This window comes from Mycetocola saprophilus (assembly GCF_000718085.1).
GTDB lineage: Bacteria > Actinomycetota > Actinomycetes > Actinomycetales > Microbacteriaceae > Mycetocola > Mycetocola saprophilus.
Window position 1 is genome coordinate 54,254 of record NZ_JOEC01000004.1, and the last position, 184,616, is coordinate 238,869.

General features: G+C 66.0%; 189 protein-coding genes, 4 tRNA genes, 1 other RNA gene and 1 pseudogene (1 of these 195 cut by a window edge). 129 read left to right on the plus strand and 66 right to left on the minus strand.

Features of this window, described 5'->3' with window-relative positions:
- Both galK and IE92_RS0114110 read left to right on the plus strand, forming a co-directional pair.
- A protein-coding gene (gene galK, locus IE92_RS0114105) for a galactokinase (protein WP_030149148.1) crosses the window boundary here: on the plus strand, positions 1–170 show its 3' end. 1,000 nt of this gene lie to the left of the window's left edge; 170 of the gene's 1,170 nt are visible here — the last part of the coding sequence; its start codon lies beyond the left edge, outside the window; it ends in the stop codon at positions 168–170.
- A 142-nt stretch (positions 171–312) separates the two neighbouring features.
- The gene (locus IE92_RS0114110) at positions 313–1,131 is read left to right on the plus strand and encodes a dienelactone hydrolase family protein (protein ID WP_030149149.1); all 819 of its coding nucleotides are present in this window, start codon (positions 313–315) and stop codon (positions 1,129–1,131) included.
- A 231-nt stretch (positions 1,132–1,362) separates the two neighbouring features.
- On the opposite strand, the gene IE92_RS19115 is transcribed toward IE92_RS0114110, so the two are convergent.
- Complete coding sequence (locus IE92_RS19115) at positions 1,363–2,154, minus strand: RNase H family protein (RefSeq protein WP_030149150.1); 792 nt, start codon at positions 2,152–2,154, stop codon at positions 1,363–1,365.
- 56 nt (positions 2,155–2,210) lie between these two features.
- On the minus strand, positions 2,211–2,774 hold the full coding sequence (locus IE92_RS0114120; RefSeq protein WP_162178512.1) for a TetR/AcrR family transcriptional regulator: 564 nt from the start codon (positions 2,772–2,774) through the stop codon (positions 2,211–2,213).
- A 234-nt stretch (positions 2,775–3,008) separates the two neighbouring features.
- On the opposite strand from IE92_RS0114120, the gene nrdI reads away from it, so the two are divergent.
- Positions 3,009–4,340 (plus strand): class Ib ribonucleoside-diphosphate reductase assembly flavoprotein NrdI, encoded by a 1,332-nt coding sequence (nrdI, locus tag IE92_RS18790; protein WP_211250798.1) that lies wholly within the window; start codon positions 3,009–3,011, stop codon positions 4,338–4,340.
- Here the strand turns inward: nrdI and IE92_RS0114130 are convergent.
- Positions 4,306–5,007 carry an ABC transporter ATP-binding protein gene (locus tag IE92_RS0114130; RefSeq protein WP_030149153.1) on the minus strand — a complete coding sequence of 234 codons (702 nt, stop codon included), beginning with the start codon at positions 5,005–5,007 and terminating at the stop codon, positions 4,306–4,308. The two genes, nrdI and IE92_RS0114130, sit on opposite strands and share 35 nt — an antisense overlap.
- A gap of 36 nt (positions 5,008–5,043) precedes the next feature.
- Complete coding sequence (locus tag IE92_RS0114135; RefSeq protein ID WP_030149154.1) at positions 5,044–6,138, minus strand: ABC transporter permease; 1,095 nt, start codon at positions 6,136–6,138, stop codon at positions 5,044–5,046.
- Positions 6,139–6,324: 186 nt separating this feature from the next.
- On the opposite strand from IE92_RS0114135, the gene IE92_RS0114140 reads away from it, so the two are divergent.
- Both IE92_RS0114140 and IE92_RS0114145 read left to right on the plus strand, forming a co-directional pair.
- Positions 6,325–7,506 carry a sensor histidine kinase gene (locus tag IE92_RS0114140; protein ID WP_030149155.1) on the plus strand — a complete coding sequence of 394 codons (1,182 nt, stop codon included), beginning with the start codon at positions 6,325–6,327 and terminating at the stop codon, positions 7,504–7,506.
- A complete protein-coding gene (locus IE92_RS0114145) occupies positions 7,503–8,150 on the plus strand; it encodes a response regulator (RefSeq protein ID WP_030149156.1) in 648 nt (215 codons plus the stop codon). The genes IE92_RS0114140 and IE92_RS0114145 overlap by 4 nt, the downstream gene beginning before the upstream one ends.
- A 97-nt stretch (positions 8,151–8,247) precedes the next feature.
- Here the strand turns inward: IE92_RS0114145 and IE92_RS0114150 are convergent, their stop codons facing one another.
- The 3 genes from IE92_RS0114150 to IE92_RS0114160 are packed head-to-tail and all read right to left on the minus strand — an operon-like array spanning position 8,248 to position 10,554.
- Positions 8,248–9,615 carry a cryptochrome/photolyase family protein gene (locus IE92_RS0114150; protein WP_030149157.1) on the minus strand — a complete coding sequence of 456 codons (1,368 nt, stop codon included), beginning with the start codon at positions 9,613–9,615 and terminating at the stop codon, positions 8,248–8,250.
- A 7-nt stretch (positions 9,616–9,622) separates the two neighbouring features.
- Complete coding sequence (locus IE92_RS0114155; protein WP_030149158.1) at positions 9,623–10,057, minus strand: MarR family winged helix-turn-helix transcriptional regulator; 435 nt, start codon at positions 10,055–10,057, stop codon at positions 9,623–9,625.
- The gene (locus IE92_RS0114160) at positions 10,054–10,554 is read right to left on the minus strand and encodes a hypothetical protein (protein ID WP_030149159.1); all 501 of its coding nucleotides are present in this window, start codon (positions 10,552–10,554) and stop codon (positions 10,054–10,056) included. Before IE92_RS0114160 ends, IE92_RS0114155 begins: the two co-directional genes overlap by 4 nt.
- Positions 10,555–10,977: 423 nt before the next feature.
- Here IE92_RS0114160 and IE92_RS0114165 point away from each other — a divergent pair, with 423 nt between their 5' ends.
- The gene (locus IE92_RS0114165) at positions 10,978–12,126 is read left to right on the plus strand and encodes an AI-2E family transporter (protein WP_081864157.1); all 1,149 of its coding nucleotides are present in this window, start codon (positions 10,978–10,980) and stop codon (positions 12,124–12,126) included.
- 108 nt (positions 12,127–12,234) lie between these two features.
- Here IE92_RS0114165 and IE92_RS0114170 read toward each other — a convergent pair whose 3' ends face one another.
- The 4 genes from IE92_RS0114170 to upp all read right to left on the minus strand — a co-directional run bounded on the left by IE92_RS0114170 (position 12,235) and on the right by upp (position 15,358).
- Positions 12,235–12,777 (minus strand): hypothetical protein, encoded by a 543-nt coding sequence (locus IE92_RS0114170; RefSeq protein ID WP_030149161.1) that lies wholly within the window; start codon positions 12,775–12,777, stop codon positions 12,235–12,237.
- A 281-nt stretch (positions 12,778–13,058) separates the two neighbouring features.
- On the minus strand, positions 13,059–13,337 hold the full coding sequence (locus IE92_RS19065) for a helix-turn-helix domain-containing protein (RefSeq protein WP_030149163.1): 279 nt from the start codon (positions 13,335–13,337) through the stop codon (positions 13,059–13,061).
- 154 nt (positions 13,338–13,491) lie between these two features.
- Positions 13,492–14,289, minus strand: a complete 798-nt coding sequence (locus IE92_RS0114185) for a winged helix-turn-helix domain-containing protein (protein WP_030149164.1) — start codon at positions 14,287–14,289, stop codon at positions 13,492–13,494.
- 436 nt (positions 14,290–14,725) lie between these two features.
- Entirely contained in the window at positions 14,726–15,358 is a 633-nt protein-coding gene (gene upp / locus IE92_RS0114190; RefSeq protein ID WP_030149165.1) for a uracil phosphoribosyltransferase, read from the minus strand.
- Between the two features lie 41 nt (positions 15,359–15,399).
- Here upp and tadA point away from each other — a divergent pair, with 41 nt between their 5' ends.
- Positions 15,400–15,879 (plus strand): tRNA adenosine(34) deaminase TadA, encoded by a 480-nt coding sequence (tadA, locus tag IE92_RS0114195; RefSeq protein ID WP_030149166.1) that lies wholly within the window; start codon positions 15,400–15,402, stop codon positions 15,877–15,879.
- Positions 15,880–15,890: 11 nt separating this feature from the next.
- On the opposite strand, the gene IE92_RS0114200 is transcribed toward tadA, so the two are convergent.
- Both IE92_RS0114200 and IE92_RS0114205 read right to left on the minus strand, forming a co-directional pair.
- Complete coding sequence (locus IE92_RS0114200; RefSeq protein ID WP_030149167.1) at positions 15,891–16,808, minus strand: cation diffusion facilitator family transporter; 918 nt, start codon at positions 16,806–16,808, stop codon at positions 15,891–15,893.
- Between the two features lie 28 nt (positions 16,809–16,836).
- The gene (locus IE92_RS0114205) at positions 16,837–17,340 is read right to left on the minus strand and encodes a hypothetical protein (protein ID WP_030149168.1); all 504 of its coding nucleotides are present in this window, start codon (positions 17,338–17,340) and stop codon (positions 16,837–16,839) included.
- A gap of 66 nt (positions 17,341–17,406) precedes the next feature.
- Here IE92_RS0114205 and proC point away from each other — a divergent pair, with 66 nt between their 5' ends.
- A complete protein-coding gene (gene proC, locus IE92_RS0114210; RefSeq protein ID WP_030149169.1) occupies positions 17,407–18,249 on the plus strand; it encodes a pyrroline-5-carboxylate reductase in 843 nt (280 codons plus the stop codon).
- 109 nt (positions 18,250–18,358) lie between these two features.
- Here the strand turns inward: proC and IE92_RS19070 are convergent, their stop codons facing one another.
- The 3 genes from IE92_RS19070 to IE92_RS0114225 all read right to left on the minus strand — a co-directional run bounded on the left by IE92_RS19070 (position 18,359) and on the right by IE92_RS0114225 (position 21,781).
- A complete protein-coding gene (locus IE92_RS19070; RefSeq protein WP_259177934.1) occupies positions 18,359–18,484 on the minus strand; it encodes a hypothetical protein in 126 nt (41 codons plus the stop codon).
- A 61-nt stretch (positions 18,485–18,545) separates the two neighbouring features.
- The gene (gene metE, locus IE92_RS0114220) at positions 18,546–20,858 is read right to left on the minus strand and encodes a 5-methyltetrahydropteroyltriglutamate--homocysteine S-methyltransferase (protein WP_030149170.1); all 2,313 of its coding nucleotides are present in this window, start codon (positions 20,856–20,858) and stop codon (positions 18,546–18,548) included.
- A complete protein-coding gene (locus tag IE92_RS0114225; protein ID WP_030149171.1) occupies positions 20,855–21,781 on the minus strand; it encodes a methylenetetrahydrofolate reductase in 927 nt (308 codons plus the stop codon). Before IE92_RS0114225 ends, metE begins: the two co-directional genes overlap by 4 nt.
- A 273-nt stretch (positions 21,782–22,054) precedes the next feature.
- Here IE92_RS0114225 and IE92_RS0114230 point away from each other — a divergent pair, with 273 nt between their 5' ends.
- A complete protein-coding gene (locus IE92_RS0114230; RefSeq protein WP_030149172.1) occupies positions 22,055–22,510 on the plus strand; it encodes an SRPBCC family protein in 456 nt (151 codons plus the stop codon).
- Positions 22,511–22,590: 80 nt separating this feature from the next.
- Here the strand turns inward: IE92_RS0114230 and IE92_RS17965 are convergent, their stop codons facing one another.
- Positions 22,591–22,926 (minus strand): ArsR/SmtB family transcription factor, encoded by a 336-nt coding sequence (locus IE92_RS17965; protein WP_081864159.1) that lies wholly within the window; start codon positions 22,924–22,926, stop codon positions 22,591–22,593.
- 150 nt (positions 22,927–23,076) lie between these two features.
- Here IE92_RS17965 and IE92_RS0114235 point away from each other — a divergent pair, with 150 nt between their 5' ends.
- The gene (locus tag IE92_RS0114235) at positions 23,077–24,282 is read left to right on the plus strand and encodes an MFS transporter (protein ID WP_051701993.1); all 1,206 of its coding nucleotides are present in this window, start codon (positions 23,077–23,079) and stop codon (positions 24,280–24,282) included.
- A gap of 63 nt (positions 24,283–24,345) precedes the next feature.
- On the opposite strand, the gene IE92_RS0114240 is transcribed toward IE92_RS0114235, so the two are convergent.
- Genes IE92_RS0114240 through IE92_RS0114250 form a run of 3 tightly spaced genes read right to left on the minus strand, consistent with a single transcriptional unit; the run spans position 24,346 to position 26,747 of the window.
- Positions 24,346–24,966 carry an alkylhydroperoxidase domain protein gene (locus IE92_RS0114240; RefSeq protein ID WP_030149174.1) on the minus strand — a complete coding sequence of 207 codons (621 nt, stop codon included), beginning with the start codon at positions 24,964–24,966 and terminating at the stop codon, positions 24,346–24,348.
- The gene (locus IE92_RS0114245; RefSeq protein WP_081864160.1) at positions 24,963–25,673 is read right to left on the minus strand and encodes a CMD domain protein; all 711 of its coding nucleotides are present in this window, start codon (positions 25,671–25,673) and stop codon (positions 24,963–24,965) included. Before IE92_RS0114245 ends, IE92_RS0114240 begins: the two co-directional genes overlap by 4 nt.
- A gap of 33 nt (positions 25,674–25,706) precedes the next feature.
- A complete protein-coding gene (locus tag IE92_RS0114250) occupies positions 25,707–26,747 on the minus strand; it encodes a putative FMN-dependent luciferase-like monooxygenase (RefSeq protein WP_030149176.1) in 1,041 nt (346 codons plus the stop codon).
- Between the two features lie 251 nt (positions 26,748–26,998).
- On the opposite strand from IE92_RS0114250, the gene IE92_RS0114255 reads away from it, so the two are divergent.
- Together IE92_RS0114255 and IE92_RS0114260 are read left to right on the plus strand one after the other, a co-directional pair.
- Positions 26,999–28,312 carry an O-acetylhomoserine aminocarboxypropyltransferase/cysteine synthase family protein gene (locus IE92_RS0114255; protein WP_030149177.1) on the plus strand — a complete coding sequence of 438 codons (1,314 nt, stop codon included), beginning with the start codon at positions 26,999–27,001 and terminating at the stop codon, positions 28,310–28,312.
- A gap of 92 nt (positions 28,313–28,404) precedes the next feature.
- Positions 28,405–28,668 (plus strand): hypothetical protein, encoded by a 264-nt coding sequence (locus IE92_RS0114260; RefSeq protein ID WP_030149178.1) that lies wholly within the window; start codon positions 28,405–28,407, stop codon positions 28,666–28,668.
- Here the strand turns inward: IE92_RS0114260 and IE92_RS0114265 are convergent.
- From IE92_RS0114265 to IE92_RS0114275, 3 genes are all read right to left on the minus strand, one after another.
- The gene (locus tag IE92_RS0114265) at positions 28,665–29,831 is read right to left on the minus strand and encodes a MalY/PatB family protein (RefSeq protein WP_030149179.1); all 1,167 of its coding nucleotides are present in this window, start codon (positions 29,829–29,831) and stop codon (positions 28,665–28,667) included. The genes IE92_RS0114260 and IE92_RS0114265 overlap by 4 nt on opposite strands.
- 89 nt (positions 29,832–29,920) lie before the next feature.
- Entirely contained in the window at positions 29,921–30,592 is a 672-nt protein-coding gene (locus IE92_RS0114270) for a potassium channel family protein (RefSeq protein ID WP_030149180.1), read from the minus strand.
- Between the two features lie 24 nt (positions 30,593–30,616).
- Positions 30,617–32,035, minus strand: a complete 1,419-nt coding sequence (locus tag IE92_RS0114275; RefSeq protein WP_425411846.1) for a TrkH family potassium uptake protein — start codon at positions 32,033–32,035, stop codon at positions 30,617–30,619.
- A gap of 97 nt (positions 32,036–32,132) precedes the next feature.
- On the opposite strand from IE92_RS0114275, the gene IE92_RS0114280 reads away from it, so the two are divergent.
- The 4 genes from IE92_RS0114280 to IE92_RS0114290 all read left to right on the plus strand — a co-directional run bounded on the left by IE92_RS0114280 (position 32,133) and on the right by IE92_RS0114290 (position 33,529).
- The gene (locus tag IE92_RS0114280) at positions 32,133–32,585 is read left to right on the plus strand and encodes an ArsR/SmtB family transcription factor (protein ID WP_030149182.1); all 453 of its coding nucleotides are present in this window, start codon (positions 32,133–32,135) and stop codon (positions 32,583–32,585) included.
- 112 nt (positions 32,586–32,697) lie between these two features.
- On the plus strand, positions 32,698–32,796 hold the full coding sequence (locus tag IE92_RS17970) for a 30S ribosomal protein bS22 (protein WP_005504750.1): 99 nt from the start codon (positions 32,698–32,700) through the stop codon (positions 32,794–32,796).
- 109 nt (positions 32,797–32,905) lie between these two features.
- Positions 32,906–33,166 (plus strand): glutaredoxin family protein, encoded by a 261-nt coding sequence (locus IE92_RS0114285; RefSeq protein ID WP_030149183.1) that lies wholly within the window; start codon positions 32,906–32,908, stop codon positions 33,164–33,166.
- Between the two features lie 60 nt (positions 33,167–33,226).
- Positions 33,227–33,529 carry a Dabb family protein gene (locus tag IE92_RS0114290; protein ID WP_030149184.1) on the plus strand — a complete coding sequence of 101 codons (303 nt, stop codon included), beginning with the start codon at positions 33,227–33,229 and terminating at the stop codon, positions 33,527–33,529.
- Positions 33,530–33,655: 126 nt separating this feature from the next.
- Here the strand turns inward: IE92_RS0114290 and IE92_RS0114295 are convergent, their stop codons facing one another.
- Positions 33,656–34,621: a PfkB family carbohydrate kinase gene (locus tag IE92_RS0114295; protein ID WP_030149185.1), complete on the minus strand. Its 966-nt coding sequence runs from the start codon at positions 34,619–34,621 to the stop codon at positions 33,656–33,658.
- A gap of 34 nt (positions 34,622–34,655) precedes the next feature.
- Positions 34,656–36,083 carry a uridine transporter UriT gene (gene uriT, locus IE92_RS0114300; RefSeq protein WP_030149186.1) on the minus strand — a complete coding sequence of 476 codons (1,428 nt, stop codon included), beginning with the start codon at positions 36,081–36,083 and terminating at the stop codon, positions 34,656–34,658.
- A gap of 241 nt (positions 36,084–36,324) precedes the next feature.
- Here uriT (IE92_RS0114300) and IE92_RS0114305 point away from each other — a divergent pair, with 241 nt between their 5' ends.
- A complete protein-coding gene (locus IE92_RS0114305; RefSeq protein WP_030149187.1) occupies positions 36,325–37,323 on the plus strand; it encodes a LacI family DNA-binding transcriptional regulator in 999 nt (332 codons plus the stop codon).
- A gap of 61 nt (positions 37,324–37,384) precedes the next feature.
- Here the strand turns inward: IE92_RS0114305 and IE92_RS0114310 are convergent, their stop codons facing one another.
- From IE92_RS0114310 to IE92_RS0114320, 3 genes are all read right to left on the minus strand, one after another.
- On the minus strand, positions 37,385–38,320 hold the full coding sequence (locus tag IE92_RS0114310; RefSeq protein ID WP_030149188.1) for a nucleoside hydrolase: 936 nt from the start codon (positions 38,318–38,320) through the stop codon (positions 37,385–37,387).
- Between the two features lie 297 nt (positions 38,321–38,617).
- Complete coding sequence (locus IE92_RS0114315) at positions 38,618–39,760, minus strand: sensor histidine kinase (RefSeq protein ID WP_030149189.1); 1,143 nt, start codon at positions 39,758–39,760, stop codon at positions 38,618–38,620.
- A 52-nt stretch (positions 39,761–39,812) separates the two neighbouring features.
- On the minus strand, positions 39,813–40,484 hold the full coding sequence (locus IE92_RS0114320; protein ID WP_043322253.1) for a response regulator transcription factor: 672 nt from the start codon (positions 40,482–40,484) through the stop codon (positions 39,813–39,815).
- Between the two features lie 175 nt (positions 40,485–40,659).
- Between IE92_RS0114320 and IE92_RS0114325 the strand changes: the two genes are divergently transcribed.
- Positions 40,660–41,106, plus strand: coding sequence for a DM13 domain-containing protein (locus tag IE92_RS0114325; protein WP_030149191.1), 447 nt, complete (start codon positions 40,660–40,662; stop codon positions 41,104–41,106).
- Between the two features lie 12 nt (positions 41,107–41,118).
- On the plus strand, positions 41,119–41,580 hold the full coding sequence (locus IE92_RS0114330; protein ID WP_245601309.1) for a DoxX family membrane protein: 462 nt from the start codon (positions 41,119–41,121) through the stop codon (positions 41,578–41,580).
- An 80-nt stretch (positions 41,581–41,660) separates the two neighbouring features.
- Here IE92_RS0114330 and aspS read toward each other — a convergent pair whose 3' ends face one another.
- Positions 41,661–43,001, minus strand: coding sequence for an aspartate--tRNA(Asn) ligase (gene aspS, locus IE92_RS0114335; protein ID WP_081864161.1), 1,341 nt, complete (start codon positions 42,999–43,001; stop codon positions 41,661–41,663).
- A gap of 153 nt (positions 43,002–43,154) precedes the next feature.
- Here aspS and IE92_RS0114340 point away from each other — a divergent pair, with 153 nt between their 5' ends.
- The 7 genes from IE92_RS0114340 (at position 43,155) to IE92_RS18445 (ending at position 49,196) form a co-directional block, all read left to right on the plus strand.
- A complete protein-coding gene (locus IE92_RS0114340; RefSeq protein WP_030149194.1) occupies positions 43,155–43,790 on the plus strand; it encodes a histidine phosphatase family protein in 636 nt (211 codons plus the stop codon).
- A 2-nt stretch (positions 43,791–43,792) separates the two neighbouring features.
- On the plus strand, positions 43,793–44,407 hold the full coding sequence (locus IE92_RS0114345) for a TlpA family protein disulfide reductase (RefSeq protein WP_030149195.1): 615 nt from the start codon (positions 43,793–43,795) through the stop codon (positions 44,405–44,407).
- Between the two features lie 4 nt (positions 44,408–44,411).
- On the plus strand, positions 44,412–45,158 hold the full coding sequence (locus tag IE92_RS0114350; RefSeq protein WP_030149196.1) for a cytochrome c biogenesis CcdA family protein: 747 nt from the start codon (positions 44,412–44,414) through the stop codon (positions 45,156–45,158).
- Positions 45,142–46,839, plus strand: a complete 1,698-nt coding sequence (resB, locus tag IE92_RS0114355; RefSeq protein ID WP_030149197.1) for a cytochrome c biogenesis protein ResB — start codon at positions 45,142–45,144, stop codon at positions 46,837–46,839. The genes IE92_RS0114350 and resB overlap by 17 nt, the downstream gene beginning before the upstream one ends.
- Positions 46,836–47,894 carry a c-type cytochrome biogenesis protein CcsB gene (gene ccsB, locus IE92_RS0114360; protein ID WP_030149198.1) on the plus strand — a complete coding sequence of 353 codons (1,059 nt, stop codon included), beginning with the start codon at positions 46,836–46,838 and terminating at the stop codon, positions 47,892–47,894. The genes resB and ccsB overlap by 4 nt, the downstream gene beginning before the upstream one ends.
- 140 nt (positions 47,895–48,034) lie before the next feature.
- On the plus strand, positions 48,035–48,541 hold the full coding sequence (locus IE92_RS0114365; protein ID WP_030149199.1) for a hypothetical protein: 507 nt from the start codon (positions 48,035–48,037) through the stop codon (positions 48,539–48,541).
- A gap of 154 nt (positions 48,542–48,695) precedes the next feature.
- Entirely contained in the window at positions 48,696–49,196 is a 501-nt protein-coding gene (locus tag IE92_RS18445) for a hypothetical protein (RefSeq protein WP_156027589.1), read from the plus strand.
- A 101-nt stretch (positions 49,197–49,297) separates the two neighbouring features.
- On the opposite strand, the gene IE92_RS17490 is transcribed toward IE92_RS18445, so the two are convergent.
- Positions 49,298–50,980, minus strand: a complete 1,683-nt coding sequence (locus tag IE92_RS17490; RefSeq protein ID WP_030149201.1) for a sigma-70 family RNA polymerase sigma factor — start codon at positions 50,978–50,980, stop codon at positions 49,298–49,300.
- A gap of 476 nt (positions 50,981–51,456) precedes the next feature.
- On the opposite strand from IE92_RS17490, the gene IE92_RS0114380 reads away from it, so the two are divergent.
- Positions 51,457–51,999, plus strand: a complete 543-nt coding sequence (locus IE92_RS0114380; RefSeq protein ID WP_030149202.1) for a hypothetical protein — start codon at positions 51,457–51,459, stop codon at positions 51,997–51,999.
- 24 nt (positions 52,000–52,023) lie between these two features.
- Here IE92_RS0114380 and IE92_RS0114385 read toward each other — a convergent pair whose 3' ends face one another.
- Positions 52,024–53,013 (minus strand): o-succinylbenzoate synthase, encoded by a 990-nt coding sequence (locus IE92_RS0114385; protein WP_030149203.1) that lies wholly within the window; start codon positions 53,011–53,013, stop codon positions 52,024–52,026.
- Between the two features lie 66 nt (positions 53,014–53,079).
- Between IE92_RS0114385 and IE92_RS0114390 the strand changes: the two genes are divergently transcribed.
- On the plus strand, positions 53,080–53,817 hold the full coding sequence (locus tag IE92_RS0114390) for a FadR/GntR family transcriptional regulator (RefSeq protein ID WP_051701995.1): 738 nt from the start codon (positions 53,080–53,082) through the stop codon (positions 53,815–53,817).
- Positions 53,818–53,878: 61 nt separating this feature from the next.
- Here the strand turns inward: IE92_RS0114390 and IE92_RS0114395 are convergent, their stop codons facing one another.
- From IE92_RS0114395 to IE92_RS0114405, 3 genes are read right to left on the minus strand one after another with little or no spacing between them, the layout of a single operon-like run.
- The gene (locus tag IE92_RS0114395) at positions 53,879–54,913 is read right to left on the minus strand and encodes an L-idonate 5-dehydrogenase (protein ID WP_030149205.1); all 1,035 of its coding nucleotides are present in this window, start codon (positions 54,911–54,913) and stop codon (positions 53,879–53,881) included.
- Positions 54,913–55,683: an SDR family oxidoreductase gene (locus tag IE92_RS0114400; RefSeq protein ID WP_030149206.1), complete on the minus strand. Its 771-nt coding sequence runs from the start codon at positions 55,681–55,683 to the stop codon at positions 54,913–54,915. The genes IE92_RS0114395 and IE92_RS0114400 overlap by 1 nt, the downstream gene beginning before the upstream one ends.
- The gene (locus IE92_RS0114405; protein WP_211250799.1) at positions 55,680–56,294 is read right to left on the minus strand and encodes a gluconokinase; all 615 of its coding nucleotides are present in this window, start codon (positions 56,292–56,294) and stop codon (positions 55,680–55,682) included. Before IE92_RS0114405 ends, IE92_RS0114400 begins: the two co-directional genes overlap by 4 nt.
- Before the next feature lie 139 nt (positions 56,295–56,433).
- On the opposite strand from IE92_RS0114405, the gene IE92_RS0114410 reads away from it, so the two are divergent.
- The 7 genes from IE92_RS0114410 (at position 56,434) to IE92_RS0114440 (ending at position 62,078) form a co-directional block, all read left to right on the plus strand.
- The gene (locus IE92_RS0114410; RefSeq protein WP_051701996.1) at positions 56,434–57,126 is read left to right on the plus strand and encodes an SDR family oxidoreductase; all 693 of its coding nucleotides are present in this window, start codon (positions 56,434–56,436) and stop codon (positions 57,124–57,126) included.
- A 136-nt stretch (positions 57,127–57,262) separates the two neighbouring features.
- Positions 57,263–57,679 carry a hypothetical protein gene (locus IE92_RS0114415; protein ID WP_030149209.1) on the plus strand — a complete coding sequence of 139 codons (417 nt, stop codon included), beginning with the start codon at positions 57,263–57,265 and terminating at the stop codon, positions 57,677–57,679.
- A 143-nt stretch (positions 57,680–57,822) separates the two neighbouring features.
- A complete protein-coding gene (locus tag IE92_RS16870; protein ID WP_043322256.1) occupies positions 57,823–58,284 on the plus strand; it encodes a hypothetical protein in 462 nt (153 codons plus the stop codon).
- A gap of 213 nt (positions 58,285–58,497) precedes the next feature.
- On the plus strand, positions 58,498–58,908 hold the full coding sequence (locus IE92_RS0114425; RefSeq protein ID WP_030149210.1) for a hypothetical protein: 411 nt from the start codon (positions 58,498–58,500) through the stop codon (positions 58,906–58,908).
- A gap of 67 nt (positions 58,909–58,975) precedes the next feature.
- Entirely contained in the window at positions 58,976–59,878 is a 903-nt protein-coding gene (locus IE92_RS0114430; RefSeq protein ID WP_030149211.1) for a 1,4-dihydroxy-2-naphthoyl-CoA synthase, read from the plus strand.
- Positions 59,878–61,026 (plus strand): AMP-binding protein, encoded by a 1,149-nt coding sequence (locus tag IE92_RS0114435; protein WP_245601310.1) that lies wholly within the window; start codon positions 59,878–59,880, stop codon positions 61,024–61,026. Before IE92_RS0114430 ends, IE92_RS0114435 begins: the two co-directional genes overlap by 1 nt.
- Positions 61,027–61,091: 65 nt before the next feature.
- A complete protein-coding gene (locus IE92_RS0114440) occupies positions 61,092–62,078 on the plus strand; it encodes a 1,4-dihydroxy-2-naphthoate polyprenyltransferase (protein WP_370581457.1) in 987 nt (328 codons plus the stop codon).
- Between the two features lie 63 nt (positions 62,079–62,141).
- On the opposite strand, the gene IE92_RS18795 is transcribed toward IE92_RS0114440, so the two are convergent.
- Entirely contained in the window at positions 62,142–62,567 is a 426-nt protein-coding gene (locus IE92_RS18795; protein ID WP_043322257.1) for a DUF4229 domain-containing protein, read from the minus strand.
- Between the two features lie 99 nt (positions 62,568–62,666).
- Between IE92_RS18795 and IE92_RS0114450 the strand changes: the two genes are divergently transcribed.
- The 4 genes from IE92_RS0114450 to IE92_RS0114465 all read left to right on the plus strand — a co-directional run bounded on the left by IE92_RS0114450 (position 62,667) and on the right by IE92_RS0114465 (position 67,358).
- Complete coding sequence (locus IE92_RS0114450) at positions 62,667–63,065, plus strand: PLD nuclease N-terminal domain-containing protein (protein WP_030149215.1); 399 nt, start codon at positions 62,667–62,669, stop codon at positions 63,063–63,065.
- Positions 63,062–64,897, plus strand: a complete 1,836-nt coding sequence (gene menD / locus IE92_RS0114455; RefSeq protein ID WP_030149216.1) for a 2-succinyl-5-enolpyruvyl-6-hydroxy-3-cyclohexene-1-carboxylic-acid synthase — start codon at positions 63,062–63,064, stop codon at positions 64,895–64,897. Before IE92_RS0114450 ends, menD begins: the two co-directional genes overlap by 4 nt.
- Before the next feature lie 220 nt (positions 64,898–65,117).
- On the plus strand, positions 65,118–65,981 hold the full coding sequence (locus IE92_RS0114460) for a polyphosphate kinase 2 family protein (RefSeq protein ID WP_030149217.1): 864 nt from the start codon (positions 65,118–65,120) through the stop codon (positions 65,979–65,981).
- Positions 65,982–66,071: 90 nt separating this feature from the next.
- Positions 66,072–67,358: an acyl-CoA dehydrogenase family protein gene (locus IE92_RS0114465; RefSeq protein WP_156027591.1), complete on the plus strand. Its 1,287-nt coding sequence runs from the start codon at positions 66,072–66,074 to the stop codon at positions 67,356–67,358.
- Between the two features lie 71 nt (positions 67,359–67,429).
- Here IE92_RS0114465 and IE92_RS0114470 read toward each other — a convergent pair whose 3' ends face one another.
- Positions 67,430–68,677, minus strand: coding sequence for an isochorismate synthase (locus IE92_RS0114470; protein WP_030149219.1), 1,248 nt, complete (start codon positions 68,675–68,677; stop codon positions 67,430–67,432).
- A 119-nt stretch (positions 68,678–68,796) separates the two neighbouring features.
- Here IE92_RS0114470 and IE92_RS0114475 point away from each other — a divergent pair, with 119 nt between their 5' ends.
- From IE92_RS0114475 to IE92_RS0114490, 4 genes are read left to right on the plus strand one after another with little or no spacing between them, the layout of a single operon-like run.
- The gene (locus tag IE92_RS0114475; RefSeq protein WP_030149220.1) at positions 68,797–69,501 is read left to right on the plus strand and encodes a demethylmenaquinone methyltransferase; all 705 of its coding nucleotides are present in this window, start codon (positions 68,797–68,799) and stop codon (positions 69,499–69,501) included.
- A gap of 10 nt (positions 69,502–69,511) precedes the next feature.
- Positions 69,512–70,579, plus strand: a complete 1,068-nt coding sequence (locus IE92_RS0114480; protein WP_030149221.1) for a polyprenyl synthetase family protein — start codon at positions 69,512–69,514, stop codon at positions 70,577–70,579.
- A gap of 57 nt (positions 70,580–70,636) precedes the next feature.
- The gene (locus IE92_RS0114485; protein ID WP_030149222.1) at positions 70,637–72,001 is read left to right on the plus strand and encodes an FAD-dependent oxidoreductase; all 1,365 of its coding nucleotides are present in this window, start codon (positions 70,637–70,639) and stop codon (positions 71,999–72,001) included.
- A gap of 40 nt (positions 72,002–72,041) precedes the next feature.
- Complete coding sequence (locus IE92_RS0114490; protein ID WP_030149223.1) at positions 72,042–73,067, plus strand: alpha/beta hydrolase; 1,026 nt, start codon at positions 72,042–72,044, stop codon at positions 73,065–73,067.
- 39 nt (positions 73,068–73,106) lie between these two features.
- Here IE92_RS0114490 and IE92_RS0114495 read toward each other — a convergent pair whose 3' ends face one another.
- Both IE92_RS0114495 and IE92_RS0114500 read right to left on the minus strand, forming a co-directional pair.
- Positions 73,107–73,700, minus strand: coding sequence for a hypothetical protein (locus IE92_RS0114495; RefSeq protein WP_030149224.1), 594 nt, complete (start codon positions 73,698–73,700; stop codon positions 73,107–73,109).
- A 65-nt stretch (positions 73,701–73,765) separates the two neighbouring features.
- The gene (locus IE92_RS0114500) at positions 73,766–74,365 is read right to left on the minus strand and encodes a hypothetical protein (protein ID WP_030149225.1); all 600 of its coding nucleotides are present in this window, start codon (positions 74,363–74,365) and stop codon (positions 73,766–73,768) included.
- Positions 74,366–74,447: 82 nt separating this feature from the next.
- Here IE92_RS0114500 and IE92_RS0114505 point away from each other — a divergent pair, with 82 nt between their 5' ends.
- On the plus strand, positions 74,448–75,068 hold the full coding sequence (locus tag IE92_RS0114505; RefSeq protein ID WP_162178513.1) for a hypothetical protein: 621 nt from the start codon (positions 74,448–74,450) through the stop codon (positions 75,066–75,068).
- A gap of 20 nt (positions 75,069–75,088) precedes the next feature.
- Here the strand turns inward: IE92_RS0114505 and IE92_RS0114510 are convergent, their stop codons facing one another.
- Positions 75,089–76,633, minus strand: a complete 1,545-nt coding sequence (locus tag IE92_RS0114510) for a PucR family transcriptional regulator (protein WP_030149227.1) — start codon at positions 76,631–76,633, stop codon at positions 75,089–75,091.
- A 188-nt stretch (positions 76,634–76,821) separates the two neighbouring features.
- On the opposite strand from IE92_RS0114510, the gene gabT reads away from it, so the two are divergent.
- From gabT to IE92_RS0114565, 11 genes are all read left to right on the plus strand, one after another.
- Positions 76,822–78,165, plus strand: coding sequence for a 4-aminobutyrate--2-oxoglutarate transaminase (gene gabT / locus IE92_RS0114515; protein WP_030149228.1), 1,344 nt, complete (start codon positions 76,822–76,824; stop codon positions 78,163–78,165).
- Positions 78,166–78,180: 15 nt separating this feature from the next.
- Positions 78,181–79,641 carry an NAD-dependent succinate-semialdehyde dehydrogenase gene (locus IE92_RS0114520; RefSeq protein WP_030149229.1) on the plus strand — a complete coding sequence of 487 codons (1,461 nt, stop codon included), beginning with the start codon at positions 78,181–78,183 and terminating at the stop codon, positions 79,639–79,641.
- Positions 79,642–79,660: 19 nt separating this feature from the next.
- On the plus strand, positions 79,661–81,091 hold the full coding sequence (locus IE92_RS0114525; protein WP_030149230.1) for a gamma-aminobutyraldehyde dehydrogenase: 1,431 nt from the start codon (positions 79,661–79,663) through the stop codon (positions 81,089–81,091).
- Between the two features lie 26 nt (positions 81,092–81,117).
- Complete coding sequence (locus IE92_RS0114530; RefSeq protein WP_030149231.1) at positions 81,118–82,479, plus strand: flavin monoamine oxidase family protein; 1,362 nt, start codon at positions 81,118–81,120, stop codon at positions 82,477–82,479.
- A gap of 112 nt (positions 82,480–82,591) precedes the next feature.
- The gene (locus IE92_RS0114535; RefSeq protein ID WP_030149232.1) at positions 82,592–83,476 is read left to right on the plus strand and encodes a universal stress protein; all 885 of its coding nucleotides are present in this window, start codon (positions 82,592–82,594) and stop codon (positions 83,474–83,476) included.
- Entirely contained in the window at positions 83,473–85,050 is a 1,578-nt protein-coding gene (locus IE92_RS0114540) for an APC family permease (protein WP_051701997.1), read from the plus strand. The genes IE92_RS0114535 and IE92_RS0114540 overlap by 4 nt, the downstream gene beginning before the upstream one ends.
- Before the next feature lie 121 nt (positions 85,051–85,171).
- Positions 85,172–85,792, plus strand: a complete 621-nt coding sequence (locus tag IE92_RS16880; protein ID WP_051701998.1) for a hypothetical protein — start codon at positions 85,172–85,174, stop codon at positions 85,790–85,792.
- A gap of 130 nt (positions 85,793–85,922) precedes the next feature.
- On the plus strand, positions 85,923–88,121 hold the full coding sequence (locus tag IE92_RS0114550; RefSeq protein WP_245601312.1) for a bifunctional copper resistance protein CopD/cytochrome c oxidase assembly protein: 2,199 nt from the start codon (positions 85,923–85,925) through the stop codon (positions 88,119–88,121).
- Entirely contained in the window at positions 88,121–88,822 is a 702-nt protein-coding gene (locus IE92_RS16885; protein ID WP_051701999.1) for a copper resistance CopC family protein, read from the plus strand. The genes IE92_RS0114550 and IE92_RS16885 overlap by 1 nt, the downstream gene beginning before the upstream one ends.
- Complete coding sequence (locus IE92_RS0114560; protein WP_043322262.1) at positions 88,819–89,382, plus strand: copper chaperone PCu(A)C; 564 nt, start codon at positions 88,819–88,821, stop codon at positions 89,380–89,382. The genes IE92_RS16885 and IE92_RS0114560 overlap by 4 nt, the downstream gene beginning before the upstream one ends.
- A 1-nt stretch (position 89,383) precedes the next feature.
- Positions 89,384–90,715: a Dyp-type peroxidase gene (locus IE92_RS0114565; RefSeq protein ID WP_425411847.1), complete on the plus strand. Its 1,332-nt coding sequence runs from the start codon at positions 89,384–89,386 to the stop codon at positions 90,713–90,715.
- 62 nt (positions 90,716–90,777) lie between these two features.
- On the opposite strand, the gene IE92_RS0114570 is transcribed toward IE92_RS0114565, so the two are convergent.
- Positions 90,778–91,266: a YajQ family cyclic di-GMP-binding protein gene (locus tag IE92_RS0114570; protein ID WP_030149239.1), complete on the minus strand. Its 489-nt coding sequence runs from the start codon at positions 91,264–91,266 to the stop codon at positions 90,778–90,780.
- 150 nt (positions 91,267–91,416) lie between these two features.
- Here IE92_RS0114570 and IE92_RS0114575 point away from each other — a divergent pair.
- The 6 genes from IE92_RS0114575 (at position 91,417) to IE92_RS0114600 (ending at position 95,011) form a co-directional block, all read left to right on the plus strand.
- Positions 91,417–91,501 (plus strand) — tRNA-Tyr (locus IE92_RS0114575).
- 261 nt (positions 91,502–91,762) lie between these two features.
- A complete protein-coding gene (locus IE92_RS0114580; RefSeq protein ID WP_030149240.1) occupies positions 91,763–92,047 on the plus strand; it encodes an SAV_915 family protein in 285 nt (94 codons plus the stop codon).
- Complete coding sequence (locus IE92_RS0114585; protein WP_030149241.1) at positions 92,044–92,337, plus strand: hypothetical protein; 294 nt, start codon at positions 92,044–92,046, stop codon at positions 92,335–92,337. Before IE92_RS0114580 ends, IE92_RS0114585 begins: the two co-directional genes overlap by 4 nt.
- The gene (locus tag IE92_RS0114590) at positions 92,334–93,476 is read left to right on the plus strand and encodes a hypothetical protein (RefSeq protein WP_030149242.1); all 1,143 of its coding nucleotides are present in this window, start codon (positions 92,334–92,336) and stop codon (positions 93,474–93,476) included. Before IE92_RS0114585 ends, IE92_RS0114590 begins: the two co-directional genes overlap by 4 nt.
- 15 nt (positions 93,477–93,491) lie before the next feature.
- Positions 93,492–94,334, plus strand: a complete 843-nt coding sequence (locus IE92_RS0114595) for a hypothetical protein (RefSeq protein WP_030149243.1) — start codon at positions 93,492–93,494, stop codon at positions 94,332–94,334.
- Positions 94,313–95,011 carry a hypothetical protein gene (locus tag IE92_RS0114600; protein ID WP_030149244.1) on the plus strand — a complete coding sequence of 233 codons (699 nt, stop codon included), beginning with the start codon at positions 94,313–94,315 and terminating at the stop codon, positions 95,009–95,011. The genes IE92_RS0114595 and IE92_RS0114600 overlap by 22 nt, the downstream gene beginning before the upstream one ends.
- Positions 95,012–95,832: 821 nt before the next feature.
- Here the strand turns inward: IE92_RS0114600 and trxA are convergent.
- Together trxA and IE92_RS0114610 are read right to left on the minus strand one after the other, a co-directional pair.
- Positions 95,833–96,180, minus strand: a pseudogene (gene trxA, locus IE92_RS19005) (thioredoxin); the annotation flags it as partial.
- 29 nt (positions 96,181–96,209) lie between these two features.
- On the minus strand, positions 96,210–96,605 hold the full coding sequence (locus tag IE92_RS0114610) for an ArsR/SmtB family transcription factor (RefSeq protein WP_051702001.1): 396 nt from the start codon (positions 96,603–96,605) through the stop codon (positions 96,210–96,212).
- A gap of 122 nt (positions 96,606–96,727) precedes the next feature.
- Here IE92_RS0114610 and IE92_RS0114615 point away from each other — a divergent pair, with 122 nt between their 5' ends.
- Entirely contained in the window at positions 96,728–98,125 is a 1,398-nt protein-coding gene (locus IE92_RS0114615; RefSeq protein ID WP_211250800.1) for an MFS transporter, read from the plus strand.
- 93 nt (positions 98,126–98,218) lie between these two features.
- Here IE92_RS0114615 and IE92_RS0114620 read toward each other — a convergent pair whose 3' ends face one another.
- The 4 genes from IE92_RS0114620 to IE92_RS0114635 form a co-directional block, all read right to left on the minus strand.
- Entirely contained in the window at positions 98,219–99,148 is a 930-nt protein-coding gene (locus tag IE92_RS0114620) for a PfkB family carbohydrate kinase (protein ID WP_030149248.1), read from the minus strand.
- Between the two features lie 41 nt (positions 99,149–99,189).
- Positions 99,190–100,596, minus strand: coding sequence for a purine-cytosine permease family protein (locus tag IE92_RS0114625; protein WP_030149249.1), 1,407 nt, complete (start codon positions 100,594–100,596; stop codon positions 99,190–99,192).
- A gap of 200 nt (positions 100,597–100,796) precedes the next feature.
- Positions 100,797–101,798, minus strand: a complete 1,002-nt coding sequence (locus tag IE92_RS0114630) for an ADP-ribosylglycohydrolase family protein (RefSeq protein ID WP_030149250.1) — start codon at positions 101,796–101,798, stop codon at positions 100,797–100,799.
- 2 nt (positions 101,799–101,800) lie between these two features.
- Entirely contained in the window at positions 101,801–102,535 is a 735-nt protein-coding gene (locus IE92_RS0114635; RefSeq protein WP_030149251.1) for a GntR family transcriptional regulator, read from the minus strand.
- A gap of 180 nt (positions 102,536–102,715) precedes the next feature.
- Between IE92_RS0114635 and IE92_RS16890 the strand changes: the two genes are divergently transcribed.
- The 15 genes from IE92_RS16890 to IE92_RS0114705 all read left to right on the plus strand — a co-directional run bounded on the left by IE92_RS16890 (position 102,716) and on the right by IE92_RS0114705 (position 114,662).
- Positions 102,716–104,437 (plus strand): adenosylhomocysteinase, encoded by a 1,722-nt coding sequence (locus tag IE92_RS16890; RefSeq protein WP_081864165.1) that lies wholly within the window; start codon positions 102,716–102,718, stop codon positions 104,435–104,437.
- Positions 104,438–104,536: 99 nt separating this feature from the next.
- Positions 104,537–104,812 carry a hypothetical protein gene (locus IE92_RS0114645; protein ID WP_078890996.1) on the plus strand — a complete coding sequence of 92 codons (276 nt, stop codon included), beginning with the start codon at positions 104,537–104,539 and terminating at the stop codon, positions 104,810–104,812.
- A 161-nt stretch (positions 104,813–104,973) separates the two neighbouring features.
- The gene (locus IE92_RS19180) at positions 104,974–105,333 is read left to right on the plus strand and encodes an SAV_915 family protein (RefSeq protein ID WP_425411848.1); all 360 of its coding nucleotides are present in this window, start codon (positions 104,974–104,976) and stop codon (positions 105,331–105,333) included.
- Positions 105,330–105,623 carry a hypothetical protein gene (locus tag IE92_RS0114650; protein ID WP_156027595.1) on the plus strand — a complete coding sequence of 98 codons (294 nt, stop codon included), beginning with the start codon at positions 105,330–105,332 and terminating at the stop codon, positions 105,621–105,623. The genes IE92_RS19180 and IE92_RS0114650 overlap by 4 nt, the downstream gene beginning before the upstream one ends.
- Positions 105,620–106,804, plus strand: coding sequence for a hypothetical protein (locus tag IE92_RS18455; RefSeq protein WP_156027597.1), 1,185 nt, complete (start codon positions 105,620–105,622; stop codon positions 106,802–106,804). The genes IE92_RS0114650 and IE92_RS18455 overlap by 4 nt, the downstream gene beginning before the upstream one ends.
- 209 nt (positions 106,805–107,013) lie before the next feature.
- A complete protein-coding gene (locus IE92_RS0114655) occupies positions 107,014–107,577 on the plus strand; it encodes a hypothetical protein (protein ID WP_162178515.1) in 564 nt (187 codons plus the stop codon).
- A gap of 191 nt (positions 107,578–107,768) precedes the next feature.
- On the plus strand, positions 107,769–108,026 hold the full coding sequence (locus IE92_RS17985) for an antitoxin VbhA family protein (RefSeq protein WP_081864167.1): 258 nt from the start codon (positions 107,769–107,771) through the stop codon (positions 108,024–108,026).
- A gap of 268 nt (positions 108,027–108,294) precedes the next feature.
- Positions 108,295–109,590: an amidohydrolase family protein gene (locus IE92_RS0114660; RefSeq protein ID WP_030149256.1), complete on the plus strand. Its 1,296-nt coding sequence runs from the start codon at positions 108,295–108,297 to the stop codon at positions 109,588–109,590.
- On the plus strand, positions 109,587–110,102 hold the full coding sequence (locus IE92_RS0114665; protein WP_081864168.1) for a cupin domain-containing protein: 516 nt from the start codon (positions 109,587–109,589) through the stop codon (positions 110,100–110,102). The genes IE92_RS0114660 and IE92_RS0114665 overlap by 4 nt, the downstream gene beginning before the upstream one ends.
- A gap of 101 nt (positions 110,103–110,203) precedes the next feature.
- Entirely contained in the window at positions 110,204–111,031 is an 828-nt protein-coding gene (locus IE92_RS0114675) for an ABC transporter substrate-binding protein (protein ID WP_030149258.1), read from the plus strand.
- A gap of 13 nt (positions 111,032–111,044) precedes the next feature.
- A complete protein-coding gene (locus IE92_RS0114680; protein ID WP_245601313.1) occupies positions 111,045–111,923 on the plus strand; it encodes an amino acid ABC transporter permease in 879 nt (292 codons plus the stop codon).
- A complete protein-coding gene (locus IE92_RS0114685; protein WP_030149260.1) occupies positions 111,920–112,675 on the plus strand; it encodes an amino acid ABC transporter ATP-binding protein in 756 nt (251 codons plus the stop codon). Before IE92_RS0114680 ends, IE92_RS0114685 begins: the two co-directional genes overlap by 4 nt.
- Before the next feature lie 83 nt (positions 112,676–112,758).
- On the plus strand, positions 112,759–113,568 hold the full coding sequence (locus tag IE92_RS0114690) for an inositol monophosphatase family protein (protein WP_030149261.1): 810 nt from the start codon (positions 112,759–112,761) through the stop codon (positions 113,566–113,568).
- 233 nt (positions 113,569–113,801) lie between these two features.
- Positions 113,802–114,434 carry a hypothetical protein gene (locus IE92_RS0114700; protein WP_156027601.1) on the plus strand — a complete coding sequence of 211 codons (633 nt, stop codon included), beginning with the start codon at positions 113,802–113,804 and terminating at the stop codon, positions 114,432–114,434.
- The gene (locus IE92_RS0114705) at positions 114,435–114,662 is read left to right on the plus strand and encodes a helix-turn-helix domain-containing protein (RefSeq protein ID WP_030149264.1); all 228 of its coding nucleotides are present in this window, start codon (positions 114,435–114,437) and stop codon (positions 114,660–114,662) included.
- Between the two features lie 90 nt (positions 114,663–114,752).
- Here the strand turns inward: IE92_RS0114705 and rfbB are convergent, their stop codons facing one another.
- Entirely contained in the window at positions 114,753–115,751 is a 999-nt protein-coding gene (gene rfbB, locus IE92_RS0114710; protein WP_030149265.1) for a dTDP-glucose 4,6-dehydratase, read from the minus strand.
- A gap of 204 nt (positions 115,752–115,955) precedes the next feature.
- Between rfbB and IE92_RS0114715 the strand changes: the two genes are divergently transcribed.
- Both IE92_RS0114715 and IE92_RS0114720 read left to right on the plus strand, forming a co-directional pair.
- Positions 115,956–116,027, plus strand: a tRNA-Thr gene (locus IE92_RS0114715).
- 32 nt (positions 116,028–116,059) lie between these two features.
- Positions 116,060–116,136: transfer RNA gene (locus IE92_RS0114720), tRNA-Met, on the plus strand.
- Positions 116,137–116,234: 98 nt separating this feature from the next.
- Here IE92_RS0114720 and wecB read toward each other — a convergent pair.
- Positions 116,235–117,356: a non-hydrolyzing UDP-N-acetylglucosamine 2-epimerase gene (gene wecB / locus IE92_RS0114725; RefSeq protein WP_030149266.1), complete on the minus strand. Its 1,122-nt coding sequence runs from the start codon at positions 117,354–117,356 to the stop codon at positions 116,235–116,237.
- A 316-nt stretch (positions 117,357–117,672) separates the two neighbouring features.
- Here wecB and IE92_RS17495 point away from each other — a divergent pair, with 316 nt between their 5' ends.
- Genes IE92_RS17495 through IE92_RS17510 form a run of 4 tightly spaced genes read left to right on the plus strand, consistent with a single transcriptional unit; the run spans position 117,673 to position 120,419 of the window.
- Positions 117,673–118,299 carry a GntR family transcriptional regulator gene (locus IE92_RS17495; RefSeq protein ID WP_051702003.1) on the plus strand — a complete coding sequence of 209 codons (627 nt, stop codon included), beginning with the start codon at positions 117,673–117,675 and terminating at the stop codon, positions 118,297–118,299.
- A 47-nt stretch (positions 118,300–118,346) separates the two neighbouring features.
- Positions 118,347–119,045: a GntR family transcriptional regulator gene (locus tag IE92_RS17500; RefSeq protein ID WP_051702004.1), complete on the plus strand. Its 699-nt coding sequence runs from the start codon at positions 118,347–118,349 to the stop codon at positions 119,043–119,045.
- Positions 119,045–119,746: a GntR family transcriptional regulator gene (locus IE92_RS17505; RefSeq protein ID WP_051702005.1), complete on the plus strand. Its 702-nt coding sequence runs from the start codon at positions 119,045–119,047 to the stop codon at positions 119,744–119,746. The genes IE92_RS17500 and IE92_RS17505 overlap by 1 nt, the downstream gene beginning before the upstream one ends.
- Before the next feature lie 7 nt (positions 119,747–119,753).
- Complete coding sequence (locus tag IE92_RS17510; protein WP_162178516.1) at positions 119,754–120,419, plus strand: GntR family transcriptional regulator; 666 nt, start codon at positions 119,754–119,756, stop codon at positions 120,417–120,419.
- A 131-nt stretch (positions 120,420–120,550) separates the two neighbouring features.
- On the opposite strand, the gene IE92_RS0114750 is transcribed toward IE92_RS17510, so the two are convergent.
- Positions 120,551–121,576, minus strand: a complete 1,026-nt coding sequence (locus tag IE92_RS0114750) for a LacI family DNA-binding transcriptional regulator (RefSeq protein WP_030149271.1) — start codon at positions 121,574–121,576, stop codon at positions 120,551–120,553.
- Between the two features lie 122 nt (positions 121,577–121,698).
- Here IE92_RS0114750 and uriH point away from each other — a divergent pair, with 122 nt between their 5' ends.
- The 8 genes from uriH to IE92_RS0114790 all read left to right on the plus strand — a co-directional run bounded on the left by uriH (position 121,699) and on the right by IE92_RS0114790 (position 129,385).
- A complete protein-coding gene (gene uriH / locus IE92_RS0114755) occupies positions 121,699–122,655 on the plus strand; it encodes a uridine-preferring nucleoside hydrolase UriH (protein WP_211250801.1) in 957 nt (318 codons plus the stop codon).
- A complete protein-coding gene (uriT, locus tag IE92_RS0114760) occupies positions 122,655–124,082 on the plus strand; it encodes a uridine transporter UriT (protein WP_030149273.1) in 1,428 nt (475 codons plus the stop codon). The genes uriH and uriT (IE92_RS0114760) overlap by 1 nt, the downstream gene beginning before the upstream one ends.
- Before the next feature lie 111 nt (positions 124,083–124,193).
- Positions 124,194–125,129 carry a ribokinase gene (locus tag IE92_RS0114765; RefSeq protein ID WP_030149274.1) on the plus strand — a complete coding sequence of 312 codons (936 nt, stop codon included), beginning with the start codon at positions 124,194–124,196 and terminating at the stop codon, positions 125,127–125,129.
- Between the two features lie 136 nt (positions 125,130–125,265).
- Positions 125,266–126,552 (plus strand): hypothetical protein, encoded by a 1,287-nt coding sequence (locus IE92_RS0114770; protein WP_030149275.1) that lies wholly within the window; start codon positions 125,266–125,268, stop codon positions 126,550–126,552.
- Between the two features lie 45 nt (positions 126,553–126,597).
- A complete protein-coding gene (locus IE92_RS0114775; RefSeq protein ID WP_051702007.1) occupies positions 126,598–127,164 on the plus strand; it encodes a histidine phosphatase family protein in 567 nt (188 codons plus the stop codon).
- On the plus strand, positions 127,161–127,943 hold the full coding sequence (locus tag IE92_RS0114780; protein WP_030149277.1) for a sulfite exporter TauE/SafE family protein: 783 nt from the start codon (positions 127,161–127,163) through the stop codon (positions 127,941–127,943). The genes IE92_RS0114775 and IE92_RS0114780 overlap by 4 nt, the downstream gene beginning before the upstream one ends.
- 68 nt (positions 127,944–128,011) lie before the next feature.
- Entirely contained in the window at positions 128,012–128,884 is an 873-nt protein-coding gene (locus tag IE92_RS0114785) for a VOC family protein (protein WP_051702008.1), read from the plus strand.
- Between the two features lie 108 nt (positions 128,885–128,992).
- Positions 128,993–129,385 (plus strand): hypothetical protein, encoded by a 393-nt coding sequence (locus IE92_RS0114790; RefSeq protein ID WP_030149279.1) that lies wholly within the window; start codon positions 128,993–128,995, stop codon positions 129,383–129,385.
- A 220-nt stretch (positions 129,386–129,605) separates the two neighbouring features.
- Here the strand turns inward: IE92_RS0114790 and IE92_RS0114795 are convergent, their stop codons facing one another.
- Both IE92_RS0114795 and IE92_RS0114800 read right to left on the minus strand, forming a co-directional pair.
- Positions 129,606–130,892, minus strand: a complete 1,287-nt coding sequence (locus tag IE92_RS0114795; protein WP_081864170.1) for a sensor histidine kinase — start codon at positions 130,890–130,892, stop codon at positions 129,606–129,608.
- Positions 130,885–131,553: a response regulator transcription factor gene (locus IE92_RS0114800; protein WP_030149281.1), complete on the minus strand. Its 669-nt coding sequence runs from the start codon at positions 131,551–131,553 to the stop codon at positions 130,885–130,887. The genes IE92_RS0114795 and IE92_RS0114800 overlap by 8 nt, the downstream gene beginning before the upstream one ends.
- A 99-nt stretch (positions 131,554–131,652) precedes the next feature.
- On the opposite strand from IE92_RS0114800, the gene IE92_RS16900 reads away from it, so the two are divergent.
- From IE92_RS16900 to IE92_RS17995, 14 genes are all read left to right on the plus strand, one after another.
- Positions 131,653–132,198, plus strand: coding sequence for a GNAT family N-acetyltransferase (locus IE92_RS16900; RefSeq protein ID WP_043322265.1), 546 nt, complete (start codon positions 131,653–131,655; stop codon positions 132,196–132,198).
- 62 nt (positions 132,199–132,260) lie between these two features.
- A complete protein-coding gene (locus tag IE92_RS0114810; protein WP_030149283.1) occupies positions 132,261–132,707 on the plus strand; it encodes an FAS1-like dehydratase domain-containing protein in 447 nt (148 codons plus the stop codon).
- Positions 132,708–132,709: 2 nt separating this feature from the next.
- Positions 132,710–133,138, plus strand: coding sequence for a MaoC family dehydratase (locus IE92_RS0114815; RefSeq protein WP_245601316.1), 429 nt, complete (start codon positions 132,710–132,712; stop codon positions 133,136–133,138).
- A gap of 1 nt (position 133,139) precedes the next feature.
- Positions 133,140–134,270 carry a UDP-N-acetylmuramate dehydrogenase gene (locus IE92_RS0114820; protein WP_030149285.1) on the plus strand — a complete coding sequence of 377 codons (1,131 nt, stop codon included), beginning with the start codon at positions 133,140–133,142 and terminating at the stop codon, positions 134,268–134,270.
- Positions 134,271–134,519: 249 nt separating this feature from the next.
- Positions 134,520–135,638 carry an ABC transporter substrate-binding protein gene (locus IE92_RS0114825; RefSeq protein WP_030149286.1) on the plus strand — a complete coding sequence of 373 codons (1,119 nt, stop codon included), beginning with the start codon at positions 134,520–134,522 and terminating at the stop codon, positions 135,636–135,638.
- Positions 135,639–136,559 (plus strand): ABC transporter permease, encoded by a 921-nt coding sequence (locus tag IE92_RS0114830; RefSeq protein WP_156027603.1) that lies wholly within the window; start codon positions 135,639–135,641, stop codon positions 136,557–136,559.
- A complete protein-coding gene (locus IE92_RS0114835; protein ID WP_245601314.1) occupies positions 136,556–137,395 on the plus strand; it encodes an ABC transporter permease subunit in 840 nt (279 codons plus the stop codon). Before IE92_RS0114830 ends, IE92_RS0114835 begins: the two co-directional genes overlap by 4 nt.
- Positions 137,388–138,455: an ABC transporter ATP-binding protein gene (locus IE92_RS0114840; protein ID WP_030149289.1), complete on the plus strand. Its 1,068-nt coding sequence runs from the start codon at positions 137,388–137,390 to the stop codon at positions 138,453–138,455. The genes IE92_RS0114835 and IE92_RS0114840 overlap by 8 nt, the downstream gene beginning before the upstream one ends.
- 120 nt (positions 138,456–138,575) lie before the next feature.
- Positions 138,576–139,052, plus strand: coding sequence for a GAD-like domain-containing protein (locus IE92_RS0114845; RefSeq protein ID WP_030149290.1), 477 nt, complete (start codon positions 138,576–138,578; stop codon positions 139,050–139,052).
- A 25-nt stretch (positions 139,053–139,077) separates the two neighbouring features.
- On the plus strand, positions 139,078–139,566 hold the full coding sequence (locus tag IE92_RS0114850; RefSeq protein ID WP_051702010.1) for a T6SS immunity protein Tdi1 domain-containing protein: 489 nt from the start codon (positions 139,078–139,080) through the stop codon (positions 139,564–139,566).
- 9 nt (positions 139,567–139,575) lie between these two features.
- Complete coding sequence (locus IE92_RS18460; protein WP_156027605.1) at positions 139,576–139,686, plus strand: GAD-like domain-containing protein; 111 nt, start codon at positions 139,576–139,578, stop codon at positions 139,684–139,686.
- Positions 139,687–139,902: 216 nt separating this feature from the next.
- Complete coding sequence (locus IE92_RS19185; protein WP_425411849.1) at positions 139,903–140,136, plus strand: T6SS immunity protein Tdi1 domain-containing protein; 234 nt, start codon at positions 139,903–139,905, stop codon at positions 140,134–140,136.
- An 86-nt stretch (positions 140,137–140,222) separates the two neighbouring features.
- Positions 140,223–141,179, plus strand: a complete 957-nt coding sequence (locus IE92_RS17990) for an AAA family ATPase (protein ID WP_081864185.1) — start codon at positions 140,223–140,225, stop codon at positions 141,177–141,179.
- Complete coding sequence (locus IE92_RS17995; protein ID WP_081864173.1) at positions 141,176–143,788, plus strand: S8 family peptidase; 2,613 nt, start codon at positions 141,176–141,178, stop codon at positions 143,786–143,788. The genes IE92_RS17990 and IE92_RS17995 overlap by 4 nt, the downstream gene beginning before the upstream one ends.
- 204 nt (positions 143,789–143,992) lie before the next feature.
- On the opposite strand, the gene IE92_RS0114870 is transcribed toward IE92_RS17995, so the two are convergent.
- From IE92_RS0114870 to IE92_RS0114885, 4 genes are all read right to left on the minus strand, one after another.
- A complete protein-coding gene (locus IE92_RS0114870; RefSeq protein WP_051702011.1) occupies positions 143,993–144,508 on the minus strand; it encodes an aminoacyl-tRNA deacylase in 516 nt (171 codons plus the stop codon).
- A 185-nt stretch (positions 144,509–144,693) separates the two neighbouring features.
- The gene (locus IE92_RS0114875) at positions 144,694–144,948 is read right to left on the minus strand and encodes a hypothetical protein (RefSeq protein ID WP_156027607.1); all 255 of its coding nucleotides are present in this window, start codon (positions 144,946–144,948) and stop codon (positions 144,694–144,696) included.
- 127 nt (positions 144,949–145,075) lie between these two features.
- Positions 145,076–146,278, minus strand: coding sequence for a pyridoxal phosphate-dependent aminotransferase (locus IE92_RS0114880; protein WP_030149295.1), 1,203 nt, complete (start codon positions 146,276–146,278; stop codon positions 145,076–145,078).
- Positions 146,279–146,384: 106 nt separating this feature from the next.
- On the minus strand, positions 146,385–146,849 hold the full coding sequence (locus IE92_RS0114885; RefSeq protein WP_030149296.1) for a MarR family winged helix-turn-helix transcriptional regulator: 465 nt from the start codon (positions 146,847–146,849) through the stop codon (positions 146,385–146,387).
- Positions 146,850–147,062: 213 nt separating this feature from the next.
- Between IE92_RS0114885 and IE92_RS0114890 the strand changes: the two genes are divergently transcribed.
- The 12 genes from IE92_RS0114890 (at position 147,063) to IE92_RS0114950 (ending at position 161,270) form a co-directional block, all read left to right on the plus strand.
- Positions 147,063–147,773, plus strand: a complete 711-nt coding sequence (locus IE92_RS0114890) for a YoaK family protein (RefSeq protein WP_030149297.1) — start codon at positions 147,063–147,065, stop codon at positions 147,771–147,773.
- A 262-nt stretch (positions 147,774–148,035) separates the two neighbouring features.
- Positions 148,036–148,551, plus strand: coding sequence for a 50S ribosomal protein L10 (rplJ, locus tag IE92_RS0114895; RefSeq protein ID WP_030149298.1), 516 nt, complete (start codon positions 148,036–148,038; stop codon positions 148,549–148,551).
- Between the two features lie 51 nt (positions 148,552–148,602).
- Positions 148,603–148,986 carry a 50S ribosomal protein L7/L12 gene (gene rplL, locus IE92_RS0114900; protein WP_030149299.1) on the plus strand — a complete coding sequence of 128 codons (384 nt, stop codon included), beginning with the start codon at positions 148,603–148,605 and terminating at the stop codon, positions 148,984–148,986.
- 153 nt (positions 148,987–149,139) lie between these two features.
- A complete protein-coding gene (locus tag IE92_RS0114905) occupies positions 149,140–149,769 on the plus strand; it encodes a MarR family winged helix-turn-helix transcriptional regulator (protein ID WP_081864174.1) in 630 nt (209 codons plus the stop codon).
- Entirely contained in the window at positions 149,766–151,007 is a 1,242-nt protein-coding gene (locus tag IE92_RS0114910) for an MFS transporter (protein WP_030149301.1), read from the plus strand. Before IE92_RS0114905 ends, IE92_RS0114910 begins: the two co-directional genes overlap by 4 nt.
- A 365-nt stretch (positions 151,008–151,372) precedes the next feature.
- On the plus strand, positions 151,373–152,572 hold the full coding sequence (locus tag IE92_RS0114915; RefSeq protein WP_245601315.1) for an ABC transporter substrate-binding protein: 1,200 nt from the start codon (positions 151,373–151,375) through the stop codon (positions 152,570–152,572).
- A gap of 15 nt (positions 152,573–152,587) precedes the next feature.
- Positions 152,588–153,721: a carbohydrate ABC transporter permease gene (locus IE92_RS0114920; RefSeq protein ID WP_030149303.1), complete on the plus strand. Its 1,134-nt coding sequence runs from the start codon at positions 152,588–152,590 to the stop codon at positions 153,719–153,721.
- Between the two features lies 1 nt (position 153,722).
- Positions 153,723–154,673, plus strand: a complete 951-nt coding sequence (locus tag IE92_RS0114925; RefSeq protein WP_030149304.1) for a carbohydrate ABC transporter permease — start codon at positions 153,723–153,725, stop codon at positions 154,671–154,673.
- A 197-nt stretch (positions 154,674–154,870) separates the two neighbouring features.
- On the plus strand, positions 154,871–156,736 hold the full coding sequence (locus IE92_RS0114930; protein WP_030149305.1) for an ABC transporter ATP-binding protein: 1,866 nt from the start codon (positions 154,871–154,873) through the stop codon (positions 156,734–156,736).
- Between the two features lie 112 nt (positions 156,737–156,848).
- On the plus strand, positions 156,849–158,216 hold the full coding sequence (locus IE92_RS0114935) for a cystathionine beta-synthase (RefSeq protein WP_030149306.1): 1,368 nt from the start codon (positions 156,849–156,851) through the stop codon (positions 158,214–158,216).
- A gap of 199 nt (positions 158,217–158,415) precedes the next feature.
- Entirely contained in the window at positions 158,416–159,582 is a 1,167-nt protein-coding gene (locus tag IE92_RS0114945; RefSeq protein WP_030149307.1) for a cystathionine gamma-synthase, read from the plus strand.
- Positions 159,583–159,974: 392 nt separating this feature from the next.
- Entirely contained in the window at positions 159,975–161,270 is a 1,296-nt protein-coding gene (locus tag IE92_RS0114950; RefSeq protein WP_051702012.1) for an MFS transporter, read from the plus strand.
- 55 nt (positions 161,271–161,325) lie between these two features.
- On the opposite strand, the gene xylB is transcribed toward IE92_RS0114950, so the two are convergent.
- A complete protein-coding gene (xylB, locus tag IE92_RS0114955; RefSeq protein WP_030149309.1) occupies positions 161,326–162,798 on the minus strand; it encodes a xylulokinase in 1,473 nt (490 codons plus the stop codon).
- Between the two features lie 72 nt (positions 162,799–162,870).
- A complete protein-coding gene (gene xylA / locus IE92_RS0114960) occupies positions 162,871–164,064 on the minus strand; it encodes a xylose isomerase (RefSeq protein ID WP_030149310.1) in 1,194 nt (397 codons plus the stop codon).
- A gap of 118 nt (positions 164,065–164,182) precedes the next feature.
- On the opposite strand from xylA, the gene IE92_RS0114965 reads away from it, so the two are divergent.
- The 9 genes from IE92_RS0114965 to IE92_RS0115005 all read left to right on the plus strand — a co-directional run bounded on the left by IE92_RS0114965 (position 164,183) and on the right by IE92_RS0115005 (position 174,554).
- Positions 164,183–165,358 carry an ROK family transcriptional regulator gene (locus IE92_RS0114965; RefSeq protein WP_081864177.1) on the plus strand — a complete coding sequence of 392 codons (1,176 nt, stop codon included), beginning with the start codon at positions 164,183–164,185 and terminating at the stop codon, positions 165,356–165,358.
- Between the two features lie 113 nt (positions 165,359–165,471).
- Positions 165,472–166,698, plus strand: a complete 1,227-nt coding sequence (locus IE92_RS0114970) for a multidrug effflux MFS transporter (protein WP_030149312.1) — start codon at positions 165,472–165,474, stop codon at positions 166,696–166,698.
- A gap of 154 nt (positions 166,699–166,852) precedes the next feature.
- Positions 166,853–167,482 carry a phosphatase PAP2 family protein gene (locus IE92_RS0114975; RefSeq protein ID WP_162178519.1) on the plus strand — a complete coding sequence of 210 codons (630 nt, stop codon included), beginning with the start codon at positions 166,853–166,855 and terminating at the stop codon, positions 167,480–167,482.
- Positions 167,483–167,504: 22 nt separating this feature from the next.
- The gene (locus IE92_RS0114980) at positions 167,505–168,503 is read left to right on the plus strand and encodes a nucleoside hydrolase (RefSeq protein ID WP_030149314.1); all 999 of its coding nucleotides are present in this window, start codon (positions 167,505–167,507) and stop codon (positions 168,501–168,503) included.
- 120 nt (positions 168,504–168,623) lie between these two features.
- Positions 168,624–170,585: a helicase HerA-like domain-containing protein gene (locus IE92_RS0114985; protein WP_081864179.1), complete on the plus strand. Its 1,962-nt coding sequence runs from the start codon at positions 168,624–168,626 to the stop codon at positions 170,583–170,585.
- 241 nt (positions 170,586–170,826) lie between these two features.
- The gene (locus IE92_RS0114990) at positions 170,827–171,807 is read left to right on the plus strand and encodes a siderophore ABC transporter substrate-binding protein (protein WP_030149316.1); all 981 of its coding nucleotides are present in this window, start codon (positions 170,827–170,829) and stop codon (positions 171,805–171,807) included.
- Positions 171,804–172,802 carry an ABC transporter permease gene (locus IE92_RS0114995; RefSeq protein ID WP_030149317.1) on the plus strand — a complete coding sequence of 333 codons (999 nt, stop codon included), beginning with the start codon at positions 171,804–171,806 and terminating at the stop codon, positions 172,800–172,802. The genes IE92_RS0114990 and IE92_RS0114995 overlap by 4 nt, the downstream gene beginning before the upstream one ends.
- On the plus strand, positions 172,795–173,799 hold the full coding sequence (locus IE92_RS0115000) for an iron chelate uptake ABC transporter family permease subunit (protein ID WP_030149318.1): 1,005 nt from the start codon (positions 172,795–172,797) through the stop codon (positions 173,797–173,799). The genes IE92_RS0114995 and IE92_RS0115000 overlap by 8 nt, the downstream gene beginning before the upstream one ends.
- A complete protein-coding gene (locus tag IE92_RS0115005; RefSeq protein WP_030149319.1) occupies positions 173,796–174,554 on the plus strand; it encodes an iron ABC transporter ATP-binding protein in 759 nt (252 codons plus the stop codon). The genes IE92_RS0115000 and IE92_RS0115005 overlap by 4 nt, the downstream gene beginning before the upstream one ends.
- A gap of 26 nt (positions 174,555–174,580) precedes the next feature.
- Here the strand turns inward: IE92_RS0115005 and IE92_RS0115010 are convergent, their stop codons facing one another.
- The 6 genes from IE92_RS0115010 to IE92_RS0115035 form a co-directional block, all read right to left on the minus strand.
- Positions 174,581–175,126 carry a hypothetical protein gene (locus tag IE92_RS0115010; RefSeq protein WP_030149320.1) on the minus strand — a complete coding sequence of 182 codons (546 nt, stop codon included), beginning with the start codon at positions 175,124–175,126 and terminating at the stop codon, positions 174,581–174,583.
- A gap of 58 nt (positions 175,127–175,184) precedes the next feature.
- Positions 175,185–176,039, minus strand: a complete 855-nt coding sequence (locus IE92_RS0115015) for a class I SAM-dependent methyltransferase (RefSeq protein ID WP_051702014.1) — start codon at positions 176,037–176,039, stop codon at positions 175,185–175,187.
- A 137-nt stretch (positions 176,040–176,176) separates the two neighbouring features.
- Positions 176,177–176,608 carry a DUF1801 domain-containing protein gene (locus tag IE92_RS0115020; RefSeq protein WP_043322272.1) on the minus strand — a complete coding sequence of 144 codons (432 nt, stop codon included), beginning with the start codon at positions 176,606–176,608 and terminating at the stop codon, positions 176,177–176,179.
- 78 nt (positions 176,609–176,686) lie between these two features.
- Entirely contained in the window at positions 176,687–177,226 is a 540-nt protein-coding gene (locus IE92_RS0115025) for a DUF6036 family nucleotidyltransferase (RefSeq protein WP_051702015.1), read from the minus strand.
- Positions 177,223–177,726, minus strand: coding sequence for a helix-turn-helix domain-containing protein (locus IE92_RS0115030; RefSeq protein WP_030149324.1), 504 nt, complete (start codon positions 177,724–177,726; stop codon positions 177,223–177,225). Before IE92_RS0115030 ends, IE92_RS0115025 begins: the two co-directional genes overlap by 4 nt.
- Before the next feature lie 295 nt (positions 177,727–178,021).
- A tRNA-Ser gene (locus tag IE92_RS0115035) sits at positions 178,022–178,111 on the minus strand.
- A gap of 159 nt (positions 178,112–178,270) precedes the next feature.
- Between IE92_RS0115035 and ffs the strand changes: the two genes are divergently transcribed.
- The 3 genes from ffs (at position 178,271) to IE92_RS0115045 (ending at position 181,777) form a co-directional block, all read left to right on the plus strand.
- Positions 178,271–178,367: signal recognition particle sRNA small type (gene ffs / locus IE92_RS18000), an RNA gene on the plus strand.
- A gap of 60 nt (positions 178,368–178,427) precedes the next feature.
- On the plus strand, positions 178,428–180,569 hold the full coding sequence (gene pta / locus IE92_RS0115040) for a phosphate acetyltransferase (protein WP_030149325.1): 2,142 nt from the start codon (positions 178,428–178,430) through the stop codon (positions 180,567–180,569).
- A gap of 8 nt (positions 180,570–180,577) precedes the next feature.
- A complete protein-coding gene (locus tag IE92_RS0115045) occupies positions 180,578–181,777 on the plus strand; it encodes an acetate/propionate family kinase (protein ID WP_030149326.1) in 1,200 nt (399 codons plus the stop codon).
- 61 nt (positions 181,778–181,838) lie between these two features.
- Here the strand turns inward: IE92_RS0115045 and IE92_RS0115050 are convergent, their stop codons facing one another.
- From IE92_RS0115050 to IE92_RS18580, 3 genes are all read right to left on the minus strand, one after another.
- Complete coding sequence (locus tag IE92_RS0115050) at positions 181,839–183,125, minus strand: HTTM domain-containing protein (RefSeq protein WP_156027609.1); 1,287 nt, start codon at positions 183,123–183,125, stop codon at positions 181,839–181,841.
- Positions 183,122–183,886: a DUF5819 family protein gene (locus IE92_RS0115055; protein ID WP_030149328.1), complete on the minus strand. Its 765-nt coding sequence runs from the start codon at positions 183,884–183,886 to the stop codon at positions 183,122–183,124. Before IE92_RS0115055 ends, IE92_RS0115050 begins: the two co-directional genes overlap by 4 nt.
- 107 nt (positions 183,887–183,993) lie before the next feature.
- Positions 183,994–184,616: hypothetical protein (locus tag IE92_RS18580; protein WP_030149329.1), on the minus strand; the 623-nt coding region annotated here is incomplete at its 5' end.

Sequence of the window (184,616 nt, forward strand, 5' to 3'; positions counted from 1 at the left end):
GTGCAAGGATGACCGGCGGCGGATTCGGCGGCTCGGCCATCGCGCTGGTACCCGCGGCGCTGGCCGAGTCGGTGAGCGCCCGGATCACCGTGGCCTTCGAGGACGCGGGCTGGGTGCCGCCCCACATCTATTCGGTGGTGCCCGCGGCCGGTGCCGGTCGCGAAGACTAGTCGAGCGCTTTTGGTATCGAAAGCGTGAGCCGGCCGGTGACGTTTGGTCCTCAGCGGTGGCGTTCGGTGCCGGCCGTGTGCGCCGGCCGAGAGTACGCGAAAACGGGGGCGTGTTCGCGGTGTATCTGGGTACACTGACCTCATGAGCGAGCATGCCCCCGTCGCCGGGCTGACCGGCTGGATCCGCGCCCCCTTCGAGGCCGCCGACATCACCCACGAGGTCTTCGAGCGCGGATCGGGTCCGGGAATCGTCCTGCTGCCCGAGATCCCGGGCATGACCCCCGAGGTGATGGGGTTTGCCGATCACCTGGTGGATCACGGATTCACCGTGGTCATCCCCTCGCTGTTTGGCGATCCGGGCCGTCCGGCTTCCCCCGGTTATCTGGCGCAGTCGGTGGCCAAGGTGTGCGTCTCCACCGAGTTCCGGGCGTTTGCCACCGGCGCGCACAGGCCCGTGGCGGGCTTTGTGCGGGCGCTCGCCGCGGACCTGGCCGCGCGCACCCCGGGCCCGGGGGTCGGGGTGATCGGGATGTGTTTCACCGGCGGCTTTGCGCTCGCCGCCGCGGCCTCGGAGAGTGTGCTGGCATCCGTGGTGAGTCAGCCCGCCGCCCCGTTCCCGCTGGGTCGCGCCCGAAAGCTTGACCCGGTGATGTCTCCGGAGGAGCTGGATCGGGTGGCCGCCCGGGCCGCGGCCGGGTCGGTGTGCGCCCTGGGTCTGCGGTTCAGCGAGGATCAGACGGTCCCGCGCGAGCGCTTCGCCACGATTGCGGCGGCCCTGGGCGACGCCTTCGAGGTCATCGAACTCGACTCCTCGCCCGGCAACCCCGGCGGTTTCTCCCGCGGTGCCCACTCGGTGCTCACCGGCGAGGTTCGCGAGCGGCCCGGCCATCCCGCCGCCGAGGCTCGGGCACGCACGGTGGAATTCCTGCGCGAACGCCTGGGGGTTCCGGCGGGCGCCTAGCTCCGATCCGGCTTTTGGCACACCTGCCCGGACCCGTGACAACCACGCTCCGGCCCGGTCTGCCGCGCGGGCGACCTCGGTAGGTGCCGAGAGCAACGAACGAATCGGGGCCTCGAACAGTGGACGAATCAGGGCTTAGAGCAGTGGACGAATCAGGGCTTAGAGCAGTGGACGAATCAGGGCTTAGAGCAGCGAACGAATCAGGGCCTCGAATAGTGGACGAATCAGAGCCTAGAGCAGCGAACGAATCAGAGCCTCGGGGCTCAGGCGCTCGGTCCGGGCGCGTGCCAGCAGGCGGGCATGGGTGTCGGCATCCAGGTTCAGGGTGAGCGAAACCGTGGTCGGCTCGTCGTCCCAGTCGAACAGTCCCGGCTGCGCGCTCTCCTCTGTGAAAGAGGGCACCCGGGGAGCCTCGGCTGTGCCCTGGGCGATCGTGCCCCGCGCGGTGGTGGCTCGTTCGGTGATGTCTCGCGCAGCGGTGCCCTGCTCTGTGGTGTCCCGCGCGCCGGTGTCCTGCGCGGCCGAGGGCAATCCGGCGCTCGCACTTCCGGCGCTTCCCGCCCCGGTCCAGCCCGGTCCGCTGGGGATCGCCGTGCGGTTCTGATACGCGGTGGACACCGCGCGGGCACGCTCATCGGCAGCCTCGTTCAACGGGTGATTGGCGTGGCCCTTGACCCATTCAAAACGGTAGCGTCGGCCCTGCAGCGCCTCGTCGATCTGCCGCAGAATCTCCACGTTCAGCACCGGCTTACCGTCGGCCTTGCGCCAGCCCTTGCGCTTCCAGCCCGGCATCCACTTGGTTACCGAATTGATGACGTACTGGCTGTCGCAGAGAATCAGCAGGTCCTCATCCAGGTGCGCGGTCGCCCGGAAGAGTTCCAGCACCGCCTGAAGCTCGCCCTGGTTGTTGGTCGCGTGCGGCCATCCGCCGGCCGCCCAGCAGTTCTCGTTCACAAACCAGGCCCATCCGGCTGGCCCGGGGTTGCCCAGTGCGGATCCGTCGGCGGCGGCGGTGATCGTCATTCGAAGTGCTCCCTGCTGATGGATGTTGGCATCCGTCGGCTTCCAGTTTCGCAGGTTTAGTGTGCGCGGTCGGCGAGCCGGGCCAGGTAGTGGGTAATCAGCGCGGCCATGTCCACCCGTTCGGGATCCAGCAGCCACTGCACCTGCAGGCCGTCGATCATCGCGATCATCAGGGTCACCTCGGCATCCACCTGCTCGGGGGTCATGCCGCGTCCGATGAAGGCCTGCTTGGATCGCTCGTGCAGGGTGCGGTAGCGATTCACCACCCAGGCGCGTGCCGGATGATCGGGGTCGGTCGCCTCGGCGGCGAGCTGGGTGTGCAGCTGGACGAGTCCGGGCACGCTGGCGTTGTGCAGGATCAGGTCGATCAGCATCTGGTCCGCGGTGTCCGCGGTGACCGCGGCGAATCGCATGCGTTCGAGATCCATCGCATCGCGACGTTCCAGCACCGCCGCGAGCAGATCGGCCTTGTTGCCGAAGTGGTAGAGCAGGGCCGGATGGGTCAGGTTACACTCGGCGGCGATATCGCGCAGGGAGGTCCCGTAGTATCCGGTTCGCGCGAAGACGCGCAGCGCGGTGTCCAGGATGCGGTCCCGGGTGCTCGGGGCTGTGGTCGTCATGTTCGCAAGCATAATCGTCCTCCCCCGGGGATCCCGGCCTCATTTCTGGGGTGTTTACCAATGGTCAAAAAGCTGGAGATTCGCCGTGTGCGGCATACCAAAACCGTCAATCCCCGTGTGTGGCGGGCCGCGGGTTGTCAGACTGGAGACGGTGGTGTGCCGCAACGCCCCGAATGCTCGGGCCCGCACCCCACCCAACCAGGGGCAACAAAATAACGCGAGGGTGGTGAACCGATGGTCCAACTGGTGTATTTCTCCGGAGACTCCGGGAACACCCACCGCTTTGTGCAGTCCCTGGGGATCGAGGCGATGCGGATCGGCGACGCCGAGCACCGCACACCCATCTGCCTGACCGAGCCGTTTGTACTGTTGACGCCCACCTACGGTGGCGGTGCCGACTACGCGGCCATCCCCCGGCCCGTGCGCCAGTTCCTGGCCCGCGCCGACAACCGCGCTCGGCTGCGCGGGGTGATCGGTGCCGGGCACCGTAATTTTGGTTTCGCCTTCTGCCTGGCCAGCCGCCTGCTCGCCGACCAGTACAACGTGCCCGAGCTTTACCGGCTGGATGGTGTCGGCACCGACCAGGACCGCGAGCGAATCCTCACCGCCCTGTCCCGGGTTCTGGGGATGGCTCCGGCCCGCGTTTCGGTGCCGGTCCCAGGGCCGGTTCCTGCCCCGAATCCCGTGCCTGCCCCGAGATCCGAGGCCGAGACTGTGACTGTGACTGTGACCGTGCCTGCTCCGGTGCTGACACCCGTGCCCGTTCAAGTTCCCGCGCCGCAGGTGGCACCGCCCCCTCCGCTGCGCCGCTCGCGCATTCGGACGGGAGCACAGCCCATCGTGGGGGAGTTCGCCCCGACAGTGGTAGCGGCAGCGGCAGCGGCAACGGTGACGGCGACGGCAACGCCGGCTGCAACGGCTCCGACCATGCCCGTCGTGGAGACCACCGCGGCCGTTCCTGCCTCGGCCGCACCCCGCTCGACGCCTGCCTCTGCCGCACCTCCGTCGACGCCTGCCTCGGCCGTGCCTTCGTCTCGCGGCGCCGATGCGGGCGCGCCCGCCGCACCCGTCACGCGCTCGGGTCGCCGCGCGGCCCGCCTTGCCGCCGCAACGGGGAGTGGAGCGTCCCAGTCCGTGAATGTGAACGTGAACGTGCCCGTGGACCCGCCCGCCGCCCGCACCCCCTCGGTCCCGCCCGTCACCATCGAGGGGAACCGAAGCGAGCCCGCGGCATCCCGGGGGCGTCTGTCCCCGCCTCCGGTCATCGCCGGTACGATCGTCAACCCGGTTCCCACCCTCACCACGGTGGCCGAGCCGATGCGGACCCGGAGTCGTCCCGCGGCCGTGCCGGTGGCCTCAACTGCCCCACTCACCCAGGTCGCTCAGCAGACTCCGGCCGCCCCGCTCGCCCCGACCATCCCGGTTCGGGAGCCGGTAGCCCGGGTCTCCGACCCGTCACCGATGGTGCCCCGCCGGGCTCGCCGCCTGGCGGTTGCCGAGGACTCGGGAATTCCGAGCCCCGGCCCCGCGCCTACGCGGCGGTCGCTGCGGCAGGATCGAGGGTAGTGAGCACTCCGTCGGACATGACCAGCACCTGATCCATCCGATCCAGGTGTGAGTGATCGTGGGTGACCAGCAGGGTCGAGGTTCCACGATCCCGGGTGAGTTCCAGGATCAGCGTGATGATCTCCATCCCGCGAGCGTGATCCAGCGCGCTGGTCGGCTCGTCCACGATCAGCACCCCGGGTTCATTCATCAGCGCGCGGGCGATGTTGACCCGCTGTCGCTGCCCACCGGAGAGCTGGTGCGGTCGCTTGTCCTCGTGCCCCGCCAGCCCGACCCGAGCCAGCAGGTCACGCGCACGTTCGCGGGTTGCGGCTCGGGCGGCACGGCTGTGACCGTCGAGCTCGTTCATCACCGCGAGCTGGTCCAGCGCGCTGAGCGCGGGCAGCAGGTTGGCCTGCTGGAAGACGATGCCGATGTGTTCGCGGCGCACCGCGGTGGCCTCGGCTCGGCTGAGTCCCACCAGGTCGACGCCGGCCACGCGCACCTCCCCCGAGTCGGGGGTGATCAGTGCCGAGGCCACCGCGAGCAGGCTGGATTTGCCCGATCCCGAGGCACCGGTCACCGCGGTGATGGTGCCCGGCGGGACCGAGAGTGAGGCGTGATCCACCGCGGTGACCCGGTGGTCGCCGTCCGGAAAGGTCAGCGTAACGTTGCGCAGTTCAATCATGAGGGGTCCTTAGTCGGGAGTGGAAAGGAGAAGGGGTTACCGGGCGGCGCCGAGCGCGGCCAGCGGATCGCTGCGCAGCACCGGACGGAGGGCAAATGCTCCGCCGATCAGACCCAGGAGGATCAGGCCCAGCGCGGGCAACCCGATGGTCAGCGGACTGAGGACAAACGGGACCGCGCCGCCCGCGAGGCTGCCCAGGCCCACGGTTACCAGCATCCCGACCCCCACCCCGGCAACGAGCACCACGAGGGCCTGCCCGAGAGTGTCTCGCACGAGCCGTCCGGTGCGGGCACCGAGGGCCTTGAGGACCGCGATATCCGGTCCGCGCTGGATCGTCCAGACCGTGAAGAACGCGCCGATCACCAGGGCGGAGATCCCGAACAGCATCGCCACGATCAGCAGCAGCGAGCCAATCTCCGAGCGAAACGATTCGATCGAGAGCAGCGCGGGGATCGGTGCCCGAGAGACGGTGTGGGTCGCCGAATCGATCGAATCGGGCTGGGCCGAAGCGTCCAGCGAGACTGCGAGCACGCTCGCCCAGGCGGGCTGACCGCCGGTGCTCATGATGGACTGCCAGTTGGGCAGGGTGACCCAGGCCACCGAGGAGTGCGCATACCAGGTGTCGGGGATCAGCGTGGACACGCGAAGGTCCTCCCCGAAGGCGCTCACCGTATCGCCGACGTGCACACCGAGTGTTTGCGCGGTTCCCTCACCCAGGACCACGGTGCCCGGCCGGGGCATCGGGGTTCCGGCGGGCAGGAAGTGTGAGCCCGCGGCGGAGGGATCGATCCCGAACAGCGCCGCCGGGGCGCGCTTTTCTCCGGCACTCAGCCGGGTCTGGCTGATGCCCAGCGGGGCGGCGTTGGTCACGCCGGCGGCATCGGTCCAGGCGTCGGCCTCGGCGGCGGTGATCGAGGAGTCTCCGAAGCTGGGATCCTTCTCACCGTGGGCGGGGGCGGAGAAGACGATGCGGTCGGCCCCGAGGCCGAGCACGGCCGAGACGTTTTGGCCGGCAAGCCCGGCGGTCAGCCCGGTCAAAAATCCCACCAGGATGGTGATCAGGGCAACAACCGAGGCGATCAACACGAAGCGACCGCGAGCAAAGCGAATTTCACGCCAGGCAACAAACATGAGAACCTTCCGGGGAACCGGCGCCGTGTGGGCCACACGGGCGTCCAAAATGGGGACACTTCGAGTCTGGTTTCCGGCGGCTCATCCGTCATCGGCTAGGTGGTCGGGTCGGGGCGCAAAATGATGATTATCCGCTCCACCTTTTGAGGGATACCCGCCGGTGCCCCCGCGGATTAGGCTGAGGGTATGATCCGTTCCGCCGACGGACCGGTGTCCGCGGGACTGCGCACCGGTCTGCACCTGCTCTTTGTGTCGCTGGCCCTGTTTGTGATGATCCGCGCCGGATTCCGCTCGGGTCCCGAACCCGTGATCGCCGCGATCCTCGCCGCCGTCTTCCTGGTCTGGTACCTGCTGGGTGCCTGGTGGGGGAGGGACGATCAGTCGCGCGGCAGAATCGGGCTGTGGCTTGGCGGGCTGACCCTGCTGTGGATCGCGATGATCCTGGTCAGTCAGGACGCCGCCTACCTGTCCTTCCCGCTGTTTTTCCTCTATCTGGCGCTGCTGGATCGCACCCCCGCGCTGCTGAGCGTGGCGGTGGTGAGCGCGGTGTCGATCATCGCGATCGGACTGCACGGCGGCTTCTCGGTGCCGGGGATCCTCGGCCCGCTGATCGGTGCGGTGATCGCCGTGGCGATCGGGCTGGGGTATCGCGAGCTTCAGCGGGTGGCCCTGCGCCGCGAGGAGCTGATCGCCGAGCTGATTTCCACCCGGGTCCGCCTGGCCGAAACCGAGCGCGAGGCGGGCAAGCTTGCCGAGCGGGAGCGTCTGGCCCGCGACATCCACGACACCGTGGCCCAGGGACTCTCCAGCATCCAGCTGCTGCTGCATGCGGCCGAGCGGGCAAGCGAGCAGGCCCCCGAGACCGCGATCGAACACGTCCGGCGGGCGCGGGATGCGGCGGCCCTGGCGCTCGCCGAAACCCGCGGGCTGATCGATGAGCTGGCCCCGCCGGCGATCACCGGCGCCAGCCTGGCCGAGGCGCTGTCCCGCCTCGCCGAGAACGCCTCCCAGCAGGCGGGAATTCCGGTGGAATTCCACACAGACGGGACCCCCGAGCCGCTGAGCACCGTGGTAAAAACGGGCCTGCTGCGGATCGGCCAGAGTGCGCTGGCCAACGTGGTGCAGCACGCCGATGCCACCCGTGCGGATCTCAGCCTGAGCTATCTGGATGGGGAAACCATCCTCGACATCGTCGACGACGGCCGCGGATTTGACCCGGATTCTCTGGTGGAGCGCACCGCGGGGGGCTCATTTGGGCTGATCGCGATGCGGTCCCGAATCGCCGAGCTGGGAGGATCGCTGGTGATCGAGAGTGCTCCGGGCGAGGGCACCACGGTGACCGTAAGATTTACCCGGGAGGCAGCATGAACTATGCAGTGGGCACACCGATCCGGGTCGTGATGGCCGATGACCATCCCATCGTGCGTGCGGGCCTGGCCGCGGTTCTGGGGACCGCGGCGGACATCGAGGTGGTCGCCGAGGCGGCCTCGGTGCCCGAGGTGCTGGCCGTGGTCAACCGGTTTGAACCGGATCTGGTGCTACTGGACCTGAGCTTTGGGACCGGACCCACCGGGATCGATGCAACCCGCGAGCTGATGCGCCGGGAGAATCCGCCGCGCGTGCTGATCCTCACCAACTACGACTCCGATGCCGACATCCTCGGAGCCATCGAGGCGGGCGCCGCCGGTTATCTGCTGAAGGATGCCCCGCCCGAGGATCTACTGAGCGCGATCCGCAAGGCGGTCCTCGGCCAGACGGTTCTCGGCCCGGCGGTGGCCGGACGCCTGGTGGCGCGCGTCAGCGAACCACAGCAGGCGCTCAGCGCCCGCGAAATCGAGGTGCTGACCCTCGCCTCCGAGGGGCTGGTCAACCGTGAGATCGGCAAGAAACTGCACATCAGCGAAACCACCGTCAAGTCCCACCTGGCGCATATCTTCGGCAAGCTCGGCGTGAACAATCGCCAGCAGGCGGTGCTCGCCGCCCAGCGCGGAGGCTTCATCCGTCGCGCCTAGCCGCGGATCTCGGCGGGTGCCCCCGCCCGCGGGCATTCCGGAGACCGACAGGGTGACTTCGTCACTCGTGCGGGAGTTCCGGAGCCCGGCGGGCGGTCTACTCCCGCTTGCGGTAGGCCTCGAGGGCCGCCTCGCGGGAGGCCTTGAGGTCCACGATCGGGGCCGTGCGCAGACCGGTGTCGGGGACCCAACGGCGGATGTATTCGCGGTTGGGGTCGAACTTTTTGGCCTGCAGCTCGGGGTTGAAGATGCGGAAGTAGGGGGCCGCATCGGCGCCGCTACCGGCCACCCACTGCCAGTTGAACGGGTTCGCGGCGGGATCGGCGTCCACCAGGGTGTCCCAGAACCACTCCTCGCCGGCCCGCCAGTGCTGGAGCAGGTTCTTGGTCAGCAGCGAGGCGACCACCATGCGCACGCGGTTGTGCATGGTGCCGGTCTGCCAGAGTTCGTTCATCCCCGCGTCGACCAGGTCGATTCCGGTGGTGCCGGTCTGCCAGGCGCGCAGCAGCTCGGGGTCGGCCTCGGGCCAGGGGAAATTCGCGAAGCTGGGCCGCCAGGGATCGGTGGCCAGCTTGGGGAAGTGGAACAGCTGGTAGTGCGCAAACTCGCGCCAGCCCAGCTCGCTGAGGAAGCTGGCACCCTGCCCGGGATGCGTGCGTCGGTGCTCATCCACCGCATGCCAGATCGTGGATACCGTGATCTCGCCCCACACCAGGTGCGGGGACAGCCGCGAGGTCACCGAGCGGTCGGGACGGTCGCGCAGGTCCGGATAATCACCCAGATCCTCGTCCAGGAAGTCGGCCAGCCGCTCGTGGGCACCGGCCTCGCCCGGGCTCCACAGGGTGTCCCAGTTTTCCGCCCAGTTGGGGGAGGTGGGGCGAAGGGCGAGGCCCTCCAACGCGGCCGCGAACGCCGCGGGATCGGCGGAGGCCGGGACTCGGGCGGGCCGGGGGACGGGGAGGACCGCGCGCGGAGGACGCCGGGCCAGCTCATCCAGCGCACGCTTCCAGAACGGGGTAAACACCGTATACGGACGGCCCTCGCCGGTGCGCAGCCCGGGATCCACCAGCAGATCCGGGGCCGCATACCGGACCTCGATCCCGTGTGCGGCCAGCTCCGTGTGTACGCGGGCATCCAGCTCAGCCTCATCCGCACCGGGACGGGCGGTGGCATACACGCGGTCGGCGTTCTGCTCGGCGGCCAGGTTGCGCAGCGCGGTGACGGGGTCGCCGGTGCGCAGTTCGATCGGGATGCCCAGCTCGGCGAGGTCCGCAGCCAACGAGTCCAGTGCGCCGTGAACCCACCAGCGGGACGCCCCACCGATCGGGCGCAGGCCCGGCTCGTCCAGCACAAAGACGGCGATCACGCGCTCGCGTGCGTCCAGGGCGGCGGTCAGCGCCGGGTGATCACCCACCCGCAGGTCGCGGCGGAACCAGATCAGGGCGGCGGGGGAGGAGGTGCTCATCGGGAACCTAATCGTCGAATTCGGGGCAGCGCAGCTTCTCGGTCAGGGCAAACATGGACTCGATTTCGGCGGGGCTGAGCGCGCCGCCGATGATCGACTCGATCGTGCGCATATGGGCGCGGGCCACCGGGCGGTAGGCCGAGAATCCCTCCTCGGTGAGGGTGATGATCATGCCGCGGCGATCATCCGGGTCGGCGGCCTTGGTCACGAACCCCTCGGCGGAGAGCTTATCGATCAGGCGGCTCACGCTGGGCTGGCTCAGCAGCACCAGTCGGTTCAGATCACGCAGTTTGGCCTTGCGGTCGGGTTGCCGGGAGAGGGTGAACATCACGTCGTACTCGTTCATCGTGAGACCACCCATTGGGAAGTCCTCGCCGAGGCGACGCATGATGCCCACCTGCGCGCGAAACAGCGATTCCCAGGCCTCGACGGCGCCGCTCATCGTGGATCACCGGACTCGGGGGAGTCCACGCGTGCCGGGCGTGCTGCCTGTGCGGGGATTTCTTCGTGGGTGGGAAGGCGATCCTCGTGTACGGGGAGCTCTTCGTGTGCGGGCACAGTTTCTTCTGCGGGGGACGCCGCGGCGTCGGAAGCGCCTGCCGGCTCGGAAGTACCTGTCGGCTCGGAAGTACCTGTCGGCTCGGAAGTACCTGTCGGCTCGGAGACGCCGGCCGGAGCGGGGTCGTTCAGCCTGATGGCGAGAGCCGGGTTCGCGCGAATCAGCGAGCGATAGAGCATGACCATGCCCCAGAAGCTGGTGCTGAGCCCGGTGAGCAGAACACCGATGCCGATGAGCGTGAGAAACCACGGCCCGTTCAGCGCGGCCAGGACGATCAGCAGGATTCCCACCGCGGTGAAGAGCAGACCGCCGCCGAAACAGGCCGCGCCCAGCACCTTGAGGGCGCGGAGTTCGCGTGCGGAATCGGTGGCCTGAGTCATCCTCCCAGCGTACCGCCTTCGCGGCCGAGGGGCAGGTTGGGAAGTTTCGCCCCTGGCGCAGCGGCCCCGGGAATACCCGCGGAGAATGGCCGGGGGATCGGGGCAGACATGAACAAGGGCCGATCGTAGAGGCGTACGATCGGCCCTTCCCCTTGCACCAAGAGTGTCCTGCAATCACATGTGCGTTTCGTCGTCACAGCAAAACGTCGAACGCAGTACGAATATATAACATCCAGGTAACGATTACCAGGGTTTCATCGCCTCGGCGGCTGGGAGTTTGCCGTGTGGCGGTATTCGCTCGATCGCGCACGCGGCACGGATGTTGATTCCCCGGAAATCCGGCGATGGGAGAATTTTGGGTCCACAATTGAACCCCGACCCCGTGCGGCCACTCAGGCGCCGCACACACGTGAGGAGACACGGATGAAGAAGAAGGCGACGCGCCCCGATGCGGAACCTCGGCTGAGTTCCGGCGGCGATGTGGGACTGCACCGCGAGCCCGCGGGCGGATCCGGCGTGCACGTTAATGCGTTCAGGATCGGCCTGGTGGGTACCCTGGGTGTGCTGATCGCGCTCCTCCTCGGGGGAATCGTCAGCCAGCTAAGCACCGTCCTGGTGTACATTGGCATCGCCCTGTTCCTGGCGCTGGGGCTTGATCCGCTGGTCTCCTGGCTGGAGAAGCGCATGCCTCGGCCCGCGGCGATTGCCGCGGTGGTGCTCGTGGTGCTGGCGGCCCTGGCCGGGCTGCTGCTGGCGGTCATTCCGGTGCTGGTGGAGCAGTCCTCCAACCTGATCCGCGACTTCCCCGGCTTTGCCTCGGACTTCCAGAAGAACGACATCGTGCTGCAGATTCAGAAGCTGCTGGGTGACTCGGTGGATATTAAGCAGGTCATCAAGGGTGCGACGGACTTCCTGGGCGACCCGAAGAACCTGGTGGCGATCGGAGGAGGCCTGGCCCAGGTGGGCGCGGGCGTCGCCAGCGGCATCACCGGGCTGATCATCGTGCTGATCCTGACCCTGTACTTTATGGCGTCGCTGCGCTCGATGAAGCAGACCGTCTACCGTTTCGTTCCCGCCTACCAGCGCACGGGCTTTGCCAAGATCTCCGAGGACATCACCGGTGCCGTCGGCCGCTATGTGGTCGGGCAGGTGTCTCTCGCCCTGATCAACGGTGTGCTCAGCCTCATTCTGCTCTCGATCATCCAGGCGCCGATGCCGTTCCTGCTGGCATTCTTCGCGTTTATCGGATCGCTGATTCCGCTGGTGGGTACCCTGAGCGCGTCGATCCTGAACACCCTGATCTGCCTGTTGGTGGACCCCAGCCTCGCCCTGATCACGGGTATTTACTACCTGATCTACCTGCAGGTCGAGGCCTACATCATTTCCCCACGCATCATGAGCCGCGCGGTCGCGGTTCCCGGCGCGATGGTGGTGATTGCCGCGGTAGCTGGAGGAACCATCGGAGGCGTTCTCGGCGCGCTGGCGGCCATTCCGGTGGCCGCCTCGGTGATCATCATCGTGCAGAAGGTGGTGTGGCCGCGCCAGGACCGCAAGGTGGTCGCCGCCTCCTAGATAGGCACTGTGCTCGGCGCTACGCTAAGCGCAGTGCTTGGCTCCGCGCTCGGCGAGCGTGCCCCGCACGACCCGGAAGGGGGTGCGGGGCACGCCGCGTTAGGCGCCTCAGCGAGGCGCCTCCGAGGATGACGGCAGCTCCTCCGGGGGCGAAAGCGCGTCGGTCTCCGGCGCGAGTGATGCCTCGGGCAGACTCCCGCCGACGTCCGCGAATAGCGTGGTGAGCGCCGTGCCCAACCGTCGGGCACTCTCGGGGGTGAGGATCAGGTGCTCGCCGAACTCATCGGAGTGGATCACCACCACCGGCTCGTCCGGAGGGGACTGCGGATTGACAATAATGTCGAGCAGCACGGGTCGAAGCTCGGGCACGGGGCCGAACTGAAGCACGGTGGCCACGCTCGCCAGCCAGCGCGGTTCTCCGTGGGAGTCCTCGGCATCCGCGTGCACAAACTCTGAACGCGTGGATGCCGCGGCATCGGAGGAGCCGGCCGACCGAAATCCGGTCTCGGGCTGGACGGGGTTCTCAAAGTGGGCGTATTCCGCTGCGGAGGCTGCGGGCCCCGGTGCCGGGGGAATGGCACCGTCGGAGGGCGTTGGGTGTTCGAACCCGGTGGGTGTCGAACGCCGGGGGTGAAGCAGGACTGTTTTCATCGGTGGATCCCTTCACCGGCACATTCCGAGCCTAACTCGACCCCCCGACACTCACCGCCCGGAAGGCCATCAGGCGTGCCGATGGAAGGTAATCGTCCCCCTCGGCGTAGTGCGCCGGCGCGCACCGTACGTGGTGATGAGCACCAACGTGGGAGCGGGCCCGAGCCCGAACACGAGCCTGAGTCTGCGCACCAGCTTGAGCCTGAACATCGGCCCGAGCGCGAACACCGGTCCGAGCGTGAACATCACCCCGAGCGTGAACGGGCACCCGATCCCGAATGCTAGCGGTCGCTGAGGTCCGGCGGAGTGCTGGGCAAAAGCTCCTCGATGGGTACCCCGAAGACCTGGCTAAGCGCGAGGACGTTTTGGAGTGATGGATTGGCTGAAGTTCCCGGACGAGACTCGCCCTTCTCGAACTTCTGATACGTGTAACGGCTGATTCCAGCGGCCATTGCAACCTGTTCCTGGCTGAGGCCTCGCCCGAGTCGAAGATGACGGAGCGAACTGCCCAGGAGGTTTGCATACTGGGACCAGGTAGGTGTCTCGGCGAAGTGTTCCATAAGACCAGCATGTAAGCGATTGTGTCAGTGTAGGGCCATACCCGTATGACAATCGCCTGTGAATCCGGTGAAATTCCAGAAGACCGCACGGTTTTCGGGCTGATGAACCCCGATATACACCGGATCTGACGTTGCGATCGTGGCCGCCCGCGACCTAGAAGAGGTCGGGGCTCGGTGCCGATGCGTAGCGGATGGTGACGTCGGCGTGACGGTCGAAACGGTAACCCACGCCGCGAACGGTGCGGACGATGTCCTCGTAACGGTCAAGCTTGGCGCGCAGACGACGGATGTGGACGTCGATGGTGCGCTCGTTGGGAGCGGCTTCCTCATCCTCGGGGTTCCACAGGGCACCGATCAGCTCGGCGCGGTCCACGGTGCGACCCTCGCGCAGGACCAGGTACTGCAGCAGCTCGAACTCCTTGAAGGTGAGCGAGACGGCGGTGTTGTCCAGGGCCAGGCGCTTGCGGGAGAGGTCGATCACGACGCCGGCGTGTGCGCGGTCGAGCTCGCCGGTGTGGCTCTCCTCGGTGTCGCGGTGACGGGCGAGGGCCGCCGGCTCCTGCAGGGCCAGGCGAACCACGTCGATGTCGCGACCACCGGCACCGGCGGGTGCCAGGGCAACGGCCGCGTAGGTTTCCGAGGCGGGGGCGATCTGGGCGGCGAGGTCCTTGAGGGCCTGCACAACCTGACCGAGGCTCGAGCCGTCGGCCAGGGCCTTGGCCTCATCCAGGCCGACGTAGAGAACGAAGCCGCGAGCCTCGGTGCCCTCGGGAACCGAGCGCAGACGCGGGGCTGCGGGAGCGGCCGGGGCCGCGGGGGCTGCGGCCACAACCGGGGCGACGGCGGGAACCGCGGTGCTGGTGGTGGTGCGTCCGGCGGTGAGCGCGGTGGCGATGCGGTCTGCCTCGGCGCTGCGAGTGGCGGGTGCGGTGGTGATGGTGGCGATCGACATGAGAAGTCCCTAAACGTTTTGGTGTCGACGGTCATCCGGGGGCGAGTGCCTCGGCCGGGCCGTTACGACGGGTGTGTTGTGTGTATCCGGATCGACGAATCGGAAGGTCGTTCCGGGGGAGTCGCGTTCAAAAACGCTCCGGGTCTCGACGCTTTGTCTTCTTCTGGATGAGGAGAAGCGGGGCGGAGACGTTGGCGGAAGCTAGCGAGCTAGCTGCACATTCGACAACACATGACAGCGCTACGGGGCATCATCATGCCCACAGTCCCATGAGACTCGAGGGAGCTCCGGGTACGCGCGAATTCAGTCATATGCCGATTATGCCCAGAGCGAAGCATGCTGTCAACTGATCACCCTTGATTGGGGGGAATAAAAAACGGCGGCATCGGAAAACCGATGCCGCCGTGGGCCCTGGCCGGGTGCCAGGGACGAAGTTTTAGACCAGGCCGTAGAGGCGGTCGCCCGCGTCTCCCAGGCCGGGAACGATGTAGCCGTGCTCGTCCAGACGCTCGTCCACGGTGCCCAGCACCAGCTTGACGTCGCGGCCCTCGGTGAGCTTCTCCAGCGCGGCCACACCCTCGGGGGCGGCCAGCAGGCAGATTGCGGTCACGTCGTCTGCGCCGCGGTCAAAGAGGAACTTGATCGCCGCACCCAGCGAACCGCCGGTCGCGAGCATCGGGTCCAGGACGAAGCACTGGCGACCCGACAGATCATCCGGCAGACGCTCGGCGTAGGTCTTCGGCTCGAAGGTTTCCTCGTCGCGCAGCATGCCCAGGAAGCCGACCTCGGCGGTCGGGAGCAGCTTGACCATGCCCTCGAGCATGCCCAGACCGGCACGCAGGATGGGGACCACGAGCGGACGCGGCGAGGAGATCGCGAGTCCGGTGGTGGTGGTGACCGGGGTCTCGATTTCGACCGTCTCGGTGCGAACCTCACGGGTTGCCTCATACGCGAGCAGGGTGACCAGCTCCTCGGTGAGGGACCGGAAGATCGGCGACGGGGTGTTCTTGTCCCGCAGGACCGTCAGTTTGTGGGTGATCAGGGGGTGATCGGCTACGTGCACTCGCATACTGTTAACAATACCTGGGTGAAGGGAACCTTGCGGTGGTAATGAGTGTGCGCGCGGAAGATGAGCGCTGGATGGGCCTGGCCCTGGAGCAGGCGCGCCTGACCGCGGATAGTGCGGATGTCCCGGTGGGGGCCGTTCTGGTTGACTCGGCGGGCGCCGTGGTGGCGGCCGGATACAACCTCAAGGAGGCCCGCCACGATCCCACCGCCCACGCCGAAATCGAGGCGATCCGTGCGGCCACCGCGGCGCGCGGGGATTGGCAGCTGCGCGATCTGACGCTGGTGGTCACCCTGGAGCCGTGCATCATGTGTGCCGGGGCGATTCTCGCGGCCCGCATCCCCCGGGTGGTGTTTGGGGCCTGGGAGGAAAAGGCCGGAGCCGCCGGCAGCGCGTTTGACCTGCTGCGGGATCGCCGCCTCGCCCACCGCGCCGAGGTGGTCGGGGGCGTGCGCGAGGCCGAGTGCGCGGCCATCCTGGTGGAGTTTTTCCGCGAGACCCTGGCGAGCCCGACCGACCTGTAGCTCGACCGGGGCTAAACCCGCTCGCGATCCACGTCGGGTTCGAGGTAGATCACGCGCGCCATCGGTTCGGCGGCGCGGATGCGGGCCTCGATCACGTTGATGTTTTCGGAGACCTCGGCGACCGTGCGGGCCGGGTCCACGGCAATCTTGGCCGCCACCATGATCTCCTCGGGTCCCAGATAGAGGGTCTTCAGGTGGATGATCCGCTCTGCTTCGGGCCCGGCCACGATGGCATCCCGGATCGCGGCGGCCTGTTCGGCCGTGGCCCCTTCCCCCACCAGGAGGCTCTTGGTCTCGATGCCCAGCACGATCGCGACCAGGACCAGCAGCGCACCAATCGCCAGGGTGCCGATCGCATCCCAGGTGGCGTTGCCGGTGATGACGGTGAGGCCGACGCCGAGGAAGGCGAGCACCAGGCCGATCAGCGCGGCCACGTCCTCCAGCAGGACAACGGGCAGCTCGGGAGCCTTGGCGCGGCGGATGAACTGGATCCAGGACTGGGTTCCGCGGGTGTGATTAGATTCGCGGATCGCCGTGCGCAGGGAGAAGCCCTCGAGCCCGATCGCGACCGTCAGCACCACCATCGGCAGCCACCACATTTCCAGCTCATGCGGGTGGGTGAGCTTATTGATGCCCTCGTAGATCGAGAACACGCCACCGACCGAGAACAGGATGATCGAGACCACAAAGGCGTAGACATAGCGTTCGCGTCCGTACCCGAACGGGTGCTCGTCGTCGGCCAGGCGGCGCGATTTTCTTCCGCCCAGCAGAAGCAGCAGCTGGTTGCCCGAGTCGGCGAGGGAGTGCACACCCTCGGCGAGCATCGAGGCCGAGCCGGAGAAGAACCAGGCGATGAACTTGGTCAGCGCGATCCCGACGTTTGCCAGCAGTGCCGCGATGATGGCGCGATTGCCGCCCTGTGTACTCATGTGATCCCCTCGTGTGGTGGATCACATCCTAGTCCCGCACGGTAGCCGGCGGGGTGGGACGACGGAAGGTGTCGCGCATGTGGTCGGAGTCGAGGTAGTCGGCCACGCCGATCAGGATCAGGCTGAAGATGATCTGCTCGGTGATCATCCATACCGGATAAAACCCGGGGATTGCCGCGAGTACGAGGGTCACCACGGGGAAAATCTTGCTGAACAGCCGCAGCCTCGAATAGCCCCAGGACCAGCCCAGCTGCGCGCGCCAGGAGAAGTAGAACAGGGTCGCGGTCATGCCGAGTACCACCACGCTGCGCGTCCACACCGACAGCGGCACGTGCTCGCCGCGGCCCAGCAGGACGAGCGCGATCACCACGGCGACGATGCCGAGTACCAGCTCGATCAGCAGCAGAATCGTCACCGCCCGGAATGCCCGCACCGTGCGCGGATGCGTGCGAGCCTCCTCGGCGATGCGCTCGGAGGCGCGCGATCCACCGGCGATACGGTCCAGGCGAAGCAGTAGCGGCTCGAGGTTCATGGTCCCAGGGTAATCCGAATCACGCCACGCGGGCATCCGCACACGGCGCGGATTTAGGATGGAGGAATGACCTCCACGAACGCACCCAGCATCGCATTTCTCGGTACCGGTTCGATGGGCGGGGCGATTCTCTCCGGCCTCGTCGCCTCGGGTGCCACCGCCACCAGCCCGGTGATCGCGACCAACCGCACGCCGGAAAAGGCCCAGGCCTTGTCGAAGCTGGAGGGCGTGACCGGCGTCGCGCTGAACGAGAACCCCGAGGGAAATCGTGAGGCCGCCGCGGGCGCCGACATCATCCTGATCGGGGTGAAGCCCGGCATGGTTCCGGACCTGCTCGCCGAGATTGCCCCGGCGCTTAAGCCCGGTGCGATCGTGGTGAGCCTGGCCGCGGGCGTGACCATCGCTACCTTCGAGTCGATCCTGCCCGACACCGCGATCGTGGTGCGTTCGATGCCAAACACCCCCGCCGTGGTGGGCCGCGCGGTCACCGGCATCGCCCCGGGTACCCGCGCCGATGCGGCCGCGATGGCCGCCGTGCGAGCGGTCTTTGAGACCGTGGGCGAGGTGCTCGAGGTGGCCGAGGACCGGATCGACGCGCTCAGCACCATCTCCGGCTCCGGTCCCGCCTACGTGTTTGCGCTGATCGAGGCGCTCACCGCCGCCGCCATCGAAAAGGGATTCAGCTCGGACGAGGCCAACCTGCTGGTGCAGGGCACCTTCCGTGGGGCCACCGAACTCCTGGCCGCATCGGACCAGACCCCGACCCAGCTGCGGATCAACGTGACCAGCCCCAAGGGCACCACCGAGCGTGCGCTCGCGGTAATGAGCGACGCCGGTCTGGACCAGATGTTTATCCGCGCGACCGACGCCGCCCTGGCGCGGGCCAAGGAGCTCGCGGCCGGCAGCTAGCCGAGCTTCATGGTGGTGAGGCTGTGGGATCCTCATCGCCGGTGGCAATCTGCGTGGTTGCGGACTTTCAGTCCTGGGAAATGGTGAGGGGGCTGCAGGCTTCGGCCTCCTAGACCGTCTTCGCCAGCTGCTGCACCCGCTGGTAGGAGAGCCCGAGCAGGGCACCGGCGTCGCTCTGAGAGAGCTGCGCCTCGGTCAGCAGATTCCGGACGGCCTCGCGCCGCAGTCCATGCACTCGCCCACAACGCAGCGGCGGGGCCGGAGAATGTTCTCCGACCCCGCCGCGTGGGTATGGGCTAGGCGCTCAGCGTCTCGCGCACGGTGCGGGTGGCCGCCAGGATGTTGCGCAGAGAGTCCACGGTTTCGTCATATCCGCGGGTCTTCAGGCCGCAGTCCGGGTTGACCCAGACCTGGCGCTGCGGGATCGACCCCAGCGCGGTCTGCAGCAGCTCGGTGACCTCGTCCACGCTGGGCACGCGCGGCGAGTGGATGTCGTAGACGCCCGGCCCGATGCCGCGGCCAAAGCCCGAGCGCTCGATGTCCGGCACAACCTCCATCTTGGAGCGGGCGGCCTCGATCGAGGTCACGTCGGCATCCAAGCGGTTGATCGCATCGATCACCACGCCAAACTCCGAGTAGCAGAGGTGGGTGTGGATCTGGGTCTCCTTGGCCACACCCGAGGTGGCCAGGCGGAAGGATCCCACCGACCAGTCGAGGTAGGAGGGCTGGTCGGCGAGCTTGAGCGGCAGCAGCTCGCGCAGGGCGGGCTCATCCACCTGGATGATGCCGATGCCGGCAGCCTCGAGGTCGGCGATCTCGTCGCGCAGGGCCAGGGCCACCTGGTTGGCGGTGTCGGCCAGCGGCTGGTCATCGCGGACGAAGCTCCAGGCGAGGATCGTGACGGGCCCGGTCAGCATGCCCTTGACCGGCTTGGCGGTGAGCGACTGGGTAAAGGTGGACCAGTCCACGGTGATCGGTGCCGGACGCGACACGTCGCCCCACAGCAGCGACGGCCGCGTACAGCGGCTGCCGTAGCTCTGCACCCAGCCGAGCTCGGTCACGGCAAAACCGTCGAGGTTCTCGGCGAAGTACTGGACCATGTCGTTGCGCTCGGGCTCGCCGTGCACCAGCACGTCCAGGCCGATCTCCTCCTGCAGGTCAACCACGCGGCGGATCTCATCCTCCATCGCGCCGCGGTACTCGGCCTCGGTGATTTCCCCGCGGGCAAAGCGGGCGCGCTCACGGCGGATATCGCCGGTCTGCGGGAACGAACCGATCGTGGTGGTCGGCAGCGGGGGCAGGCCGAGGGCCGCGTCCTGGGCGCTCAGGCGCTCGGTGTAGTCGCCGCGGGTGAAGTCGGCGTCGGTCAGGGCGGCCGCGCGCTCACGCACGGCACCGTCGCGCACGCCGGGTGCCGAGTGACGGTCGGTAAGCGCGGCGGTGGCCTCGGCCAGCTCGGCCGCGATTGCGTCGGGACCCTTGGTCAGGGCGGTAGCGAGCAGGGCGATCTGTCCCACCTTCTGGTCGGCGAAGGCCAGCCAGGAGACCAGGCGCGGATCGAGCTTGGTCTCCACGGTCACATCCTGCGGGACGTGGAACAGGCTGGTCGAGCTGGAGACCGCGACGTTGGGGCTCAGCGCGCGCAGGCTCTCCAGGCTCTCCCAGGCACCGGCGAGGTCGCCGCGCCAGATGTTGTGGCCGTCGATCACACCGCCAACCAGGGTCTTTGAGGTTTCGAAACCGGTGGGCACTGCGCCGCGGACGAGGTCCACGCCGATCGCCTCAACCGGGCTGTTCAGCAGCACCGGCAGGGCGTCGCCGAGGTCGTTATAGGGGGCGGCGACGAAGATCTGCGGACGCTCGCTCTCGCCTCCCAGCACCTCAAAGGCGCGGGTGGCGGCCGCCAGCAGCTCGGCACGGGGCACCTCGATGCTCTCGCTCACCAGGGCCGGCTCATCCAGCTGCACCCACTCGGCACCGGCGGCACGCAGGGCGGCCAGCAGCTCGGCGTAGACGGGCAGCAGGTCGTCGAGGCGCGAGATCGGGGTGAAGCCGGCGGGGGCGTCCACGGCGGGCTTGGCGAGGGCCAGCAGGGTGACCGGGCCGACGATCACCGGGCGGGTGACGAAGCCCTGCTCGCGGGCTTCGATGACCTCGTTGACCAGGCGACGCGAGGCCAGGTGGAAGGTGGTGTCGGGGCCGATTTCGGGCACCAGATAGTGGTAGTTCGAGTCGAACCACTTGGTCATCTCGGCGGGCACATCAGCTCCCTCACCGCGGGCGATGGTGAAGTAACCGGCGAGGTCTACGGTGCCATCCTCGGCCACGAGACGCTCGAAACGGGTGGGGATCGCCCCCACGGTGACCGCGGCATCGAGCACCTGGTCGTAGTAGCTGAAGGCCTCGGGGATCGAGGAGTCCTCGCGGCCCAGGCCGAGTGCGGCCAGGCGCTCGCGGGTACCGGCGCGCAGCTCGCGGGCGGTGGTCTCCAGCTCCTCGGCGGAGGTCTTGCCGGCCCAGAAGGCCTCGACCGCGCGCTTGAGCTCACGGCGCGGGCCGATCCGCGGATAGCCGAGGATGGTGCCGGTGGGGAACGGTGTGTGGGTCATGCGTATTCCTTTACGGGGACGTAGAGACCGGTCTCGCGCAGGATGCGCAGGACGGCCGGGTGTTGGTTGAAGGTATAGAGGTGAAGGCCGCTGGCGCCGCCGTTCAGGAGGGCGCGGCTGAGGCTGCTGGCGTGGTCCACGCCCACCTCAAACTGCGCCTCGGGGGATCCCGCCGCTTCGAGCTTGCGCAGCAGTTCGGTGGGAAGCTTTTCGCCGGTGAGCTGCACGATGCGGTGCAGTCGTTCGGGGCTGAGCACGGGCATGATCCCCGGGAGGATGCGCATCGTGATGCCCGCGGCCCGGGCCTGATCCACAAAGCGCAGATAGTCCTCGGGATCAAAAAACAGCTGGGTGATCGCCAGGTTTGCCCCGGCCGCCTCCTTGGCCAGCAGGGTATCGAGATCCTGCGAGACCGAGCGGGAGCGCGGGTGACCGTTGGGGAACGCGGCGACGGCGATGGTGACCTTGGGCTGTGCCGCGAGCCGCGTGCCCCGCGGAAATCCGGCCAACGGAGGCTGGACAAACTGGGCCTTTTCCGCGCGGATGCGGTGGATCAGCTGCACCAGCTCGCCGGCGGACCCGAGGTCGCCGAGGAAGTCCTCGCCCTCCTTCGCGCCCGCCGGGGGATCACCGCGCAGCGCCAGAAACTTTGTGATCCCGGCGTCGAGAAACTCGTGGATCATCGCCGAGGCTTCGGCATAGGAGGAGCCCACACAGGTGAGGTGCGCCATCGCGTCGACCCCGCCCGCGCGGAGCTGCTGGAGGACGCGCAGGGAGCGGTCGGTGGTGGTGCCGCCGGCCCCGTAGGTCACCGAGATGAACTCGGGTCCGGATGCCACCAGGTGCGCGAGGGATACCTCGAGCGCATCGGCCGCAGCGGCCGATCGGGGCGGGTAAAGCTCAAATGAAAAGGTAGTAGCCACACCTATCTCCTTGGGGAAAATATCGGTGGGGCGGATACCGGGCTCGGCGCTCGCTCCGGGCATCGTCTGGCGATGCCGTGACCCGAGAATAACAACGCGGAAGGGGCAAAACGGCGAGTATTACGGCAGGTTTCTTCCTGATGTTACGGCATGTTTCGGCGGGCGCTGGTGGTTGACTCGGCGGCTCGTTCGTGGTGCATTTAACGAGTGGGATTTTCGCACCGCTGCACGGCCTTGCGAGCCCCGTCCCGCGCACTCAACCCAGGAGGCATCATGACCGGAATTACCGCCGACGGCATCGAGATCGATCGGTTCTTTGAGGCGAGTCCCGCCGAGGTTTTTGAGGCGTGGACCACCCCGCAGCACTTCGCCCGCTGGTTCGGTGGGAACACGATCGAGGTGCCCCTCGACCAGCTCGACTTCGCCCCCGAAATCGAGGGCACCTGGAAGGCCACGATGGTGCTGCCGGATGGAAACACGATCAACTGGGCGGGCGACTTCCTGGAGATTGTGCCCAACGAGCGCTTCGTCTTCACCCTGACCGACAACCCGGCAGAGCCCGAGCGTGCCGCCGTGGTGGTCACCCTCGCCCCGGCCGTCGAGGATGGCATCGACGGCACCCTGATCCACTTCAGCCAGGAAACCCCCGGTTTCGCCCCCGAGCAGCAGGCGGCCGCGCTGGCCGGCTGGCAGGGCTTCCTCGACGACCTGCTGCCCAGCCAGGCGTAGTCGCGGGGCACACAAAGCGCGGGGCTCGACTATCGAGCCCCGCGCTTTGTCATGGCTCTTGAACGTTGAGCACGGCACCTCTAAGTTTCGGATTCTTCGCTCCAGCACCCAAGATTTGATGGCAAATCGACGGCGGTGAGTAGGCCGGGAAATGTCGTTTCGATGAGGTCATCTCGTCGGGTAATCCGGCGGTGATTGCCCACAACCTCGGTGTGCATCAGGCCGGATTCCCGCAGAACGCGAAAGTGATAGGACATCGTTGATTTTGAGACGTGGAAGTCTAAATCTCCGCAGAACTTAGGACCCTCGCTCGCGATGCGAGCCAAAACCTCTCTTCGAACCGGGTCTGAGAGTGCGGAGAGAACCTGGTCGAGGCGAATGTCCGAGGCGGCCGGATGGGGTAAAGGCGTACCCATTAGTGGACCAGCCTCAAAACGTGGTTTTCGAATCTGATGTGATGTGTGGTCACTTGTCCGCCTCTTCCGTTGTATTGACGTGGGTCACGGTGTGAACGATTCTAGTTCGATGATTATCAAATTAGAAAGACTTCGTTCCAGGAGTCTGGAATGACTGAGCCCACTGTCCCCGACGCGCGTGTGAATGCGGAGCGGAACATTCGAACGCTTGCGTTCCTGACGCTCTTCGTGATCGGCACCGACACGTTCCTTACCGCACCGCTGCTGCCGCTTTTGCGCCAGGAAACAGGCGTCTCAATCGAAGCATCTGGGTGGTTTGTCTCCGCCTACGCAATTGGGTATGCCTTGAGCGCATTGGTATCGGGGCCTCTTTCGGATCGGGTTGATCGACGTTCGGTGCTACTTGTCGGTCTCAGCGGATTCGTCGTATTCACGATCGCATGTGGGATTGCATGGGGGTTTTGGCCTCTCGTTGTCGCGAGATTCCTCGCCGGGGTTGCCGCTGCGTTTGTCTCACCACAGATTTGGGCCTCAATCCCCGTTCTGGTTCGTTCGAGCATGATCGTTCGAACCATGGGATTTGCAACCGCGGGATTGGCCATTGCACAGGTGGTGGGTATACCGCTCGCATCTTTCCTCTCCGTATTTGGATGGCGCGTGCCGTTTTTCATGATCGGGGCGTTCGGTATCATGCTGTGGGTCATCCTTTTCGCGCGGTTCCCCAGCGTGCGAAATCCTCACCCCGCCTCCGGACACCCCGCTGCCGCCTATCTTCGAGTCCTGAGGTCTAGGCCATTGGCCTTGGGGCTGCTCGGATATCTCATATTCCAAACGGGTAACTTCTGCGCCCTGTCGTTTATCGGATCCTGGTTTGCTCGTGATTTCGGTGCTAATCAGACCGTAATCGGCATCGCAATGGTTGTCATTGGTCTGGGAAATGCCGCCGGTGCGCTCAGTGGCGGGCGGGTGGCTGAGTGGATAGGGAACCGACGAATGCATATTGCAGGTATCGTCGGGGTCGGGCTGTTCTACCTGCTGTGTGCATTGGCGATAAATATCTGGATTGCCGTGCTCTTCCTTACCCTGGCTATGGCCTTCGGGGGGCTTGTATTTCCGGTTCTGATGGCGCAGCTACAGGGACACGCGGGGCCAGATAGGGGCACCGTGTCCTCCCTTTCGAATGCCGCGATGTATGCGGGTACCACGATTGGTGCCATTGTCGGGGGGCCGCTTCTTGTCGGTTTCCGGGGGTTCACCGGCATCGGAGTGTTTACCATGGGTGCCGCGCTGATAGCACTTCTCATTTACGGCGCAAGCGGTGCCTTCCGAAAGCCCGTGGGAGTGAACAAGTCCTAGCACTTCAATCAATTGACCCAGGATCGTAAGGTGCGATCCTGGGTCAATTGGAATGGAGAGGGACTAGCGGGCGGCCGGGAGCTCCGGCTCGCCCAGGGAGAGCATCAGGCGGTTCGCCCAGTTGAAGAAGGCGGCACCGTGGAGGGCATCGGCGATTTCTAGGTCGTCGAGGCCCGCGGCGCGCAGCGCATCGAGGTGGTCCTGGGACAGGGCGACCGGGGTGGCGGTCAGCGCCACCGAGGCGTCGATGATGGCGCTCCAACGCTCATCCTGAGCGGAGTCGATGCCATCGGCGAGGATGCGGTCGATGTCCTCGGCGCGGCCCGACTGCTGGGTCGCGAAACGTGCGTGCACCGAGGCGCAGAACAGGCAGCCGTTGCTGCGTGAGGCGGCCACCGCGGACAGCTCCCGGTCGGCACGGGGCAGGCCCGCGTCGGTGTTGTAGAAGATGTCATTGTCGGTTGCGGTACGGGCGCGCAGGGCCTCGGGGGCGCGGACCAGTAGGCGGAAATACGGCATCTTGGCGCGGTTCTTATCCACCAGCGCGGTGAGGTGCTCGGCGGTCAGCTCGTCCTCGGGGATCGGGGCGATCCACGGCACCCAGCCCAGACCGTCGCGGGTAAAGACTTCGGGGGCGCGCAGCTCGGGGTAGTCCAGGACCTGTCCCGGTGTGGTCTCGCTCATGCGTGTGCTCCTACGGTCTCGGCGTGGGTGTGGTTGGTGCCGCTAGCGGTTGTCTCGGCGCCGGTGGCGGCCGGGGCGTCGGGGTGGGTGTCGGCGTGGTTGGTGACGATGCCGGTCGTGGCCGGATCCTGGGCCAGCAGGCGCAGTCCCGCGACCAGGCGCAGCTGGAAGCTCAGGAACGCGATCAGCTGCGAGATCACCACGATCGAGGTTTCATCCCAGCCCGCATCCAGTAGCTTCTGGAGCGCGGCGGCGCTCGCTTCTCGGGGGCGGAACACCAGCAGGTGTGCGTGTTCCAGGGCCGCGGCCAACGGTGCGCCGAGGGCCGCGCGGTCGGCCTCGGGGACCTCGAAACGCAGACCATCGGTGTTCTCGGACGCCAGCGCGGCCGAGGGGTAGTGCCCGAACGGACCGGTGGCGGCGGCCGCGGCCGCCAGCGACTCGATTCGCGCACCCACGTGGGTATCCAGTTCACTCAGGTACTCGCGGTAGAACCCGGCGGTGGCGGGTTCGGCGCTGATCGCCGTGACAAATGCGGCGAGCGCAAACCGATCCACCGCGGACACCGCGCCGGGCTCGGCCGGTTCCAGCAGCGCGTCATAGCTGGCCTGCGCGTTGGCGCGGGCTTCGGGGCGGCGCGAGCGGACGAGGTCCACCGGGGAGCCGGGGGCGATCCCGACCAGGTGATCAATCAGATCCTGGGTCATGCTGAATTCCTTTCGAGGCGAAGATGAAACGATCTAGGACAGCGCGGGTGCCGGGCTGCCGAGCGCCGGGGCCCAGCCGAGGGCGGGGGCCACCTGGGTGGCGATCAGCTCGATCGAGCGCAGGATGTACTCGTGTGGGGGATCCACCGAGTGCACCTGGAACACCAGATCGGTGGCGCGTTCGAGGATCGGGTCGGCCGAGAGGGAGGCGGTGACCTCTTCCGGGGTTCCCAGGTGCACATCAAACTCGGTGATCAGCTCGGGCAGGGTGTCACCCAGCACGATCTGACCGGCCGCCCGGAACTGCGCCGCCGCCCGCCGCAACCCGGCCTCGGCAAAGCGCAGCGCGGTGCGCCGGTCATCGGCCACAAACACGGTGCGGGCCCCGGAGATGCGCGGGGCGACCCCGGCGGGCAGGGCCTCCAGGTAGGCATCCACGATGGGGTCCTGGATTTCGGCGAGGGTCAGGTTCGGGGTGCGCGGGGAGCGCTGCTGGGTGCGCGAGAGCAGCAGCCCGTCGCCCGCCCGTCCGGCACGGGTGCCGCCGGCGGGGGAGAAGGTGGCCTGCCAGATCGCCTCGGTCAGCCGGGGCGCGGGCGGGGAGAGCCGATTGCGATTGCGGCCCAACGGTTCCCCGGCGAGCGCCTGACGCAGCACCCGCAGGCCCGCGGCGAAGTCGCGCGAGCGGTCGGCGGGGTTACGCCCAAACGTGGCAAACGCGCTGGGGGTTCCGCCGCTGCCGACGCCGAGTTCCAGGCGTCCGTTTGAGAGCAGATCAAAGACGGCGGCATCCTCGGCGACCCTCACTGCGTTTTCCAGCGGAAGGGTCACGATGCCGGTGCCCAGCCGGATGCGCTGGGTGTGGGCGGCCACATGGGACAGGAACACAAACGGGCTGGGCAGTCCGCCCTCATGCGGGTTGAAATGGTGCTGGGCGACCCAGGCGGAGTCATAGCCGAAGGATTCGGCGTGCACAATCTGTTCGAGTGCGAGCCGAAGCCTGTCCCCGGAGCCCACCTGATCCAGTACCCGGGTAAAGAACCCGAGTTTTTTTTCACCTCGAATCGCCGACATGTGTCTCCCCTTGCGTTGTAAATCGAACTCCCGGGCATCGCTGCGGCGGGAGCGCCCGGGATCCCCACCCGAATGCGGATCGGGCGCGGGTCACAGGCTGCGGTGTCAGCCTAGGAGCGGGGGATCTCGCATCGGGCAATCGTGTCCTTATGCGTCGACAGATGAACGCGTGTGACGAGGCCGGGAAGGGAAGATTGCCGTGTGTTACCCAGGGGGTGACTCGGGTGGCATCCCGCGAGTAGCGTGGCCCCATGTCAGCCCACACAGGTTCCCCGTCCTATGGCTTTGAGACCCGGCAGATTCACGCCGGGGAGATCAACGATGCCGAAACCACCGCCCGGGTGACCCCGATCTATCAGACCGCGGGGTACCGGTTCTCCAGTTTTGATGACGGGGAGGAGCGCTTCGCCGGGGCCTCGAGTCGTCGGGCCTACTCCCGTAATGACAACCCGACCAACATCGTCGCGGCCAAGCGCATCGCCGACCTGGAGGGCGGGGTGGATGCGGTTCTGGTGGGCAGCGGGCAGGCGGCCATCGCGGTGACCCTGTTTGCGCTCGCCCAGACCGGCGACCACATCCTGGCCACCACCAACCTGTATGAGGGCACCCGCGAGATGTTCCGCACCTCACTGGCCCGGCAGGGACTCAGCGTCGAATACGTCCCCGCCGATGCCCCGGCCGAAGTTTGGCACTCGAAGGTCACCGAGCGTACCCGGGCGATCTACACCGAGACTATCCCCAACCCGCTGGGCGACGTAGTGGAAATCGCGGCGCTCGCCGACATTGCCCACGCCGCCGGTGTCCCGCTGGTGGTGGACTCCACGGTGGCCACCCCCTATCTCTGTCGACCAATCGAATGGGGTGCGGACATCGTAATCCACTCCACCTCCAAGTGGCTGGCCGGCCATGGCTCGGTGATCGGCGGCGCGGTCATCGACGGCGGGACGTTTGACTGGTCCGCGAACGGCGACCGCTTCCCGCACCTCACCACCTCCCCGCGCCCGGGCGTTGGCTCGGCCGTGGAGCGCTTTGGGGCCGGGGCGTACCTGGGATTCCTACGCACGGTGACGATCCTCGAATACGGACCCACCGTGCCGCCCACCTCAACCTTCCTGCTGCTGCAGGGCATCGAAACCCTCTCGCTGCGGATGGAACGACACGTGGACAACGCGCTCGCCGTGGCCCGCCAGTTCGAGGGGCATCCGGCGCTGCGCCAGATCCACTATCCGGGACTGGAGAGCAGCCCGTACTATCCGCTGACCCGAAAGTACCTGCCGCAGGGGGCCGGATCGATCGTCTCGTTTGACCTCGCCGGGGGCCGCGACGCCGCCCGCGTCTTCATCGACGCGCTGGACCTGGTGACCCCGATGACCCATATCGGCGACGTGCGCTCGCTGGCGATTCACCTGGGCTCCACGATCCACGCCAAGCTCACCGAGGAGGAGCGCCTGGCCGTGGGCATCACCCCGGGTCTGGTGCGCCTCTCAATCGGGATCGAGAGCGCCGGGGACATCATCGCCGACCTCGGCCACGCCCTCGACGCGGTGAGCGCCGCCGGGTACTAGCCCGCGAGTGCAAGACCCGCCGTGCCCGGCTACCCTGGGTAGGGAAGCCTCCGCGTGCGAGACGTAGGTGGCACCCGGGGGAGGGGAACCGCATGGACGTACTGTCGGAGTGGATGAGCTTTGTTCTCTGCGCGCTGGTGGGCGGCGCGCTGCTGGTTGTGATCATCCGGGTCATCACGCGTCGCCGCACCCGCCGCAGTGCCCGCGGTGCGCTGCGCCCGTTTGCCGACGCCGTCGCCGTGGACTCCCGGGCGATGGGCTGGGCCCCCTCTGCCCAGGAGCTTCCCGGGGAGATCGTTGCCGACAACCGGGCGAGCAGCCTGCCCGAGGATTTCCGGGACGAAAAGCGGGACTAGGCGGCAACCACCAGGGCGGTCGCGGCGGCGATGCGCTCCACGGCGGCGCGGAGCACATCGGGATCGCAGGCCAGGTTGATCCGGGCGAAGCCGCGGCCCGAATCTCCGTAGGTGTGCCCGGCGTTGAGCGCGACACGGGCGTGGGTGATCAGGAAGGCGGCGGGGTCGTCCCCCAGTCCCAGCGGCCGCAGATCAAGCCAGCCGAGATAGCTGGACTGCGGGCGGACATAGGTGGCGGCGGGGAGGTGTTCGGCAAAGAGTGAGGCGAGCAGGCGGTCGTTCTCGACGATCTTGGTGACGGTGTCGTCCAACCAGTCCGTACACGAGAAGGCAACGGTGTTGGCGTGCACACCCAGGATGCTGGCCCGACAGGCAACCTCCTCGGGGAAACGATCCACCACCTCGGTGGTGATCGCGTCTCCGGCAATCACCAGCGCGCACTTGGCGCCGGCCAGGTTCCAGCCCTTCGAACCCGAGGTCACGGTGACAGCCGAGGCCCCGTGTTCCCCGGCCACCGCCAGGAACGGCGTGAACGGGTGTCCCGGATGGGCCAGCGGGCCGTGCACCTCATCGCTGATGACCAGCACGCCGTAGCGCGCGGCCAGGGCGGCAATCGCTGAAAGCTCATCGCGGGTGTGCACGATCCCGATCGGGTTATGCGGGTTGCACAGCAGGAAGGCATCGGCACCGGCGGCAAACGCCGTCTCCAGGCCCGCCAGGTCCAGGGTCCAGGTGCCGTCGGTTTCGATCAGCGGCACCTCAACGCGCCGGTGTCCGGCCTCCTCGACCAGCTCATAGAAGGGTGGATACACCGGCGGCGTGATGACCACGTTCGCCTCGGCGCGCAGACCGTAGCGCAGGGTCTCGACGATGCCCACACTCACATCGGTGGCGATCCGCACCCGCTCGGGATCCGAGGTCCAGCCCCACCGCTCGGTGGAAAAACGTGAGAACGCGGCGGTCAGTGGACCCGGACCATCCACGTAACCGAGGTCCGAGGCGCCGACCCGGGCAATCAGCTCCGCGGTGATCGGAGCGGCCACGGGGTAGTCCATCTCGGCAACAAACAGCGGGAGGACGTCGGCCGGATAACGGGTCCACTTGATCGAGGAGCGCGCGCTACGCAGCTGCGCCACCGGATCACTCGAGAGCTGATTGTTCATGCATCTCAGGATGCGCGCTGTCACCCCGGTGCGTCTAGGGCGTGCGTCATGCAACGTCACGCATCGCAATGTGATGGACGAGTGCCCGGCTAGGACCCCAGCGCCGCGAAGCGTTCGATATCCGCCGAGGTCCCCGACACGATGACCAGGTCGTGGTTGGACACCACGGTGTTGGCGGTCGCATAGGTGAACGGCTTGCCCGGAGACTTCACCCCGACCACGGTGATGTTGTACTTGGTGCGCACCCCCGACTCGTCCAGGCTCATCCCGCGGATGGGCTTGGGCGGATACATCTTGACCAGCGCAAAGTCGTCATCGAACTGGATGAAGTCGAGCATCCGTCCGCTCACCAGGTGGGCGGTGCGCTCCCCGGCCTCGGCCTCGGGATAGATCACGTGGTTTGCACCCACCCGGGCCAGGATCTTGCCGTGCGACTGCGAGACGGCCTTCGCCCAAATCTGCGGCACCTTGAGGTCCACCAGGTTCGCGGTGATCAGCACGCTCGCCTCGATCGAGGAGCCCACGGCAACCACGGCGATGGAGAAGTCCTGCGCGCCGATCTGCTTGAGCGCCTCGATGTTGCGGGCATCGGCCTGGACCGTGTGCGTCACCCGGTCCGACCACTTCTGCACCAGTTCCATGTCGGTATCGATCGCCAGGACCTCGCGGTCCAGACGGTCCAGCTCCCCGGCACACGCGGCCCCAAACCGGCCGAGACCGATCACGAGTACCGGAGCGTCGTGCTTGATCCGATCAACCATGGTGTCACCTGTCCTTTCGGGGCCCTAGCCCACGATCGGGCGCTCTTCGGGGCGCCTATAGAGTTTAGAGCTTGTCGAGGCCGCAACCGCGGCGGCGAGGGTCACGGTTCCCACTCGTCCGAGCAGCATGGTCACCGCGAGCACGTACTTTCCCGGATCATCCAGGGTTTCGGTCAGGCCGGTCGAGAGCCCCACCGTGCCGAAGGCCGAGACCACGTCAAAGAGCACGTTTTCCAGGGGATCCTTGGTCATCTGGATCAGGATGATCGTGGCAATCGCCACGATCGCCGCACCCCAGAACACCACCGAGAGCGCCACCCGCACCACATCCTGCGGAATGCGACGGCCGAAGGCCTCCATGTCCGGGTTTCCCTTGGCCTCGGCCCAGGCCGCCAGGAACAGCACCGCCAGGGTCGTGACCTTGATACCGCCGGCGGTGGAGGCCGAGCCGCCACCGATAAACATCAGCATCGAGGCGACCAGCTTGCTGGAGCCGTTCAGATCCCCGATCTCGATGGCGTTGAATCCGCCCGACCTGGTCATCACCGACAGGAAAAACGATTGGAACGCGGTATCACCCGCGTTCATCCCGCCGAGGGTTTTGCGGTTATCAAACTCCAGGACCGTAAACACGATCGCCCCGGCCACCACCAGAATCAGCGTGGTCACAATCGTGAGCTTGGCGTGCAGCGGGAGCTTGCGCGGGTGGAACAGATTCTTGCGCAGCGCAAAGATCACCGGGAAACCCAGCGCCCCAAGGAACACCCCGACCGCCAGGATGCCGAGGAAGAAGTAGTCGTTGCTGAAGCTGCCCAGGCCCGCCGCATTGGGTGTGAACCCGGTATTGGTGAACGCCATCGCCGAATAGTAGAAGCTCTGCCAGGCAGCGGTGCCCGGATCCACCCCGTCGATCAGCATGCGGGGGAATAGCAGCAGCGCCACCGCACCCTCGATCACGATCAGGCTCGTGGCCACGGTGAGCAGCAGGCTACCGATTTCACCCAGCCGGATCGCCTGGCCCTCGGCCACCGGGCCGTGGTGCATGCGCATCGGGTTGGTGTCCCCGGCGGCGATCAGCTTGGCCCGCAGTCCGAGCTTGCGCGAGATGATCATGCCCAGGATCGAGGCCAGGGTCAACACGCCGACCGCGCCGATCTGCACTCCGACATAAACAAATACATTTCCGGCGGCCGACCAGTGGGTGGACATATCCACGGTGGACAAGCCGGTGACACAGATCACCGAAACCGCCGTGAACAGCGCATCCGCAAGCGGGGTTACCGTGCCCGAGGTCGAGGCGATCGGCAGCGAGAATAGCAGTGTGAACAGCAAAATCAGCAGCGTAAAGACGCCGATCGCGAAGCGAGAAGGGGAGTGTCCAATCGCGGTATTCCACGCCTCCTTGAGCCGGCCAAAGCCACTCGCAGTTGGGCGTTGCGCCACGATTTCCTCCCCACGTTCAAAAAAATACGACCCCGGATTCATGCAAAGCCGGGTGGTAGTCATGGTATCCCGTCCCCGGACTGAGTAGCCTGGGGACATGGCAGACATTTTCGACGTGATCGCGGACGCCACCCGGCGCGATATTCTCAACCTCCTGCACCAGCGCAGCCAGGCCGAGGTCGGCACGGGTGAGCAGGGCACCAGCGTGTCCGAAATCGTGACCGCGCTGGGGCTGAGCCAGCCCACGGTTTCCAAGCACCTCAAGGTGCTGCGCGAGGCCAACCTGGTGACCGTGCGCGAAGAGGGACAGCACCGGTTCTACCGGCTCTCGCCCGATCCCCTGGAAGACGTCGAGGACTGGCTGCTGCCGCTGCTCGGCGGCGAAGCCGTCACCGAAGACGTCCTGACCCTGGCCGCCAGTCTGCCCGCGCAGGCCCGCCAGGTGGCCGATGCAATCGGTCAGGCGGCCGCCGCCGGAACCCATCGAGTGGAGTCTGCGGTCCAGGCCGTGGTCAAGAAACTCGGCGGAAATAAGGGTGCCGACTCCTAGGGAAAACCGGCGCGTGCGCGCGTCGCCCCAGAATCGGGTACACTAACCGGAGGTATTTTTAAGCTGGCCGTGGCTCTCGCGTCCTCTGCCCAATCTTTATGTGAGGTCCTACATGGGTTCTGTTATCAAGAAGCGCCGCAAGCGTATGTCGAAGAAGAAGCACCGCAAGCTGCTTCGTAAGACTCGTCACCAGCGCCGCAACAAGAAGTAGACGCAACGCGCCAGTAAGCGCCCTCCTTCGGGAAGGCGCTTTTTGGCGTTAATGTGCACATTTGCGACTTCACTGCCGCTGCGGGATGTATCAGGTTTAGGGTGGAAACATGACTTCGATCGCGCTGACCCTGATTGGAAAACCCGGCTGCCACCTGTGCGAAGACGCCAAGGACACCGTCACCCAGGTGATGGGCGAGTACGCCGACCGGGCCGACATTACGTTGGAAGAACTCTCGATTCTTGACGATTCCGAGCTCCACGACCGACACTGGGAAGAAATCCCGGTGCTGCTTGTTGATGGTAAGCAGCACACCTACTGGCGAGTGGACGCGGCGCGACTGCGTGCCGCGCTCGACGCCGCCCTGTAGCCCCGGCATCCGCCGGGGAATTCCGTTTTCGCACTCGCGATGCCCGGCTCAAGGAGAATCATGACCGTCCGCCACTTTGTCACCTGGAAGCTCGCCGCCGAGGACGCCGCTACGCGCGCCGCAGACGCCGAGGGTATCCGCACCAACCTGGAAGCCCTCGTGGGCGTTGTACCGGGCCTGCGTGCCCTGAGCGTGCACGCTAACAGCCTGTACCCGGAGAACAACTGGGACATCATCCTCGAATCCGAGCTGGACGATGCCGAGGCTCTCGCCGCCTACCAGGTCCACCCCGAGCACCTCAAGGTGGTCGAGTACGTCAAGCCCCGCGTCACCGAGCGCGCCTCGATCGACTTCGCGGTCTAACCCGCGGATACGACATCGGCCCGAACACACCAAGTGTGTTCGGGCCGATGTCGTATCGAGTCGAAGACCAGCGACCGCCGAGTCGTTGCCGAGGGCAGCAGTATCGGATCGCCGATTTGGGTCGCGCTAGGCGGCGCGTGCCGTATGAGCCTCCGCGCCGAAGGCTTCGAGAGCCGCCGCGGTCGGGTAGGAGACCTGTGCTCCGGCCCCGCGCGCCGCGAACGCACCGACCAATGCACCGAGTCGGGTTGCCTCGATCAGTGTGGCGCCGCCGGCCAGGGCGTGCGCCAGGGCACCGGTAAAGGCGTCTCCGCAGCCCGTGGTATCCACCGCATCCACGACATATGCCGGAATCGGCATGACCTGTTCGCTGGCTGCAGCGGTGGCATCAAGGACCAGCGCACCCGCGCGTCCCAGGGTGATCACGCAGCGCGAAATTCCCAGCGCACCCAGCGCCTCAAGCGCGTGCGCGCCGGCGATGGGGGCCTCGGGATCGATGCCGATCAGCCCGGCCAGCTCATGCTCGTTGAGCACCAGCAGATCGGTCAGTTCCAAGAGCTCGGGCTCCAGCTCGCGCAGCGGCGAGGGGTTCAGCACCACCTGCACGTCGTGAGCTCGTGCCCGTCGGGCGGCGGCCAGCACGGTTTCCGGGGAAACCTCCAGAGCCAGTGTCAGTACCTCCGCCTCATCCCACAGGGCATCCGGGACCGCGTCCACATGGGTCGCCGCAAGCTGCGCGTTGGCACCCGGCGCGATGATGATGTTGTTTTCGCCCTCGGCATCCACGGCGATCAGGGCGGCGCCGGTCGCGCAGTCGGCGATCCGCTCGACCTGGGTGGTATCCACCCCGAACGCATTCGCCGACGAGAGCACCCGGTCGGCAAACTCATCATCGCCCACCGCGCCGACCAGGCTCACGGTGCCGCCCAGCAGGGCGGCCGCCGCGGCCTGATTGGATGACTTGCCCCCGGGAGAAAAGCGCAGCTCGTTTCCGGTCACGGTCTCGCCGGGTCCGGGCAGACGCGGGGTCTGCACCGAGAGATCCAGGTTGAGTGAGCCGACAACGATGATGGTCCCGGGGGAGGGGGTCATAACTATTCCTTGGGGTTGGGGATGCCAGCGCGGGCTAGCGGGAGATTTCGGCGTTGGTCGGGCGGGGAATCAGGCTCGACATGAGCAGTGCGCCCACCAGCAGGATCGCCCCGGCCACCATGGCCGCCTGGTAACCGGCCGCGGTTCCGCCGCCGGAGAAAGCGGTCTGGACCGCGTAGATCACCGCGAACGAGACGCCCGCGCCGAGATTGATCGCACCGGTGTTCAGACCCGGAAGCGAGCCCGGGGCCTCCTTGGGGGAGAGCACCACGCCCAGGCCGTTGATCATGATGTTGCCGATACCGGCGTAGCTGATGCCGATCGCAATCGAGAGCAGCAGGATGATCACGCGGATGTCGCTGCCGACGGTGAAGACCATCGCCACGATGCCCAGCACCGTGAGGCTCAGCCCGATGCGCAGCATGCGCAGGTAGCCGAAGCTTGCGGCCAGGCGGCCCGAAACCGGACCCATCAGCAGGCCCGCGAGGGCGTAGGGGGTCAGCGTCCACCAGGCCACCTCGCCGGCGCCGAGGCCGAGGCCGACCTCGGTGTCCTGGGCGAGCGCGGGCAGGATGCCGTTCATCACGGCGAAGACACCGGCGAGGGTCAGCAGCGAGGTGCTGGCCAGCGCCCAGGTGGAGCGGTGCTTGAGTTGAGCGGGGGCCACCAGCGGGTGGGCACTGCGGTTCTCCAGACGCCAGAACAGCCAGAAGGACACGGCGGTCACCACGGCGAGGATGGCCACGAGTGCCCAGTTGGCGGCGGCCAGGTTGCCAATTTCGTTGATCATGATCAGCGCGGCACCCACCGAGATGACCAGCAGGGCCGAGCCCCACCAGTCCATCTTGCCGGCGGTTCCGCCGAGGCTCTCGGGGGCCATGAAGCGGACGAAGATCGCGGCGAGTAGGGCGACGGCACCCATGACCCAGAAGATCGAGGCGAAGCCGAAGTTGCCGGCGAGCCAGCCACCGGCCAGCGCGTCCACGCCGGCGATACCACCGTTGACGGCGGTCACCACACCCAGCAGGGTGCCGTACTTCTTGGGTTCGGTCACCTGGGAGCGCAGCATCAGCAGGCACATCGGGACCACGGGTCCCGAGGCTCCCTGAATGACGCGGCCGATCAGCAGCATCGGGATGTTGGTGGCCAGGGCTGCGATCACGCAGCCCAGTGCCATCACGATGAGCATCGAGACCAGAACCTTGCGGCGGCCGATCAGGTCGCCCAGGCGCGGGAGGAACAGGGTGGTCAGCGCGGCCGAGGTGAAGAAGGCGGTCTGGGTCAGCGCGACCTGTGCGCCGGTGGCCCCGAGCTCATGCTCGATGGTGACCAGGGCGGGGCTGAGCATGCTGGCGTTGAGCTGGAACGCAAAACACGAGGCCAGCAGCGCGACCATGAGCGCGGTGACGCTCGCGGCCTGGGGCGCGAGGGCGGTGCCTCGGCTGGTGAGGGGAGTACTCATCGGATAGTCCACTTCGTTGTGAGGTTAGACCCTACGCGAGATTCGCGTGCGGGCCCGAGGTTTGGGGAGTTGAGGTGTGGATTGCGCGACCCCGCGGGGAACGAAATGGACTCGTTTTCCGCATGTTTGCGTAATCGTTTACACAGAGAATACCCCACAACATCCACTTCGGCAACGCGGGATTCCTTCGGGGGTTGCCGATAGGCTGGGAATTCTCCAATTTCCAGCGAAAGGGTCCGGGATGAGTGCGGAAGTTCGCCTGCAGGACGTCGCCGATGCGGCGGGCGTCTCAATCGCGACCGCCTCCCGCGCCCTGGCGGGCAAGGATCGGGTCTCTCGGAAGACCCAGACGCTGGTCAAGCGCACCGCCGAACGCCTCGGATACCAGGTCAATGCGGCCGCCCGCGCGCTGCGCGAGGGCAGCAATCGCACCATCGGCATGATCATCCCCGTGGTGGGTAACCCGTTCTATGCGCAGGTGGTGCACGCGGTTGAGGCCGAGCTTCAGGAGCAGGATCTGGAGCTGATCATCGCCGACTCCCACGGCGAGATTGAGCGCGAGGCGAGGCGGCTCGACCTGCTGCTGGGTGGCCGGGTTGAGGGCGTGATCGTGGTGCCCTCGGATGCGCAGGGGTCCAGCGAGGCGCTGATTAAGACCGCCGCCCGGATTCCGCTGGTGCAGCTGGACCGCCGGGTCGAGGGTCTGGCCAGCGACTTTATCGGGGTGGATAACGACCGCGGCATCGACCTGGTGATCGCCCATCTGCGCGAGCAGGGGGTGCGCTCGATCGTCTATATCGGTGCCAATGACAACACCTCGGTGGGGCGCGAGCGCCGGTTGGCGTTTGCCCGCGCATCCGCGGGGCTCGACGTGCACGAGCCCATTTTTGGAAACTTCTCCCGCGAGTACGGACTCGAGGCCGGGGCTGCGCTGGTGGCCCGGGGTGAGCTCCCGGATGCGATCGTCTGCGGTGACGACCTGATCGCGGTGGGGGTGCTCGGGGCGCTGCGCGCGGCGGGCAAGCGGGTGCCGCGCGACACCCTGCTCACCGGATTCGATGACACCCTGCTGGCCGAGATCACCGACCCGCCGCTCACCTCGGTGGTGCAGCCGATCGCCGCGCTGGCCCGTGAGGCCATTCGCGCGCTGGTGCTGCGCACCGAGGATCGGGATGCCCCGACCTTCTACAGCCGGATCGCCCCGCAGCTCGTGGTGCGCGAGTCCACCAGTCGCCCGTAACCCGCGTACGTAGTTACGACTGTGGCCCGCGGAATTCCGCGGGCCACAGCCGTTTTCGGGACTACTTCAGGGTTGCGACGGCGCCCTCAACCAGGCTCCAGAACCGGTCCACGTCGAGGTCGATCGCCACGTGGGCGTTCTTCTCGCGCTTGAGCATGTCGTGCAGGTCCACGCAGGTCGCCCCGGCGGTCTCGGTGCCCACCAGCTCGACATCCACGCGGGTGTGCACGGTGGTGGCGACGGCTGCATCGATGACCAGGGCCACGGCCACCGGGTCGTGCAGGGGGCCATCGGGCATGCCCTCGACATCGTTGTAGGAGTTGCAGAAGAACTCCAGCAGCTCGGCACCGAAGACGCCGGTCTCGTTGCCGAGGTTGCGGATGCGGCTGCGCACATCCTGGGTGATCAGGGCCTGGTGGGTGATGTTCAGGCCGACCATGGTGAAGTCGATGCCCGACTTCAGCACCACATCTACGGCCTCGGGGTCGGCCCAGGCGTTGAACTCGGCGTAGGCGGCACCGCAGTTACCGCGGCCGGTCGAGCCACCCATCCAGACGATCCGCTCGATCCGCTCCAGCAGCTCGGGGTAGGTGCGCACAAAGTGGGCGATATTGGTGAGCGGACCAGTGGGGATCAGGGTGATCTTCTCCTCCGAGGCGCGCACGGTGTCGGCGATCAGCTCGATGGCCGAGCGCTCATCCAGCGGCACGGTCACCTCGGGCAGCACGGGGCCGCCGAGGGCGTTCTCGCCGTGAATCCAGGTGCCGGGGGTGAGCTTGCGCTCGAGCGGCTCGGCCGCGCCGGCGGCGATCGGCACGCCGGTGATGCCGGCGACGGTGCAGGCGACGCGCGCGTTGTGGGTGGTGTGCTCGAGGTAGCCGTTACCGCTGACGGTCGTGATGGCCTTCAGATCGAGTGCGGGGTTCCCCGCGGCGAGCCAGATCGCGAACACATCGTCGTGGCCGGGGTCGCAGTCCAGGATGACCGGAATTGGCATTTTTCTCTCCATTGATCGGGGGCCAGAAGCCAAGCTATGCGTAAACGATTACATACATTTCATGACGGGTCAAGTTCCTCGGCCCGGGATAAAACAAACGCCCCGGTTTCGAATCGAAGCCGGGGCGAATCTGGGTGGGAATGCTTAGTGGCCGGAGCCGGTGACCCGTGGCGTGGTGCTGTGTGATGGGGTGGCCTAGCGACCGGACTCGGTGGCCCTTGGGGTGGTGCTGTGTGATGGGGTGGCCTAGCGACCGGACTCGGTGGCCCTTGGGGTGGTGCTGTGTGATGGGGTGGCCTAGCGACCGGACTCCGTGGGCAGCGTGATGTCCAGGCAGAAGCCGTCGCTCACCAGGCGGGCACTCACGTCGCCGCCGTGAGCCTTGACGATGCCGCGCACGATGGCGAGGCCGAGGCCCGCGCCGCCCTGGGTTCCGGCGGGTTCGGCGGTGCGGGCGGCGTCGCCGCGCCAGCCCACGTCGAACATGCGACCCAGGTCCTCGGTCGAGACGCCGCTGCCGTGATCGAGGATGCTGAGCACCAGGTGTCCGTCCTCGAGCGTGGTGGCCGACACCAGGATTTCCGAGTGGTCGGGGGCGTGCCGGATGCCGTTGGCCAGCAGGTTGCCGATCGCCCGGGTCAGTTCGCGGGGATCCCCCCAGAGCGTGTGCCCCTCGACCCCGCGCTGCTCGATCCGGATGCCGCGGGCGGCGGCCACGTGCTGCACATCGGAGACCGCATCGGAGACCAGGTCGAGCAGGTCCACCAGTTCGCGGCGCAGATCCAGGGTGCCCGATTCGATCCGGGCCAGGGCGAAGAGGTCGTCCACCATCAGGCCCATCGCGTCGACCCGCTCGCGGATCTGGCGGCTGTACTCGACCGGACGATCGGCCACTCCCGCCTCCATCGCCTCGGCCAGCGCCCGGATCCCGGCCATCGGGGTGCGCAGGTCGTGGGAGATCCAGACAAAAAACTCGCGGCGGGCGGCGTCCAGCCGGGTGATTTCGGCGCGGGCATCGGCGAGCTTACGTGAGGTATCGGCGAGTTCCTCGGAGAGCGCGGCGAACTCACGCCAGCCGGGTTTTTCGGGATCCACCACGTGCCCGTCGGCGATCCGCCGGGTCGAATCCAGGAGGTGTCCGGTGGAGCGGCGCACCACCCGGGTGGTCATCAGCCAGGCGGCCGCCATGCTCATCAGCGCGGCGACGCCGAGCAGCCATGCGAGCACCGTGAGGTCGTGCTCGGAGAACAGCATCTCGATCAGCACCACGATCGTGGACGCGGCCACGGCGACCACCGCGGCCCCGGTCACGATCACAAACTGGGAGGCGATCGATCCGCGTCGGTTGAGGTGGAGCGCGCCCCAGGCCAGCAGCGAGACCGCCGCGGTGCACGCGGCCGTGGTGAACACGATCAGGCACAGGTCGGAAACGCTCAGCATGCGGGCTCGATCCGCTGAAATCCGGCCTGCGGGGTACCGGAGAGGGAGCGGGCTAGCATGACGCCTCCACAAAGAAACGGTATCCGGCACCCCACACGGTTTTCAGGTGGCAGGGGAAGCGCGGGTCGGGTTCGATCTTTTCGCGCAGGCGGCGCACGTGCACGGTCACCGTGGAGGGATCGCCAAAGCCCCAGCCCCACACCTCGCGCAGCAGCTCATCGCGACCGATATCGCGGCCGGGATTGGCCAGCAGATAGAGGAAGAGTTCGTATTCGCGGGCGGTCAGCGTGATCTCACGCTCATGCGCCCAGGCCCGACGGTGTACCGGGTCGATGCGGAAGTCGCCGTGCACGATCATCGCCGAGGCCCCCACGGTGGCGCGCCGACGCAGTAGCGCCTCGGCGCGCAGCTGAAGTTCGCGCAGCGAGAACGGCTTGGCCACGTAGTCGTCGGCCCCGTGTTCCAGGCCCTCGATACGCTGGTCCACCGCCGAGAGGGCGGTGAGCATCATGATCGGGACGTCCGAGTAACCGCGCACCTCGCGGCACAGCTCATCGCCGCTCTTACCGGGAAGCATGCGGTCCACGATCAGCAGATCGGGGATGCGCTCACGTACCGCGGCGGCCGCGGTGGTCCCGTCGCCATACTCGGACAGGTCGAGTCCGGCGGCGCGCAGGAAATCGGCGACCACCGTTCGTACGGTTGGGTCGTCCTCAATCAGCATCACACGCGGTTTCGATTCCACAGGTCCGAGACTAACCCGGGGATCCCGCGCGAACGCTGAATTCTTACGGGAATGAAATTTGCGGTTACGGCCCTGTTATATCCGCTCCGGGGGCGGTGTTGAATTGATTGGCTGTTGATCACGCAAGTTGTTCACCATCGAAAGGACCCACATCATGCGCATCAAGACCGTTCTCGTCACCGCAGCAGCAGCCATCGCCCTCACCGCGGGCCTGAGCGCATGTAGCTCGCCCTCCTCCGATACCGGGTCGGGCAAGCCCGCCGCCTCGCACTCGGCCGAGGCCACGACCCCCGCCGCCGCGAGCCTCAGCGGAACCTTCGGCGGACTCAACGACAAGAAGGTGGCCGGCACCGCCAAGATCGACGGCGACACCCTGACCCTGTCCGGCTTCTCCTCCGATGAGGGCCCCGACCTGCACCTCTACCTGACCAACGGCACCGACGAGGCAGCGGTGACCGCGGGAACCACGCTGGGCGCGGTCAAGTTTGATGCCGCCTCGCAGACCTTCAAGCTCGACGGCGTCAAGGTCGGCGACTTCAAGTACGTCGTGGTGCACTGCGACAAGGCCCTGGCGGTCTTCGGCACCGCGCCCCTGGCCTAGGCGGTGGGATCGGTGACCGCCGTGTTTCCCCAACGTCTCGCGGCGGTCGCCGCCTCCGTGGCCCGGGTCGTGCTCGGTATTCTCTGGCTGGGTGAGGGCATCACCAAGTACCGCGCCGGGTTCGGCCAGGCCGACATCCTGCTGGTGGTGGGAAGCACCACCAAAAACCCGCGGGTGCCCGAATTCTATAAATTCTTCACCGAGCATATTCTCGGTCCGGGGTCGGGATTCTTCGGAATTCTGATGCCCGCCCTGGAACTCGGTCTGGGCATCCTGCTGATCCTGGGGGTGCTTCCGCGCTGGATCGCGGCGGCCGGCAGCGCGCTGCTGGTCTCCTACTGGCTCGCCGATCAGCTGATCGCCCAGTATCCGATCATGATCCTGCTGGCGATCCCGGTGATCGCCTGGCCGCTGGCCGCCGGAAACCTCTCGCTACCCGCGCTGCGGCGGCGGTGGAGGAAGACCCGGGGCTAGCTGGGTCCGTACCATCCCCAGGAAAACACGAAGGCCCGTTCCGCATCTGTGGAACGGGCCTTCGTCTGAGTCAGCGAGGGTTACGGGGCCAGACGGGTCGGGCCGCGGAACAGGTAGGTGACCTCGCGGATGCTCGACTCGTGCAGCATGAGCATCAGCACACGGGCCAGGCCCATGCCGAATCCACCGTGGCTCGGTGCGCCGTAGCGGAAGAAGTCGAGGTAGAAGTCGAGCTCCTTGGGCTCCATGCCCTTATCGCGCATCTGAGCTTCCAGGACGTCGACGCGGTGCTCACGCTGAGCGCCGGTCGAGATCTCCACACCGTTGAAGATCAGGTCGTAGGAGTTGGTGAGGCCCGGGTTGTCCGCGTGACGCATGTGGTAGAACGGGCGGATCGAGGCGGCGTAGTCGGTCAGGAACACGAACTCGTGGCCGTAGGTCTCGCGCACGTAGGCGGCGATCTGACGCTCACCCTCGGGGTCCATGTCATCATCCGAACGCGGAACCTCGTAGCCTCGCTCCTTGATGATTTCCTTGGCCTCGGCCAGCGGGATGCGGGGGAACGGGGTCGCCGGGACGGTGACCTCGACGTCGAAGAGCTCCTTGATGGCCTCGCCGTGCTTGGCCTTGACCGCGCTGAAACCGGCGACGATCAGGTCCTCGTGCAGCTTCATGACGTCTTCGTGGCTCTCGATCCAGCTGATCTCCGAGTCCACCGAGGTGAACTCGGTGGCGTGACGGCTGGTGAAGGAGGGGTCGGCGCGGAAGGCCGGGCCCACCTCGAAGATCTTCCCGAAGCCGGCGGACTGCGCCATCTGCTTGAAGAACTGCGGGCTCTGTGCCAGGTAGGCGGTGGTGTCGAAGTACTCGACCTCGAACAGCTCGGCGCGCGACTCGGAGGCGCTGGCCATGAGCTTGGGGGTGTGGATCTCGATGAAGTCGTTGTCGACCCAGTACTCACGCATCGCGTGCAGGAAGGTGGTCTGAATCTTGAAGATCAGGTTCTGCTTGGGGTTACGCAGGTCGAGGAAGCGCCAGTCCTGACGCTTGTCCAGCGAGGAATCGGCGGCGATCGGGGTTTCCGGATTGGCCGCGCTGAGGACCTCGAGCGAGGAAATCTTGACCTCGAGTCCGCCGAGCTTCACGCGCTCGTCGTGCTTGAGCTCACCGGTGACGGTCACGAAGGAGCCGTGAGCGAGCGCGGAGATCGACTCGGTCAGTGCGAGCTTCGCGGCCGAGGTGGGATCGTCCTCCACCAGTTCCCGGGTCGCCGGGGTGACCAGCTGTACCGCGCCGGACTCATCCCGGAGCACAATAAACTGGACCTTCTTCTGGTCTCGGACAGTTTCTACCCAACCGGATACGGTCACGGGGCCATCGGCCAGTGCCGCCAGGTTCTTCACCAATTTGCGTTCAGTCACCTGCCCAGCTTAGCCGAGGCCCGGGCCGCCCGTGGCCCGCACCGCTACTTTCTGACGCGTAGGCGTGATACCCGAAGTTCCTGGAGATGGAGCGAATTCTCGGCAAACTCATAGTGAGCGTTTTCACAGCCTGAGCCCACGTAGACTGGGGACGTGGTTGCTGCCCAGATTCACCTCGTCCGTCACGGCGAGGTCTTTAATCCCGATCGAGTCCTGTATGGACGCCTGCCCGGCTTTGGCCTGTCCGAACGCGGACACAAGATGGCCGCGGCGGCCGCCAACGACCTCCTGGCGCGGGATCGAAAATACGGCACCCTGATCGCCTCCCCGCTGCAGCGCACCCAGGAATCCGCCGCCCCGGTGGCCGCCCTGCTCGGGCTGACCCCGGTACTGGATGAGCGCGTGATCGAGCCCCACAACCACTTCGAGGGCAAGCAGATGCGCCGCGCGGTCCTCAACCCGCGCAACTGGCCGGCCCTGCGCGACCCGAATCTGCCCAGCTGGGGTGAGCCCTACGGCTCGATCGTGACCCGGATGATGGCGGCCATCGAGCACGCCTGGAAGACCACCTCCTCGGGCGACGCCGTGATCGTCAGCCACCAGCTTCCGATCTGGATGGTGCACCGCTACCTCGCCGATGAGGCCCTGCGGCACGATCCGCGCAAGCGCCGCTGCGCGCTCTCAAGCATCACCACCCTGGAAAAGGTGGGTGACCGTTTTGTCGAGGTGGAGTATCGAGACCCGGCGGCCGAACTGGCCGCGGGCTCGCTGGATGTAGGAGCGGTATAGCGATGATCGGATTCCGAGGCTCGAAGCTGGGACGCGCGGGCGTGGTGGGTGCCGCGGCACTCGCAATGGTGCTGACCCTGGCCGGCTGCGCCAACGACAAGCTCGCCAGCGAATACACCTCCGCCGACAACAAGAACTACATTGCCGGCGACGGCAGCGTGACCGAGATTGCCGCGAAGGATCGCGAAAAGCCGGTGTCCTATGAGGGCAAGGACGAGGAGGGGAAGAACATCACCTCCGCCAGCCTGCTCGGCGACGTGGTGGTCCTGAACTTCTGGTACGCGGGCTGTGCGCCCTGCCGTGCCGAGGCTCCCGATCTACAGGCCCTGAACGAGAAGTACGACGGCAAGGGTGCCAGCTTCGTGGGTGTCAACGTCTACGACCAGGCCGAAACCGCCCTGGCCTTCAACAAGACCTATAACGTCACCTACCCCTCGATCCTCGACATCAACGACGGTGCGGTGAAGCTCGCCTTCACCGGCCAGGTGCGCCCCAACGCCGTGCCGACCACCCTGGTGATCGACAAGGAGGGCCGCGTGGCCGCCCGCATCCTGGGCAAGATCAGCGACCGTTCGATCCTGGACACCCTGATTCGCGACACGATCGCCGAGAAATAATCGGATGAATATCGGTCAAATCATCGGGGACGGCGGCCTCCTGGTCGCCATTCCCCTGGCGCTGTTGGCCGGCCTGGTGTCCTTTGCCTCGCCGTGTGTGTTGCCGCTGGTTCCCGGCTACCTGGCCTATGTCGGCGGCATGGCCCCGCAGAGCGGCGAGCGTCCGGCGCGGGAGCGTCGTCGCCTGCTGCTCGGGGTGATCCTCTTTGTCCTCGGCTTTACCGTCGTTTTTGTGCTGATGAGCATCGTCGCCGGTGCCGCCGGGGTCTTCCTGGTGGAGTGGAGCGGGATCATCACCCGCATCCTCGGCGTGGTCATCATCATCATGGGCGTGGCCTTTGTGGGTCAGGTCAGCTTCCTCCAGCGTGAGTGGAAGCCCTCCTGGACCCCGGCCACCGGCCTCGTCGGGGCCCCGCTGCTCGGCATCGTGTTTGCAGTCGGCTGGGTGCCCTGCCTCGGCCCGACCCTCACCGCGATCCTCAGCCTGGGGTACAACTCGGGCACCGTGGGTCGCGCGGTGATCCTGGCGATCGCCTACTGCATCGGCCTCGGACTGCCCTTCATCCTGGTAGCCCTCGGCTTCGGCTGGATGGCCGGTGCCACTACATTCCTCAAGCGTCATATTCGCGTGATTAACATCGCCGGTGGCGTTCTGCTCGTTCTCATCGGACTCCTCATGGTCACCGGACTATGGGGTCAACTGATGTCTAGCCTAGGTTCGGTGATTGCAGGCTTTGACCCGGCCATCTGATTACGTAGACGCGAGCTCACCTCAGGGTGAGCCCGACGCCCCGATTAACGCCCCCAAGCTGGGGTTTGTGGGGGCGCTGCGCTTTGCGTGGCGTCAGCTCACCAGCATGCGCACCGCGCTGCTGCTGCTCCTGCTGCTGGCGATCGCCGCGGTGCCCGGATCCCTGGTCCCGCAGCGCAGCTCGGACCCCAACGGGGTGATCCAGTACTTCCGCGACAACCCCGATCTGGCACCGGTCCTGGACAAGATCCAGATGTTCGACGTGTACAGCTCGGCGTGGTTCTCGGCGATCTACCTGCTGCTGTTTGTGTCGCTGATCGGCTGCATCATCCCGCGCACCAAGCACCACTATCAGGCGATGCGTCAGCGCCCGCCGCGCACACCTGCCCGGCTCAACCGGCTCGCGGTGCACCGCGAGCAGAACCTGTCCGGTGGCAGCACCGGCGAGGCGATCACCGCTGCCCGGGACCTGCTGAAGAAGTCGGGCTACCGCACCGAAATCTACACCGGCAAGGACGGTGTAGCCTCGGTGTCCGCCGAGCGTGGATACCTGCGCGAGACCGGAAACCTGCTCTTCCACTCGGCCCTGGTGCTGGTCCTGGTGGCCGTCGGCTTTGGTGGCGGCTTCGGTTATGCGGGGCAGAAGGTGGTGGTCGAGGGCCAGACCTTCGTCAACTCGCTGGTCGATTTCAACTCCTTCAACCCGGGTCGCTTTGTGGACACCGAGTCGCTGCCCCCCTACTCGCTCAAGCTCGACAAGTTTGACGTGGAGTACGAAACCAAGAACATCAACGCCTACGGTCAGGCCATCGACTACACCGCCCACGTCACCTCGCGGGACGTGGACGGCGACACCGAGAAGCACCAGATCAAGGTGAACCAGCCGCTGCGTATCGACGGCACCAACGTCTACCTGCTGGGTAACGGCTACGCGCCCAAGGTGACCGTGCGCGATCCCGAGGGCAACGTGGTCTTCACCGACTCGATCCCGTTCCTGCCGATGGACACCAACCTCACCTCGCAGGGTGTCATCAAGATTCCGGACGGGCTGGCCAAGCAGATCGGTATGATCGGCTTCTTCTATCCCACCGCGGTCGAACAGACCTCCGGGGCGTTCGCCTCGAACTATCCCGACCTGATCTACCCGACCCTGAGCCTCAACGTCTACTCGGGTGACCTGGGCATCAACGACGGTGTGCCGAAGTCGGTCTACTCGCTGGACACCGACAAGATGACCGAGATCGCCGGCCGCACCATCGGTAAGAAGGAGGGTGGCACCGCGCCGCTCAAGCTCATGCCCGGCCAGACCCAGAACCTGCCCGATGGGCTGGGGACGATCACGTTTGAAAACGTCAACCCCCACCCCAAGAAGGATGACTATGCGGGCTCGGTCGCCCGCTTCGCCTCGATGGATATTCACCGCGATCCGACCCAGGTGTGGGTGGGAATCTTCGCCGGTCTGATCCTGCTGGGCCTGCTGACCTCGCTGTTCATCCCGCGCCGCCGCGTGTGGGTGAAGGCAACCGAGGGTGCCGACGGCACCGTCCTGATGGAATACGCGGGCCTGGCCCGTGGAGAAGACCCCGGCCTGCGTGAGGCCGTGGACAATATTGCCGAACGGCATATTCGAGCCCTCGGGGCAGTCCCCGATGAGGCCCGGGAAGGTAACGTAGAAGCGTGACACTTGATCTGATCTCCGTATATGCCCTGTGGTCGGCAATCGCGCTGTATGCGATCGCCTTCGTGGCATTCGCCTTTGACCTGGCGCGCCGAAGCGCCGAGGTCGCCGCCGCCGCCGACGAGGCCGCCGAGAAGGCAGCCGCCGCCGAGCGCGCGGCCGCCGGTGAACCCGTCGCGGTGAAGGCTCTCGCCTCCGCGACTGTCGGTTCGGCCGGTGCCGGTAAGGCTCGTCCCGGCCGCCCGGCCGGTGGCACCCTGACCCTGGAAGAGGACCACTCGGGCACGGTCACCGCGTCCCGGTCGATCTCGCTGCGGATCGGTGTGGCCCTGTCGATCCTCGGCTTCCTGCTGCACCTCACCGCCGTCGTGACCCGTGGCGTGGCCGCGGGCCGCGTGCCGTGGGCCAACATGTACGAGTTCGCGATGACCGGTACCGCCGTGATCGTGGCCGTCTTCCTGATCATCCTGACCCGGGTGGACCTGCGCTTCCTCGGTGCCTTCATCATGGGCCTGATCGTGATCCTGCTGGGTCTGTCCTCGCTGAACTTCTACATCGAGGTTGCCCCGCTACCGCCGGCACTGCAGTCGGCCTGGCTGGTGATCCACGTGTTTGTGGCCACCACCGGAACCGGATTCTTCTTCCTCGGCTTTGCGCTCACCGCCCTGCAGCTGATCCAGGCTCGCCGCGAGGCCGCCGGAACCGCCCTGTCGGCCAAGCGCTTCCGCTTCATGGCGACCCTGCCCAGCTCGCAGCGCCTGGACAACCTGTCCTACCGCGTGAACATCATCGGCTTCATCCTCTGGACCTTCACCCTGATCGCCGGCGCGATCTGGGCCGAGGCCGCCTGGGGCCGGTACTGGGGCTGGGACGTCAAGGAGGTGTGGACCTTCATCATCTGGGTGGTCTACGCCGGATACATTCACGCCCGCGCTACCCGCGGCTGGCGCGGAAACCGCGCGGCCTGGCTGTCGATGATCGGTGCCGTCACGGTGCTGTTCAACTTCACCATCGTGAATCTGTTCTTCAAGGGACTGCACGCCTACTCGGGTCTGTAAGCCTCCGCACCACACACATCACCCCGCGCATGCACTGCGCGGGGTGATGTGTTTTTCCGGGGGCCCGGGAGTCGCCGGTACTGATACTCTGCATCGGTACCCGACAACCGGGATCTCCCCGATTAACGAATGGAAACTGCGTGAAACTGCAGAAGAAGATGCTCGCAACGATCGTGGCGGGCACCGTCTTGGCGCTCACCCTCGCCGGATGTTCGGCGGCCGGGGTCGAGAAGAGCGAATCTGCGTCCCCCAAGCCCGCGGCGGTTTCGGCCGAACCCACCCCCTCGGAAACCCCGACCATCCCCGCACAGAGCGTGCCCGAGGCCTGCTCGATCGTGCAGACGGTTCAGGCCGCGGACGATGAGAACTACACCGCGGTTCTGGGACTTCTCTTTACCGACCCGCAGCGAGCGGGGGAGAGTATCGACGGCGTGGTTGACCGCCTGGCGGCCTCGATCAACGAGGTCACCAATGAAGAGGTGAAGTCGGCGGCCACCGAGGAACTCGACCTGATGAGGGTGTTCGCCTCGATGGTCCACAAGTATGGCAAGAACGCGCTGAACCCCGACAACCCCGAGGTGGCGACCCTCCAGGCGGCGAAGGACGCGGGCCCCTCGAAGTTCTCTCAGCTCTGCCCCGGAGCCTAAGCGTCATTCATACTGGCGTGAGCCTCGTCCCGCGTGCTGTGGGACGAGGCTTTCGCGTCTCTCCGCCCGATACATCACCGTCGTTTCTGGTAGCGTGCCTCGTTAGGGGGTAGCCATTTTATGGGGGGCTGCCGTAATCAGAAATGAGTACGCAATGAAACTGCAAGTGAGTGTTTTTCGAACGATAGTGGCGAGTGTGTCGGTAGCGTTAGTGCTGACCGGATGCGCCTCGGAAAACGGTGCCAAAAACGACGCATCATCGGCGCGCCCAACCGCGTCTGCCTCGAGTCAGGACGAACGGGCAAAGCCGGCCGCGATGACGGTAGAAGAGGCCTGTTCGCGCGTGAAGGATACCCTGCGCCAAACGATGGACGATTTCGCGCTGGTCCCTAATATGATCGCCACCCAACCCGAGGAAGCGGGCAAGGCGTTGGACGAGATTGTGACGCGGATGAACGAGGTGAATGAGTCAATCACCAATGAAGAGGTGAAGGCGGCCTCTGCCGAGTACACCGCACAGTTCTCAACGCTCGCCTCACTCGTACACGCCAACGGTGCCGATGCGCTCAACCCAGACCGCCCCGAAGTCGTCAAATTGCGTGAGGAACAAAGTGCGGGGGTCGGCAAACTCGGTACCCTGTGCCCGGGCTCCTAGGAGGCTAGCGGCCTCTTCATCGTCCGGGGTACGTTACTGGGTGATCACCATGGTGGTGGGGCTCTTAGGGCGTTACCCGCGTCTTTATCGTCCGGGGTACGTTACTGGGTGATTACCACGGTGGCGGGGCTCGTGGGTCCGCGCCGATCACCCGATTCATAGTGCGCGCTCAGGGTCACCCGGTTGAGTGAGGCGGGGATAGAGAGCGGGGTTTCGGTGACCCCGTCGGTGCCTCCGGTGATCGGCCGGGTACCCAGCGGATCGATGGTCAGCACGGCCGAGGTGGCCGGCCGGGAGTGGATGATCGCGGTGATTCCCCAGGCCGGGTCCCAGCGCACGGTGGGGCGTTCGGGGGTTTCCAGGGACACCGTCTGCGTCGTCTCGGTCGAGGTGAGCCCCTCGATGCTCTGGCTGACCCGCAGCTCCGAGGTGCCGGCCGGAAGTTCCAGCTGGGCGGTGCTCCAGGCACCATCGGCCTCGGTCACCACCTCGACGTCCACACCGGGACCGGTGAGGTGCACGGTCGCGGCGGGTTTGGCCCGGCCGCTCACCATCGGCCAGAGTAGTCCGTCGCCATCATCGACCCGGGTGATTTTCGGTGCCTCCGGGGTGCCCGTCGTGGGCGGTATGGGCGACGGCGTCGGGATCGGCGTGGGGTTGGGGGTGGTGGCGATATCCGGAGCGGGTGCCGGTGCCACGGCGACGGGGCCGGCAGGCGCGCCCGGTACCGGTATCCCTACCCGGGGAAGCAGCACACCATCGGGATCGCTCGTCGGATCGGGGGTCGGGTTTTCGGGCACCGTGGGCAGCGTCGAGTCGGGGTTCGGCGGAGTGCTAGGCAGCGCCCGCCCGAGACGCTGCGCCGAGACGGCGGGCGGTGGCGAATTTTTGGGGAGCATTGTCACGCCGACGATCCCGGCCGCCACGAGTGCGCCGGCCGCGGCGGTGGTGGTGATCGTCATGGCCGGTTTGCTGTGTCGCAGGGCGGCGACGGCGGCGACCGCCGAGCTCGACGAACTCCCCGCGAGATACGCGGCCGCCCCCGCCCCGATCAGCGCCGGGAGCAGGACGATCCGCAGGATACCGGCGAGCTCACGTCCCTCGGCCACGAGCGCGCGGCAGGACGCGCACTCGTCGATATGGGCATCAAAGCGTGCACGATCCCGCGCACCCAGGGCATCGCGGCTGTACTCGCCGATTCGCTGCACCACCCAGCGGTGCTCGCTCTCGGGCGGGAGGATCGCAAAGTGCTCCTGGATCCACGCCTGGCGCAGCCCCTCGCGCGCGCGATAGGCCAGCGCCGACACCGAGTTGGCGCTCACGCCGATGAGCGGAGCGATCTGGCGTGGACGCTTTCCCTCAACCTCCGAGTACCAGAGCACCTCCTGCCAGCGGGTGGGCAGCGTCGCAAACGCTCGAATGATGAGCTGACGATCAAATTCCTGCGAGGTCATATCGGCGCTCAGATCCCCGATAACCTCCAGCTGGTCCACGTTCACCTCGTGCTGTCGACCACCCCAGCGGGCGATGACCGAGCGGATGGTGGCAAATAGGTAGGGGCGAAAGGCGTCGTGGGGACCGGAGCCGCGGTTGACCGTGGCGATGATGCGGGTGAAGGCCTCGGACACCACATCGTCCGCGTCGAACGAGCGGGAGATGGCTCGGGAGGCGCGCTTTCCGGCTTCCGCATGGCGCGTCCAGAGGGTGGTAAACGCCTCCTCTTTTCCGGCGCGCGCGGCGTCAAGAAGCTCGGAGTCGTCGGGGGAGGGGGTTTCGCTATTCAAGGATGATGAACCTCGGGTGGGTGTCTCGGCGGGGGAACCGAGCGGGGTGGGGTAAAAGCCCGCGGAGAGGGGGATGTTGTGCACTCCCCAGTGCCCACCCTCTCCGCGGCATGAATACCTCCCCGGGCATTCACGTCTGTACGGGGCGGAGCTGCGGCCGATGTGTTGCTGCCCCGTACAACCAACTAGATCGGGGCTCGGCCATTTCATGACGCGGCTTATTCAAGTATTTTCCGGCGATCACCTGGATTCAAGATCACATCTAATATTCCAAGTGGTTGCTCAGTTTTAGATTTCCCGCTTCCACCCCCAGTTCGGTGGGCATTTTGGTGCTGGGGCACCGCGGCGGTGCGGCGTTTCCCCGCGAACCGGCGCCGTCGCTGGGGATGTACTGTGTGGCGGTCCGGTTTGACGCTGATAGCCTGCACCGATGGGGTGGTCGGTTTGGGGGCCGCCGTGATCAGAAATGGATACGCGTGAGACCGTTCAAAACCACCTGTGCATCACTCGCGGCGGGAGCCGCGCTGATGCTCGCCCTGACCGCATGTGCCCCCGGGGCCACCCCGAGCACGGGCTCGGACACCTCGCCTTCCGCGAAGCTTGCGGCGGGAGAAACCTCGCCTTCTGTTGCCGCCAGCCCGGCTCCCGGCACGCATGTTTCCGCCGCCCAGCGGAAGGCCATCGCCGCCGACTGCGCCTTTACCCTGGGACAGCTGGAGACGGACACCGCCCCGCTCCTGACCGAGGCCCAGTCGCTGGTGGACAGCGACCCCCAGCGCGCCGGAGACCTGATGGATCAGGCCGTGGAAAAGTATCAGGAGGGCATCGACTCGATGGAATCGCAGCCCGTGAAGGACACCATTAAGGACCTCAAGCTGTACTTTTCCACCCAGGCGGTCCTGCTGCATAAGTATGGATCCGCGGGCCTGCAGGGGTACTACCCCGAATCCGCGGCGATGGAGGGGCTGGCGGGAAAGTTCCACGACGCCTATGACGCCCTCTGCTTCGCCAAGAAATAGGAGCGTCCACCACCTCGCCGCCGTCTAGGCGACGGCGGCGCAGGCGCGCACCCGATCCAGCCACCACCGACGCCGCTCGGGGCTCGCGGCATGGCGCACCAGGAGGTCCGGGTTCACGGTGATCCGCTCGGTGTGGATGGTCCCGTGCTCGGGCAGGAGCGGGTTATCGGTTACATCCGCGGCGAGGAGTGCCGCGGTACCCAGGCCGCACGCGAACGAGACCTCGGGCAGCGAGGCGGCCAGCCGAGCGCCCATCGAGAGTCCCACCGAGGTGTCCAGCGCGCTGGACACCACCACCGGGAGGCCCGCCGCGGACACGATTTCGCGGGCCCGGGCGATCCCACCCAGCGGCTGTGCCTTGATGACCAGCAGATCGGCGGCCCCGGCCCGGGCGACCGCCAGCGGATCCTCGGCCTTGCGCACGCTCTCATCGGCGGCGATACGCACCCCGAGCCCCGCGATGCGTGTGCGCAGCGCCGAGAGCTCGGCCACGCTTGCGCACGGCTGCTCGGCGTACTCCAGTCCAAACGGCGCGAGGGCAGCCAGCGCCGCCTCCGCCTCCGCCACGCTCCAACCGCCGTTGGCATCCACGCGGATGTTGCCCGCGGGGCCGAGAACCGAGCGCACGGCGGCAACCCGCGCCACGTCCTCGGCCAGGGTCTGTCCTCGCTCGGCCACCTTCACCTTGGCGGTGGTGCAGCCGGGGAACCGGGCGAGCACCCCGGGCACCGCCTCGGCAGCCACCGCGGGCACCGTGGCGTTGACCGGAATCTCGGTACGCAGCAGCTCGGGCTCGGGCCCGTAGGCAAAGTCGATGGCCGCATCCAGCCAGGTGCGCGCCTCGGCGGGTTCGTATTCGACAAACGGGGAGAACTCGCTCCACCCGCGCGGCCCCTCAAACACCAGGGCCTCGCGGCGCAGCAGGCCGCGGAAGCGGATGTTGAGCGGAAGATCCACGACGTGAGCGGTGGCCAGGATGTCGGTCACGGAAACCTCTGCGGCGGAGTAGGGCATATCCCTATTGTGCTCCGGTTTACTGAACGACGGCGGTATCCGCGCGGCGCCCGATAGTCTGGGGGCATGTCCTCAAGCCTGCATGATCGCGCGGTGGAAGAGCTCGGACGGCGCATCATTGCCGGCGAGTTGCCCGCGGGTTCCGCCGTCCTCGCCACCGATCTGGCCGCCGAACTCGGGGTGAGCCGTTCGGTGATCCGCGAGGCCGTTCGGGTGCTTCAGTCGCTGGGTCTGGTGGAATCGGTGCGACGCCTGGGCATCCGGGTGCTCGCCGAGGATCACTGGCGGGTGCTGGATCCCCAGCTGATCGCCTGGCGCCTGTCCGGAACGGGCCGCGGAGCCCAGCTACGCTCGCTCACCGAACTGCGTCGCAGCGTCGAGCCCGCCGCCGCCGAACTTGCGGCCCGGCATGCGCCCGATGCGGTGGCCGAGCGGCTGCTGCAGATCGCCGCGCGGATGCGCTCGATTGGCCGCGCCGGCGACCTGGAATCCTTCCAGGATCTCGACATTCAGTTCCACGCGCTGGTGCTGGGGGCCAGTGGCAATGAGATGTTTGCGGCCATGTCGGGGATGATCGGCGCGGTGCTGCGCGGTCGTACCCGACTGGGTCTGATGCCCAAACACCCGCACGAGGATGCGTTGCAGCTCCACATCGATGTGGCCGTGGCCATCCAGGGCCGCGATCCCGAGCGGGCCCGCGCGGCGATGGACGCGATCATGAGTCGCACCCTGGCCGAGGTGGAGCACATCTGGGCCGAGGAGCCGCGCACCGCACGCACCCCGTTGCCCGGGACGCTGGGATAGCCGGACCACACCAGACAAGAATCGGGTCGGTGAAGATCACCGACCCGATCCCTGTCCGGGGCTAGAACGCCAGCAGCACCTTGCCGCTGGTGGACGAATCCAGGGCCACGGCGAAGGCCTCGGCCGCATCCTCCACCGGGAACTCATGGGTGATCACCGGATCGATGCGCAGCGAGCCGTCGGCCAGGGCCGCGATCACCTCATCGATCTCGTCATTGAAGCGGAACGAACCCACCAGCTCAAGCTCGCGCACGATGGCCAGGCTGATCAGCGCCGGCTGCTCCCCCGAGGGCAGCAGCCCCACCATGACCACGCGGCCACCGCGGGTCGCGCCGCGCACCGCCGAGGCGAGCCCGCGCCAGTTCCCCGAGGACTCGATCACGATGTCCGCCTGCACCGCGGCGATGGCCTCGGTATCGGTGGCGTCCAGGGTCGCGTCGGCCCCGAGTTCCCGCGCGATCTCCCGCGGCTTCTCGTGCAGGTCCACCGCGGTGATGTGGGCGGCCCCGGCTCGCTTAAGCACGGCAACCGCCAGCGCGCCGATCGGACCGGTACCGATCACCAGCACCGACTTACCGGTCACCTCGCCGGCGCGGGACACCGCGTGCCAGGCCACCGAGGCTGGTTCCACCAGTGCGGCGGCGCGCAGTGTGAGGCCCGCGGGGAGGACACGCAGCATGCGGGCCGGCAGTGCAACCCGGCGGGCGAAGGCCCCGTCGGTGTGCGGGTGGCGCGCGGCGCTGCCCAGATAGGTCGAGGCCGGGGCCAGGTTTGGCCGATCCTCGGGATAGCGTATGCCGTCCACGGCATGCGGGGTATTGGGGTGCACGGCAACCGGGGTGCCGACGGCGGGGCCGGACCCATCGGCGGCCGCGTGCAGTACCGTACCCACCACTTCGTGACCGAGCACCAGCGGATCGATCAGGATGGATTCCCCGGCCGCCCCGTGGGTCCAGTAGTGCAGGTCCGATCCGCAGATCCCGCCGTACGCGATCTCGATGACCGCCTGATCGGCGGCGGGGGTGGGCTCGGGAAGGGTTTCGATCCGCAGATCTTCCTTGGCATGGGCCAGAACACCCAGGTTTTCGCGTGTCATCAAACCACCACCGTCATTCCGCCATCGATGAAGATGACCTGTCCGTTCACAAAGTCCGATCCCGAAGACGCCAGCCAGATCGCCGGACCGGCCAGATCCGCCGGGGTGCCCCAGCGGGCGGCCGGGGTGCGGCCGAGAATCCAGCCGTTGAACTGCGGATCATCCACGAGCTTCTGGGTCATATCGGTGTGGATATAGCCCGGGGCGATGGCGTTGATCTGAATGTTGGAGCCGGCCCACTCGGCGGTCATCGCCCGGGTGAGGTTGCGGATGCCACCCTTGGCCGAGGTGTAGGCCGAGAGGGTGGGGCGGGCCAGATCGGTCTGCACCGAGGCGATATTGATGATCTTGCCCGAACGCCGGGGCAGCATGTGCCGGGCGACGGCGCGGCCCACCAGGAACGCCGAGGTGAGGTTGGTCGCGATCACCCGATCCCAGTCGGCGCGGTCCAGCTCCACCAGCGGCTCGCGGTGCTGAATGCCGGCATTGTTAACCAGCACATCGATGGCGCCGATGCGGGACTCGATATCGGCGATGCCAGCGTTCACCGCGTCCTCATCGGTGATGTCGAACGCGATCGCGTGGATGCGATCGGCACCGAAGCGGGCGATAAATGCGGCCTCGGTTTCGGCGAGCGTGGTTGCGTCCCGGCCATGCAGAACCAACGTCGCGCCGGCGTCGGCCAGGCCCTCGGCGATGCTGCGGCCGATGCCGCGGCTGGATCCGGTGACCAGCGCCAGGCGGCCGGTCAGATCAAACAGGGTGCTCATGCTGACTCCTCGGTTTCGGGAACGGTTTCGGAAACGGCGGCGGGTGCCGATGCGGATGCCGGCGTCGGCGCGGTTTCGGAGGCGGGGACGGTCTCACCGGTCAGCGCGGCCAACCGGGTGTGGATCTCGGCGAGGATCTGCTCGGGCGTCTGGTCCAGGCTCACCTCAAACGCGCGCTCACCCTCCTCGAGCGGTTCGAGCGCGGCGAACTGGGAGTCCAGCAGGCTGTTGGGCATGTACTCGTGGTTACGTCCGGCCTGGCGGGCGGCGATCAGCGCGCGATCACCCACCAGGTGAATCAGGACGGTGCTCGGGGTGAGCCGCACGAGCTGGTCGCGATAGCGCCGCTTGAGGGCCGAGCAGGCCACCACGATAGGGGTGCCGGCGGCCAGATCATCGCGTACCCGCTCGGCGATGATTTCCAGCCAGGGGGCCCGGTCCTCGTCGTTCAGGGGCTGGCCCGCGGCCATCTTGTCCCGATTGTGCGCGGGGTGCAGGTCGTCGCCATCCACGAAGGGAATCCCAAAACTCCGGGCCAGGGCAATGCCGATGGTGGACTTGCCGGAGCCCGACACTCCCATCACGATCAGGGGCGGTGGGGACGTGGGCATCGATGACCTCCAGTATTCGGGCGCTTCATTACATCCGACATGATTCACTGAATTATGCGAATAAGTCTTACTTATAAACCATAACACCTCTCTGCCCGGGTACTCGCGCGCCGCCGATCCGACGTGCTAGCGTGAGCGCATGTCAGCTATTGCCATCATCGGGGGACACGGCAAGGTAGCCCTCCACCTCGAACAGATTCTTGTTAACCGCGGTCACCAGGTCACCGGTGTTGTCCGGAATCCGGATCACGTTGCCGATGTCGAGGCCACCGGAGCCAGCGCCGTCGTGGCCGATATCGAGACCCTCGTGATCTGGCAGATCGAAGACCTGCTGCGTGGCTTTGACATGATCGTCTGGTCGGCCGGTGCCGGTGGGGGCAGCCCCGAGCGCACCTATGCGGTGGACCGCGACGCGGCGATTCGCACGATTGATGCGGCCCTGCGCCTGGAAACTCGTCGTTTTGTCATGGTGTCCTATCAGGGTGCGCGCCTCGATCACGGCGTTGATCCCGAGGACTCCTTCTTCGCCTACGCCGAGGCCAAGGCGGCGGCCGATGAGTACCTGCGCCGTCAGGATCTGGACTGGACGGTCCTGGCCCCCGGTGCCCTCACGGATGAGGAATCCACCGGCAGGATTACGGTGACCGGGACCCGCGGCCCGGTGAGCCGAGCCAACGTGGCGCTGGTCGCGGCCGATGTCATTCATGCCCCGGAGACCGCCGGCCACACGATCCCGTTTGTGGACGGGGAGACCGAGATCGCCGACGCCCTGCGCGCGGTGATCGGCGGCGGAACCGCGGCGGGGGACGGTGTCACGCCGACCGCCGGGTAGATTCCACCTGTTATCCGACAGCTCATCGTGCAGGAGCGGCGGATTTCAATTGCGCATGGCCGGCACTGGATAGCCTGCCGGGGAGCGACATATCGCCCCGACCCCATGCCCTCAACACATTGGAATCCCTCACATCATGCGACCCTCCCTTCGTCAGACCCTCACCGCCGGTACCGCCCTCGTGCTCGCCCTGGGGCTTTCGGCGTGCAGCGCCGAACAGAGCGTTCCCGATGCGTGTGCGGTGATCAAGTCCGAGATGACCACCCATCTGAGCGATATCGGCTCCGGGCTCACGGCCGCCAGTACTGATCTCGCCGAGGGTGGGGAGCAGCTGGCGAAACTGTCCGGCAAAATCTCGGCCACCGCGGACAAGGTGGAGAATCCCGAGGTCAAGAAGTCGGTGGACGCGCTGTCCGCGGCGATCAAGGACGTGAGTACCGTGGTCAAGGAAAATGCCAAGGACTCCGAGAACGCGACCGATGAATCCTATGGGCCGGCGATGGTTTCGCTCACCGATGCCAACACCGCCTATTCCAAGCTCTGCGCGGCCTAGGGACCGCATCCGCCGGAGTACGAGCTGATAACAATAGTAGTTTGCCGCCCGTTTGAGCATGACAAATGTCTTTGGATATCAGTAGTCTGCGAGGGGGGAATTACAGCACCCCGATTTTTGCACCAATAAAATCTGGAGTTTTCATGCGTATCACTGCTCGTCGCGCGGCCGTTGCCGGCGCCACCATGCTTCTTGCCCTGGGCCTTTCGGCCTGTTCCGCCGGGGGAAATGCGGACGGAAAGGCGTCGGAGGCGCCCAAGACTCAGACCGTGGCCGAGGCCTGCGCGCTGATCGAAACCGAGATGAACGCGGTGGGCACCGACGTTCAGTCCGCCATGACCAACGCGGCCACCGACCCGAGCCAGGCAATCGCCGCCCTGAAGACCGTCTCCGAAAAGCTCAAGGAGACCTCCACCAAGGTGCAGAACGCCGACGTCAAGAAGGTTGTTGACCCGATGGTGGACGCCTTTGGTCGCCTGGGCGCAGCCATGGAGAAGATCACCGGTGACCCCGCCTCGGCTACCGAGGCCCTCACCGAGATCCAGGCCGTCGCCGGCGACATCCAGACCGTGGGTGCCGACTACGGCAAGGTCTGCTCGAAGTAGTCCCGTCCGCTTCGAGCCCCCGTCCACTTCTGGTGGGCGGGGGCTCGCTGCGTATGCGGTTACCACGGCACCGCGAACGCGGTGCCGTGGTGCGGGTGAGGGGCGGGTTCCCGGGCGTGTCGATTTCGAACCACTGAACAAATTTCGTAGCCTGCAAAGAGGGGCTCACAACGCCTCCAACTTCGCAATTCACACTCAGGAGCGCTCATTTTCATGCGTATTTCACTTCGTCGTTCGGCCGTAGTTGGCACCACCATGCTGCTGGCTATCGGCCTTTCCGCCTGCTCGAGCGGGCCCAGCACCGCCGACGCCTGTGCGTCCACCGATAAGGCACTGTCCTCGCTGACCCAGGACATGCAGACCGTCATGATGTCGGCCGCCAGCAACCCCGATGACACCAAGGCCGCGACCGCCAAGGTAGTGGACAAGTTCACCGCCCTGCAGAAGAAGGTCGAAAACGAGGACGTCAAGAAGGCCCTCGACCCCATGGCCGCGGCCTATAAGACCCTCAACACCGAGGTGGCCGCGTCCACCGACGGCGTCAGCGTGATGAACGCCATGGAGAAGTTCCTGACCGCCGACAAGGCCTCGGGTGCCGAGTACTCGAAGGTCTGCGCCAGCTAACCCACTCACCGGGCGCACCGAACGCCGCGCACGGGTAATCCCGTGCGCGGCGTTCTATGCTTGAGACATGCATGTTTCCGATCTGTTTGACGAGTCTGCGTGGCGCGATGTCCCCGGTTTTGAGGGACTCACCGACATCACCTACCACCACGATGTACACGGGCAGGTGGCGCGCATCGCGTTTAACCGGCCCGAGGTGCGCAACGCGTTCCGTCCGCGCACGGTGGATGAGCTCTACGCGGTGCTGGATGATGCGCGGCAGAACTCCCGGATCGGTGTGGTGCTGCTGACCGGCAACGGACCGAGCCCGAAGGACGGGGGCTGGGCCTTCTGCTCGGGCGGCGACCAGCGCATCCGCGGCCGCGACGGCTATAAGTACTCCGACTCGGAGACCGCCGTGCAGGACACCGCCCGCTCGGGCCGCCTGCACATCCTTGAGGTGCAGCGCCTGATTCGGATGATGCCCAAGGTTGTCATCGCGGTCATCCCGGGCTGGGCCGCCGGGGGCGGACACTCGCTGCACGTCGTCTGTGACCTGAGCATCGCCTCGGCCGAGCACGGCAAGTTCAAGCAGACCGACGCCGACGTGGGCTCGTTCGACGCGGGCTACGGCAGCGCCTATTTCGCGCGCCAGATCGGGCAGAAGTTCGCCCGCGAGGTCTTTTTCCTCGCTGAGGAGTACTCGGCCCAGCGGGCCTATGAGATGGGTGCCGTCAACCGGGTTGTGCCCCACGCCGAGCTGGAATCCACGGCCCTGGCCTGGGCTCGGACGATCCTGACCAAGTCGCCCACGGCGATCCGCATGCTCAAGTTCGCCTTCAACGCGGTGGATGACGGCATGGTGGGGCAGCAGGTCTTTGCCGGCGAGGCCACCCGCCTGGCCTACGGCACCGATGAGGCCGTGGAGGGACGCGACTCGTTCCTGGAAAAGCGCGCCCCCGACTGGTCGCCCTACCCCTGGCAGTACTAGTGACCGAGCAGGTGCCCGCCCGCTACGTCTCCGCCACCGACCGCGAGGCCTTTGCCGACGCGGTGGCGGATATGCTCGCGGGTATCGGTCCGGCGCTCCTGCCGGTGGCCGGACCGGAGCTGCCGGCGGAGACGAACCCCACGGTGCCCGCCGGGGTCGACGTGGTGATCGAAACCTCGGGGTCCTCGGGGATTCCCAAGCGCATCGCCCACTCGCGGCACGCGCTGCTGCACTCGGCCCGGGCGACCGAGCGGGTGCTTGGCGGACCGGGGACCTGGCTCTCGGCGCTGCCGGGCAACTACATCGCCGGATTGCAGGTCCTGGTGCGCTCACACCTGGCCGGAACCACCCCCGCCTACCTGCCGCCGGGGCCCTTTGACCCGGCCGTGTTCGAGGCGCATTCGCGGCTGATGTTCACGCGGGCGCTGGGTCGACGGTACGTCTCGCTGGTGCCCACGCAGGTGCAGCGCGTGCTGGATCACTCCGACGTGCTGGCCGAGTTTGATGCGGTGCTGGTGGGGGGTCAGGCGATCCCCGAACCCCTGCGCGAGCGCGCGCGGGCGGCCGGGGTCACCCTGGTCCGTACCTACGGCGCCAGCGAGACCGGAGGCGGCTGTGTGTATGACGGCGTCCCGCTGCCGGGGGTGAGCGCGGCGATTATCGCGGGGGAGATCCGGCTCTCCGGCCCGCTGCTGGCCCTCGGCTATCTCGCCGCCGACGGCACATGGGACAGCATCCGCACCGATGCGGCGTTTGCCGAGGCGACCGAAGACACCGAACGAGCGCTGCGCACCGGGGACACCGGCGAGATCGTGGACGGGGTGCTGGCGGTGCACGGGCGGATCGACAACGTGCTGATCTCCGGCGGGATCAACGTGAGCCTGGACCGGATCGACCGGGTCGCGCGCGACGCGGGGCTCGAGGATGCCGTCGCCGTGGCCGCCCCGGATGAGCGCTGGGGCCAGGTCCCCGTGGTGTTCACCGCGGTGCCGGATGCCGATCCCGAAGTCAGACTCGAGCGCATTCGCGCGGCCTGTGCGGAGCAGATCGGCCGCGAGGCTCGGCCCCGCGCGATCATCCTGCTGCCCGAGATGCCGCTGCTGGCATCCGGAAAACCCGACCGCCGCGCCCTCGCCGCGCGCACCTGAACACAATCCCGCGCCCGTTAACGGTGCATGTCGTATGATTCGTGGCAGACACTCTGGAGGAACCGTTGGCCAACAACCCGTCGCGCACCAGCGCACACAAGCCCCTGCGTAACACGCCCAAGGGCACCGGGAAAAGCGGGAACCCCGCAGCCCGTGAGATTCAGGAAATCCCCAAGGCACGCCTGGGGGACTGGATCAATGGGGCCCGTCCGTTCACCCTCTCGATGGCGGTGGCCCCGGTGGCCATCGGTACCGGCGCGGCCATTTTTGCCTCCGACCCCGGTGTGTACCACTGGGTGCGGGCGCTGCTGTGCCTGGTGATCGCGATTGCCCTGCAGGTCGGCGTGAACTTCGCCAACGACTACTCCGACGGCATCCGCGGCACCGACCAGCACCGGGTGGGCCCGTCCCGCCTGGTGGGCAGCGGCCGCGCCCCCGCACGCAGGGTCTTCGCCGTGGCGATGACCTTCTTCGGGATCGCCGCGGTGGCCGGCCTCGCACTGGTCATCATCTCGGGTATCTGGTGGCTGCTGATCGTCGGCGTGCTGGCCATCGTGGCCGCCTGGTACTACACCGGCGGCAAGCGACCCTATGGCTATCAGGGCCTGGGCGAGCTGTTTGTGTTCATCTTCTTTGGGCTGGTTGCCACCCTGGGCACCACCTTTGTGCAGATCGGCGCGGTCACCCAGCCGGCGATTGCCGGGGGTATTGCCGTGGGCTTCATCGCCGTGGCCACCCTGATGGTCAACAACCTGCGCGATATCGAGCAGGACAAGATCGCCGGTAAGCGCACCCTCTCGGTGCGCATAGGCGGCACCGCGACTCGGGTCAGCTATGTTGTGCTCCTGCTGCTGGCCCTGGGCCTGGCGATCTGGCTGGCGATCTTCATCCCGCTGGTGTGGGTCACCCTGTTCAGCCTGCTGGTGATGATCCCGGCGATCATCATCGTGCTCACCGGCAAGACCGCCCGCGAGTTTGTGCTGGTGCTCAAGCTCACCGGCGTGCTGCAGCTGATCTTCGGCCTGACCCTCGGATTTGGCCTGGCCTTCTAGGCACCGCACATAAAAAACCGCCCGGATCGTGATCGATCCGGGCGGTTTTGTGGTCTGGGGTGGCTACTTGCCGGGGGCGGTGTCCGCGGCGGGAACCGTGGCCGGGACCGCGTCGTCTGCGGGGGTCTCCTCGGTCGAGGCGGGCTGGGATTCCTCGGCGGCCTTTTCAACGGCCTTCTCGGCGGACTGTGCGGCGGCGGCCGGAGTCTCGTCCTCGTCCTGGTCGAGCAGGGCATCCTCGTCGTCCAGGTAGTCGTCTTCGACGTCCTCATCCTCGCCGTGCACGGGGTGACGCGCCTCATACAGCGACCCGGCCACCCGCTCGCGCGGGGTACGCAGGAACACCAGCGAGATCGCGAATCCGAGCGCGGCGGCGGCGACGGCCGCCCACATCGGCTCGATCCCGAGCAGGAGCAGCGCGGCCAGCGGCACGGCAAAGGCCAGCAGGCGCAGGATGGTAAACACGATTACGGATTGCAGGGGTTTCACCCGACCAGTCTACGTCGCCCAAGCTGAGTATTTCCGCCCGGAGGGAACCGCACGCCAAACGGCTGCCCGTTCCCGGGTACGCCCGGTAGCATAGGAGCCATGCCCAGGATCCTCTTTGCCCTCGTGGTGGTTTTTGTTGTCGCCACCGTCTACACCGTCGTGGACTGCGCGATGCGCGAAAACAGCCGCATCCGCGGGCTCTCCAAGCCCGTCTGGCTGGTGGTGATTCTGCTGCTCCCGGTTGCCGGTCTGGTGCTCTGGTACACGATCGGTCGGGCCCGAGGTGCCGCCCCGCAGCCCCGCACTCCGGATGATGACCCCGCCTTCCTCGGCGACCTGCGCCGGGTGAGCGAGCAGGACGAGCGGATCCGCCGCCTGGAGGAGGAGCTCGCCGCCCTCGACGCCGAGACCGAGCTGGATCACCCCGACGTCTTTGGGCCCCGCGACGGTAAGAACTCCGATGACGAGCCCGGTTCGGACTCCGAGCCGCGTCGATGAGCGCTGGAGATTCCCCCGCGAGCATGTACGCGCGGGGTCTGGTTGCCGAGCTGATTCGCCTGGGTATCCGTGACGCGGTGGTGTGCCCCGGTTCACGCTCGCAGGCCTGGGCGCTGGCATTTGCCGAGGCCGAGGCGGCCGAGCAGATTCGTCTCCGGGTACGGATCGATGAGCGCTCGGCGGCGTTCCTCGCACTCGGCCTGGCGGCCGAAACCGGACTGCCGGTACCGATCGTGGTCACCAGCGGAACCGCCGTGGCGAACCTCCATCCCGCCGTCCTTGAGGCCCATCACTCACACATCCCGCTGATCGTGCTGAGCGCCGACCGCCCCGAGGAGCTGCGGGGTATCCGCTCCAACCAGACCACCGCGCAGGCCCACCTGTTTGGTGCGGCGACCCGGCTGAGCCTGGATGAGGACGCCCCGAACGCCTCCCGAGACGAGACCGCGCGGGCGGCCGAACATGCCCGGACCGCGTTTGCCGCGGCCGCCGGTGCCGTGCCCGGACCGGTGCAGCTCAACGTGGGATTCCGCGAGCCGCTCTCCAGCGCGCTGGCGGAGGAGGCGACCGTTCCGGTGCCGGACGCGCAGGAGGTGCCGGACGCGCAGGAGGTGCCGGACGTGCCGAGCTCTGCCGATCTGACCGAGCAGGCCGAGACCGCGGAATCCGTGCTCGGTGCCGCCGACCGGGACACATCGGGGTCCGCCGCTCCGGCCGCGGCGGAGATCACGGCCGAGAAGGCATCCGGTGCCGCCCCCTCCGCGGTACCCGCGCACGTGCTGCCGCGCGGCCCACGCACCGTGGTCATCGCCGGAAACGGTGCCGGTCCCGGTGCCGAGGATCTCGCGCACCACGGCGGCTGGCCGCTGATCGCCGAGGTATCCAGCGGCAGCCGATATGGCCGCGCGCTGATCGTGCCGTATCGCGAGCTCCTGGATTCCCCCGATCACGGCGGGCTGATCGAGCGGGTCATCGTCTTCGGGCAGCCGACGCTGAGCCGTCAGGTGCCCGCGCTGCTGCGCCGCGAAAACGTGGAGACCTGGGTGGTCTCCGAACCCGATACCGAGCTGTTTGATCCCGGGCATAACGCCCACCGGGCCGCGAGCCTGAATGTCGAACCGGGACCGGTCGACCGCGACTGGCTGGGTCACTGGGTGGTCGCCGCCCGCGAGCTGACGGCCGAACGCTCAACCGATGTGGCCCCGGACCTGGAAGCCGCGCACTCCCACGACCCGGCCACCCGCCTGGCGTACGTGCGCGGGGAGTTCCAGGCCATTCGCGCGGCCCTGGATCGCCGGCTGCTGGTGGAGTCCGTGTGGCGGGCAACCTGGCCGCATGATCGCCTGGTGTTTGGTGCCTCGCGCCTGATCCGCGTGGCCGACGAGCACGTGCCGGGCAAGAAACTCTCGGTGTTTGCCAACCGAGGGCTGGCCGGAATCGACGGAACCGTGGCCACGGCCTCGGGAATCGCGCTGGCCCAGCAGGCCGAATCCGAGACCGGGGTGACCCGGGTGGTGATCGGCGATCTGACCCTCCTGCACGATGTGGGCGGGATGCTGCGGGTTCCCGGCGAGCAGGTGCCGCGGATCCAGATCATCGTGGGCAACGACGGGGGCGGGACGATCTTCGACAACCTCGAGGTGTCCCAGAGCGCAGCGCCGGCACTCGCCGCGCGGGTGCTGTTCACCCCGCAGGAGGTTCGGCTCGAATCTCTGGCCGAGGCCTATGGCTGGGAGTATCGCCGCGCGGCCACCCGCGCGGACCTGGACCAGGCCCTCACCACGCCCACGACCGGCCCCGTGCTGATCGAGGTGGCACTCACCCGCAACTAGCCGGGGCCCGGAGCTCACCGCGGTGCCGAACGCGATTGCGCCCGCGCTCGTGCCCGACGAGCCCGGGAGCAAATCGGTGCGCCGTACCCGACGAGCCCGGGGGCAAATCGGTGCGCCGTACCCGACGATTCCGTGGGCGAACCGGTGCGCCGTACCCCGGTCGGGGGCAAATTCCCGGGTGGGTCTGGTGCGCCGCGGCGACGGGGTGCACAATGTGGACATGTCATTCCACTCCGAAGCCTGGTCCGAAGATCCTCAGCACGTCCTCCGGGTGGGTCCCGGATTCCGCCTCGACTCGGTCGAAACGGATTCCACCCCCGGATTCAAGGGCGGTAAAAAAGCCGGCGTCGCCGAGCTCGCCCGGGTGGTTGACACCCTGAGCGACCTTCAGGAACGCCTCCACGCCGCCGCCACCACCGGGGCCACCGACTCGGTCCTGCTGGTGTTGCAGGCCATGGACACCGCGGGCAAGGGCGGGATCGTCCGCCACGTCGTGGGTGCCGTGGACCCGCAGGGGGTGCAGCTCGCCTCGTTCAAGAAGCCCACCGCCGAGGAGCTCTCGCATGACTTCCTGTGGCGCATCCACAAGCAGGTTCCCGCCGACGGCAAGATTGGCGTGTTTGACCGCTCGCACTATGAGGACGTGCTGATCGGACGGGTACGCGAGCTGGCGTCCCCCGAGGAGATCGAGCGTCGGTACGAGGCGATCAACGAGTTCGAGCGAGAGCTGGTGGACTCGGGCACCCGGATCATCAAGATCATGCTGCAGATCAGCCCCGACGTGCAGAAGAAGCGCCTGCTTGACCGTCTGGACCGTCCGGATAAGCACTGGAAGTTCACCCCTAACGACATCACCGAGCGCGAGGTCTGGCCCGACTATCAGGAGGCCTACCAGATCGCGCTCACCCGCACCTCGACCGACTACGCGCCCTGGTACGTGGTCCCCGGCGACAACAAGTGGTACGCCCGCGTGGCCGTGCAGCACCTGCTGGTGGACGTGCTCTCGGAGATCGATCCGCAGTGGCCCGCGGCCACCTACGACGTCGAGGAGGCGCGCGCGGCCCTGCTCGCCAGCACGGTCTAGCACCGCGCGGCGGCGTCATGTTGAGAAACACTCGACCGGCGCCGCCGCACCCGCGGCTAGCGTGGAGGCACCCCACGTGAAAGGCCGCGCATGACCCTCCTCCAGACCTCGCCCGTTCGTCCCCGCATCGCCATCGCCCCGGATGCCGATCCGGCCCGGGTCTTCGCCCCGATCTTCGCCCGGATCGCCGAGGGGGCCGCGGCCCGCGACCGGGATCGCGGCCTGCCCACCGCAGAGATTCGTGCGCTGGCCAACGCCGGGTTTGGTGCCCTGCGGGTACCGCGCGCCGAGGGCGGGTTCGGGGTGAGCCTGACCGGGCTGTTTGCGCTCCTGGCCGACCTGGCCGCCGCCGATTCCAATATCGAGCAGGCCCTGCGTGGGCACTTCGCGTTCATCGAGGACCGCCTGGTGAGCCCGGACGCCGAGTCCCGCGCGCTGTGGATCGACCGCACGCTGCGCGGAGATCTGGTGGGCAATGCCTGGACCGAGATCGGATCGAGCGTGCGCGGCGAGCTGGGCACCCGGCTGCGCTCCGACGCGAGCGGGACCCGCCTGAGCGGGGAAAAGTTCTACACCACCGGCAGCCTGTATGCCGATTGGATCGACGTGCTCGCGCACTCCGAGGAGCTGGACACCCAGGTCATCGCGGCCGTGTCCGTGCACCAGGAGGGCGTGGTCATCACCGATGACTGGGACGGCTTCGGCCAGCGCACCACCGCCTCCGGCGGCACCGTCTTTACCGAGGCGGCCGTGGACCCGGCCGACGTGATCGACTTCTCCGAGCGCTTCGGCTATCAGCTGGCCTTCTACCAGGTGTTCCACCTGGCCGCCCTCGCCGGGGTGGCCCGGGCGGCGGCCACCGAGGCCGGGGCCCAGTTGGCCGCGCGCTCGCGCACCTACAGCCACGGCAACGCCGATCGCGCGGTTGAGGATGCCCAGCTGCTTCAGGTGGTCGGTGAGGCCGCGGCTCAGGGCTTCGCGCTGGACGCGATCACCGAGCGTGCGGCGAAGGCCCTGGAAGTAGCCGAGGCGGCGACGCTGGCGCGGAACGCCCTGCGCGCCGACTCTGCGGCGACCCCCGAGCAGCGCGTAGCCGCCGAGACGGCCTTGGCCGAGGCGATCGGGGCGGCCGAGCTGGCCGCGTTCTCCGGTCAGGTTGCGGCGATCCCCGGGGCGCTGCGGGCGACCTCGATCATCTTTGACGCGCTGGGTGCCTCGGCAATCCGCGCCGGCGGTGCGCTGGATCGGCACTGGCGCAACGCCCGGACCCTCGCCAGCCACAACCCGTGGGTGTATCGGGCCCGCCTGCTCGGCCGTTTCGTGGCGACCGGCGAGCGCGACGACGCCTCCTGGGCGGTCGGGGTGGCCGCAAGCTAGCGGCGCTTGCCGCTGTGCTGTCTAGGACAGGGCATCCCGGGTTCGGGTGTTGTCCGGAACCGCTGTGCTGTCTAGGACAGGGCGTCCCGAATCGGTCGGAACTTCATCCCCGTCTCGCGGAACTCCGACTCGGGATCGGACCCGGCGACGATGCCGCCCCCGGCATAGGCGGTGATGAGTCCGTCGGGATCCACCTGGGCGCCGCGCAGGGCGATGGCCCAGTCGCCGTTGCCGTGGGCGTCCACCCAGCCGGTGGGCCCGGCGTAGCGACCGCGGTCGAAGGGTTCCAGCTCATTGATCAGGTCGATCGCGGCGAGGGTCGGGGTGCCGCCCACGGCGGCGGTGGGGTGCAGGGCCTGGATCAGGTCGAGCACGCTCGCGCGGTCGCTGATCCGGCCCGAGATGTCGGTGGCCAGGTGCCAGAGGTTAGGCAGGCGCAGGGTGAAGGGGGAGTCCTGACCGTGCAGCCCGGCGGCGTGCGGGGCGAGGGCGGCCAGGGCGCTGCGCACGGCAAACGCGTGTTCGTCGCGGTCCTTGCGGGACTCGATCAGGGTTTCGGCGGCGGCTCGATCCTCGGTGGCACCGTGGCCGCGGGCGGCGGTTCCGGCGAGGACCCGTAGCGAGAGCGATCCATCCCGCACCGAGATCAGGGTTTCCGGGCTCGCACCGATCATGCCGTCCACCGCATATGTCCAGCACTGCGGATAGGCGGCGGCCAGGTCGGCGGCCAGACGGCGGCGGTCGCCGTCCGCCGGGAGCTGCCCGGTGACCGTGCGGGCGAGCACAATCTTGGCCACATCCCCACGCTGAATCCGGGCGAGGGCCGTGCGGACGAGGTCGCGGTGGCGTTCGGCGTCGGCCGGGTCCTCGGCCAGGTCGGCGGTGAGGCTCTGGCCCAGCGGGGTGCGCGCGGGCAGCAGGTCGGGGTCGGTGGCGGGTTCACCCTCGAGCGATACCCGGGTGATCCAGGCGTGCTCGCCCGAGCGTCCCACGATCACCCGCGGCACGATCAGCACGCTCTCGGCGCTCGACACGGCCGAAAAGGCGATGGTCCCGAAGGCAACCAGCCCGGTTCCGGGGAGACCAACCTCGTCCCCAACCCGCGCGGTTTCGGCGATCTGCTGCCACTGCGTGGCCAGGTCGGTGATCCGATCCTCACCCGCGGTGGAGAGTCGCAGGGCGACGCCCGAGCCCACGATTCCCGCCCCGTCTCGCATCCACATCAGCGGATTTGTGCGGTCGGCAAACCCAAACAGGGTGCCCGGATCGGCCAGTGCACGAGTGGTGACATGGAGCCTGGGGATAACGGGAGTGGACACCCTCTAAGCCTAGGCGGTTTTACATGAGTACACGCCGAGATGTGGCGCACCCGCCGAGTGGGGCGAATTCACGGCCCGGGCGCGGACACCGCGGCTCGAAAGTGTCTAGGATAGTGAGCATGCATAAGGCCGATCTTTCCAAAGCGCCCACACAGGTTTCGGCGATGTTCGATGAGGTAGCTCCGCGCTACGACCTCACCAACACCGTCCTGAGCCTGGGGAATGATCGACTCTGGCGCGTGGTCACCACCCGCGCAATCGGCGCGGTCCCGGGCGAGCGGATCCTCGACCTGGCCGCCGGCACCGGCACCTCCAGCGCCTCGATCGCCGGCACCGGCGCGAGCGTCGTGGCCGCCGACTTCTCCCCGGGCATGCTCGCCGAGGGGCGTCGTCGCTACGGCCACATCAACCGGATCAGCTTTGTCGAGGCCGACGCCACCAAGCTGCCCTTCGCCGACAACGAGTTTGATGCCACCACGATCTCCTTCGGGCTGCGCAACGTGGTCAACCCCAAGCAGGCCATCGCCGAGATGCTGCGGGTGACCAAGCCCGGCGGACGCCTGGTGATCTGCGAGTTCTCGACCCCGCCGAATAAGCTCTGGCGCGGCCTCTACGACTTCTACCTGCACCGGGTGTCTCCGGTACTGGTGCGCCTGGCTAGCTCGAACCCCGATGCCTACGACTACCTCAACGAGTCGATCCAGGCATGGCCGGCCCAGGCCGAGCTCGCGCAGTGGATGCGCGAGGCCGGATGGACCGACGTTGAATACCGCAACCTCACGGGCGGTATCACCGCGCTGCACCGCGGTATCAAGGCCAGCTAGGGTGGGTAAGGTGAATCACGCACCCGAGGCTCGTATCACGAGTCTGTCTCAGCACCTGGGCCTCACCGAGCGCATTTTTGCGTCCCCCGCCACCAAGAAGCTGCTCCACGAGGTGGATGCCGGGCTGGTGCGCATCGAGGCCGGTTTGGAAAAGCAGCTGGCGTACACCGACTCGGTGGCCGACAGCATGAGCCGGTACCTGCTGGAGGCCGGTGGCAAGCGCATCCGTCCGATGCTGCTGCTGCTCACCGCCCAGCTGGGCGAGGGCACGACCCCCGAGGTGGTGCTGGCAGCCGAGGCGATCGAGATCACCCACCTGGGTTCGCTGTATCACGATGACGTCATGGACGAGTCGGATAAGCGCCGCGGGGTGCCCAGCGCCCACACCGTGTGGGGCAACTCGGCCGCGATCCTCACCGGAGACTTGCTGTTTGCCCGCGCCAGCCAGATCATGGCCGAGCTCGGGGAGCGCGCGATCCAGCTGCAGGCCAGCACGTTTGAGCGCCTGGTCCTGGGCCAGCTGCACGAGACCGTGGGTCCGCGCGAGGACGAGGACATCGAGGCGCACTACATTCAGGTGCTCTCGGACAAGACCGGATCGCTGATCGCCGCCGCGGCGCGGACCGGTGTGATCTTCAGCCACGCCGATCCAATCTATGAGGACGCGGTGGTCGAGTACGGCGAGAAGGTGGGCATCGCGTTCCAGCTGATCGACGACGTGATCGACCTCTCCCCGGCCCCCGAGGAGACCGGTAAGGTTCCCGGCACCGACCTGCGGGCGGGCGTCGCGACCCTGCCGATGATCTACCTGCGCCGCCTGGCCGAGACCGACCCCGAGGCCGCCGCCCTGGTGGCCCGGATCGAGACCGACAGCGAGGCCGAACTCACCGGCGCGGCCGCCGAAGACTTCACCGCGGCGATTGCCGCCCTGCGCGCCCACGAGGTGACCGCGCGCACCCTGGCCGCCGCTCACCGCTGGTCCGCCGAAGCCGTGGCCGCCCTCGCGCCGCTGCCCAAGGGCCCGGTCAAGGATGCTCTCGTGCGTTTCGCCGAGACCATCGTTGAACGCTCCAGCTAACTACACCCCTCGTCACAACCCCGCGTCGCCCGACGCCAACAAAGGAGATATCGACACATGAGCAAGTTGCGCCTGGCCATCGTGGGAGCCGGCCCCGCCGGAATCTATGCCGCCGACATCCTGCTCAAAGCCGAAAAAGACTTCGACGTGTCGATCGACCTGTTTGAGCACCTGCCCGCCCCCTACGGCCTGGTGCGCTACGGCGTGGCCCCCGATCACCCCCGCATCAAGGGCATCATCAACGCGCTGCGTGACGTGCTGGACCGCGGTGACATTCGCATCTTCGGCAACGTCCGCTTCGGCACCGACATCACCCTGGAAGACCTGCAGAAGCACTACAACGCGGTGATCTTCGCCACCGGTGCGATCCGGGATGCCGACCTCAAGGTCCCCGGCATCGAGCTGGAGGGCTCCTACGGCGCCGCGGACTTCGTGAACTGGTTCGACGCACACCCCGACGTGCCCACCACCTGGCCGCTGAACGCCCGCGAGATCGCGGTGATCGGTAACGGAAACGTGGCCCTGGACGTGGCCCGCATGCTGGCCAAGCACGCCGACGACCTGCTGCCCACCGAGATTCCCGAGAACGTCTACCAGGGTCTCAAGGCGTCCCCGGTGACCGACGTGCACGTGTTTGGTCGTCGCGGCCCGGCTCAGGTCAAGTTCACCCCGCTGGAGCTGCGCGAGCTGGGCGAGCTGAACGACGTGGACATGGTGCTCTACGACGAGGACTTCGACTACGACGAGGCCTCCCAGGAGGCCATCGCGACCAATAAGCAGATCATGGTCATCGACCGCGTGCTGCAGAAGTGGCGCAAGGAGCCCCAGGAGGGTTCGAGCCGCCGCCTGCACCTGCACTTCTACGCCAACCCCGAGGAGATCCTCGGTGAGGATGGCAAGGTTTCGGCGCTGCGCTATGAGCGCACCAAGCCCACCGGTTTTGGCGGGGTTGAGGGCACCGGCGAGTACCGCGAGGTTCCGGTTCAGGCCGTATACCGCGCGGTGGGCTACTTCGGTTCCCCGCTCGAGCAGATCCCCTTCGACGAGGCACGCGGTGTGATCCCGAACCGTGGTGGTCAGGTGCACGACATCAACGGCGACCAGATCCCCGGCCTGTACGCGACCGGCTGGATCAAGCGCGGCCCGATCGGCCTGATCGGCGCGACGAAGTCCGACGCGATGGAGACCATCGAGAACGTGCTGGCCGACCGCGCCACCTGGTGGACCCCGGAGGCCCCCGAGGAGGAGGCGATCCCGGCCCTGCTCGAGGAGCGTGGCGTGGCCTACACCGACCTCGACGGCTGGCACCGCCTGGATGAGCACGAGATCGGGCTGGGCGAGCCGCACGAGCGCGCCCGGATCAAGGTGGGTCACCGCGGCGAGATGATCCGCATCTCGCGCGACGAGCCCGCGGCCGAGTAACCTCTCACCACGGGGTTCGATTCCGAGTGGGGGAGTGAAGATGACCGAGCACATCTGGGAAACCGATGTGCTCGGTGCGCCCTTTGAGGCCCGCACCCTCCCGCTCGGGACCGACACCCATGGCGAGGTGGTCGCGACCCTGGTGCGCGATACCCGCCGGCCCAAACGCGTCGAATCCCGCCCGGGGCTTGTGCTGCCGCGGCGGACGATCGCCCACGATACCGATGTGCTCTACCTGCACGGGTGGTCCGACTACTTCTTTCAGACCGAGCTGGCCGATTTTTGGCATGAGCGCGGTGCTCGCTTCCACGCGCTGGATCTGCGCGATTACGGTCGCAGCATGCGTCCCGATCGCGCGCCGGGGTTTGTGACGGACCTGGCCACCTACGATGCTGATATCGAGGCTGCGCTCACGCTCATGGGCCATGGCGAGGGGTCCGCGACCACCCGGCGGCTGATCATTCTGGCGCACTCCACCGGCGGGCTCACCGCGAGCCTCTGGGCGAACCGGCATCCGGGACGCCTCGCCGCGCTCATTCTCAACGCCCCCTGGCTGGAATTCCAGGGCGGCGAGCTGGGCCGCGGCACCCTGGAACCGCTGCTGAGCCTGGGCGCGCGCTACGATCCGCGGGTCACGCTGCCCGGGGTGGACTTTGGCTATTACAGCCGGGCGACCAGTGCCGCGTTTGAGGGCGAGTGGGCCTTCGATGAGAGGTGGCGTCCCGAGCGCGGGTTCCCGGTCACGGTGGGATGGCTGCGCACGATCCTCGCCGGGCACACACAGGTGGCTCGCGGCCTGGCGATCGACGTGCCGGTGCTCACGCTGCTCTCGGACTCTTCCACGGTCACCCCGAGCTGGAACGAACGCATGAAACACAGCGACAGCGTGCTGGTGGTCTCCGATATCGCCGAACGGGCGCTGAAGCTCGGTGCCACCGTCACCGTGTCCCGCGTGGCCGGGGCCCTGCACGACGTATTCCTGTCCGAACGCGGCGTGCGCGATCGCGCCTACGCGCAGATGGACGCATGGCTGCGCGGGTTTTCACCGCGCCAAGCGCTCGCGTGATGTGGCTCGTTATTGCTGCCGAGCGCTCGCGTGATGCGGCTAGTTGTTGACGGAGACGTAGACCACATCGTCGGCCGGCTGGTCGAGCCAGAACGCCAGAAAACCGGTGCCGAGTGGTGCGCCCTGGGTGGGCACATCGATGACGTAGGGGGTGTTTCCGCCGTAGCCGAGATCGGTCTTGGTGTCGGACTTGGTGAGGGTCACATTCGTGTTCACGGTGCCGTCCGCGGAGATGAAGGCACCGCGCAGGTGGTCCCCGCCGAAGTCGGAGTAGTGGTTCACCTGGCTGGCCAACAGGGTGAACTGCCCCGGCTTGGCGGTGGAGGGATCCATGATCCGGAACAGGAACTGACCCTGGGGGGATTCCAGATCGACATCGGTGTTGATCAGATGCGGGTCGGACACGCTTGCCGGTGAGAGCTGGATGCTCTGTGCCTTGGGCTTATTCCCGGAGGTGAAAATCAGCGTCAGGATGATGGCCACCACAACGATCACGATGCCGATGATTGCGGGGATCCACACAAACGAACGGGTTGTCGGGGAACGCTCCCCGGTCCCCAGCATTCCCATCTCGCCACCCGACAGGGGCGGTTCCGCTTCCTCTTCGCGACGTACCTCGGGATCCTCATTCATACCCCAATCCTAGGGATACCGTCGGGTGTACACAGGCCCCCGATTCGGGGGCGGACGGCACCGCCCTATGGCGACACCGTGAAGTACACCACGGTGTCCGGGGCGTCATCCATCCAGAAGGCCAGGTGCCCGTCGCCGAGGGTTTTGCCGCCCGTTTCCACGGTGAACAGCAGCGGGGTTGTGGATTCCGCCTCCAGGCGAACGGTGCCGGTAAACGGTGCGATGGTGCTGTCTCGGAATACCGTGCCATCGGCGCCGATAAACGCGCCGCGCAGGTGGTCGATCCCAAAGCCCGCGTAGTGATTGAGAGTGCTGGCCAGCAGCACAAACTCGCCGCCTCCCGGGGTATCGGGGGAGACCGGACGCACACTGAAGGCTCCCTGGGGAGTGTCGAGTTCGGCCGGCCACTCCATCGCAAGCGGCTCGGAGATGCTGGCCGTCGACAGCTCCACTGCCTGCTTTTTCTCCGCGGACCCGGGGCCGGAGACCAGGTACCAGGCGAGGGCCGCGGCGAGCACCACAATTCCGATAATGGCCGGGACGAGGATAAAGGTGCGGTTCAGCGGTGAGCGATCGATGGTTCCCATGATCCCCGTGCGCATCGTGGTCAGCGCTGTCCCCCGTTCGGCGGCGGCATCGTGAGGACCCCTCGGTGAACCATTCATGTTCGAATCCTATCGATCGTTATGCATATAGTATGGTCGCACTGCGAGCGCCGTGGGGCGACGTGGTTCTGGGGGAAACTGAGTGAGTAATCCGATTGCACCGTGGGCAAAAAATGAGCGACCGGACCTGGGGGCGGGCAATGTGGCTTCACGCCGATCCCGCTGGTTTGTGCGCGTGGTGGCCGGGGCGGCCGTGGCCGTCGTGGTGGGGGCGGCCGTATGGCTGATGTGGCCGCGCCCCGACGATGATGGCCTCGCCGCGGCACCGGCGGTGACCGAGCGCTCGCAGGACCTGGTGGGTGCGTTTGAATCCTCGCTCCAGGAGACCCTGGACACCCTCTACGTCGCGCAGACGCCCGATGCCGCCGATCAGCTGACAACTGCCGCGCTCAACCCCACCGCTTCGGGGCGCGCCGCGCTGGAGGCGATCACCGCGATCCTCAAGCAGGACGCGGTGGCCCTGCAGACCAACGGGGCCTGGGACGGAAAAATCGACTCTGTTCTTGTGTTCTCCGAGGGCGGCATCAACTCGGGCGGCGACGGCGAGGGGAGCAGCACGCTGTCGATCACGCTCACCATCACCCGCCATATGGTGACCGCAAACCAGAACTGGAGCACCAGCGTCCCGGTGGAGATGGTCTTTGATAATAAGTCGGTCCGGCTGACCGACATCACCATGGGCAATATCGACGCGCAGCCCTAAACCCGCGGTGCGCGCGTCGCCTACGCCCGCAGCGCCAGCCAGTAGTTGGTGCGCGCGGACATGGTGTCCAGCGGGGTATCGGTGAGCTTCTCGATCAGCAAAATGCGGGCGCGCAGGGTGTGCCGGTGGATGCCGAGTTCGCGGGCCGCCGGATCCCACTGGCCGTTGTGTTCGAGCCAGCTGGTGAGCGCGGCGATGAGCTCGGTGCCGTGGGCCTCGTCGTGGGCGCGCAGTGGGGCGAGGAGTTCGTGGGCGCGCTCGCGTACGGCGTCGGTGAAGAGCAGCTCGGTGATGCCCTGCCCGCCGATATCGGCAAACGCGGTGACCCCGGGGGAGTGCGGGTCTTCGGCGAGCGCACGCCGCGCCTGGTCGATGCCCTCGGAGAGGTTGGCGTAACCCAGCGGATCGGAGAGCCCGCCGGCGAGGCCCCGGGCGGTGCCCAGCTCGGCGATCCGTGCGCCCGCGTCTTCGGCGGGCAGCAGCGCGATGATCTCCCGTCCCCGGGTGGCAAAGAAACACCACCCCGGGGCGGTCTGCGCGCGCTCATCCAGCTCGCGCAGCAGCGGGTTGCCCGCGCCGTGGCCCGGATGCCAGACGGCGACGCGCACGGGCTCGGGCGGCAGCGCCTCGTGGATGTGTTGCAGGACCAGCCGGGTCAGCGAGGGTCGCTGATCCAGCAGTGCCTCGAGCGCGCCCGAGCGCAGCGCCCGGCGACCTCGGCGCAACCCGCGTCCCTGTTCCAGGGCGAGACCGGTGAGGGCGACCACGTTGGTGATGACGCTCTGCTCGGCCGGGTCGGGGGCGGGTCCGACGATCGCCAGGACCGCACGCAGGTCCTCGCGCCGTCCCACGGTTTGCAGGCTCACGGTGCCCGCCGGGGTCTGGATCGTGGTGGCCGCGCGCTGCCCGCGCTCCAGCAGCGCCGCCGCCTCGGCGGTCACGATCGCCGGTGGGTCCAGCGGCGGCCCGAACCGGGACAGGGCGGGTCCGGGCGCGCTAAACAGGAACACCGGCCGGTGCAGCAGCCGGGCCAGTTCGACAAAAATTTCACGCTGCGGGTTGGGGCGCAGCGCGGCGAACGAGATGGCCCGCTGCGCGTTCATCGCCCAGGCTTGTCGTTCCCCGGCGGCGGCGGCCAGCGCGTCGGCGGCGGCGCGGATCACCGCGATAAACGCGGTCCGGTAGGGCACCTCAAACAGGGTCAGCCCGTGGGTGTCACACGCCTGCACCAGCGCCGCCGGAATGTCCGGGCGCAGCACCTCGGTGCCATAGCCGAGGGCCGCAACCCCGACCGAGACCAGGCGCTGCACGTAGCTCTCATAGTCGGTGATCAGCGCGAGCCCGGTGCGGGTGCCGTTAATCACCGGGCGGCGCTCCTCGGATTCGGCGAGGAACTGGCTGCCGGTGGTGAGCAGCACCTGGTGGCGGGCGAGGAACGGGGTGGGGTCGGCGAGGTCGGAGCTGGAAACCCAGTCGATCGGGATGTTCTGGGCGGCGGGGATGTCCACGATCCGGCGCAGCCCGAGGGCGGGGATTCGGAGCAGGCGATCCACGGTGAGTGACATGATGCCAGCCTATCCCGCTCTGCCAATGTGTCGAAGAATTCACCAGAGCTTTGACAGATTGTCGAGGCGCGCCGCGGGGAACCCTGCCTAGTCTGGGGGCAGATGGTGCGCAGAGGGACCATTCCGGGCGGTCACACGTCCGACCGTTGCGCATCCCCTTAAACGCCACAAGTAACAAGGAGTGTTCAATGTCCGAGACCCCCGCACGCGGAGCAGACCTGACCCAGGCCCGCAACCTGGTCACCTCGATCCCCGGTCCCCGTTCGCAGGAACTGATGGCGCGTAAGCGCGCCGCGGTCTCGAACGCCATCGGCACCACGATGCCCGTCTTCGCCGAGGCCGCCTTCGGTGGCGTGATCCGCGACGTCGACGGCAACACCCTGATTGACCTCGGCTCGGGCATCGCCGTGACCGGTGTCGGAAACGCCAACCCCCGCGTGGTTGCCGCCGTCTCCGCCCAGCTCGAGGCCTTCACCCACACCTGCTTCATGATCACCCCCTACGACGGTTACGTCGAGGTGGCCGAGAAGCTCAACCGGCTGACCCCCGGAGACTTTGACAAGCGCTCGGCGCTGTTCAACTCGGGTTCGGAGGCCGTGGAGAACGCGGTCAAGATTGCCCGCTCCTACACCGGCAAGACCGCCGTGGTGGCCTTCGATCACGCGTACCACGGTCGCACCAACCTGACCCTGGCACTGACCGCCAAGAACCAGCCCTATAAGTCCGGCTTTGGTCCCTTCGCCTCCGACATCTACCGCGCCCCGCTGAGCTACCCCTTCCGCGACGGCGACCGCACCGGTGCCGAGGCCGCGAAGATCGCCATCTCGCAGATCGAGAAGCAGGTCGGGGCCGAGAACCTGGCCGCGATCATCATCGAGCCGATCCAGGGTGAGGGTGGCTTCATCGTTCCCGCCGAGGGCTTCCTGCCCGCGCTGGCCGCCTGGGCCAAGGAAAACGGCGTGGTCTTCATCGCCGACGAGGTTCAGACCGGCTTTGCCCGCACCGGCGCGATGTTCGCCTCCGAGCTGTTCGGGATCGAGCCCGACCTGATCGTGACCGCCAAGGGGATCGCCGGCGGTCTGCCGCTGTCCGCCGTGACCGGCCGCGCCGAGATCATGGACGCCCCGCAGACCGGCGGCCTGGGTGGCACCTACGGCGGAAACCCGCTGGCCTGTGCCGCGGCCCTGGCCAGCATCGACGCGTTTGAGCAGGACGGCCTGATCGAGGCCGCCCAGCGCATCGAGCAGCAGATCACCTCCGCCTTCCTCGCCGCTCAGACCACCGACGCCCGCATCGGCGACGTGCGTGGCCGCGGCGCGATGATCGCGATCGAGTTTGTGAACCCCGAGACCGGCGAGCCCGACGCGGCCCTGACCGGCGCGATCGCGGGGGCCGCCCACAACCAGGGCGTGATCGTGCTCACCTGTGGCACCTACGGCAACGTGATCCGCTTCCTGCCGCCGCTGACCATCTCCGAGGAGCTGCTGGCCGAGGGCCTGAGCATCGTCCTCGACGCCCTCGCCAACGCCTAGAAAGGAATCAGACCGATGACTACCGAAGCAGAACTGCTGGCGAAGATCCCCACCGGACTCTTCATCGGAGGCGAATGGCGCGATGCGTCGGACGGCTCTACCCTCGACGTACTCGACCCGGCAACCGGTAAGGCCCTGATCTCCATCGCCGACGCGACCGTCGAGGACGGTGCCGCGGCCCTGGATGCCGCCGTCGCCGCCCAGGCCGACTGGGCCGCGACCCCGGCCCGCGCCCGCGGCGAGATCCTGCGCCGCGCGTTTGACCTGCTGCAGGAGCGCCGCGAGGAATTCGCGCTGCTGATGACCCTGGAGATGGGGAAGCCGCTGGCCGAGGCCAACGGTGAGGTCACCTACGGGGGCGAGTTCCTGCGCTGGTTCAGCGAGGAGGCCGCCCGCCTGACCGGTCGCTACGGCACCAACCCCGAGGGCACCGGCACCATGATCGTGTCCCAGCAGCCCGTGGGCCCGACCTTCCTGATCACCCCGTGGAACTTCCCGCTGGCCATGGCCACCCGCAAGATCGCCCCGGCGCTTGCCGCGGGTTGCACCGTGGTCCTCAAGCCCGCCGCGCTGACCCCGCTGACCAGCCTCGCCTTCGCACAGCTGCTGGTGGATGCGGGCCTGCCCGCCGGGGTGGTCAACGTGGTCAACACCTCGCGCTCGCAGGAGCTCTCGGCCCCGATCATCTCCGACTCGCGTCTGCGTAAGCTCTCCTTCACCGGTTCGACCGGGGTGGGTCAGGCGCTGCTGCGTCAGAGCGCCGACAACGTGCTGCGCACCTCGATGGAACTCGGCGGCAACGCCCCGTTCGTGATCTTCGAGGACGCCGATCTGGATGCGGCGATCGAGGGGGCCCTGGCCGCCAAGTTCCGCAACATCGGCCAGGCCTGCACCGCCGCCAACCGCTTCATCGTGCACTCCTCGATCGCCGAGGAGTTCACCGCGCGGGTCACCGAGCGGGTCCAGGCGATGAAGATCGGCCGCGGCACCGAGGAGGGCGTGCAGATCGGCCCGCTGATCGATGACCGTGCGGTCGCCAAGTGTGTGGCCCTGGTCAACGACGCGGTTTCCCGCGGCGCGACCCTGCACACCGGCGGCACCGCTATCGAGGGCGAGGGATCCTACTTCGCTCCCGCCGTGCTGAGTGGTGTGACCCCGGGATCCGACATCCTGCGCGAGGAGATCTTCGGACCGGTCCTCGCGGTGTCCACCTTTGATACCGAGGCCGAGGCCATCGCCGCCGCCAACGACACCGAGTACGGCCTGGTGAGCTACGTCTTTACCACCGACCAGGGTCGTGCACAACGCTTGATTGGTGCGCTGGAGACGGGCATGATGGGCCTCAACGTCGGAGTGCTCTCCAACGCCGCCGCACCGTTTGGTGGGGTCAAGCAGTCGGGGATCGGTCGCGAGGGCGGTTCCGAGGGTATTCACGAGTATCTGTCCACCAAGTACACGATGGCCCCGCTGGGCTAGAGCGAAACGGGAGAAGAGCATGACCGAGAAGCTGCAGAACTTTATCAACGGCGCGTTTGTGGACGTGGCCGGAACCACCATCCTCGACGTGATCGACCCGGCCACCGAAAACGTGGTTTCCCACGCCCCGGTGTCGGTGGCATCCGATGTGGATGCGGCCTTCGCCGCCGCCAAGACCGCGTTTGCCACCTGGCGTCGCAGCACCCCGAGCCAGCGTCAGGCGGCGCTGCTCAAGCTCGCCGACGCGATCGAGGAAAACCAGGATGCCCTGGTTGCCGCTCAGGTGCGCAACACCGGTCAGCCGATCGAGACCGTGCGCGCCGAGGAGATCCTCACCGGTGCCGAGCAGCTGCGCTTCTTCGCCGGTGCCGCCCGGAACCTTGAGGGTAAGGCCGCGGCCGAGTACGTCGAGGGATTCACCTCGTTTGTGCGGCGCGAGCCCATCGGCGTGGTCGCCCAGGTGACCCCGTGGAACTATCCGTTCCTGATGGCGATCTGGAAGATCGGTCCGGCGCTGGCCGCCGGTAACACGATCGTGCTGAAGCCCTCGGACACGACCCCCGAGTCGACCCTGGAACTCGCCCGGATCACCGCCGGGATCCTCCCGGACGGCGTCTTCAACGTGGTCCTCGGAGACGCCAGCACCGGCACCCTGCTCACCGAGCACAAGACCCCGGGCCTGGTCGCGATCACCGGTTCGGTGCGGGCGGGTCAGGCGGTGGCCACCTCGGCCGCCAAGAACCTGCACCGCGTGCACCTCGAACTCGGGGGCAAGGCCCCGACCGTGGTGTTTGAGGACGCCGACATCCAGGCGGCCGCCCAGGGCATCGCCGAGGCCGGGTACTTCAACGCCGGTCAGGACTGCACCGCCGCGACCCGCGTGATCGTGCACCGCTCCAAGCACGACGAGTTCGTGAAGGCGCTGGTGGCCGCGGCCGAGGCCACGGTGACCGCGGGCCCGGACAACGCCGACGCGTTCTACGGTCCGATGAACAACAAGAACCACTTCGCCCAGGTGCTCGACATCCTCGGCAGCCTGCCCGCTCACGCGGTCGTGGCGGCCGGCGGAAAGCGCGTGGGGGAGACCGGCTACTTCGTCGCCCCGACCGTGATCACCGGCGTCAAGCAGGACGATGACGTGGTGCAGAAGGAGAGCTTCGGCCCGATCCTCACCGTGCAGGCCTTCGACACCGAGGAGGAGGCCATCGAACTCGCAAACGACGTCGAATACGCCCTCGCCTCGAGCGTCTGGACCGCCAACCACTCGCGCGCGATGCGCCTGGCCCGCGACCTTGACTTCGGCTGCGTGTGGATCAACACCCACATCGTGCTGACCGCCGAGATGCCGCACGGTGGGTTCAAGAAGTCGGGTTATGGCAAGGATCTTTCGGGGTACGGCTTCGAGGACTACACCCGGATCAAGCACGTCATGACCAGCCTCGAAGGCTAGTTGACGGTTTTAGGAAAGGAAGCAACATGACCGAAATCACACGTGACGTCGTCATCATCGGTGCGGGGGCATCGGGGCTTACCGCCGCGACCGACCTCAAGGCTCGCGGCCTCAGCGTCGCGGTGCTGGAAGCACGCGACCGGGTGGGCGGACGTCTCTGGACCGACACCATTGAAGGTGCGATGCTGGAGATCGGTGGACAGTGGGTGTCCCCGGACCAGACCGCGCTGATCGAGACCCTGGACAAGCTGGAGCTCGACACCTTCTCGCGCTACCGCGAGGGCGAGTCGATCTACATCGGTCGCGACGGCAAGCACACCCGCTACAGCGGTGACCGCTTCCCGGTGGACGCCGAGACCGCCGCCGAGATGGATCGCCTGATCGTGATCCTGGACGAGCTCGCCGAGAGCGTCGGGGCCACCGAGCCCTGGGCGCACCCGCGGGCTCAGGAGCTCGACTCGATCACCTGGCAGGCCTGGCTCGAGGAAAACACCGACAACATCGAGGCCCGCGACAACATCGGCCTGTTTGTGGCCGAGGCGATGCTGACCAAGCCCCGCCACGCCTTCTCGGCGCTGCAGGCGATCCTGATGGCCGCCTCGGCGGGCAGCTTCTCCAACCTGGTGGATGAGGACTTCATCCTCGACAAGCGTGTGATCGGTGGCCTCCAGCAGGTGCCGCTGCGCCTGGCCGAAAACCTCGGGGACGACGTCTTCCTGAACCAGCCTGTGCGCCGCCTGGAGTACACCGAGGACTCGGTGACCGCGATCGCCGACGGCATCACCGTCAAGGCGCAGTACGCGATCATGGCCGTGCCGCCGAACCTGTACTCGCGGGTCGACTACCAGCCGCCGCTGCCGCGCCTCAAGCACCAGATGCACCAGCACATGTCGCTGGGTCTGGTGATCAAGGTGCACGCGGTGTACGAGACCCCGTTCTGGCGCGAGGATGGCCTCTCCGGTACCGTCTTCAGCCCGTACCAGCTTGTGCACGAGGCGTATGACAACACCAACCACGAGGACCCCCGCGGCACCCTGGTCGGATTCGTCTCCGACCAGCACGCCGACAAGGTGTTCATGCAGGATGCCGAGGCCCGCAAGGCCGCGATCCTCGACTCGCTGGCCGCCTACTACGGCGAGAAGGCCCAGAACCCGGTTGTCTACTACGAGTCGGACTGGGGCAGCGAGGAGTGGACCCGCGGGGCCTACGCCACCTCGTTCGACATGGGTGGCCTGGCGCGCTATGGCGCCATGCAGTCGACCCCGGTGGGACCGATTTACTGGTCCTCCTCCGATCTGGCGGCCGAGGGCTTCCAGCACGTGGACGGCGCCATTCGCGTCGGTCACGACACCGCCGAGGCGATCATCGCCCGGCACGACTCCAAGTAGCAGTCCCTCAACGATCCACCACGGATCACAACACAGGATGTGATATTCGGGCGGGGTGCAACCGCACCCCGCCCTCGGCCTCCCCTTTTCAGTGAAGAAAGCGAGCGCTCTCATGCGATACGTTGTCGGCTACACAAATACCCCACAGGGGGCCGATGCCCTGGCCCTCGCGGCCCGGCTGGCGCGTTCACGCGGTGCCGGGTTGGACCTGGTCCTGGTCCTCGACCGGGAGGAGCGCAACCAGCTGGTTCCCACCTCACCGGGATTCAACCTGTATAAGCATCAGCTCGCCGAGAGCTGGCTGACCCAGGCGATTGCGACCCTGCCGGCGGACATCGAGGCCCGCCACCACGTGGTCTACGCCGAATCGTTCTCCGAGGGCCTGATCCTCGCCGCCGAGGAGCTCAACGTGCGCGCGATCATCGTGGGTGCCGGGGGCGGCATCTTCGGCCGGTTCAGCGTCGGATCGGTGGCCAACGCGCTGCTGCACTCCTCCCCGGTTCCGGTGGCACTCGCCCCCGCCGGTTTCGCCGAGACCGCCGACCCGAACGCGACCCTGACCCGGGTCACCGCGGCGATCGGTCTGCGCGCCGGTGCGCAGAACGTGCTCAACGCCGCCGTCAACCTGGCGGCCACCGCCAAGATTCCGCTGCGTCTGCTCTCGGTGGTGGCACTGGATGCGCCCGAAGGCGCCGAGGATCCCGAGGCTCAGGCCCGGGCTCACGCCCACGCCGAGGCCGTGCAGGCCGGGGCACGCGAGGCGCTGCCCGAGGGCATCGAGGTGACCACCGAGATCGTGACCGGCAAGCGCATCGAGGATGCCGTGCTGTCGGTGGAGTGGGATCCCAACGAGATCGTGCTGGTGGGCTCCAGCCGACTGGCGCGTCCCGCCCACCTCTTTATCGGGTCCACCGCATCGAAGATGCTGCGCGAGCTGCCCGTGCCGATGAGCGTGGTGCCGCGTGAGTCGATGCTCTCGCAGGGAGAACAGGCATGAGCGCCGACACCCAGGCCACCCCGGGCCTGTCCAAGAAGGGACTGGGGGCCGGATCGGTCGGCCTGATCGGTGCGATCGTCATCGGTATCTCCTGCATCGCCCCGGCCTACACCTTCACCGGAGCGATCGGCCCGACCGTGGGCGCGGTCGGCACCCACGTGCCGGCGATCTTCCTGGTCGGGTTCATCCCGATGCTGCTGGTGGCCTTCGGCTACCGCGAACTCAACTCCCGGATGCCCGACAGCGGCACCTCCTTCACCTGGGGTGTGCGCGCGTTTGGGCCCTGGCTCGGCTGGATGTCGGGATGGGGACTGATCGCCGCCACGGTGATCGTGCTCTCCAACCTCGCCGGCATCGCCGTGGACTTCTTCTACCTGGCGCTCTCGCAGATCTTCCAAAACCCGGATCTGGCGGCGCTGACCAAGAACCCGATCATCAACGTGGTCACCTGTCTGGTGTTTGTGGCCCTGGCCACGATGGTGTCCTACCGGGACATGAAGACCACCCAGAAGTTCCAGTACGTGTTGGTGGGCTTCCAGATTCTGGTGCTCGCGGTGTTCATCGTGGTCGCCCTGGTGCGCGCCTATGACGGTGACGCGGTGGACTTCACCCCGATCCAGCTCGAGTGGTTCAACCCGTTTGGCGTGGGCAGCATGTCCGCCTTTGCCGCCGGGCTCTCGCTCTCGCTGTTTATCTTCTGGGGCTGGGACGTGATCCTCACCATGAACGAGGAGACCAAGGGTGCCCGCTCGACCCCCGGCAAGGCCGCAACCTTCGCCGTGATCCTCGTGGTGGTGCTCTACCTGCTGCTGGCCGTGGCGATGATCTCCTTCGCCGGCGTCGGCACCACCGGCACCGGGCTGCAGAACCCCGAGATTCAGGAGAACGCGTTCTTCTTCCTCGCCGGGCCGATCCTCGGCCCGCTGGCGATCATCGTCTCGATCGCCGTGCTGTCCTCCTCGGCCGCCTCGCTCCAGTCCACCTTCGTGGGTCCGGCGCGCACCCTGCTGGCGATGGGCCACTACGGCGCGCTGCCCGCCCGCTTCGGCAAGGTCAACCCCAAGTACTTCACCCCGGGGTTTGCGACCATCGTCTCGGCCGTGTGCGCCTCGGTGTTCTACGCGGTCATGCGGATCGTGTCCGAGGCCGTGCTGCAGGACACCATTACCGCGCTGGGCATCATGATCTGCTTCTACTACGGCCTGACCGCGTTCGCGTGCGTCTGGTACTTCCGGAAGCAGTGGTTCTCCAGCGTCCGGAACTTCTTTATGCAGTTCCTGTTCCCGGGTGTGGGTGGACTGATTCTCGCGGTGCTGTTTGTGATGACGATGGTGGACAGCTTCGACCCCGACTACGGTTCGGGCTCCAGCGTCTTCGGCATGGGCCTGGTGTTTGTGCTGGGCATCACGGTCATCCTGATCGGCGTGGTCATCATGATCATCCAGCGCTTCCGCCACCCCGACTTCTTCCTGGGCAAGACCCTGACCGCCGGTATCGCCGGTGACGCCCAGGAGAAGGAGGCCGCCGAGGCCGATGCGGCCATCGAGGAGGCCGCCCGGAACGCGGGCCGCTAGCCTCTAAGCGCAGCACCACCGGGTCCCGTCGAATACTCGATGGGACCCGGTTTGTTGATTCCAGACACCGGTTGGGGGGATCGAGTCTGCCCAGAGCGAACAAGCCCGTAGAATGGCGGGTATGGACGGCGCACGCGGGAAGCGGCTGATCCGCGGCCTGTTAGCGGCCGGGATCGCCACCTTTGTGGCCCTCCTTTCCCACGTGGGAGCCGGGGCGTCGATGCCCGGTGCCGTGGGTGTCGTGGTTCCGCTGGTGCTCTCGATGGTGGTCTCGGTCTTCTTGGCCGGCAAGAAGCTCTCGGCGGCGCGGCTCTCGCTCGCGGTGCTGATCAGCCAGGCGTTCTTCCACATCCTGTTTGTGCTGGGTGCCGGCGGTCGGGTGCAGAATGCGCCGATGAGCGGGCTGGGTCACCAGCACGCCCCCGCCGATGTGGACATCGTCGCCACCGTCTCGGCCGCCGAGCACGCCGCCCACCTGGGCCCATTCATGTGGGGCGCGCACGCGCTCGCCGCGGCCCTCACCGTTTTTGCGCTGTACCAGGGGGAGGCGCTGATGCGCTCCCTGCTGGTGCTCGCCGCCCTGGCCCTGATCGCCTGGCTGTATAAGCTGGCCCCGATTGCCTCCCCGCGCACGGTCCCGCTGCCGCCGCGAGCCGAACAGCCGCGTGCGCTGGTGCCGCTCGGGGTGTTCGCCTCCACGCTGCGCCATCGCGGGCCGCCGGCACCGGGCTTTAGCCTCTAGGTTCCCCCGTTTCCCGCGCCCACAGGGCCGCGGTTTTCCGCGTGTGCAGAGTCGTGCACCGCGCCGTTTCGGCACGCCCCGCGCTGCCCCTCGAGACTTCCCCCGCATCACCGTGAAAGGAGCCACCCACGTGGCCGTCACCTCCGCCTCGGATGCCCCACTGGCACCCGTCCCCGAGCGCACGCTTTCCCCGCGCTCCCCGAGCCAACGGCTCGCCTCCATCCTGACCCCCGCCCTGATGATCGCCCTCGCCCTGGTGACGCTGGTTATCGGCCTGAACCTGACCGGGGCCCTCTCGCGCGATACCGCGCTGGTGAACCCCGGCAACCTCGTGCTGTGGGGCCTGCCGGTCGCCCGCGTCATGCACGACCTCTTTGCCAGCGTCACGATCGGCATGCTGCTGCTGGCCACCTTCATCCTGCCCGGCCAGAAGAGCGTGCCCGGACGCACCAGTCGCATCCAGGAGCGCGCCGTGTACTGGGCCGGCTGGGCCGCCTGGACCTGGTTCTTTGCCGCCCTGGCGGTGCTCCTGTTCACCGCCGCCAACACGTTTGGCGAGCCGATCACCGCGCCCTCCTATCTGTCCAACCTGATCCAGTACGTCACCGGGATCGACCTGGGGATCGCCCTGGCGCTCTCGCTGGCCCTGGTCCTGGTGTGCGCGATCATCACCACGTTTGCCCGTCGCCTCTCCTGGGTCGCCGCGGCCAACGCGATCGGCGTGCTGGCCCTGCTGCCGCTCGCGCTCTCCGGTCACGCGGCCGGGACCGATGAGCACTCCAACGCCGTCAACAGCCTCGCCGTACACATCGTCGGTGTCACCGTCTGGGTGGGCGGGCTGATCGCGGTGCTGGTGTTCCGCAACGCCACGCGCAAGCGGTTCCCGGTCGTGGTGGAGCGCTATTCGATCGTGGCCGGCTGGGCTTTTGCCGCGGTGGCCTTCTCCGGGGTGGTCAACGCCTCGCTGCGCCTGACCACGCCGAGCGATCTGTGGACGACCGCCTACGGTCAGCTGCTGCTGGTCAAGATCATCATCCTGGTGCTGCTAGGCCTGGCCGGGGCGCGCTATCGCACCTCGCTGATTCCCAAGCTGCGTCAGGATCCCGCCAGCAAGAAACTCTTTGTCCGCATGATCATCGCCGAGGTGGCGTTCATGGCCATCGCGATGGGGGCGTCGGTGGCCCTCTCGCGCAGCGCTCCGCCGGTGCCGCAGGTTCCGCTGCCCACCTCGGGCGAGGTGGACGATGCTGTGCGCAGCGCGCTGCTCGGGTTCGAGGTGCCGCCGCCGGTGACCCCGTGGCGGATGATCACCGAGTTCCACGCCGACTGGTTCTGGATCGGCGCGGCCGTGGTGGGGGCGGGCCTCTACATTCGCACGGTGCTGCGACTGCGCAAGCGCGGCGATAAGTGGCCGCTGTTCCGCACCATCTGCTGGGTGCTGGGCTGCGTGGGACTGATCTACGTGACCAGCGGTGGCCCCGGGGTGTACGGGGAAACCTCGTTCAGCACCCACATGATTCAGCACATGGGACTGATGATGTTTGTGCCCCCGCTGCTCGTGCTGGGTGGTCCGGTGCTGCTCGCACTGCGCACGCTGCCGGTGCGTACCGACGGAAGCCGCGGCCTGCGCGAGTGGATCCTGGTGCTTGTGCACTCCCGCTACCTGAAGCTGCTCTCGCACCCGGCCGTGGCCGGCGCGATCTTCGCCGGCAGCCTGGTGGTGTTCTACTACTCGGGATGGTTCGAGTGGTCGATGTTCACCCACCAGGGCCACTTCCTGATGACCGTCCACTTCCTCGCCAGCGGCTACCTGTTCTTCTGGGTGCTGATCGGGGTGGACCCGGGACCGGGCCGTCCGATCTACCCGCTGCGCCTGATCCTGCTGCTGGCCACCCTGGCCTTCCACGCGTTCTTCGGCCTCTCGCTGATGTCGGCCACCGACATCCTGGCCGAACCCTGGTGGACGGCGATGCGCTTCACCGACCACGACGCGCTGCTGGCCGATCAGGGTGTGGGCGGCGGCATCGCCTGGGGCGCGGGAGAGTTCCCCACCGTCCTGGTGGCCATCGTCGTGGTGGTCCAGTGGATGCGCAGCGAGGAGCGCGCGGCCAAGCGTTACGACCGCCGGGCCGACCGCGACGGTGACGCCGAACTGAACGCCTACAACGCACGTCTGGCCCAGATCAAGGTCCGGGATGACGCCGCCGAAGCTTCCGCCGACGGCCCCGTAACCGTCATCACCTCGGACGAAACCCCCGCGGGTCTCGAACCCACCGAGTCCGATTCCCCCACAACTTCCGATTCCCACCCAACCAAGGAGAACTCCTGATGTTGAACACCCACTCCGCCGCCGGTCCGCCCCGCCGGGCCCGCCTGGCCCTGCTGCTGGGCACCCTGGTTGCCGTCCTATCCGCGGGGATCCTTATTCCCGCCCACCAGGCCTCGGCCCATGACCAGATTCTCGCCTCGGATCCGGCCCCCAACGCGACCCTGACGGCGGCCCCCGAGAAGATCACGCTGACCTTCTCCGCCACCATTCTTGAGGTGGGAACCAAGGTCCTGGTGACCGATGCCTCGGGCACCGACTGGGCCGAGGGCGAACCCACCAGTGCCGGTGCGGTCGCCACGGTTCCGGTGCGCCCGGGCATGCCCAACGGCGCGCTGACCATCGCCTGGCGCGTGGTGTCCTCGGATGGACACCCGATCAGCGGCACCATCCCCTTCACCCTGGATGCTCCGGCAACCGGCGGCACCGAGGGCTCCGCGGCCCCCAGCGCCCCGGCCGTCGTGACTCCGCAAGAGTCGGCGGCCCCGCAGCCCTCCGTCACCGCCTCACCGGAGGGAACCGTTTCGGCCGAGGACGGCGGCTCGTTTGGCCCCGATTCGCCGCTGCGCTACGTTGTGATTGGGATCGGCGGCGCCCTCGTGGCCACGATTATCTTCCTGGTGGTGCGCCTGATTATCACCCGGAAACGTCCCGACAACACCCCTTCCGACGACCCCATCAGTACCAAGGAGAACAACTCATGACCGTACGTGCGACCAGCCGTGTAGGCCTGATTGCCGCCGCCGCCCTGCTCGCCCTGTCGGGGTGCGCCAGCACCGGCGCCGGCACGGCCCCCTCGCCCTCGGCCAGCCCGTCGGAGGACGCCGCCACCGAGATGAAGGCCCCCGAGGGCGTGACCTTCACCGACGCATGGATCAAGGCTGCCCCCGAGGGTATGTCCGCGGTGTTTGGCGAGTTCAAAAACACCAGTGGCACCGACGTGAACCTGACCGCCGCGGGCATCGCCCAGGCCACCCAGGTTGAGCTGCACGAGACCGTGGATAACGGAAGCGGCCAGATGATCATGCGCCCCAAGGAGGGCGGTTTTGTGATCCCCGCGGGGGGAACGTTTGAGCTCAAGCCCGGCGGCAACCACATCATGATCATGGGGCTCACCAAGCCGCTGGCCGCCGGGGACACCGTGAGCGTCATCCTGGCCTTCGCCAACGGAACCGTGCTTACCCAGGACGTTCCGGTGAAGGACTATGCCGGCGCCAACGAGAACTACGAGACCGACGCCCCCACCCCAGGCACCGGACACTAGCGTGTCGCGGGGGAAGGGCGACAGAAGCGCTGCCCCTCGGGAGTCAGGCTCCGCGGCGGATCGGCCGGGGACCGCGGAGTCTGCGGATTCTCCTCGGCCCGGATCCGCCGCGGATCCGCGGGCGCGCATCAGCCGTCGGGGCCTGCTCTTTGGTGGTGCCGTCGCCGGGGTGGGCGCGGCCGCGGCGATCGGGGTGGACGTGCTGACGCGCACCCCGGCCGCACCTGCGGCCGGGCCCTCCGCGGCACCGGATGCCGATCCCGCCGCCGAGACCGTGCCCTTCTTCGGGGCGCATCAGGCGGGCATCGACACCGTGCCGCAGGCCCACACCACGTTTGTGGCGTTGGACCTGCGGCCCGAGGTGGATCGGGCGGGGATGATCCGGCTGATGCGGATCCTCACCGACGATGCCGCCCGGTTGACCGCCGGGAAGGCCGCGCTCGCCGACTCCGAGCCCGAGCTTGCGGTGCTGCCGTCGCGTCTCACGGTGACCTTTGGGTTCGGCCCTCGGGTCGCCGCCCTGGCCCCGGAGAAGCCGAGCCCCGCCTGGCTGGGTCCGCTGCCCGCGTTTAGCGTGGACCGGCTGGATCCCGCCTATGGGGACGGGGATCTGCTGCTCCAGGTGGGCGCGGATGATCCACTCACGCTGGCCCACGCGCTGCGCATGCTCCTCAAGGACGCCCGGAGTTTCACCACGCTGCGCTGGCAGCAGCCGGGTTTTCGGCGGGCACGCGGGTCGGAAAAGGTGGGGACCACTATGCGGAACCTGTTTGGCCAGATCGACGGCACCGTGAACCCGGCACCGGGCACCCGCGACTTCGAGGACCTGGTGTGGATCACCGACCGATCCTCCTGGGCTCGCGGTGGCACCGGGTTTGTGCTGCGCCGGATCGAGATGGACCTGGATAAGTGGGATCGCCTGGACCGTGAGGGCCGGGAGCAGTCGGTGGGTCGGAAGCTGGATAACGGCGCTCCGCTCACCGGGTCCCGCGAGCACGACGAGCCGGACTTCGAGGCGAAGACCGTGGTGGGATTCCCGGTGATCGCCGAGTTCTCACACATTCGTCGTGCCCGGCTGGCGGATACGTCACGGCGTATTTTCCGGCGCGGATACAACTTTGATGCGCCGCCCACCGCCGATGGGATCTCGCACTCGGGGCTGCTGTTCGCCAGCTATCAGGCGGATGTGGAGCATCAGTTTGTGCCGATCCAGCGCTCGCTGGCCGAGTTGGATCTGCTCAACGAGTGGCAGATTCCGGTGGGCTCGGCGGTGTTTGTGATCCCGCCGGGCTGCGCGGCCGACGGGTATATCGGCGAGACGCTGCTGGGCTAGGCATCAAAAAACGGCCGTGGGTCGCACCCAATCGGATGCGACCCACGGCCGTTGTGCCGCGTCTAGCGGAAGTTTACAAACTGGAGGTCGATGTCGAGGTCGCTGCCCTTGAGCAGTGCCATGACCGCCTGCAGGTCGTCGCGGCTCTTGGACTGCACCCGCAGCTCGTCGCCCTGAACCTGGCTCTTGACACCCTTGGGACCCTCGTCGCGGATGATCTTGTTGATCTTCTTGGCGTTGTCCTGGGCGATGCCGTCCTTGAGCGAGGACTCGATGCGGTATTCCTTACCGGAGGGATAGGGGTCGCCGGCGTCCAGGCTCTTCAGCGAGATGCCGCGCTTGATGAGCTTGGTCTGGAACACGTCGAGGATAGCGAGCGCGCGGTCCTCGGTGTTTGCCTTAATGAGTACCTTCTCGCCGCTCCAGTCGATCGACGCCCCGGTTCCCTTGAAGTCGTAGCGCTGCTCGATCTCCTTCTGGGCCTGGTTGAGGGCGTTGTTCGCCTCCTGCTTGTCTACCTTGCTGACGATGTCGAACGATGAATCTGCCATGGATCCAGTGTAGGCGATCGCCGCCCCCGCGACACGCCCGAAAACCCGGAAACGCGCCGTGCGCGCCCTCGATTTTATATTCGTGTGACTCCGTGGGTAGAATAATGACGCGCCTTCGGTTGGCTGACAAAGTTGGTTGAGCGCGCATTTGGTGGGTTACCCAAGCGGCCAAAGGGATCTGACTGTAACTCAGCTGTCGTAGACTTCGGGGGTTCGAATCCCTCACCCACCACCATGAAAAATCGCCACCGGATTCCGGTGGCGATTTTTGTTTTCGGGGAGCTGGCTGGGCCGCTGACCGAACCGGAGGCTGGTTTCGGGTCCGTGGTTCCGAGGCGAATACCCACGCCTGTCCTCGTTGTCCGAAATCGCTCACCCCTGTTGGCCCTGGTATGGCGTGGATCTAGTATTCAATCCGTACATCCAAGACCTGTGCCTCGTCGCGTGCGCTAGCGTGGAGAGTTCACTCCATCTATAAAAGTGACCGGGGGGTCAGATGAATAAGAACTCGGGGACGCTTGTCCCACCCATGCTGTATTTGCCCACGATCATTCGGGACGAAGTGGGGGTGCCGGTGGTGGTCAACACCTCGGATGGTCGAGTAGCGCTGCCCGTGTATACGGCGCTTGATCGCCTTGCCGACAACTGCGGAACGAACCGCTCCTGGATGCTGGTCGCGACCGAAGACCTGGGTCGTATTAGGGACGAGATCCGATTCGACGTGGTGGGTTTCGACCTTCCGATTCCGCGTCAGGTACGGGACGCTTGGAACCGCGCATGAGCAAGATCAGCGTCGACTTCGAGCAGATGGCGGAGATCACAAAACTCATGATTTCCGCGAGCGACGAAACGGACACTGCGCTTGCGAGGATTCCGGATGGTATCGACGGTGGCGATTTTGCCCAGGTCATGAGCATGCTTGTCACGCTTGCGGCCGAGACGAGTGTGCAAGTATCGAAGACCAATCGCGCCCTCGCCGTGACTGTACGGCACGTCTTGACCGAATTCGTGGCAAACGAGGAACTGGCGGTTGCCGAAATTGAATCGCTCAACGAGGCGGTCCAGCCGTGACACGTCTGATACTGGAGATCAAGGGTGATTCGGATTCGATCCATGCAATGGCAACCTGGCTTGGGGATCGACTGAGCCAAACCGTCAAACTGGCTGTGCGTGGGATTAGTGCGGGTGGGACCGAATCTGCCTTCGTCTGGGAGGGGGAATCGGGGTCCGAGTTCCGATCTCTGTGCGAGCGAATTAGCGATATGGAACCAGGGATCGAGCAGTTCGCCAACGACGTCGCCGAGGTATTTCGCGCCTGTGCCGGACGGATTGAGCGCGGGCGCGAAAAGTTTACTCGAATGCTCGACTACGCCAAGGGGGAGGGCTTGACGGTTCGTGGAAACGAGATCCTGTATCCGCTGACCGATATGATGTCGTGTCCCGCGGACAATGCGCCGCGTGAAGACATCGACCGGTGGAACGCATACGCGCGGAGGATAAAGACTTTCCAAGAAATCGCGGGCGAGGTGGGGAAATGGCATGGTGAGCATTCGGCTTGGGCCGCCGAACACCTGATCCCGTTGCTCTCGCAGGCGGGTAAGCAGGCGGAGTTTTCGGAGATCTTCGAGAAAATGGAAGTCAATAACGCCGATCTGTTCCAGGACATCCTTGAGCTTAATAAGGGGGCGCTGTCGGAGTCGCTTCGCGAGATGCGTGAGGCCTCGGTAGCGATGCAGGAGGCGGCGGACGGTTTCAGCAAGCAACTGAGATCAGGTAATCCTGCACTGAGGGCAGCCGCCGAGGAGGCCAACCCGAAGGCGATGAACACGGCGATCGAGGTGATGAACGAAAAGATCGGTGCCGCGAGCAGATATCTGAAGGTTTTGCCGGTGGCAGGCTATGCCGTTGAGATTGTTTCAACAGTCGACGAGCTGGCTAAGGGCGGGTCACAGTCCTCGGTGGGGGTGGGACTGCTCGGAGGTGCCGCTGGCGCAGCGACGGGTGGCGCAGTCGCAACAGCAGCTACCGCATCGGCGACCTCGGTCGTCGCCATTGTCGGCATTCCCGTTGGCGCTGCGGTGGCGGGCGCGTTTTTTATCGGCCAAGGAGCCATATGGCTATGGGAGGCGGCTGTTCCTCTCGACATCCGGGAGAGTATTGACGCCGGGATAGCCCGTGGCTTTGAAGTTGCTGCCTCCGCGAATTACTAGGTGGGAGAAATACGTATGAGCGTACAGCGCAAACGGGTGTGGATGGTTCCCGGTGAAGGTGATCCGGCTCCAATAGGGAAAACGAATGCCGGGCAATACGCCCTAATTATTGCTCTGTGTGTAGTCCTGATTGGATTTGGAATCACCATTCCCTCGGCGGGAAATAAGGTTCTCTATTTCTCGGGAGCGGGTGCATTTATATATATTTTGATTCTTGTCACGTATGTCGATATGCGCGTGCAGCAGGGCACGGTGAGCATCGTGCAAAAGCGGGGTTCTCTTCGCTTCGCACTGTCGTGGCTGGGCCAGTTGATTCGTTACGGTGGCATGGTTGTTGCCGCGTTAACTACGACCATGTTGGCTTTTCTCTCGATCGGGATAGCGTTCGTTCGTGGTTCATTTTCCCTGAGAGCGGTGATATTTTCGGTGCTTGCCCTCGTGTTTTGGGGTTGCGTTGTCTGGGTTCTTGCCCGCCTTACAAAACCGCGGGGCTTGGTCCTCAGTGACGTAGGAGTGGCTGAGGCTTGGACGATGATCGCCTGGGATTCCATTTCGGGAATTGACGTGGTCCGTAAGAAGATGCCCGATGTCATTGTGCGTTCGAACGACGGGAAGAAGGTTAGGGTGGCGGGCGCGATGACTGGGTCGGACGTCAACGTCATTGCGATTGTGCTCAGGCACTATCTGGATCATCCCGAGGAACGGTGGATGTTGACCGACCCAGAGAAGGCGCTGATGCGGGTGTGGCCGTACAGCGTAGGCAGGTGCGCGGAGTTGCTCCGTCCGGTGCCGAGACTACTCCACCTCGCACCGGGAGTATTCTGGGCATCATTGTCATGCTTGGCCCGCTCACGGTAGGTGCGCTTTTGGTCGGGTTCTTGGTGAGCGATGCGGACCTGAGGATCTTCTTTATTGCCCTTGCCGGGTATTTCGTGGCCATGTTGGTGAATTTCAGTGTGACGTCGGCGGTGTTGAAACCCCGTCTCGTGAGCGTGGTTACTCCGGGGGACGGGGTGTCCTTCGCGGTATCGGAGCTCGTTGAGGGGATGCAATGGGGATTTATTCTTGTGCAAACCGCGTTCGTCGCGATTGGCGCGGCCGTGTTGCTCGACCTGTCTGTCGCGCGCGGTCGATTCTCGTTATGGGCCGTGTTTTTTGCTGTGTCGACGGTCTTGATGGTGTGCGCACTCGTTCATATGCTCTGGCGTTTGCCTAACCCGAGGGGGCTTAATCTGAGCGAACACGGGCTCGCTGGCATCCGTGGGAACCGGAAACTTCGGCTGAGCTGGGAACAGATCGAACGGGTCTCGGTCGAAAAGCGACGGACGGCAAATCTTGTGCTCACGACCCGTCAGGGTAAGCCGATCCGGATCCCATCTCCGCAGATCGGATCCGATGTCAACGTGGTTGCGGTCGTCGTTCGACACTTTCTTGAGCATCCGGCGGAGCGCTGGATGCTCACAGATGCCAACCACGCGTTGGATCGCGTGGAGGAACTCTATGGGGAGAAGCGCCGCAGCCTGTTGGAAGACTGACCTGTAAGGCCGCTGACGCTGGCATTGCCCGTGATTTTGAAGTCGTCGCGTCTGCGAACTACTAGAGGGACGAGGAAATGACCGTACGAAGACGACGAGTGTGGATGGTGCCTGAGGACGGCGTACCAGCCCCAATTGGCAAACTATCAACCGGTCAGTACATCTTCTTCACGTCGATGTGCGTTGTCGCGGCAGTGTTCGGAATTGTGATTCCATCTGCGGCAGCTAAGATCCTGTATTTCTCCGCGTTCGTCGCGTTTTTTTATTTGTTCATCTTGCTGATCTACATCAACAATCGAGTGCAATTGGGCACGGTGAGTGTTGTGCAGAAAATGGGCTCGTTGCGTTTTGCGCAATCTTGGCTTGGACAGCTGATGAGGTACGGTGGCGTCGTTGTGGGGGCGGTGACCACTACGGTATTCGCTTTTCTTACGATCTCCAGTGCCCAGGTACGTGGCACGTTTTCCGTCAGAGCGGTGCTCTTCAGCGCGTTCGCCTTGTTTTTTTGGGGTGCCGTTGTTGGCGTCCTGGTCCACCTGGTGAAGCCGCGGGGAGTTATCCTCACCGAAGCCGGCGTTGCCGAAGCCTGGACAGCAATTCCTTGGGATCTCATCTCGGGAATTGAGGTTGTGAGAAAACATATGCCGGAAACCATCGTTTCTTCTCATACGGGGAAGAAAATACGCGTGGTTGGACCGCGAACGAATTCGGACGTCAACGTCATTGCGATTGTGCTCAGGCACTATCTGGATCATCCCGAGGAACGGTGGATGTTGACCGACCCAGAGAAGGCGCTGATGCGGGTGATAGAGGGCGACCTGCTCGGCGTATTCCTTGCGCACGACGTCCATGTCGACGCCGCGCAGCTGCTCGATCAGGCTCTCCAGCGCGGGGGCGGGCAGGGCGCCGGCCTGGGAGAACATGGGGATGCCGTCGCGGTAGGCGACGAGGGTCGGGATCGACGTGATGCCGTAGGAACCGGCGAGTTCGCGCTGGTCCTCGGTGTCCACCTTGGCAAAGGTGATGTCGGAGTGCTGCTCGGAGGCTGCCTCAAATACCGGGGCGAAGTTCTTGCAGGGGCCGCACCAGTCGGCCCAGAAATCGATCAGGACGATTCCGTCGGTGACGGTCTCATCGTGGCTGTCGGCGGTCATCACGGTGGTAGTCATGTACCCATCCAACCACGAACCCTCGGGCGTTATTCCGATGCCACGACGGGCAGGGTTAGCGGCGAATGCATGCTGTCCGAGATGTCCGTCAGCTCCTGCAATGCTGTGCGATTTTTATCTCGTGATTCTGCCAAAACCTCGGAGAGAATCGAATCTAAGAGCCCGGGAAAAACTGCATTGAGTTCGTCTCGACGCAGCGAGAGGAGGTTCTCCCTGCCCGCGGGGCGCTGGGCTATCACGCCGGCGGCCAGCAGCACCTTCCAATGGTGCGTCAGCGTTGACTTAGAGACCCCGGACACAAGCCCTCCACAGCGGTGCTCGGCACCGTCGGCCAAGCGGCGAATTATGGCTAATCGGATGGGGGAGCCCAGGGCGTTGAGAACCTCGGCGAGGTTGGTCAGGGTGAGATCCGGGGCGAATGCCATGGGGCCACTCTACTGCCCATGATCGCAAGCTCAATGAAACTATTGGACTAGTTCACTAGTCCAATGCAAGGCTTGGTCCACAACGAATGGAGTGGATCATGAATCGAACACATGGGCCTAGAGTGCCGAGACCGCCTACCACTGTCGCACGGACCGGCGGCGGTGCCCTGGCGCTGCTGGCCATCGCCCAGCTCATCATCTCGCTGGACATCAACATCGTTTTTGTTGCGCTGCCGGACATGGCCGGTTCGCTGGGGTTTACCCCGCAAAACCTGCAGTGGGTGGTCAGCGCGTACACGGTGGTGATGGGCGGTTTCATGCTGCTGGGAGGGAGAGCGGCCGACATTCTGGGGCAGAAACGCACGTTTATTTTTGCCCTGTGGGTCTACGCGGTCGCCTCGCTGATCGGTGGATTCGCCTGGTCTCCGGAGATCCTGATTGGGGCGCGCGTGCTGCAGGGGCTGGGCGGCGCGCTGCTGTTCCCGGCCACGCTGTCGCTGGTCAACAGCCTGCACGCCGAGGGGCCGGTGCGGAACCGGGCTCTGGCGATTTGGGGTGGGGCCGGAGCCTCCGGATTGACCATTGGCTCGCTGGCCGGAGGGGTGCTCACGGATCTGTTTGGGTGGTCGGCGGTGTTCTTTGTGAACGTGCCGCTGGCGGGAATCGTGGCGCTGCTGGCCTGGCGCATCATCCCGACCGGGGTGCGGACCGGGATTCGGCGCGGATTCGATCTGCCCGGTGCGATAACGATCACCGCCGCGGCCACGCTGGCCGTCTTCACCCTGGTGCAGGCACCCGAATCGGGGTGGGGACACCCCGTCGTGCTGATTGGCGCGGCCCTGGCGATCCTCGCGGCCATCGCATTCGCGCTGATCGAGCGCCGTGCACACGATCCGCTGGTGCCCGCGCACATTGTTCGCAACCCGAGCCTGATCATCGGCTCGCTGATCACGTTCCTCTATATGGGAACCTTCGGCGCCATTCCCTACTTCATGACCACGCTGTTTCAGAAGGTCCTGGCGTTTTCTCCGCTACAGACCGGGTTGGCATTCCTCATCCCCTCGGCAGCGATCTTTATCGGAACCCAGCTCGGGGGACGAGCCACCACCCGGCTGGGTCCGCGGCCCACCCTGATCATCGGTGCGGTGGTGGGGATTGTGGGCACCGCCTGGTTCGGACTCACCGTGGCTTCGGGGGCAACCCTGGCGCTCTGGGTTCCGGGCATCGTTATCTCGGGGCTCGGCCAGGGGATCGTGTGGACGGCGATGTGGGTCGCGGTGGGTACCGGCACCGCCGATGCGGAGCAGGGGACCGCCTCGGGGATCGGAGCAACCGCGCAGAACACCGGTAACGCGATCGGCCTGGCCACGTTCGTGGCGATCGGATCGGCGTTTGCCGTCGGGTCCACCGATGCCGAGCGCGTTGCCGCGGGGGCGCAGGGAGCGCTCACCACGCTCGCGGCGGTCCTCGCCGCGATCATCGTGGCGGCGCTGTTCCTGCGCGGGGCCCGCACCCGGTAGGCGGCCCGTATCAACACGCGGTCCGCCCTCGCGGATCACATCACCGATACGAAAATGCGCACTCCGGGAAACCCGGAGTGCGCATTGGGTAGGCTAGCGCGCCGCCAGGAACGCGTCGATCTCGGCGGCCTCGGGAGCGGTAGCCGGGCCGCGGCGTGTTACCGCGATGGCTGCGGCCGCGTTGGCCCGGCGGGCGGCCGACACCGGGTCGAGACCGCGGGCGAGCCCGGCGGCCAGGACGCCGCCGTGGGCGTCCCCGGCCCCGTTGGAATCCACGGCCTCCACCGCAAATCCCGGGACCAGGACCGGTGCGGCATCGCCGGTGGCGACCCAGCAGCCCTGGGCTCCCTCGCGCACGATCACGGTGCCGCCCGGGCGGATGCGTGAGCGCAGCGTATCGGCCGCGCCGCGCGCATCGGTCCCCGGGGCCAGCACCCCGGCCTCGCGCTCGTTGGCGCTGAGGAAGTCGGTGCGCGCAAATACCCGGGCCATCAGGGCCGGATCCAGCTCGGTCACGAGCGGCGAGGGGTCGGTGATCACCCGGGTCTCCGCCGGCAGCTCCTCGAGCCAGATCGGCAGGCTCGCCGCGTTGACCGGGTGCGCCAGGCTGTATCCCGAGACGTACACCAGGTCATTGGAGGTGGTGTCCGCGTGCCGGAGGTCGTCGAGTGTCAGGTGTCCCTCGGCCCCCACCACGGTCACAAAGGTGCGCTCGGTGCTGGCATCCACGATGGCCACGCAGTAGCCGCTGTCTTGGTCATCCAGTCCGGGCAGCAGGATCTCAAAACCGCCCGCGTTCAGCGCCGCCCGGACGATCCCACCGAAGTGACCCGAGCCGTACTGCCCGGCAAAAACCACCGGCAGACCGTCCCGGCGGGCGGCGACCATCGTGTTGAGGCCGCCGCCGGCGGTGATGTCGGAATTTTGTGCGACGGTGTCGCCCCCGGCCTCGGGCATTGTGGTCACGTTCATGACCAGGTCAACGATCACGTTGCCGGTAAAGATGAGTCGGGGTTCAGACACGGGATGCCTCCTGAAGGCGGGTGATTCGGGTAGTGAGAGGTTTACTTGCGAGCGAGTTCGGGGTCGCTGACGGTGCCGCGGGCACCACCCAGGGCGAGGTAGCCGAGGCCGGCGATCACCAGGGTGACCAGCCAGGCGATGCCGCCCTGGTCCATCGCGAGCATCACATAGCCCACGACCAGGGCAACGATCCAGACACCGGTGGCACGCCACTCGATGCCGCCGCGGTACCAGTAGCGACCGGCCGGAGACATGTCCAGCAGCGCCTCCGGGTCATACCAGCGGCGACGGATCATATCGGCCAGGAAGACGCCGAGCCAGGCGGTGATCGGGATCGCCAGCAGCGAGATGAACGCGATGAACGGACCATAGAAGGAATCGGCGCCGAGCATGAAGTACAGCGAACCCAGGAAGGTGACCACGATGTCCACGCCCACCGCATAGACGCGACGGATGCGGAAGCCCAGGGTGATCGTGGTGAGTCCGGCCGAGTACACCGACAGGTGGTTGGAGAGCAGCAGCCCACCAAACGCGGCGATCAGATACGGGGCGGCCATCCAGGTCGGCAGCAGCTCGCGAATCGCGGCCACCGGGTCGGTGGCCGAGGCCAGCTCGGGGTTCCCGGCGGTCAGCAGCGCACCCAGGCCGATCAGCAGCACCAGCGGGATTCCCGCACCGGCGGCGCTGACCATGATCAGGTGGCCGGCCTTGGCCGACACGTGCTGATAGCGGGCCATGTCGGCCCCCGAGTTGGCCCAGCCGATACCGGTTCCCGCGGCGATGGTCGCGACACCCAGCAGGACCGCGCCAAACGAGCCGCCCGGAGCCGAGAGGACCGCGTGCCAGTTGACGTTGGCGATCAGGAAGATGCCCACAAAGATGTTCAGTGCTCCGAAGATCCAGGTGGCCCACTTCTGAATGATCAGGATCGCGCCGTGGCCGAGGCCCGACACCAGCAGGGTGCAGCCCTCAAACACCAGGATCGCGATGATCGTGAGCACCGGCACCGTTTTGGCGTTGGCCGAGGACCCGAACAGGATCGAGAACAGCGAGATCAGTACAAACGCGGCGGTGGTGGTGTTGACGGTTTCCCAGCCCCAGCGCGAGAGCAGCGAGACGAAGGTGGGTCCCATGTTGCCGCGCGGGCCGAAGGTTGCCCGGGACAGGGTCATGCTCGGGGCACCGCCGCGGCGGCCGGCGATCGAGACCACACCTACCAGGGCGAAGGATCCGCCGGCACCGATCACGGCCACCAGCAGCGCCTGCCAGATGTTCAGCGCCTGCACGGCCACCAGGGTGGCACCCAGCGGGATGCCGAGGATCGAGATATTCGCGGCGAACCACACCCAGAACAGCTCAAACGGCTTTCCGGTGCGCTCATTGCTGGGGACCGGTTCGATCCCTCGCTGCTCGACGGCGGTGAGCGAGCCGTGTGTGCTCTCACTCATGATGGTCTCCAAACTTCGTTGTGTGAATCGGTTCCGTCGACGGTTTTCGGGGACGGGAAGGACACCCGCGAGGGGTGGACGGCGCCAAAGGCGCGGGGAGGACCCGGGGAGGAGGATCCGGCGCGCGATGCGCGTCTCGAGGTGCGGGCGGCTGGGCCGCGGGTGGTGCGGTCCGGGTGGGAGCGCGGGGAGGAACGTTCCTAGCGGAGGCGCAGGGCGAGGAGGGCCTCGCTCGTGTGGGGCAGGTTAAGGGTGTTGACGCGGGTGACCAGCTCGACCGCGTCGCTCGGCCAGGCATCCGGTCCGTGTACGGCGCCGAGCACGGCTCCGTGGATTGCGGCGACGGTGTCGGTGTCGCCACCGAGGCCCGCGGCCAGGCACAGGGTGTCCCAGGGATCCTCGCTGAGTGAGGCCAGGGCGATCGCGGCGACCACCGATTCCTGGGACGCGACCGAGGTTCCGATCACGTGATAGAGGGCATCCTCCCGCTCGGACACGGGGACCGTGGGCAGCCAGTTCAGGGCCCAGCGCAGGCGGTGTGAGATCGATCCACCGGCGATCCAGTTCCCACGCTTCTCGCCCTCGGCCGCCGCGGCGACCGCGATGTCCAGGGCCTCGGTGAGGCTCGCCCCGGCCACGCCGGCGCTGACCATCGCGCCCACGGCGGAGGCGCTGGCGATACCCAGCGTGGTGTTGTGGGTGACCTCGGCGGTGTGGGCCACGGCATCCACGAAGTCCGCGATGTTATCCACCGGGTGCGCGATCCCGATCGGGGCCACCCGCATGGCCGCGCCGTTGGTGGTGCCAAACTTGCCCGATTCGGAGGCGGGAACCCCGGCGGTCAGGCGTTCCAGGGCGGCCTTGGTCGAGGGGCCGAGCAGGTCGAGGGATCCGCGGGCGGCCATATCGGCCTCCCAGGCGAGCAGGGCGTGGGCAAACTCGGTCACGTTGACCTCGCCGTTGCCGGCGATCAGGTGCTCGGCCAGCAGCAGGGCCTGCTCGGTGTCGTCGGTGATCGATCCGGCGGGCATCCCGTGGGCGATCTCCTGGTGCGGTCCGGCGTCGATCATGCCGGTGATGGTGCCGTAGTCGGCGCGGATCTGCTCGCGGGACATCGACTGCGTGGGCATGCCCAGCGCATCGCCGAGGGCGAGACCGGTGAGGCTGGCGAGTGCGCGCTCGCCGGGGGTGGTGTGGGTCATGATCATGCTCCGAAGTAGGTGTGCAGGCGGAAGTGGGCGGGATCGAGCCAGGAGACAACCTTCTCGATGAAGGCGCCGCCGGAGTCCCGGGTGATCCGAATGCTGTTGAGGAAGAGGTCGCCGCTCGCGCGCTCCAGCAGGGCCGCATCGGCCTCGCTGAGCGGGGTGGCCGATACCCACTGCTCGCCGCTCGCGGGGATGAGTCCCGCCTCGCCCATCGTGGTGGTGAGCGAGTCGCCCACCAGGCCGTGTTCGGGGACCCGGGCGAGCGCACCAATAAAGGGGACGCGGCTGCGCTCGAGGGACACCGGGGTGCCGTCGGGCAGGAGACGGAGTCGGTCGAGGGCCAGGAACTCCATGCCGGTGGGGGAGACCGACGCGGCAAGCTCGGGATCCACGATACGCTCGGCGCGCAGAATCCGCACCGAGGTTTGGATGCCGCCGAGGGCGAGCGCGTTGCCCCAGCTGGCTCCCTGGTCCAGGGCGTGGCCGTCGAAGGTGACAAACGAGCCGATGCCGGTCCGGGTGTCCACCAGGTGTTCCTCGGCGAGGGATTCCAGGGCGCGACGGATCGTGCCGCGGCTTACATCGAACCGGTCGGCGAGCTCGTTTTCTCCGGGGAGGAGTTCGCCGTTGCCGTAGGTGCCCTCAACGATCGCCTCGCGCAGTTGCTGGGCGATTTCGATCCGCTTGAGTGGCTGACGTTTGGGGGTCGGCCCCGTTGCCTGGGTGTTCATATCGATCACTATACGTGTACACAACCTGTACAGCAAGTGTCGGTTTTTCTGTACAGGCTGTTCGATGGGTACACGCGGCGGCCTGGCGCGCGACAAACGTGCACGCCGCCGGAGCCCGGCTGGTTGTTGACCCACCCGGTTGATACGCTCGAGGGATCCCATCCCCGAGGAAAGCAGCCCATGTCCGCACCCCTGAGCGACAACCCGCGGATCCGCGCCCAGCGCCTGATCCGCCTGGCCGCCGCCCGCACCAACCTGCTGTTTGCCGGAACGCGGATCGAGGTGCGCGGCCAGGGCGAAACGGCCCGGGCCCTGCGTTCGGTTCTCGGCGGCTTCGGCGCTCGACTGGCGGGAAGCGACCGCGCCCGTCTGGTCTTCCTGGCCGAGGAGGGCACAGTCGAACCGCGCGCGCTCGCCGCGGAGTTCAACGTGGCCGAGGGCGAGGTCCCGACGCTGCTCGTCTCCGATGACCCCGGCACCCGGATTTCCCGCGCGCTCACCGCCCGCGGTTGGACCGGCACCGAGCTGCGCGCGGGGGTGGTGGGGTTTACTCGCGAGGGCCGAGCCATCGCCGTGATCGAGACGTTTAGCACCCCCGGCGCGGACAATGCGGACGCGCGGATCGACTGGGCCTGGTCGGCGATGCCCGCCACCCGGGCCCTGGCCGAGGATCTGGCTACCTCGGGACTGCTGCGCGGGCGGCGGGTGGGGGTGAGCCTGGTGCTCGAGCCCAAGACCGCGGCCCTGGCGCTCGCCCTGCGGGATACCGGTACCGAGGTTGCCGTGTTCTCGGCAGAGAGCGAGACCGACCCGGCGGTGGCCGCGGCCCTCGGCGCGCGCGGCGTGCGGGTCTTCGCCCCCGCCGGCCACGCGGACACTCCTCCGGTCACCGACGCCGATAACGCGGCGGGCATCCTGGAGTGGAGTCCCGACCTGCTGATCGACGACGGTTCGCACCTGGTGCGCCTGGCCCACACCGAGCGTCGGGCTGCCCTGAACACCCTGCGCGGGGCGGCGGAGGAGACCACGAGTGGCGTGCGTCCGCTGGTCGAGATGGCGGCCGAGGGCGAGCTGCGGATCCCGGTCATCGCGGTCAACGATGCGCGGACCAAGGGGCTCTTCGACAACCTGCACGGCACCGGACAGTCATGCGTGCTGGCGATTGCCGACCTGCTGGATCCGGTCGGGAACCCGGGCCGCACGCTCCCGCGGCGGGATGTGATTGGTGCCACCTGGTTGGTCATCGGGTTTGGTCCGGTGGGGCAGGGGGTCGCGCGGCATGCGGCGGCCCTCGGCGCGCGGGTGCTGGTCCTGGATCGTGACCCGGTCCGCGCACTCGCGGCTGCCCACGACGGCCACGGGGTCGTCGCGAGTATCGCCGATCCCGAGCTGGACACCGTGGACGTGGTCGTGAGTGCTACCGGTGTGTGGCACACGGTGGGCCTCGACCTGCTGACCCGCGTCCGCGAGGATACGGTCATCGCGGTCGCCGGCGGCATCGACGACGAGATTGCCCTGGACGATGCCCGGGCCGCGGGGTGGACCGAGCGCCGTGTTGAGCCCGATCTGTCGGCCTGGTCCGCTCCGGCGACCCCGGCAAAAATCGTCTATGTGCTCGCCGACGGCGGCGGCGTGAACTACACCGCGGCCGAGGGCAATCCGATCGAGGTGATGGACCTGTCCTTCGCGACCCAGCTGGTCGCGCTGCGGCAGCTGTGCCGCGGCGGGCTCGAACCGGGCCTGCACCCCATCGATACCGCGGCCGAGGCCGAGGTTGCCGCGCTCGTTTTGGAGCAGCGGATGGGCCGCACCGCCGTCACCGTCCCGACCGACCCCGGCCGCGCGGGCGGAGCGGCCCAGCACTGGAGCACCCACAGGTACCGCTCCGAACCCTCCGCGTAGGGTTCATCTCGCCTGGGAATCCGAGGCATACTCGGGGCAGGGGGTGTGCACGGATGGTCCGAAACGTAGGCTGGTGAGGGCTCACGAAAGGAGCCCACCATGACCGAAAAAATCGGCGTTACGGACGGTACCGCCGGTACTGCCGAGGCCATAGAGATCACGAAAACCGCCGAGGCCGCTGAGGCTGCTGAGCTTGCTGAGACCGCTTCGGCCACGGAGGCCGCCGTGCACGTCGCATTTGCCGACGCGGCCCTGGCGCTTGCCGGACACGAGCTCTCGGACCCCGTGCTGCGCGCACTGCTCGAACGTGTCGCGCGCGGCGAGCTGGACGCCTCGGCCGCCGTGGCCGAAATGCGACGCCATGTGGGGGCCTGATGTGTGCGGCGGAACGAAGCTATACCTGGGAGGACTAACAATCATGTACATGTCCACACGCATGATATTCCGACACGTGGTAGTACATTTCAGTCCTTTTTGATTATGCCCAAGGCCACCGTTGCTATCGTTGCACCACTAATCAGAGCGGGGGCTCGATGATGGGAACAAGCGGGATAATTGTGCCGCCGGTTTTGTATTTGCCTGTTGACCACGTGGTTGGAACCGATTTGTCTCAGACGACGGTCGCTGATCTTGCGGATGGGCGGAAGGCCATTTTCGCCTTCACAGCCTTGGACAGGCTTGCCGATTGCTGTGGAATTGACCAGGGGTGGATTCTTGTCCCTACCGATTCTCTGGGACGGCTCCAGGAAGAGCTGGGGTTTGAGGTTATTTCGATTGATAAGCCAATCCCAGTTATTGCAACGTCGCAAACCAATGGTCGAGGATCAGTACATGGCTCCGATGGGCTGGGATGGGGGCCGGCCGGTGCAGGATCTCGCAGGTCGAGATCATCATGACTGAAATTCGTGTGGAAGCCGATGAAATTTCCAGGATTACACGAAAGATGTTCGACGCTGCGGAAGGAATCAACGTGGCGATTGATTCAGTACCACAGCACATCGAAGGCGGTGAAATCACCGATGCGCTTCTCCAAATCTCGGCTGCAACGACTGCAACCGCTAACCGGCTGGTCATTTTAACTCACGGTATCGCTGCTATTGCCGACCAGGTTATCGGGCAAGTGAGTGTGACGGAAGAAGGCATTTTGGCCCAGCTTCGACCATTGATAGGAAGCATCCAAGAATGATGTTTGGTATTGATCTCACGATCTCAGGCGATCCGAATTCAATTCGCACCGTGGCAACCTGGACTGATGAGAAGCTCCGAGGATCGGAAGACCTGCTGAGATCTGTGCTCAACGATGCAGAGCAGTCTTCTTCGTATGCGTGGAGGGGCGAGTCAGGCAACGCCTTCCGGGAGGCTGTCAAGCAAGTCCATGACCGTATTTCTGACATAGATGATTACAGCAAACGCGCTGCAATTGTGCTCCGCGCGTATGCCTTTCGTCTAGAGAATGGAATCGAGCGTTTTCTTGAGCTTGCAGCGCTGGCGAGGGAATCCGGGCTGAGAGCTATCGATGGAAGTCTGATCTATCCGCCGGTAAATCCGTCGCCGACGAACTGCAGCGTGAACCCACCATCAAACGTTTACTCAGCAGATGAGCTAAGCACTATCGCGGAGTATCAGGAAATGCTTGACTCGTACACCCGAACTGCTTCAACTGTTCAGGACTGGCGCGAAGACCAGGTCCGTTGGTATCACGAGCATGTCGTGCCGCTGCTAAATGAAATTGAAGATTTAGTCGGTGTCGATCAGCTCTTGGACGGGCTTAAAGCCGCGAATGAACTTTTGATGAGCAACATAATCGAAACCATAACGCAGCGTAACGACAGGGCACTTGCGGGACTACAAAAAGAGTATGTCGATTTCAAAGCAGAAATCGATGGGGTATGGGCTGCACGAAAGTCAGGGAATCCGTCGATTCGTTCTCCTGCGTCCGAATTTGACATTGAAAAGGCTAGAGATAATCTCGACGAGATTGGGCTAGCGAGATCAAAGACGATCCAAGTAGGGAATTTTCTGAAACTTGGCGGGGCCGCGGTATCTCTCGTTTCAACAGGCATCGAAATTGCCAATGGGGAAGACCTTGGGATCGCCGGAGCCGGGTTATTGGGCGGGTATGTTGGCGGTTTAGCCGGGGCGAGTCTCGCAGCCGGGCTGGGCGCGCTTACCGGCGTGACGATCCCAATTTGGTTTACGGTCGGCGCGGTTGTCGCTGCTGGAGCAGGTGGAACCGCCGCGGCTACATCGATCTATACGGGTGTGGTCCCGCTCGATCGGCGAGAAGAACTAGACATCCAAGTACCACATGCAATAGCGAATACCAGTACGGTCCCAGGCTCCTGGGTGCCGAGATTTATCTTTTGATGCACGTGGTAATTAAACGGAGGATCATAGGCCTCTCGCCAATAGCGAGGGCATACCGATTTCCCAGGCGAGATCCGCGGTTCATCGTCATGGTTGTCGGGTTCGGCGTGGCCAGCTTGATTGTGTCTGCACTCGCTCTCACCTCATCCAACCCTCAGCAACGATGGGGGTGGGCCCTTTTTCTCGGGGTCATCATTAGTCTCGGCTGGATGGCGTCTACTTTCTTGCGCATACCCTCACTGGGCACAACACGTATCGTTGCGCTGAGTTCCGGCGTGAGTTTCGTTCCGCCGCGAGACATTTTTTTCGCGCCCTACGTATTCATTGTGTTTTTGATTAATGCAACCGTTTTTCAGAGCCTAGTTTTAGGTTCCGAGCGAGTGCACATTCAAATGCAGGTGTGGGCTATTGCTGCGCTGCTGGTGGGCCTCTTGGGCCTGGGCTGGAATCTTAGACGGAGCTTTTTCCCAACCGGGCTGATGCTGAACCCTGAGCGAATCTCAGGGGTGCGTGGCGACAAGCTGGTCAAAATACCCTGGGCCAGTCTCGAGGACGTTTCGGTTGTATCGGGTCAGGGACCATATCTCTCCCTCCTCACGACCGACCAAACCCTAATACGAATCGATTCCCGCTTCACAGGCACAGACGTCAACGTCTTGTACTGGACGGTGCGCTACTTCCTTGATCATCCCGAGCAGCGTGAACTCCTCCGCGATCCCGAGGCCGCGCTGCGTCGGGTGGAGGAGACGTATCGGGTTGCAGACCCCGGGTAGAACGGTCGACGAGCTCGCTGAATCACCGAACACTGAGCCTGCTGAGGGCGAACTGGAATACAAGCCAGTATCGTTCTGAACCCTGAGCAGAGCGTTCAATTCTTCAGGGAATCTGAGGTACGCCCAAGGCAGGAGGTGCGCCCGGGCGGCCCGATACGTAGGCTTGCGAGAACTCACGAAAGGACCCCACCATGACTGAAAAAACCGGCGTTACGCCTCATGATGTCCATGCCTTTCCTGTTGCCGGTCAACGTGAAAAAAGCACACCTGTTTCGTCACCAACAGAGAGTGAAGCTGCCGACCATCTAGTTTTCGCGGATGCGGCCCTTGCGCTAGCAGGGCACCGAGTATCTGATCCTGAATTGCGTGCAATTTTGGAACGTGCAGCGCTCCACGCCATTTCGAGTGAGGATGCAATCGCCGCCATTAGAAGACATGTCCAGGGCTGATCTCTCTATCTGCTCAATCGCACCCGGGAACAGCGCCCCACGGCCCCCGATGTGATTCGGCGGACAAAGCGGATTATGATCGAGAGTGTCCGCCCACAGTGGTGCGTAGGGCTCACCCGCCCGGCTCACCCCGTTTTCACGGTCGCACCCACCCGGTGCGGTTCGGTTCGGGGGCGTCTCCCGCCGCAACTGCGCGCCCCATCCACGGGATGTGCGCCGCTCGGGCAGTCTGGGCCGAAGTCCGCCCCATCCCGAGCCGAAGGAACACATGTCTGTCGCCCCCGCCCCCGTCGTGGTCTACACCGCGGGACTCGTGCTGCCCGTCACCGGGCCCGCCATTCCCCACGGAGCCGTCGCCGTGCGCGGCGACCGCATCCTGCACGTCGGTGACAGCGCCTGGGTGCTGGCGGCCCTGACCGACCAGGGCATCGAGTTCACCGAGGAGTTCTGGCCCGGCGTCCTGACCCCCGGCCTGGTCAACGCCCACACCCACCTTCAGTACACCGGCATGGCCAAGGTTGCCAGCCTGCACTACAACGGGTTTGACGACTGGGGCGACTCCTTCGACGAGGCCTACGGCACCGGCGACCACGACTGGGCCGCCGCTGCCGCCGAGGGTGCCGCACTGTCACTGGCCGCCGGGGTTACCGCCGCCGCCGACGTGGTCACCGACACCGAGGCCGCCAGCGCCCTGCATGATGCCAACATGCACGGCATCGCCTACTGGGAGGTCTACGGCAAGAGCAACCAGGACTGGACCATCGAGGCCCGCAACGAGGTCCTCGAACAGGTGCGCAAGCTCCCCACCCCACCCGGTGCCGGCGTCTCCCCGCATGCGCCCTACTCGCTGGATGTGAAGCCGCTGCTCGACATCCCCGACCTCGTCCGCGAGCAGGGGATGCGCCTGCACATCCACCTGGCCGAGGCGCACATGGAGCGCGAACGTGAGGTGGGTGGCGACGAGTGGCCCGCCCTCGGTGCCGACAGTTTCCGGGCGTTGCGCCTGCGCGGCATCGGCGTATCCTCGGTGCAGTATGTGGATCACCTGGGTGTGCTTGGGCCGGACTGTCATATTGCCCACGGCGTATACGTCAATGCCAAGGATCGTGCGCTGCTGCGTGCGCGCGGCACCAGCGTCGCCCTCTGTGTCCGTTCCAACGAGATCATCGGCCTGGATATGCCGCCGGTCGCCGACTACCTGCGCGAGGGCAGCGCGATCGCCGTCGGCACCGACTCGCTCTCCTCCTCACCGAGCCTCGACCCGATGGACGACCTGGCACTGCTCTATAAGGTGGCCCGTCGACAGGGCTACACCGAGGCGGACCTGCACGAGCGTCTGTTTGCCGCCGCGACCCTGGGTGGTGCCACCGCGATGGGGCTCAACGTGGGCAAGGACCGGATCGGTCAGCTCGTGGTGGGTGCCCTCGCCGACCTCGCCTTCTTCGACATTCCGGTGACCACCCCCGCCGAAACCCTCGCCGATCTGGTCGAGGGTGGCGGCGGGCGGGTGGCCCGCACAATCATCGCCGGAGTGGAACGCTTCCGCCGAGAGGACTCGAAATGACCACCTCACCCCTGATCGCCCGGCTCGACCTGGCCCCGCACCCCGAGGGCGGCTGGTACCGACGCACCTTCGCCTCGAACCACCCGGTGTCCACCCCGGGCGGGGAGCGTCCGGCGGCCACGGTCATCCACTTCCTGCTACAGCCCGGCGAGGAGGCCGCCTGGCACGTGGTGTCGAGCGATGAGATGTGGCTCTGGCACGGACCCGGACCGGTCGAGGTGCACTTCGGTGGCACCGGTGCCGAGCCCACGCACACGGAAACCCACGTCCTGGATGCCCCCGGCACCCCCGGCGCACGGCAGCAGGTCCTGGTTCCCGCGGGCGTCTGGCAGCGGTCGCGGCCGCGGGATCGCGACGCTCTGGTGAGCTGCCTGGTCAGCCCCGGCTTCGACTTTGCCGACTGGCGTCTCGCCGCCGATTCGGAGGCACCCGCGGAGGCCGACCCCGCCTCCTCGACCCCCGACGCGGACGCGACGCACGAGCCGGGCGACGCAGCCTCCACCGGCGACTAGCTTCGGGCTTCCCGAAACATTGGTGGCAATCGCCCCGCCGCCACGTACTCTTTAATGCACCCCCAACGATCCCTACCCCGACCGCACACAGGAGAACCAGAATGTCTCGCAAAATCACCCTGGGCGTCATCGCCCTGGCCGCCGCCGCAGCGCTCGCGCTGACCGGCTGCGCATCCGGCGGCGGCAACGCCGGCGACACCGTCACCCCCGGCAAGCTGACCATCGCGACCGGCGAGCCCGCCTACTCGCCGTGGACCGTCGACAATAAGCCCGAGAACGGCGAGGGCCTCGAGCCCGCCGTGGCCTATGCCGTGGCCGAGAAGCTCGGGTATAAGAAGGAAGACGTCGTCTGGGTGCGCACCACCTTCGACGGTGCCATCGCCCCGGGCCCCAAAGACTTCGACCTGAACCTGCAGCAGTACTCGGCCACCCCCGAGCGCGAAAAGGCCGTGGACTTCTCCAGCCCCTACTACGTCACCAAGCAGTCGGTGGTCACCACCAAGTCCTCCAAGTTCTCCGGTGCCAAGAGCCTCGCCGACCTCAAGGACGCACACATCGGTGTGGCCGCCGGGAGCACCGCGCTGAACATCGTCAAGGAGGAGATCAACCCCTCGACCGAGGTGCAGGTCTTCAACAACACCGATGACCTGGCCGCCGCCGTGAACAACGGTCAGATCGACGCCCTGGTCACCGACGTGCCCACCGCGTTCTACATCATCGACTCCGAGCAGGTTAAGGACGGCGTGAACGTCGGCCAGATCGACACCACCAAGGGCGGCGACGAGCTCTCGATCCTGCTGCCGAAGAACTCGGCGCTGACCAAGAAGGTCACCGAGGCCGTGGACGAGCTGCGCAAGGATGGCTCCCTGGACAAGTTCGCTCAGAAGTGGATCGCCGATAAGGGCGCTCCGGTCCTGCCGAAGAAGTAGGGCCAGAATCCGCGTGAGCAGTACCTCGTCATCCGTGCCCGGCGCACCGGCTTTCAGCCCCTCGGGGGTTGAGCTGGACCGTCGTCGTTACCGTCGCACCCAGGGCAAACGCTCGGTTCTGATCAGCGTCGCCTCAACCGTGATTTTTGCGGTGGTGGTGCTCGGGGTACTGTTCAGCAGTTCCGGCTGGCCGCAGGTTCAGGAATCGTTCTTCGACTGGAATACCATGGTGTCCTCGGTCGGTCCGATCCTGGTGGGTCTGTGGCTGAACATTCAGGTCCTCGTGGTTGCGGCCATCGGGGTGGCGATCTTCGGATCCCTGCTGGCGATTGCCCGCACCCTGCGCGGTCCGATCTTCACCCCGATTCGCCTGCTGGCGGCCGGATACACGGATATTTTCCGTGGTGTTCCGGTCCTGCTGGTGCTGTATTTAGTGGGTTTCGGTCTGCCCGGGCTGAACCTGTTTGATCGGATGCCCGCGCAGTTCTGGGGCACCATCGCGCTGATCCTCTGCTATTCGGCCTATGTGGCGGAGGTGTTGCGAGCGGGCATCGAGGCGGTGCACCCCTCGCAGCGTCTCGCCGCCCGTGCGCTGGGTCTCAGCCACGCCAAGACCCTGCGCCTGGTGGTCATGCCCCAGGCCGTGCGAAAGGTCACCCCGGCCCTGATGAACGACTTCGTGTCGATGCAGAAGGACGTGGGTCTGATCTCGGTTCTCGGCGCGGTGGATGCGATTCGCGCCGCCCAGATTCAGGTCGCTCAGGAGTACAACTTCAGCCCCTACGTGGTGGCCGGCATCCTGTTTGTGCTGCTGTCGCTGCCGATGATTCGTCTCACCGACTGGTACACGGCGCGAGCGCAGAAGCGCGAGCAGATCGGAGGCGCGGTATGACCTCGTCCACTACGCCCGTCCTGCGGGTAGATAACGTCTGGAAGCTGTTTGGCGAGCACCCGGTGCTGCGCGGAATCTCCCTGGAGGTTGCCGCCCACGAGGTGGTGGTGCTGATCGGTGCCAGCGGTTCGGGTAAGTCCACGCTGTTGAAGACGATCAACCTGCTGGAGCCGGTCAACGACGGTCAGATCTTCCTCGGCGACGAGGACATCACCGATCCCCAGGTCAAACCGGACGCCGTGCGTGCCCAGGTGGGTGTGGTGTTCCAGCACTACAACCTGTTCCCGCATATGAGCGTGCTGGCAAACGTGGCCCTCGCCCTGCGCCAGGTCCACGGACAGGACAAGGCCACGGCCGAGGCGCGCGGCCTGGAACTGCTCACCCGGATCGGCCTGGGGGACAAGGCGGGCGAATACCCCGACCGGCTCTCCGGCGGTCAGCAGCAGCGCGTGGCCATTGCCCGAGCAATTGCCAGCGATCCGCGTCTGCTCCTGCTGGATGAGATCACCAGCGCCCTCGATCCGCAGCTCGTGGGGGAGGTGCTGGACCTGGTGCGTGAGCTGAAGAAGTCCGGCAGCACCATCCTGATGGCCACCCACGAGATGGGCTTTGCCCGTCGCGTGGCCGACCGCGTGGTGTTCCTCAAGGACGGCGTGATCGTCGAGGCGGGCACCCCGGAGCAGATCTTCGAGAACCCGCAGAACCCCGCCACCCGGGAGTTCTTGGCGCGGGTACTGAACCCGCTGGGGTAATCGGCGACACCGGAACACACGTGCACGCGGCGGGACACGGGCAAAACTGGCCCCGGGTCCCGCCGCGTGACAGTATTAACGCTATGTCCACACGTGAACTTCAGGATCTTGCCCGTGACATCGCCGTGGAGGCCGCCGCCCTGGCGCGCGCCCGCCGCGAGGAGGGGGTTCGGATCGCCCAGAGCAAGTCGTCGCCCGAGGACATTGTGACCGCCGCCGACCGTGAGGTCGAGGCCTTTGTGCGCTCGCGCCTGGCCGAGCTGCGCCCCGCCGATGGTTTCTTCGGTGAGGAGGGCGGCGCGGAATCGGGCAGCTCGGGTCTCACCTGGGTGGTCGACCCGATCGACGGCACCGTCAACTATGCCTACGGCATCCCCAACTACGCGGTCTCGGTGGCCGTGGTCGAGGGTGAAGCCGACCCCCACACCTGGACCGGCCTGGCCGGTGCCGTGGTGAACCCCGCCTCCGGCGAGACCTACCTGGGTGCGCGCGGCGAGGGTGCCACCCTCAACGGACGGACCCTGCACCGCGGGGACGTGCACGTGGACCTCAACCTGGCCCTGGTCGCCACCGGATTCTCCTACTCGGCCGAGCGTCGCATGTGGCAGACCGGCATCATGCAGCAGATGATGGGACGCGTGCGCGACTACCGTCGGATGGGTGCCGCCTCCCTCGATGGCGTGGGTGTGGCCGCCGGCTACACCGACGTGTACTACGAGGTCGGAACCAAGCCCTGGGATCACGCGGCCGCCACCATCATCGCCCGCGAGGCCGGTATCCGCGTCGAGGGAATCCGCGGTGCGGCCCCCGGGGCCGAGCTGGTGTTGGGCGCACTGCCGAGCCTGTTTGATGAGGTCCACGACCTGCTGATCGAATTCGGCATCGAGGGCTAAAACCCGCCCTTGCGGCCCCGGCCCCACCCCCGCTAGCATAACGATATTCGTTATGTAGTGGGGGTGGGGTTTGATGTTTGGGTGGTTGATTCCGTCGGCCGGGGTGGTGATCGTCGCGCTGATGATCCTGATGGTGGCCGCGTTTGCACGTTCGTCTCGGAGCGCACCGCTCGGCGATATCGAGGGCTCCGAGTACACGCGGTTGCGCTGGACCCGTAACCTGGCAGCGATCTTTGCCGCCGTCTGGGGGGCTGGGATCGCTGGTTCAGGCGGGCCAGTTCCTCTGGAGTTCTTCGTTTGAGCTGACCCTCCCGGTATGGTCGTTTTGGCCAAAAATCCCCGCGGGGGTCGAGACCAATCAGACCACGGCGACGGTACAGGGTGGCAGCATCAACGAGGTGATGGCCACGGTCGAGGGGCTGAATTTCGGGACGCGGGCGCTACTTGCGGGCGAGGTTTTGCTGCTGGCCTCGATGGCGGTGGTGACCCTGATTGGTGTGGCGCAGATCTGTGCCGGATTGCTGCGCGGGGAGGCGTTCCATGCGCGCGTGGTGTGGTGGCTGCCCACGGCCGCGTGGGTGTTCTTGGTTGCGGGCATCGGATCCCAGATTGTGGGCCAGTTCGGACGTAACCTGGCCTCCGCTCAGGCTTTCGATGTGCACTCGGGTTCCTGGCCCGACAGCTTGCCCTATGAAGGGTTAGAGGACATCCCGGGCATTTTCCGGCCGGGCTTTGGATTCTCCCTGGAATTCTGGCCGATCGGGGTGTGGCTGGTGCTGCTGGCGCTGGCCACGGCGTTTAGCGTGGGGTCGCGATTGGCCGCCTCGAACAGGCACCTGCGCCGCGAGGTGGAGGGCCTGGTCTAGATGCCGCCGGAGGAGGAGAGCGGGATCGTTACCGCGCTGGATGAGCTGTTGATCGCGCGGGGGATGACCCTGGTGGAGCTGTCGAAGATCGTGGGGGTGAGCGTGGTGAACCTGTCGATCCTGAAAAACAACCGGGCCCGAGCGATCCGCTTTTCCACGCTGAGCGCGCTGTGTCGGGCGCTGGAGTGTGAGCCGGGCGACCTGCTCAAACTCGATCCCGAGGCATAAAAATAGCCCTCGTTAAAACGGGGGCTATTTTTATGCGGGTTACTGACCCTGAGACTTGTACTTTGCTTCGAGTCGAGCGGCGTCCTTCGGCTACTGACCCTGAGACTTGTATTTGGCTTCGGTGGCGTCCTTCTCCGGTGCCCACCAGGCCTCGTTGTCGCGGTACCAGGCGATGGTGTCCGCCAGGCCGGCCTCGAAGTTGGAGAACTGCGGCTCCCAACCCAGCTCGTTGCGCAGACGGCTGGAGTCGATCGCGTAGCGCAGGTCGTGGCCGGGGCGGTCGTTGACGTGGTCGTAGGCGTCGCGCGGCTGGCCGAGGCCCTCGAGGATCATCTCGACGACGTCCTTGTTGTTCTTCTCGCCGTCGGCACCGATCAGGTAGGTCTCGCCGATGACACCCTTTTCCAGGATGGTCAGCACGGCCGAGGAGTGGTCGTTTGCGTGGATCCAGTCGCGCACGTTCTCGCCGGTGCCGTAGAGCTTGGGACGCTCGCCGCGCAGTACGTTGGTGATCTGACGCGGGATGAACTTCTCCACGTGCTGGTACGGACCGTAGTTGTTGGAGCAGTTGGAGATCGTGGCCTGCAGGCCGAACGAGCGGACCCAGGCACGCACCAGCAGGTCGGAACCGGCCTTGGTGGAGGAGTAGGGGCTCGAGGGGTTGTAGGGGGTCTCCGAGGTGAACTTATTGGGGTCGTCCAGCTCCAGGTCGCCGTACACCTCATCGGTGGAGATGTGGTGGAAGCGGGTGTTGTGCTTGCGGGCGGCCTCGATCAGCACATAGGTGCCGATGATGTTGGTGTCGAGGAACGGACGCGGGTCGTTCAGCGAGTTGTCGTTGTGGCTCTCGGCCGCGTAGTGCACGACGGCGTCGTGGGAGGCCACCAGGCCGTCAACCAGCTCGGCATCCTGGATGTCGCCCACCACGAGCTCGAAGCGGTCCTCGGGGAGCCCGGCCAGGGAGGCCCGGTTGCCCGCATAGGTGAGCTTGTCGAGCACGGTCACCGTGTGATCGGTGTTCGCGAGGACGTAGTGAACGAAATTAGAGCCGATAAACCCGGCACCGCCGGTTACAAGAAGTCTAGACACGCCCTTGATACTACCGGCCTCGGCGCAGATTCGCCTGAAATCGCCGGGAGGTGAGGCATTCGCGGGTGCGGACACGCCCATTTATGGGGGTGGGCAAAACGCCATTGCATCAGGGGTTTTGCGCGTTTTGACGCCTCGATTTCGTGACCGCAGTGCGTGCATGCTAATCTTTTCATGTGCCAAGCGCGAGAGTGCAAAGGCAGCGCCCCGATAGCTCAGTGGTAGAGCACTTCCATGGTAAGGAAGGGGTCGCCAGTTCAATCCTGGCTCGGGGCTCGTTCGCTTTCCTTCTATAGGGAGAGAAACGCGGCTGGGTAGCTCAGTTGGTGAGAGCGCACGACTCATAATCGTGAGGTCGCGGGTTCGAATCCCGCTCCAGCTACCAAACGCAACATAACCCGCATCCTTGGATGCGGGTTTTTTGTTGTTGCGGGGTAAACGAAGCGGGGCCGTGCGCCACTCGGCACACGACCCCGGAACGCGTTAGCGTGCCGCGAGGACCCGGGCGGCCTCGGCGATCTTCTTGCTTGCCTGACCGTCGCCGTAGGGCGAGGGGGTGTCCCGCAGTCGCGCGGCGGCCTCCTTGTCTGCCAGGGCCTCGTGAATGGCCTCGGCCAGGTCCAGCTCCGGGGTGATCAGCCGGGCAAAGCCGGCGCGGATGGACTCGGGGCGCTCGGTAGAGCGTCGCACCACCAGCAGTGGCTTCTTCAGAACGGTGACCTCCTCCTGAACCCCGCCGGAGTCCGATACCAGCAGGGTGGCCTCGGCGGCGAGGGCGAGGAAGTCGGCGTGACCGGTTCCGCGCAGCACCGTCACATGAGGGAGGTCCAGGTAGCGCTCCAGGCCAAACTGCTGGATCGCGTTCTCGGTGCGTGGGTGCAGGGTGAAGACCACCGGCAGCTCACTCTGGGCAAGGGTTGCGAGAATCCGCTCCAGGGCCGGGGCGGTGTCGGTGTTTTCGGGGCGGTGGATGGTGGTCAGGATGTATCCCGACGCCACGGTCTCGGCACCGATCAGGTGGGCCGCCTCATGCGCGCCCTGCTGCCGGGCCAGCTCGGTGGCCTCGACCACGGTATTGCCGGTGATGACCACGCGATGGGCATCTACGTTCTCGCGGCGCAGGTTCTCGGCATTTTCGGGGGTCGCGGCGCAGTGCAGGTCGGCGAGGGCACCCACCACGAGGCGGTTGATCTCCTCGGGCATGCCGCGGTCGAAGGAGCGCAGCCCAGCCTCGACGTGGACCACCGGAACCCCGAGGTAGTTACCCGCCTGGGCACCGATCGAGGTGCTGTTGGTGTCGCCCTGGACGATGACCGCCGCCACCGGGTGTTGGCGGAAGTGCTCGGTGAGTTCGGTGACCCCGGATCCGATCTGGACGCCGCGCACCGCGCCGGCCACCGAGGTCAGGGTGCGGTCGGGCTGACCGATGCCGAGGTCGCGGAAGAACTGTCCGGCCATCCCGTCATCCCAGTGCTGCCCGGTGTGGATGACGCGGGCCCGCGGTCCGAGCTCGCGGATGATTCCGGCTAGCTTGATGATTTCCGGGCGGGTGCCCAGGACGATTGCGATGTCGCCAAGTGAACGGTTGAGTGGCGTGGGAGTCATGACTCACTTTCGGGTTGAGGCGACGCCGGGCAGACCGCACGGAATCGGGGATCTGTGTCCCGGGCACGGGGCCGTCGATTCTGCGGGCGTCTCTTGGAGGTGGTGGAAGCCGCCGTCAACATGCCTTTAACCGAAATTGCAGCAACCGATATGTTATCGTACTGATGCGTCAACGCCGGTTGGAAAGCGTGACGCATATGAAGTGAAATGACGGCGGGAGTGGCCGTGAACCACTGGGCTGGGACGGTTGGTGTGAGCCGACTTTGTTCCCTCGAATCTCGCCGCATCACAATCGTGATTCGAGAAAGGCGACGCCATGCCCATTCCCCTCAGTTCGGGGCGACCGCCCGGTCGTGCGCTCCTGCGCGTACGCGCGCTGGATCGGCTCACCGAGGCAATCGTGGACGGAACACTTGAGCCGGGGGAGCGACTGCGGGATCAGGATCTCAGCGAGTGGCTCCAGGTTTCCCGCACGCCGATCCGAGAGGCGATCGCACGGCTGTCGGAAATTGGACTGATTGAGCTGGAGCCCAACCGATATACCCGTGTCACCGATCTCGATCCGGAGGCAATCAATGAGACCTGCCGTGCGCTGGGCACCATCGTCGCCGGGGCCCTGCTGAGGCAGCCCGAGCTATGGGTGAGCAGCGTCGAGGCGGCGGGGGTCAAGCATTTGCTGACCGGCCGGGCGGCACTTTCTCATTTCTGGCGGCTCACCGATCATCTGATTGCGACCGTGCGGAGCGAGCCCCTACAGACGGCGGTGGACGCCTACCGCCCGGTAATCTCGCGCGCGTCGACCCTGTGCATGGATGAATCGGATATTGACCGCTATCAACTGCTGCTGGCCTCGGCGGTCGAGTCTGCCGACCCGACCCGGGCGGCGCGGACCTATCAGGGCCTGTTGGAGTCCCTTATCGGGGAGAGAATTCGGCCGAAATAGGCGTTTTTAGATAACCGATATTCAATATATTGACATAGTATTTTGCTATGTCGAACTTTGTAGTTCCCGCACGTGTGACCCGTACTCCGGTGCGGGAAATTGTCTACGACAGCCTCCTGGATCTGATGAGCCGTGGCGAGCTGGTGCCGGGCGAAATCATTCGGGATGAGGAGATTGCCACCTGGCTCGGGGTGTCTCGGCCTCCGGTGCGCGAGGCGCTGGCAATGCTCGAAGCCAATGGTTTTGTAAACTCCCGAATCAACGGCGGCGTGCGGATCGCCGAGGAGAGTGACCGCGACATCGCGATTCGCGAGCGCATGCTGGTCTCGCTCCTCTCCATCGCCGCCGAGGCTGTGGTGCTTCCGCTGCGGGGGGGCGATCGGGCCCGCGTGGATGCGGCCTACGCGCGGGTGAGTGAACAGACCTCTACCGGCACCGATGCCCTGCTCGCGGTGGTGGAGTTCGACCGCGTGATGATCGATCTCGCACACTCGGCCACCCTGACCAAGGCCTACCGTGATCGGCTGATGCCGATGCAGATTCGGTTGGCCAATTCCGGCACCTCGGTGCGCGGACTGGGGCGTGATCGCGAGGATGTGCGGGGGATTTACGAGCTGCTGATCGGCGCGGATCATCCGGCGCTGATGGCCAGGCTTGAGGGCCTGCGGGCCGGAGCGGTCGCGGTGTTGCTGGATGCCCGCGCCCAGGATGGTGCGGAACCCGTCGAGGATGAGGAGGTGGCCTGATGCCGATTCCTACCCGTCAGGCACCGCCGGTGGCGCGTCCGCGGATCGCCGATGAGATCGCCCAGATGCTCGAGGAAATGATCATCAGCGGTGCGCTTCCGCCGGGCACCCCTCTCACCGATGAGGGGTTGGCCGAGCGGTTTGGTGCCTCCCGCACCCCCGTGCGGGAGGCGCTCAACCTGCTGTCGGCCCAGGGGTTTGTCATTACCGTGCCCCAGCGCGGAACCACGGTCTCTCCGGTCGAGCCCACGCTGTTTCGGGACGCGATCCAGGTGTATCACTCGCTGTTCGCACTGGCGCTTGCCGAGGCGACCCCGCTGCTCACGGTCGAGGATGCCAAACGCCTCACCCGTACCCGCGACACCCACTTGGCCAACGTGGAGGCGGGCCAGGCGTCGCTCAGGCACAACGATATTTCGGATGCGTTCTACGGTGTGTATTTTGACCGCTACAACAACCGTGTGCTCGATCAAATCCGTGCCCGGGTGTCCCCTCAGCTCCGCCGGGCGTTCATCGTCTTCGGCGGCCGTATCGAGGCCTGCGCGGCCGAGTCCCAGACGATTTTCCGCGAGCTGATTGATGCCTCGCTGCGTGGCGATGCCGATGCGGCGGTTGAGGCGCTGGAACGACACACGGCCCTCATCCTGACGGCGCTGGCCGTCGAGGAAACTTCTCCCACCCACCATACCGAGGGGTCCTAGGATGCCGTTGCCCACTCCGCGCACCCGAGTCGTGCGCAAAACCCTGGCCGACAGCGTCTATGACGATCTGTACGACGCGATCCTCAGCGGAGACCTCGCCCCCGGCGAGATCCTGAACGATAAGGCGATTGCCGAGACCTACGGGATGTCGCGGACCCCGGTTCGGGAGGCGCTGCGCAAGCTGAGCCTGTATCAGCTGGTGGAGATGGTGCCCAGCAAGTACAACCGGGTCATGCCCAGCGACGAGCGCAGCATTCTTGAGGCTGCCAACACCATGTACGGCCTGTACGAGGTGTGTGTGCGCGAGGGGATCGCGCATGTGGATGAGGCGGCGCGCACGAAGCTTGAACGGCTGGCGGCGAGTATCGCCGTGGCCGCCAAGGATGAGGATCGACGTCCCCTCACCGAGGACAGCTACCAGTACTTCAGGCTCCTGGCCGAGCTCAGCGGCAACGTGCTGTTGCCGGATCTGTTGCATCAGGTTGCGCCACAGGCTTCTCGGGTGCTGGCACCCCGGGCCGGGGTCAGTGCTCCCGACATCGTGGGTAAGACCTTTGCGGCGATCCATCGAGCCGTGCTGGACGGGGACCGGGACGCGGCACTGGTGGCGCTGCACACGATGACCGAGCCCAGTCGCGAGGCGTTTCGCCGGCTGATGCGCGAGGTCGACTAGGCGGTCTGGCTGCGTGCCGGACCAGCCGGTGTTGCGGTGTTTTAGGCGGTCTGGCTGCGTGCCGGGCCAGCCGGTGTTGCGGTGTTTTAGGCGGTCTGGCTGCGTGCCGGGCCAGCCGGTGTTGCGGTTGCCTAGGCGGTCGAGCCTCGGACGATTAGGGTTGCCCCCAGCAGCGGGGTTTCCACCGGGTCGGGGGTGAGGCGCTGCGCCTGCAGGGCCTGCACCGCCCCGCGGCCGAGCGCCTCGCCGGGAAGTTCGACGGTGGTCAGCGCGGGGGAGACGATCGCCGAGGCCGGGAGGTTATCGAACCCGGTGACCGCGAGATCCTTGGGGACGCGCACGCCGAGGGAGCGGGCGGCGCTCAGTACACCGTAGGCGTGGGAGTCGGTGGCACAGACCAGGGCGGTCACCCCGGCATCGCGCCAGGTGGGCCAGAACCGGGCAAACACCGCGGCCGCCGCATCGGGGTCGATCAGGCTCGCGGCCTCGGGCAGGGCGACGTACTCGATGCCGCGTTCCCGGGCGCCGTTTTCCACCAGGATGCGGCGCAGCTCGAAAGTTTCGGTGCGGGTGCGGCTGTCGAGGTAGCCGATCCGGGTGTGGCCGCGCTCGGCCAGGTGATCCAGCAGGGCACTGATCCCATCGGCCAGGTCGAAGTTCACGGTGGTGGCCTGGGTTTCGCGGCCCGGGGCGTCGAGGAGCACCAGCGGTGCGCCGGCGGGAAGGTCGCGCAGGAAGGCATCGTCGGGGGCCTCGACCAGGATGCCCGCGGGGCGCAGGGCGATCAGCCGGTGCACGTCCGAGGCGCTGGGGTTTCGTCCCTCACCGGTGACCGAGAGCAGCAGCTGAAACTCGCTGCCGAGCTCGTTCTTGATGCCCGAGATGACCCGGCCGTAAAACGGGTTGGAGAGGTCCGGGGCGATCAGGATGACCACGTTGCTGGTCCCGCGGGCCAGCGAGGAGGCCGTGTGATCCACCACATAGCCGAGGGATTCCACGGCGTTTTGCACCCGCTCGATATTGGCGTCGGAGACGCGGCCGGCGGTTTTTCCGTTGACCACGAGTGAGACGGTGGCAATCGAGGTGCCGGCGAGTTCGGCTACCTGTGCGGCCGTCACCCGGCGTGGGCGCGGGACGGCGGACGGGGTGCGTGGCATTCGTTTAGTCTAGCGCCGCCGCGGAATCCGGCGAACAAGTGTACGTCAAGCGATTAACGTGTTATCGTAAAGCGCTTGACGTTACTCGCACCGCCCTCCCCCAGTGGTGCCCTGCCCCAAGGATGTGGAAAATGACCAAGAAGATTATTCTGGACTGTGACCCCGGACACGATGACGCGGTAGCCCTGCTGCTGGCCCACGGTAACCCGGAGATCGAACTGCTCGCGGTGACCACCGTGGTGGGAAACCAGACCCTGCCCAAGGTGACGCACAACGCCCTGTCCGTTGCCCGCGTCGCCGGAATCACCGGTGTGCCCTTCGCCGCCGGTGCCTCACGCCCGCTGGTGCGCGACATCGAGGTGGCCCCCGACATTCACGGTGAGTCCGGACTGGACGGCCCCGTGCTGCCCGAGCCGACCATCGAGCTGGACCCGCGCCACGCGATCGACCTGATCATCGACACCATCATGGCCCACGAGCCCGGCACCGTGACCCTGGTTCCGACCGGTGGCCTCACCAACATCGCGATGGCCGCGCGCAAGGAGCCGCGCATCGTCGAGCGGGTCAAGGAGGTTGTCCTGATGGGTGGCGGTTACCACGTGGGTAACTGGTCGGCCGTCGCCGAGTTCAACATCAAGATCGACCCCGAGGCCGCTCACATCGTCTTCAACGAGTCCTGGCCGGTTGTCATGGTGGGTCTCGACCTGACCCACCAGGCCCTCGCCACCGACGAGGTTGCCGCCCAGATCGCCGCCGTGGGCACCAAGCCCGCCAAGTTCGTGGGCGAGCTGCTGGACTTCTTCGCCCTCGCCTACAAGGACGCCCAGGGATTCACCGCACCCCCGGTTCACGACCCGTGCGCCGTGGCCTACGTGATCGACCCGACCATCGTGAAGACCGTCAAGGTCCCGATCGACATCGAGCTCACCGGCACCCTGACCCTCGGGATGACCGTCGCCGACTTCCGCGCCGCGGCCCCCGAGGACTGCAACACCTGGGCAGCCACCGAGCTGGACGCCCCGCGCTTCTGGAACCTCGTCACCGAGGCCCTGGAGAACATCGGCGAGGTTGACTTCTAATGAACACCCTCGCCCAGAAGCCCGCCGTGCGCGTGGGCGCACTGATGGCCGCGCTGCTGGCGGCGTGTGTCGCCTTCCAGCTCAACGCCTCGATGCTGAGCCCCGCCCTGGTCACGATGGCCAAGGAGCTGAACACCGACGACGCGACCATCGGTCTGTCGCAGACCATGTTCTTCACCGCCGCGGCACTGTTCTCGCTGTTCCTCCCGCGCCTGAGTGACATCATCGGCCGCAAGCGTGTCCTGCTAGGCATGCTCGTGCTGATGGCCATCGGTACCGTCGTGGCCGCGCTGGCCACCAACGTCGAGATGCTGTTTGTGGGCCGCATCATCCAGGGTGTGACCGGGCCCGTCGTGCCGGTAACCCTGCTGATGCTCCGCAACGAGATCACCGAGCCCAAGCGCTACGGCACGATGATGGGAATCATCACCGCCGTCAACGGTGGTATCGCCGGTATCGACGCCCTCGCCGGCGGCTGGCTCGTCTCCAACCACGGTTTCCGTTCGGTGTTCTGGACCATGGCCATTGTCGCCGTGCTGGCCATCGTGTTTGTGCTCCTGTGGGCACCCGAGAGCCGCCCGTCCAAGGGCACCAAGATGGACTGGTGGGGTGTGCTGCCGCTGGTCGTCTCGATCGGTTCCCTGTTGACCTTCCTGAACTTCCTGGGTGCCGCCAATGACTCCAACTGGTACATCATCTGGGCGCTGCCGGTGCTGGGTCTGGTGTCCTTCTGGGTGTTCTGGATCCTCGAGTCCAAGCTCGCCGCACCGCTGGTCCCGCCGCGCTACCTCAAGCAGCGCTCGAGCTGGGCCCTGCTGGTTACCACGCTGCTCACCATGACCGGTGTGTTCGCGGTGGTCAACGGTCTGGTTGCCTCGCTCGCGCAGAACGCTCAGGCGGGCTTCGGCCTGGAAGCCGACCTCACCTCGCTGGCCTTCCTGATGCCGTATGCGGTGGCCGGATGGATCGTCGGTCCGTTCGCGGGCCGCCTGGCCCCGACCTTCGGGTACCTCAACGTGATGCGGGTCGGTATGGCCGGCACCATTGTGGGCACCATCGTGATGGCGTTCGTGGGTGTGCACTCGCTGCCGGTCCTGATCATCACCACGATCCTGCTGGGTATCACCTATGCGGGTATCGGAAACATCATGCTCAACGGTCTGGGCATCGTGCTCTCGCCCAAGGACAACCCCGGCTTCCTGCCGGGTCTGAACGCCGGTGCGTTCAACCTGGGTGCGGGTCTGAGCTTCGCGATCCTGCCCGCCGTGCAGCTGATCTTCACGGTTCAGGGTGACCCCACCTCGACCACCGGATACACCGCGGGCATGCTCGCCGGTGCGATCATCTCGCTGGCCGGTTTCGCGATGAGCTTCCTCATCCCGGCACCGAAGGACGCCGAGGTTTCGGCGCCGGTCGCCACCAAGTAGTCGATCCCTCATATCCTAGGGACGGGTCCCCGTCGGCCACCGCCGATGGGGACCCACACGTATTACCATCCCCTCACCCCACCACCCGCCCGGGTAGGAAAGGACACCCCCATGACCGACGGTCAGATTCTTGTGGTTGGCTCCCTGAACGCCGACCTCGTGGTGCAGACTGCACGCTTCCCGCAGCCCGGCGAAACCCTCACCGGGTCCGAGCTCCGGGTGATCCCCGGCGGTAAGGGCGCGAACCAGGCGGTAGCAGCGGGGCGTCTGGGCGGAAACGTGGCGATGGTGGGGGCGCTGGGATCCGACGCCAACGGCCAGTTGCTGCGCGAGTCCGTCGAGGCCTCGGGCGTGGATACCACGCACGTGGCCACCCTGGCGGATGTGGCCACCGGAACCGCGGTGATCACCGTGGACGCCGAGGGCGAAAACACCATCATCGTCTCCCCGGGTGCCAACGGCCGCCTGGGGGTGGCCGAGCTGGATGCGGCGGCGAGCCTCTTTGAGCGCGCCTCGATCCTCTGCCTGTGCCTGGAAATCGACATCGACGTGGTGCTCGAATCCGCCCGTCGCGCCCGCGCCGCCGGGGCCCAGGTTCTGCTGAACCTCTCGCCCTACGGCCCGGTGCCCGCCGAGCTGCTGGAGCTGACCGACATCCTGCTGATCAACGAGCACGAGGCCGCCGATCTGCTGGGTCTCACCCCCGAGCAGGTGCTGACCGCCGGCGGCGAGCAGACCCGGGCCGCACTCACCGAGCACGGGATTCCGCGCGCGGTGATCACCGCGGGGGCCGCCGGAAGCATCGTGTTTGACACCGAGGCGGATGCGGTTGCCGTGTCCTCCCCGAAGGTCAACGCGGTGGACACCACCGGCTGCGGCGACGCCTTCATGGGGGCGCTCGCCCTGCGCCTGGCCGCCGGTGACGTCCTCGCCGAGGCCGCCGGATATGCGGCGACCGTGGGCAGCTTTGCGGCCACCGGCGCGGGTGCGCAGGCGTCCTATCCGACGCCGGAGCAGCTCGCCGAATTTGTCGCCTCGCACCGCTAGATCCTCACGCGCAGCGCCGGTGTGCCCCTCGGGGTGCGCCGGCGCCCGGTAGTTAACGGGGTAATTCCCTGGGGTGTTTGCCACACCGATTGCGCCAGGCCGGACTAGGGTGGAGGCCAAGACCGGGGGAGGCGGCATGGTGGTAGAGGACGGCGGCGCGGCATCACGGATCGATTCGAGTGCGCAGACGGGGCTCGGCGGGACGGCCGAGCAGGGTAATCCGGGCGTGGGCGGGACTCTGGGGGAGGCCGGCACGACGGTTCCGCTGGTCAATCCGAGCCTGGGCCTGGCGATCCTGCGCGAGCAGGAACGCTACTGGGCCACCCTCGGCCGGCACGTGATGGGGGCGGCGTTCCCACTCGCGGGGATCGCGATCCTTGCCGGGGTGGGGGAGCTCAGCCGCGGCAGCGCCACCGATATCTCGCTCCGCTTCGAAATCTCCACCGGGTCGGCGCTCGGGGCGCTGGGCATCCTGGCCACGATCATCGTGGCCCTGCAGATTGCCGTGCGCACGCCCGGGGACGATCCCGACGATGCGGTGCCCGAGCAGCTGGCCCGGCAGCGGGTGCTGGAATCCCTGGCCGAGGTCGCGGGCATGGCGGCCATCGCCGTCGCTGTGGCCACCGCCATCGCCAATTTCCCCGTGGACAGCGTGGTGGACATCCCCGCGCAGTTTGGCCCGCCCTTCGGGGGGCTGCTGCTGGCGGTGCTTGCCGCCGATGCGGCCTGTGCGTCGGAGAACCGGCTGGATCCGCTGGTGCGTCGGGCCTCCCGCAAGATCGTACTGGCGCGGATCGACCTGCTACTGCGCAGCCACGCGGATCTGCGCACGTCGCCGTTCTGGCTGCGCCTCGCCCAGATCATCTTTGTGGTGGTGGGGGTGCCCGCCGGAGTCACCGCGATCTCGGTGCTGCTGTGGCCCGCCACCACCCAGTGGAGCATCCCGGTGCGGGCGTCGACCCTGGTGTTCCTGACCGTCTTCTACGCGGTGGGCAGCACGCTCTACGTGCAGGCGCGGCTGCGTCGGCAGACGATTCGGGCGGTCGAGGTGGGTGTCGTGGTGATCGGGGTGGGTGCCACCACCGTGAGCATTATTGCCGCGCTGGGACTGGGCGGCAGCCTGCACGATATCGTGCTGTCCGATACCCGCGGCCTGATCGTGCACATTCTTGCCTCAAGCTTCCTGGTCTTCTCCCCGCTGGTGGTGGTGTTCCTGCTGTGTGGACGACTACCAGGTGGGTATCCGGGGCTCGGACTGGACGCGATCCTGGTGATGTCCCGCTTCCGGCTGCGGCAGGAACGCGGCACCGCCGCCGCCCCGCGCCGAGCCTACGGTCGCTGGGTCTGGATCGGCGTCGCGGTACTGGCGGTGCTCGGGGTCGCCTGGGTCGTGACCCTGTACGTCCTGAACCCCGAGCTGTAACCGTGCCGGGGTAGTCTGCTGGAAGAGAATAGGAAGGCTTCACCCATGCAGATCACCCTCATTCGCCACGGTCAAACCGACTGGAACCACCAGCGCAGGCTGCAGGGTGCCACCGATGTGCCCCTGAACGAGACCGGGCGGGAGCAGGCGCGCACGGCCGGTGCCACCCTGCCGCGTGCCTTTGACGTGGTGACCTCCTCCCCGCTGGGGCGCGCCCGCGAGACCGCGGCGCTGCTGGCGGCCCAGCTCGACCTGGAGGTTGTGGGGGCGTATCCCGCGATCACCGAGCGCTCGTTTGGCGAGGCCGAGGGTAAGACCGGTCCCGAGGTTTTGGAGCTGTGGCCGGATCGGAACTACCCGGGGCAGGAATCCGAGCAGGACCTGGTCGCGCGTGCGCTGGTGGGGCTGGACGAGATCGCCGCCGCACACCCGGGGGAGCGGGTGCTGGCGGTCAGCCACGGCGCGCTGATCCGTCTGCTGACCGAGGCGGTGTCGGGGGCCGGACGCGAGCCCGTGGCAAACCTGGAACCGGTGTCCTTTGAGCGGGTCGGACAGACCTGGCGCGTGGTGGCAACCCCCGCGGGCTCGGTCGACTCGGCGCTCTCGGCGTGAGCGCGACCGCCTCTCGCCGCATCACCTGGCTGATCGTGATCGGCCTCGCGGCCGGATTCCTCTCGGGCCTGTTTGGAGTGGGTGGCGGCATCCTGATGGTGCCCGCGCTGATCTTCCTGGCCGGGTTCGATAATCGAAAGGCCGCCGGAACCTCGCTCGCGGCGATCGTGCCCACCTCGCTGGTGGGGGTCTTCAGCTATGCCGGGTCGGGGGAGGTGCACTGGGTGGCCGGGCTGATCCTGGCCGCGGGCTCGGTGGTGGGTGCGCAGATCGGCGCGTTCCTGCTGGAACGGATCCCCAAGCGGGCGCTGCAGTGGGCCTTCATCGCCTTCCTGGTGGTGGTGATCGTGCAGCTGTTCCTGGTGGTTCCGGTGCGCGGGGCCGCGATCGAATTACACCCGGGATCGATTGTCGGGCTGGTGGGGCTGGGCCTGGCTACCGGCATTCTCTCGGGACTGCTGGGCATCGGCGGCGGGATCATCATCGTGCCGATGCTGGTGATGCTCTTCGGGGCGAGCGACCTGCTGGCCAAGGGTACCTCGCTGCTAATGATGATCCCCACCGCGATCTCGGGCACCGTGGGCAACGTGATCCGCCGCAACGTGGATCTGCCGGCCGCGGCCATCGTCGGGGTCTCGGCGTGTGTGACCACGGCGCTGGGATCCACCGTCGCCAAGCTGCTGAGCCCGGAGGTGGCGAACATCCTGTTTGCCGCGTTTATCGCGGTGATCGCGGCGCGGATGATCCTACAGATTGTGCGCGAGCGTCGCTCCCGCTAGTTACTTGACGCTTCAACTATTCGGGGGTATCTTTTAGTTGTAGCTTTAACTAATTGAGGGAGCGTGTGATGAGTACCGAGAACATTCTGGCGGCCGGAACACAGATGGGTGAGGTCGAGCTTTTGGTGCGCGACCTGGACCTGATGACGCGCTTCTATCACGAGGCCGTGACCCTCGATGTGCAGCAGGCCGAGGGCGACACCGTGATCCTCGGTCGCGACGGCATCTCGGCGCTCAAGCTGCGTCGCGAAACCGACCTGCCGCCGCTGCGTCCTGGGGATGCGGGCCTCTACCACTCGGCCCTGCTCTTTCCCGACCAGTCTTCGCTGGCGCTCGCCGTGGCCACGGTCGCGAGTCGTGAGCCGCATTCCTTCTCGGGGAGCGCCGATCACCTCTACAGCGAGGCGTTCTACTTTGACGACCCCGAGGGCAACGGGCTCGAACTCTACCGCGACCGTCCGCGCGACCAGTGGACCTACGAGGCTGGCGGACGCATCCGCGGGGCCACGCTGCCGCTGGATCCCAACGCGTTCCTGCGCACCCACCTCACCGAGGACGTGATCGCCGCACCGCCGCGCGAGGGCATGACCCTCGGCCACATTCACCTGCAGGTCGGCAACCTCGACCAGGCCCGATCCTTCTATGTGGACACCCTCGGATTCGAGATCAAGACCGAGCTGCCGCAGGCCCTGTTCATCTCGGCCGGCGGATACCACCACCACATCGGGATGAATACCTGGCGCAGCAACGGCGCGGGTCCCCGCGCCGCGACCTTTGGGCTGGGGATCGTGGACATCACCGTGCCCGCCCGGGTGGATATCGATGCGCTGGCCTCCCGCCTCACCTTCGCCGGGATCCAGTTCGGCTTCGACGGCCAGACCCTGCTCTTCGAGGACCCCTGGAAGACCAAACTGCGGGTGCGCGCGGCAGAGCTGAGCTAGGGTTCGCGCGAAGCTGGATATTGCACAAAACGCTTACGTCCTGACGACAGCGACTTTGATGAGATGAACTCGTAGCCACCACCCGGTGGCAGAAAAACGAGGGAAATCATGTTTAGCAAGACTCAGAAGATCCTGACCGGTTCCGCGCTGGCACTCGGCGTGGGTGTGCTCGGGATTGTCGCCGCCGGGGCGGCGAATGCGGCCGATTCCGGCAGCAAGGACGATGCGGGCGCTCACGCGGTCCAGCTCAAGGAGGTGCCCGGCGTCAAGCTCCCCACCGACGCACCGAAGGGTACCGCCATCGAGGTTGGTCCGGTGGATGCACAGAAGCTCCTCAAGGACGCCGGACATAACGTCACCGGTTCCTCCACCCTGGTCCCGGTTCCGGGCGTGAAGCTGCCCACCGATGTGAAGATCGGTCACGCGACCGTGGTGGGCCCGATCGATCCCGCGACCATTCCCGCGGGCCCGCACACCACCGCTCCGGCGCCGAAGGCATAGCCCGCGGCGGCGGTTCGGGACAACGGCACGGGCCGTCGGGTGTGACACCACTCGGCGGCCCGTGTCGTTGTGTCTGCTCGGGGTGACTTGCAGCAACGAGGTCGACGGCCCGTGTCGTTGTGTCTGCTCGGGGTGACTGGTGGCAACGAGGTCGGCGGCTCGTGTCGTTGTGTATGCGAGGGATGACTGGTGGCCGTTAGGTCGGCGGCCCGATTCGGCCCTATCTAGAGATGCTCGCCCGGGCCTCTTCGGTGAAAACGCCACCGGAGGAAGGGATGGTCACGGTCACCCGTAACCCGCCAGCGCGCCCGGGCTCCAACACCAGGGAGCCGTGATGGGCGGTGACGATTGCATCCACCAGGGCCAGCCCCAGACCGTGAGTATCCGCCGGCCGCTGGTTGTCGGATCCCGAACCCACAGAAGCCACCGGCTCGGCGAGCCGGGCCCGCACCCGGAAGAACGGCTCGGTGAGCCGGGTGATCTGCTCGGGGGCCAGCTCCTCGCCGGAGTTTTCTACCCGCAGCAGCGCCGACGCATCGGGCAGCATTGTGGTGCCGACGCTCAGCCATCCGCCGGCGTCCCCGTGCCGAATCGCGTTGCGCACCAGATTGTCGGTGAGCCTACTGAGCAGGACCTTATCTCCGCGCAGCGGTGCCGAGCCCAGGTCGGGGCGCATGTCGATGCCCCGGTTCGCGGCGGCCTCCGCCTGCTCGGCCAGGACCTGGGTGGCGATGTCGGCGAGGTTGGTCTCCTCATGACCGGGCGGATTCGCCCCGATCGTGGCGAGATCCAACAGCGCATCCACGATGATCAGGTTACGGGTGTTGGTGACCGCGAGCTTATCGAGCAGCGCGGCGGTTTCGGGATCCACGTTTCCGTCCCGGGCCACATCCAGCAGCAGCGCGGTGGTGCCGAGCGGGGTGCGCAGCTCATGGGAGGCGTTGGCGGCGAAGCGTTCGTGGGCGGCGAAGGTCTGTTCCAGCCGCTCCAGCATGGTGTCAAAGGTGGTGGCCAGACCGGTGAATTCGTCGCGGGCGCCGGTGGGGGCGAGGCGATGGCTGAGCTCTCCCGCGGCGGCACGGGAGGCGGCGCGGTCGAGGTCGCGCAGCGGGCGCAGGATCCGCCCGGCCATCACATAGCTCAGGAAGATTCCCAGGGCACCCAGCAGTACCAGTGCGGTGATGCCGATCACCAGGGCGGCGCGGAACAGGTCTTCGGGACTCGACACCTCCCCGATTGCCACGGCAACCCCGGCCGGTGCCGGTGCGGTTGTGGGCAGGGTGGCCCCGGGCACCGGGACCAGGGTGGCCTGGCCCGTGGTGCTCAGCGGTGACGTCGTGACCGTCCCGAAGTTATAGGAGGGGAGGTAGCGGATCATGATCGAGATCAGCACCACCATCGCGGTGCCCATGGCCAGGATCAGCCCCGAGGTGACCAGGGTGAGCCGGGTGCGCGCGGTGAACCGGGCCGGACGCACCTCGGGGGTCGTAGTCGTTTCCCTAGGCATCGCGCAGGCCCAGCCGGTACCCCACCCCGGAAACCGTCTGAATGACCCAGGGCTCCCCGAGCTTCTTGCGCAGGGCCGAGACGGTCATCCGGGTGGAGTTGGTAAACGGGTTGGCGTTCTCGTCCCAGGCCTTCTCCAACAGGGTCTCGGCGCTGACCGGGGATCCATCGGCGGCGAGGATGATCTCCAGCACCGCAAACTCCTTCCGGGAGAGCCGGATCGGGGTGCCGTCTCGGGTGACCTCGTGACGGAAGGAGTCCAGCTCGATTCCGAATCCCGAAAGCACCGGGGGCAGCGCTCGCCGCGGACGCCGGGCCAACGCGCGGATGCGGACCACCAGCTCGGCAAGGTCGAAGGGCTTTGTCAGGTAATCGTCAGCCCCCAGCTCGAATCCGGCGACCTTTTCCCCGAGGCGGCGGGCCGCGGTGAGCATGAGGACGGGCACCGGGTCGGGGGAGTCCACGATCCGGCGGCACACCTCGTCGCCGTGCATCCCCGGAAGATCGCGGTCCAGCACACACACGTCGTAGTCATTGATAGACAGGAGTTCCAGCGCCTCCAGGCCGTCGTGGCAGACATCCACGGCCATCGATTCCCGGGACAGCGCGATGCGCAGGGTGTCGGCAAAAATCTGTTCGTCATCAACGATGAGTACCCGCATGTTCACTCCCGGGGTTCTGCGCGCACGCGAATCGGGCGGCACCGCCAGTGAACCACACCGGATATAAAAAAATCATCAGATCGGGTTTACAATTTTTTAGTGAATACCCTAGCTCTGCGCCTTGCCACCGAATCCGATATCCCCACCATCGTTCCCCTGATTGTCCGCGCGTACCGCGGGAATGAGTCCGGCTGGACCAGCGAGGGCAACATGTTTGAGCACGACCGGATTAACGAGACCGAGATGCTGGCCGAGCTGAGTATCCCCGACACCGACATGATTCTGGCCCACGCCGAGGATGGCACGCTTGTGGGTTGCGGCCTGATCCGAAAGATCGCCCCGGACCGCGCCTACTTTGGCCTGTTCGCGGTGAACCCCGACTACCAGGGGGGCGGCGTCGGCAAGGCCGTGCTCGCCCGGGTTGAGGAGCATGCGGCCACCGTCTTTGGTGTGGATGCAATCGAGATGACCGTGCTGGGCCCGCGCCCCGAGCTGGTCGAGTTCTACGGTCGCCGCGGCTATGTTCCCACCGGTGAGATCCGCGAGCTGCCCGCCGAGGTCATCCTCAGCGAGAGTGGCAAGCTCCTCGACATGAGCATGAAGGTCCTGCAGAAGGACCTGCACCCGGCCTCGGTCGCCGCCTAGGCGACCGGGGACCCTCCGGTCAGATTCCGGCCCGGGACTCTCGCGCCCGCTATCCTGGGAGGGTGAGTGTAAATCCTGAACTGCAGGGCCGCACCCTGCCGCCGAGCGCAAGTTATCTTGTGGGTCGCGAGAAGGTGCGCGAGTTTTCCCGTGCCGTCTTTGCCCAGAGCCCGCTGAACCACGATCCGGAGGCCGCGGTTGCCGCGGGCTATGCCGACGTGGTCGCCCCGCCGACCTTCGCCGTGGTGGTGCAGGAGCACGCCCTCGCGGAGCTGCTCGCGCTGCCGGACACCGGAATCGATTTTTCCCGGGTGGTCCACGGCGACCAGCGCTTCAGCTTCACCCGGCCCATCGTGGCCGGCGACCTGCTGACCGCAACCCTGACCGTAACCTCGGTCAAGACCCTCGGCGCGCACTCCATGGTGACCGCCGAATCCCGCATCGTGGATGCATCCGGCGACCACGTGGTCACCGCGATCTCCACCCTGGTTGTACGAGGTGACGAGTGAGCATCCCCCAGATTTCCGAGCTGACCGTGGGCGACATCGTCGCCGAGCGGACCATCGAGCTCTCCCGCGACAGCCTGGTGCGTTACGCCGGTGCCTCGGGTGACTTCAACCCGATCCACTACCGGGACGACGTTGCCGAGAGCGTCGGCCTGCCCGGCGTCCTCGCCCACGGCATGCTGACCATGGGTCTCGCCGTGCAGCCCGTGGTCGACTGGGCCGGCGATCCCGGACGCGTGGAGGACTACCAGGTCCGCTTCACCCGTCCCGTGGTTGTAGACCCGCAGGATGGTGCGACCGTCTCGATCGCCGCCAAGATCGGTCAGATCGACGCCGAGGCGCAGACCGTCCGGGTCGACCTCACCGTGTCCTTCGCCGAGCAGACCGTCCTGGGCAAGGCCCAGGTGCGGGTGCGTCTGGCCGAGTCGCTCTAGCGTGGGCGTTCACACCCTCGCCGAGCTCACCACCTTCCAGGTGGGTGGGCCGATTGCCGCACTGTACGAACCGCAGACCCACGACCACCTGGTGGAGACCCTCCGCGAACTGTGGTCCGAGGGGGAGGAACCGCTGATTATCGGTGGCGGCTCCAACCTGGTTGCCGGAGACGAGGGCTATGACGGTCCGGTGGTGCGCATCGCACACCCCGGACTCGAGGTGGTTCCCGCCGAGCCCGGTCGTATTGTGCTGCGTGTGAGCGCGGGTGTGGTGTGGGACGACCTGGTCGCCCACACGGTGTCCAGTGGATGGAGTGGCCTCGAGGCGCTGAGCGGGATTCCCGGCTCGGTCGGGGCCGCCCCCATCCAGAACATCGGTGCCTATGGCCAGGAGGTGTCGGCGGTGCTCAGCGCGGTCGAGCTGCTGGACCGTTATGGCGAGGATCCGGTCTGGGTGTCCGCCGACGAGCTCGAGCTCGGGTATCGCACCTCGGTACTCAAGCGTCACCGCGGCGAGCCCGCCGAGCGTGACGCGGTGGTCCTGACCGTCGAATTTGTGCTGACCGATGCCGCGGGTAACAGCGCCCCGATTGCCTACGGTCAGCTCGCCGGTGCGCTGGGGGTCGAGCTCGGCGCCCAGCTGCCGGTGGCCGATGTGCGCGCCAGCGTGCTCGCCTTGCGGGCCAGCAAGGGCATGGTCCGGGACCTGTCGGACCGCGACACCTTCAGTGCCGGTTCCTTCTTTACCAACCCGATCGTGCCGCTGGCCGCCGCGCGCTCGCTGCCCGAGGACGCCCCGCGCTGGCCGGTCACCCCGGTCGCCGTGGAGCCCACGGTCATTCCGCTGGATCACTACACCGGCGAACTCCCCGACTATGCCCCCACCGCGGCCCCCGAGCTGGTTAAGCTCAGCGCCGCCTGGCTGATCGAGCATGCGGGGATCTCCAAGGGATTCCGCCTGCCCGGATCGCGCGCCGCGATCTCCAGCAAGCACACCCTGGCCCTCACCAATACAGGCGGGGCCACCGGCGATGAGGTCGCCGCCCTGGCCCGTTTTGTGCAGGCTCGCGTCTCGGCGGAGTTCGGGGTGCAGCTGGTTCCCGAGCCGGTGCTGGTCGGCGTCGAAATTTAGTACCGCAAATCGGACCGGATTTATCACGATTCGGTCACGTACGTTATGCGTTTAACCTCTGGTCAGATGTCATTTCCTCGGAGCGGCTCCGGAAGCGGTTTTTGCTATTAGGGGAGCATTCACCTCCGCGTTACCTTCTGTCCCGGTCCCGTATTTCCATCCTGTTAGCGTGAGCGCAGCAGGACGATGAGGTAGTCAGGACCCGACCGATGAGGGCCTCCACTTCGTCCGCTACTGGAGGAAACAGACATGAAGGCTCAGCGCGGATGGGTTGTCGCGCTCGCGGCTGCCGCGATCGTGACCCTCGGACTCAGCGGATGCTCCGCCGACGCCGCCCCCGCCGACGGAGGCGCTAAGGCCGCCACCGCTACCAGCGCCAAGGACCTGGGAGGCATCGACAAGCTCGTCGAAGCCGCCAAGGCCGAGGGTCAGCTGAACGTGATCGCACTGCCCGAGGACTGGTCGAACTACGGCAAGATCATCTCCGGCTTCGAGAAGAAGTACGGCATCACCGTGAACTCCGCTTCGCCGGATGCCGCCAGCGCCGAGGAGATCAAGGCCGCCAAGGACCTCAAGGGCCAGAACACCGCCCCCGACGTCTTCGACCTGGGCACCGCCGTGACCCTGGCGAACACCGACCAGTTCGCCAAGTACCAGGTGGAGAACTGGGCCGACATCCCCGACGCCAACAAGGAGAAGTCGGGCCTGTGGTACAACGACTACACCGGTGTGATGTCGATCGGTTATGACTCCAACAAGGTTCCCGCCCCCACCAAGCTCAGCGACCTGCTGGGTAAGGACTTCGCCGGCAAGGTTGCCATCAACGGTGACCCGACCCAGGCCGGTGCCGCCTTCGCTGCCGTGGGCATGGCCACCGTGCAGAACGGTGGAACCCTGGATGACTACAGCAAGGGCATCGAGTTCTTCTCGGACCTGAAGAAGGCCGGAAACTTCCTGCCCCTGGACCCCACCCCGGCGACCATCGCCTCGGGTGAGACCCCGGTTGTCTTCGACTGGAACTACAACAACATGGCTCAGGAGTCCAAGGTTCCCGGTTGGAAGACCGTGGTTCTGGACGGCGACGCCCTCGGTTCCTACTACAACCAGGCCATCAACGTAGACGCACCGCACCCGGCGGCTGCTCGCCTGTGGCAGGAGTGGATCTACTCCGACGAGGTCCAGAACCTCTACCTCCAGGCCGGCGCACTGCCCGTTCGCCTCGCCGCGATGGACAAGGCCGGCACCGTGGACAAGAAGGCCCTCGACGCCGTGGGTGTCGAGCCGACCTCGCTGATCCAGGCCACCCCGGAGCAGACCGAAAAGGCCGCTAAGCTCCTCGGTGAAAAGTGGGCGGCTGCGGTTCAGTAAATGACCCCATCCGGCTCTGCCCGGACCCGCCGGCTTCCTCGCAACAGCGGGGGAGCCGGCGGTCTGGGCTCGGCGCAGCGGCTGATTCCGGGCCTCGGCCTGGTTCCGTTTGCGCTCTACGTACTGATTTTTCTGCTGATCCCCACGGTTCTCGCGCTCACCACCGGTTTCTTTAACCGTTCCGGCGCGTTTACCTGGGACAACGTCGCGGCCCTTGTCGACCCGACCGTTTTGAGTACCTTCGGGAACTCGCTCTGGATCTCGCTGCTCACCGCGGCACTCGGCGCCCTGATCGGTGCCGTGATCTGCTACGCGCTGCTCTCGTTCTCGCCGACCTCGCGCCTGCGCGCCTCGGTCGAGGCCATCTCCAGCGTGCTGGCACAGTTCGGTGGTGTGATGCTCGCGTTCGCGTTCATCGCCACGATCGGTGTGCAGGGTCTGCTGACCGTCCTGCTCAAGGATGTTTTCGGATTTGCCCTCTACCCGGGTGAGATCTGGCTCTACCAGATGCCCGGCCTGATCCTTCCCTACCTGTACTTCCAGATTCCGCTGATGGTGCTGACCTTCATGCCCGCGCTCTCGGGTCTCAAGCCCGCGTGGACCGAGGCCAACGCGACCCTGGGCGGAACCTCCTGGACCTTCTGGCGTCGCGTCGGCATCCCCGTGCTGGCCCCCGCGTTCGCCGGTGGATTCCTGCTGCTGTTTGCCAACTCCTTCTCGGCGTATGCAACCGCGGCCGCCCTGATCAGTCAGGGCTCCCAGATTGTGCCACTGCAGATTCGTACCGCGCTGATCTCCGAAACCGTCCTCGGTCGGGAGAACCTGGCGGGTGCGCTGGCGCTGGGCATGATCGTGATCATGATTGTGCTGATGCTCGGCTACTCGGCCCTGCAGGCCCGAACCGCGAGGTGGCAAAAGTGAGCGCCGTGAAAACCCTGGGTTCGGCCCGTAAGGTGCGTGCCTCGCACTCGCTGGCCCCGCGCCGTCCCTTCGCGGTCATCGTGCTGGTGGTCTTCGGACTGCTGTTTGCACTCCCGCTGATCGCGATGGTGGAGTTCAGCCTGCGCACCACCACCGGTCACGGTCTCGAGCACTGGACCGGACTGTTTGATCCAGCCAACGAGTTCCGCTATCGCCCGCTGTTTGGGGGCCTGGTGGAGTCGCTGACTCTGGCGCTGATTGCGATTGCCATCGTGATCCTGGTGCTGCTGCCCACAACCCTGCTGGTGCGCCTGCGCTTCCCCAAGCTGGTGCGGGTGCTGGAGTTCATCACCGTGATTCCGATCGCCATCCCCGCGATCGCCCTGGTGGTGGGTCTGGCACCGGTGTTCGGTGCGAGCATCCGGATCCTTGGTTCGGGCACCCTGGTGCTCGGCCTGATCTACGGTGTGCTGGTGCTGCCGTTTGCCGCGCGTGCGCTGGATGCCAGCATTCGCGCGGTGGATGTCCCGACCCTGGTGGAGGCCGCGCGTTCGCTCGGTGCCTCCTGGCCGCGGATCTTCCTGCGGATTCTGCTCCCGGTGCTGCGTCGCGGCATCGTGGCGGCGGCGTTCATCTCCATTGCGGTGGTGCTTGGCGAGTACACCATCGCGTCCCTGTTGAACCGGCAGAACCTGCAGGTCGCGATCGTGGGAATCTCCCGCAGCGACCCGTATGTCGCGGTGATCTTCTCGCTGCTCGCCCTCGCCTTCGTGACCGCGCTGCTCGCGGTGATCGGGCGTATTGCGACTCCCAAACGAAAGGTCTTTGATGTCTGATCCGACCCCCACCACACAGCGCTCCGGCGTGAGCGTGCGCTTCCGTGCGGTCACCAAGGAGTATGGGGCACAGCGTGCGCTGAACGGACTGGACCTCGACATCCAGCCGGGCGAGTTTGTGGCCCTGCTCGGCCCCTCGGGCTGTGGCAAGACCACCGCCCTGCGCTCGCTTGCGGGCCTGGAAACCGTGACCAGCGGCGAGCTGCTGATCGACGGGGAGGACGTAACCCGGGTTCCGGTGAACCGTCGCGACCTGGGGATGGTGTTCCAGTCGTACTCGCTGTTCCCCAACCTCAACGTGATCGAGAACGTGGAGTTCGGCCTGCGCACCCGCAAGGTGCCCGCCGCCGAGCGCACCGCTCGCGCCCAGGAGATGCTGGACCGGGTGGGCCTGGGCGACTTCGCCGAGCGCTTCGCCCACCAGCTCTCCGGTGGTCAGCAGCAGCGTGTGGCACTGGCCCGCGCGCTGGTCACGCGTCCGCGCGTGCTGCTGCTGGATGAGCCGCTCTCGGCGCTGGATGCCAAGGTACGCACCCAGCTGCGGGACGAGATCCGGCGCATCCAGCTGGACCTCGGCATCACCACGGTGTTTGTGACCCACGACCAGGAGGAGGCCCTCGCGGTCGCCGACCGGATCGCGGTCATGAACTCGGGCAAGATCGATCAGATCGGCACCCCCGAGGAGCTGTACCGCCGCCCGGAGACCGGGTTTGTGGCCAACTTCATCGGGCAGTCGACCCTGCTCACCGCGCTGGTCCACGAGGGCCGGATCGCGCTGCTCGGTCGCGAGATCGACCTGACCGATCCGCTGCCCGAGGGTGCGCTGGCCCGCGTGCGGGTGCGTCCGGAAAACCTGGCGCTGGAATCGTTTGAACACGGCGAGGGCGAGCCCGGTGCCGTGGTGACCACGAGCTTCCTCGGCTCGCTGCGTCGCACCACCGTGCACCTCGACTCGGGTCTCTCGATCGTGGTGCAGCACTCGGCCGAGGACACCCCCGAGGTCGAGTCCCGGGTGCGCGTGCGCCTGCTGCAGGACGTGGTTACCGCCCACGTGGACTAGTCGTCACGCCGTTCCTTCACCCCACATCGCCCCGCGGATCACGAGTCCACGGGGCGATTGTGGTGTGCGGGGTCCGACACCGTGATTGCACGGCCGGGCCATTCATGTTTGGCTAACGGCATGGAACTATTCACCGATTTTCAGCGTGCTGCCCCGGTACCCGATGAGCTTATCGAGCGGTATCGCGGGTATGTGCCGGAGCAGTTGCTGGAGTATTGGAAGCAGCAGGGGTTTGGGAGTGCGCGGGACGGGTTTATCAAGCTGATTAATCCGGATGAGTATCGAATCCGTCTGGAGGGATACTTTCCGCACCCCCATATGATTCCGATCATGGCGACGGGGCTGGCGGACATCGTGGTGATGATCGAGGGCACGGTGCGGATCCTCCAGTATCGGTACGGCACCTATGCCGGGCTCTCTTCAAACTTCAAGTACCTGCCCTCAATGCTTGCCTCGGACACGTTTATTGATGAGTTCTTCTCGTGGCAGCCGTATCCGGAGGCGTTGGCTCAGCAGGGTCCGTTGGCGTTTGATGAGTGTTTCGGGTACGTTCCGTTGCTCGCGTTGGGTTCAGCTTGCGTCGCCGGTACCCGATGAGCTTATTGAGCGGTATCGCGGGTATGTGCCTGAGCAGTTGCTGGAGTATTGGAAGCAGCAGGGGTTTGGGAGTGCGCGGGACGGGTTTATCAAGCTGATCAACCCGGACGAGTATCGAATCCGACTTGAAGGGTTACTTCCGCATCCCCATATGATTCCGATCATGGCGACGGGGCTCGCGGATCTTATTGTGTCCATTTCGGGCCGAGTGGTGATCCTGCGATACCGGCACGGTACCTATGGCGGTTTCACTTCTAATTTCAAATTTCTGCCATCAATGATGGAATCCGATACGTTCATGCAGAAATTCTTATCCTGGGCACCGTACCCCGAAGCTGTCAGCGCTCAGGGGCCACTTGAATACGATGAGTGCTTTGGGTTTGTTCCGCTGCTGGCTCTTGGTGGGCCCGAACGGGCTGACCACCTGCAGAAAATGAAGCTGATTGAACACATCCAACTCATTCATCATCTGGTGGGGCCGCTGCCGCCATTCGCTGAAGTGATGACCCTGTAGCCTCGACACATGGTTGAACTGTTCACTGATTTTCAGCATGCTGCACCGGTACCGGACGAGCTTATTGAGCGGTATCGCGGGTATGTGCCGGAGCAGTTGCTGGAGTATTGGACCCAGTAGGGGTTTGGGAGTGCGCGGGACGGGTTTATCAAGCTGATCAATCCGGATGAGTACCGCATTCGTCTGGAGGGGTGCTTTCCGCACCCTCATATGATTCCGATTATGGCGACGGGGCTGGCGAATATCGTGGTGATGATCGATGGCACGGTGCGGATTCTTCAGTATCGGTACGGCACCTATGCCGGATTCACATCCGATTTTGAATTCTTGCCCTCAATGCTTGCCTCGGACACGTTTATTGAGGAGTTCTTCTCGTGGCAGCCGTATCCGGAGGCGTTGGCTCAGCAGGGTCCGTTGGCGTTTGATGAGTGTTTCGGGTACGTTCCGTTGCTCGCGTTGGGTCTCGTGAGCAGACGAGATCATTCCGACTTCAACGTAGACTGTTCATGGGGCCACGGGTTCCGGATATTAGAGATATCTAGTTCCAGTACAAGCAGGCAAGTGCGGTGAATATCGAATTGTCATCTATTAAAATGCATTATGCAGATGTTTGAAAATGATTCTGGGTGCTAACTAGCTCGATCGGGGAAGGAACCATGGCACGTGCTGATTTGCTGCTTGACCTTGTCCAAGCAGAGAGAATGGGCGATAAGGACCGCTTTCGGGTCCTAGTTGAAGCAGTAATTGCAGAGGAACGTGCTAACCAGCACCATTTGCTCGCGGATAGACTTTCGGAGATTATCACCACTTCCGGTAAAGGTGCCGCGCGAGACGACCGAGCCGCGGCGATGCGGGACCTCGTAGAGGAGATTGTGCCGCGAAAGACTCTCGATGAGCTAGAGCTTGCCCCTATCCCTGGGCGTGTAATCGCTGAAATTGTCGAAGAGCAGAAGCGCAGCGAATTGCTTCGCAGCTATGGGATCGAACCTCGAAACCGGATTCTACTTTCAGGCCCGCCTGGAAATGGAAAAACTAGCGTAGCGGAGGCGATTGCTACTGAGCTCATGTTGCCTTTGTACGTGATCCGCTATGAAGGTGTGGTTTCAAGTTTTCTTGGTGAAACGGCGGCGCGCCTCGATAGCGCTTTCGAGTTTGCTCGCTCCAGACGGTGCGTATTCTTTTTCGATGAATTGGACACGATTGCAAAAGAACGAGCGGATGAGCACGAAACCGGCGAAATCAAGCGGGTCGTTTCGACGCTTCTTTTGCAAATAGATCGACTTCCAGCACATGTGGTGTTAGTTGGCGCAACTAACCATAGTGAGCTCCTTGATCGCGCCGCGTGGCGGAGGTTCCAAGTTCGAGCGGAACTCGAGGCACCGAGTCGTGCGCAAGCCACTAAATATCTTGAAGACTTAGCTGGACGTTTCGGCGGCGATCTTGGATTTGCACCGAGAACGCTTGCCGACAAGCTAGCTGGAGCTAGTTTTGCGGAGCTTGAGGAATTTGCTCTTGATGTGCGGCGAAGGGCCGTACTTCAACTGCCTGATACAGACTTACGAACGATAGTCAAGGAACGGGTCGAGCACTGGCGTAGTCAGGCAGCCGAATGAGCAGTGAAGCACGGCCGCTTCTGGCACTAGGGAACCCCGAGATTGGCAGCAGAAAAAAACAGAAACCTGCAGTTCCGCCAGCAATCAAAGGCCCTGGTGCCGTGCGCCAGGGAGAGCGCCTAGCCCCTCAATTCCAGGTTCTGGCCGATTCGTTTGCTGGCCAGAGAGCTAAGTTGCATACTGATGCTGCGGAAGAGATTGACCCTGAGCTGGTATTAGTTTTTGAACTTGCAGGTACTGTGCAGGATTTTCGGAATGCAGTAAATCGAATCCCCGGGTTTGAGTTTCTGGTCGAAGCTATTGAAGAAGAATTTGAACCGGATGAAGACTTCTATATCGAGGCGCAAGACTCGGGACGCATTGAACAAAAGGTTAGTGCATCTCTCAACTTAGTAATGTCCAACCGCTCTGCAACAAGCCAACTGATTAGCCTTTTTAGCCAGTGGGTAGAGAACCCATCGATGAAGTTTGATCATGGTTTGGCGAAGTTTCGAGCTGTGTTCGCCCAATTGCGCGATATTCGTAGATGGGGCCCAGACGACCGAGTCAAAGAAACCGGTTTGATCGATGCCTGGCATGAGCGAATTGAAGTGGCAGGTGGCTTTTATAGCCCGGTTCGTATTGAAATTGAGCTTTGGTTTAGGAACGACGCCAACGCACGCCGTGCTGCAGAGTCGCGAGTGTCCGAGATCGTTGAGCGGGCCGGAGGATCTGTAAAGCGACGAGCTGAAATTAAAGGTATTAGCTACCACTCGCTTCTGGTTGAACTTCCTGTACAACAAGTGCAACGCGTAATGCAGGACGGGGCCGATGCGATTGAACTTCTGTCTGCTGATGAAATAATGTTCGTAGGCCCGAGTATTCCGATGACTGTTGCTGCACCCAGCGATGATCCGCCTTCAATGCCCGGCCTGCCTTTGGCGGGAGTAGCTGAGGGGTTGCCTCGAGTCGCGTTATTGGATGGACTTCCGTTCGTAAACCATAAGACGTTGGCAGGTAGGCTCTCTGTTGACGATCCGGATGGCTTCGGAGAGGATTATCCGGTCTCATCACGACATCATGGCACTTCGATGGCGTCGTTAATTATCCATGGTGATCTCTCGAAGCCTGGCGAACCGTCATCTCGGAAGCTTTACGTTCGACCTATTTTGCGTCCGCATGAGTTCAACCCTGGATGGGAGCAGATGCCGAATGACGAACTCTTTCCGGATCTTCTACATCGAGCAATTCTGAGGATCGTCCAGGGGGAGTCTGGGCGGCAGGCGCAAGCCCCCAGTGTTCGAATAGTTAATTTGTCTGTGGGCGTCGAGTCTCGCGCTCTCGTAAGAAAAATGAGCCCGGCCGGCCGGCTACTTGATTGGCTCGCTGTCGAGCTAAACCTGTTGTTCATCGTCAGCGCCGGGAATCATCCGTCGACTCCATTGTCCATTCCTGTCGAATCTGTGACGACCGCAGAGAACGCGACAACGTACGCTGTCAAGGCAGCGAGAACGACTAGCAGACTTCGAGGAATTCTATCGCCGGGTGATTCATTCAATGCACTTACTGTGAGCGCTACCCATGCTGATGAAGCCGGGGCTTTGGATCTCCCGGATGATGTCTGGGATCTTACTGGTCCAGGTATGCCGGCGCATTACGCAGCGGTGGGCCCAGGTGTAGGGCGCTCTATCAAGCCCGATATCTACCACGCAGGTGGTCGTGCCTTATACCTGAAGCCGCTGATCGCGGAAGGCGAGGCTTCTGCTGAGCTTCGTCTTTTGGAAACTCCTGCGGTACCACCTGGTACTAAAGTGGCGGCACCCGGCCGGGGCGGAAAAGTCGACACAGCTGTTTACACTTTCGGGACTAGTAACGCCACAGCGCTTGTCACACGGGAAGCAGATCGAGTTTTCGAAATTCTCGAGGCTGGAGCAGCGGCTGGGGATCCGCGTTTTCCCGACCCGCTGTACCACCCGGTCTTAGCAAAGGCACTAATTGTGCATGCGAGTTCATGGGGGGACAGGTCTAACGAACTCAAACAGATCCTAGAAATGAGTTCAAAAACTGCCAGGCGGGAACTTACTGCGCTACTTGGATACGGAGCTCTTGATATTGAACGGCTGGGAATGGCCGCCACGAATCGTGCCGTCCTTTTGGCTGGTGGCTCATTAGAACAAGACCAACGGCACACTTATCAAGTGCCATTGCCTCCGTCTCTTCGGTCAGTCCGTGCTTGGCACCGAGTTACAGTAACGCTTGCGTATATGGCTCGAACCAGTAGTCAACAATCCCGGTATCGGGGAGCGAAAGTCTTTTTCGAGAGTCCAGACAAGCAAAAGACGGGTGGTAAGAGTACTGAAGGAGAATTTCATGCAGTGAAACGTGGGAGCTGTCAACATGAGATTTTTGAAGGACATACCGGCATGCTCTTCGGTGAAAATGGAACACTTCCAATTGATATTCAGCGTATGAAGTTCGGTGGCAGTGAGGACAAGAGGCAGAGCATCCGTTATGGATTGGTCGTTTCGATCGAGACCAGTGCTGAAACCTCTACTTCAATACATGATGAGGTGAGAGCGGTACTCCGCCAGCAGGTCAGAACACAATCACAACAACGAGTGCAAAGCTAGACCTAGACCTAGACCTAGACCTAGACCTAGACCTAGACCTAGACCTAGACCTAGAGCTTTAGGTCGCTGGCGGATTGTGTGCACGCCAGGCTGGGACCGATAGCTCATTGATGAGTTCGATGACTCATTGGGCACTGGCATTCACGCGATGATCCTTGTCGGTTAGAGGCGTCAAAGACCGTTCAGAACCGAGCCGCATTGCCGCTATTCGACCTCGGTGATCGGGGCGACCGTCGCGTTCACCCCGGCAAGCAGCGCGGCCGCGGGCACCAGGATCCCGTGCCGGTGCGAGCCCGACCCCAGGCCGATCCAGGAATCCTCGGGCAGTTCGGCGATGCTCGCATCGGCAAACACCGGAAGCGCGGTGGTGGTGCCGAGCGGGGTGATGGTGCCGCGCTCAAAGCCGGTAGCCTCCAACGCGAGGTCGGCGTGGGGGAGCGCGAGACGGTTCACACCCACGGCCTGGCGCAGCATCGGCCAGGAAATCTTGCGTCCACCGGGCACCAGTGCCAGCAGAAAGCTGCCATCGTGGCGACGGATCACCAGGGTCTTGACCAGCGCCCCGGGCTCGATCCCGATCTGCGCGGCCGCATCGGCCAGGCTCGTCGCCGGGCCGCGCTCGCGCACCCGAATCGGAATCCCACGCGCCTCGGCGGCGGCCACCACACGCTGGGTGCCCTCGGGCAGATCGGTCACGGCGGGCACGGCGGTTTCAGTCATGCTGAGAAAAACAGCCGCCCGCTCGCCCGCATTCCCCGGGCAACATTATTAGCCAACCAAATTGCCGCCTGCCTGGTTGCGAGATTTCACTCCGGCAGATGTTTGGTCGGCTCAACATCATTCCTTACACAAAAATATCGAGCTGCGCACGAGGAAGCCTGGCCCCCTAAATGCCCTCATTCTCGCTAGTCGTTCTCCTCCGTACGCCGCATCATGGTGAAGGCGATGAGGATTGAGATTGACACCACGCCCACCTGAGTGATCGAGGCCGTGCTTCTTGGGAGAAAGAGTCCCGTGAGAATGAATCCGCCAATTGAGGTGGCAATGACCAACCCAAATGCGATGATCTGGGTGCGTCTTTTGTTTTTCGCTGAGGGTGTCACGTTGCCGGCTTTCGTCAGAAGTCGTTGTTGACTGTAAGCATGGGGCAGCGACTGCACAGTTACCAGATTTTCCCCTGACCTCTCAGCGAATAACGGGGCTTCGTTTTTAGATCCACAGGACTGACGGCACGCAAAAACACGAATGCCGCCCACCTTGCGGTGAGCGGCATTCGTGGTGGTGAACCTAGCGGCTGAAGAGCTTCTGCAGGCGCTGGATGCCCTCGAGCAGGGCGTCGTCGCCGAGGGCGTAGCTGAAGCGGAGGTAGCCGGAGGGGCCGAAGGCCTCGCCAGGAACCGCGGCCACCTCGGCGGCGTCAAGCATCAGGTCGGCGAGCTCCAGCGAGGTGGTCGGGGTCACGCCCGCCCACTCCTGGCCCAGCAGGCCGCGAACGTCGGCGTAGACGTAGAACGCACCCTCGGGGGTCGGCACCGAGACGCCCTCGATCTTGTTGAGTTCGGCCACGATGGTCTTGCGGCGACGATCAAACGCCACGCGCATGGCCTCGACCTCGTCCTGCGGACCGTTCAGCGCGGCGATCGCCGCCCGCTGGGCAATGTTGTTGACGTTGCCCGAGAGGTGGGACTGCAGGTTGGTGAGGGCCTTGATCGCGTCGGCCGGACCCACGGTCCAGCCCACCCGCCAGCCGGTCATCGCATAGGTCTTGGCCACACCGTTGACCAGCAGGGTCTGGTTCGCCAGCGCCGGGACGGCCTCGAGGATCGAGATCGCGCGGGCACCGTCATAGGTGAGGTTCTGGTAGATCTCATCGCTGATGATCCAGATGCCGTGTTCCAGGGCCCACTCGCCGATGGCGCGAGTTTCCTCGGGGGAGTACACGGCCCCGGTGGGGTTGGAGGGCGAGACAAACAGCAGGATCTTGGTGCGCTCGGTGCGGGCGGCCTCAAGCTGGTCGAGGGTGACCTTATATCCGGCCTCGGCGTCGGCGAAGACGTCGATCGCGGTGCCGCCGGCCAGCGCGATGACCTCGGGGTAGGTGGTCCAATACGGGGTCGGGACGATGACCTCGTCGCCGTCGTTCAGCAGCACCTGGAAGGCCTCATAGACCGACTGCTTGCCACCGTTGGTCACCACAACCTGGTTGGCGGCGATCTCGATCCCCGAGTCGCGCAGCGTCTTTGCCACGATGGCCTCGCGCAGCTCGGGAAGCCCGGCGGCGGGGGTATAGCGGTGGTTCTTGGGATCCTTCACGGCGGCCGCCGCGGCCTCCACAATGTGGGCCGGGGTCGCGAAATCGGGTTCACCCGCCGCGTAGCTAATAACCGGGCGGCCCTGCGCCTGGAGGGCCTTGGCCTTCGCATCAACCTTGAGCGTGGCGGATTCGGCGATGGCGGAAATCTTCGTGGAGAGGCGCGGTGTAGTAGTCACCCCCTGATCGTATCCAGAAATCCCCTGGAAAGTCACCGGGATTACGCCGGTTTTCTGCGCACGGATGCGCGGATCCGTCTGGGTAGCGGGACGGACGGGCGTCGAACTAGCCGACCGGCTCGCTCACGCTGGGCATGACACCCTCCAGCGCGCTGAGCACCGGCACCAGCTCGGGTAGCTCGCGGGCGGCCTCGAGAGCTTCGGCGAGGGCACGGTCGTGGGTGGGGCGGGCACGGTCGAGGGCCGCGTGGCCGGCGGCGGTCAGCTCGGTGTAGATGCCGCGGCGATCATCGGCGCAGAGGATCCGGGTCAGTAGCGAGCGCTCCTCCAACCGGGTGACCAGACGCGTGGTTGCGCTACTGGAGAGCGCGGTTGCGCGGGCGAGCTGCTGCATGCGCATGTGCCAGCCGTCCTGGCGGTTCAGCGCATCGAGCACGGTGTATTCCACCATCGAGAGTCCGTGTTCGGACTGCAGGGCCCGTTCGATCGTGGTGTCGATCAGCCCGTGTAGCGCGGCGACTGCACGCCAGCCGCTGGCACGAACCTCGACGGCACTGTCTGCAATACCCATGTCAACTCCCTTGCGGTCGCCTCCAGTGTACCAATCACGCGGGTAGTGCGCTTAAGCAACTAGTTTGCCCAACGCGAACACCGCGGGCTCCGCAAATCCGGACCGATCGGACGGTTGGGCTAGGCGCTGCGGGGGTGGATAACGTACGCTGTTTCTTGCGCAGCGCGGCACGCCAGCCGGGGCTGGCTATCGGACCCCGAGAAAGGTCCCGATATGTCCGCCACCAACGCCACCGCCCTACCGCCCGCGCGTTTCAGCCTGGCCGGTCCGAAGTTTGGCACCGCGCTTCCCGTCCTGCTGCTGGTCTTGACCGCGGTCACCGGCATCGTCGATGCGATCAGCGTGCTTGAACTCGGCCGGGTATTCGTGGCGAATATGACCGGCAACGTGGTCTCGATCGGCTTTGCCCTCGCCGGTGCTCCACACTTCTCGCTGACCGGATCCATCTTTGCCCTCGCCGGCTACATCCTGGGCGCGGGGCTCGGGGGATACGTCATGGCGCGCATCCATCTGGCCCCCATCCGCGCCTTCCGCAACGTGATGGGTGTGGTGGTGCTGGCGTTTGCCGGGGTGGTGGCGATGGCCTGGGTGACCGGGGCAGAGGCCCCGATGATTCAGCACATCATGGTCGCGCTGATGGCCACCGCCCTCGGCGTCCAGGGCGCGGCGGCCCGGGCGCTCGGGGTCCCGGATCTCAGCACCACGGTACTCACGATGACGATCACCGGGCTGGTGGCCGATATCTGGGGTGGGAAATCCGGGGCGCTCACCCGGCGCATCCTGGCGGTCGCGGCGATGTTGTTCGGCGCGTTTGCCGGGGGAGTACTCGTTCTCAATGCGGGAATTCCGGTGGCGCTGAGCGCGGTGCTGCTGATCCAGATTGTGGTGCTGGTGTCGATGTGGAGCCTGGCTCGCAGGAACTAACGCCCGGTTTGCGCATCCCGGAATCATCGGTTAGAGTTTCAGATAGCCACAGACCGCCGGTTCTGTTGTGGTGTGCAAACGCCACGCAGCGAAGGTTCCCCAGGGAACGGCCCGCGTAGGTAACGAAAAGGATTTTTACAGCTGCCCCGTGCAGATGTTGTCTCCCGCTCCGGTACCTGTGCCGGAGCATTTTTTTATGCCTCGGTGGGAAATGGTGCACATCGCTTCCGCGATGTGGGAACCAATACACAAGGAGTAAGCCATGGCGAACAAGGAAGCCGCGGTTGCCGAGCTCACGGAGAAATTCCAGAGCTCGACTGCCGTACTGCTGACCGAGTACCGCGGCCTCACTGTCGCACAGCTCAAGGCGCTGCGCGTTTCCATCAGTGAAGACGCAACCTACGCCGTGGTGAAGAACACGCTGACCAAGATTGCGGCCAACAACGCCGGCATTACCTCGTTTGACGACGAGCTTGCTGGTCCGACCGCCGTCGCTTTCGTTCACGGTGACCCCGTCGCCGTGGCCAAGCAGCTGCGTGCCTTCGCCAAGGCAAACCCTCAGCTCATCGTCAAGGGCGGTTTCTTCGATGGAAACCCCCTCACCGCTGCTGAGGTCGGCAAGCTCGCCGATCTCGAGTCCCGCGAAGTTCTGCTCGGCAAGCTTGCCGGCGCCTTCAAGGCCTCGCTGTTCGGAGCCGCTTATCTGTTCAACGCACCGCTCTCCAAGGCCGTTCGCACGGTCGAGGCGCTGCGTGAGAAGCAGGAGTCCGCAGCCTAGGTTCTACCTAGGAATGCGGTGAGTAACTAAGAAACTATAAGGAGAAACATCATGGCAAAGCTGTCTACTGAAGAACTGCTGAACGCGTTCAAGGAGCTCACCCTCATCGAGCTGTCCGAGTTCGTCAAGGCCTTCGAGGAGACCTTCGAGGTCACCGCCGCCGCTCCCGTTGCCGTTGCTGGTGCTGCTGCTCCGGCCGCTGCTGCCGAAGAGGCTGAGGAGAAGTCGGACTTCGACGTTATCCTCGAGGCTGCTGGCGACAAGAAGATCCAGGTCATCAAGGTTGTGCGCGAGCTGACCTCGCTGGGTCTGGGCGAGGCCAAGGCTGTTGTCGACGGTGCCCCCAAGGCTGTGCTCGAGGGCGCAAACAAGGAAGCCGCCGAGAAGGCAAAGGCTGCTCTGGAAGAGGCTGGCGCAACCGTTACCGTCAAGTAATTTGGGCTCCGCGAGGAGCACTTACTTGAGCGTAATGCGCTGAGTCGATCTTCTGATCGCATTCGTAACGCGTGGCACCCCCGGGTGCCACGCGTTACCGCGTTAAATCCCGGAATTCAGGATTTATATAGCTTGGCTATGTATTATGGACTCATGTCCAGTTCTGATTTATCCACCTCGCGGCGTGATCTGCACGCCATCCTGGGCGACCTCGTGTTTTCGGCACACCGACTCACCCGCATCGCCGCCCACTCCACCTCCAGTACCGAATCTCCGGCGATCTGGCGCACCCTCGACGCCCTGAATACTTCCGGGCCGATGCGCACCGGCGAACTCGCGCGGCACGGACGGGTGTCCCAGCCCACGATGAGCAAGATCATCCGGCTGCTGGAACAGCGCGGCTGGGTGGCCCGCGTGGCCGACCCCACCGATGCCCGCGCCACCGTCCTGGAACTCTCTGTCGAGGGGCGCGACGCCCTGGCCAACTGGCGCGAAACCGTGCTGACCGCGCTCACCCCTCGGTTTGAGGCGCTTTCGGATGAGCAGCTGAACACGCTGGACTCCGCCGCCGGGATCCTCGCCGAGCTGGTGAGCACCTCCGGTCCGGTGGGGCCGGGGGCCCCCGAGGTAGCCGAGCTGCCCGAGGAGGGCGAGCTCGACGAGTCCGCCACGTCCGGCGCTGCCGATGCCGCGGGTTCCGGCTCCGCCGTCCAGGATCGTGAGGCCGAGCCTGCCACCGACTCGGACTCTGCCGCGTCCGCCGCCGGGGAGGCCCGCGCATGAGCGGCCACGCCACCACCGTACCGGCCGCTCCCAGCATGTGGAAGCAGCCCACCGCCGTCTGGGCCGTGGTCTTCGCCTCGGTGATCGCGTTCATGGGCATCGGCCTGGTGGACCCGATCCTCCCGGCCATTGCCAAGGATCTCGACGCAACCCCCGCCCAGGCCGAGCTCCTCTTCACCTCGTACCTGCTGGTCACCGCCCTGGCCATGTTCTTCTCCAGCTGGATCTCCAGCCGCCTGGGGGCCAAACGCACGCTGCTGCTGGGCCTCGTCATCATCGTGGTCTTCGCCCTGGGGGCCGCCCTCTCGGGCAGTGTGGACGAGATCATCGGCTTCCGCGCCGGCTGGGGGCTGGGCAACGCCCTCTTCATCTCCACCGCCCTGGCAACCATCGTGGGTGCCGCCAGCGGTGGTGCCGGATCGGCCATCGTGCTGTACGAGGCGGCGCTGGGTGTGGGCATCGCCGTGGGTCCGCTGCTGGGTGGCCTGCTCGGGAACATCTCCTGGCGCGGACCGTTCTTCGGCACCGCAAGCCTGATGGCGATCGGGTTTATCGCGATCCTGACCGTTTTGAAAAAGGACCCCGCCAAGCCCGCCCCGGTCAAAATCACCGCGGCCTTTAGCGCCCTGCGCCGCCCGGTCCTGGCCCTGCTGGCAGCCACCGCGTTCTTCTACAACGTGGCGTTCTTTATTCTGCTGGCCTACAGCCCGTTCCCGCTGGAACTCGGGGCCACCGGACTCGGCTTTGTATTCTTCGGATGGGGTGTGGCCCTGGCGATCACCAGCGTGGTGGTGGCCCCGATCCTGCTGCGGCACTTCCGCCGCTCGCGGTTGCTGATGGTGGTGCTGACCGCCTTGACCGTGGACCTGATCGCCGCCGGACTCGTGGTGCATAACCGGACCGGGCTGATTATCGCGATCATCGTGGGCGGACTGATCCTCGGTATTTCCAACACCGTGCTGACCGAGGCGGTCATGGAATCCACCGATCTGCCGCGCTCGGTGGCCTCCTCGGCGTACTCGGGCGTGCGGTTCCTTGGTGGCGCGGTGGCCCCGCCCGTGGGTGCGCTGCTCGCCGCGGCGATCGCCCCCGCAGCCCCGTACTACCTGGCTGCGGCGGCCGCGCTGATCGGGGTTTTGATCCTGATCCTGGGACGCAGGGCCCTGGTCTCGGCGGACGAGGGTCACGAAAGCGCGGCCGAGCAGGCCGCGGATATCGTGCTGGGGGATGCCGCCTAGTTGTGTGGTTGTGACGGCGGGCTCGGAGCGATCCGAGCCCGCCGTTATGTCTCGGAAGACGATTTCCCTGATCCGGGTAGAAATATAACGAAGCCATGGGAATTCGGATTATGCGTTGTTCTGCTCTGGGCACGCTGTTAGGCTGACTGGCCTTAGCAGCCATCACTCAAAGGAGCGTGACTATGCCCAAAGCAGTCTTCCCCAGAATCGGTCTGCACCGTGAATCCCCGTACCCCTCGCGCCGCTCATCCCGAGCCCGTTCGCGTGTGGTGTTAAGCATCGCCGTCGCCGGCGTGAGTATCGGCGCCCTGACGGCATGTGGCGGTCCCGGAGGAGGGGGACCGTCCGCCGAAAACTCGAACACCGTGACCATCGCCACCAATATCGGTGGTGAAGAGGCGGCACAGTTGGAAAAGTCCTGGGCCGCGTGGGCCAAGGACAACAACATCACCATCAAACTGAATACCGATAAGGGGTTTGAGCAGCGTATTCAGTCACAGGTTCAGGCCAATAAGACCCCGGATCTGGCGATCTTCTCCCAGCCCGGATTGCTCGCCGACCTGGCGAAGAAGAAGGCCCTGCAACCGGCAAACGACGAGGTGCAGGCGGCGCTGAAAAAGAACTATCCCGCCGACTGGCAGCGCTATGGAACCGTTGATGGCACCGTGTACGGAGTGCCAATCCTGGCAACCGTCAAGGGCTTCATCTGGTATTCGCCGAGCCTGTTCGCCGAGCGAGGCTGGAACGTTCCGGACACCTGGCAGGGGCTGCTGGATCTGACAGCCAAGATCCGGGCCGACACCTCCGCTCCGCCCTGGTGTGCGGGATTCTCCGCCGGCGCGGCCAGCGGCTGGCCCGGAACCGACTGGATCGAGGACGTGGTCCTGCGTCAGTCCGGTCCCGAGGTGTATGACGACTGGGTGGAAAACAAGATCCCCTTCAGCGACCCGCGCATTCAGTCGGCGTTTGAGGAGACCGGCAAGATTCTGTTAAACCCCGACTACGTCAATGCGGGGTTCGGAAGTCCCACCTCGATCAACGCCACCGGCTATGGTGATGAGATTGCCGCCGCCTTCAAATCCGGCAAGTGTGTCCTCACCCATCAGGCCTCCTTCTTTGACACCTTTGCCCAGAGCGCGGGGCTCAGCGTCGGGCCCGACGCCGACCTGTGGGCATTTCCGACCCCGGGGTTTGGCACCGACGGCGGCAAGAATAACGCGGTTACCGGTGCCGGAGATACCGTAGCGGCCTTCAACACCAAGGCTGCCTCGGCCAAGGTCCTCGCCTATTTGGCCTCGCCCGAGTGGGCAAACTCCCGGGTCAAGCTCGGGGGCGTGATCTCGCCCAACACCGGGCTGGATCCCGACGCCGCATCGAGTCCGATCCTGAAGGAGTCGATTTCGGTTCTGCAAAACCCCGACATTACCTTCCGGTTCGATGCCTCCGACCTGATGCCCGCGGCGGTGGGAACCACCTCGTTCCTCACCGGAATCACCGACTGGATCGACGGGGGATCCCTACCGGATATCACCAGGAAAATCGACGCCAGCTGGCCCGTCAAGTAGCCGGCAGGGCGCAAAATGCCTGAACTTTTTGACTGGATAGCCACGCTGCCGGTACTGCTTCAGGGTGTGGTCATCATCGCGGTGTTTGTGGCCGTGGTGGGACTGATCGTCCTGGCGGTGGAGTACCTTCCGCGGCCCGGCCGGGGCGGAACGATCTTCCGGATCTCCCTGGCCGTGCTGGTGCCGGTGATCATCCTGGCGCTTTTGCACACGTACGACATCGCGATCGCCGCCGGCGCGCTGGTTGGGCTGGGACTGTTCCTGCTCGACCGGCGCGCCCGCCGGGGTGCGGGATCACTCCTCCAGCTGTGGGCGTTTCTCGCCCCCGCCGGGGCGCTGCTGATCCTGGGCCTGGTGATCCCGTTTATCCGTACCGTGCTGTTTGCGTTTCAGGATGATTCGGGCACCGAATTTGTGGGCTTCGAGAACTTTGCCTGGATCTTCTCCAACCCGGACAACCTGATCACCGTGGGGAACACGCTGATCTGGGTGCTGGTGGCACCCGCGGCCTCGACCATCCTGGGTCTGATCTACGCGGTGTTTATCGATAACAGCCGGGGAGAGAAGATCTACAAGCTGTTGGTATTTCTCCCCATGGCCATCTCATTCGTCGGGGCATCGATCATCTGGCGTCTGGTTTACCAGGCCCGTCCCGCCGATGAAGCACAGGTCGGCCTGATGAACGCGGTGCTGGGGATGGTGGGATTGGGGCCGGTGGATCCGCTCTCCAGCGCCCCCGCCAACACCTTTGCGATGATTGTGGTGTTCGTGTGGATCCAGGTCGGATTCGCGATGGTGGTGCTCTCCGCCGCGATCAAGGGGGTGCCCGCCGAGCAGCACGAGGCGGCAGCCCTGGACGGTGCGAGCGCATTTCGCCGGTTTACCCAGGTCACCATCCCCTGGATTAGGCCCACCCTGATCGTGGTGCTCTCCACCGCCTCGATCGCCTCACTCAAGGTGTTTGACATCGTCATCGCCATGACCAACGGGCGTAATTCCTCCGGGGTGCTTGCACAACAGATGTATGAGCGCTTCACCCTGGGCGAAAACGGGCGGGCGGCGGCGTTTGCGCTGTTGCTGTGCATTTTGGTGATCCCGCTCATCGTGATTAACGTTCGCAATCTTCGTCGCAGCAGAGAGGGGCAGTAACATGACCGCGAGTACGGTGCTTGATCCCAATACACGCCCGAATCTCCCTCCCGAGAAACCGCGGACGCTTGACCGGGTTCGCGAGAAACTCAGCTCCAAAACCGCGACCATCGCCGCCCTGCTGATCGCGATTCTCTGGACGCTCCCAACGCTTGGCCTCCTGGTTTCCTCCTTCCGCACCCCCGATGCGGTGGCCACCAGCGGATGGTGGACGGCGTTTACCGATGGCGGGTTGACCCTGGATAACTACGAGGCGATCTTCGACCCGACCCGGGTGTACGTGAATATTGGGGAGGGCCTGCTCAACTCGCTGGCCATCACCATCCCCGGCGCGATCCTGCCCCTGGGGCTTGCGCTGTTGGCCGCCTACGCGTTTGCATGGATTCCGTTTCGCGGGCGCAACTGGATATTCATCGGCATCTTTGCGCTGCAGATCGTGCCGATCCAGATGGTCATGGTGCCGCTGCTTCGGCTCTTCAGCAGCGGGGAGATCTTTGGGACCGTGGTGGTCCGGCCGCTCGGGGGTGACAGTGGGTTCGCCTCAATCTGGCTGGCCCATACGATCCTGGCGCTCCCGTTGACGATCTTCCTGCTACATAATTTCATCGCCAGTCTGCCCAACGACCTGTTTGAGGCCGCGCGGATTGACGGTGCCGGGCACGGGCAGATCTTCCTGCGGATCGTGTTACCGCTGGCGATGCCGGCCATCGCCTCGATCGCGATCTTCCAGTTCCTCTGGGTGTGGAACGACCTGCTGATCGCGCTGGTCTTCTCCAGTAGCGATCAGAATCCGATCACGGTCATGCTGACCAATATGGTGGGCACCCAGGGGCAGAACACGTTCCTGCTCTCGGCGGCCGCGTTTATCTCGATCATCATTCCTCTGCTGGTGTTCCTGGGGCTTCAGCGCTACTTCGTGCGCGGGCTCCTGGCGGGGGCAACCAAGGGATAGGGCGTTTGTGAAGACGGATGCGGCGGCACCGGGTGAATGTCCGGTGCCGCCGCGTCGGGCACCCATTCGGGGTGGGATAGTCTCGCCCGTGTGTCGGGGAAGCGGGAGTATGCTGACCGCATGAGTATGCGCGCAGCGAGGGTGATAAATAAGGGAGTCCGAGCCCCGGGACTCCGGGAAAACGCGGCCCGATGAGTATGCGGGGACCCGGCGGCGGAGGCGGCCGCGGCGGTGGGCGGGTGAGCGGCGCGGACGAATCCGCCCAGCGCGCCATGAACGCGCAGGCCCCAAAAATCCCGCACCTACTGCGCCGAATCTTCACCCTGTTTGCCCCGTATAAACCCAAGATCATCGTCACGATCGCGCTGGTCCTGGTCGGGGCCGCGCTCTCGGTGCTCCCGCCGCTGCTGGTGTCCCGCGCGTTTGATGACGGGCTGTTTCCCAAGAGCGGCACCCCGAACCTGCCGGTGCTGACCACCATCGTCATCACGATGATCATCATTTTTGTGGGATCCACCGCCCTCGGGGTCTGGCAAACCTGGCTCACCGCGACCGTGGGAAACTCGGTTATGGGCGACCTGCGCGTGCGCCTGTTTCGCCGTCTCCAGGAAATGGAGCTGAGCTTTTTCACCCGCACCAAGACCGGTGTGATCCAGTCGCGCCTGCAAAACGACGTGGGCGGAGTCTCCTCGGTTCTCACCAACACGATCTCCAGCGTGCTGGGCAACATCGTCACGGTGATCGCCGCACTGGTCGCGATGCTGATGCTCAACGTTCAGCTGACCATCATCGCGCTGATCCTGATGCCGGTCCTGGTCATCGCCCAGCGCCGGGTAGGCCAGGTGCGGGCGCGCATCGCGACCCAGACGCAGGAGTCGCTCTCCGAGATGACCGCGATCACCCAGGAGACCCTGAGCGTCTCGGGCATCCTGCTGGCCAAGAGCTTCGGCCGTCAGGAGGCCGAGATCGGCCGCTACCAGTCGGCGAATAAGGTGCAGGTGGGGCTCCAGGTGCGCCAGCAGATGAGCGGCCAGTGGTTCTTCGCGATGGTCAACATCTTCCTCTCCTCGATCCCGGCGATCGTCTACCTGGTCTCGGGCTATCTGATCACCGGCGGGGCGACGGATATTTCCGCCGGTGTGATCGTGGCCTTCACCACGGTGCAGTCGCGGCTGCTGTTCCCGCTGATCTCGATCATGCGAGTGGGCCTTGACCTGCAGACCTCGGGCGCGCTGTTTGCCCGCATCTTCGAATACCTCGACCTGAAACCGGCTATCGCCGATGCGCCGAACGCGGTGAATGTGTCCCGGGCGAAGGGGCCGGCCGGGCAGATCGACTTCGACAACGTGACCTTCCGCTATCCCGATGCCTCGGAGAGCGAACCGGCGACCCTGGACGGGGTGAGCTTCAGCATCCGTCCGGGCCAGTTTGCCGCGTTTGTGGGCCCCAGCGGCGCCGGTAAAACCACGATCTCGTACCTGATTCCGCGCTTCTACGACTCCACCGGTGGCACCGTACGCTTCTCGGGCACCGCGGTGACCGAGCTGACCCACGAGTCCCTGGTTGAGCGCATCGGCGTGGTCAATCAGGAAACGTACCTGTTCCACGCGTCCATCGCCGAGAACCTGCGCTACGCCAAACCCGATGCGACCGATGCCGAGCTGGAAGCGGCCGCTCGCGCGGCCAACATCCACGACACCATCGCCCGCTTCCCCGAGGGGTACAACACCCTGGTGGGGGAGCGCGGTTACCGGCTCTCCGGTGGTGAAAAGCAGCGGGTGGCCATCGCCCGGGTTCTGCTCAAGGATCCGCCCGTGCTGATCCTGGACGAGGCCACCAGTGCGCTGGACACCCTCTCCGAGCGGGTGGTGCAGCGTGCGCTGGAACAGGCCTCGGAGGGACGCACCACCGTGGCGATCGCCCACCGACTCTCCACGATTGTGTCCGCGGACGTCATATTTGTGCTCGAGGGTGGACACATCGTTGAGTCGGGAACCCATGAGGAACTGCTCGCAGCCGAGGGTTTATATGCCCGACTCTTCGCCGAGCAGATGCACGGCTAGCGGGCCGAATTCGCCGAAACGTAACACTTGATTTCTGCCGGTTACAGTTAGGGTTGCGGATTATTATCCGCCGCCGCCCGAAAACCCCGGGTGCGAGTAAGGAATCACACACATGAAGTACGCAGAGTCCGTGGTGGACCTGATCGGCAACACCCCGCTGGTCAAGCTGAACCGGGTCACCGAGGGCATTACCGCAACCGTTTTGGTGAAGGTCGAGTACCTGAACCCTGGCGGATCGGTGAAGGATCGCGTCGCGCTGAAGATGATCACCGAGGCCGAGAAGGCCGGTGAGCTGCTTCCGGGCGGCACCATCGTGGAACCCACCAGCGGAAACACCGGGGTGGGCCTAGCGCTGGTCGCCCAGCAGCGCGGATATCAGTGTGTGTTTGTCACCCCGGATAAGGTGGGCGAGGAAAAGCGCGACGTGCTCCGCGCCTACGGTGCCGAGGTAGTGGTGACCCCGACATCGGTGAGCCCCGATTCCCCGCAGTCCTACTATGCGGTCTCGGACCGGCTGACCGCCGAGATCCCCGGGGCCTATAAGCCCAACCAGTTCTTCAACGACAACGGTCCGCTGAGCCACTACGAGTCCACCGGACCCGAGATCTGGCGCGACACCGACGGCAAGGTCACCCACTTCGTGGCCGGTGCCGGGACCGGCGGGACCATCTCGGGTGCCGCGCGCTACCTGCGCGAGGTGTCGAATGACGGCGTGCGGATCATCGCAGCCGACCCTGAGGGATCGATCTACTCGGGTGGCACCGGTCGCCCCTACCTGGTCGAGGGTGTGGGCGAGGACATGTGGCCGGGCACCTACCACCCCGAACTCGTGGACGAGGCGATCGCGATTGACGATGCCGAATCCTTCGCGATGACCCGCCGCCTGGCCCGCGAGGAGGGCCTGCTCGTGGGTGGATCCTCCGGTATGGCGGTGGCCGCCGGACTCCGCGTGGCCCGGACCCTCGGACCCGAAGACGTAATGGTGATCCTGCTGCCGGATTCCGGCCGCGGCTACCTCACCAAGGTGTTCAACGACGGGTGGATGCGCGACTTTGGGTACGACCACGGCGAGGGTGAGACCCTGGCAAGCGTGTTGCCGGCAGACGTGAGCGCCGCGCTCCCGCGCCTCGCCCCCGCGGACACCGTGACCGCCGCCGGCGCGCGTTTGCGCGAGCTTGGCCTCCCCGCCCTGCCGATTATCACCACCACCGCGGACCCGGTGCTCGGCGAGGTCTGGGGTGCGGTGCGCGAATCCGACCTGCTCGCCGGGCTGCTGGCCGGCGAGATCACCGCCGAGACGGCCGTGGACCGCGGCATCGGTGCCCCGATTGCCACGATCGGCTCGGGCCGCGGCATTGCCGAGGCACGCGTCGCCCTCGAGGAGCACGGCGTCCTGCTGGTGCTGACCGACGGTAAGCCCGTGGCGATCCTGACCCCCGGCATCCTGATCGATGCCCTGGCCGCGAAGGCCACCGCATAATGAGCACCATCCATGGGGTTCCGGTGGCCGTGTTGGCCGCCACCGCGACCCAGAACGTGTCCGGCGCCACCGGCGAGTGTCCGCGCTAATCGCCCCGTAACATCGCGTTTCGGGCGACCCCGTCGCCAGCCACTTTGGCGTGCCCCCGCACGCCCTCCCCGCGCCTCGCGCACACACGTTTTTTCCGAAAGGACACCCCATGACCCACTCCGAAGGCTTCGCCACCCGCGCCATTCACGCCGGCCAGGAATTTGATCCGACCACCGGTGCCGTGATCCCGCCGCTCTACCTCACCTCGACCTTCGTCCAGGCGGGGATGGGCCAGCTGCGCGGAGGCTACGAGTACTCCCGCGGCGGCAACCCCACCCGCACCTCGTTGGAAACCCAGATGGCGGCGCTGGATGACGCCAAGCATGCGATCACCTTCTCCTCGGGCCTGGCCGCCGAGGACGGCCTGCTGCGCGCGATACTGCGCCCCGGAGACCACGTGGTGATCGGCAACGACGCCTACGGCGGAAGCTACCGACTGATCAGCCGGGTCTTCGGCCCGTGGGGCATCACCCACACGGTCGTGGACCTCGGCGATGCCGATGCCGTGGCCGCTGCCATCACCGAGAACACCAAGATTCTCTGGGTGGAGACCCCCTCCAACCCGCTGCTGGCGATCACCGATATCGCCGCGCTCGCCGAGATTGCCCATGCCCAGGACGTGCGCGTGCTGGTGGATAACACCTTCGCGACCCCGATCCTGCAGCAGCCGCTGGCCCTCGGCGCGGACATCGTGGTGTACTCGACCACCAAGTACATCGGCGGCCACTCCGACGTCATCGGCGGCGCGATTGTGCTCAACGATGATGAGCTGGCCGAAGCCGTGCGCTTCCAGCAGTTCGCCGTGGGTGCGATCTCCGCCCCGCTCGAGGCCTGGCTGACCACCCGCGGCATCAAGACCCTGCCGCTGCGCATGCGTCAGCACGGCGAGAACGCGCAGGCCGTGGCCGAGCTGCTGGAGTCGCGTCCCGAGGTCGAGCGCGTGTACTACCCGGGCTTGGAAAGCCACCCCGGACACGAGCTCGCCAAGAAGCAGATGAGCGGCTTTGGTGGCATGGTGTCCTTCGCCCTGCGCGGGGGACGCGAGGCGGCGATCGCGTTTGCCGAGAGCACCGAGCTGTTCCAGCTGGCCGAATCCCTCGGCGGCGTGGAATCGCTGATGAACTACCCGGCACTGATGACCCACGCCTCGGTCGCCGGCACCGAGCTGGCCGTGCCGGACAACGTGCTGCGCCTCTCGGTGGGAGTGGAGGACGTCGCGGACCTGCTAGCCGATATGGAGCGCGCGTTCGAGCGCACGGCCGCAAGACTGGCCTAGCGCTCGATCACCGAGCTAGCGTCGGTTTCGGTCCGGGCATCGGTCTCGGGCCTGGCACCCCATCACACAACCGGGCGGATCCTCCCTGCGAGGGTCCGCCCGGTTTCGTGTGGGCGAACCGAATCGAGCGCCTCGGCCACGCAGAACGGGCGGGATGCCACGCTCAACGGTCACCGAGTGGGCGCCATACCCGAAACAAAGCCCGGAAACAGGGCCTCCCGCTCGGGGGACAACCGGTTATGAAGCGGTCATTCGGGCGCGGGGAACGGGCGGGGGTGGGCAAAAAATCGCGTGTTAGTTTGAGAAAATCATCCCCCACGCAGTTTCACTCAATGAGGAGAAGTACGTTCCGTGCACCCTCACTGTTTGCGTACCGAAACCGAGGCCCCCGCATGACTTCCACCCTCGTCCCGCAGCGCGGGCTCCTTGAACGCCTCGGCCTGACCGCGCCGATCGCGATCGGCCTGGCCGCGGTCACCGTCTTCTTGATCGGTGATGGCATCGAGTCCGTCTGGCTCGCCAACTACCTGCACACCACCGAGGGCTTCACCGTCGCCGAGGCCAGCGCGGTCATCACCGCCTACGGCATCGTGGTGGCCATCGCCTCGTTCTTCTCGGGCGCGCTGCCCGAGGCCTGGGGCGTGCGCCGCGTGATGACCATCGGGCTGGTGGCCTTCCTCTTCTTCGCCGCCCTGTTCATCCTGGTTGCGCTGCCCTCGCAGAACCTCGGCCTGGTGATCGGCATCTACGCGCTGCGCGGGATCGGCTATCCCTTCTTCGCCTACGGCTTCCTCACCTGGGTGCTCAACGCGTCCTCCCCCGAGAAGCAGTCGCCGGTGGCCGGATGGTTCTGGTTCGCGTTCTCCAGCGGCATGCAGATCATCGGCCCGGCCCTGGCCAGCGTCCTGCTGCCCGGCGTCGGCGCCATCTCGACCCTCTGGGTGGGCTTCGCCCTGGCCGCAATCGGCGGGATCGCCGGCATCGCCTTCCTGGGACGGACCGCGGCGAAAACCGAGTCCACCCGCGGCAACGCCACCGCGGCACTGGCCCGCGGCCTCTCGATCCTCTGGCGTCGCCCCAAGGTGTCGCTGCTGCTGATCGTCAAGGTGGTCAACCTCGCCGGTCCGCTGGCCGTGGCCGTGTTCTATGTGCCCTACCTGGTCTCCGAGATTCACCTGCCCGAGGCGCTGGCGATCAACGTGTTCACCGTCTACGGCATCTCGGCGGTGATTGGCAACGTGGTCTGGGGCAACCTCGGCAACCGGATTGGCTGGCATCGCTCGACCCAGTGGATCGCGACCCCGCTGTGTGCGCTGGGCATCTTCGCCTACTACTACATCCCGCAGCTGGTGGGACCGAACTTCGCGCTGATCGCCCTGGCCTCGGTGATCATGGGGGCCGGTGCCAGCGCATACGTGCCGATGAACCCGCTGGCCATCGCGCATGGACACGGCGAGACCGGCGCGATCATGTCGGTGCTGAACCTGGGCGCGGGCCTCGCGGCCGTCGTGGGTCCGGGTCTGGTTGCCGCGCTGGTTGCGGTCACCGGATACCAGGGCATCGCCTGGGGGCTGATCGCGCTCTACGGCCTCGCGTTTGTCGTGACGATCTTCCTCAAGCTGCCCAATGAGGCCGAGCTGCGTAGCGCGCAGGCGGCCCAGCCGGCCGCGGTGCCGGTCGGTCACTAACCCCCACCGTGTGCAGGACCCGAACGCGGGCGGCTTCGGCCGCCCGCGTTTGTGGTTAGCGGGCCGAGTATCCGGCGCGGATCTCGGGACGGTGATCCGGCGTCGGGGCGGCGGCAATCTCCAGCTCCCAGCCGGGGCGGGCCCCGGTGAGCGCCCAGGCCGCCTGAACCGCGCCGCCGTCGGCCACGTATTCGCCGGGGGTCGGGATGACCACCGGCACATCGAAGACCTGCGCGGCAATCCGCTGGACCGCGACATTCTGCGCGGCCCCGCCGACCACCAGGATTCTCCGGGCCGTGACCCCCTGCTCGCGGGCGGCATCCAGCCCGTCGGCCAGACCGCACAGCAGGCCCTCGATCGCCGCGCGGGCGAGGTTTGGTCGCACCGTGGATCCCAGCGTCATCCCAAACAGGGTCGCGGTGGCGTCGGGCAGGTTCGGGGTGCGCTCGCCCTCGAAATAGGGCTGCAAGACCAGGCCGCCGGATCCCGGCTCGGCTTCGAGGGCCAGGCGGCCCAGCTCGGTGTGATCCACCCCGAGCAGCCCGGCAATCGCATCGAGGATGCGGGCCGCGTTGAGCGTGCACACCAGCGGCAGGAATTCCCCCGAGGCGGCGGCAAAACCCGCGACGGTCCCGGTGGGATCATTGGGCGAGGCCTCGGTCACCGCAAACACGGTCCCGCTGGTGCCGATCGAGACCACCACGTCGCCGCTCTGAGCCCCGAGACCGAGCCCCGCCGCCGCGTTGTCGCCGGCCCCACCGGCGACAACAATATGGTCGGCGATGCCCGCGGGATCGGCGGAGAGAGTGTCATCCAGCAGGCGGGCGTCGATTCCGGTGCCGGCGGCGGTGCCGGGGGCCACGATGGCGGGGAGGACCACGCCGGTGCCCGGGGTTCCGGCCACACGAGCCTGCACGCCCAGCGCCCGGGCGAACAGATCGAGGTCGTATTCGCCGGTGCGCGCCGACCAGTACGCGGTACCCGAGGCATCGGATACGTCGGTGCGCAGCTGCTCCAGGTCGGGCCCGAGCGGACTCTCGCCGACGGGACCGTATCCGCGCAGTCGCCAGGTCAGCCAGTCGTGGGGGAGCGCGACCGCGGCCACCCGGGCGGCATTCTCGGGCTCGGCATCGCGCAGCCAGCGCAGCTTGGTCGCGGTAAAGGAGGCTACCGGGACCACGCCCACCCGTTCGGCATAGACCTCGGCACCGACCTCCTCGATCAGGTCGAGGGCCGCCTGGGCGCTGCGGGTATCGTTCCAGAGCAGGGCGTCGCGGATGACCCGCCCCTCGGCATCCAGCACCACCATGCCGTGCTGCTGACCGGCCACCGAGATCGCCGCGACATCGCTCAGCCCGCCGGCCTCGGTGATCGCGGTTCCCAGCGCCTCCCACCAGGCGGCGGGATCCACCGCGGTGCCCTCGGGATGGGATGCTCGGCCCTGACGCACCAGGCGCCCGGTTGCGGCATCACGAATAACAATCTTGCAGCTCTGGGTGGACGAATCGACACCGGCAACGAGGCTCATGGGGGTCCTTAGATCGGTGATGGTGGGCGGGCTGCGTGGCACCCCACCCACCATCGAGACTACTGCGAGGGGTTAGGCGCGGAAGCCCAGCAGGTGCTCCACGGCCAGCTGCTGCAGGCGCACGAAGCCGTAGCCCTGACCGCCGAAGTAGCGCTCGGGGGTGAAGTCCTCGTAGGCGGACCGGTCGGCGATCAGATCGTTGTAGCTCTCGCCGGCGTTCAGGGTCGGCTCGGAGAGCTCGTTTACCCGGGCTGCGGCGAAGGCCGCCTGCACCTCGGGGTCGGCGCGGAAGGCCGCGGCGCGCTCCTTGAACATCAGGTAGTTGGCCATGTTGGCGGCCGCGGAGTCCCAGACCCCGGTGATGTCCTCGGTGCGGCTGGGCTTGTAGTCGAAGTGACGCGGACCGTCGTAGGCGGGGCCGCCGTTCGGACCGCCGTTTTCCAGCAGGTCCACCAGCGAGAACGCGTTCATCACGTCGCCGTGGCCAAACACCAGGTCCTGGTCGTACTTGATGCCGCGCTGGCCGTTGAGATCGATGTGGTACAGCTTGCCGTGCTCGATAGCCTGGGCGATACCCGCGGTGAAGTTCAGTCCGGCCATCTGCTCGTGACCCACCTCGGGGTTCACACCCACGAGTTCGGGGCGGTCCAGGGTGTTGATGAAGGCGAGGGCGTGGCCGAGGGTCGGCAGCAGGATGTCGCCGCGGGGCTCGTTGGGCTTGGGCTCGATCGCGAAGCGGATGTCATAACCCTTGTCGGTCACGTAGTCACCGAGCAGGTTGACGGCCTCGCGGTAGCGCTCGAGGGCCGCACCCACGTTCTTGGCGGAGTCGTACTCGCTGCCCTCGCGGCCACCCCACATGACGAAGGTCTTGGCGCCGAGCTCGGCGGCCAGGTCGAGGTTGCGCAGTACCTTGCGCAGCGCGAAACGGCGCACCTCGCGGTCGTTGGAGGTAAAGCCGCCGTCCTTGAAGACGGGGGCGGAGAAGAGGTTGGTGGTGACCATCGGCACCACGATGCCGGTGTCGGCGAGGGCCTGCTTGAGGCGGTCGATCTGCTTCTGGCGAGCGGCATCGCTCGATCCAAACGCGAAGAGGTCGTCGTCGTGGAAGGTCAGTCCGTACGCGCCGAGGTCGTTGAGGCGTTCGACGGCTTCAACCACGTCGAGGTCGGGACGGGTCGGGCCGCCGAACGGGTCGGTTCCGTTGTAACCGATGGTCCAGAGTCCGAAGGAAAACTTGTCGGCCTTGGTGGGCTTCATTGCCATGCTGGGTCCATTCATCGAGGGAGTTTGTTGCGTTGAAGGACATATTACGACGGAATTGTTGTTTGCGCCACCAAAAAGGGTTGATGGGATAGGATTCGGGAGAAACTAAGGGGAAACTGTGAAACCCACGGGGAGTAATCTCGACGCCGTCCGCCGCCACAACCTCGGTCGCATCCTCGACCTGGTGCACCGGCAGGGCGCGCTCTCGCGCTCGGTGCTGACGCGCGAAACCGGACTCAATCGCTCCACCATTGCCGCACTGGTGGCCGAGCTGGTCGCGCGCGGGCTCGTGGTGGAATCCAATCCGGACACCGAGGGGGTTGTGGGACGACCCTCGCCGGTGGTCTCCGCGAGCGACACCACGCTCATCCTCGCGGTCAACCCCGAGTTTGACGGGGTCACCGTGGCTGCGGTCACCCTGGGCGGCAGCGTTGTGGACCGCCTCCGTCGAGGATTCCGCTCGGGACCCAGCGTGGCCCGGGTGGTCACCGAAACCACGAACCTGGTGGCCGAACTTCGTGCTCGCCTGCCCGAGGGGGTGCAGATTGCCGGGATCGGTGTCGCCGTCCCCGCCCTGGTGCGCGCCTCGGATGGCATGGTCCGCCTGGCGCCCCGCCTGGGGTGGGTGGACGCGCCGCTCGCCGAGCTGCTGGCCGAGGCCACCGGGCTCCCGGTCACGGTGGATAACGATGCGAGCCTGGGTGCCCGCGCCGAGCGCTACTTCGGTGCCGGGCGCGGAATCGACGACCTGATCTACCTCAACGGTGGCGCCTCGGGAATCGGTGGCGGACTGGTCCTGGGGGGCCGTCCGATCCGCGGTGCCGGCGGCTATGCGGGGGAGTTTGGTCACACCTTCGGAACCGAGGGTGGGATCGCGCTGGAGCGGGCGGTGACCCGGGATGCCCTGGTGGCCGCGGTGGCGCCCGGTGCCGACATCGACGATGTCGAACTCGAGCGCCTGCTGGGGGAGGCCTCCGCCTCGATCACCGCGACACAGGCCGAGGTGCTGGGCCGCGCGCTCGCCGGGATGATCAACATCGTCAACCCCTCCCGCGTGGTCCTGGGTGGATTCCTGGGCATCATCGCCGCCCGCGAGCCCGAACTGCTTGCCGCCACGGTCGCCAAATTTGCCCTGGTTCCGCCGGGGGAGCAGGCCGAGATTGTGCGGGCCGAGCTCGGGGCCGACCTGCTGCTGATCGGGGCGGCCGAGCCGGTGATCGATCGCCTGATCGCCGATCCCGCGCAGATTCCGCTGCGCCAGGATCTAGGCGATGAGGCGGCTCCGGAAAAATAACTCACATAACGCCCGAACCGGCTTGGCCGCGGCGGGGGCGAGTCGATAGGGTTAATGGATTCATCGAATCGATTCGATACTTTCGACCGTCCATCCCCACAGCAAAGGACCCCGTGACCACCGTCGTACACCCTGGCGATGCGCTGAGCCGCCGCCAGCGTCTGGCCTACGTTTTCATCCTCGGAGCGCTGACCGCGCTCGGCCCCTTCACCATCGACCTCTACCTGCCCGCGTTCCCGACGATGCAGACCGACCTCGGGGTCAGCATGACCTCGATTCAGTTGACGCTCACCGGAACCACCGTGGGCTTTGCCATCGGCCAGCTGTTTATGGGGCCGTGGAGTGACCGGGTGGGCCGCCGCACCCCGCTGATGATCGCGACCGCCGTGCACGTGTTGGCCTCGCTGGGCTGCCTGTTTGCCCCGGACATCACGGTCCTGGCAATCTTCCGCGTGCTCCAGGGTGCCGGTGCCGCCGCGGGGGCCGTGGTCGCCACCGCAACCGTGCGCGACCTCTTTGGTGGCCGCCCGCTCGTGGTGATGCTCTCGCGTCTGGCCCTGGTGAATGGCATGGCGCCGATCCTCGCCCCGATGATCGGCGGTGCCCTGCTGCCGCTCATGCACTGGCGTGGGCTGTTTATCGTGCTGGCCCTCTACGGCGTGGGCGTGATGGTGGCCGTGACCCTGTGGATCGTCGAGACCCTGCCGCCCGAGCGCCGCCGTTCCTCGGGGTTCAAGGCGACCGTGCTGGGCTATCGCTCGGTGCTCTCCGACCGCATCTACGTGGGCGCGATCCTGATCGGAGCGCTGAGTTTCTCGGGCCTGTTCGCCTACCTCTCGGCCTCCTCGTTCCTCTTCCAAGACTTCTTCGGGCTGAGCTCGGCCGAGTACGGCGTCCTGTTTGCGATCAACTCGGTGGGGATCGTCGCCGGAGTGCAGATCTCCTCGCGTCTGATGCGCAAGATCGGTCCGCCCTGGGTGCTCGTGGGGTCCACCATCCTGCAGCTGTTCGCGGCGATCTCGATTATCATCATGGGCAACCTGGATTCGGGACTGCTCGGCATCGAGATTCCGCTGTTTATCTTCATCATGAGCTGTGGATTCGGCTTCCCGGCGGTGCAGGTCACCGCGCTGGCTCGGCACGGGGAGGCGGCGGGAACCGCGGCCTCGCTGATGGGTGCCGTGAACTTCGGCCTGGCCGGGATCCTCTCGCCGCTGGTGGGACTGTTCGGTGGCGACGGCCCGGCGATGGGCATGGTCATGGTGCTCACCTCGGTGGCCGCAATCATCCTGCTGTGGGCCGTGGTGCGCCCCAAGTCGGTCCCGGCGCTCACCGATTAGTCACCCGGTATTTCCCTCGGATTCATCCCTGGATAACATCTGAGTGCTAACCGGGGATGCCCGGTGCATGTCTTCGCCCCCGGCGCGTGGTTTTGTCCACGGCCGGGGGCTTCGGGCTAGCCTGAACGAATTATTCATTCGAGAAGGACGTGCCATGACAATCCGACAGCGACGAGCTCTGGGTATTACCGGAGTGGCACTCCTCGCGGCCTTCGCGATCATCCTGGTGCTTGTGGTCACCGGTGCCAGTACCGGATGGGATCGAGCCTGGATGCAGGACCTGCTGTCCTGGCGCGAGAGTAGCGCACTGGTTTCGGTATCGCTGTTCCTCAACGTGTTTGGCAGCGGGGTGATCGGGACCTACGTGTTGCCGCTGCTGATTTCGGGGTTGCTGTGGTGGCGTCGCGGACTGCGCACGGGCCTGTTCTTCCTGATCACCTCGCTGGTGAGCGCCCTGCTGGTGCAGCTGGTGAAGAAGATTATTGAGCGTCCCCGGCCCGAGGTGCTCATGGTCCCCGCCGATCACGGATCCTTCCCCTCGGGGCATACGGCGAACGCCGCAACCATGATGATCGCGTTGGCCCTGATCTTTGGTCGCTGGTGGATCGCCTGGATCGGTACGATATACGTGGTGATCATGGCGCTCTCCCGCAACCTGCTGGGCGCGCACTGGTTCACCGACACCCTGGCCGGAGCATCGCTCGGCGCGGGTGTGGCCCTGCTGGCCTGGCTCGTCTTCTTCCGCCCCGAGCGCGGGAAACACGCCACCCGGCTTTCTCGCTGATCCCCCTCGAACGGAGCCCCGCATGTCGGTCGCCACCCACCCCATTGCCGAACCGTTCTTCCTGGACTGCGACACCGGTATCGATGACTGCCTGGCCATCGCCTATCTCATCGGTCGCGGGGTCAACCTGGTTGGCGTGGGCACCGTGAGTGGCAACACCAGCGCCGCCGAGGCCGCCGAGAACACCGCGCGCTTCCTCGGGGCGCTCGGGCGCACCGACATTCCGATCGCCGTCGGGGCGCACCACCCGCTGGACGGGGTCTTTGCCGGAACCGTGGCGTTTGTTCACGGAGAGAACGGGATCGGCGACGTGGATCTGCCCGCCGTGGACGCCACCCGCGTCGACACCTCGGCCGCGCAGCTCCTGGTGGACCTGGCCCGGCAGAACCCCGGCACCCTGAAGGTCCTGGCAATCGGCCCGCTGACCAACCTGGCGATCGCCTTCGCGCTGGAGCCGCGCCTGCCCGAGCTGATCGGTGAGCTCACCATCATGGGTGGTGCGGCCCTCGCCCCGGGTAACGCAACCGCCGCCGCCGAGGCCAACATCTATAAGGACCCGGTCGCCGCCCACACGGTGCTGACCTCGGGATTCAACACGATCCTGGTGCCGCTGGACGTGACCATGGAGCACACGGTGGGAGCCGCCGAGCAGGCACGCCTGTCGGCCTCGACCCAGCCGGGCCTGCGGGCGCTCGGTGCGATGCTGGATACCTACCTGGACTTCTACATCGGCGTCTACGGGGAGCGTCGCGCCTCGCTGCACGACCCGCTGGCCGCCGCGATCGCCACCGGAGACGTCTCGCTGAGCCTGGCCCCCGAGGCCTCCGTCGTGGTGGAGACCGGCCGCGGCCCCGCCCGCGGACAGACGGTTGTTGACCTGCGCGGTCGCTATCGGAACTATGCCCTCTCGGTCAGCGCCGGCGCGCTCAGCCGCGTGGTTCTCGAGGTTCCCGCGGATGCCGCCGACACCATCATGACCGTGATCGAGCGGATCGACGCCCCGGCCGCCCCCGCGGCCTAACGCGCGGTCCGTTTGCCTTCCCGGCACCCCACCCGATCGGTGGGGTGCTGCCCGAAATGGGGCGACATCGGTTACTGATTGACCCGTGACAGCGCGCATGGGAATCGTTATGCTCATGCCATGAGCGCAGATGCCACCAATTCCGAATCCGTAGGAACACCCGCAGACGCACCGACCGCCGCCGCGCCCCAGGACGCAGCGGCGCTGGCCGAGGCTGCCCGGCGCGCTCAGGAGGAGGCCACCGCCGCGGTTGCCCGGGCGCAGGAGGCCCTGGCGGCGCTCGCCGCGGCCAACGCGCAGGTGCCGCCCGCCGCCCCCGCCGAGGCGACAACCCCTGCGGCCCCTGCTGAAGCTGCAACCCCGGCTGCTCCTGCCGAAGCCGCAACCCCGGCTGCTCCTGCCGAGCCGTCCGCCACCCCCGTGCCAGCCGCCTCCGCCCCCGCGCCCGGTGCCCCGCTGAACGCCGAACAGGCGGGCGTGATCCGCGCCGGCTACACGCTCGAGGGCGCGGCGCTGGAGGTGGGTGCGCTGATGAATGGCGAACCGGACCCAACCGTGCAGGTGCGCATTCCGCTGGCCATGATGAACCGGCACGGCCTGGTTGCCGGTGCCACCGGTACCGGCAAAACCCGCACGCTGCAGGGTCTCGCCGAGCAGCTCAGCGCGCACGGGGTCCCGGTCTTCGCCGCCGATATCAAGGGCGACCTCTCGGGGGTCGCGACCCCGGGGGAGGGCAACGAAAAACTCCTCAAGCGCACCTCGGCCCTGGGCCAGGACTGGACTCCGGCCAGCTTCCCGGTGGAGTACTTCTCCCTCGGTGGTGTGGGGACCGGGGTACCGATCCGCGCAACCATCGCCGGGTTCGGTCCCACCCTGCTCTCCAAGGTCCTCGGGCTGAACGCCACCCAGGAGTCGAGCCTCGGCCTGGTTTTCCACTATGCGGACAAGGCGGGCCTGGCGCTGCTGGACCTCTCCGATCTGCGGGCGGTCCTCACCTTCCTGGCAAGTGACGAGGGCAAGGCCGAGCTCAAGGACCTCGGTGGGCTCTCGGCGGCGACCGTCGGGGTGATCCTGCGCGAGCTGATCACCTTCGCCGACCGCGGTGCCGATCGATTCTTCGGCGAGCCCGAGATCGACGCCGCCGAATTCCTGCGCACCGCGGCCGATGGTCGTGGGATCATCTCGCTGCTGGAGGTGCCCGGGGTGCAGGATCAGCCGGCCCTCTACTCCACGTTCCTCATGTGGCTGCTCGCCGAGCTGTTCCACACCCTGCCCGAGGTGGGGGACCTCGACAAGCCCAAGCTGGTGTTCTTCTTTGACGAGGCGCACCTGCTCTTCACCGATGCCTCCAAGGACTTCCTCGCCCAGGTGGTGCAGACGGTCAGGCTGATCCGCTCCAAGGGCGTGGGCATCTTCTTTGTGACCCAGACCCCCAAGGACGTGCCCGCCGACGTCCTCGCCCAGCTGGGTTCCCGGGTACAGCACGCGTTGCGCGCCTTCACCCCCGACGATGCCAAGGCGCTCAAGGCCACCGTCTCGACCTACCCCAAATCCGGCTACAACCTCGCCGAGGTTCTTCAGGCCATGGGAACCGGTGAGGCCGTCGTGACCGTGATGAACGAGAAGGGGGCACCCTCGCCGGTGGCCTGGACCCGGCTGCGCGCCCCGCAGGGCCGGATGGATCCCACCCCGATGCCGCAGATCGAGGCGGCGATCGCCGCGTCCCCGTTGCTGGCGAAGTACGGCACCGCGGTGGATCGCGAGTCGGCGCGCGAGATCCTGACCGCGCGCCTGGACGCCGCGCACGCGGCGGCCGAGGCCACCCAGGCGGCGGCGGATCAGGCCAAGATCGACGCCGAATACGCCAAGCAGCAGGCGGCCCTGGATAAGGCCCAGGAGGCGGCCCGCAAGAAGGCCGACGCCGAATACGAACGGCTCCTGAAAAAGACCGCCGGTACCGGGCGATCGACCAAGTCCAGCTCGCAGAAGAGCGTGCTGGAGGAGGTGCTGGGATCCAAGGCGACCAAGAGCATCCTGACCGGCGTGGTCGAGGGGATCTTCGGTACCCGGCGTCGCCGCTAACCGTCGATCCGAAGGCGGCCACCCGGCACTGTCCGGGTTGGCCGCCTTTCTGCCGTGTCAAAATTCGGCATAATTCTGCGGTATTTTGCTAATCCGCACACCCGTCTGACTTAAATAATTTAGGGAAGCCTAAACTAAATTCTGGATGAACACTCATCCACACCGAAGACGAGGTGGGCGCGCGGTGAGGCAGGATTTGGCGTGCGCGCACCTCCCGGAACCCCTGGGAGAGAACTTCACAATGCACAGCACCCGTTTGACGGCGGCGCTCGCCACGGCCGCCCTGTCCGCACTGATTCTGACCGGCTGCGCAGCCGGTGCCGGGGAGGCCGGTGCCGGATCCTCGGCGCCCGCTGCCTCCACCGTCACGATCGACGACAATTTTGGGTCGATCGAGGTGCCGGTCAAACCCGGCCGGGTGGTGGCCCTGGACAACACCGTGTTCCAGACGCTGAGCGACTGGAACATCGACCTCGTGGCGGCCCCCAAGGGCGTGATGGGTACGGCCTGGCCGAAGTGGGTGGACAACAAGAAGGTTCTCGATATCGGTGACCACCGCGAGCCCGATCTGGAGAAGATTGTTGAGGCCGATCCCGATCTGGTCATCGGCGGCTATCGGTTTGGGAGCTACTACGACGAGATCAAGAAGCTGGCTCCGAACACCATCGAGATCAATCCGCGCAAGGACCAGGACGTGATCTCCGAGCTCAAGCGGCAGACCGACATTCTGGGCACCATCTTTGACCGCAAGACCGACGCGGCCGCGCTCACCGGGGCGCTCGACACGTCGATCGCCGAGGCGAAATCGGCCTACGACGGCACCGGCACGGTGCTGGCCCTGATCGTCTCGGGTGGGAAGATCGGATACGTCGCCCCGGTTACCGGACGCAGCCTGGGACTGCTGTACCCGACGCTGGGTCTGACCCCCGCGATCGATCAGGCGGCCGAGAACACTTCGCACGGCGATGACCTCGGCCCCGAGGCGATTGCCGCCGCCAACCCCGACTGGATCGTGGTGCTGGATCGCGATGGTGGCTTCGGCGAGGAGGGGTACGTGCCGGCCAAGGACGTGCTGCAAAACGCCGAGGCCCTGAAGAACGTGACCGCGGTGCAGAAGTCGCAGGTGGTGTACGCCGATCCGTCCTTCTACCTGGACGAGGGAATCCAGTCCTATACCCGGCTCTTTAGCGACCTCGGCAGCGCCTTCGCCGCGGCGAAGTGACCCGGCTCGCTCCGGAAGCCGCCCCGCCTCGACGCCGAACCCGAATCGGCGTCCGGGGCGGGGTCGCCCTGGGCGCGGCAACCGTCCTGGTTGCCGCGCTCGTCGTGGTATCGCTCAACGTCGGGGTCTATGACATTTCGGGGGATGAGTTCGGGCCCGAAATGTTCTGGATTTCCCGGGTTCCTCGCACGGCCGCGCTGGTGCTCGCCGGTGCGGCCATGGCCGTGTCGGGCCTGATTATGCAGATGATTACCCGCAACCGGTTTGTGGAACCGGGCACCACCGGAACCTCCGAGTGGGCGGCGCTGGGACTGCTGCTGGTCACGCTGTGGGTCCCTCGCGCATCACTGGGGACCAAGATGGTGGTGGCCAGCGTGGCCGCGTTCGTGGGTGCCCTGATCTTCCTGGCGATCCTGCAGCGCATCGCGCTCACCTCCTCGCTGATCGTGCCGCTGGTGGGCATCATGCTCGGGGCGGTGGTGGCGGCCTTTACCACCTACCTGGCGGTGAGCACGAATCTGCTGCAGATGCTGGGAACCTGGTTTATGGGCAGCTTCACCGGGGTCGTTCGGGGGCGCTATGAGGTGCTGTGGATCGTGGGAATCATCGTGATCCTCGCCTATCTGGTGGCCGACCGGTTGACGGTGGCGGGCCTGGGACGCGACATCGCAACCAGCGTGGGGCTCAACTATGTGCGCACGCTGATCCTGGGCACCAGCCTGGTCGCTGTGGCCACCGGGGTGACCACCGTGGTGGTCGGGTTCCTGCCGTTTCTGGGACTGATCGTGCCAAATGTGGTGTCGATGATCCGCGGCGATAACCTGCGCTCGAACATTCCCTGGGTCTGCCTCGGGGGAATCGCAATTCTGATGGTGTGCGACATTCTGGGGCGGCTGATCCGAATGCCGTTTGAGATCCCCGCCTCGATGATCCTCGGAGTCGTGGGTTCCGCGGTGTTTATCGCGCTGGTGCTGGGAATGAGGCGTCGTGGCTGAGACCAAAACGGTTTCGCGGGGCACTCGACGAGCCCCGCGCGTGTGGGTACGCCTGGTGATCCTCGGATCGATCGCGCTGGTGTGTGCGCTGGGTGTGCTCACCTGGGGGATCGCGCCCGAGCCCGGCAGCCGGGGGTTCTGGCTCGTGGTTTCGCGTCGGGGCATCACCGTGGCCACGATGATCGTGGTGGCCGCCGCCCAGTCGGTGGCCACGGTGCTGTTCCACACGGCCACCAGTAATCGCATCCTCACCCCCTCAATCATGGGGTTTGAGGCGCTATACGTGGTGATGCAGACCGCGCTGGTGTTCTTCTGGGGAGCGCAGAGCCTGGCGGCCACCGACGGGCTGCTCAAGGTTGCGATCCAGAGTGCCCTGATGGTTGCCTTCGCGACCCTGCTCTATCGCTGGCTGTTCTCGGGGCGGCTGGGAAACCTGCACACGATGCTGCTGGTCGGGGTGATCCTGGGCATGGGATTCGCCTCGGTCTCCACGTTTATGCAGCGGATGCTGACCCCGAGCGAGTTTGACGTGCTTTCGGCCCGACTGTTTGGCAACATGTCCAACTCCAACCCCGAATATATCCCCTGGGCCACGCTGGTGATCGGGGCGGTGATCGTGGTGGTGTGGACCCGGCGGCATCGGCTGGACGTGCTGGCTCTCGGTCGGGAGACCGCCACCAACCTCGGACTGAACTTCCGCGGCGAGGTGACCGGACTGCTGGTGATCGTCGCGATCCTGATCTCGATCTCGACCACGATGGTGGGTCCGCTGACCTTCTTCGGCTTCATCGTGGCGACCCTCGCCTATCAGCTCACCGGATCCTCGGCACACTCGCGGGTGTTGCCGTTTGCCTTCCTGCTGGGCCTCGTGACGCTGCTCGGCGGCTACTTTATCCTCCGCCATATTTTTTCTGCCGCCGGGGTGCTCTCGGTGATTATCGAGTTTGTCGGCGGGCTGTTTTTCCTGATCTATCTGCTACGAAAGGGGCGTTTATGATCACGCTGAGTAACGTGTCCAAGAGCTATGCGGGCAAGCGGGTGCTGGGCCCGATCTCGCTCGAGCTGCCGGCGGGCGGGATCACCGCGCTGGTGGGGCCCAACGGCGCGGGGAAGTCCACGCTGCTGACGATCATGGGCAGGCTGTTGGAGCCCGATTCCGGGACCGTCGTGGTGGGGGAGGCGAATGTGGCGACCACCCCGAGCCGCGAGCTGGCGAAGGTGCTCTCGATCCTGCGGCAGGAAAACCACTTCATCACCCGGCTGACGGTGGCCCAGCTGGTGGCATTTGGCCGGTTTCCGCACTCGCGCGGACGCCTGACCGCCGCGGATCAGGCCCATGTGGAAAACGCGCTGGAGTTTTTGAGCCTCACCGATCTCCGTGACCGCTTCCTGGATGAGCTCTCGGGTGGGCAGCGGCAGCGTGCGTATGTGGCGATGGTCCTGGCCCAGGACACCCGCTATATCCTCCTGGATGAGCCGCTCAACAATCTTGATATCCACCACGCGGTGGGGATGATGCGTCAGCTGCGTCGGGCCGCCGATGAGCTGGGTAAAACCTTCGTGATCGTGATCCACGACATCAACTTTGCATCGGCGTATGCCGACCGCATCGTGGCCCTGCGCGATGGTGAGCTGGTGATGGCCGGAACCCCGGATGAAACCATGCGCGATGAGGTGCTGGGCGCGCTCTTTGATACCGAGGTCCGGGTCCGTCACGACGGCGCCTATCCGCTGGCCGTGTATTACCGCTAGGTGAGGGGCCGCTAGGAGAGGGGTCGCTAGGCGAGGCGGAACGGACTTCTCTCGTACCAGTACAGCAGGTCCGCATGGTTGCGCTGGAGCTCATCCAGGGTGAAGGGATGCGTGGGTCTCGTGCACTCCCCGGGGAGCGCGGCGGAGAATCTGTTGATCTTGCCGCGGGACCAGTATTCGCCACGCATCCGGCAGAAAATGCGATTCTCGGTGTCGAGGACAAACAGCTGCGGGGTGGGACGGGAGGAGAGGGAGCGGTGAAGGTCCAGGACGACGTGGCTGCCGATCCGCTCGGTGGGAAGGAAACTGACCCGGCCGAGGAAGCCGCGCTCGTGCAGGCCGTCGGCATCCAGCCAGATGGTGGTGCGGGCATAGCGGATGCCGGCCAGCGCGCCGACCAGGAGGAGGCCGAGGTGCACCAGCAGGACGGCCGTCAGCTCACCCGAGTCGCCGGTGAGCCCGTAGAGCAAAATGAAAAACGGCAGCATCACCACGGCATACACCAGGTAGGCGCGCCAAAATGCCCGGCGGTCCGGGTGGCCCACCAGGGGGAGCGTGGCGTGCTCGGGCATAGTTCTCCGTTCTCTGCCCTCACCCTAGCCGTTTCGTGCGCTCCCTGGGAACCTCGGATCAGCGGGGTTTGACCGCCTGTAGGGTGTAGCTCAGCGGAAGCCGCTCGGGATGCTCATCGAGTACCCATTCGCCGCCGTCGATCGTGTGCATCCGGCCCGGGATCGCATTCCAGGGGACGCTGCGGTGTTCCTCGAAGGCGGTGAGGGTGAGCCCCTCGGCCAGGAGGGCACCGATAATCTCGCCCAGCCCGTGGTTCCAATCGTGGGAGAGGGGCGCGCTGACCTTCGCCTCGGTGTTCACATAGGTTGAGTCCTCATTCCATACGTTGGGTTCGGGCTGCTCAAAATAGGGGAAGCCCAGCACCAGGCCCTCGGTGCGGGTCTCGTCGATGGACCACAGCATCGGGTGACCCTCACGAATGAACAGCCGCCCACCCGGTGCCAGCAGGGTCGCGACCGTGTGGGCCCAGGCCCGCACATCGGGCAGCCAGCACAGCGCCCCGATCCCCGTATAGACGAGGTCAAAGCTTCCGGGTTCGAGGACTTCGGGGGCCAGGTAGACGTCGGATTCAACAAAGGAGACGTCGCCGCCGGCGCGCTCGGCGATCTCGCGGGCCCCGGCGATCGAGGCCGGAGACAGATCCAGTCCGGTCACCGGTGCCGCGCCGAGTCGGGCAAGTGAGAGGGTATCGGTGCCGATGTGGCACTGCAGGTGCGCGGTGCGCAGCCCGGTGATGTCCCCCAGGCGCTCGCGATCAAAGGCGACCACATCGGAGATGCGGGCCGGGTCGTTGATGAGCGCGTCCACCGCATAGTCGGGGGATCCGAGGTGCAGCGGGGCGCGGGCATCCCAGTTGGCACGATTCACATCGCGGGAGATCTCGGGCAGGGGAGAACGGGTGGGATCGGACATGCGGGCTCCTTGCGTGCTGGCGGGCGTGTGCTCGATGGCCGAGCCTTCCAGGCTAGCGGAGGGGGAGGGGATCCGCGAGTGAAGGAGGCGTTATCCAATCTTCGGATTTGCGGGCCGGGACGAGACCCGCGAGAAACCTAGGAACCCGAGCCCTCCCGGGCACGCTGGGTGAAGGTACCGGCGGTGACGGCGGCAAAGGACCGGGCGAGGATGTCCTCGAGGACCGGCAAATCGATCCGATCCAGGTGCGAAATATACAGACACCCCACGCCGGTCTTATGCGGGCCGAGGCCCGCGAGCTCGGTGGCATAGGTGTCGATTCCGTCGGGCAGATAGATCACGCTGGCGGTGGCCCGGGGCGCGAATCCGGCGGCGGGGGCGGTCCCCGAGTGGCCGCTGGCATAGCGGTAGTGGTACTCACCGAATCCGATAATGCCCTTCCAGAGGGTCGGCTCCAGCCCGGTGATCTCGCGCAGAATCTCGATCAGGCTCAGCGCATCCGCGCGCCGGCCGGCGTGGGTGACGCTCTCGATACGCTCGGCGACGTCGGGGGAAAGGTGCGGGGTCATCGGGTTCCTCTCGTCCGGGTATGGGAGACAGCCTATGCGAGAGGCTTCGCGCATCACCAGCACCGTCTGGGTGGAGGGTTACCGTGTGTACCCACTGAGATGGGTAATGACGCGGTGGCGTCGGAGCGTTTCCCCCTCTTCGATGAGGTGCGCCCGTTCGATGAGCGTGGGCAGATCAATGAGTCGGTGCATGATCAACGCATCGACGAAGGCGACATCTTTTTCTCGCCCCGCGATCAGCTTGCTAATGGCAAGGTCATGGGGTTCGAGGAAGTGAGGGTGAGACGGGCGCGAAGATTGGAGGTCCCAGGTCACCAGTCGATCTTTCCACCCGACGGGTAGTACCGCAGTCTCGATATGGATGCCCTCGGCATAAAACCCATTCATGCTGTGGAAATCGCTAAATTCTCCGATGGCCCCTTCGACCCGATCGGCTTTCACCCTCCCCGGATCGTCGAGAAATGCGATATCGGCTTCGATCGAGGCCGTGGCTTCATCTGGCAGATCGTCCTCATCAAAGGTTCCGAGGATCGCCTGCGAGCCGATGACGAGGATGTCTTGGTCTTGGCCGATTCGGGAGGCCGCGCGAAGCACATGCGCGAGTTGGAGGCGGTTCATGCCACCGATGCCTCTTCGGGTTGAGCACGATACGCCGTGAAATTGCGCAACACCTGCGCGCGCTGACTGTCGGTGAGCACACCAGAAAATGGACTGTTTTGTCGTAGCTCGATCGAGCGTCGATCCCGTCCAATCAGCGTCCCACGGGTCGCATCGATTCCGTGGTCGAGGATTTCCTGCCACTGTGCGAGATATCCCGCGCTCATCCCGCCATCTCGGTGCACACCCGCCCAGCGTCGAAGATTGCCGCGGGCGATGCCGACCACTCTCGGCGGGTCCAGGATCAGCTGGCCAAGCACCGCCTCATGTAGCCAGAGCGAACGCTCCTCATCCGGTGTGAGACTGTTTTTCAGGCGCTCGATGTCGCTGGGCCTAATCCGGCGGTGTTTGCCGACGCGCGTGAATGGAAGTTCGCCGCGCTCGCAGAGGTCGACAATGTGCTGGCGCGATACGCCGAGCCGTTCGGCGGCGACTCCGGTAGTGATCAGCGACTCGTTCATGCCGTCCACTCTACGGATAAACGCCAAAAACACAATAGATAACGGAAGTCTCGCTTCTGCGCGGAACGAGGCGCCGCGGCGACACGATCGGATCGCGTTCGATTTGTTTTCACGGTTGATGTTCAGCAAGCGTAAAAGCGGGATGACGGGGCGTCGTTTCACCGCCGGCGGGGTCGTCTCCGGGCCGGGGTTCACCGAGAATTTGCGACGGCGGTGGTGGCGGTGCCGGGTGGGCCTGCCGAGGCACGCGGCCCCACAAACGCGAAAATCCCCTGGATAACCAGGGGATTTTCGATGGCGGAGAATGGGGGATTCGAACCCCCGAGGGCTGTAACACCCAACACGCTTTCCAAGCGTGCGCCATAGGCCACTAGGCGAATTCTCCAACTGCATTGCGCGAGGCAACGTGAACATCTTACCCAGAAGGTGGGCGCAGTTCCTAACTGAGCGCGTCGGGCGCGCCGGATCCGACAGTCGGGCATCGTTCAACACCCCCGGGCCTGTTGCCCAAATGTGATCCGGGATAAAATCGGGTAAGCTAACAGATGACTCCTCGCGTGGCGTCATCCAGGCCAACTCCCCCAGGACAGAAATGTAGCAAGGGTAACCAGGCTCTGGCGGGTGCGCGAGGGGTCGTTTGCTTTCCGGGGAGCTATCCGCCGCCCGGAAGGTAAGAGGAACACCCACCCGTACGGAGCGTAATGGCGCAGAGTATCTATATCACCGCGGCCGAAGGCCACACCGGAAAATCTACGGTTGCACTGGGGGTTCTTGACGCGCTGAGCAGGCGCGTGCCCCGTGTCGGAATTTTCCGTCCAATCGTCCGCATCGATGAGGACAGCGATCGAGACTATGTGCTCGAGCTGCTCGTCAACCACGAAAGCGTGTCGCTCGACTACGACGACTGCGTGGGCGTGACCTATGAAGACGTTCACCGCGACCCCGACGAGGCGCTCGCCAACATCGTCGCCCGCTATAAGGCCGTCGAGGCCCTGTGCGACGCCGTCGTGGTGCTCGGCTCGGACTATACCGACGTCGCCGGCCCCGCCGAGTTTGGTTTTAACGCGCGCATCGCCGCGAACCTCGGTGTCCCGGTCCTGCTGGTCCTCGGTGGCCGAGAGGGCCCGGGCACCGGAGAAGAACTGGGTCTGTCGGCTGCCCGTGAGCCCGATGACATGCGTCAGGTCATGGAGCAGGCCATCCAGGAGCTGCACAGCGAACACGCCCACCTGCTGGCCGTGGTGGCCAACCGCGCCGAGGCCGCGCGCTCGGCCGAGATCGTCGAGGCGATCGAGAGTGCGCTGCCCGAGAGCGTGGGCCCGCGCGTCCCGGTGTGGGCGATCCCCGAGGACCCGTTCCTCGTCGCGCCCAGCATGCAGTCCATCCTGAATGCCGTGGACGGCACCATGATCTCCGGCGACAGTGCGCTGCTGCGGCGCGAGGCGCTCGGCGTGGTGCTCGCCGCGATGTCGATGGAAAACGTGCTGCCGCGTCTGACCGAGGGTGCCGTCGTGATGGTCCCCGGCGACCGCAGCGACGTACTCCTGGCCGTGCTGCTCGCCCATGCTTCGGATAACTTCCCGTCGATCTCGGGCATCATCCTGAACGGTGGATTCGAGCTTCCAGAACCCGTGCAGCGCCTGCTGAACGGTCTGAAGTCGGTCACCCCGATCATCGCGACCGAGTACGGCAGCTACCAGACGGCCGTGCGGATCACCCGCACCCGTGGTCGCCTGGCCGCCGAATCTCCGCGGAAGTACGACTCGGCGCTGGCCCTGTTCGAGCAGAACGTCGAGGTGGATCGCCTCCTCGACCTGCTGCAGGTTTCCACCACCGGCGTGGTCACCCCGCTGATGTTTGAGTACGGCCTGATCGAGCGTGCCCGCCAGGCTCGCCGCCACATCGTGCTGCCCGAGGGTGGGGACGACCGCATTCTGCGCGCCGCCCACATTCTGCTGGCCCGCGAGGTTGCCCGGATCACGATCCTGGGTGAGCCGTTCGAGGTGCGCTCGCGGGCGATCGAGCTGGGTCTGGACATCTCGCGCGCCGAGGTACTCTCCCCGTTTGATCCGGTCCTCACCATCCGTTTTGCCGAGGAGTATGCGCGCCTGCGCGCCCACCGCGGCATGACCGTGGAAAAGGCCCGCGAGGTGGTCAACGACGTGTCCTACTTCGGCACGCTGATGGTCCACCTGGGCCTGGCCGACGGCATGGTCTCGGGTGCCGCGCACACCACCGCGCACACGATCCGTCCGGGCTTTGAGATCATCAAGACCCGTCCGGGTGTGAACGTGGTTTCCAGCGTGTTCCTGATGGCCCTCGCCGACCGCGTGCTGGTTTACGGTGACTGTGCCGTGATCCCCGACCCCGATTCGCCGCAGCTCGCCGACATCGCGATCTCCTCGGCCGAAACCGCGACCCAGTTTGGTGTGGCACCGAAGATCGCGATGCTCTCCTACTCCACCGGAACCTCGGGTTCGGGTGCGGACGTGGAGAAGGTGCGTGCGGCCACCGAGCTGGTGCGCGAGCGTCGCCCCGACCTCGAGGTGGAGGGGCCGATTCAGTACGATGCCGCCGCCGATGCCGCGGTTGCCGCGGCCAAGCTGCCGGAGTCCAAGGTTGCCGGTCGGGCCACCGTGTTTGTGTTCCCGGACCTCAACACCGGTAACAACACCTATAAGGCCGTGCAGCGTTCTGCGGGTGCGGTTGCCATCGGACCGGTCCTGCAGGGACTGAATAAGCCGATTAATGATCTGTCCCGTGGAGCCCTGGTCCAGGACATTGTGAACACCGTAGCAATCACCGCCATTCAGGCGGGTGCCGCGGCCACGAACGAGCAGTAAGGAACACCATGTCCGCGGTTTTGGTAGTGAACTCCGGGTCCTCTTCGCTGAAGTATCAGCTGATTGAGATGACCGGCGAGCAGGTTCTCGCCTCCGGCTTGATCGAGCGGATCGGCGAAGACGTCGGGGTGGTTAACCACCGCAACGTCGAGGCCGACCCCGACAACCCGATCGTCTCCGAGGAGCCGATCAAGAACCACGTCGACGCCTTTGCGGTGATGCTGGCTCGGTTCGCCGAGCACGGACCGTCGATGGAGGAGCACCCGGTGCTCGCCGTCGGCCACCGCGTGGTGCACGGCGGCAAGCGCTTCTTCGAGGCGACCCGGATCACCGATCTGGTGAAGATCAACATTCAGGATCTGGCCGAGCTGGCCCCGCTGCACAACCCGGCGAACCTCGACGGAATCGTCGCGGCCGAGCGGGCCTTCCCGAGCGTCCCGCACGTGGCGATCTTCGACACCGCCTTCCACTCGACCCTGCCCGAAAAGGCCTACCGGTATGCGATCGACCGCGAGCTGGCCGACCGCCACCGCGTGCGTCGCTACGGGTTCCACGGCACCTCGCACCAGTTTGTGTCGCGGGCCGCGGCCGAGTTCCTCGGTAAGGATGTGACCGAGCTCAACCAGATCATCCTGCACCTGGGAAACGGTGCCTCGGCCACCGCCGTGCGCGGAGGCGAATCCGTGGACACCTCGATGGGCTTCACCCCGCTGGAGGGCCTGGTCATGGGCACCCGCAGCGGTGACGTGGACCCCGCGGTGCTGGTGCACCTGCAGCGGGTGGCCGGGCTGTCGGCCGCGGAGATCGACACCCTGCTCAACCGCAAGAGCGGACTGCTGGGCCTTGCCGGTGCCGCCGATATGCGCGACCTGCAGGCGCGTGCCAACGACGGCGACGAGATCGCCATCACCGCCCTGGACGTGTACAACCACCGCCTGCGCGGCTACGTGGGAAAGTACTATGTCGACCTCGGGCGCGTGGACACTATCGTGTTTACCGCCGGGGTGGGCGAGAACAGCCCGCAGGTGCGCGAGCGTGCGCTGGCCGGGCTCGAGCGCCTGGGCATCAAGATCGATCCGGCCCGGAACGCGGGCCGCGGCGGTCCGAAGATCATCTCCACCGATGACTCCGAGGTGACCGTGCTCGTGGTGCCGACCAACGAGGAGCTGGAGATCGCCCGCCAGACCCTGGCCGCAATCGAGGGCTAGTCCGCTTAAAACGCCGAGGCCGCGGAGGGGAAACCCTCCGCGGCCTCGGCGTTTTGGCCAGCTAGGAGGCCGGGGCGGTGCCGGTTTTCCGGATCCGGGTGCTGCCCGAGGCGCGGGTGCGCGGACGGGAGGCGAGCGTGGGGGTGGGGACGAGCTCGCGCTCCTCCTCGGCCGGCGCGTCCGTCTTCTTCGGGTCCCGATCGCCCGTGGGGGCCTTCTTCCGCGTGGACTTGCCGGTCTTCACCGGCTTGTCTGACGAGCCCTCGGACTCCGCGTCGCGCGGGGCATCCGGGCCCTCCACCTCGCTGCGAGCCTCGCGATAGCCGCCGTGGATTCGATCCAGCAGACCCTTCCAGGTGCGGTCGCGGATGAAGATGAAGTCGATCGCGATCATCGTGAGCGAGAACCAGGGCAGACCCATGGTGACACCGATGCCGATGTGGAAGCTCATGATCGCGATCAGCGCGATGATCCGGGTCGGGCGGGTGAGCAGCATCAGCGGGAAGCACATCTGCATGATCATCGATCCCACGGTGAGGAACGCCACCAGCGGGGCCCAGGTGGTGATCAGCTCGGTCAGGAACGGCCAGGTTCCAAACCGCTCGGTGGAGAGCGGATTGTAGATCGCGTACCCGCCGGACCAGGGGGTGCCACCGGCCTTATAGAGCGCGCCGGACACGTACACAAACGACACCTGCGCGGTCAGGATCACCAGGACCAGGTTGTGGAACAGGTTGCTGATCTCGCGCGGCAGAATCCGTTGGGTACCGTTCTTTCTGCGGCGGCGAGCATCCAGGGACCAGCGTCCCGAGACATCGGCAAACAGGAAGAAGAACAGGGCGATGCGGTACATGTTGTCACCCTGGTCGCCGATCATGTCGTTGGCCTCGATGAAGCTGACCCACAGCACAAAGTAGATCGGCAGCACGATCTTGGTGCGCCAGCCCAGGATCACCAGGACCGCGAGCAGCATCAGCAGAACGTACAGCGCCGTGTAGGCGGCATCGTTGGTGATCGCATTGTGGAACGAGCTGAAGATCCAGATCTTCGGGAAGTCGCTCTTGATGTTGGCAACCTCATCGTTCCACACCGAACCCGAAGCGAATGAGTACAGGCGGGTGCGGAAGTTTGTCAGCAGCAGGCCGAGGCCCGTGACGCCGAAGACGATGCGGGACACCGAGATGCCGTAGCGGGCCTTCTTGGAATCCAGCAGCCAGGATTCGGCGAAGTTCCATCCGCGAACCGGGAGGGAAATCAGCAGCTTCCAGCCGTCACGGATCAGACCCGCAAGCATGGTGCCGATGGTGCGCAGCCACTGCTGCGGGCTCAGGCGAACCTTGTCGCTCATTTGTTGATCCCCTCATACTGAGCGCGGAAAATGTCGCCGAAGGCCTGATCGGACTGGCCCTCCTTGGTCAGGTCGGCCCGCCAGCCGATATCGGCGATCTGTGCGGCGGGACGCTTGGCGTCGGGATTATTGCGTTCGGCAAACGGGATGACGTTGGTACGGCTCACCCGGAACTGCACCCGGTCCGGGGTGCCCCACAGCGCGGTGGCGACCTGGGTCGCATAGGCGCGGGCCATCCGGTCGGCGAAGAGATAGTTGTTGACGGCGACGTTCTGGCCGCCCCCACCGAGTGCCTCGCTCATCCGAGCCTCGGAGTCGTCGCCCTTGAAGTAGCCCAGGGCCACGATCTTGCGCTGCTCGTCGGTCAGCGCGTCGTAGCGCCCCTTGACGGTGCTGGCAAGCTCGCTGGTCTGGATACCGGCGCGCGGGGGGAACAGGTTGTTGCGGATCATCGAGAGTTCCACGGCGGTGGCATCCACCCAGTCGTGGAGCTCGGGTTCGCCGCCATCCTTGGAGGCCCAGGCGCGAACTTCAAACTTATAGTCGCCATTGATCGGCTCGGGAGCAAAGACGCTCCAGGACTGGCCGAACATGGGGATCATGTAGCTGGTGAGCGCGTTGCCGGGGACAACATCGCGCAGGGGGGTGGGCGGGGCTATCCAGAGGAACGAGGCGAGGATGTGCCAGCCGGTGAAGAGAAGGGCCACAACGGTGACGATGCGGATACCAAGGGAACGGGGAGATCGAGTTTTTTTACCCATGGCTGGAAGCCTTTCGAGAAAACCTCGTGCCGACCGGGAGCCCGGCCGGCACGAGGGGGAGAGCCGGTGCCGGGACACGCAGCGTGTCCCGGCACCGGCGGGGGAAACTAGTCGGAAACCTCCTGTTCCCGACGGTCACGGGTGCGCACCTGGTGGGTCAGCAGCGCGGCACCGAGCAGGAGCACGAGGGTCGCGCCACTGATCAGGAACCACGGTACGTCGTTACCGGTGCCCGGGAGCCAACCGCCAGAAACGGTGGTCGGCTTGCCCGATGCGGTGGAGGTACCGGCGTTCGCGGCGGTGGTGCCGTTCGCGCTGGTTCCGCTGGCTGCGGATCCTCCGGCCGATGCGTTGCCGTTCGCCGCGGCCTGAGCCTGGGCCGAGGCGGCGGTCTGCGGGTCAGCGGCGGCGGTCGGTGCGTTCGCTGCCGCGTTGCCGTTCGGCGAGGCGTTTGCTGCCGGAGATGCGTTGGCAGATGCGGATGCCTCAGCGTTGGCGGTTGCATTCGCATTGGTGTTGGTGGTTGCTCCCGCGCGGGAGTCCGCGGCTGCGGATGCCTCAGTGTTGGCAGTTGCAGTTGCAGTTGCAGTTGCAGTTGCCGTTGCGTTAGCTTCGGCGGTGGCCTCTGCCGCCGGGTCGGCGGTGGCCGTTCCGTTGGCTGCGGCGGTGCTGGATGCGGTGGTCGAGGCGTCTGCGATGGCGGCGGAGTTTGCCGCTGCCGATGCGTTGC

Bases quoted from the DNA above. Each gene is read 5' to 3' on its own strand.
- IE92_RS0114110 (WP_030149149.1), top strand. From the start codon at position 313: ATGAGCGAGCATGCCCCCGTCGCCGGGCTGACCGGCTGGATCCGCGCC.
- IE92_RS19115 (WP_030149150.1), bottom strand. From the start codon at position 2,154: ATGACGATCACCGCCGCCGCCGACGGATCCGCACTGGGCAACCCCGGG.
- IE92_RS0114120 (WP_162178512.1), bottom strand. From the start codon at position 2,774: ATGACGACCACAGCCCCGAGCACCCGGGACCGCATCCTGGACACCGCG.
- nrdI (WP_211250798.1), top strand. From the start codon at position 3,009: ATGGTCCAACTGGTGTATTTCTCCGGAGACTCCGGGAACACCCACCGC.
- IE92_RS0114130 (WP_030149153.1), bottom strand. From the start codon at position 5,007: ATGATTGAACTGCGCAACGTTACGCTGACCTTTCCGGACGGCGACCAC.
- IE92_RS0114135 (WP_030149154.1), bottom strand. From the start codon at position 6,138: ATGTTTGTTGCCTGGCGTGAAATTCGCTTTGCTCGCGGTCGCTTCGTG.
- IE92_RS0114140 (WP_030149155.1), top strand. From the start codon at position 6,325: ATGATCCGTTCCGCCGACGGACCGGTGTCCGCGGGACTGCGCACCGGT.
- IE92_RS0114145 (WP_030149156.1), top strand. From the start codon at position 7,503: ATGAACTATGCAGTGGGCACACCGATCCGGGTCGTGATGGCCGATGAC.
- IE92_RS0114150 (WP_030149157.1), bottom strand. From the start codon at position 9,615: ATGAGCACCTCCTCCCCCGCCGCCCTGATCTGGTTCCGCCGCGACCTG.
- IE92_RS0114155 (WP_030149158.1), bottom strand. From the start codon at position 10,057: ATGAGCGGCGCCGTCGAGGCCTGGGAATCGCTGTTTCGCGCGCAGGTG.
- IE92_RS0114160 (WP_030149159.1), bottom strand. From the start codon at position 10,554: ATGACTCAGGCCACCGATTCCGCACGCGAACTCCGCGCCCTCAAGGTG.
- IE92_RS0114165 (WP_081864157.1), top strand. From the start codon at position 10,978: ATGAAGAAGAAGGCGACGCGCCCCGATGCGGAACCTCGGCTGAGTTCC.
- IE92_RS0114170 (WP_030149161.1), bottom strand. From the start codon at position 12,777: ATGAAAACAGTCCTGCTTCACCCCCGGCGTTCGACACCCACCGGGTTC.
- IE92_RS19065 (WP_030149163.1), bottom strand. From the start codon at position 13,337: ATGGAACACTTCGCCGAGACACCTACCTGGTCCCAGTATGCAAACCTC.
- IE92_RS0114185 (WP_030149164.1), bottom strand. From the start codon at position 14,289: ATGTCGATCGCCACCATCACCACCGCACCCGCCACTCGCAGCGCCGAG.
- upp (WP_030149165.1), bottom strand. From the start codon at position 15,358: ATGCGAGTGCACGTAGCCGATCACCCCCTGATCACCCACAAACTGACG.
- tadA (WP_030149166.1), top strand. From the start codon at position 15,400: ATGAGTGTGCGCGCGGAAGATGAGCGCTGGATGGGCCTGGCCCTGGAG.
- IE92_RS0114200 (WP_030149167.1), bottom strand. From the start codon at position 16,808: ATGAGTACACAGGGCGGCAATCGCGCCATCATCGCGGCACTGCTGGCA.
- IE92_RS0114205 (WP_030149168.1), bottom strand. From the start codon at position 17,340: ATGAACCTCGAGCCGCTACTGCTTCGCCTGGACCGTATCGCCGGTGGA.
- proC (WP_030149169.1), top strand. From the start codon at position 17,407: ATGACCTCCACGAACGCACCCAGCATCGCATTTCTCGGTACCGGTTCG.
- metE (WP_030149170.1), bottom strand. From the start codon at position 20,858: ATGACCCACACACCGTTCCCCACCGGCACCATCCTCGGCTATCCGCGG.
- IE92_RS0114230 (WP_030149172.1), top strand. From the start codon at position 22,055: ATGACCGGAATTACCGCCGACGGCATCGAGATCGATCGGTTCTTTGAG.
- IE92_RS17965 (WP_081864159.1), bottom strand. From the start codon at position 22,926: ATGGGTACGCCTTTACCCCATCCGGCCGCCTCGGACATTCGCCTCGAC.
- IE92_RS0114235 (WP_051701993.1), top strand. From the start codon at position 23,077: ATGACTGAGCCCACTGTCCCCGACGCGCGTGTGAATGCGGAGCGGAAC.
- IE92_RS0114240 (WP_030149174.1), bottom strand. From the start codon at position 24,966: ATGAGCGAGACCACACCGGGACAGGTCCTGGACTACCCCGAGCTGCGC.
- IE92_RS0114245 (WP_081864160.1), bottom strand. From the start codon at position 25,673: ATGACCCAGGATCTGATTGATCACCTGGTCGGGATCGCCCCCGGCTCC.
- IE92_RS0114250 (WP_030149176.1), bottom strand. From the start codon at position 26,747: ATGTCGGCGATTCGAGGTGAAAAAAAACTCGGGTTCTTTACCCGGGTA.
- IE92_RS0114255 (WP_030149177.1), top strand. From the start codon at position 26,999: ATGTCAGCCCACACAGGTTCCCCGTCCTATGGCTTTGAGACCCGGCAG.
- IE92_RS0114260 (WP_030149178.1), top strand. From the start codon at position 28,405: ATGGACGTACTGTCGGAGTGGATGAGCTTTGTTCTCTGCGCGCTGGTG.
- IE92_RS0114265 (WP_030149179.1), bottom strand. From the start codon at position 29,831: ATGAACAATCAGCTCTCGAGTGATCCGGTGGCGCAGCTGCGTAGCGCG.
- IE92_RS0114270 (WP_030149180.1), bottom strand. From the start codon at position 30,592: ATGGTTGATCGGATCAAGCACGACGCTCCGGTACTCGTGATCGGTCTC.
- IE92_RS0114280 (WP_030149182.1), top strand. From the start codon at position 32,133: ATGGCAGACATTTTCGACGTGATCGCGGACGCCACCCGGCGCGATATT.
- IE92_RS17970 (WP_005504750.1), top strand. From the start codon at position 32,698: ATGGGTTCTGTTATCAAGAAGCGCCGCAAGCGTATGTCGAAGAAGAAG.
- IE92_RS0114285 (WP_030149183.1), top strand. From the start codon at position 32,906: ATGACTTCGATCGCGCTGACCCTGATTGGAAAACCCGGCTGCCACCTG.
- IE92_RS0114290 (WP_030149184.1), top strand. From the start codon at position 33,227: ATGACCGTCCGCCACTTTGTCACCTGGAAGCTCGCCGCCGAGGACGCC.
- IE92_RS0114295 (WP_030149185.1), bottom strand. From the start codon at position 34,621: ATGACCCCCTCCCCCGGGACCATCATCGTTGTCGGCTCACTCAACCTG.
- uriT (WP_030149186.1), bottom strand. From the start codon at position 36,083: ATGAGTACTCCCCTCACCAGCCGAGGCACCGCCCTCGCGCCCCAGGCC.
- IE92_RS0114305 (WP_030149187.1), top strand. From the start codon at position 36,325: ATGAGTGCGGAAGTTCGCCTGCAGGACGTCGCCGATGCGGCGGGCGTC.
- IE92_RS0114310 (WP_030149188.1), bottom strand. From the start codon at position 38,320: ATGCCAATTCCGGTCATCCTGGACTGCGACCCCGGCCACGACGATGTG.
- IE92_RS0114315 (WP_030149189.1), bottom strand. From the start codon at position 39,760: ATGCTGAGCGTTTCCGACCTGTGCCTGATCGTGTTCACCACGGCCGCG.
- IE92_RS0114320 (WP_043322253.1), bottom strand. From the start codon at position 40,484: ATGCTGATTGAGGACGACCCAACCGTACGAACGGTGGTCGCCGATTTC.
- IE92_RS0114325 (WP_030149191.1), top strand. From the start codon at position 40,660: ATGCGCATCAAGACCGTTCTCGTCACCGCAGCAGCAGCCATCGCCCTC.
- IE92_RS0114345 (WP_030149195.1), top strand. From the start codon at position 43,793: ATGATCGGATTCCGAGGCTCGAAGCTGGGACGCGCGGGCGTGGTGGGT.
- IE92_RS0114350 (WP_030149196.1), top strand. From the start codon at position 44,412: ATGAATATCGGTCAAATCATCGGGGACGGCGGCCTCCTGGTCGCCATT.
- IE92_RS18445 (WP_156027589.1), top strand. From the start codon at position 48,696: ATGAAACTGCAAGTGAGTGTTTTTCGAACGATAGTGGCGAGTGTGTCG.
- IE92_RS0114385 (WP_030149203.1), bottom strand. From the start codon at position 53,013: ATGCCCTACTCCGCCGCAGAGGTTTCCGTGACCGACATCCTGGCCACC.
- IE92_RS0114390 (WP_051701995.1), top strand. From the start codon at position 53,080: ATGTCCTCAAGCCTGCATGATCGCGCGGTGGAAGAGCTCGGACGGCGC.
- IE92_RS0114395 (WP_030149205.1), bottom strand. From the start codon at position 54,913: ATGACACGCGAAAACCTGGGTGTTCTGGCCCATGCCAAGGAAGATCTG.
- IE92_RS0114400 (WP_030149206.1), bottom strand. From the start codon at position 55,683: ATGAGCACCCTGTTTGATCTGACCGGCCGCCTGGCGCTGGTCACCGGA.
- IE92_RS0114405 (WP_211250799.1), bottom strand. From the start codon at position 56,294: ATGCCCACGTCCCCACCGCCCCTGATCGTGATGGGAGTGTCGGGCTCC.
- IE92_RS0114410 (WP_051701996.1), top strand. From the start codon at position 56,434: ATGTCAGCTATTGCCATCATCGGGGGACACGGCAAGGTAGCCCTCCAC.
- IE92_RS0114415 (WP_030149209.1), top strand. From the start codon at position 57,263: ATGCGACCCTCCCTTCGTCAGACCCTCACCGCCGGTACCGCCCTCGTG.
- IE92_RS16870 (WP_043322256.1), top strand. From the start codon at position 57,823: ATGCGTATCACTGCTCGTCGCGCGGCCGTTGCCGGCGCCACCATGCTT.
- IE92_RS0114425 (WP_030149210.1), top strand. From the start codon at position 58,498: ATGCGTATTTCACTTCGTCGTTCGGCCGTAGTTGGCACCACCATGCTG.
- IE92_RS0114430 (WP_030149211.1), top strand. From the start codon at position 58,976: ATGCATGTTTCCGATCTGTTTGACGAGTCTGCGTGGCGCGATGTCCCC.
- IE92_RS0114450 (WP_030149215.1), top strand. From the start codon at position 62,667: ATGCCCAGGATCCTCTTTGCCCTCGTGGTGGTTTTTGTTGTCGCCACC.
- menD (WP_030149216.1), top strand. From the start codon at position 63,062: ATGAGCGCTGGAGATTCCCCCGCGAGCATGTACGCGCGGGGTCTGGTT.
- IE92_RS0114460 (WP_030149217.1), top strand. From the start codon at position 65,118: ATGTCATTCCACTCCGAAGCCTGGTCCGAAGATCCTCAGCACGTCCTC.
- IE92_RS0114465 (WP_156027591.1), top strand. From the start codon at position 66,072: ATGACCCTCCTCCAGACCTCGCCCGTTCGTCCCCGCATCGCCATCGCC.
- IE92_RS0114475 (WP_030149220.1), top strand. From the start codon at position 68,797: ATGCATAAGGCCGATCTTTCCAAAGCGCCCACACAGGTTTCGGCGATG.
- IE92_RS0114485 (WP_030149222.1), top strand. From the start codon at position 70,637: ATGAGCAAGTTGCGCCTGGCCATCGTGGGAGCCGGCCCCGCCGGAATC.
- IE92_RS0114490 (WP_030149223.1), top strand. From the start codon at position 72,042: ATGACCGAGCACATCTGGGAAACCGATGTGCTCGGTGCGCCCTTTGAG.
- IE92_RS0114495 (WP_030149224.1), bottom strand. From the start codon at position 73,700: ATGAATGAGGATCCCGAGGTACGTCGCGAAGAGGAAGCGGAACCGCCC.
- IE92_RS0114500 (WP_030149225.1), bottom strand. From the start codon at position 74,365: ATGAATGGTTCACCGAGGGGTCCTCACGATGCCGCCGCCGAACGGGGG.
- IE92_RS0114510 (WP_030149227.1), bottom strand. From the start codon at position 76,633: ATGTCACTCACCGTGGATCGCCTGCTCCGAATCCCCGCCCTCGGGCTG.
- gabT (WP_030149228.1), top strand. From the start codon at position 76,822: ATGTCCGAGACCCCCGCACGCGGAGCAGACCTGACCCAGGCCCGCAAC.
- IE92_RS0114520 (WP_030149229.1), top strand. From the start codon at position 78,181: ATGACTACCGAAGCAGAACTGCTGGCGAAGATCCCCACCGGACTCTTC.
- IE92_RS0114525 (WP_030149230.1), top strand. From the start codon at position 79,661: ATGACCGAGAAGCTGCAGAACTTTATCAACGGCGCGTTTGTGGACGTG.
- IE92_RS0114530 (WP_030149231.1), top strand. From the start codon at position 81,118: ATGACCGAAATCACACGTGACGTCGTCATCATCGGTGCGGGGGCATCG.
- IE92_RS0114535 (WP_030149232.1), top strand. From the start codon at position 82,592: ATGCGATACGTTGTCGGCTACACAAATACCCCACAGGGGGCCGATGCC.
- IE92_RS0114540 (WP_051701997.1), top strand. From the start codon at position 83,473: ATGAGCGCCGACACCCAGGCCACCCCGGGCCTGTCCAAGAAGGGACTG.
- IE92_RS16880 (WP_051701998.1), top strand. From the start codon at position 85,172: ATGGACGGCGCACGCGGGAAGCGGCTGATCCGCGGCCTGTTAGCGGCC.
- IE92_RS16885 (WP_051701999.1), top strand. From the start codon at position 88,121: ATGTTGAACACCCACTCCGCCGCCGGTCCGCCCCGCCGGGCCCGCCTG.
- IE92_RS0114560 (WP_043322262.1), top strand. From the start codon at position 88,819: ATGACCGTACGTGCGACCAGCCGTGTAGGCCTGATTGCCGCCGCCGCC.
- IE92_RS0114570 (WP_030149239.1), bottom strand. From the start codon at position 91,266: ATGGCAGATTCATCGTTCGACATCGTCAGCAAGGTAGACAAGCAGGAG.
- IE92_RS0114580 (WP_030149240.1), top strand. From the start codon at position 91,763: ATGAATAAGAACTCGGGGACGCTTGTCCCACCCATGCTGTATTTGCCC.
- IE92_RS0114585 (WP_030149241.1), top strand. From the start codon at position 92,044: ATGAGCAAGATCAGCGTCGACTTCGAGCAGATGGCGGAGATCACAAAA.
- IE92_RS0114595 (WP_030149243.1), top strand. From the start codon at position 93,492: ATGAGCGTACAGCGCAAACGGGTGTGGATGGTTCCCGGTGAAGGTGAT.
- IE92_RS0114600 (WP_030149244.1), top strand. From the start codon at position 94,313: ATGCTTGGCCCGCTCACGGTAGGTGCGCTTTTGGTCGGGTTCTTGGTG.
- IE92_RS0114610 (WP_051702001.1), bottom strand. From the start codon at position 96,605: ATGGCATTCGCCCCGGATCTCACCCTGACCAACCTCGCCGAGGTTCTC.
- IE92_RS0114625 (WP_030149249.1), bottom strand. From the start codon at position 100,596: ATGAGTGAGAGCACACACGGCTCGCTCACCGCCGTCGAGCAGCGAGGG.
- IE92_RS0114630 (WP_030149250.1), bottom strand. From the start codon at position 101,798: ATGACCCACACCACCCCCGGCGAGCGCGCACTCGCCAGCCTCACCGGT.
- IE92_RS0114635 (WP_030149251.1), bottom strand. From the start codon at position 102,535: ATGAACACCCAGGCAACGGGGCCGACCCCCAAACGTCAGCCACTCAAG.
- IE92_RS16890 (WP_081864165.1), top strand. From the start codon at position 102,716: ATGTCCGCACCCCTGAGCGACAACCCGCGGATCCGCGCCCAGCGCCTG.
- IE92_RS0114645 (WP_078890996.1), top strand. From the start codon at position 104,537: ATGACCGAAAAAATCGGCGTTACGGACGGTACCGCCGGTACTGCCGAG.
- IE92_RS19180 (WP_425411848.1), top strand. From the start codon at position 104,974: ATGGGAACAAGCGGGATAATTGTGCCGCCGGTTTTGTATTTGCCTGTT.
- IE92_RS0114650 (WP_156027595.1), top strand. From the start codon at position 105,330: ATGACTGAAATTCGTGTGGAAGCCGATGAAATTTCCAGGATTACACGA.
- IE92_RS18455 (WP_156027597.1), top strand. From the start codon at position 105,620: ATGATGTTTGGTATTGATCTCACGATCTCAGGCGATCCGAATTCAATT.
- IE92_RS0114655 (WP_162178515.1), top strand. From the start codon at position 107,014: ATGGCGTCTACTTTCTTGCGCATACCCTCACTGGGCACAACACGTATC.
- IE92_RS17985 (WP_081864167.1), top strand. From the start codon at position 107,769: ATGACTGAAAAAACCGGCGTTACGCCTCATGATGTCCATGCCTTTCCT.
- IE92_RS0114660 (WP_030149256.1), top strand. From the start codon at position 108,295: ATGTCTGTCGCCCCCGCCCCCGTCGTGGTCTACACCGCGGGACTCGTG.
- IE92_RS0114665 (WP_081864168.1), top strand. From the start codon at position 109,587: ATGACCACCTCACCCCTGATCGCCCGGCTCGACCTGGCCCCGCACCCC.
- IE92_RS0114675 (WP_030149258.1), top strand. From the start codon at position 110,204: ATGTCTCGCAAAATCACCCTGGGCGTCATCGCCCTGGCCGCCGCCGCA.
- IE92_RS0114685 (WP_030149260.1), top strand. From the start codon at position 111,920: ATGACCTCGTCCACTACGCCCGTCCTGCGGGTAGATAACGTCTGGAAG.
- IE92_RS0114690 (WP_030149261.1), top strand. From the start codon at position 112,759: ATGTCCACACGTGAACTTCAGGATCTTGCCCGTGACATCGCCGTGGAG.
- IE92_RS0114705 (WP_030149264.1), top strand. From the start codon at position 114,435: ATGCCGCCGGAGGAGGAGAGCGGGATCGTTACCGCGCTGGATGAGCTG.
- wecB (WP_030149266.1), bottom strand. From the start codon at position 117,356: ATGACTCCCACGCCACTCAACCGTTCACTTGGCGACATCGCAATCGTC.
- IE92_RS17495 (WP_051702003.1), top strand. From the start codon at position 117,673: ATGCCCATTCCCCTCAGTTCGGGGCGACCGCCCGGTCGTGCGCTCCTG.
- IE92_RS17500 (WP_051702004.1), top strand. From the start codon at position 118,347: ATGTCGAACTTTGTAGTTCCCGCACGTGTGACCCGTACTCCGGTGCGG.
- IE92_RS17505 (WP_051702005.1), top strand. From the start codon at position 119,045: ATGCCGATTCCTACCCGTCAGGCACCGCCGGTGGCGCGTCCGCGGATC.
- IE92_RS0114750 (WP_030149271.1), bottom strand. From the start codon at position 121,576: ATGCCACGCACCCCGTCCGCCGTCCCGCGCCCACGCCGGGTGACGGCC.
- uriH (WP_211250801.1), top strand. From the start codon at position 121,699: ATGTGGAAAATGACCAAGAAGATTATTCTGGACTGTGACCCCGGACAC.
- uriT (WP_030149273.1), top strand. From the start codon at position 122,655: ATGAACACCCTCGCCCAGAAGCCCGCCGTGCGCGTGGGCGCACTGATG.
- IE92_RS0114765 (WP_030149274.1), top strand. From the start codon at position 124,194: ATGACCGACGGTCAGATTCTTGTGGTTGGCTCCCTGAACGCCGACCTC.
- IE92_RS0114770 (WP_030149275.1), top strand. From the start codon at position 125,266: ATGGTGGTAGAGGACGGCGGCGCGGCATCACGGATCGATTCGAGTGCG.
- IE92_RS0114775 (WP_051702007.1), top strand. From the start codon at position 126,598: ATGCAGATCACCCTCATTCGCCACGGTCAAACCGACTGGAACCACCAG.
- IE92_RS0114785 (WP_051702008.1), top strand. From the start codon at position 128,012: ATGAGTACCGAGAACATTCTGGCGGCCGGAACACAGATGGGTGAGGTC.
- IE92_RS0114790 (WP_030149279.1), top strand. From the start codon at position 128,993: ATGTTTAGCAAGACTCAGAAGATCCTGACCGGTTCCGCGCTGGCACTC.
- IE92_RS0114795 (WP_081864170.1), bottom strand. From the start codon at position 130,892: ATGCCTAGGGAAACGACTACGACCCCCGAGGTGCGTCCGGCCCGGTTC.
- IE92_RS0114800 (WP_030149281.1), bottom strand. From the start codon at position 131,553: ATGCGGGTACTCATCGTTGATGACGAACAGATTTTTGCCGACACCCTG.
- IE92_RS0114825 (WP_030149286.1), top strand. From the start codon at position 134,520: ATGAAGGCTCAGCGCGGATGGGTTGTCGCGCTCGCGGCTGCCGCGATC.
- IE92_RS0114830 (WP_156027603.1), top strand. From the start codon at position 135,639: ATGACCCCATCCGGCTCTGCCCGGACCCGCCGGCTTCCTCGCAACAGC.
- IE92_RS0114840 (WP_030149289.1), top strand. From the start codon at position 137,388: ATGTCTGATCCGACCCCCACCACACAGCGCTCCGGCGTGAGCGTGCGC.
- IE92_RS0114845 (WP_030149290.1), top strand. From the start codon at position 138,576: ATGGAACTATTCACCGATTTTCAGCGTGCTGCCCCGGTACCCGATGAG.
- IE92_RS18460 (WP_156027605.1), top strand. From the start codon at position 139,576: ATGGTTGAACTGTTCACTGATTTTCAGCATGCTGCACCGGTACCGGAC.
- IE92_RS19185 (WP_425411849.1), top strand. From the start codon at position 139,903: ATGCTTGCCTCGGACACGTTTATTGAGGAGTTCTTCTCGTGGCAGCCG.
- IE92_RS17990 (WP_081864185.1), top strand. From the start codon at position 140,223: ATGGCACGTGCTGATTTGCTGCTTGACCTTGTCCAAGCAGAGAGAATG.
- IE92_RS17995 (WP_081864173.1), top strand. From the start codon at position 141,176: ATGAGCAGTGAAGCACGGCCGCTTCTGGCACTAGGGAACCCCGAGATT.
- IE92_RS0114870 (WP_051702011.1), bottom strand. From the start codon at position 144,508: ATGACTGAAACCGCCGTGCCCGCCGTGACCGATCTGCCCGAGGGCACC.
- IE92_RS0114885 (WP_030149296.1), bottom strand. From the start codon at position 146,849: ATGGGTATTGCAGACAGTGCCGTCGAGGTTCGTGCCAGCGGCTGGCGT.
- IE92_RS0114890 (WP_030149297.1), top strand. From the start codon at position 147,063: ATGTCCGCCACCAACGCCACCGCCCTACCGCCCGCGCGTTTCAGCCTG.
- rplJ (WP_030149298.1), top strand. From the start codon at position 148,036: ATGGCGAACAAGGAAGCCGCGGTTGCCGAGCTCACGGAGAAATTCCAG.
- rplL (WP_030149299.1), top strand. From the start codon at position 148,603: ATGGCAAAGCTGTCTACTGAAGAACTGCTGAACGCGTTCAAGGAGCTC.
- IE92_RS0114905 (WP_081864174.1), top strand. From the start codon at position 149,140: ATGTCCAGTTCTGATTTATCCACCTCGCGGCGTGATCTGCACGCCATC.
- IE92_RS0114910 (WP_030149301.1), top strand. From the start codon at position 149,766: ATGAGCGGCCACGCCACCACCGTACCGGCCGCTCCCAGCATGTGGAAG.
- IE92_RS0114920 (WP_030149303.1), top strand. From the start codon at position 152,588: ATGCCTGAACTTTTTGACTGGATAGCCACGCTGCCGGTACTGCTTCAG.
- IE92_RS0114925 (WP_030149304.1), top strand. From the start codon at position 153,723: ATGACCGCGAGTACGGTGCTTGATCCCAATACACGCCCGAATCTCCCT.
- IE92_RS0114930 (WP_030149305.1), top strand. From the start codon at position 154,871: ATGCGGGGACCCGGCGGCGGAGGCGGCCGCGGCGGTGGGCGGGTGAGC.
- IE92_RS0114935 (WP_030149306.1), top strand. From the start codon at position 156,849: ATGAAGTACGCAGAGTCCGTGGTGGACCTGATCGGCAACACCCCGCTG.
- IE92_RS0114945 (WP_030149307.1), top strand. From the start codon at position 158,416: ATGACCCACTCCGAAGGCTTCGCCACCCGCGCCATTCACGCCGGCCAG.
- IE92_RS0114950 (WP_051702012.1), top strand. From the start codon at position 159,975: ATGACTTCCACCCTCGTCCCGCAGCGCGGGCTCCTTGAACGCCTCGGC.
- xylB (WP_030149309.1), bottom strand. From the start codon at position 162,798: ATGAGCCTCGTTGCCGGTGTCGATTCGTCCACCCAGAGCTGCAAGATT.
- xylA (WP_030149310.1), bottom strand. From the start codon at position 164,064: ATGGCAATGAAGCCCACCAAGGCCGACAAGTTTTCCTTCGGACTCTGG.
- IE92_RS0114975 (WP_162178519.1), top strand. From the start codon at position 166,853: ATGACAATCCGACAGCGACGAGCTCTGGGTATTACCGGAGTGGCACTC.
- IE92_RS0114980 (WP_030149314.1), top strand. From the start codon at position 167,505: ATGTCGGTCGCCACCCACCCCATTGCCGAACCGTTCTTCCTGGACTGC.
- IE92_RS0114985 (WP_081864179.1), top strand. From the start codon at position 168,624: ATGAGCGCAGATGCCACCAATTCCGAATCCGTAGGAACACCCGCAGAC.
- IE92_RS0114990 (WP_030149316.1), top strand. From the start codon at position 170,827: ATGCACAGCACCCGTTTGACGGCGGCGCTCGCCACGGCCGCCCTGTCC.
- IE92_RS0115005 (WP_030149319.1), top strand. From the start codon at position 173,796: ATGATCACGCTGAGTAACGTGTCCAAGAGCTATGCGGGCAAGCGGGTG.
- IE92_RS0115010 (WP_030149320.1), bottom strand. From the start codon at position 175,126: ATGCCCGAGCACGCCACGCTCCCCCTGGTGGGCCACCCGGACCGCCGG.
- IE92_RS0115015 (WP_051702014.1), bottom strand. From the start codon at position 176,039: ATGTCCGATCCCACCCGTTCTCCCCTGCCCGAGATCTCCCGCGATGTG.
- IE92_RS0115020 (WP_043322272.1), bottom strand. From the start codon at position 176,608: ATGACCCCGCACCTTTCCCCCGACGTCGCCGAGCGTATCGAGAGCGTC.
- IE92_RS0115025 (WP_051702015.1), bottom strand. From the start codon at position 177,226: ATGAACCGCCTCCAACTCGCGCATGTGCTTCGCGCGGCCTCCCGAATC.
- IE92_RS0115030 (WP_030149324.1), bottom strand. From the start codon at position 177,726: ATGAACGAGTCGCTGATCACTACCGGAGTCGCCGCCGAACGGCTCGGC.
- pta (WP_030149325.1), top strand. From the start codon at position 178,428: ATGGCGCAGAGTATCTATATCACCGCGGCCGAAGGCCACACCGGAAAA.
- IE92_RS0115045 (WP_030149326.1), top strand. From the start codon at position 180,578: ATGTCCGCGGTTTTGGTAGTGAACTCCGGGTCCTCTTCGCTGAAGTAT.
- IE92_RS0115050 (WP_156027609.1), bottom strand. From the start codon at position 183,125: ATGAGCGACAAGGTTCGCCTGAGCCCGCAGCAGTGGCTGCGCACCATC.
- IE92_RS0115055 (WP_030149328.1), bottom strand. From the start codon at position 183,886: ATGGGTAAAAAAACTCGATCTCCCCGTTCCCTTGGTATCCGCATCGTC.